Genomic DNA, 166,420 nt, shown 5'->3' on the forward strand with positions numbered 1-166,420 from the left:
ACCTCCTGGAGCTCCGCGAAACCCTTCTCCAGCCTCGCAAGGCTGCTTCCGGTCCCGCTCGAAGTGGCGCGCATTATAGCGACCTCCTCGACCTTGGCAAGCTCTTTTTTGAAGAAATTTTCTTAAGAAAATCAATCACTTGGAGCTGCCACCCCGCCGCTTGCTCAACGACGAGGGCGCGAACTATACGGGTTGCTCCGGCACGCTGCAAGCCCTTTTTTACAATCTGATGAAATTAAATTTTGCGGGCCGGAAGGCGCCGGCGGATCAGGCCGCCAGCTCGAACAGGTGGTACTTTTTCTTGCCCAGGCGCACGATGAAGAAGCGCCCGTGCAACGCCCTGGCCGCAGTGAATACCGCCTGCGGGTCGCTGTTGCTCTCCATGCCCACCGCCTGGCTGTTAACCAGCACCGCATTGCGCCCCAGTGCATCCTTGACCGGCTTGCCGGACGGCGCCATGCCCGCATCCACCAGCAGGTTGATCAGGCTCTGCTCGCCAAACTCCGCCTGCAGGGTAGAACTGGGCAGGCCGTCCAGGCGCAGCTGCTCGAGATCCCCGGCGGACAGCTCGGCGATTTCGCCGGAGAAGAGCGCGCGGGAGATGCGCTCCGCCGCGGCCAGCCCATCTTCGCCGTGCACCAGGCGGGTCACTTCCCGCGCCAGTATGCCCTGGGCCTCAGGCCTGCCGGCGCGCTCGCGGTCGGCGGCCTCTATCTCGTCGATCTCGTCGACGCCGATGAAGGTGAAGTAGCGCAGGAACTTGTACACATCGGCGTCGGCGGTATTCAGCCAGAACTGGTAGAAGGCGTAGGGCGAGGTGCGCTGGGCATCCAGCCAGATGGTGCCGCTCTCTGTCTTGCCGAATTTGGTGCCGTCCGCCTTGGTGACCAGCGGCAGGGTCAGGCCGTAGACCTTGCCGCGATGCTGGCGCCGGGTCAGGTCCACGCCGCCGGTGATATTGCCCCACTGGTCCGAGCCACCGATCTGCAGTGTGCAGTCGTAACGCTTGTACAGCTCGGAGAAGTCCATCGACTGCAACAGCATGTAGGAGAACTCGGTAAAGGAGATACCCTCGCCCTCGCGCTGGATGCGCTGTTTGACCGACTCCTTGTTGATCATATTGTTGACGGAGAAATGTTTTCCCACGTCGCGCAGAAAATCGAGCACATTCAGGTCACGGGTCCAGTCCAGGTTGTTGACCACGGTGGCGCTGCTGTCGCCGCAGTCGAAGTCGATGAACTGGGAAACCTGCGCCTTGATCTTCTCCACCCAGCCGGACACCACTTCCGGCGTATTCAGGCTGCGCTCCTGCGCCTTGAAGGAAGGGTCGCCAATCAGGCCGGTTGCGCCGCCAACCAGTGCGATCGGCTTGTGTCCTGCCGCCTGAAACCTCTTCAAAGTGAGAAGTGGTACTAGACTGCCAATATGCAGGGAATCCGCGGTGGGGTCGAAGCCGCAATAGAGGGTCCGGCTCTCCGTCAGATGCTGCGTCAACTCGCCGTCACCGGTCGCCTGATTGATCAGCCCGCGGCGATCCAAGTCTTTAAGCAGTGTCGCATCGACCCCGGCCATGGTTTCCCCTCAACTGAAATGATTTGTAAATAGAACCGCCGGACGGCGGCAAAACGGGCTGCAACATTACCGGACTTTGCGGTAAATACAAGTTGCGGCGTGTGTGCAAACCACTGCCTGGGAATAAGTGCAGAGGAACTCAGCCATGGACAGCCTGGTCAATTACCCCGTGAACCACGGCGGGATTTTTGTTATAAAGCCGCCTCAGTGCTCGTTTTTTAGGCACCGGACGCTCCGGGCACCGATAACAACGACAATCAGCGCCACCCGTTAAGACCATGCAAGACCAACGCAATCCGACGCCGCACCTGCTGGGCGCCCTGCGCCAGCACTTCCCGCGCACCCACGCCCTGGCCGCCGGTGCCGCCAGTTTCGCCCTGGCGCTGACCATGTTTGTCTCCACGCCGGAAGTGGAGGCCAAGCGGCTCTCCCTGCCGGTCACCCTGTCCTCGATAGAGGAGGGAAGGCCAGCGGAAAGCCTCGCGGCTCCAGCGGCCCAGGCGGACCTGGAGCAAGAAGAGAAGCTGCGCGCGCAGAGCCTCAAGGTGCAGAACGGCGACACATTGTCCGATCTCTTCCAACGCGCCGGTGTCAGCGCGGCAGAAATGTACCAGCTGCTTGCCAGCGGCAAGGAGGCGAAACGGCTGGCCAGGCTGACGCCGGGGGAAAAACTGACGTTCCATACCGACGGCGACGGCGCCCTGCAGAGCCTGGAACTGCACCGCGACCGCCTCAACCTGGTCGAATTCAGCCGCGACGGCGCCGACGAATTCCAGTACGCGCTGCATCAGCGCCAGCCGGACAGCTACACCGCCTACCGCCAGGCGGAGATCGACAGTTCCCTGTTCGTCGCCGGCAGCGATGCGGGCCTCAGTCACAACCTGATCATGGAAATGGCCGAGGTGTTCAGCTCCGATATCGACTTCGCCCTGGATATCCGCAAGGGGGATCGCTTCAGCGTGATGTTCGAGGAGGAGTTCCTCGACGGCGAGAAGATCGGTAACGGGCCCATCCAGGCGGTGACCTTCACCAACCAGGGCAAGACTTTCAGCGCAGTGCGCTATGTGGACGCCAACGGCGACGCAAACTACTACACCCCGGACGGCAAGAGCATGCGCAAGGCGTTTATCCGCACCCCGGTGGACATCGGCCGCATCAGCTCCCACTTCAACCCCCGCCGCCTGCACCCGATCTTCAAGACCCGCCGTCCCCACAATGGCACCGACTACGCCGCGCCCACCGGTACCCCCGTGTACGCCGCCGGCGACGGCCGCGTGATCAAGGCCGGCTACAGCAAGGCGAACGGCAACTACGTCTTCATCAAGCACGGCGAGAGCTACGTGACCCGCTACCTGCACCTGCACAAGCGCAAGGTGCGCAGCGGCCAGCGCGTCAAGCAGCGCCAGGTGATTGGCACCGTTGGCTCCACCGGCTATGCCACTGGCCCCCACCTGCACTACGAGTTCCTGGTCAACGGCCGCCACCGCAACCCGGCCACCATCGTGCGCAAACTGCCCAAGGCCAAGTCCATCCCCGAAGCCGAAATGGCCCGTTTCAAGGCCCAGACACAGCCGCTGCTGGCGCAGTTGGAAAACTACCAGCAGCCGGCCCTGGCGCAGAACAGCGAAGACAACGACAATAACAGCGTCAATTAATCGGACGACCGCCAGATGCCCGATCTGTATATCGGCCTGATGTCCGGCACCAGCGTCGACTCCATCGACGCGGTGCTGGTCGACTTCGGCGATGAAAACACCCTGAAGCCGAAAATCCTCACCGCCCTCGGCCACCCGATCAACCCGCCGCTGCGCGACGCGATACTCGCCCTCTGCGCACCCGGCCCCTCGGAACTCGACCGCGCCGGCCAGTTGGACCGGCAGATAGGCCAGGCCTTTGCCGAGGCCTCCAACACCCTGCTGGCCCGCGCCGGTGTCGAGGCCGGCGATATCACCGCCATCGGCAGCCACGGGCAGACGGTCCGCCACAGGCCCCCGGGCACAGTGGCATTGCCCTTCACCCTGCAGTTGGGTGACCCAAACACCATCGCCGCCCTCACCGGCATCACCACTGTGGCCGACTTCCGCCGCCGGGATATGGCCCTCGGCGGCCAGGGCGCGCCGCTGATGCCCGCCTTCCACCGCGCCGCCTTCGCCACGGACCGCAACCGTGCGGTGGTCAATATCGGCGGTATGGCCAATATCACCGAACTGGCCGCAGACGGCAGCGTCTACGGCTACGACACGGGGCCCGGCAACGCGCTGCTGGACTACTGGATAAGCCTGCATCTGGGCCAGCCCTTCGATCGCGACGGCGCCTGGGCCGGCAGCGGCCGAGTGCACTCGGAACTCCTCAACCGGCTGATGGCCGATCCCTACTTCGCCGCCAAGCCGCCGAAGAGCACCGGCCGCGAGACCTTCAACGCCAGTTGGCTGGAACAGGCCTGTGCCGGCCTGGAGCTGGCGCCGGCGGACGTGCAGGCGACCCTGGCGGAAGTCACCGCATCCAGTATCGCCGAGGCCGTGCATCTGTTTGCCGACGGCGGCGAGCTGCTGGTGTGCGGCGGTGGTGCGAAAAACAAGGATCTGCTGTCGCGGCTGCGCCGGCGGCTGCCGACCTGGTCCATTGCCTGTACCGGCAGCTACGGCATAGATGCGGACTGGCTGGAGGCAGTGGGTTTTGCCTGGCTGGCGCGGCAGACGCTGCTGGGGTTGCCGGGGAATTGTCCCGGGGTGACGGGGGCGCGGCAGGAGACGGTGTTGGGGGCTATTTACCCGGCTTGATCTGGCGGGGTTCGGGACTCGGGACCCGAAAAGAATATTGAAACTCGAAGCGAAGGCCCTGATGCCGGTGGCTGTTTGCGGGACTGTCAGCGAGAGGGACCTCGCTGCCAAGCCTGCAGGGATGTATTCACGGCGTGTCCCGCAAACAGCCACCGGTAGCAGGACCGCCCCTGAGCCCGCTTAGTGGCGACGGGGCCCAAAAGACCGGTCGCGGCATGGGCGGATGGCCGCCCCGCCGCTCCTACAGGGAGCGCGGGGGAACCTGCTAGATCGAGAAGGAGGAGCCACAGCCGCAGGTGGAAGAGGCGTTGGGGTTCTGCACCACGAAGCGGGAGCCGGACAGGCCCTCCTCGTAGTCGACGCTGGCGCCCACCAGGTAGGGGTAGCTCATGGCGTCCACCAGCACCTGGATGCCGTCCTTCTCGACCACGGCGTCATCCTCGGCCACCAGTTCGTCAAAGGTGAAACCGTACTGGAAACCAGAGCAGCCGCCGCCGGTCACGAAAACCCGCAGCTTCAGTTCCGGGTTGCCCTCATCCTCCAGCAGGCTCTTGACCTTGGCCACCGCCTGGTCGGTTACCACAACCGGTTCGGGAGAAAAGGATACAGCTTCTGACATATGTCTCTCTCAGGACCCAAGGCATTCACGCCGTATAAAAATTATACTGAGCGCAGCCTCGCAGCCGCCATCTTGCTAAAACCCAGAAATCCAGTCAAGTATTGTGAAACGGCGAGCCCCCGGCACCTGTAACCGCCTCGGGAGATGCCGGGCCGCCAGGAATGACAAGCGGCCGGGGAGAATCACTCGGCGTCGATGACGGTCTCTTCCGAGTACTCGATCATACGAGGCTCGCCGGCGCTATCGATTTCCACGTTGGAAACCAGCGCGCCGTTAACCTGGGCACCTTTAACCATCTCTATCAGCTTGTAGTGGACATTGCCCTCCACCATCGCCTTGGAGGCAAGTTCCAGGTGGCGCGAGGCGTAGACGTCGCCCTTGACATTGCCGTTGATGACTACGTGGGGGACGCGGATCTCACCCTCTACCATGCCGCCGTCAACGATTTGCAGGCGCGCATCGCTGTCGCTGTGCGCATTCACGTTGCCCTTCACCTTGCCCTCGATCACCAGGTTGCCGCGAAAGTGCAGGTCGCCGGACACTTCGGTCTGGCGCGCAATCAGGGTAGTGTGGTTGCTTCCGGAGCTGGCCATAGTGTTATTAACCTTTTCTTTCTTACTAAACATACTCAGATAAAACCTCGTGCATGCAGGCCACAGGGCCGACTAACTCTTCTGAACCAGCCAGCCGTAGCGCTGCTCGATATTGAATCCCTTGCGCCCGCTGGATTTGAGCGACAGCTCCACCCCTTCCGGCTCAAAACCCTGGGGCAACTGTAGCTCGCCTTCGATATTCTGGAAGTACTTGAAGCGCAACGGAATCGATTCGCTGTCCACCTGCGGCGACAGATCGCTCAGGGGGTAGCGTTTTGGCTCTCCGTCCTGGCGGCCCACAACGGTGAAGGTCGCATGCCCCTTCACCACATTGTGTCGCGTGGCCGACTGCTGCACCAGCAACTTGTATTGGTAGCGGCGCGCATCGGCGGTCTGCGAAATACTGAAGCGGCCGATGGAGACCCCATCGCTGCCGTCGGCCGGGGCCATCAGGCCGCGGTAGAAGGAGATTTCCTGCTTGAGCTCGGCGATGCGGCTCTCTTTCTGCACCAGCTCGGCGCGCACCTTCTCGCTGGCCTGCTCGCCGATGAGCAGCGACTGCTCCGCGGTGGCGACACGCAGGCGCAGTGCCTCGTTCTCGCCTTTCAGCTCATCCAGCTGCTGCAGGGCCTTTTCATGGGCCAGGGTTTTCTGGTCGAGGCTGCTGCGCAGGTGGTGCTGGCCGGCGAAATAGGCCGCAGCCGAAGTCGCCAGGACCAGGAAGGCCGCCCCGACAACGGAGAGGGCCCCGGAAAACGGGCGATCCGGCACCACCTTCATGCGGTACTGCTTGCTGCCTTTTACTTTGCGCGCCATGAAATCCGCTGAGTTCTTATCTGGTTATTTGGTAGGAATGTGCCGATTCTAAGGTAGCAGCGCCGGGCTCTCCAGCCCCAGCGTCTCATTTAGGCCGAACATGATGTTCATATTCTGCACCGCCTGCGCCGAGGCCCCCTTGGCCAGGTTGTCGATCACCGACAGCACCACAACCGTATCGCGGTCCTGGGGCTGCATCACGGAAATACGGCACATATTGGTGCCGCGCACGCTGCGCGTCTGCGGATGGCTGCCGGCGGGCATCACATCCACGAAAGCCTCGTCCCTATAGCGACTCTCGAACAGCTGCTGCAGTTCCCCCGCCGACTGCCCGGATTGCAGTTTTGCGAACAGGGTCGCGTGAATACCGCGCACCATCGGCAGCAGGTGCGGCACAAAGGTCACCCGCGGCTCACTGGCGCCCCGGGGCAGCACCCGGCTCAGGCCCTGCTCTATCTCCGGCAGGTGACGGTGACCGCCGGCGGAATAAGCGCGGAAGTTGTCGCTGTTCTCCGCCAGCAGCAGTTCCGTCTTACCCTGGCGCCCGGCGCCGCTGGCACCGCTGGCGGCGCTGGCGATCAGCTGCTCCGGGTCCACCAGGCCCGCCTCCAGCAGCGGTATCCAGCCGAGCTGGATCGCGGTGGGATAGCAGCCTGGGCAGGCCACCAGCTGGGCGCCGGCGATATCCGCGCGGTTCACCTCCGGCAGGCCGTAGGCCGCCTGCTCCGCCAGTTCCGGCGCCCCGTGGGCCTGGCCGTACCACCGCTCCCAGGTGGGGATATCCCGGATGCGGAAGTCCGCAGACAGGTCGATCACGCGCACACCGCGCTCGATCAGTGCCGGTACCTGGGCCTGGGCTACTCCATGGGGCGTGGCGAAAAACACCAGGTCACAGGCGGCCAGCTGCTCCAGATCCGGTTCGCAAAAGGCCAGGTCGCAGTGGCCGCGCAGGCTGGGGAAGAGTTCCGCCACCGGCGTACCGGCCAGGGCGCGGGAGGTGATCGCCGTCAGTTCCACTTCCGGATGCGCCGTCAGCAGGCGCAACAATTCCACACCCGTGTAGCCGGTGCCGCCGACAATTGCTACCTTAATCACCTTGTTCGATTCTCCCCTGCTGGTAAGTATGAGGCGCTGGTCAGCCAGCATTTAAATCAGCGGAGCACTCTACCACAAGCTCGAACACTTTAAGGACGTGCGGTGTCACAGCGACCCAAGGATTCCACTCCAAAGCCCCTGCCAAACTGGCCGCAACGGGAACGCGGCCTGGAAAAACTGCGCCTGCTGCTTTCCGCCCAGGACGCGCTGGCACCGCTGCTGGTCATGGCGCTGCTCACCGGCGCCTGCGCCGGCGTGGTCACCGTCGCCTTTCGCTTTGTGAGCGAGTGGCCCACCGCACTCTTCCTGTCCATACCCGGGCGCTACGAATCCCTGCCGGCCCACTGGCGCTTCGCCCTGCCGGTTGCCGGTGCGCTGCTGCTCGGCACCATTTACCAGCTGCTGACGCCGAGCCGGCGCAATGTGGGCGTGGTGCACGTGCTCGACCGGCTGCACAACCATCAAGGGCAGATGCCGCTGCAGAATGCCACCCTGCAGTTCTTTGCCGGTGCCACCGCACTGATCAGCGGCCACTCGGTGGGGCGTGAGGGGCCGGCGGTGCACCTGGGTGCCGCCAGCGGCAGCTGGGTCGCGCGCAAGCTGCGGCTGCCAAACAATTCCGCGCGCAGCCTGCTGGCCTGCGGCGTGGCCGCCGCCATTGCGGCCTCCTTCAACACGCCGCTGGCGGGGGTGGTCTTCGCGATGGAGGTGGTGATGCTGGAGTACTCAGTGGCGGGCTTCCTGCCGGTGATACTGGCGGCGGTGGCGGGCAGTGCCGCGGCGCAGATCGCATTCGGCAACCAACCGGTGTTCAACGTGCCGGCGATCCAGCTCAATTCGCTGGCGGAACTGCCGGTGCTCTTCCTGTGCGCGCTGGTTATCGGCATCCTGGCCGCCCTGTTTATCCGCGCCCACCGCCGCCTGGCGCCGCAACAGCGCCGCTCACCGCTGCTGCGCTTTGTCGTGGTCGGATTGACCACCGGCACCCTCGGCATCTGGGTACCCGAGATTCTCGGCGCCGGCTACGACACCCTGCAGCTGGCGATGCTCGGCGAACTGGGGCTGACGACACTCGCGATCATCGTGGCGGCCAAGCTGGTCGCCACCGCCCTCGGCACCGGCCTGGGAATTCCCGGCGGTGTCATTGGCCCCAGCCTGTTTCTCGGCGCCTGTATGGGAGGCATCGCCGGAGGCCTGACCAACCTCTGGCTGGGCGAGTACACCGCCAGCCCCGGTTTCTACGCCATGGTGGGCATGGCGGCGATGATGGCGGCGCTGCTGAACGCGCCCCTGGCCGCGCTGCTGGCGATTCTCGAGCTGACCTACAACCCCAATGTGCTCTTCCCCGGCATGATGATGATCGTGGTGGCCTGCCTGGTGAGCCGCTACTTCTTCTCCACCGAGGGCATTTACCAGGAAACGCTGCGCGCCATGGACAAGAGCGGCACCCCCAGCTGGCGCCAACAGATACTGAGCCGCGTCGGTGTGGCCAGCGTGATGGAGCGCCGCTTTGTGGTGGCACCGCGGAATATCACCGAGGCGGTGGCAATACGCTTTATCGAGCGACACCCGCAATGGATACTGATCGACCTGCCGGAGGAACCGGCGCCAAAGCTGCTGCGCGCGGCGGACCTCGCCAGCTTCCTGGAACGGGTGAAGGAGGCCCGCGAAGAGGGCCGCGAGGACAAGAAGCGGGACGCCGAAGACAATATCGACCTGCTCAAGCTGCCCGGCGACCGGGAGCAGCTGGCCGAACTGAACTGGCGCGCCACCCTGCTGGAGGCCCAGCAGCTGCTGGAATCCAGCGGCGCCGGCGCCCTCTATATCAGCCGCGGCTACGCTGGCGCACTGGACAACAACGCCGCCGGCATTATCCTGCCGCTGCATATCGATAACTTTTATCGCAAATAGGTGCGTGATTACTCACTTCCTCGGGACTCGGGACTCGGGACTCGGGACTCGGGACTCGGGACTCGGGACTCGGGACTCGGGACTCGGGACTCGGGACTCGGGACTCGGGACTCGGGACTCGGGACTCGGGAAAGAGTACCGGAGCCAGATGCGAAGGCCCTGATGCCGGTGGCCACCTGGCAAATGTTTACCGATGAGGTTTTTTGTCAGGTGGCCACCGGTAGCAGGGCCGCCCGGGCCTCTTTTACTGGCAACATGGGGCGAGTAGTTACGCGCAAACAAACTTATCGCCAAGGGGGCAATCGATGCTGTGGGTCAAAGCTTTTCACCTGGTCGCCGTGGTCTGCTGGTTCGCCGCGCTCTTCTACCTGCCGCGGCTGTTCGTCTACCACGTGGACGCCACCGACGCGCTCAGCCGCGACCGCTTCTGCATCATGGAGCGCCGCCTCTACCGCGGCATCGCCATACCGTCGATGATCGCCACCATCGCGCTGGGCATCTGGCTGCTGAGCTTCAACTGGGGCTATTACATGAAGGCCGGCTGGCTGCACGCCAAGCTGTTTTTCGTCGTGCTGCTGATCGGCTACCACCATATCTGCGGCGCCTATGTGCGCAAGTTCGCCGCCGGCACGGTCACCAGGAGCGGGCGCTTCTTCCGCGTCTTCAACGAGCTGCCGGTGATAGCGCTGATCGCAATTGTGATTCTGGCCGTGGTAAAACCCTTTTAAGTCGGCACGGAATCAGTCCGGCCAGCCGGTGCACAGCAACTAGAATAAAGCGCAGAGCAACCACAAGCCGAAAAAACCGCCTATGGATACGCGCCAACCCGTAGTACTGACGATCACCCACCACGACCCCAGCGGCAGCGCCGGGATTGCCGCGGATACCGAGACTGCGGCCAGTCTCGGCTGCCACTGCGCCTCGGTGGTCTCGGCGATCAGCGTCGGTGACACGGGAGAACTGATGGGCGTGGCGCCGGTGGACGACAGCCTGCTGGTGGAACAGGCGCGGGCGATACTCGAGGACATGCCTGTAGCGGCCATCAAGGTGGGCTACCTGGGCTCGGTGGACAATGTGCGCGCCCTGCACAGCGTGCTGCGCGACTACCCGGATATACCGGTGATCATAGACCCGGACGCTACCCTCGCGGACAAAGAGAGCCTGCTGGCGCCGCCGCTGTGGGAGGCCATGAGCTCGCTGCTGCTGCCCTTCGCCACCATGGCCTGCCCCAACCGTCGCGAGGCCCGTGCCATGGCGCTGGAGGCGGATGTGTTCGACGCCATGGCACAGGAGCTGCTGGAGAGCGGCTGCCGCTACCTGCTGCTCACCGGCGTGCCCTGCGAGCAGCAGCTGGAAAACCGCCTCTACGACGAGCGCGGCCTGATCCGCCAGTTCCACTGGGAGCGCCTGCCGCCCGCTGCCTACGGCATCTGCGGCACCCTCGCCACCGCCATCGCCTGCCATATCGCCCACGGCCTGACCATCATCGAGGCCGTCAGCCGCAGCCAGCAGTTCACCTGGAGCGCCATTGCCGACAGCCGCAGGCTGGGGATGGGGCGGCCGATTCCGAATCGGTTGTTCTGGGCCAAGCGCTAAGCTTCATTTCCCTGTAGCTGGCTCCCTGGCGGCCCTGCTACCGGTGACTTCTTGCCAGACACGCTGTGAATACATCCCTGTACGCTCTCCACGGCCATCCATGGCCGCAGAAGGTCTGGCAAGAAGTCACCGGCATCAGGGCCTTCGCTTTGGACACCGGGGCGCCTCCGATCAGCGGTGGGTAAAACTCGAAAGTCCGATGCGAAGGTCCTGATGCCGGGGGCCATTTGAGAAATGTTTGCCGATGAGGCTTTTTCCCAAATGGCCACCGGTAGCAGGGCCGCCAATGAACCATCTAAGGGCACGTTGTACCACCAGCCCGTGACCGCGATAATAGCCCGCCAAATTCCCAACCCATTCCCCCAAATACCCGAAAGAGCCTTATGAGCAAATCCGAGCAACTCTTTGCCCAAGCCCAGCAATACATTCCCGGCGGCGTGAATTCACCGGTGCGGGCCTTCCGCGCCGTCGGCGGCACGCCGCTGTTTATCCAGCGCGCCGAGGGCGCCTACCTCTACGATGCCGACGGCAAACGCTATATCGACTATGTGCAGTCCTGGGGCCCCATGGTGCTCGGCCACGCGCACCCGGATGTGATAGAGGCGGTGGTGGAGACGGCGCAGTCCGGCCTCAGCTTCGGCGCGCCCACCGAACTGGAAACCGAGCTGGCGGAAGAGCTGTGCCGCCTGTGGCCGAACATGGACCTGGTGCGCTTCGTCAACTCCGGCACCGAGGCCACCATGAGCGCCATCCGCCTGGCGCGCGGCTTCACCGGGCGCGACAAGATCGTCAAGTTCGAGGGCTGCTACCACGGCCACTCCGACTCGCTGCTGGTCAAGGCCGGTTCCGGCGCCCTGACCATGGGGGTGCCCTCCTCGCCCGGCGTGCCGGCATCCCTGGCCGACCACACCATCACCCTCTCCTACAACGACGCCGACGGCGTGCGCCAGTGCTTTGAAAAAATCGGCGACCAGATCGCCTGCATCATCGTCGAGCCGGTGGCCGGCAATATGAACTGCATTCCGCCAGAACCCGGCTTCCTGGAAACCCTGCGCGAGGTTTGCGACCAGCACGGCGCCCTGTTGATCCTGGACGAAGTCATGACCGGCTTCCGCGTCAGCCTGACCGGCGCCCAGGGCCACTACGGCATCGAGGCAGACATCACCACCCTCGGCAAGGTGATCGGCGGTGGCATGCCCGTCGGCGCCTTCGGCGGCAAGCGCGAGATCATGGAAAAGATCGCCCCCCTGGGCCCCGTCTACCAGGCCGGCACCCTGTCCGGCAACCCGGTGGCCATGGTCGCCGGCCTGGAGACACTGCGCCTGGTGCAGGAGCCCGGGCTCTACGAAAAACTGGCTGAGAAAACCGATCGCCTGGTCGAAGGCGTGCTGGCCGCAGCCAGGGAGGCGGGCATACCGGTGACCGCAAACAAAGCCGGCAGCATGTTCGGCTTCTTCTTCACCGACGAGTCCCGGGTCAGCAACTACCAGCAGGTGATGGCCTGCGACAACGAGCGCTTCAACCGCTTCTTCCACGGCATGCTGGAGGAAGGCGTCTACCTGGCGCCCGCCTCCTACGAGGCCGGCTTCATGTCGGCGGCGCACAGCGACGCGGATATCGAAGAGACCATCGCCGCCGCGCGCAAAGTATTCAGCCATCTGGGCTGACCATACCAACCCTCGCCTTGGAGGGCCCGCGCCAGACCCGGCGCGGGCCAACTGCCCCGCTCCACCTTTCCCAATCGCTCCGCGCTATTGCGTTCTACCGAAAAGCGCATTATAAAAATGTATACATTTTTATAATAGGTATACATCGTGGCACATTCCATCTTCGCCGATACCAGCCCCTCCGCGATCAGCGCCGGCTTTGTCGCCGTGCTGGTGGGCATCGCCAGCTCCGTGGCCATAGTCCTCGAGGCGGCCCGCGCGGCGGGCGCCAGCGATGCGATGATGGTGTCCTGGATCGGCGCCCTGGGGCTCGGCATGGGTCTCACCTGCATCATTTTCTCCTGGTATTACCGCGCGCCGGTGGTCACCGCCTGGTCGACACCCGGTGCCGCCCTGCTGGCCACCAGCCTGGTGGATATTCCCATGGCCCAGGCAACAGGCGCCTTCCTGTTCAGCGCCCTGCTGACGCTGCTACTGGGCCTGTCCGGCGCCTTTGAAAAGGTGATGCGCAAAGTCCCGGCGCCGATCGCCAGCGCCATGCTCGCCGGTATCCTGGTGCAGTTCGGCCTGTCCGTATTCACCTCGCTGCAAAGCAGTCCGGCACTGGTGGGCGCCATGCTGCTGACCTACCTCCTCGGCCGCCGCTGGCTGCCCCGCTACGCGATCATCCTGGTGCTGGTCACCGGCTTCGCCGCCAGCTGGCTGCTGGGCCTGGTCCATTTCGAGCAGATCCACTGGGCACCGGGACGGCCGGTATGGGTGGCGCCGGAATTCGAGCTCTCCACCCTGCTCGGTGTCGGCCTGCCGCTGTTTATCGTCACCATGACCTCACAGAATATTCCCGGTGTCGCCACACTGCGCGCCAGCGGCTACGAGCGGGTGCCCATCTCGCCGGTGATCAGCGGCACCGGGCTGGCGTCGCTGCTGCTGACGCCCTTCGGCGGCTTCGCCTTCAATCTCGCCGCCATCACCGCCGCCATCTGCACCGGCCCCGAAGCGCACCCGGATCCCACTAAGCGCTATACCGCCGGTATCGCCGCGGGGGTCTTCTACCTGCTGGTCGGTCTCTGCGGCGCCAGTGTGGTGGCCCTGTTCGGTGCCTTTCCCCAGGCGCTGGTGGCGAGCCTCGCCGGCCTGGCCCTGATCGGCACCATCGGCGCCAGCCTCGAGGGCGCCACCCGCGAGGCCGACAGCCGCGAGGCGGCGCTGATCACCTTCCTGATCACCGCATCCGGTGCCAGCTTCCTGGGCATCGGCGCCGCCTTCTGGGGGCTGGTCGGCGGCCTGGTGAGCCACTGGATATTCACACGGGGGAAATAAGTGAGTCTTTACCAGCGCCTGAAGGCGGATCTGCAGCGGGGGCGCTTCGCGCCGGGCCGCGTGCTGAAGCAGAGCGAACTGGCGGAGCTCTACGGCGTCAGTCGCATCCCGGTGCGCGATGCGCTGCAGCGACTGAAGAGCGAGGGCTGGCTCGGCGAACACGGCAAGCGCGGTGTGGCGGTGCCGCTGTTCGATCCGCTGGAAGTGGAGGATCTCTACCTGATGCGAGTGCGCCTGGAACCCCTGCTGCTCGGGTTCGCCGCGCCGCACCTCAGCGGTGAAACACTCGGCCGCGCTGAGGACATTCTCGAGCGCATGGAGAATGACCCGCAGATGGCGGCGGCGGAAATCGGCACGCTCAACTGGCAGTTTCACGCCTGCCTCTACCGGGCAGCCGGCCGCCCGACCCTGTTTGCGACGGTGGAACAGCTGCACCGGCAGTGCGAGCGCTATATCGGCTACCAGTCCCGCAGCCTCGACTACCAGGCGCGGAGCCAGCGCGAGCACTACGAAATCCTGGCGGCACTGCGACGCGGCGCAGGGAAAGAGGCGGAGAAAATACTCGAGGAGCACATCGCCGCGGCCGGGCGCGCGCTGGTAGAACACCTGCGCGAACCCTAAGCGGCAGCCGGTTTGTTATGATTGCCGCCACATTAAACCCTTTCTTCCGGCCGGAGTGATTTTCCCCATGAGTAGCAGCCTTCACCGCGGCGCCTATCCGAACACCCGCCTGCGCCGCCTGCGCGCGCAGGATTTTTCCCGCCGCCTGGTGCGCGAGCACCGACTGACCTGCGACGACCTGATACTGCCGCTGTTCGCAATCGAGGGCCGCGGCGAGACGCAGAGGGTCGAGTCCATGCCCGGCGTCGAGCGCTTGACCGTGGACCTGCTGGCGAAGAAAGCGAAGGCGCTGGTGCAGCTGGGCATTCCCGCGGTGGCCCTCTTCCCGGTGGTGGACCCGGCGCACAAGTCGGAGGACGCCCGCGCCGCCTACGACGCCGATGGCCTGGCCCAGCGCGCCGTGCGCGAACTCAAGGACGCCGCGCCGGAACTGGGCGTGATCACCGACGTCGCCCTGGACCCCTTCACCAGCCACGGCCAGGACGGCCTGATGGACGACAGCGGCTACATCGTCAACGACGACACGGTGGAAGTACTGGTGCAGCAGGCCCTGTCCCACGCCGCCGCCGGCGCCGACGTGGTGGCGCCGTCGGACATGATGGACGGCCGCATCGGCGCGATACGCAATGCGCTGGAACGCGGGGGCCATGTGAACACCCTGATCATGTCCTACGCCGCCAAGTACGCCTCCGCCTACTACGGGCCCTTCCGCGACGCGGTGGGCTCCGCCGGCAACCTGAAGGGCGGCAGCAAGGCCGGCTACCAGATGGACCCGGCCAACGGCGACGAGGCGCTGCATGAGTGCGCACTGGACCTGCAGGAGGGGGCGGACATGATCATGGTCAAGCCGGGCATGCCCTACCTGGACGTGGTGCGGCGGGTGAAGGACCAACTCAGGGTGCCCACCTTCGCCTACCAGGTGAGCGGCGAATACGCGATGCACTGCGCCGCGTTTGAAAACGGCTGGCTGAACCGGGAGGCGGTGGTACTGGAATCCCTGCTGGCGTTCAAGCGCGCCGGCGCCGACGGCATTCTGACCTATTTTGCCGAGGAGGCGGCGCGGCTGCTGCGCGACGGCTGATCCACCGGCGACCGCTCGATGTCACTTCCAGTTCATGGATATGGGAAGTATCGGGAGCCGGTACACCGCGATCACAGCAGCCGCCCCCAGGCGCCCGGATCGACCACTGCCACAAACACCAGCCCCACCAGCGCTCCCCAGAAATGCGCATCGTGGTTGATGCGCCGGGTGCGGTCCCGGCCGGCGTAATAGCTGTAGGCAAGATAGAGCAGGCCGAACAGCCAGGCCTGGATAGGAATCGGCAGGAACAGCAGAAACAGCTCCGCCTGCGGGTAGTAGACAATAAACGCAAACACCACCGCGGAGATGGCGCCGGAAGCGCCGACGCTGGCGTACTTGGGATTCTGCCGCTCCTTGAGCAGCGTCGGCAGGTGACTGCCCACCAGCGCCAGCCCGTAGAGCAGGGCGAATGCGGGCGTGCCTATCTGCCGCTCCAGCGGTGGGCCGAACATCCACAGGCACCAGATGTTGACCACCAGGTGCAGCAGATTGGCGTGCACGAAACCCGCCAGGACGAGTGAACCCAGTTGCTGGCCGCGCCAGACCCGATAGGGTTGAAAGGCACAGCGGGCCAGCAGGCCGGGGAACAGGTAGAGCGCGATCAGGCTGAAAGTGGTAGTCACCACCAGCAGCGCGCCGGTGGCGGAAGACAGAAATTCGCTCACCGCTGCCCCCGCCCGGCGGGTCCCGGCGCAATCAGGGCCACTGGTCCTCTTCGTCCGGCGACCAGGGCTGCGCCTCCTCCACCGGCGCACCTTCCCTGCGCTGGCGCATGATTTCCTCGTTGCGGCGCCGGCGTTCCTCGAGGATGCGCCGCTCCTCCTCGGCGCGCCGCTCTTCCTCCAGGTAGAGATCCTCTTCGGTCTGCGGCAGTTGCAGCGGTTCCTCCTCGAATTGCGGTGCCTGCTGCATCTCGTCGTCGCGGCGCAGCTGTTCCTGCAGCTGGCGCTCGCGCTCCTCGCGGCGCTGCTGCTCGCGCGGATCTATGCCCCAGCCCGGGGTCATCTCCTCCCGCGGCGCCGCCTCCTGTTGTTCCTCGCCGCCGAACCAGTCGCGGAACCAGCGCCAGCGGTCGCGTCCTCGGCACTCGGGCGCAGCTTCCAGGCGGGTCTCGTAAGAGAAAGGCAGCTCCACACCGCCGCGGCAGTACTCCGGGTTCATATACTGGCCGCGCTTGTTCACCGGCTTGAACTCGACGCCGCGGGGCGGCTCAATGCGGCCGTGGCGGTGCGGCAACTGGCGCATGATTTCGGTCCAGATGGTCAGGGCGCCGGTGGCGCCGGTCAGGCTGGTGCGCTCGTTGTCGTCGCGGCCCAGCCAGACCACCGCGGTCACCCCGGGGGAGAAACCGGCGAACCAGCTGTCGCGGTTGTCGTTGGTGGTACCCGTCTTGCCGGCGAAGGCCACGCTGCCCGGCAGGCGGCGGTAGGCGCTCCTGCCGGTGCCCTCGCGCATCACCTGTTCCAGCGCGTAGCGCAGCAGGTAGGCGGGCACCGCGTCCACATTGCGGTCGGCGCGGCGGCGGAAGTGCTGCACCTGCTCGCCGTGGGCGTCGGACACCGCCAGCAGGGTGCGCGGCTCTACATGCTCGCCGCCATTGGCGATGGTCTGGAACATGTTTGCCACTTCGAACGGAGTCAACTCCACCGCGCCCAGCAGCATCGACGGCAGCCGCGGCAGGTCCGCCTGCACTCCCAGGCGGCGGATGGTCTGGCGCACATTCTCCAGCCCCAGGTCCAACCCCAGGCGCGCGGTGGCCTGGTTGTAGGACTTGGCCAGGGCCATATACAGGGGCGTGGGGCCGTGACTGCGGTTGTCGAAGTTGGACGGCATCCACACCTGGCCGTCTGCCCCCTCGACGCGAATCGGCGCATCCTCGATCAGGGTGGCCAGGTTGTAGTCGTAGGGGCGCTCCAGGGCGGTCAGGTAGACCGCCGGCTTGATCAGGGAGCCCACCTGGCGCCGCGCCTCCAGCGCGCGGTTGAAGCCCGGGTAGTGGGGTCGGCGGTCGCCGACCATCGCCAGTACGTCGCCGCTGTGGTTGTCCAGCAGCACCGTCGCCGCCTGCAGCGAATCCTTCTGGATGCCGCGGTCCTTCTCCAACTGCGCCGCACCGCTGCTGACCGCATCCTCGGCCAGCTTCTGCACCGAGGGCGCCAGGGTGGTGTAGACGCGCAGGCCGGCGGTGCGCAGCTCCTCGTAGGAGTAGTAGGGGCGCAATTCCTCCAGCAGCCGCTCGGTGAAGGCCGGGTAGGGGTTCTGGGCCTTGTCGCCGGCGCTGGCCACTTCCAGGGGCTTGGCCTTGTGGATACGGTGCTGCTCCGGCGTGATCAGCTCCTGTTCCTGCATCACGTCGAGCACCGTGTTGCGCCGCTCCAGCGCCCGCTCCGGATTGCGCCAGGGGTTGTAGTAGGAAGCGCCCTTGGCCAGGCCCACCAGCAGCGCTATCTGGTGGGGCTCCAGGGTATCCAGCGGCTTCTGGAAATAGAACTCGGACGCCAGGCCGAAACCGTAGATGGCACGGCTACCCTGCTGGCCCAGCCACACCTCGTTGATGTACTCCTGCAGTATGTAGGCCTTCTCGTAGTGCAACTCCATCAGGATGGCCATCAGCGCCTCGTTGATCTTGCGCTGCAGGCTGGGCTTGTGGTCGAAGAAGATGTTCTTTACCAGTTGCTGGGTGATGGTGGACCCCCCCTGTACCACCTCGCCGGCCTTCACATTGGCCACCATGGCGCGGACTATGCCGCGCGGGGACACACCGAAGTGGTAGAGGAAGTCCTGGTCCTCCACCGCAATCAGGGTGTTGGCCAGCAGCGGCGGGATGTCGGCGAAGCGCACCGGATTGCGGTCGTCGCCACCGCCGAGCAGAGTGCCGATGTTGGCGGCATCCAGGCGGAATTCCTTCAGGCGCTCGCCGTTTTCGCCGCGCAGGTTGCTGATCTCGTCGTTGCGCAGGCGGAAGCCGACCACCGCCGCCGGCTCGCGACCATCGGCGTGCTGGAAGTCGCGGCGCCAGACCCGGTAGTCCATACCCTCGCGGGTCCACTGGCCCGGCTCGGTCAGGGTCCCCTGCTCGCGGTAGTTGAGGGCCTCGAATTCCGCCAGCAGTTCGTCCGGGCGCATGACCATGCCCTCGCGCAGTACCAGCGGGCGCGCGAAGACCCGCGCCGGCAACTGGTACTGGCGGCTGTCGAGCCGCTCCCGCAGCTGCACGTCCAGATAGACCATATAGCCGGCCAGTGCCAGCCCGCCCACCAGTGCCAGCAGGCCCAGCCGCACCATCCAGCGGTGTAGTCTTCCCGGTTTGGACGCCTTGCTGCGCCGGCGTTTAGTCGATGCCATATAGATGAAATACCAAAATCTTTAACCAACTATAGATAGAGTGCCAATCCGTGGATTGACCGCGATCGCGGTATGGAAGTTCACCGCGGAGGGGCCACCCTTACACCCGGATCGTTGCGCCTTCGACCGGCCCAGCCACTGGTGGCCGTCCGGGAAAAAGCCTCATCGGCAAATATTTCCCGGACGGCCACCAGTGGCTGGGCCTCAGATCACGTTAGCCGGCCAACTCTGGTGCATTGAGGTCGGCCCTTTATAAGGTCTGTGGGGCACAAGTCAAACCCGCCGCCTTGCACTTGCCCCGGGGGCGGCCATAATGCGCCCGGTAATCACACTCAAACAGCCCGGCTAAGGACAACTAAGGACAAGCATGTACCAGTACGATCTCTACGGCATAGGGGCCGCCCTGCTCGACACGGAAATCGAAGTCACGGACCGCGATCTGCAAACCCTCGGGGTGGAAAAGGGGGTGATGACCCTGGTGGACGACGCGCGCCAGCAGCAACTGGTGGACGACTTGCGGGACCACCTGGTCACCGCCAAGCGGGCCTGCGGTGGCTCCGGCGCCAACACGGTGATCGCCGCCAGCTTCTTCGGCCTGCGCACCTTCTACTCCTGCAAGGTGGCGGCGGACGACAATGGCGACTTCTACCGCGCCAACCTTACCAGCGCCGGCGTCAGCTACCCGGCCACCCTGCAGCAGGCGGACGGCGGCACCACCGGCCGATGCCTGGTGTTGATCACGCCGGATGCCGAGCGCAGCATGAACACCTACCTGGGCATCAGCGAACAACTCTCGGTCACCGAACTGGATACAGATGCTCTGGGCACCTCCCGCTGGGCCTATATCGAGGGCTACCTGGTGTCCTCACAAACGGGCCGCGCCGCCGCCATCGCCCTGCGCGAGCAGGCCGAGCGTTCCGGTGTGAAAACGGCGCTCAGCCTCTCCGATCCGGCAATGGTGCACCACTTCCGCGATGGCCTGGGGGAGATGATCGGCGGCGGTGTGGACATGCTGTTCTGCAACCGGGACGAGGCCCTGGGCTTTACAGGCGCCGATTCGGTGGAGGCCGCCGCCAAGGCATTACGCGAACACTGCCGCGGCTTCGCCATCACCCTTGGCGCCGAGGGCGCGCTACTGTGGGACGGCGAGCAGCAGTACCGGGTATCCAGCCCCAGGGTGCACGCGATAGACACCAACGGCGCCGGTGATATGTTTGCCGGAGCCTTTCTCTACGGCATCAACCGCGACATGTCCTTCGCCGAGGCCGGCGAACTGGCCTGCCGCGCGGCAGCGCAGGTGGTGAGCCAGTACGGGCCACGGCTGCGGGCGGAGCAGCATTCGGAGCTGTTGGCGCCGGTGGTATAGGCACGGGGCAGCCCTGACAAGGGCGAACACAGGGTTCGCCCCCTACAGAAGTCGATTGGGCGACGATCTAGATGCGAAGGTCCTGCTGCCGGTGGCTTCTTGCGGGACTGTCAGCGAGAGGGACCTCGCGGACAAGCCTACAGGGATGTATTCACGGCGTGTCCCGCAAGAAGCCACCGGCAGCAGGACCGCCACCTAATCGGCTACGAGCCTCAAGCGCATCCGGGGCCAGGGCATACTCAAGGTTCATCCCTACGGCAAGGTGTGTGGGTGCTGCGGATCGACGATTTCCGGCAGGCTGGCCGCCGCGGCTATGCCGAAGCCCTGGGCGTAATCCACCCCCATCAGGCGCAGCTTGTCCATCAACTCCGGCGTCTCCACATACTCGGCGATGGTCCTGATCCCCATGCGCTTGGCCAGGTGGTCGACGGTGCTGACCATGGCGCTGTCTATCTCGTCCTCGAGCATATTGCGCACGAAGCTGCCGTCGATCTTCAGGTAATCCACCGGCAGCTGGCGCAGGTAGGCCAGTGACGAGACGCCGCGGCCGAAGTCGTCCAGGGCGAAGCTGCAGCCGGCGGCGCGCAGCTTGTGGATAAAGATCAGCGCCCGCTCCAGGTTGTTGATGGCGCTGGTCTCGGTGATCTCGAACTGCACCCGCGACGGCGCCACCCCGGCTTCGGTCAGCTCCCGCAGCACGTAATCGGCAAAGGTCTCGTCCCCCAGGCTGATGCCGGAGATATTGATCGCGTAGCTGAAGCCGCTGACCCCAAGGCGCTGCTCCAGGGCCATATAGGCGAAGATCTTGCGGATCACCCAGCGGTCCACCTCCTCGATCAGGCCGTAGCGCTCCGCCGCCGGCAGGAACAGACCCGGGGAGATGACGCCGCCGTCGCGGCCGCGCATGCGCACCAGAATCTCGTAGTGGTGCACCCGCGTCTCGCCCTGCAGGGACACCACCGGCTGACGGTAGAGCAACAGCCGGTCGTCCCGCAGCGCCGCGTGTATCTCCGCCACCCAGGTGGTTTCGCGACGCTTCTCCAGCACTTTGCGCGAATCGCCGAACAGCTTGACCCGGTTGCGGCCCTGGTCCCGTGCGGCGCAGCAGGCGTCGTTGGCCGAGGCCAGCAGCTGCGTGGCACTGGGCGCGTGGCGGTCCACGGTCACGGCGCCGATGGACAGGGCCACACGGCTGTCGTTGCCCTCCCAGTGGAAGGCGAAACCCTGCACCGCCTCGCGCAGGCGCGTCACCACGCGCCGCGCTTCCTCCAGGGTGCAGTCGCGCAGCAGTATCGCGAACTCGTCGCTGCCGACGCGGGCGAAGAGGTCGGAGCCGGACAGGCAGCGGCGCAGTAGCTGCACCAGCTGTATCAGCAGCTGGTCACCGGCGCTGTAACCGAGGGTGTCGTTGATCACCTTGAAGCGGTAGACATCCATGTACAGCAGCACATGGTGCTGGCGCTTGTCGACACACAGGGACAGGGACTGCTGCAGCTCATTTTCGAAATACTGCCGGTTGGGCAGCCGGGTCAGGGAATCGTGGCTGTTCTGCCAGCTGAGGCGGGAGGAGATGCGGCGCGCAGCGGAGGTGTCGCGCAGTACCAGGACGAAGTTGGTGAGGGCGGCCCCGTCCCGCACCGCCAGCACCTGCACGTTGACCTCCAGCGGGCTCTGTGCCCCGGGGCGCAGGATGCAGGCGCTGAACTCGCGCGCGCTGGGCGGGTCAGCGCTGTCATCCCCCGACGCCAATATCGGCGGCAGGGGCGCCCCGCTGGCATCGTACAGCTGCAGGCTGTCGTTCAGGGGCTGGCCCGGCAGCAGGCCCACCAGTTCGCCGGTCATCTCGCTGACCAGCGGATTGCTGTAGGTCACCAGCCCCCGGGCATCGGTCACTATGACCCCGTCGGCGATCTCCCCCAGCGCCACCTCTGCGGCCTGCGGACTGATTTGCGCACCGGGCATCAGCTGGTCCTCCACCTGCGCCAGCAGGCCGAGGTACTCGACGGATTTCGGGTCAAATTCAGTCAAAACTGCGAGCTCGCATCTTTATGTTGTTGTACCGCACCGACCGGCAACGAGTATAGGAACCCGCAAGCCCCGCCGACCGGCAGCACCGCGAATCTGCAAAGTCCATCACACAAATCCGCGAAAACACGTCAAGTGATCGAGCTCTCCCTGCCCGCCTGTTGTTCAGGTGTTGTTTCAGGCGTCTAAATTGCACACTCAGAGATGGGTGCGCAAGAAGTTTTTCAGCTTCTCGTCCTCGAAGGCGCGCTGCAGCGTGGCGCTCAGCAGGCCGTTGATGCGGCTCTCCACCTCCTCGCGGCTCGGCTTGATCAAGGTGCGGTCCACACCGCTGGAGCGGTAGTTGCCAAAGTAGGTGGCACCGCCGATTTTCACTTCCAGTTGCACCTCGGCGGAGGTGTCCACCTTGCTGGTGTACAGCTTGTTGGGACTGTCGTACTTGAGTTCGGTCAGTTTGGCCAGCACCTGCACCTCGGCTGCCTCGCCGACGGTGCGGAAGGACCAGTTGGCAAAGCCGTCGCGCAGCGTGTCGGCGATGGCGTTTTCCACGTTGTTGGCCAGGCTCACCTGCGCCGTATCCGCGTAGATACCACCGAGGGAACCCAGGCCGCCCCCCGGCAGCTGGTTGACGCCGCGCACACTCAGGGTGTAGCCGGAGCCGATATCACTCGGTGCCACTTCCACCTGCGGGCGCACCTGGATCTGCAGCGGGCTGTGGGCGCAGGCCGCCAGTGCGCATGCGCCCAGGAACAACAACAGCTTTTTCATCGATTCCTCCAGTCTGTTTATTAGCGAAATTTTCCGAGTCTGTTCGTACCCGGCCACAGACAAAAGTTCAGTGGTGGTGCCGCTCTTCTGCCGCCTGCAGTCCGCGCACCGGCACCTCGATTTCCACTTCGGCGCCGCCGGCAAAAAGAAGCCTCAGCCGCAGTTCCTCGCCGGCGCGCAACTTTACGCCGCTCAGCATCAGGTGCACGCCGCCGGGCGCCATGTGCACCTCGCCGCCGGCGGGGATGTCCAGCTGCGCCAGCGGACGCATGCGGCTGATGCCGCCGTCGCTGACCGTCGTGTGCAGATCGGCGGCGGCGTTTTCGCGGCCGGGCAGTTCGATGCCCTGTAGGTGCAGTTCGCTGTCGCCCTTGTTCTGCAGGGTCAGGTAGGCGGCACTCATTGCCGCGCCGGGCGGTGTCTCGCGCGCAAAGCCCTCCACGCCCAGTTCAACCCGGTCGCCGGCAACGGCGCTGCCGGCCAGCAGCAGGCCACAGATCAGTGCGAGCAGTGTCTTCACGCCCCGCCTCCCCCATCGGATTGCAACAGCAGCCGCGGCGGGCTGCCGAGCTTGATATCGCCGCGCACCCGATAGCCGGCTACCGCCTCGCGCAGCTTCTGGTAAATCCAGCGCCCCTCGGCGTCGGTGCGCGCGACTATGATCACCCGCAGCTGTTCGCGGCGGATACGCTCTGCGGTGCGCCGCAGCAGGTCGACCATCTGTTCCGATTTCGCCGCCAGTTGGTCCCCCGGCAGCGCCAGCGTCTCGCCTTGCGGCAGGTCCAACTGCGCGCGGCTGCGCTCGCGGGCCAGCTGCGCGCGCACTTCCGCCACCAGTGGATTGCCCGGCGCCAGCTCATCGGCGCGGGACAGGTAGCTGTTCACCTCGCCGAAAGCGCGCCGGCGCAGCGCGTCGCGGGCGCGCTCGACGAACTCGATCACAATGGTCTGGATGCCGCTGGCGGCACGCTTGTTGTCCGGGTCCAGCTGCCGGGCGCGCAGGTAGTAGTCATAGGCACTGGCGCCGGCGGGATAGGTCAGGAAACCCTGGCGCTGGGCCTCCTCGGCGCGCCCGAGGAAGAATTCCACATTGCTCCGGCGTATTTCCTCCGGCGAGGGTGCGGCCGGCTTCGGCTCCGGCAGGGGTACCGCACGCGGAGCCGGCACCGGCGGCCTGGTAACACACCCCCCCAGCCACAGGGTCAGCAATACTGCGAAAATGCGAAGATGATTAACCGACGACAAGCCAATCCCCCACTGTTGTTTTGTTACCCCACTGCCACCGCTATACTGCCGGTTCAACTGAACCCCAGCCCGCGGCGGCAGTCAGATGCATGCGTCTGACTATAAAGAATTTTTACTCCTATGGCTGTGATGACCGGCAGTTTCCGAAAAAATTTCCTCACCTGGCTGGCGACCCTGACGTTTCTGTTCGGCGCGGGCGCCAGTGCACAGTCGTCGGACAACCCCTTCGCCTCGCTGGGGGCGGCGCAGGATGCGGATTTCCTGCCGGTGGACCAGGCCTATCAGCAGGACTTCCTCTTCGCCGCCGACGGCATCAGCGCCATCTTCCAGATAGCCCCGGAATACTACCTCTACCGCGACAAGCTGGCCCTGTTCCGCGTCGACGGCGAGCGCAGGACGGAGCTGCCGCTGACCCTGCCCGAGGGAGAGGTCATCTGGGACGACTACTTCGAGAAGGAGACCGAGGTCTACCGGTTGCAACTGGAGATTCCCCTCGAGCTGCAGGACACGAGCCGGCCACTGCGGCTGGAGATCCACTACCAGGGCTGCGCCGACGCCGGCCTCTGCTACCCGCCCCAGGTGCGCCACTTCAGCCTCGACGCGGCGGAAGGCAGCGCCGTGCCGGTCGACGCGAGCAACAGCCCCCCCGCCAATCCGCCCCCTGCGGGCAGTGCGGCAAATGACGGCAATATGGCCCTGCCCCTGGCGCTGCTGCTGGCCTTCGCCGGCGGCCTGCTGCTGAACCTGATGCCCTGCGTCTTCCCGGTGTTGTCGATCAAACTGCTGGCGGTCAGCCAGGCTTCGCAGCATGCCGACCAGCGCCGGCTGCACGGCTGGGCCTACAGTATCGGCGTAGTGCTGAGCTTCGTGCTGATCGCCGCATTGATGCTGGCCCTGCGCGCCGGTGGCGAGGCGGTCGGCTGGGGCTTTCAGTTGCAGTCGCCCTGGCTGGTGGCGGCGCTGGCCTACCTGTTTTTCGCCATGGGATTGAGCCTGTCCGGCCTGACCGAGTTCGGCGGCCGCCTGATGGGCATAGGGAGTGGGCTCAGCGCCCAGCAAGGCCTGCGCGGCTCCTTCACTACCGGGGCCCTGGCCACTCTGGTCGCCAGCCCCTGCACGGCACCGCTGATGGGTTCGGCCCTGGGCTTTGCGGTCACCCAGCCGGCGGCAGTGGCCCTGGCAGTCTTCGCCGCCCTCGGCGCCGGCATGGCGGCACCCTTCCTGCTGCTGACCTATATCCCCGCCCTGGCCGACCGGCTGCCCCGCCCCGGTCCCTGGATGGACAGGCTGAAGCAACTGCTGGCCTTCCCCATGTACCTGACCGCCGTGTGGCTGCTGTGGGTGCTGGGCCGCCAGAGTGGCAGCGACGGCGTGGCCCTGGTGCTGGCCGGCGCCGTGGCCATCGCCTTCGCCCTGTGGCTGTGGCCACAGCCCCAGGAAACCCGGAGCAGGTGGCACTGGGGCAGGGGTATCGCAGCAGTGCTGGCCCTGGTATTTGCCGCCGGACTGCTGCCGCAACTGACGACGGTGCAGCGGCCCACCGCAGCCAGCGGCTACTGGCAGCCCTACTCCCCGGAGCGGCTCGAAGAGGCGCGCCGCGATGGGCGCCCGGTGCTGGCCAATATGACCGCCGCCTGGTGCATCACCTGCCTGGCCAACGAGAAGGTGGTGCTGTCCAGCGACGCCGTCAGCCATGCCGTGGAACAGCTGGGCGTGGTGGCACTGAAGGGCGACTGGACCAACCAGGACCCGCAGATCAGCGAACTGCTCGCCAGGTACGGCCGCACCAGTGTGCCCCTCTACCTCCTCTACCCCGCCGATGGCGGCGAGGCCAGGATACTGCCTCAGGTGCTGACCCGGGACGGTCTGCTGGCGGAGCTCGAGGCCGCCGCCGGGGTCAGACTCAGCACCTCCCGGCCCCCTGTTGCCAGTAAGTAAGGCCTGGGCGGCCCTGCTGCCGGGGGCCATATGGGAAAAAGCCTCATCGGCAAACATTTCCCATATGGCCCCCCCCCGGCAGCAGGACCTTCGCATCAGACTCTGCATTCTTTTCCGAGTCCCGAGGGGCGAGCAGCTCCACTGCGCCTTTGTAGCCAATCCCACCGGCAAAAAAGCCAGACACCAAATAATACTGCGCTAAATATCACGGAAAAGTCGCCGAACTGCGGCTAACTTCAATAAACTGTGCGACAGGCATGGACACAGAGTCACTTTTGCGGCACACTCGCCCCGGCATTCGGGCAATCCTGCCGAAAATTCGAACTTGTCCGCAAGATAGCCGACTTTCACCCGTTTTTGTGACTGTTTTGCGTCTTTTCTTCAGAGCGAGCTATGGCAAGACTTCTTCTGCTGCACGGCCCCAATCTCAACCTGCTCGGCACCCGCGAGCCGGAGATCTACGGCGCCACCACTCTCGCGCAGATAGACGAGGCAGCCCGCGCCCAGTGCGAGGCCGCCGGCCACCAGCTGCAGACACTGCAGAGCAACTGCGAAGCGGAACTGATCGGCCGCATCCAGGCGGCCCGCGGCGAGGGGGTGGACTTTATCGTGATCAACCCGGCCGCCTTTACCCATACCAGCGTGGCCCTGCGCGACGCCCTGGCGGCGGTGGCCATCCCCTTTATCGAGCTGCACCTGTCCAACCCCCACGCGCGGGAGGAATTCCGCCGCCACTCCTATTTTTCCGACCTGGCCCGGGGGGTCGTGTGCGGCTTCGGCGCCCACAGCTACACCCTGGCCCTGCAGGCGGCCATGCACCAACTGAGTCTGGCGCCATCCACCAAATAACGAACCAACACTGCCCAAGACACTGAGAGTGAAGAACTATGGATATCCGCAAAATTAAAAAACTGATTGAGCTGCTCGAGGAATCGGATATCGGCGAGCTGGAGATCAAGGAAGGGGAAGAGTCCGTGCGTATCAGCCGCGGCACCAGCGGCGCGCACCAGCCCCCCGCCCCCGTATACGCCGCGCCGGCGGCCCCGGTCGCGGCACCCGCCGCGCCCGCACCGGCGGCAGCCCCGGCAGCTGAAGAGGCGGAAGCCGTTCCCGCCCTGACCGGCCACCCGGTCAAGTCGCCGATGGTCGGCACCTACTACGCCGCCCCCAGCCCCGGCGCCGAGCCCTTCGTGAAAGTCGGCCAGCAGGTGAAGGTGGGCGACGTGGTCTGCATCGTCGAGGCGATGAAGATGATGAACCAGATCGAAGCCGACAAGGCCGGCACCATCGAGTCCATCCTGGTGGAAGACGGCCAGCCGGTAGAGTTCGACCAGCCGCTCGTGACCATCGTCTGAGCGGGGTGAGCCAGCATGTTTGAAAAAATTCTTATCGCCAACCGCGGCGAAATCGCGCTGCGCATACTGCGCGCCTGCAAGGAGATGGGCATAGCCACCGTGGCCGTGCACTCCCAGGTGGACCGCGACCTGAAACACGTGCGCCTGGCCGACGAGTCCGTCTGCATAGGCCCCAACCCCTCACCGCAGAGCTACCTGAATATCCCCGCCATCATCTCCGCGATGGAGATCACCGATGCCCAGGCGGTACACCCGGGCTACGGTTTCCTGGCGGAAAACGCCAACTTCGCCGAGCAGGTACAGAAGAGCGGCTTCACCTTTATCGGCCCGGATCCGGACGTGATCCGCCTGATGGGCGACAAGGTCTCCGCCATCGCCGCGATGAAAAAGGCCGGCGTGCCCACGGTACCCGGCTCCAACGGCCCGCTGCCGGAAAACGGCGAGCGTTGCCTGGAGATAGCGCGCGAGATCGGCTACCCGGTGATCATCAAGGCCGCCGCCGGCGGCGGCGGTCGCGGCATGCGCGTGGTGCATACCGAAGCCGCGCTGCTGAACGCCATCTCGGTGACCAAGTCCGAGGCCGGCGCCGCCTTCGGCGACAGCACCGTGTATATGGAGAAGTTCCTGCAGAACCCGCGCCACGTGGAAATCCAGGTGATGTCCGACGGACAGGGCAATGCCATCCACCTGGGCGACCGCGACTGCTCCCTGCAGCGCCGCCACCAGAAGGTACTGGAAGAGGCCCCGGCCCCGGGCATTCCCGACGATGTGCGCCGCGACGTACAGGAATCCTGCGTGCAGGCCTGTATCGATATCGGCTACCGCGGCGCCGGCACCTTCGAATTCCTCTACGAGGACGAGCGCTTCTACTTTATCGAGATGAACACCCGCATCCAGGTCGAGCACCCGGTCACCGAGATGGTCACCGGCGTCGACCTGATCAAGGAGCAGATCCGCGTCTGCGCCGGGGAGAAGCTGTCCCTCAAGCAGGAAGACATCGTCATCAATGGCCACGCCTTCGAGTGCCGCATCAACGCGGAGGACCCGAAGACCTTCTTCCCCTGCCCCGGCAAGGTGAACAACTTCCACGTGCCCGGCGGCCTGGGCGTGCGCGTCGATTCGCACCTCTACTCCGGCTACACGGTGCCCGCCAACTACGACTCGATGATCGCCAAGGTCATCACCCACGCCGAGGACCGCAAAGCGGCCCTGGCGCGGATGCGTGTGGCCCTGTCGGAGCTGATCGTGGACGGCATCAAGACCAATATCCCGCTGCAGGAAGAGTTGGTGCGGGACAGCGCCTTTGCCGAGGGCGGAGTGAATATTCACTACCTTGAGAAAAAGCTGGGACTGTAAGGTCGGGACTCGGAAAGAATACCGACGCTCTATGCAAAGGCCCTGCTGCTGGTGGCCGCCCGGGAAAAACGCCTGTGGCTGATAAACAGTCCGATGAGGCTTTTTACCGGGCGGCCACCAGCAGCAGGGCCGCCCGGGCACTATCTTACCGGCGCCCGCCGCAGAAGCCCGACACACCGATCGCGGCCATGGGCCGCTTCTACACACACCACTAACCACTGCTCACCCCTATGCCCTGGCTCCAACTCCGCGTAGACACCGATCGCGAACACGCTGAAAAAATCGAGAATGCCCTGCTGTTTGCCGGCGCCGTGTCCGTCACCCTGCAGGACAACGCCGACCAGCCGATCCTCGAGCCCGGTCTCGGCGAGGTGCCGCTGTGGGACCAGACCCGGGTCACCGGCCTGTTCGACGCCGAGGTGGACACCGCCGTGGCCGAGGCCAGGGCCGCCTCCTACCTGTGCGAGCTGCTGCCCAACGCCCGTTGGGAACAGCTGGAGGACAAGGACTGGGAGCGGGAGTGGATGAGCCACTACAAGCCGATCCAGTGCGGCAAAAAACTGTGGATCTGCCCCAGTTGGTGCGAGCCGCCGGAGCCGGACGCGGTCAACCTGCTGCTGGACCCCGGCCTCGCCTTCGGCACCGGCACCCACCCCACCACCTTCCTGTGCCTGCAGTGGCTGGCGGAAGAGGACCTGGCCGGCAAGAGCGCCATCGACTTCGGCTGCGGCTCCGGCATCCTCGGCATAGGTGCCCTCCTGCTCGGCGCCGAGCGCGCCCTGGGCACCGATATAGACCCCCAGGCCCTGATTGCCAGCCGCGACAATGCCGCGCGCAATGGCATAGATCCCGAGCGCTTCCCGGTCTACCAGCCAGAACAGCTGCCGCGGGAACCGGCGGATGTGATGCTCGCCAATATCCTCGCCGGACCTCTGGTGGAGCTGGCTCCACAACTGGTCGAACTGACCAGGGTCGGCGGCCGTATCTGCCTGTCCGGCATACTCGCGTCCCAGGCCGAACAGGTGAAGGCCGCCTACCGCCAGTGGATAGACTTCGACGAGGACGGCCGGCGCGAGGACTGGGTGCGACTCAGTGGTACCCGCGTGCGGTAGGGCTAAAGTTCAACTGCCACCCCATCCCGGGCGAACACAAGGTTCGCCCCTACGCGACCTGCTGATACACTTGGCGCCCCGATAAAAATTACGCAACTCGCATGTCGCAACTGGTTACCCGCTGTCCCCATTGCAGCACCTCCTTCCACGTCAATGAACAGCAGCTGCGCGCCGCCCGCGGCGCCGTGCGCTGCGGCTCCTGCCTGCAGGTTTTCCGCGCCGACGAGAATATCGTCTTCACCGACAGCGACCCGGCCGCAGGCAAAGACCTGGAGGCGCTGCTGGAGGACGACGACTTCCTGATCCACGACGACATCGACCTGGACGGCGAGGAGGAGCCGACGCCACCGACGGTGCCTGCCGGAAAAATGAAGGGGGCAGGCGCAGCCGACGAATCGGAGAAGATCGAGGACGAACCCCTGATCGGCGAGGCCTTCGGCGACAGCCAGTGGGAGGATATCGCCGCCGCACCGGCCGCGGAGCCCGAGGATGAGGAGGACGACAGTGAGGCCCTGCTCTCAGGGGGCTGGGACGACACCCCCTGGACCAACGAATCCCCGGAACCGCTGCAGAAACGTGAACCCGCCCTCACAACCCGCTGGGAAGAAGAGGCACCGGAGGACGAATTCTCCGAGAGGCTGCAGCATATCGAGGCCCATGCCAGCAGGCGCGAGCCCCCCGAAAGCCTTCCCTTTTCCGCAGATCCGGAGCGCGAGCGGCTGATCTCTGCCATAGAGCCGCCCCCCCTGGAAGTGGCCTGGAAACCCCGGCGCGACAGGCGCGTCCCCGGCTGGCTCTGGGTCCTGCTGGCACTGATCCTGGCCGCCGGCGTCCTGGCCCAACTCGCCTACTACCGCTTCGACAGCCTGAGCAAGCGGCAGCCGTGGCGGGACCTCTACGCCCGGGTCTGCCCGCTGCTGGACTGCGAGCTGCCGCCCCTGCTGGACCTGCAGGCGATCCGCACCTCCAATCTGGTAGTGCGCAGCCACCCACAGACCCAGGGTGCCCTGGTGGTGGATGCAGTGCTGCTCAACACGGCGCCCTTCGACCAGCCCTTCCCGAGCCTGCAACTCAGCTTCACCGACCTGAAGAACAAGCCGGTCGCCAGCCGCCTCTTTGCCCCCCGGGACTATTTGCAGGGAGAACTGGCCGGTCGCAAGCATATGCCCAGCGGCAGCCCGGTACACATCGCCATCGAAATCGTCGATCCGGGCAGCGAGGCAGTGAATTACGAGCTGCATATTGCACACTGAGTCACATTCTCGTTGTATACCGATACTGCAAACTGGCGCCCGGAACCACCAAAATTGCGCAAACCTCAGGCTAAACGCGCATAACGCAATCAATTTGCGCGCTTTTTCGCTTTTCCAATGTCGGGGCAGCGGCTATCATAGGCGGCTGTTTTTAGCGGAGCCGAGGTTCTCTTAACTCAAGTTCCGAAGTTCACAGAGTTTGGCAATACCGAGTGAGATTGCTTCGAACGGCCCTGCTGGCGGGAGCGTCCCAGACCTCGATGTGAACTCCGAAACTTGAGTTTTAATCGGGCTGAGGGCTCCTTTCCAGAGCCGAGGGCTCGACGCCCGAGCGGAGCAATCGTGTCCATCGCCATAGGCCCCTACATTATCGACAGACCGGTAATTCTGGCGCCCATGGCCGGCGTGACCGATCGCCCCTTCCGCCAGCTGTGCCGGAAGCTGGGCGCTGGGCTGGTGGTTTCGGAGATGGTGACCTCGGACACCCGCCTGTGGAACAGCCGCAAGTCGCGGCTGCGACTGGATCACGGCGGCGAAAGCGGTGCAGACGGGGCACCGATTTCTGTGCAGATCGCCGGCGGCGACCCGGAGATGATGGCCGAGGCCGCGCGGGAGAACGTCAAACGCGGCGCCCAGATCATCGACATCAATATGGGCTGCCCGGCGAAGAAGGTTTGCAAGAAAGCGGCGGGCTCGGCCCTGCTGCGGGACGAAAAACTGGTCGCGGATATTCTGGAAGCCGTGGTCAAGTCCGTCTCAGTACCAGTGACCCTGAAAATCCGCACCGGTTGGTGTACGGATTCCCGCAACGGGGTCACGGTTGCCAGAATGGCCGAAGACATCGGTATCTCGGCACTGGCGGTACACGGGCGCACCCGCGCCTGCGGCTATCGCGGCCAGGCCGAATTCGATACCATTGCCGAGATTGTATCCAGGGTGAAAATTCCGGTTTTCGCCAATGGTGACATCGCCAGTGCAGGGCGGGCCCGGGAGGTGCTCGACTACACGGGCGCAGCTGCAGTCATGATTGGCCGTGCAGCACAGGGACGACCATGGATTTTTCGGGAGATAGCCCACTACCTCGCCACCGGCGAGCGGCTGCCCGAGCCCTCACTGGAAGAAGTCAGGGATATTTTGCTCGCCCACCTGGGCGAATTGCACCGTTTCTACGGTGAAGTGATGGGGGTCCGTATCGCCCGCAAGCATGTGGGCTGGTACCTGAAGACACTCGCGGGGAGCGAGTCCTTCCGCCAGACCTTTTTCCAATTGGATAGCGCAGAAGCACAACATGCCAGCGTTCACCAGTGGTTTGAACGCCGAATAACGAGAGGGGCACAAGCGGCATGAACAACGAAGCACTGATTCCAGATACCGGCAGCGAAGAGGTATCCGCCGGGGGACAGACTCAACTGGCACAGCCGCAGCAGCAATCCCTGCGCGACGCCGTTGAGCAGGCGATGGAGAACTACTTCCGCCACCTGGACGGCCAGATGGTCACCGATGTGTACGACATGGTGCTGTCCGAGATCGAAGCGCCGATGCTGGAAGTGGTGATGAAGTACACCCGCCACAACCAGACCCGCGCGGCGCAGATGCTGGGCCTGAACCGCGGCACCCTGCGCAAGAAGCTGAAGCGCTACGGGCTGCTGTAAGCAAGCCGCGGCATTACAGCCGAACAACTCGAGGGGGGATGGGGTCACTCATCCCCCCTCGCTATTTGCTGACGGTGCAATCTGCCTAGCCCGCACCCGCTCATCCGGTGCAGCACTTTGGTTTCGATTCCGGCCTATCGACTCCGTGAGCAAATAGAGCCCCCGAGCGGGGGTCAACTACCCTTTTCAGAAACTCAGACGGACCAACTGCTATGACTGACAAGGTTGCGATTCGCCGCGCGCTGATCAGCGTATCGGACAAGAGTGGAATCGTTGAATTCGCCCGACAGCTCAACGACATGGGCGTGGAAATCCTCTCCACCGGCGGCACCCACCGCCAGTTGAAGGAGGCCGGCATCCCGGTGGTGGAAGTCTCCGACTACACCGGCTTCCCGGAGATGATGGACGGGCGTGTGAAAACCCTGCACCCAAAGGTGCACGGCGGCATTCTCGGCCGCCGCGGCACCGACGACGGTGTCATGTCAGAGCACGGCATCACCCCGATCGACATGGTCGTGGTGAACCTCTATCCCTTCGCGCAGACAGTGGCCAGGCCGGACTGCCGCCTTCCGGACGCCATCGAGAATATCGATATCGGCGGTCCGACCATGGTGCGCGCCGCGGCCAAGAACCACAGAGATGTGGCCATCGTCGTCAACACCAGCGACTACGAGCACATCATCACTGAAATGCGCGAAAACGGCGGCGCCCTGAGCCAGGCCAGCCGCTTTGACCTGGCGGTGAAGGCCTTCGAGCACACCGCCGGCTACGACGGTGCCATCGCCAACTACTTAGGTTCTATCGCCACTGGCGCCGGTTCTATCGCCACTGGCGCCGGTGCTATTAAAGATGGCGAGAAACAGCCCTTCCCGCGCACCTTCAACAGCCAGTTCATCAAGAAGCTGGACTTGCGCTATGGCGAGAACCCGCACCAGAAAAGCGCCTTCTACGTGGAGGCCAGGCCCGCTGAGGCCAGTATCGCCACCGCGATACAGCTGCAGGGCAAGGAGCTGTCCTATAACAATATCGCCGATACCGACGCGGCCCTGGAGTGCGTCAAGTCCTTCAGCGAGCCGGCCTGTGTGATCGTCAAACACGCCAACCCCTGCGGTGTGGCCATCGCCGAAAACATCGGTGCAGCCTACGACCTGGCCTTCGAGACCGATTCCGAGTCCGCCTTCGGCGGCATCATCGCCTTCAACCGCGAGCTGGACGGTGCCACTGCGAAAGCCATAGTCACGCGCCAGTTTGTCGAGGTGATCATCGCGCCTTCGGTTTCCGAGGAGGCCAAGACCGCGGTGGCCGAGAAGAAGAATGTGCGCCTGCTGGTGTCCGGCCAGTGGGGCGACGAGCGGGTTCCGGCACTGGACTACAAACGCGTCAACGGAGGCCTGCTGGTGCAGGATCGCGACGACGGCGCGATAACCGAAAGCGACCTGAAGGTGGTGACCAGGCGCCAGCCGACCGAAGAAGAGATCCGCGACCTGCTGTTCACCTGGAAGGTGGCCAAGTTCGTCAAGTCCAATGCGATCGTCTACGGCAGGGGCGGCCGCACCATCGGCGTCGGCGCCGGCCAGATGAGCCGGGTCAACTCGGCGCGTATCGCCGCCATCAAGGCGGAGCACGCGGGCTTGGAGGTGGCGGGCTCTGTCATGGCCTCCGATGCCTTCTTCCCCTTCCGCGACGGCATCGACAACGCCGCCGCCGCGGGCATCCGCGCAGTGATACAGCCGGGCGGCTCCATGCGCGACGAGGAAACCATCGCCGCCGCCGACGAGCACGACATGGCCATGGTCTTCACCGGCATGCGCCACTTTCGTCATTGAGGGGCGCCATTAAAGGCACCTCTGATCATATATTGGTCACATGAGCCGGCGCACAATGGGCCGGCTTTTTCTTGCCCGAAGCATTTCCGGGCTAAAATAGCCCATCCAATGGAATACACCGGCCGACTGAGGGGGATTTGAAAATGAATGTATTGGTAATTGGCGCCGGCGGCCGCGAGCACGCCCTGGCCTGGAAGGCGGCGCAGAACCCCGCCGTCGACACCGTCTTCGTCGCACCGGGCAATGCCGGCACGGCGCGCGAGCCCAAGCTGAAAAACGTTGCCATCGGCGTGGACAACTTCTCCGCGCTGGCGGATTTCGCCGAGGACAACGGCGTCGAACTGACCATCGTCGGCCCCGAGGCACCGCTGGTGGATGGCATCGTCGACTTCTTCAACGGCCGCGGCCAGGCCATCTTCGGCCCCAGCAAGGCGGCCGCGCAGTTGGAGGGCTCCAAGGCATTCACCAAGGACTTCCTCGAGCGCCACCAGATCCCCACTGCCACCTACCGCAACTTCACCGAGATAGAGCCGGCGGTCGAGTATATTCGCGAGATGGGTGCGCCCATCGTGGTCAAGGCTGATGGCCTGGCCGCCGGCAAGGGCGTGATCGTCGCCGAGACGGAGCAGCAGGCGGAACTGGCAGTGCGCGACATGCTGTCCGGTAACGCCTTCGGCGAGGCCGGCTGCCGCGTCGTGATCGAGGAGTTCCTGGCAGGAGAGGAAGCCAGCTTTATCGTGATGGTGGACGGCGAGAACATATTGCCGATGGCCACCAGCCAGGACCACAAGCGCGTCGGAGACGGCGATACCGGCCCCAACACCGGCGGCATGGGCGCCTATTCACCGGCGCCGGTGGTCACCGACACCGTCTACCAGCGCATCCTGAAGGAAGTGATCGAACCCACGGTCAGGGGCCTGGCCGCCGAAGGCATGCCCTACACCGGCTTCCTCTACGCCGGCCTGATGATCGACCCAGACGGCACGCCCAAGGTGATCGAGTACAACTGCCGCTTCGGCGATCCGGAGACCCAGCCGATCATGATGCGCCTCAAGACCGACCTGGTGGACCTGTGCCAGGCGGCGCTGGACAGGCGCCTGGACGAAGTGCAGGCGGAGTGGGATCCGCGCCCCGCCCTGGGCGTAGTACTGGCCGCCCACGGCTATCCGGGCAGCTACCGCAAGGGCGATGCCATCAGCGGCCTGGAGCGCGCCGACAGCGACAACGCCAAGGTCTTCCACGCCGGCACGGCCCTGGACGGCGAGCGGGTGGTCACCAACGGCGGCCGCGTCCTCTGTGCCACTGCCCTCGGCGACACAGTGGCCGGGGCCCAGGCCAATGCCTACGCCTGCGCCCGCAATATCTACTGGGACGGCGTCTTCTACCGCAAGGATATCGGCTACCGCGCGGTGGAGCGCGAGGAAGCCACCCTGTAGGAGCGGCGGGCGGCCATCCGCCCATGGCCGCGATCATTATCCGAAGTTGCCACAGACGCGGAGCAGTAGAAGATGAGTGAGCGCAAACTGACCGGCCTCGACCGCCTGTTGCTGCAGGCGGACCGCGCCCTGCGCACCCTGAGCCCCGGCGCACCGAGCTGCGCGCGCCCATCCCCGGCCAGGTCCGAGGAGGAGGCGGAACTGACCGATGCCGAGCGCAGGCACGCGGCTGGCCTGATGCGCGTCAACCACAGCGGCGAGGTCTGTGCCCAGGCCCTCTACCAGGGCCAGGCGCTGACCGCCAAGCTGCCGGAAGTGCGCGGCGAGATGGAGAGCGCCGCAGACGAGGAGATAGACCACTTGGCCTGGTGCGAACAGCGCCTGCGCGAGTTGGACAGCCGCCCCAGCCTGCTGAATCCGCTCTGGTACGGCCTCTCCTTCGGCCTCGGCGCCGCCGCCGGCAAGGTCAGCGACCGCATCAGCCTGGGCTTCGTGGCCGCCACCGAGGAACAGGTGTGCAAGCACCTGCAGAGCCACCTGGAACGGCTGCCGGTCCAGGACCGGAAGAGTCGCGCGGTGGTCGAGCAGATGCTGGTCGACGAGGAGGAACACGGCCACGCCGCGCTGGAGGCCGGCGGCGCCCGCTTCCCGGCGCCGCTGAAGGGCTTGATGTCGCTGGTTTCCAGGGTGATGACCGCTACCAGCTACCGGGTCTAATAAGGATTGGGGCCAGAAGGTTGACGTAGGCTGGGCTGAGCCTTGCGAAGCCCACTACACGCTCGCAAAGAATAGCGACGCCCGATGCGAAGGCCCCGCGGCCGGGGGCCGCTGTGCCTGCCCCGCGAACGCGGGGAAACGTTTGCCGATGAGGCTGTTGAGCGGACGGCCACCGGCAGCGGGGCCGTCCGGAGTCCGCTTTGCGACACAGGCTCCGCCGTTACACTTCCTCCACGCGGTAGCTGTGCACTATCTCCACCCCGGCGTTCCTGAGCATGATGGATGCCGAGCAGTACTTGTCGGCGGACAGTTCCACCGCCCGCGCCACCTGGGCCTCCTTCAGGCCGCGGCCGCGCACCACGAATTCCATCTCGATACGGGTAAAGGGCGCCGGGGTCGCGTCCGGGCGCTCGCCGTTCAGTTCGCAGTGGCAGGAGATGATGTCCTGGCGCGCCTTCTGCAGGATGCTGACCACGTCGTAGGAGGCGCAGCCGCCCACCCCCAACAGTATCATCTCCATCGGGCGTATGCCGTTGTTCTTGCGCCCCCCTTCCATTACCACCGAATTGCCACTGCCGGCCTCACCGACAAAGGTCAGCTCATCCACCCAGGTCACTCTGCCCTGCATTTCCTGACTCCTTCCGATTAAAGAGGGCGCGAAGCTTAGCATATTGCGCCGTTGCAACCTGAGTGCAGCGGTTTTTCGGTATAGTGGCCCTGCGCCAAAGGAGAATCCGTGGTCACCGGCATCAGCGGTTGTCAGTGAACTCCGCAACCGCTATAAGGTCTGTTTGGCATCGCACCCGCCAGGTGGGGAAAAAGTGTCGCAGGTCACACTGCGGGCCTTTGCCGGGCCGGGCCACTGTTGGGGACAGTGATTTATCGCCATAATCCGCAAATGCTGCAGCGCATTCTGGTCGGGATCAGGCACAAGAGTAAAAAATAAGGAGTAGATCCGTGACGGTTGCTACTGAAGAACACATGACTATCGGCAATATCGAAGACTTCCTGGCCCACTGCCACCGGCGCCGCTACCCGGCCAAGAGCACCATCATCTACGCCGGCGACCGCTGCGAATCCCTCTACTTCATCATGCGCGGCTCCGTGACCGTGCTGATCGAGGATGACGAGGGCCGCGAGATGATCGTGGCCTACCTGAACGACGGCGACTTCTTCGGCGAGATGGGCCTGTTCGACCAGGACACCCGCAGCGCCTGGGTGCGCACCAAGACCGAGTGCGAGGTGGCGGAGATCTCCTACAGCAAGTTCCAGGAACTGACCCGCCAGCACCCGGAGTTCCTGTTCGCCCTGGCCACCCAGATGGCCGTCCGCCTGCGCAACACCACCCGCAAGGTCGGCGACCTGGCCTTCCTCGACGTGACCGGACGCGTGGCCCGCACCCTGCTGGACCTGTGCAACGAGCCCGACGCGATGACCCACCCGGAGGGCATGCAGATCAAGATCACCCGCCAGGAAATCGGCCGTATCGTCGGCTGTTCACGGGAGATGGTCGGCCGGGTACTGAAGACCCTCGAGGAACAGGGTCTGGTATCGGTGAAGGGCAAGACGATGGTGGTCTACGGCACCCGCTGAACAGCCAGCGGATTCCGATTCGTAGGGGCGATCCTTGTGATCGCCCTTTTCATTTGGGGCGCCCCTAAGTTAGCCCAGTGGCGGCCCTGCTGCCGGTGGCTGTTTGCGGGACACGAACTAGGCGCCCCCCAGTGAATACATCCCTGGACCCAAAGCACTCGCTGCGCTCGCGGGGCCGGCCCTACGCTCTCCACGGCCATCCCTGGCCGCAGAAGGTCCCGCAAACAGCCACCGGCAGCAGGGCCTTCGCATTAAGTTTCAGTATTTCTTTCGAGTCCCGAGTCCCGAGTCCCGAGTCCCGAGTCCCGAGTCCCGAGTCCCGAGTCCCGAGTATCAGTTAAACATCTCCATCAACTTCCGCCCCGGCTCCGCCTCGCGCATAAAGGCTTCGCCGACCAGGAAGGTATTCACATCGTGGCCACGCATGGCCGCCACGTCGTCGGTGGTGTGGATACCGCTCTCGGTAACGACGATACGGTCCTCGGGAATCAGGTCCAGCAGCTTGAAGGTGGTCTCCAGCTGCACGTCGAAGGTATGCAGGTTACGGTTGTTGATGCCGATCAGGCGGTTCGGCAGGGCCAGCGCCCGCTCCAGTTCCTCGCTGTTGTGCACTTCCACCAGCACATCCAGCCCCAGCTCCAGGGCCAGGCCATTCAGGTCGCGCATCTGCGCGTCCTCCAGGCAGGCGGCGATCAGCAGTATGCAATCGGCGCCGATCGCGCGGGCCTCGCACACCTGGTACGGATCCACGGTGAAGTCCTTGCGCAGCACCGGCAGGCGCACTGCATTCCTGGCCTGCTGCAGATAGGCGTCGCTGCCCTGGAAGAAGTCCACATCGGTCAGCACCGACAGGCAGGCGGCGCCACCCTTCTCGTAGCTGGTGGCTATCTCCGCGGGAATAAAGTCCGGGCGTATCACCCCCTTGCTCGGCGAGGCCTTCTTGATCTCGGCGATCACCGCCGCCTCACCGCTGGCCAGCTTTTGTTCGATAGCGGCGACGAAGCCCCGAGCCGCCGGCTGGTCCAGCGCCCGCGCGCGCATGTCCTCCAGGGAGCACTGCAGCTTGCGCTCTGCCACTTCCCGCCACTTGCGCTCGACGATGGTTTTCAGAATGGTCGGCGTGCTCACTGCGGTCTCCTTCGCGCTCATGGCTGCTTCTCCTCTGCGCTTATGGCTGCCTCGGGGCGAAAGGCGCTGGTAAAGGCGGCCAGGTCGTTGATCTTCTCGCCGGCGAGGCCGCTGTATATGGCGTCCTGGGCCATGGCCACGCCCTGCCCGGCGGTATCGGCCACACCGCTGACGTAGATCGCCAGGCCGGCGTTCAGCCCGATGATATCCGCGGCCTTGCGGCCGGCGCCGGTGACACGCTTGCCCAAGGCGTCCCTGATCAGCGCCAGGGACTCCTCGGAACCGGATACGCAGAGACCGTCCAGGCCCTGCCGCTCGATACCGAAATCCTCCGGGCGAATGGTCCGCTCGCGCAGTTCACCGTCTTTCAGCTCCACCGCAAAGGTGTCCGCCGCCAGGCTGACCTCGTCCAGGCCATCATCGCTGTGCACCACCAGTACGTGCTCGGAGCCCAGGCTCTGCAGCACTTCCGCCAGTATGCGGCAGTAGCGCTTGTCGTAGACGCCTATCACCTGGCGCTTGACGCCGGCGGGATTGGTCATGGGGCCGAGCAGGTTGAAGATTGTGCGCATCCCAAGCGCCCTGCGCGCCGGGCCCACGTGGCGCACGGCGCTGTGATAAGTGGGGGCGAACATAAAGCCGACGCCAATGGTGTCGACGCAGCGGGCCACCTGCTCCGGGGTCAGCTCCAGGTAGATACCGGCGCGCTCGAGCAGGTCCGCGGCGCCGCTGCTGGAGGAAACTGAGCGATTGCCGTGTTTGGCCACCCGCGCGCCCGCGGCAGCGGCGACAAAACTGGCGGCGCTGGAGACATTGAACAGATTGGCGCCGTCACCGCCGGTGCCGACGATATCCACTGCATCGGTCAAGTCCAGGTCCACCTTCTTCGCCAGTTCGCGCATCATCTCCACGGCGCCGGCGATCTCATCGACGGTCTCGCCGCGGATGCGCAGCGCGACCAGCAAGGCACCTATCTGCGCCTCCTCTGCCTCGCCGCGCATTATCTGGCCCACAGCCCCGCGCATCTCCGCGCGACTCAGGTGTTCGCCGTCGACCAGTTTGGCGATGGCCTGTTGGATATTCATTATTCTTCCTCCTCCCCTGTGGTCGGGCACTGTGGCGGCCCTGGTCGTTGGGCTTGACTCGCGCCACCCATGGCGCTCACCCTTCGGGCGCCTTCGGTGCTCCAATTTGCTCCCGGCAAACTGGTCGCAAAGCTCAACCCCACCTACGGCTATGCCGCTGAGATTGTAGGTTGGGGTGAGCGCAGCGAACCCCAACACAGGGATCCGGTCAAGATTCCAAAAAGTTTCTCAGCATATCGTGGCCGTGCTGAGTCAATATGGATTCGGGGTGGAACTGCACGCCCTCCACCTCCAGCTCGCGATGGCGCAAACCCATGATTTCGTCTATCTCGCCGTCTTCGGTTTCAGTCCAGGCGGTGATCTCCAGGCACTCCGGCAGGCTGTCTTTCTCCACCACCAGCGAGTGGTAGCGGGTGGCCTCGAAAGGGTTGGACAGGCCGTGGAAGACCCCCAGATTGTTGTGCACTATCGGCGAGGTCTTGCCGTGCATCACTTGGCGCGCCCGCACCACCTTGCCGCCGAACACCTGGCCGATGCTCTGGTGGCCGAGGCAAATACCCAGGATCGGGATCTGCCCGGCGAAACGGCGAATGGTATCCATCGAGATACCTGCCTCGTTCGGCGTGCAGGGACCGGGGGAAATGACGATTTTCTCCGGCCCCAGCGTGTCAATGTCCTCAACCCCTATCTCGTCGTTACGCACTACCTTCACGTTCGCACCCAGCTCCGCCAGGTACTGCACCACATTCCAGGTGAAGGAGTCGTAGTTGTCGATCATCAGAATCATTGGGCGGCTCCTCCTCTGGATTTTTCCATGCGCCGCTGCAGGCGTGCCAGGGCCTCCTGGGTCGCGCGTAGCTCGCGCAGTATTTCGGTCTGGCTGGGCGGCAGCTGCAGTTCATCCAGGCGGCGCAGCTTGGCCTCTTCCAGGTTGTTCAGCACCACGCCGATAAACAGGTTGATCATCACGAAGGCGCCCATCACCACGAAGCTGATGAAGTAGAGCCAGGCCCAGGGCATGGACTCCATGGCCGTGTACATGATGTCGGTCCAGTCCTCGAAGGTGACGATGCGGAACAGGCTCAGCAGCGCGATGGGCAGGCTGCGCCAGTGGGTCGGGTCTATTTCGTGGAACAGGAAATAGCCGGCCACGCCGTAGATATAGAAGATGATGCCCATCAGCAGCGCTATGTGGAACATGCTCGGCAGGCTCTTCAGCAACGTGTCCACCAGCAGGCGCAGCTCCGGGAAGGCCGACACCAGGCGCAGTACCCGCAGTACCCGCACCAGGCGCGCCAGTGTCGCCAGGGGCCCGGCCGCCGGAATCAGGCTCAGGGCGATTATGCTGAAATCGAAGCAGTTCCAGCCGCTGGCGAAATAACGCCAGGGGCGGTTGCCGTGGGCAGCCATCTTGACCACCGCCTCGACGACGAAGGCGGTCAGGATCAGCTGGTTGATTGCCCCCAGCAGTTCACCGAAACGCTCGGTGACCCAGGTGGAGGTCTCCAGGCCCACGGCGACGCCGTTCAGCAGGATCAGGCCGATGACGACCTGGTTGAACAGCGGCGCGGCGACGATGCGCTCGCAGCGTTCGGCCAGAGTCAATTTTTGCGGGATACTAACTTCGTTCATCGCAGGTGGTTTTCACTGTGTCACGGTTGTTACTGGACAATGCCATCGCAGCGGCGCGGAAGAGCGCGCGGGCCTTGTTCATGGTTTCGTCCCACTCGGACTGGGGATCCGAGTCGGCCACCAGGCCGGCGCCGGCCTGGATATATAACTGACCATCCTTGATGACCGCAGTTCGTATCGCGATGGCGGTGTCCATATTGCCGTTCCAGGCCAGGTAGCCCACGGCGCCGCCGTAGATACCGCGCTTTTCCGGCTCCAGCTCGTCGATGATCTCCATGGCGCGGATCTTCGGCGCGCCCGATAGAGTGCCGGCCGGCAGGGCCGCGCGCAGCGCGTCTATGCCGCTGAGGCCGGCTTTCAGTTTGCCGGTGACATTGGAGGTGATATGCATTACGTGGGAGTAGCGCTCGACCACCATCTTCTCTGTAACCTGCACACTGCCGGTCTCCGCCACCCGGCCCACGTCGTTGCGCCCCAGGTCGATCAGCATCAGGTGCTCGGCGATCTCCTTGGGGTCCGCCAGCAACTCCTGCTCCAGCGCCTGATCCTCCTCCTCGCTGACCCCGCGGCGGCGGGTACCGGCCAGCGGTCGTACGGTCATCTCGCCCTCCTCCAGGTGCACCAGGATCTCCGGACTGGAACCAACCACCTGGTGATCGTCCAGGTCGAGGAAGTACATGTAGGGAGACGGGTTCAGGCTGCGCAGGGCGCGGTAGAAATTCAGCGGCGGCGCGTCGAAGGGGGCGGACAGCCGCTGGGACGGCACCACCTGCATCACGTCACCGGCGAGGATGTATTCCTTCACCCGGCCGACACCGCGCTTGAAGGCGGCCTCGCCGAAGTGGGACCTGAACGCGGACTCGTCGATGGCGTTGCCGTCCAGGTCCAGCGGCACAGTGTCCGGCAGCGGCTGCGCCAGTTTGCGCACCAGTTCGTCCAGGCGTTGCTGGGTGCGTTCGAAGGCCTTCTCCTGCCCCGGATCCGCGTGCACGATAAAGATCACCGCCCCGGCCAGGTTGTCGAACACCACCAGCTCGTCGCTGACCATCAGCAGTATATCCGGATTGCCGAGGGTGTCAGGCGGCGCACTATCGGCCAGGCGCGGCTCTATATAGCGCACGCAATCGTAGCCGAAATAACCCACCAGGCCGCCGTTGAAGCGCGGCAGGCCCGGCAGCTCCGGCACCCGGTAGCGGCGCTGGAACTCCTCGACGAAGGCCAGTGGGTCGTCGGACTCGCACCGCTCCACCACGTCGCCGTCGCGCTCCACCGTGATTGCATGTCCACGCACACGGAGAAGCGTCCGCGCCGGCAGGCCGATAATCGAGTAGCGGCCCCACTTCTCGCCGCCCTGCACCGATTCCAGCAGATAGCTGTAACGGCCCGCGGCCAGTTTCAGGTAGGTGGACAGCGGCGTTTCGATATCCGCCAGCACGCGGCGCACCAGCGGTATGCGGTTGTAACCCGCGGACGCAAGTTGGGCGTATTCACTTGGGGTCATGGTTGACGACTCCAGGGTTCGGAATTGCTTATCGAGATTCGGTTGGCGGGCGGCCAAACCCTGGTACAGAAGGGGAAAGCGCCCACGGGAAAGGCGGCCGGACGGTATCGATTACCGATTTTGGCCTCAGCGGATCAGGGGCGCCATCGCCAGCTGGTGTTGTGGGGGATAGTGTGGTTCACGGACATTCCCTCGTTGCAGGCGCTCAAGTGTACAAATCCATGTTGGGGCGGGCAAGGGTTTTGGAAACAGGGGACTCGTAGGGTGGATAAGCTCTAAGCGCATCCACCATCATGCCGCGGATGCGAAGCCGCCATGGATGGCAGTCATGCAGAAAACGCAGGGAGCAGCTTTCTGCCTTGACGCTCATCCACCCTACAGAACTTATCTTGCCAATTCCCGGCGCATGGCCCCAATCACTTCCGCGTAGTCATCCGCGTTGAAGATCGCCGACCCGGCCACAAAGGTGTCGGCGCCAGCGGCGGCTATCTCGGCGATATTGTCGCGGGTCACGCCGCCGTCGATCTCCAGGCGGATCTCCTGGCCCGACTTGTCGATCAGCGCCCGCGCCTCGCGCAGCTTGTCCAGGGTCGCAGGGATGAATTTCTGCCCGCCGAAACCCGGGTTGACCGACATCAGCAGGATCATATCCAGCTTGTCCATCACGTACTTGGCCGCGTCCAGGCCGGTGGCCGGGTTGAACACCAGGCCGGCCTTGCAACCGAGGCTGCGGATCAGCTGCAGGGACCTGTCCACATGGCGCGAGGCCTCCGGGTGGAAGGTGATGTAGGTGGCGCCGGCATCGGCGAACATGCGGATCATGTCGTCCACCGGCTCCACCATCAGGTGCACGTCGATGGGCGCCTCCACCCCGTGCTTGCGCAGGGCCTGGCACACCATCGGACCTATGGTCAGGTTGGGCACATAGTGGTTGTCCATCACATCGAAGTGCACCCAGTCGGCGCCGGCGGCCAGTACCGCGTCCACTTCCTCGCCCAGGCGGGCGAAGTTGGCGGAGAGAATGGAAGGGGCAATCCTGTAATCCGACATTTCGAAATCCTTATTTGTTCGCTTTGCTTTCTGCCAGGCGTGTATCCAGCCGTTCCAGGCGTTCCGGAGTGCCCACATCGCACCAGTCGCCCTCGTAGAGCTCCGCCTGCAATCGGTCCTCGTTGTAGGTGAATACCTCGCCGAGGCCGAAACAGTCGCGCGCGTGGGGGTATTCGGTCAGCACCTGCGGGCGCAGCCAGCTGATGCCGGCGAAGGTGTAGCGGGGCTTGGCGGTTCCGGACAGCAGGCCCTCATCGATGCCGAAGTCGCCCTCGGGATTGTGCGGCGGGTTGGGCACCATCAGCAGGCGCCCGGGGCAGCCCGCGGGCAGTGGCCGCTCGATCCACTGGGACAGATCGAAGTCACACCAGACATCGCCGTTGACCACCAGGAAGGGCCCCTCGCCCAACAGCGGCAGGGCCTTCAATATACCGCCGGCAGTCTCCAGGGGCTCCTCCTCCCTCTCCACCGAGTAGCGGATATCCAGCTCCCAGCGCGCGCCGTCGCCCAGCCGCTCGCGGATCTTGTGCCCCAGGTGGCCCAGGTTGATCACCACGCGCTTGACACCGACACGCGCCAGCCGCTCCAGGGCATACTCGATCAGCGGCTTGCCATCCACTGGCAGCAGCGGCTTGGGCAGGTTGTCGGTCAGCGGGCGCATGCGCTTGCCGAAGCCGGCGGCCAGCACCATGGCGGCGGGAATCGGGTTATCTGTACTGTCGGTCATCGGGATATTCTGTTCTCTTCTCTCTAACGGTTACCGGCGCTGCGGTAGTCCCGGTACCAGTCCTGACCCTCGGCCAGCGGCAGCAGTTCGGCGCGGAACCAGTCGGCGAAGGGCTTCAGCTCCGGGTAGCGGTCCGCCACCTCCAGCGCGTAGCGGATCACCAGCGGCAGGTCCGGCAGGTAGCCCCGCTTGCCGTCGCGCAGGTAGAGGCGCGGGAAGAGGCCCAGCACCTTGATATGCCGCTGCAGGCCCATCCAGTCGAACCAGCGCAGGAAAGTCTCCGGTGCCACCGGCTCCAGCACTCCGGCCGCCTCGGCGGTGGCGGCGTAGGCCAGGGCCCAGCGCTCCACCCGCTCCCGCGGCCAGCGTATATAGCAGTCGCGCAGCAGCGAGGCCAGGTCGTAGGTGACGGGCCCCCAGACGGCGTCCTGGAAATCCACCACACCCGGGCGCTCGCCGTCGCGGATCATCAGGTTGCGGCTGTGGTAGTCCCGGTGCACCAGCACCTGGGGCTGCTCGGCGGCACTGTCCAGCAGCAGGCTGAAGGTGTCCTCCAGCAGCCGCTCGTCCGCCTCGCTCAGCCGGTAGCCGAGCAGCTTGCCCGCCAGCCACTCCGGCAGTATGCGCATCTCCGTCAACAGCAGTTCGCGACTGTAGGGCGGGAAGAGGTCGTCCGCCGGCGGTATCTGCTGCAGGCACAGCAGCTCGCTCAGCACCTCGGCGTAGAGGCCCTCGACGCTGTCTTCGTCGAGGAGGCCGAGCAGCTGCTGGTCGCCCAGATCCTCGAGCAGCATAAAGCCGTGTTCCACATCCGCCTCCGCCACCATCGGCGTGTGGATACCGTGGCGGCGCAGGTAGTCCGCCACGGCGACGAAGCGTGCGGGGTTGGTGCGTTCGGGCGGTGAATCCACCGCGATCAGCGGCGGCTCCGTCAGGGCGCGGAAATAGCGGCGGAAGCCGGCGTCGCCGGCCAGCGTTCGCAGCGGCACCGCACTGCCAGCGTGCAGCGCGCGACCGGCCCAGAGGCCCAGTGCCTCGCGCCTCTTATCTGTTGCGTCTGTTGCGCCTGTCGCGTCTATCTTGCCAGCCGCCGCGTCTGTCGAAGGCTCACTCATGCACCGGTACTACTCAGATGGTTTGGCCGCATTGTAACCGGGCCGCCGGCGCCGTCCAGCAACGGCGGCGCAATTCCCGGCAGTTTTGCCCCGGAACCAAGCCATTAGTGTTAACCACCCCTACATTCAAGTAGAATCGTCCGCTGATTTTTGCGCACCCCCACTCCCCAAAAAAAAGCGGCGGGAAGAGCGCAGTCCCCTCTTAGGAAACACTAAAGATAGCCGGAACATATCACCTGATGCTGGAAGCTTCCCGGTGGCGCCGCCTGGCGCTGGCAATCGGACAAATCTCGCGCCCGCGCTCCCTCGCCATCGGCCTGATCGCCGCGCAACCGCTGTGGGCCGGCGCGGCGGAAGAGCCCGCGGATGCCGCTGCCGCCGAAGCCGGGCTGGAATACAACCCCTACCTCTACCTGGACTGGTTGCCCAAGTGGCAGCTGACTCCGGAACAGCGCGCCGCCATGCCGGCGGTCTGCTCCGGCGCCTTCGTGGCGCCGCCGCGCAACTACATAGGCGCAGACCTGCTCCCGGAGGAGGCGCCGCTGCGCGCCACCGCCGACGAGTCCAAGTGGCTGGACGACGGCACGGCGCAGCTGCGCGGCAACGTGCATATCACCCAGGGCCACCGCCAGCTGTTTGCCGACCAGGTGGATGTCAACCGCAACGAGAACACCGCCTACCTGCGCGGCGCCATCGAGATGCGCGAGCCCAACCTGCTGGTGCGCGGCAAGGCCGCGGAGGTGCACACCGACAGCAGGGCCGCGGCCATTGAGGACGCGACCTATGTGATGCACGATGCCTTCGTGCACGGCAGCGCCAGCCACGCCGCCCGCGAGGCCAGCGGCGAACTGATCCTGACCCGGGGCAGCTACACCCGCTGCGAGCCGGGCGAGGAGATCTGGCGCGTCAGCGGCGGCCAGATCACCATCGACAATGTGGAACGCCAGGGGGTGGCGCGGGACGTACGCCTGGAGATCCTCGATGTGCCGGTCTTCTACTTCCCCTACCTGCGCTTCCCGGTGGGGGACGCGCGCCTGTCCGGACTGCTGTTTCCCGCCGTCAGCCACAGCGACGAGAACGGCTGGGATGTCGCCATCCCCTACTACTGGAATATCGCCCCGCAGATGGACGCCACCATAGTGCCGCGCTATATCCAGTACCGCGGCACAGGTGCGGAAGTGGAAGTGCGCCACCTGAGCCGGCTGTTCAATACCGAAGTGCGCGTCGCCGGCCTGCCGAATGACAAGGGCGGCGACGACGAGGATGCCCGCGAGCTGATCCAGGCCGGTTTCCCGGAGGACCTTGTCAATCCGGCCAAGGGCACCGACCGCTGGCTGCTGAACCTGGAACAGCAGGGCGGCAGCGACAGTTTCTGGCGTACCAATATCGATTACACCAAGGTCAGCGACCCCGACTACTTCCGCGACCTGGACACCGCCAACCTGAGTGTGTCCGCCGAGACCCAGGTCAACCAGACGGTACAGGGCACACTCAGCAGTGAACACTGGCAGGCGACCCTGCGCGGCCAGGATTACCAACTGCTGCAAAAGGACAGGTTCGACACCTACGCCCAGTTGCCGCGCCTGGACGTGGACGGCAACTACCGCTGGGGCGACTGGCTGCTGTCGATGCAGAACGAGGTCACCAGTTGGGACCACGACGACACCCAGACGATTCAGGTCATCCGCGACACCTCGGACCCGAACAGTGTCAGGGATATCACCCGGGACTTCGTCACCGGTGAGCGCTACCGCCTGGACTACGAGTTCTACTGGGACCAACAGTGGCTGTGGGGCTATATCAAGCCCGGCGTGGCGGCGCGCTACCTGAGCTACCGCCTGGACGACCAGTTCCTGAAGCCGGAGAGCAGCGATACCCCGGAGGTCTCGGCAGGCCAGTTCACCCTGGACACGGGGCTCTTCTTCGAGCGCGACAGCAACGCCTTCGGCCGCGACTATGTGCAGACCCTGGAGCCGCGCCTGTTTGTCCTGGTCAGCAGCGACGCCGACCAGAGCGACTTTATCGATATCAGCCAGAGTCCGCTTGATGGCGGCAACGACCTGCTGTTCGACACCTCGCTGTTCACCTTCAGCTACGACCAGCTGTTCCGCGACAGCCGCTTTACCGGCAATGACCGCATCGACGACGCCGACCGGGTGGCCCTGGGCCTCACCACGCGTTTCATCGATCCGTCCAGCGGCCGCGACCTGCTGTCCGCCAGCGTCGGCCAGATCTTCTATTCCGACGACACACGGATCGGCCGCACCGGCTTCATCGAGGACTCCCCCCGCTCGGAACTGGCCGCACGCCTGGAGAGCCGCCCCATCCAGTCGCTGCGAATCGGCAGCGAGATCGTCTACGACGACAGCGAGCAGAACATCAACCGCGGCAACTTCAGCCTGCGCTACCTGGACGAGGACTTCCGCATCTTCAACCTGGGCTACGTCTACCAGCGCAACGACGCTGAAGTCACCCTCGCCGACGGCGAGGTGACGGACAGATCCATCCGCCAGGGCAATGCCTCCGCGGTTTTACCGGTCAACGCCCGCACTTCTATACTGGCGGGCGCCAACTACGATTTCACCTACAACCGGGAACTGGAATACCTGGCCGGCGTCGAATATGACAACTGCTGCTATCGCGCGCGCCTGGTGTGGCGCCGCTCCCTGGACAACGACCTGGCGGACGTGGTGGATCCGGAGGACCTGGAGTTCGACGAGGGGGTCTACCTGGAACTGCAATTGAAGGGGCTCGCCGGACTCGGCACCACCGTCACCCGCATGCTCAGCCAGGGCATCGCCAACTTTGATCAGAGAGAAGTACTGAAACAGTGATGACAATAATGCATAAATCCGCGCTCAAAAGCGGCCTGCTGGCGCTGGTTGCGCTCTGCGCCCTGGCCGCCAGTATCGCCAGGGCCCAGGTGCAGACACTCGACCGGGTGGTTGCCGTGGTGGACGACGACGTGGTGATGGCCAGTGAACTGCAGCAGCGCCTGAACACCATCGTGAGCCAGATACAGGCCCAGCAGGTGCAGGCACCGCCGATGGATATACTGCGCCGCCAGGTGCTGGAGCAACTGATTATCGAACGACTGCAGCTGCAGATGGCCTCCCGCGCCGGCGTCACCATCTCCGAGGCAGAACTGGACCAGGCCATAGCGCGGGTGCAGCAGAACGCCGGTGTCAGCCCGGAGGAATTCCGCCAGCGGCTGGCCGCCGACGGCCTGTCCATGAAGAGTTTCCGCCAGCAGATCCGCCAGGAGTTGCTGATCCGTCGCGTCGAGCAGGGCAGCGTCAACCGCCGCATCCAGATCACCGACCAGGATATCGACAACTTCCTGCGCTCCAAGGAGGGCGAGTTCTGGAAATCGCCCCAGTACGAGCTGGGCCATATCCTGATTCCCGTCAGCTCCAGCGCCCCCGCCAACGAGGTCACACAGGCGCGGGAGAAGGCCGGGCAGCTGGTTCAGCAAATCCGTGGCGGCGCCGACTTCCGTCGCCTGGCCATCGCCAATTCCGCCGGCCAGAATGCTCTGTCCGGCGGCGACCTGGGCTGGCGCAAGACGGTGGAGCTGCCGACCCTGTTTGCCGATGCCCTCGAGGGCCTGAAGGTGGGCGATGTCACCGAGCCCTTCCGTAGCGACGCCGGCTTCCACCTGCTGAAGATCCACGCCCAGCGCGGCTCCACCGAGCAGGTGGTAGAGCAGACCAAGGTGCGCCATATACTGGTCAAGCCCTCTGCCATCCTCAGCGACGACGACGCCTACAACAAGCTGGTCGAGCTGCGCCAGCAGATACTGGACGGCGCCGACTTCGGCGAACTGGCGCGGGAGAATTCCGAGGACATAGGCACCATGCTGCAGGGCGGCGACCTGGGCTGGTCCATGCCCGGCCAGTTCGTGCCCGAGTTCACCCAGGCCATGGACAGCACCCCGGTGGGTGAGGTGAGCATGCCCTTCCGCAGCCAGTTCGGCTGGCACATCCTCCAGGTGGAGGGCCGCCGCAAGCAGGACATGACCGACCAGTACATCCGCAACCAGGCCGCCAACCTGCTGCGCAACCGCCGCTACGAGGAGGAACTGCAGAACTGGCGCCAGGAAATCCGCGACCAGGCCTATGTGGAGATCAAGCTGCCGGACATGCAGGAAGAATCCGGGGACGCCGAACAGCAGTAGCGGCCTGCTTGCAGTCACAATACCGGGCACCCGCTGCCCGGTATTTTTATTGAACAGACCGGCGCAACCATGATCCCGAGAATCGCCCTCACCCCCGGCGAGCCCGCCGGCATAGGCCCGGAGCTGGCCGTCAAACTCGCCAGCGCCGGCAGCGCCGCACAGATGGTCGCGGTTTGCGATGCGGGGCTGCTCGAGCAGACCGCCGCCCAATTGCGCCTGCCCCTCGAGCTGCTGCCGTTTGATCCCCTCGCCCCCTCCGAGGCCACCCCCACCGGTAGCCTCTATGTCCAGCCGATTCCGATGGCTGAGCCCGCCCGGGCGGGCCTGCTCAACACCGCCAACGCCAACTATGTGCTCGACACTTTGCGCAGCGCCGCCGAGGGCTGCCTGGCGCGGCGCTTCGACGCCCTGGTAACCGGCCCGGTGCACAAAGGCGTGATCAACGACGCCGGCATCGCCTTCAGCGGCCACACCGAATTCTTCGCCGGCCTGGCCGGCGTCGAGCGGGTGGTGATGATGCTGGCGGCGGACGAACTCAGGGTGGCCCTGGCCACCACCCACCTGCCGCTCAAGGATGTCAGTGCCGCGATCACCGGCGAGCGGCTGGAGCAGATCATCACCATACTGCACCGCAGCCTGCGCGATCAGTTCCGCATAGAGAGGCCGCGCATCGGCGTCTGCGGCCTCAACCCCCACGCTGGCGAGGGCGGCCACCTGGGGCGCGAGGAGATCGAAGTCATAGAGCCGGCGCTGGACAAACTGCGCGCCCTCGGCCTGCAGCTGACAGGCCCGCTGCCCGCCGACACCCTGTTCACCCCGCCGCAACTGGCGCGCTGCGACGCGGTGCTGGCCATGTACCACGACCAGGGCCTGCCGGTGTTAAAATTCAAGGGTTTCGGCCATGCGGTGAACATTACCCTCGGGCTGCCGTTTATCCGCACCTCGGTGGACCACGGTACCGCCCTCAATATCGCCGGCCAGGGCGTGGCCGACAGCGGCAGCCTGCAGGCGGCCCTGTCCCAGGCAATCGAACTAGCACGTTTACGCCACCTGTAGGATGGGCAAAGGAGCGCAGCGACGTGCCCATCACTGGCCTCCGATGGGCATACTGCGCTTTGCCCATTCTACGAAAACCAAGCGAATATCTTTTAATGGACAATTTTTTCCAACACAAGGCCCGCAAGCGCTTCGGCCAGAACTTCCTCGTCGATGAAAATATCATCGAGCGCATAGTGCGCGCCGTAGCGCCGAAGGAAACCGACAAGCTGGTGGAGATAGGCCCCGGCCAGGGCGCCATCACCCGGTTACTGCTGCAGCGCTGCCCGTCGCTGACCGCGGTGGAACTGGACCGCGACCTGATACCGCTGCTGAAATTCAAGTTCCGCGACTACCCGGAATTCAGCATCATCGAGAAGGATGCGCTCAAGTTCGATTTTGGTGAATTCGCCGGCGGCGATAAGCTGCGTATCGTCGGCAACCTGCCCTACAACATTTCCACGCCGCTGCTGTTCCACCTGCTCAGCTTCAGGGGCAAAGTGCAGGACATGCACTTCATGCTGCAGAAGGAAGTCGTGGACCGCCTCAGCGCCACCCCCGGCAGCAAGTCCTATGGCCGCCTCAGCGTGATGGTGCAGTACCACTGCCGTGTGCAGGGATTGTTCCCGGTGCCGCCGCAGTCCTTCCGCCCGGCCCCCAAGGTGGAATCCGCGATAGTGCGCATGGTCCCCCACGCCACCCCGCCCTACCCGGCACAGGACGAGCAGCTGCTGGAGCGCATCGTCAATGTCGCCTTCCAACAGCGCCGCAAGACCCTGCGCAATGCGCTGAAACCCCTGTATCCTGACCTGGACACCGGGCAGTTGCCGGTGGACGCCGGGCGCCGCCCGGAAACTTTCAGCGTGCAGGAATTTGTAGAGCTGGCAAACTACTGCGCTGAGTTCGAGAACAGATAACCAGAAAACCGGATTCGGGATTGAGTTTTGGCCACCTACGCTATCGGCGATATACAGGGCTGTTTTGAGCCGCTGCAGCGGCTGCTGAAGAAAATCCACTTCCGCCCCGACCGCGACAAACTGTGGCTCGCCGGCGATATGGTGCACCGCGGTCACGACAGCCTGGGCACCCTGCGCTTTCTCTACGAGCACCGCCACCAGGTCACCGCGGTGCTCGGCAACCACGACCTGCACCTGCTGGCCCTGGCCCACGGCGCCAAGCGCCTGACCGACAGGGAACACGATTTGGCAAAGGTGCTGCGCGCCAGGGACGCCGACAAGCTGCTGGGCTGGCTGCAGGGCCTGCCGCTGGTGGTGCACAAGAAAGGCTTCACCATGGTGCATGCTGGCATACCACCGATCTGGAGTGTCACCAAGGCACTGGAACTCTCCGGCGAAGTGCATCGGGCCCTGGCCGACGACGCCCTGGCCAAGGCCTATTTCTACGGCATGTACGGCAACGAGCCCCACTGTTGGAGCGAACATTTATTGGGAATCGAGCGACTGCGCTCCATCACCAATTACTTCACGCGCATGCGCTTCTGCAAGGCCGACGGCACCCTCGACCTGGTCACCAAACGCGGCCCCCAGGCCGCCCACGGCGAGTTCAAACCCTGGTTCAGCTTTCCCGAACGCAAGACCAAAAAAGACAAAATCATCTTCGGCCACTGGGCTGCGCTGGAAGGCAGGGCCGATACGAAGAATGTCTATGCGCTGGATACCGGCTGTGTCTGGGGAGGGTACCTGACCGCGATGCGGCTCAGTGACGAGAAGTTTTTCTGCGCGGATTGCGGCCTTTAGATAGACCGAAACCCGACTACTCCCGCGACCATTTCCCCCTTCGCGACTGTACGCTTTGAGCTGTTAATTCAGGATATGGGTGCAACTTGCGGTTCAATGACTTCAGGCTGATCCTGACCGGCGACGTGATGACCGGGCGCGGCATCGACCAGGTGCTGCCCTGCGCCGGTGATCCGCAGATCCATGAATCCTACATGCGCTCCGCCAAGGGCTATGTGGCGCTGGCGGAAGAACGCAATGGCAGTATTCCGGCACCGGTGCCTTTCGATTACCTGTGGGGCGAGGCGCTCGGTGCCATCGCGGCGCGGGAGCCGGATTGCAGGATCATCAATCTGGAAACCGCCGTGACCAGCTGCGACGACGCCTGGCCGGGCAAGGGGATCAACTACCGCATGCACCCGGGCAACATTCCGGCCATCACTGCCGCGCAGATCGATATCTGCGGCCTGGCCAACAACCATGTGCTGGACTGGGGTTACGATGGCCTGGAGGAAACCCTTCGCTGCCTACAGCAGTCGGGACTGAAAACCGCCGGTGCGGGAGCTGATGCCCGCTCGGCGGCGGCACCGGCGCTGATCGATCTCGGGAACAAGCGGCTGTTGTCTTTTGCTTGCGGCCACTACAGCAGCGGCATTCCGGAGGAATGGGCGGCGACGGGAAATAAAGCCGGCGTGTACTTTGTTGGCGATTTATCCGAGGAAGTCTCGCAGAGCCTGGTGCAGCAGATAGATGTCTATCGAGAGCCCGAAGACCTGATCATTGTCTCCATCCACTGGGGCGGCAACTGGGGCTATCGTATCGCGCGTCGACAGCGGGAATTCGCCCACCGCCTGATCGACGCCGGCGTGGACCTGGTGCACGGCCATTCCTCCCACCACCCCCAAGGTATCGAAGTCTACCGGGAGCGGGCGATTCTGTATGGCTGCGGGGACCTGATCAATGACTACGAGGGGATCAGCGGCCACGAGGAGTACCGCTCGCACCTGCGGCCGCTCTACTGCGTCGACCTGGACCGGGGAAGCGGGGCCCTGCGGCGGCTTGAGGTGATTCCGCTTGAGATGCGGCGCTTTCGCCTGCAGAAACCGACAAGAGACGATCGAGACTGGCTGCTCGGCACCCTGGACCGCGAGTGCCGCCAGTTGGGGGCGGCACTGCGGTCATCGGAGGATGGGGAGACTTTCCTGTTGAGCTGGTAGCGATCCTTAACCCGCTGCGTAGCCGTTCGGGTTCCGGAACTGCCAGCGCCAGGTGTCCGCGACCATCCGCTCGAGGTCGTACCTGGCCTTCCAGCCCAGCTCCTGTTCCGCCAGTGCCGGATCGGCATAGCACTCGGCGATATCGCCGGGACGGCGCGGGGCTATCTTGTAGGGCACCTGGCGGCCACTGGCCTGCTCGAAGGCGCGCACTATCTCCAGCACGGAACTGCCGCGGCCCGTGCCCAGGTTGTAGGTGTAGCAGCCGTCCTTTGTCTCTCCCCGCCGCAGTTTCTCCAGCGCCGCCAGGTGCCCGCGGGCCAGGTCCACCACGTGGATATAGTCGCGCACGCCGGTACCGTCGACGGTGTCGTAGTCGTCGCCGAACACCTGCAGCTGCGGCAGGCGGCCCACCGCGACCTGGGCCACGTAGGGCAGCAGGTTGTTGGGGATGCCCCGCGGATCCTCGCCGATGGTGCCGCTCTCGTGGGCACCGATGGGATTGAAGTAGCGCAGCAGGCTGACCTTCCACTGACTGTCCGGCGCCGCGCAGAGATCGCGCAGCATGCCCTCCACCATCAGCTTGCTGGCGCCATAGGGATTGGTGGCGCCGGTGGGGAAGTCCTCGCGGATGGGCACGCTGGCCGGGTCGCCGTAGACGGTGGCGGAGGAGCTGAAGATCAGCTGGCGCACCCCAAAATCCTCCATCACCCGGCACAGGGCCAGGGTGCCGGCAACATTGTTCTGGTAATAGCGCAACGGCTGCGCCACGGACTCGCCTACGGCCTTGAGGCCGGCAAAATGGATTACCGCCTCTATGTCGTAGCGGGAAAAAATTTCACCCAGTCCCTCGGCATCGCCGATATCCACCCTGTGGAAGGGCACCCGGCACCCGGCGATGGCCTCGACCCGGTGCAGGGACTCTTCGCTGCTGTTGGCCAGGTTGTCTGCCACGACGGGTTCCCAGCCCGCGGCAAGCAGTTCGACGCAGGTGTGGCTGCCAATATAACCGGCGCCGCCGGTGACCAGGATCGCCATAACGACTCCCTCAATCGCTTCGAGTTCTAAAGAAGGCGCCTAGTAGAGCGCAAACCTGCCGCCCAGTTCAACTTCTATATTGGCAGAAAATTCGACGCCGAGACTAGATGGGGAACTATGCTGGAAGTGCGGGAGCTGATTTCGCGTCGCTTCCGCGCAGCAGGGAGGTGCCCCCTGCCACCGGTAATAAAGATAGTGTTTCGCGCGCACGCGCACTCCAGCAAACGTGAATTCTGCGGAGCAGGTTCGCGGTCAGGTCGCCGGCCCGACGGGTTAGACGCACATTTGACGCAGTAGGCTGCGCGCTCACCCGGGGCGGCCGGCAGGACGCCGAACGCTGTCCGACACGCTACAGGGAGCTGTACATCATGACGATTTTCAATCACTACCTGGAGAGGTACGAGTCCATCCAGGATGAAGAGCTCAGCATCCAGGAGTACCTGGAGCTGTGCAAAACAGACCGCAGTGCCTACGCCTCCCCCGCCGAGCGTATGCTGATGGCCATTGGCGAGGCGGAGCTGGTGGACACCTCCCGCGACCCGCGCCTGTCGCGCATCTTCTCCAACAAGGTGATCAAGCGCTACGAGGCCTTCAGCGAGTTCTACGGCATGGAGGAGGCGATAGAGCAGATAGTCTCCTTCTTCCGCCACGCCGCCCAGGGGCTGGAGGAGAAGAAACAGATCCTCTACCTGTTGGGCCCGGTGGGCGGCGGCAAGTCGTCCCTGGCGGAGCGCCTCAAGGCACTGATGGAGAAAATCCCCATCTACGCCATCAAGGGCTCGCCGGTGTTCGAATCGCCGCTGAGCCTCTTCTCGCCGAACGAGGACGGCCAGATACTGGAAGAGGACTACGGCATAGCGCGGCGCTACGTGAATACTATCATGTCACCCTGGGCGGTGAAGCGGCTGCACGAATACAAGGGCGATATCAGCAAATTCCGCGTGGTGAAAATCCGCCCGTCGATTCTCGACCAGGTGGCCATATCCAAGACGGAACCGGGCGACGAGAACAACCAGGATATCTCCTCCCTGGTCGGCAAGATCGATATCCGCAAGCTGGAGGATTTCCCCCAGAACGACCCGGATGCCTACAGCTTCTCCGGCAGCCTGTGCCGCGCCAATCAGGGGCTGATGGAATTCGTCGAGATGTTCAAGGCGCCGATCAAGGTGCTGCACCCGTTACTGACCGCCACCCAGGAGGGCAACTACAACAGCACCGAGGGACTCGGCTCCATTCCATTCACCGGCACCATCCTCGCCCACTCCAACGAGTCCGAGTGGCAGTCCTTCCGCAACAACCGCAACAACGAGGCCTTCCTCGACCGCATCTATATCGTCAAGGTGCCCTACTGCGTGCGGGTGCAGGAAGAGATCAAGATCTACGGCAAGCTGCTGGAGAACAGCTCCCTGTCCAAGGCCCCCTGCGCACCGGACACACTGCGCATGCTGGCGCAGTTCTCGGTGCTGTCCCGGATCAAGAATCCGGAGAACTCCAGCCTCTACTCCAAGATGCGCGTCTACGACGGCGAGAACCTGAAAGATACGGACCCGAAAGCGAAGACCATGCAGGAATACCGGGACAACGCCGGAGTCGACGAGGGCATGAACGGCCTCTCCACCCGCTTCGCGTTCAAGATATTGTCCAAGGTCTTTAACTTCGACGCCACCGAAGTGGCGGCCAACCCGGTACACCTGCTCTATGTGCTGGAGCAACAGATAGAGCAGGAACAGTTCCCGCCGGAAGTGCAGGAAAACTACCTGGGCTTTATCAAGGAATACCTGGCGCCGCGCTATGTGGAATTTATCGGCAAGGAAATCCAGACCGCTTACCTGGAATCCTATGCCGAGTACGGCCAGAATCTGTTCGACCGCTATGTCACCTACGCCGACTTCTGGATCCAGGACCAGGAATACCGCGATCCGGAAACCGGCGAGATACTCGACCGTGGTGCTCTGAACGAGGAGCTGGAAAAAACCGAGAAACCCGCGGGCATTTCCAACCCGAAGGATTTCCGCAACGAGATAGTCAACTTCGTGCTGCGCGCCCGCGCCAACAACCAAGGCAAGAACCCGGACTGGCGCTCCTACGAAAAACTGCGTGCAGTGATCGAGAAGAAGATGTTCTCCAATACCGAGGACCTGCTGCCGGTAATCTCCTTCAACACCAAGGCCTCCGCCGACGACAAGAAGAAGCACGCCGATTTTGTCGCACGCATGGTGGAGCGGGGCTATACGGAGAAGCAGGTACGACTGCTTTCGGAGTGGTATCTGCGGGTGCGCAAGTCGCAGTAGGGTAAAGGAGCGATCGTTGGCGAATAGTACTCGATTGCTGATGCGAAGGCTCTGATGCTGGGGGCAATTTGCGAGACTGTTGGCGAGAGGGGCCGAAGGCGCCGTGAATACCTGGAGCGGCCGGGCCACCTCGCCGACAAGCCCCCAGGGACGGATTCACGGCGTGTCTCGCAAATTGCCCCCGGCAGCAGAGCCGCCACTGCAGCAGGGTTTGGTTCGAAGCAGAGGCAGTAATATGAGTTATATCATCGACCGCCGCCTGAACGGCAAGAAGAAGAGCACGGTAAACCGCCAACGCTTCCTGCGCCGTTACAAGGCCCATATCAAGAAGGCCGTCGGCGAGGCCATGAACAGCCGCTCCATCACCGATATGGACAAGGGCGAGCGCATCAGCATTCCCACCCGGGATATCAGCGAACCCATCTTCTCCCACGGCTCCGGTGGCCACGTGGAGCGGGTATTACCCGGCAACAAGGAATTTATTGCCGGCGACCGCGTTCCACGGCAGGGCCAGCAGGCCGGCAGCGGCGGGGGCGGCGGTGGTGCCAGTGACAGCGGCGAGGGGGTGGACGATTTCGTCTTCCAGATCTCCCAGGAAGAATTCCTCGACTTCATGTTCGAGGGGTTGCAGCTGCCGAACATGATCAAACGCCGCCTGGCCGGCAACGAATCCTTCCAGGTGGTACGCGCCGGTATCAGCAACGAGGGCACTCCGGGTCGCCTCAACGTAGTGCGTTCCCTGCGCGCAGCCAATGCGCGCCGCATAGCACTGACCAGCAGCAAGCGGCGCAATATCCGCGAAATGGAACAGGAGCTGGAACTGGAGGAGACCAAGGATCCCGCCCTGCGCGACCAGCGCAGGATAGATATGTTGAAAGGCAAGATCACCGAGATCCGCGCCCGTATTGGGCGGGTGCCCTACCTGGACGATTTCGACCTCAAGTACAACCTGCTGGTGCGCCAGCCGCGCCCGCGCTCCCGCGCGGTGATGTTCTGCCTGATGGACGTGTCCGGCTCCATGAACCAGGCCACCAAGGATATGGCCAAGCGTTTCTTCCTCCTGTTGTACCTGTTTTTGCAGCGCAGCTATGAATACACGGAAGTAGTATTTATTCGCCACCACACCAGCGCCAAGGAAGTGGATGAGGAGGAGTTTTTCTACTCCCGTGAGACCGGCGGCACCATCGTCTCCAGCGCGCTGAAACTGATGCGCCGCATCATGCGCGAGCGCTATCCCGCCAGCGAGTGGAATATCTACGGCGCCCAGGCCTCCGACGGCGACAACTGGAACGACGACTCCAGCACCTGCCACAAGATACTGATCGACGACATCATGCCCCACGTTCAGTACTACTCCTATGTAGAGATAACGCCACGGGATCACCAGGCACTTTGGGAGGAATACGAGAGCGTGCGCGCCCTCTTCCCGAATCACTTTGCCATGGAGCAGATAGTGGACGTACAGGACATATACCCGGTATTCCGCCAACTGTTCAGCCAGAAGGTGTCCGCCTGATGCTCGATAACTACACCACAGGCCCCGGCGGCACCACCGGCTCCGAAGCACCCAAGCCCGAATCCGGCGGCCCCATCTCTACCAGCTCCGAGTGGACCTTCGAACTGATTCAGGAGTACGACCGCGCCATCGGAGAGCTGGCGGAGGAGTTCGGCCTGGACACCTACCCCAACCAGATTGAGGTGATCAGCTCCGAGCAGATGATGGACGCCTATTCCTCGGTGGGCATGCCGGTGGGCTACCACCACTGGTCCTTCGGCAAGCAGTTCATCAGTGTCGAGAACAACTACCAGCGCGGCCTGATGGGGCTGGCCTATGAGATAGTGATCAACTCCAATCCCTGCATCGCCTACCTCATGGAAGAAAACACCATGACCATGCAGGCGCTGGTGATCGCCCACGCCAGCTACGGGCACAACTCCTTCTTCAAGGGCAATTACCTGTTCCGCAGCTGGACCGACGCCAGCAGCATCATCGATTACCTGATCTTCGCCAAGAACTATATCGCCCGCTGTGAGGAGCGCCACGGGCTGGACGAGGTGGAGGCGATTCTGGACTCCTGTCACGCACTGATGAACTACGGCGTCGACCGCTACAAGCGGCCCTATCCCATCTCCGCGGTGGAGGAGGAGCGCCGCCAGAAGGAGCGGGAGGAATACCGCCAGCGCCAACTGAACGACCTGTGGCGGACCATCCCGAAAATGGGCGAGGGTGAGGAGGCGGCCGAAGTGCGGCGCTTCCCAGAGGAACCCCAGGAGAACATCCTCTATTTTGTCGAGAAGAATGCGCCACTGCTGGAGAACTGGCAGCGGGAACTGGTGCGCATAGTGCGCAAGCTGGCACAGTATTTCTATCCCCAGCGCCAGACCCAGGTGATGAACGAGGGCTGGGCCAGCTTCTGGCACTACACTCTGCTCACCGAGCTCTACCGGCGCGGGCGGGTGACCGACGGCTTCATGATGGAGTTCCTGCAGAGCCACACCAATGTGATCTACCAACCGCCGTTCGACAGCCCCTACTACAACGGCATCAACCCCTACACACTGGGCTTCAGCATCTTTAGCGACCTGCGGCGCATCTGCGAAAACCCCACCGACGAGGACCGCCAGTGGTTTCCGGATATAGCGGGGAGCAACTGGAAGGAGACACTGCAGTTCGCAATGCGCGACTTCAAGGACGAGAGCTTTATCCTGCAGTTCCTGTCGCCCAAGGTGATACGCGACCTGAAGCTCTTCTGCATCAGCGACGATGATCGCGAGAACGAGATAGTGGTCAGCGCCATTCACGATGAGGACGGCTACCGCCAGGTACGCGCCAATCTGGCTGGCCAGTACAACCTGGGCAACCGGGAGCCCAATATCCAGGTCTACTCGGTAAACACCCGCGGCGACCGCTCAATGACCCTGCACCACACCCAGCACCGCCGTCGCCCCCTGGGCAAGGACACCGGCGAGGTGCTGAAGCACCTGCACCGGCTGTGGGGCTTCGACGTGCACCTGCACAGCCTGAACGGCGACGAAATAACCGCCAGCCATCACTGCCCGGAAATGGGCCGCGACCGCTCCGAGAGGGAAGAGGAGTCTATGCTGGTTCCGAAACCCATCTAGCAATGCGAAATGCGGAATAGTCGCTGGCTGCTGCCATTCCGCATTCATCATTCCGCATTGATTCGCGCCATCCTTGGCGCTCACCCTTCGGGCGCCTTCGGCGTCCAAATCTGTTCCCGACAGATTTGTCCGCATTCAATCAAACGTCCAGCAGCAACTTCACTTTGGCCGCCAGCTCGCTGCGCTCGCCCGGGTGGGCCACCAGGGCATCGGCACCGGCATCGAGCCAGCGCTGCTGGTCCCGCTCGCCGGCCGGCGCTATCACCACTATGCGCACATTGGCGTATTCGCTGCGGGAGCGCAGGTGATCCAGGATCTGGAAACCGTTCACCCCTACCAGGCTCGCATCTATCACCATCAGCGCCGGCTTGCAGCCCGCCATCAGGGTGCCTGCGGTAAAGCTGTCGCCGGCCACCTCGACGTCGCAACCGGCCTGCTGCAGGGCCTGGCGGCCAGCGGCAGTAAGCTCCGGGTCGTTCGCCAGCAGCAGCACCTTGCGGCTGGCGGCGGCCAGCTCGCTGGGCACGGGCATGGCATTATCGCGCAGAAAACCGACAAAGTCCTCCACGCAGATACGGTGATCGCCGCGGCCGGGCAGCTTGTAAGCCTTGAGCTGACCCCGCTCTATCCAGCGAATCACGGTGCGGAAGTTCACCCCGCAGTATCTCGCTGCCTCCCCGGTGGTAAGCACATGCAGTTCGTTCATCTTTATTATTCCCCCAACATCCTGCAATGACTGGCAGGTACTCGGCTCCCAGTTAGAAACAAATCGCGCAACAAGCGGCTGAAATCCACATTTTAACGCGAAATTATCCTGTTTTTTCGAAATACCCTTATAAATTATGCTGCTCAATACTGCAAAACCAGCTTGAAACTCGGGCTATGTACTTTATTAACGAATGACGAAGGAACCCCCTCAAAAAATCCTGAAAGATAGAGTTGACAGTTATGACAGGTTAACTAGAATGGTCACGAATCGGCAGAGCAGTTGGATGCCGAGCCGCCCGCAGGGCGGTGGCCCCTCTCTCCACACGGCAAGTGGGGCATCAGTCTCTTTGAATGGCGAATGGATATTCCCTACCGAATACCCTAAGACCCTGGGCCCCCTTGTATTTTCGGGGCCTTTTTTTTATCTTGCCGCAACTCCAGATTTCACTCTCCTTCCCTATCCGCCCACGGGCGGCGCCGGAACTATTGGATTTATGGCAGTGCACAGTTCATCCCGGCAAGCCTGTACCCCCCTCTCCCTGGGGCTCTCCCCGTGAAGACCTACCTGGTTGGCGGCGCCGTGCGCGACAGGCTGCTCCGGCGGCCGGTTCACGAGCGCGACTGGGTAGTGGTAGGCGCCGACGAGGCGCAGATGCGGGCGCTGGGCTTCAGCCCGGTGGGCAGGGACTTCCCGGTGTTCCTGCATCCCGAAACCGGCGAGGAGTACGCCCTGGCGCGCACCGAACGCAAGAGCGGTCACGGCTACGGCGGCTTCACCGTCCACGCCAGCCCGGATGTCACCCTGGAGCAGGACCTGCTGCGCCGCGACCTCACCATCAACGCCATGGCCGAGAGTGAGGACGGCGAGCTGATCGACCCCTACGGCGGCCGCGCTGACCTTGAGGCGCGCCTGCTGCGCCACGTGTCCCCCGCCTTCGCCGAAGACCCCCTGCGCATACTGCGCGTGGCCCGCTTCGCCGCCCGCTACCACCACCTGGGCTTCACTGTCGCGGACGAGACCATGGCGCTGATGCGGCAGATGGTGGACGAGGGCGAGGTACAGCACCTGGTGGCGGAGCGGGTGTGGAAGGAAATCAGCCGCGCCCTGACCGAGCCGGATCCCGATATCTTTATCCGCGTACTGCGCGACTGCGGCGCCCTGGAGGTACTGTTGCCGGAACTGGACCGCCTGTTCGGGGTACCCCAGCCGGCCCAGCACCACCCGGAAATCGATACCGGCGAACACGTACTGATGGCCCTGCACACCTCCACCCCGGAGCTGCCGGTGCGCTTCGCGGTACTGGTGCACGACCTGGGCAAGGGCATCACTCCCGAGGAGATACTGCCCAGCCACCGCGGCCACGAGCGCGCCGGCCTGCCGCTGGTGCGCGATGTGTGCCACCGCTGGCGCGTCCCCAAGCAGCTGACCGCCCTGGCCACCGGTGTCTGCGAATACCATCTGCACTGCCACAAGGCCTTCGAGCTGCGCCCGCAGACACTGATGAAGATGCTGCGCGCCCTGGATGCCCTGCGCCGCCCGGAGAGATTCGAGCAGTTCCTGCTCGCCTGCGAAGCGGATGCCCGCGGCCGCAAGGGTCTGCAGGACCGCGACTACCCCCAGGTGGACTACCTGCGCGCCGTGCGCGAGGCCGCGGCGGAGGTCACGCCCGACGAACTGATGGAACAGGGCTACGAGGGCGCCGAACTGGGCAAGGCCCTGGACCGGGCGCGGGTCCGCGCCATCACCAAGGTAAAGGAAGAGTACCCCGATGCGTAACGCCCTCGTTACAGGCGCCGCCGCCCGCCTCGGCCGCGCCATTGCCTGCGAGTTACACCGGGACCACCGGGTGATCGTGCACTACCGCAGCTCCTTTGACGCGGCACGGGAACTGGTGGAGGAGTTGAACCGCATACGCCCGGACTCGGCCGCCGCCCTGCAGAGCGAACTGGGATCGGCCGCCAACTGCGAGCAACTGGCCGCACAGGCCGCGGACCGGTGGGGCGGCATAGATGTGCTGGTCAACAACGCCTCCGCCTTCTTCCCAACCCCGCTGGGCAGTGCCGACGAAACCGCCTGGGACCAGCTGATCGGCAGCAACCTGAAGGCGCCTTTCTTCCTGAGCCAGGCATTGGCCCCTAGCCTGAAAAGGCACAACGGCTGTATCGTCAACATGGCGGACATCCACGCCGACCGCCCCATGCCCGGGCACCCCATCTACTGCGCTGCCAAGGCCGGCCTGGTGATGCTGACCAAGAGCCTGGCGCTGGAGCTGGCGCCCGAAGTGCGGGTCAACGCCGTGGCCCCCGGCGCCATACTCTGGCCGGAACAGGAGGCGGTGGACGAGGAAACACGGGCGCGAATAGTTGAGCGCATTCCGCTGGGCCGCACCGGCAGCGAGAGGGATATAGCGCGCACCCTGCGCTTCCTCGTCAGCGAGGCCCCCTATATCAGCGGCCAGGTGATCCCGGTGGACGGCGGTCGCAACCTGAACATCTGACCCCCGCCTTCACTTCAATTTCACCCGCATCTTGTCACAATGGCCCGATGGGCAAACTACAAGAAACACACCGGTGAATCCCCTCAAGATACTGCTGATCGAAGACAACCCCACCCTCGCCCGCCAGACGGGTGAGTTCCTGCGGGCCCACGGCTGGCAGGTCGATTTCGCCCACAGCGGCCGCCTCGGCGGGCGCCTGGCGCTGGAGCAGGTCTACGACCTGGTCATCCTGGACCTGGGCCTGCCGGATATCGACGGCCTGGAGGTTTGCCTGCAGATCAAGCAGCAGGCACCGGTCAATATGCCGGTACTGATGCTCACGGCGCGGGACGCCTTTGCCGACAAGGCCCGGGGCTTCGAAACCGGCGCCGACGACTACCTGTGCAAACCCTTCGATCCGCGGGAACTGGCCCTGCGCTGCCGCGCCCTGGCGCGGCGCAACCAGCTGCACCGGAGCGACCGCATCTGTATCGGCGAACTCACCATCCGCCGCCGCGAACACAGGGCGGAAAGGGCCGGGCAGCCGCTCAAACTCACATCCATCGGCTTCCGCATCTTGTCCATCCTCGCCGGGGCCCACCCGGAGCCGGTGAGCCGCTCGGCCCTCACACACCAGATATGGGGAGACGATCCACCGGAAACCGACGCACTGAAATCCCATATCTACAGCCTGCGTAAGGTCCTGGACAAAGCCTTCCCGTCCCCAATGCTCAAGACCATCACCAACCTGGGTTACCAGCTGGAGGATCCCGGTGCAGATCAATAACAGCCTGCAGCGACGCGTCTTCGCCACCTTCGGCGCCTTCACACTGTTGCTCTGCCTCGTCTATGCCGCGATCTGCATGCTGGTGGCCTATGTCATCGAGGACCAGGTGCTGGATAATCTGCTCGCCGATGAAGCCGGCCATATCGAGCAGCAGTATCGCGCCAGCGGTGAAATTCCCCGGCCGCGACTTCCCTATATCAAGCTCTATTCCGACAGCAACCCGGCCCCGACCGGCATTCGCGCCGCCCTGCCCGAAGGCGCGACCAGGGCCGAGTGGTTCGGCGATGCCGAGCAACACTTCCACTTGCGCAGACTGAACCTGGACGAGGGCACGGCGCCGATACTTGCTGCCGAGGTGAGCCGGCTGCTCACCGTTTCCCGCCAGTCCGGCAGCCTGCTGTGGCTGATTTTTGCCGCCCTGCTGGCCACTCTCGCCCTGGCCCTGTGGATCGCCTACCGGATCTCATCCCGAACCATCAGGCCGGTGGTCGCCCTGGCCGAGGAAGTCAAAAGCCGGCAGAAAGACGATGCGCCGCTATCCCTCGCCGCCACTGGCGCAAAGGATGAAATCGGTTTCCTGGCCAGGACCCTGGAAACTGCCCTCAACCAGCTCAAACTCGCCCTGCAGCGAGAATCCGAATTTACCCGGGACGCCAGCCACGAACTGCGCACCGCCATCACCATCGCCAAAAATACCCTGGCGCTGGCGCTCCGGCGAGAGCTGTCACAAGGGGAAAAGGAAGAGCTGCACAACACACTAGAGGAGATGGAGAATACCGTCTCGGCGCTGCTGGCACTGGCCCGGGCCGAATCCATAGAGCGGGAGCCGCTGGAACTCCGGTCGCTGCTGGAAGAGCGCATACTCGCCCAGCACCGCAGGATTGCGGAAATGCAGTTTCGGGTTCGACTGGATCTACCCGACAAACGCCGCGCCCTCGGCAACCGTCACCTGGCCGCGCTGCTGATCGACAACCTGCTCAACAACGCCATCCGCCACGCATCGCCGCCCGAAGTGCACATCTATGCAGATAGAGATGTCCTGGTTTTCGAGAACCCTATAGCGGAAAACTTCGATACGGACATATCTTTCCTTCCGGGTGAAAAAAGCCAACAGAGTGACGGCCTGGGCCAGGGACTCTTCCTGGTCAGGAGAATACTGACAGCGCTAAACTGGGAATTTACCGTCGACTGCACCGACGGCCTGTTCAGGTACTCGATAATTCCCGAGGGCTCCACAGCCTGACCTGAAATTCCCGCATCTTCACCCGGATTTTACCTGCCGGTGCTTAAGGTTCCCCTGTCAATCAGGAGAACCTACCATGGGTAAAAAACTGCTACTTATCTTTTCTATTTTTTCTTTATCACTGGTCGGAACCGGGCTCTGGCTAAAGGGCCTTATTCCGCCGCCACAGAATCACAAGGTGCTTGCCCAGACCCTTCCCGCCGACCTGGACTACCTCCGACAGAGGCCGGCCGAAAACCGGGGCAAAATACTCGCGGTGGTCACCAGCACCGGGATCATGGGCGGCAGCGGGAAATCCACCGGCTACGAGCTGACCGAACTGTCCCGCCCCTACTATGTATTTGCCGCCAACGGCTTCGAAGTGGATATCGCCAGCCCCGCGGGCGGAGAACCCCCGGCTGTGATCGATAAAGATGATATGGGCCCCTTCGACTACGCCTTCCTCAATGACCCGGGAGCGCAGGAAAAGCTGAAAAACAGCATTCCGGTCGAACAGGTTCCGGCCGCAGATTACCGGGCCGTATTCTTTGTCGGCGGCAAGGGCGCCATGTACGACTTTCCCGACAACCCGGCCATACAGCGGCTGGTTCGCGATCTCTACAGCAACGGCAAGGTGATCGGCGCCGTGTGCCACGGGCCGGCGGCACTGGCCAACGTTACACTGGAAAACGGCGAACCACTGTTGACCAATCGCCGGGTAACCGGTTTTACCAACGAAGAGGAATTGTTCCTGATTCCCGATGCCCGGGAAGTATTTCCCTTTCTACTGGAGGACCGGCTGCGCAAGAGGGGGGCCGTTTTCGAGCCGGGCCCGGCCTACCTGAAACAGGTCAGCATCGACGGCCAACTGCTGACAGGGCAGAACCCCTGGTCAACCTGGCCACTGGCCGAGGCCATGGTGGAGGCACTGGGCTACAAGCCGATTCCGCGCGCGATCACCCCGGCGGAAAACACCGTGGAGATACTGCTGGCCTATGAACGACAGGGAATGGGGATGGCAGGGAAAAAGCTGCAACAGTTGGCGCAGCGGCAAGGCAGTGCGATCGACCGGCGCCTATTGGCGATGCACGGCATAGTGGCCGCTATGCGCGGCGAGATTGGGAAGTTTCTGGATACTGTGCAGCTGCTGGCGCGAGCCAAGAAATACGAGGCCCAATAACTCTCCCCCAAAAATGGGAGAGCGAAGAAGAGCGGAACTATGGCACGGACGCCTCAACACTCACCTGCCTGCGCCGCCTCGAACAGCCGGTCGAGTTCTTTCGTCGCCCCCTTGTGACCAATCAACAGTGATTGGTCGCAAACTTCCGTTGCATTTTTGCCCACTTGTTTTATCGTTCGATTAAATTAATCAAGCGATCAAATATAACTCCCCGTGCCAAACAATCCCGGCCCCCGCGGCCGCCCCCAGGACCCCGCGCAGCAGCAGGCGCGGCGTGAACGTCTGATAACGGCGACCTTTCAGCTGCTTGCGGAGAAGAGTTACCGCAGCCTCACCATTCGGGAGATCGCCGAGCGCGCGGGCATGAAATCCGCCATGATCAGCTACTACTTCGGCAGCAAGGAGGATTTGGTGCTCGCCACGCTGGAGCAATACACACATCGAAACAGCGAGCGCTTCCTGCAGGTATTCGCAGCCGACGATCCCGTTCGCGCCTTCATCCGCACGGCGCTCGACCTGTTCGGCAAAAACCTGCCCCTGATTCGTTTTATCGCCGACGAGATCCTGTTCCGGGACAGTCAGTTGCGGGAACGCTTTATCAACCTCCTGCCCCGGCGCATGGCGCAGATATTGCCGGAGGTGATGCGGACCGAGCAGGCCAAAGGCCGCCTGCGCGCCGACCTGGACCCGAAATGGGCCGCTTTCTCCCTGCTAACCATGTTGGTCACCCCCTTTATCGCCGCCCCGGTGCGCGAGTCCGCCTGGGAAATCAGCCACGAGCAAATCACCGGCGACGCCTGGGCAGAACACATCTATCAATTGTTTATGCGCGGAGTCAGCCTCCATGAAAGTTAACAGGCAGAACCGATACCGGGCGTTTCTCATCCCCATCGCCGCGGGCCTCGCCGTCACCGCCGCACTCAACCTCTTCGGCGGTGATCCGGAGCACACCGACCGGAGCGAGGCCGGTCAGGTGGCCGGGGTGATCGAACTGCAAAAGCAAGCGGTGCGCCCGCGCATCGTGGGCTACGGCGAAGTCGAGCCCGATGTCCTGCTGGACACCCTGGCGGAGGTGAACGGCACCCTCACCTACCTGCACCCGGAGCTCAAGCAGGGCGCCCTGCTGCCCGAAGGCACCCTGGTGGCAAAAATCGACCCGCAGGACCATCGCCTCGCGCTGGGACAGGCCGAGGCCAGGCTGGCCCAGGGCCGTGCACAACTGGAAGAACTGCAATTGGGCCTGTCCAACACCCGCACGGACCTGAAGCTGGCGAAGGAGAAGCTCGCGCTGGCCGAGCGCGATCTCGAGCGCAACAAGGCGCTGTTGGACAAGGGCGGCCTGTCGCACTCCGGCTATGAAAAAGTCCGCACCAGCACCCTGCAGCTGCAGCAGGAAGTGCAGGGCCTGACCGGCAGGCTGGAGAGCCTGCCCCACCAGATCGAAACACAGAAAGCGCAGATCGCCATCGCCGAAGCGGACGTGCAGACCCAGCAGCGCAACCTGGCGCGCACGGAGATCCGCCTGCCCTTCACCGCCCGCATCACCAGTGTCGCGGTCGAAGCCGGCCAGATGGTCTCCCGCGCCTCGCGGCTGTTTACCGCGCAAAACATCGACCGGGTGCAAATCAACGTGCAGGTACCCATTCGGAGCCTGGAGCGGCTGGTGCACGGACAAAGCCCCAACCTGGCGTTGGACCAGCTGCTGAGCGGGAACGAGGACACCGAAACGGGTGAGCGCAGCAGTGTCTGGAAAGAGCTGGTCGCGCAAATGGGTTTCAAGGCCAGCGCGCGCCTGGCGGGCAACGGCTCCGCCCACTGGCCGGCGCGTGTGGCGCGTATCGACAGCAACCTGGATCCACAGTCGCGCACCGCGGGGATCATCGTCTACGTCGAACACCCCTACCGCGATATCCAGCCTGGCATCAAACCGCCGCTGGTCGAAGGCATGTACATGGAAGTGACCATCAGCAGCGCGCCGCGTCCCTACTTCCCGATTCCCCGCGAGGCGGTGCACGAGGGCGAGCTGTTTTTGCTGGACGACGACAACCGCCTGGCGCGCCGCCGGGTCACCGGTCACCCGCAGAACGATATGCTGCTGGTGAGCGACGGCGTCTCCGAGGGCGAACGGCTGGTCACCTCGGACCTGTTCCCGGCCATAGACGGCAGGTTGCTGGCACCCTACGCCGATACCGACACCCCCTCGCGCATCGCCAAGTGGGTGGAGGCGCAATAGCATGCTGCGATACATCACCGCGCACCCCACCGCCGCCAACCTGTTGATGGTGCTGCTGCTCGTGGTCGGACTCTTTTCGATGCCCGATCTCAAGCGCGAGACCTTTCCGGAAATCGACTCCTACGAGGTGCAGGTCACCGTGCCCTACCCGGGCGCCACGCCGGGCGATGTGGAGCTGGGTATCTGCAAGCCGCTGGAGGACGCCACCGACGGCATCAGTTTCACGGACGAAAAGCGCTGCCAGGCGCGCAGCGGCGTCGGCATCATGACCCTGAAGATGCGGGAAGAAGGCGACTTCGACCAGTTCAAGGAAGACATCGACAGTGCCGTGGACGGCATCGACAATTTCCCCCCGGAAAGTGAGCCGCCGGTGATCCGGGAGCTGGGCCGTACCCAGGACGTGATTACCCTGGCCGTCACCGCCGATCTGCCCCTCCGGGAATTGAAAACCCTGGCCGAGCAGATCAAACAGCGCATGCAACAGACCACCGATATCCCCCTGGTGGAAATCGAAGGTTTTTCGCAGCGCGAGTTCCAGGTGAGAATCCCGCAGCACAACCTGCGGCAGTACGGCCTGAGCCTGCAGGACATCGCCGATCGCCTGGCTGCCCAGAACATCGACATGCCGGCCGGCACCCTCACCACCGCCAGGCGCGAATACCAGATCCGTTTCAGTGACGAAAAGCGCACCACCGGCGAGCTGGCGAACCTGATCCTGCTCCACGGTGAGCAAAAAGGTGAGGTCCGCCTGGGTGATATAGGCACCGTGGAGAGCGGTTTCGCCGACGCCGAGGACAAGGTCACCTACAACGGTCAACCGGCGGCCTTTCTCGCCATCCGCAAGAACAGTCGCGACGACAGCCTGCGGGTGCTCGACTCGGTCAAGCATTTTGTCGAGCAGGAGCGCAAGCGCCTGCCGCCGGAGGTGGGGCTGTACCTCACCAAGGACAACACCAGCATCATCCGCGACCGGCTCAAGATGCTGGTGGAAAACGCCTGGCAAGGGCTGTTGCTGGTGTTTGCCGTGATGTGGCTGTTTTTCGGCACCCGCTACGCCTTCTGGGTGGTGATGGGCCTGCCGGTGTCGTTTCTGGCCAGCTTTTTCGTGCTCAACCTGCTGGGCGTGAGCATCAACATGATTTCCATGGTGGCCATGCTGCTGGCGATCGGCATCCTGATGGACGACTCCATCGTCATCAGCGAAAGCATCGGCCAGAAACTCCGCGAAGGCAAAAAGCCGCTGCAAGCAGCCATCGACGGCACACTCACCGTCTCGCGCGGGGTGCTGTCCTCGTTCGTCACCACCCTGCTGGTCTTTTCCGGCCTGCTGGTGATGAAAGGCAATGTCGGCCAGCTGATGATGGCTATCCCCATCGTGCTGCTGTCGGTGATCACCGTGTCGCTGATCGAGGCGTTTTTCATTCTACCGCACCACCTGTACCACTCCCTGGAGCACGCCCGGCGGGAAACCAACCACAAAGTTCGGGAGCACTTCGGCCACTGGTTCGCATCCGTGCACAGCCGGGTGGACGGCCTGGTGGCCCGCTTTATCGCCCGGCGCTACCGCTTTGTCGGCGGCGTCATCGCCCTGTTGATCGTCACCGTGGGACTGCAGGTTGCCGGCGTGGTGAAATTTGCCGTTTTCCCATCGGTGGAGGGCGACGTACTCCAAGCGCGGCTCATCATGCCCACGGGCACGCCGCTGAACGAAACCGAGCGGGTGGTGGAGCAGCTCACGTCCCAGCTGCGGGAAATCGCAACGGAGTTAGACGAGCGCCAGGAGGCACCCGCGATCAAGGCGGTTACCGTCTACTACGGCCAGAATCAGGACGCCTTTGAAACCGGCCCGCACCTGGCCACCATCAGCGTCGACCTGCTGACTGCCGAAGAGCGCAACTACTCCCTGGGTGAGCTCAAGCAGGCCTGGCTGGAAAGAGCCGGCCAGATCCGCGACGCCTGGCAGGTCGCCATCACCGAGCCCAGCATCGGGCCGGCGGGCCGGGCCATCGAGCTGCGCCTGCAGGGGCAGGACCTGGACCGCCTGGCCAGGGCTTCCCAGGAGCTGCGCGCCTGGCTGGGCGGCTACCCCGGGGTGAACAACCTGATGGACGATCTGCGCCCCGGCACGCCGGAGTTCACCCTGCACCTGAAACAGGGCGCCTACAGCCTGGGGCTCAACGCGCAGGCGGTCTCCGCACAGCTGCGCGCCGCGTTCGAGGGCTCCAAGGTGGTGGAGACCAACATCGGGCAGGAAAACTACGAGGTGGTGGTATCACTGGATGAAGCGTCCAGCGACGAGCTCAGGGACTTCGACGATTTTCCCATCGTGCATCCGGGCACCGGCGCCGCGGTGCCGCTGGGCAATGTGGCGGAGGTGGTCCCGGCCCGCGGCTACTCCCGGATTCACAGGGTGGACAACCGGCGCGCGGTCACCATCATCGGCGACGTAGACACCGGACTGAACAACACCGCGGAGATTCTCGCCGACACGAAAGCGCGTTTCCTGCCCGGGTTCCGGCAGCGCCACCCTGACATCACCTTCAGCGTCGAGGGCGAGTCGGCCGAGGGCGGCAAAACCCAGTCGTCACTGCGGCTGGCATTCGTACTGGCGCTGATCGGCATCTTCGCCCTGCTCAGCTTCCAGTTCCGCTCCTACATCGAACCGCTGATCGTGATCGTCAACATCCCGCTGGCCTACATCGGCGTGGTATTCGGGCACCTGCTGATGGGCCTGGATATCTCCATGCCGTCCATCGTTGGACTGGTGTCCCTGGCGGGAATCGTGGTGAACGACTCCATCCTGCTGGTGGAGTTTGTGAAAAGGCGCGTGGCCCAGGGCATGCACGTTCACGACGCCGCCGCCAAGGCCAGCCACGACCGCTTCCGCGCCGTGCTCATCACCTCGCTGACCACCATCGCCGGCATGACGCCGCTGATGTTCGAAACCAGCCTGCAGGCCCAGGTGCTGATTCCGCTGGCCACCAGCATCGTATTCGGCATCGCCAGCTCCACCCTGCTGGTGCTGTTCGTGGTGCCCTGCCTGTACAGCATCCTGGAGGATTTCGGCTGGACCAATGTGGAACCCGAAACCACACCATCGGTGGCCGGGGCTCAATCGCCCGGCGCAACTTGAACAGGAGTTTGTTGGCTTCCCGGCGGCAGGGAATGGCAATGCCCCCCTGCAAGTGAGGGGTAAAGAGAGGGTTGTGGATATCAGGGCCAAACAAATGGCACAGGCCACAGCCTCTGCTTCGACTTGTCGTACTCAGCCCACATCTGCGCAAAACTCTTGCCTGTCAGCGGGTGGATATGATCCGGCGCCAGCTCCGCCAGCGGCTGCAGCACGAAGGCGTTCTTCTCGATTTCCGCCCGCGGCAGCTTCACGCCATCGACGGTGCCGGTCAGGTCGTCATAGAGCAGGATATCGATATCCAATGTGCGGGCGCTGAACTTGGGGCCGGCGCGCAGGCGGCCGTTGGCATCCTCGATTTCGCGCAGGCGCAGGGCCAGCTGGCCCACCGGCAGGTCGGTTTGAATGCCCACCACCAGGTTATAGAAATTGTCGCCATCGAATCCCACGGCCACACTCTCGAAGACGCGGGAGACCCGCAGCTCACCGAACTGTGCCGCCAGCGCGTCGAGCCCGGCGCGGATATGCCGCTCGCGATCGATATTGCTGCCGAGGCTCAGGAAAACTTTTGCCACACTCACCCTCACCTTCAAACTGCCGCCGCCGCGCCAACAGCCGGGCGATCGCCGCGCTCGATGATTACACCCACATCGCGGGAACCGCGCACCGCACCGGGCTTGGAAAGGCGCAGGCGCAGCCAGGACACGCCGAACTCGTCGCGCACTATGGCCGCGGCCTGCTCCGCCATGGTTTCCACCAGCAGGAACTCGCTGCCCTCGATAAAGGCGATCAGCCGCTTGGCCACCGCCTTGTAGTTGAGGGTGTGTTCGATATTGTCGGTGCGCGCGGCCTCACCGATATCGAAGGCCATCTCCAGGTCCAGGCTCACCGTCTGGCGCACTTCCCGCTCCCAGTCATAGATACCGATAATGGTATCCACCTTCAGGTCCCGTATATAAACGATATCCATGGATCAGCTGAGACTCCCCTTTAATTCAGTCATCGGCCAGCGCGGCCGCACTTCAATCGCCAGCCCGGACCGCTCCCCCGCCTGCAGGCGCAGGCAGCCGGCATAGGCGATCATGGCGCCATTGTCGGTGCAGAACTCGTGGCGCGGATAGAAGGCGGTGGCGCCGTCCTCGCGCAACTTCGCCTCCAGCCGCGCGCGCAGCAGCTTGTTGGCGGACACGCCGCCGGCGACTATCAACGTCTTGTGGCCGGACGCCTTGATGGCGCGGCGGCACTTGATCACCAGGGTGTCCACCACCGCCTCCTGGAAGGCGGCGGCGATATCGGCGCAGGTCTGCTCGTCCGGCAGGCCGTCCGCCTGGGCGTGGTCGCGCACGGTGGTCAGGGTATAGGTCTTGAGGCCGGAGAAGCTGAAGTCCAGGCCGGGCCTGTCGGTCATCGGCCGCGGGAAGGTGAAGCGCTGCGGATCCCCCTTCTCCGCCAGCGCCGCCAGGCGCGGGCCACCGGGGTAGTCCAGGTCCAGCATCTTGGCCGCCTTGTCGAAGGCCTCGCCGGCGGCGTCGTCCAGGGATTCCCCCATCAGTTCATACTCGCCGAGGCCGCGCACATCCACCAGTTGGGTGTGACCACCGGATACCAGCAGGGCGACAAAGGGAAAGACCGGCGGATGCTCCTCCAGCATCGGTGCCAGCAGGTGGCCCTCCATATGATGGACGGCCACCGCGGGAATGCCCCAGCCGTAGGCCAGGGCGCGGCCGGCGCAGGCGCCCACCATCAGGGCGCCCACCAGGCCGGGGCCGGCGGTATAGGCAATACCGTCCAGGTCGCTCGGGCGGGTATCCGTCTTGCGCATCACCTGGCGCACCAGCGGCAGCAGCTTGCGCACATGGTCGCGACTGGCCAGTTCCGGCACCACTCCGCCGTATTCGGCGTGCAGATCCACCTGGCTGAACAATGCGTGACCAAGCAGTCCCTTCTCGGTGTCGTAAATGGCGACGCCGGTCTCGTCGCAGGAGGTTTCAATACCCAGAACTCGCACTTGCCCTCTTTAATCGTGGCTGCCTGAAAGGGCCGCTATCATACTGGAAAATGGGGTTGCGATCCCGTGGGGGAGTGTTTAGAATTTGCGCCCTCGCTGTGAACCGGCCGCCGGGTTGCAACTGCGAGAAGCATTTGCCGGAAAGGCCGAGAGAAACGAATTACAGGTAAACCAATGCCATCAGTACGACTGAAAGACAACGAACCCTTTGATATCGCCCTGCGCCGCTTCAAGCGCTCCTGTGAGAAAGCCGGTGTACTGTCTGAAGTACGTCGCCGCGAGTTCTACGAGAAGCCGACTGCCGTACGCAAGCGCAAGGCGGCCGCTGCCGTGAAGCGCCACGCCAAGAAGCTGCAGCGCGAAAACCGCAAGTTCCAGCGCCTGTATTAATCAGCAGTCGCCGGGCGGGCGGACAGTCCGCAGCGGTATCCGAAAACGGCGTGCGAGCCAGACTCGCACGCCGTTTTTTGTTTGCGGGGAAAGCGCTATTCTTGCGGGCTTATAACGCCCCCTGCAGGAGCGGCCCGGCCGGAAGCGGCCCATGGCAGCGATCGGGTTACCAGCCAACGCCAAATCCCGATCGCGGCCATGGGCGGACGGCCGCCCCGCCGCTCCTACAAAACCTGTGAACCCCACACGGAAACGGAACAACAACCATGAGCACCACCCTCAAGGAAACCCTGGCCCAGGCCACCAAAGACGCGATGAAGGCCCGCGCCAAGGAGCGCCTGGCAACCCTGCGCCTGATCAACGCCGAAATCAAACGCGTGGAGGTGGATGAACGCATCGAGCTGGACGACGCCCGCATCCTGGCCCTGCTCGACAAGATGACCAAGCAGCGCCGCGACTCCATCGTCCAGTACGAGAAGGCCGGCCGCGCCGAACTGGCGGCGGTGGAGCAGGCGGAGATAGACGTGATCCAGGAATTCCTGCCGGAACAGCTGTCCGAAGCGGAAATCGCCGAGATAGTGGCCGCCGCGGTGAAGGAGACCGGCGCTGCCGGCATGGCCGATATGGGCAAGGTCATGGCCCTGGTGAAACCCCAGGTGCAGGGCCGCGCGGATATGGGCGCGGTCAGCAAGCTGGTCAAGGCGCAGCTGGGCTGACCGCCCGCAGGCAGTGAGAATCTATGGCCGGCAAGATACCCCAGCACTTTATCGACGACCTGCTCGCGCGGGCGGATATCGTCGAGCTGGTGGACAGCCGGGTCAAGCTGCGCAAGACGGGAAAAAATTATTCCGCCTGCTGCCCGTTCCACGACGAAAAAACCCCGTCCTTCACCGTAAGCCCAGACAAGCAGTTCTACTACTGCTTCGGCTGCGGCGCCAACGGCAATGCCATCGGCTTCCTGATGGAGTACGACCGCCTGGGCTTCCCCGAGGCGGTGGAGAAGCTGGCCGCCAGCCGGGGCCTGGAAGTGCCGCGGGAGCAGCTGGCCCCGGGCCAGGAGAAGCGCCAGCGGGAGAGCCAGCCCCTCTACCAGCTCACCGAGAAGGCCGCCGACTACTACCGCAGCCAACTGCGGGAACACCCCTCCGCCGGCCGCGCCGTGGCCTATCTGCGCAACCGCGGCCTGTCCGGCGAGATTGCGCGGGATTTCGGTATCGGCCTGGCGCCGCCGGGCTGGGACAACCTGCTGAACGAGCTGGGCGATACGCCGCAGAAGGCCGACCTGCTGGAACAGGCCGGCCTCGCCATCCGCCGCCAGGACAGCGACGGACGGACAGAACCGGGCAAGCGCCACCACTACGACCGCTTCCGCGACCGCATCATCTTCCCGATTCGCGACCAGCGCGGCCGCGCCATCGCCTTCGGCGGGCGGGTGCTGGGGGACGAGAAGCCGAAGTACCTGAACTCCCCGGAAACCCCCATCTTCCACAAGAGCCGCGAACTCTACGGCCTGTGGGAGGCGCGCCAGGCCAACCGCAGCCTGGAGCGGCTGATCGTGGTGGAGGGCTATATGGACGTGGTGGCGCTGGCCCAGTTCGGCATCCGCTGCGCCGTGGCCACCCTGGGCACCGCCTGCGGCGAGGAACATATACAGTTGGCCTTTCGCCACGCGCCGGAACTGGTGTTCTGTTTCGACGGCGACCGGGCCGGCCGCGCCGCCGCACGCCGCGCCCTGGAGGCGGCGCTGCCGCAGATGCAGGACGGCCGCAGCCTGCGCTTCCTGCTGCTGCCGGAGGGCGAGGACCCGGACACCCTGGTGCGCCAGGTGGGCGGGGAGCGCTTCCACCAGTTGCTGGACGAGCAGGCGCGGCCGCTGGAGGACTTCCTCTTTGACCTGCTCGGCGAGGGCATCAACCTGCAGACCATGGACGGCCGCGCGCGCCTGTCCAAACTGGCGGCGCCGCTGCTGGACCAGTTGCCGGAGGGCGTCTACCGCCAGCTGATGTTCCAGCAGTTGGCCGCCCGCACCGGCCTGGACAGGGACACCTTGCAGGAAGTGATCAACGCTGAGAAGGCCCGCGCTGCACAGGCACAAGCCCAACTGCAGCACCGGGCCCAACCCCAGCCGTCGCAGGAACTCGAGCGGGCACCGGAGCCGGCCGTTCCACCGGAATTTGCCGGCGAAATACCCCCCCCGGGGCCCACTCCGGCAGGGTTTGCCCCCCAGAGGCCCACACCGGCGCAGCCGCGCCGCAGCGGCCAGTACCGGCTGCCGGCGGAGCGCATGCTGATCGCCCTGCTGCTGCACCACCCGGAACTTGCGGCGAAGATCGAGGACCCCGAACCCTACCGCACTAGCGGCCACCCGGACCTGCAGCTGTTCGGCAGGCTTGTGGAAGTCATTCAGTCCCGTCCCGGCCTGTCGATGTTCCAACTATTCGGCCACTGGCGCGGCAATTTCAGCGACGGCTCCCACGAAACCCTCGAGGAACTGGCCAATACTCCCCTGGTCAGCGGTGTGCGCCAGCTGGCCCAGGGCGACGCCAAGCTGGAGTACGATCCCCAGGCGGAGTTTGCCGACTGCCTGCGGCGCCTGGAGCTGGCCGAGCAGAAAAGGCGCAACCGCGACCTGCTGCTGCAGCTGAAGGCCGGCGCCCAACTCAGCGCCGAGGAGCAGCTGGCCCTGCTGGCCAACTGGCGCAAGCGCGACTAGTCCGGCTGAAAAATCACCGGTGCCGCCCTTGAAAACGCCAGATGCAGCACCATAATCAGTCACCCCCGGACGGGATCGGGAACCCATGAGCCCACACACATCGCACCAAGGCGTCACTTGACAGCCAGAGTGGTTATTGCTATCGCAAATACGCTATAATCCCGCGTCTTTGTCCCGTATTTTCATCCCCAGATTTCAGGGTTGTGCATGACCGACAACACCCAACAGCAGACTTCCCGTATCAAGGAGCTGATCGCCCGCGGTAAAGAGCAGGGCTATCTGACCTACGCCGAAGTAAACGACCACCTGCCGGAGGACATCTCCGATCCCGATCAGGTGGAAGACATCATTGGCATGATCAACGACATGGGCATCAAGGTGTTCGAAAGCGCACCGGATGCCGAAGAGTTGTTGATGGCCGAGGGCGACAGCTCCGCCGATGAGATCGCCGCCGCAGAAGCCGCCGCCGCCCTGGCCGCGGTGGAATCCGATGTGGGCCGCACCACCGACCCGGTACGCATGTATATGCGCGAAATGGGCACCGTAGAGCTGCTCACGCGCGAGGGCGAGATCGCCATTGCCAAGCGTATCGAAGAGGGTCTGCGCGAGCTGATGGCCGCCCTGGCCTACTGGCCCGGCGCCGTGCAACAGGTGATCGACGAGTACCAGCTGATCGAGAAGGAAGAGCGCCGCATCCCCGACGTGATCGCCGGCTGGCTGGACCCGGCCGAAGACGTGCCCCCCGGCGCACAGACCGGCCAGGCCGCCGCGGAGACCAGCGGCAGCGAGTCTTCCGACGACAGCGACGACAACGGTGATTCCGACGACGATGACGACGACTCCACCTCCCAGGAGGAAGAGGAAAGCGCCGGCGGTATCGATCCGGAAGAACTGGCCGAACGCATGAACAGGCTGATTGCCGCGCAGAAGAAAGCCGACGCCGCGATCAAGAAGCACGGCCGCGATTCCAAGCAGGCCGGCGAGGCCATGGAGGCCGTGGGCGAGATCTTCCGCTATTTCAAGCTGGCCCCGCGCCAGTTCGACCCGCTGTACAACGAGGTGCGCAGCATTCTCGACGACGTGCGCGAGCAGGAGCGCACCGTCATGAACCTGTGCATCAAAAAGGCGAAGATGCCGCGCAAGACCTTTATCAAGGAATTTCCCGGAAACGAGGTCAACGAGGACTGGATCCCGGGCATCATCAAGAAGAAGCGCGACTACTCCGACGCCCTGCGCCAGGTGGCGGACGACATCATCCGCGCCCAGCGCAAACTGGCCCAGTGCCAGGAGCGCGCCGGCCTGGACATCGGCCAGATCAAGGAGATCAACCGCCGCATGTCCATCGGCGAGGCCCGTTCGCGCCGCGCCAAGAAGGAAATGGTCGAGGCCAACCTGCGCCTGGTGATCTCCATCGCCAAGAAGTACACCAACCGCGGCCTGCAGTTCCTGGACCTGATCCAGGAGGGCAACATCGGCCTGATGAAGGCGGTGGACAAGTTCGAATACCGTCGCGGCTACAAGTTCTCGACCTACGCCACCTGGTGGATCCGCCAGGCGATCACCCGCTCCATCGCCGACCAGGCGCGCACCATCCGTATCCCTGTGCACATGATTGAGACCATCAACAAGCTCAATCGCATCAGCCGCCAGATGCTGCAGGAGATGGGTCGCGAGCCGACGCCGGAAGAGCTGGGCGAGCGCATGGACATGCCGGAAGACAAGGTGCGCAAGGTGCTGAAGATTGCCAAGGAGCCCATCTCCATGGAGACCCCGATCGGCGACGACGAGGACTCGCACCTGGGCGACTTTATCGAGGACCAGAACCAGGCGTCCCCGATCGACACCGCCACCCAGACCGGCCTGCACGACGCCACCCGCTCTGTGCTCGCCGGCCTGACCGCGCGCGAGGCCAAGGTGCTGCGCATGCGCTTCGGTATCGACATGAACACCGACCACACCCTGGAGGAAGTGGGCAAGCAGTTCGACGTGACCCGCGAGCGCATCCGCCAGATCGAGGCCAAGGCCCTGCGCAAGCTGCGCCACCCGTCTCGCTCGGAGCACCTGCGCAGCTTCCTCGACGAGGGTTAAGCGCTACAATTTAAAGCCCGGCACCGCCGGGCTTTTTTATGTGACACTATGATGACGCCGCCACATCCGGCAGGATTTACCAGTAGGAGCGGTCCGGCCGGGAGCGGCCGTTGGCCGCGATCCCAATCGGCAAGTGGCAAATGCGCCGAAAGAAAAACACCATGCAAGAAGAGTTCGTCAACAAGCCCGGCAAGACCGGCATCTCCCGGCTGATCGACGCCAGCTACTACTCCTGGCAGGGCCTGCTCGCCACCTGGCGCAACGAGGCCGCCTTCCGCCAGGAAGTGACGCTGGCCATCTTCCTGATACCGCTGGCCCTGTGGCTCGGCGAGAGCGGCATAGAGCGCGCAATCCTGATCGGCGCCACCCTGCTGGTCATGATCGTCGAGCTGCTCAACAGCGCGGTGGAGGCGGCCATAGACCGCATAGGCCCGGAGAAGCACCCGCTGTCGAAAATCGCCAAGGACACCGGCTCTGCGGCCGTATCCATCTCCCTGCTGCTGTGGCTCTTCACCTGGGGGTGCATACTGCTGCCGCGCTGGATCTCCTGACCACGTTTGCCGCGCCCGCCGCACGCGGGCGCCCTCTTCCATATATCCCGTCTTGGTGGGACTGGACAGCCACTCCAATCGCAGGCTTGGCAACGACGTATACGGCCTGCAGCTGAGTATTTCCGTGGAACAGGGCGTTACCGTCCAGCTGAGTGAGCGCATCAACCTGGAACCCCAGAACTGCAGTTCGGCAACGGCGTCACTCTGGAAAACGACCGCGGTGCAACCTGGGCGGAGATCGGCGGCGGCATAGTACTGCTGGAGCGGGAGGCCGGCAGCGCCTACCTCAACCTCAGCTACCAGCGCTCCGTCGACGACCCGGACTGGAATGGCGGCAGCGCCAACCTGGGCTTCAACTGGGCCTGGTAGCTTACACCCCCTCCCCCGCTTGCGGGGGAGGGGGTGCCGATCGGAACCCCAGGACTCAGACCTGCCCAGATAGTGGCCCCAGGGCGAAACAACCAACATACAGGACAGGAACCCGTTGATCCGCAAGGAAAAATCAGGTAATTTGCCATCCCTCTCGCGGCCACACCGCGGGTATCCCATTGGGGGCCCTTAGCTCAGTTGGTTAGAGCATCCGACTCATAATCGGCAGGTCCTGGGTTCAAGTCCCGGAGGGCCCACCACTTCCCCCTTGATAGCTACCACCAGCTCCTGACCTCTGTTCTTTGCTCTACTGAACTGCAGACCCTGATGCTATCAGGCAAGCCGATTTCTCCTGTTCAGATACAGACACAAGACCAATATGGCCATATGAATGAATTTATGGCCAAATATAGTCACTTGTATTCATAGGTTGACACATGGTCACAGACAGCCTCGCCATTGAATACGCTATTGGGCGCCACGGAGAAAAATATAATTATGAGTGAAACACCTCATGCTGCCCCAAAATCCGATCTGGATATCTCTGTTCCCATTGAAGTACCAGAGGCGACAGCAGTAACTGGCCTGCCTCTGGCTTTAATATTTACCTGGCTCTATGTTCAGAGAGTCATTGAAACATTTCAGTACCACGGGTTTATAAAGAGGGCGGCGGTCTGACCATTCTCTACAGAGCGGCGGCATTAACGAGCAGTCAAAAAGGGTGGCGACCCTAATCATTTCTCTCCGCATACAACCTGAAAAGGAATTAATGATGATACGATTTTCCCTGTTTATCGTAGCGTCCATCCTGACACTGCCTGTACTGGCAGAAGCCTCCGCCGAAACCCAGGCCATTGAACAGGCCGCGCGGGACTACCTGGAATCCCAGCACAGGGTCTCCCCCGCGCAGATGAAAAACAGCCTGCATACAGACCTGAAGAAAAGAACCTATTGGGAAAACAAGGAAGGCGACGAATACATTCTCGAAACCAACTACCAGACCATGCTCAGGGTAGCCGGGACTTACAACAAAAATGGGGACAGGTTTCCGGCAGAGCCGAGAATTGAAATTGAAATACTGGACGTCGACCAGCGGGTTGCCAGCGTCAAGCTGACTGCGGACGACTGGATTGACTATATGCACCTGTTCAAGAACGCGGAAGGCGACTGGAAGATCATCAATGTGCTGTGGCAGTACCACGATATCCAGCGGCACTCCAGCAAGGACTGATTTCAAGTAACCACAGGCCTCAGTGCGGCAGGTCCGACTCCGGCAGATTGACCCCCAGGGCGCGCAGCTGCGAGGCCAGGCGCGGATCGCGGCTCTGGCGCCAGCGCTGGTAGAGGCTCAGGACGTCGGCGGCGTCGAACAGCCTCTGGCGGGCGCAGGCCCGCGCGACCAGGTCCAGCATGCGCGTGAACATGGCCGCGAGCTCGGAAAAGATATGCCGGTTCTGGCGGGCGTTCTCGGACAGGTAATCGTAGGCGCCGCCGCCCATGCCGACGAAATAGTCCCTGAGGATGCCGCGGCGCTCGAACTTCTCCGGGAAGAGGGCGCCGAGGAACAGGGCCGTGTCGCCCAGCTGTCGCAGTATCAGGCAACGCTCCCGCAAGTCGCCGGTCTCGTGGGCATCCTTGTAGAGCAGGGCCAGGGGGCGGATGCTCACCTCGCCATGGTCGTAGCTGAAGAGCTGGTCACTGTCGCCGAAGCGGGCCAGCATGGCGGCCGTGTACCAGAGAGTATCCTCGTGGGGCGGCGGCGCCAGTTGCCGGCCGAATTCCTCCAGCCGCCCGCGAAAGTATTCGGCCAGGGTCATTTCAAAAACAGGCTGCTGTACCAGGGACATCTGCACACCTCCTCGGATTCTCCAGACTAGCGATAAGCTGCGGCCGCATCTACAAACTTTCCATTTTTACCGGCCGCAGTTTTATAGAAAAAAATCATAAGAAACGCCCGTCCCCACCCCTTGAAAATTCCGGCGGCGATCCTATTTCGCCGCTCGGGAGGTCCCGGATTGACACCGCAATCCCCGGCCATCCCGTATCCTTTGTGATTTCTGCTGATACCTGAAATTGTGATTATTTATGGGAGGAAATCCAATGAGTATCAGACCGCTCTACGACCGGGTGCTCGTCAAGCGTCTGCCCGCGGAAACCACCACCAGGGGTGGCATCGTGATCCCGGACAAGGCCGCCGAGAAGTCCAGCCAGGGCGAAGTTTTCGCGGTGGGCGACGGCGCTCCACTGGACAGTGGGGAACTGCGCCCGCTGGCCGTCAAGGCGGGCGACCGCATTCTGTTTGGCCAGTACTCCGGCTCCGAAGTGAAGATCGATGGCGAGACCTACCTGGTCATCAAGGAGTCCGACATTCTGGCCATACTGGATAAAACCGAAGTACAGGAGCAAGCAGCATGAGTGCGAAGGTCGTAAAGTTTTCCGATGATGCCCGCGAGCGCATGCTGGCCGGGGTCAATATTCTGGCCGATGCGGTAAAGGCCACCCTCGGCCCCAAGGGCCGCAACGTGGTGCTCGACAAGAGCTTCGGCGCCCCGCGGGTGACCAAGGACGGCGTGTCCGTGGCCAAGGAAATCGAGCTGAAGGACAAGTTCGAGAATATGGGCGCGCAGATGGTGAAGGAGGTCGCCTCCAAGACCGCCGACGTGGCCGGCGACGGCACCACCACCGCCACGGTGCTGGCGCAGGCGCTCGTGCGCGAGGGCCACAAGGCCATCGCCGCGGGCATGAACCCGATGGACCTGAAGCGCGGCATAGACGCCGCGGTGAAAGCTGCCACCGAGCAACTGGGCAAGCTGTCCAAGCCCTGTGACGACAGCAAGTCCATCGGCCAAGTGGCGACGGTATCCGCCAACTGGAACACCGATATCGGCAAGATACTGGCCGAAGCCATGGAGAAAGTGGGCCGCGACGGCGTGATCACCGTAGAGGAAGGCAAGTCCCTGCAGAACGAGCTGGAAGTGGTCGAGGGCATGCAGTTCGACCGCGGCTACCTGTCGCCCTACTTCATCACCAATCAGGACAAGATGCTGGTCGAACTGGACAGTCCCTATATCCTGCTGTTCGACAAGAAGATCAGCAACATCCGCGACCTGCTGCCGCTGCTCGAAGCCGTGGCCAAGGCCGGCCGCCCGCTGCTGCTGATCGCCGAGGATATCGAGGGCGAGGCCCTGGCGACCCTGGTGGTCAACAACCTGCGCGGCATCCTCAAGGTCGCGGCAGTGAAGGCGCCCGGCTTCGGCGACCGCCGCAAGGCCATGCTGCAGGATATCGCGACACTCACCGGCGGCACCGTCATCTCCGAGGAGCTGGGCCTGTCCCTGGAGAAGGTGGAGCTGGAGCAGCTGGGCAGCGCCAAGCGGGTGGTGATCAGCAAGGAGAACACCACCATCGTCGACGGCGCCGGCGAGAAGACCGCCATAGACGCCCGCGTCGGCCAGATCCGCGCCGAGATTGAGGCGTCCACTTCCGACTACGACCGGGAGAAGCTGCAGGAGCGCGTGGCCAAGCTGGCCGGCGGTGTTGCCGTGATCAAGGTGGGTGCGGCCACCGAAGTGGAGATGAAGGAGAAAAAGGACCTGGTGGACGACGCCCTGCACGCGACCCGCGCGGCGGTGGAAGAAGGCATAGTGCCCGGCGGCGGCATCAGCCTGGTGCGTGTCGCCGACGCGCTGCGCAAGTCCGGCCTCAAGGGCGCCAACGACGACCAGCAGGTGGGTATCAACATCGCCCTGCGCGCGATGGAGGAGCCCTTCCGCCAGATAGTCGCCAACGCCGGTGTCGAGGGCAGCGTGGTGCTGGAGAAGGTGCGCGCCGACGGCAACACCGCCTTCGGTTACAACGCGCAGAACGGCGAGTACGGCGACATGATCGGGCTGGGCATCATCGACCCGACCAAGGTCACCCGCTCCGCGCTGCAGAACGCCGCGTCCATCGCCGGCCTGATACTGACCACCGAGGTGATGGTGGCCGACAGGCCCAGCGAAGACAAAGGCCAGAGCGCGCACGCGCCGGACTTCGGCTAAGCCGTCCGGCAGGGGTCGCAAGACCCCTGCCCTTCTATCGCCGCAACTGCATCTGCCTTCGTCCCCTCAATTGAAGCCGCCGCCAAACGAAGCTTCCGGCAGCCTTTCCATTTAACTTTCCCACTCCGCGGCGCCACAAATCTCTTGTCTATTCTGATAGCGATATAGCCCATTCCAGCTCTTTAGCCTTCCATTAGATGACAGGAGTGCAAGGATGCACGCGGCCAAACCATCGGAAGATTCCTCCAAGGCCACGGAAACCGAAGCTCACATCAAACCGCTGGTTTTTTACGGCTCGATTATCGGCATAGTGCTCTTTTCCCTCTGGGCGATGCTGTTTACCGAGCAGGCGGGCGATGCGATCAACTGGGTGCTGGCGCGGATTTCCAGCGGCTTCGGCTGGTTCTACTTTGTCGCCGTGGTGGCCTACCTGGCCTTCGTGATCATTGTCGCCGTGTCGAAGTTTGGCGATATCAAGCTGGGACCGGATCACGCGGAGCCGGAATTCAATGTGGTGACCTGGGCGGCGATGCTGTTCAGCGCCGGTATCGGCATCGACCTGATTTTCTACTGCATCGTCGAGCCGGTGACCCAGTTTATGGCTCCGCCTGTCGGCGAGGGCGGCACCGTGGAGGCGGCGCGTCATGCGATGGAGCTGACCTTCCTGCACTGGGGCCTTTCTGGCTGGGGGGTCTATACACTGGTGGGTATGGCGCTGGCGTTTTTCAGCTATCGCCACGGGCTGCCGCTGACGATCCGCTCCTCCCTCTATGCGCTGTTTGGCAGGCGCATCGACGGTTCGCTCGGCAATGCGGTGGATATCGCCGCTGTGCTGGGCACCGTATTCGGTGTGGCCACCAGCCTGGGCATCGGTATCATCCAGCTCAACTTCGGCCTCAAATACATGTTCGGCGTGCCGGAAAGCACCCTTACCCAGGCGTCACTGGCGGTGATGATCGTGGTCTTCTCCGCGATTTCTGCCGCCACCGGCGTGGAGCGCGGCATCCGCCGGCTGTCGGAATTCAACATGCTGCTGGCGGTGCTGCTGATGCTGTTCGTGCTCTTCAGCGGTAAGACGCGCTTCCTGCTCGACGCTTTCGTCACCAATATCGGTGACTACCTGCAGCACTTTCTGGAGCTGTCCTTCAACACCTACGCCTTCGATCCACCCACCGACTGGCTGAACGCCTGGACGCTGTTTTTCTGGGCCTGGTGGATTGCCTGGGGCCCCTTCGTTGGACTATTCCTGGCGCGCATCTCCCGCGGCCGCACCATCCGCACCTTTGTCGCCGGCACCTTGATATTGCCGTTTACCTTTATGGCCGCCTGGATGGCGATCATGGGCAACTCGGCAATCGACATGGTGATGGGTGGCGCCACCGAATTCGGCCAGGAGGCGATGGCGAACCCGGGATCGGCGATCTACCTGTTCCTCGAACAGCTGCCCTGGACGCTGATCACCACCATTTCCGTCACCGTTTTGTCGATCGTGTTCTTCGTCACCTCCGGCGATTCTGGCTCGCTGGTCCTCTCCAACATGACCAGCCGCATCGAGGACCCGAACCACGATGCGCCGCCGTGGATGCGCATCGCCTGGGCGGCCATCATCGGCATAGTCACGGTGGCGCTGTTGATGACCGGTGGCCTGTCCGCATTGCAGGGTGCGGTGGTAATCATGGGCCTGCCGTTCACTTTCGTGCTGATACTGATGATGCTGAGCCTCTACAAGGCCCTGCGGCTCGAGGGACTGAAAACCGCCAGTATGCAGGATGCCCTTTCCGGGCACCTGTCCGGCCGCACCATGTCGCGGGAGGGACAGAGCAACTGGGCACAGCGGCTGGCGCGCGCGATCAGCTTTCCCACCCGGCTGCAGGTGGAGCAGTTCATCGAGCGCACCGTGCGGCCGGCATTTGAAGCGGTGAAGGAGGAGCTCAGCGAAAAGGGCTACCCGGTCAGTATCGGCGGCGACACCGGTGACAAGCTCCACCTGTCGCTGGATGTGGACCTGGGCGGCGAGGTGGATTTCACCTACCAGGTGTGGCCGCGCCAGTGCTCCATGCCGGCCTTTACGCTGCTCGCGGAAAAACCGCGCTCCAGCTACTACCGGCTGGAACCGCACCTGCGCGAGGGCGGCCTGACCTACGACCTGATGGGCTACACCCGCGAGCAGGTGATTGGCGATATCGTCGACCACTTCGAGGCGCACCTGCAGTACCTGCATATGCGCCGCGAGCTGGCCGCGCGCACACCGGGAGAGGAAGGCCAGCCGGGCGCGCAATAGGGATAGAAAAAATGAGCGAAACAACAGCGTTCGACCACAGCTACGACTACATCATCGTCGGCGCCGGCTCCGCCGGTGCGGTATTGGCCAACCGGCTCAGCGAGGGTGAAAAATATTCCGTACTGCTGCTGGAGTTCGGCGGCCGCGACAACTCCATCTACATCCAGATGCCCACTGCCTTCTCGATCCCGTTGAACATGCCGAAGTTCGACTGGGGCTTTCATACCGAACCGGAGCCGGGGCTGCACGGGCGGCGCATCCACCAGGCCAGGGGCAAGGTGATCGGCGGCTCCTCCGCCATCAACGGCATGGTCTATGTACGCGGCTGCGCCGGGGATTACGACGAATGGGTGGAAATGGGTGCGAGTGGCTGGGGCTACGCCGACGTGCTGCCCTACTTCAAGCGCGCCGAGGGCTGTGTATACGGCGCCGACGAGTACCGCGGTGCGGATGGCCCCCTGACCACCTGCAACGGCAACAATATGAAAAATCCCCTGTACCGCGCCTTTATCGAGGCGGGCAAGCAGGCGGGCTACGGCTTTACCGAGGACTACAATGGCCGCCGCCAGGAGGGCTTCGGGCGTATGGACATGACGGTGCGCGACGGCGTGCGCTGCTCCACCGCGCTGGCCTACCTGAAGCCGGCGCGGGGGCGCGGGAACCTCGACCTGAAGATGCACGCACTCACCACCAGGGTGATCATGGAAGGAAAAAAGGCGGTGGGCATCGAGTACCGCCAGCACGGCAAGACCTTCAAAGCCAGGGCCAACAAGGAAGTGATTCTCTCCGCCAGCGCCTTCAATTCCCCCAAGTTGCTGATGCTGTCCGGTATAGGTCCGGCAGAACACCTGAAGGAACACGGCATAGAAGTGGTGCACGACCTGCCCGGCGTGGGCCAGAACCTGCACGACCACCTGGAGTGCTGGGTGCAGCAGGAGTGCACCCAGAAGATCACATTGAACGGCTGGCTGGGGCCGCTGGCCAAGGCCTGGATAGGCGTCAACTGGCTGTTGTTCAAGCGCGGCCTGGGGGCAACCAATCACTTCGAATCCAACGGCTATATCCGCAGTCGCGCCGGGCTGAAATACCCGGACATCCAGTATCACTTCCTCGCCGGCGCCATCGCCTACGACGGCTCCAGCGCGGTCGAGGGCCACGGTTTCCAAGTGCACCTGGGGGCCAACAAGCCGTTGAGCCGCGGCTGGGTAAAACTGAAATCGAAGGACCCGGAGGCGGCACCGGAAATGGTGTTCAACTACCTGGCCCAGGAGGAGGACAAACAGGCCTTCCGCGCCGGCCTGCACTTCACCCGCGAGATATTCGCCCAGCGCGCCATGGATCCCTACCGCGGCAGAGAAATCTCACCGGGGCCGGATGTGCAGAGCAACGACGAGATCGACAACTGGCTCGCCGAGAGCTGCGAGACCGCCTACCACCCCTGTGGCAGCTGCCGCATGGGCACAGACGAACTGGCGGTGGTGGATCCGGAGTGCCGGGTGCGCGGCGTGGAGAACCTGCGCGTGGTGGACTCGTCGATCATTCCCACGGTGACCAACGGCAACCTGAATGCGCCGACGATCATGATCGGGGAAAAAGGGGCGGATCATATACTCGGCAGGAAAATGCTGCAGCCGTCCACCGCAGAGGTGGGTTTGGCGGAGGACTGGGAAAATTCGCAGCGGGAGGGGAAGCCGGAGCGGCCGTTGAAATAGGGGATCCGGGAGTTTCTCCCTGTAGTAGCGGCGGGGCGGCCATCCACATTCCGCATTTCAATATGGCGAATCCACATCCCCCTCGGCGACGTAGACGGTCTTCAGCCGCGTACAGTGCTCCAATGCCCGCCTGCTGTTCTCCTTGCCAATACCGGATTGCTTGAAACCGCCGAAGGGCATTTCCACCGGCGTCAGGTTGTAGTGATTGATCCAGACGATACCAGCCTCGAGTCTATCCGCCACCCGGTGGGCACGCTGGATATCGCGGGTGAAGACGCCGCCGGCCAGGCCGAATTCGGTGGCGTTGGCTCGGGCCAGGACTTCACTCTCGTCGCGGAAACTGAGCAGGGACAGCACCGGGCCGAAGATTTCCTCGCGTACAATGGTCATGTCATCGCGCAAGCCGTCGAAGATGGTCGGCTGCACGAAGTTACCGCCCTCGCAGCCGGGCACCTCGGCCGGCCCGCCACCGAGCAACAGCACACCGCCCTCTTCCACGCCCTTTTCGATATAGCTGAGCACATTCTGCATATGCCCGGCGCTGATCAGCGGGCCCACGTCCGTGTCCGGGTCCAGCGGATCGCCCACTTTCATCCTGCCCGCCCGGGCGACCAGCTTGTTGATGAATTTTTCCTTGACGGATTCCTGCACGAACACCCGCGTGCTGTTGGTGCATACCTGCCCCTGGGTGTAGAAGTTACCGAGCAGGGCCGCGCCCACGGCGTTGTCCAGGTTGGCGTCCTCGAAAACGATCAGCGGCGACTTTCCACCCAGCTCCAGGGTGACGCCCTTCAGGGTATCGGCGGCGGCGCGCATCACCGCCTTGCCGGTGCCCACCTCCCCGGTCAGCGACACCTTGGCGATATGCGGGTGGGCGGTCAGCGCCTGGCCGGTTTCGGCAAAGCCCTGCACCACATTGAAGACGCCGTCCGGCAGGCCGGCATCCTTGAAGAGTTCCGCCAGGCGCAGCGCCGACAGCGGCGTCAGCTCCGCCGGCTTGAAGATCATCGCATTGCCCGCTGCCAGTACCGGGGCCGATTTCCACGCGGCTATCTGCAGCGGGTAATTCCAGGCACCCAAGCCCGCGCAGATGCCCAGGGGTTCCGGGCGGGTGTAGAAGAAGCCACCGGACACCGGCTGGTATTCCCCGTGCAGCGACGAGGCCTGGCCGGCAAAGAATTCCAGGCAGTCCGCCGCAGAACCCACGTCCGCCTCCGGCGTCTCCGCGATCGGCTTGCCGCCGTCGAGGGATTCCAGCCGCGCAATTTCGTCGCAGTGCTGGCGCAACAGCTGCGCGGCGCGTGTCAGCACGCGGCCGCGCTCGGCACCGCTCATCGCCCCCCACTCCCGCTGCCCCAGCTCGGCGGCCGCCACCGCCTTGTCCACATCCTCGGCATTGGCACGGGCTACCCGGCAGATGACCTCGCCGGTGGCGGGATTGAGGGTATCGAAGAAACTGTCGTCGCTGGCGGCAACATACTGGCCACCGATCCAGAGCAGGCGGTCGTCCAACAGGGCCATGGGGCTCTCCTCAGAGTCGGGTGAGAGCTACAAGTCTAGATGGGGATAAACCCGCGATGGCGCGAATTCACACCCAACAGTGTGGAACGGCACGCACTTCCTCCAGAGAGAACGACACGCTTCGAGGAAATTCACGCCAAGAGGCTTTACAGAAATCATTTATCTGACTAACCTCTTTTTCGTTTTTGGCCTTGCCAAACATAAGCAACAGGCAGACCAAAAACCCCCACCCCAATGTCAGGGACTGTGGGATAGCAGTTCAGCGATGATGATCAGCCGGCAACTCCTTCTCAGATACTCCCGGCCGCAGTGACTGATCGTCCAACCAATCAAACTCCAATAATAAATTCGGATAGTCACATGAAAACCAAAGCGAAAATTCCGGCAGCGCTCGCCGCACTGCTGGGCGGTCTGTTGAGTTCCACTTCGCTGTCGGCGCAGCCGGTGGGTTATGCCACGCTAAACGGCGGCACTACCGGCGGCGCGGGGGGCCAGGTCGTCTACGCCACCACCGGCACCGAGATCCACGCGGCACTGTGCAACCGCGCCTCCAGCGACACCCCCATCATCATCCAGGTCGAAGGAACTATTAACCACGGCAACACCAGCAAGGTGTCAGGCAGCAGCTGTAACACCGCCGACGGCGTAATCGAGATCAAGGAGGTCAGCAACGTCACGCTTGTCGGCGTCGGCAGCGGCGCCCTGTTCGATGAGTTGGGTATCCACCTGCGCAGCGCCTCCAACATCATTCTGCAGAACCTGCATGTGCGCAATGTGAAGAAATCCGGCTCGCCGACGTCCAACGGCGGCGACGCCATCGGCATGGAGAGCAATGTATTCAATGTGTGGGCGGACCATCTGACCCTCGAGGCATCCGGCGGCGAGAGCGACGGCTACGACGCGCTCTTCGATATGAAGGCCACCACCAAGTACGTCACCCTGTCCTACAGCATCCTGCGCGGCTCGGACCGCGGCGGCCTGGTCGGCTCCAGCGACAGCGACGACACCAACGGACCCGTGACTTACCACCACAATCTGTTCGAAAACCTGAAGTCGCGGGTGCCGCTGTTGCGCCACGCCACCGCCCACGCGTTCAACAACTACTATCGCGGGATCTGGGGGTCCGGCATGAATCCGCGCATCGGCGGCCGCATCCGCGCGGACCACAACTACTTCGAGGACTCCAAGGATGTGCTGGGCACCTTCTACACCAACGACATGGGCTACTGGCATGTGAATGGAAACGTCTATTCCAATGTCACCTGGACGGAGGAGGGCGACGACAACCACCCGGCCGGCCCGAATCCGGTGTCGACGACCACCATCAACATCCCCTACTCCTACCCGCTGGACGATGCCGGCTGCGTACCGCAGATAGTGCTGGCCACCGCCGGCGCCAACACCGGCCTGCTGGAATCCGACGGCAACTGCCAGAGCCAGGGCGGTTCCTCTTCAGGGGGCAGCTCGTCGAGCAGTTCCAGCTCTTCATCGAGCAGTTCCAGTTCCTCGAGCTCTTCCGGCGGTTCCGGCGGTGAGCTGGGCACCAACCTCGCCATCGGCGCCGGCTCCGACGGCAGCAGCAAGGCCAGCGGCACCAGCTACGGCAACGTGCGCGACGGCGACCTGCAGACTTACTGGCAACCCACCTCCAGCAGCGGGGAGCGCGTTTCCGTGAAGTGGAGCAGTGCCACCGCATTCAATACCGTGATCATTCGCGAGATCGGCAGCGCGGCGCAGAACTGGCGCCTGGTGAACCACGATACCGGCGCGGAGCTGGCCTCCGGCACCGGCATAGGTTCGGCCATGCAGGTCTACCTCGGCGATGTCAACATGAGCAAGATCAACCTGATGATCGACAGCGCCTCCGGCGCACCGCAGATCGCCGAGTTCGAGGTCTACAACGCGACTGGCGGCTCTGCCTCCAGCAGTTCCAGTTCCGGTGGCTCCTCTTCGGGCGGCAGCACCGGTACCATCACCATCGAGGAAAACGCCAGCGGCTTCTGCTCGGTGAACGGCGCAGTTGAAAGTGAGTGGGCAGGCTACACCGGCAGCGGCTACGCCAATACCGATAACGCTTCCGGCAACGGCGTGAACTGGGCCGTATCCGCACCCTCGGCCGGCGTCTACACCCTGCAGTGGCGCTTCGCCAACGGCGGCAGCGACAGGCCCGCGGACATATTGGTTAACGGCAGCATCGTCGCCAGCATCACCATGGGCGCCACCGGTGCCTGGAACAGCTACGCCGACAGCGGCAGCGTGGACGTGGGCCTGAATGCCGGCAGCAACCAGCTGCGCCTGCAGGCCACCGGCAGCAGCGGTCTCGCCAATATCGACCACCTGGACGTCACCGGCAGCAGCCCGCAACCGGGCAGCTGCAACTGACCGCTTCCACTCCGTTCCATCCTCACAGGATGAAGGCGCCCCTCGCGGGCGCCTGCCTTACTGGCAAAAAATAAATTCGGACAATCCCATGAAAACCACAGCGAAAATTCCGGCAGTGCTCGGCGCATTGCTGGGCGGTTTGCTCGCGTCGGCCTGGGTATCGGCCCAGGAACTCGGCACCAACCTGGCCCTCAGTGGTGGCGCCGACGGCAGCAGCAAGGCCAGCGGCTCCAGCTACGGCGATGTGAACGACGGCGACCTGCAGAGTTACTGGCAGCCCGCCTCAAGCAGCGGCGAGCGCATCTCGGTGAAAAACTTCGGCGGCAGTTTCAATACCGTGGTCCTGCGCGAGATCGGCAGCGCAGTGCAGAACTGGCGGCTGGTGGACCACGACAGCGGCGAGGAACTGGCGTCCGGCAATGGCATAGGCACCGAGATGCAGGTGACCGTCGGTGACCGGAACCTGTACAAGATCAACCTGATGATCGACAGCGCCAGCAGCGCGCCGCAGATCGCGGAGTTCGAGATCTACAACGCGAGCGGCGGCTCCGGCAGCTCCTCCTCATCCTCTTCCGGCGGCTCCAGCAGTTCCGGCGGCGGCGCCACAGGCACACTGGCGCTGCAGGAAAACGCGACGGGCTTCTGCTCCGTGGATGGCGCTGTCGAGAGCGAACACGCCGGCTTCACCGGCAGCGGCTACGCCAATACCGACAACGTATTCGGCACCGCGATCGAGTGGTCGGTGGTGGTTCCGGAAGCGGGTCTCTACACACTGCAGTGGCGCTACGCCAACGGCTCCGGCGACCGCCCCGGGGATGTGTTGATCAACGGTGGCCAGGAGACCGATGTGGCCATGGCCGGAACCGGTACCTGGACCAGTTACGCGGACAGCGGCCAGGTAGTAGTGGGCCTGAGCGCGGGCTACAACACCATTCGCCTGCAGGCCAGCGGCAGTTCCGGTTTGGCCAATATCGACAGCCTTTCCGTGACCGGCACCGACCCGCAGCCGGGTGACTGCAACGGCGGCTCCTCGAGCAGTTCCAGTTCTTCCAGCTCCTCCGGCGGCAGTTCCAGTTCTTCCGGCGGCAGCTCTTCTTCCTCCAGCGGCGGTTCGTCCGGTGGCAGCGGCAGCTCCAGTTCGTCTTCCGGAGGCAGCTCTTCGGGCTCTGGCAGTTCAGGGGGCTCTTCCGGAGGCAGCGGCGAGATCAGCAATGCCTGCTACGTTCTGGCCACCGATCCGAACGTCAACTGGCGGGATTCCGCCGAGCTGCTTACCGATCAGGAAATCGTCGAGTGCCTGTCGCAGACCCTTGGCCGTGCCGTGGGCTACGGCGAAAACGCCCTCGGCGGCTACGATCCGGGCGGCAACAGTGTGCTGACGGTGATCCGCAAGAACGATCCCCAGGGCCGCTCGATGGAACAGCAAATCCTCGACGCCATCACCGGCGACGGACACAACTGGATAGTCTTCGACAAGTTCGATTTCGCCCAGGAAACCGAGGTGGCCATGTACCGCAACTTCTGCGGCGATTCCCCGGTGCAGAGCGCGATCGGCGGCACACAAGCCCAGTGTATCGACTACCGGCAGTGGTGCTCCGGCAACGGCCATGGCTCCGGGGAATCCTGCCTGCAGGAGTTCTTCAACAACCGCCTGAATGATGGCGACCTGCCCATCCGCAATCCGGTGATCGGTGCCAACACCACCCTCGACGGACGCATGAGCAACGCCTACTTCCGCTTCAGCGGCTTCGCCATAGGCGCGGACAGCTCCGGTTCCCCCACCCAGACGTCGGACAATGTGATCCTCACCCACCTGGAGTTCCGCGGCGCCGGCCACACGGAAGACCACGGCCTGGACCCGGATATGATCCGCGCCACCGGCGCCTCCCGGGATATCTGGATTCACAAGAACAGCTTCGACACCACCGGCGACTCGGCATTTGACGTGAAAGTGGGCGCGCACCACATCACCATGTCCTTCAACCGCCTGGTGAACGTGAAGCGCGCATCCCTGCACGGCTCCAGCGACAGCCGCACCATCAATGAGCAGATCCGCACCACCATGCACCACAATGCCTTCGTCACCACCGACGGGGACTACTTCACCCTGGGCAATACACTGCGGCGCATACCGCTGATCCGCCGCGGCACCTCGCATATGTTCAACAACCTGTTCTGGAACTACCGCAAGGACATTCTCAGCGTGCGCGTCGGTGCCAGTGTGCTGTGGGAGGACAACACCCTGCTGATCAACCGCGACCACCAGGAGAAGGACGATCCGGACCAGGCCCTGGACGAGAGAGCCGCGGAGCTGGCGCGGGATGTGGACGGCGGCAACTTCCGCGCCGACGGCGTGCGCCTTTGGTTCTCCGACGCCCAGTGCAACCTGGATCCGGCCTTCGCCCGCGACATCACCGACGCCTCCGGCTCCGTGGGCGACCTGAGCCAGGATTACGCACAGGCATCGCGGGATGTAATTTCCGCCAACCGGCTGCCAGCCGGCCAGAACCTGACGGACTATATCGCCGCCACCGCGGGCAAATACGGCGAAATGCCGTTCAACTCGCCGCTGGCCAACGATATCAACTATGTGCTCGGGCTGGGCAAGGTTCCCTGCCAGTAGCCTCCCCTCCTCTTGATCGACGCATCGTCACTGGCGCCCTGCGGGGCGCCCTTTTTTCGTGTCACCTATTGACAATTTTGTGCCGAACGTCACGTCAACTGGCTTTACAAGCTTTCTGATACCGCTAACACTCTGAATCCAATTTGGTTTTGCCAATTTTTCATGTTGGCAGCCAGCATCCCGGTGGTACAGCGATGCCGGGAAACTCCCGCGGCCTTTCCAATAATCGATAACAAGGCGATTAAAGAAATGATCACGTCAAAGAAAAAGGGCCTGTATGGCCTGGGGCTCACGCTATTCCTGTTCGGGTCTGCGAGCCTGCAAGCACAAACAGACAATCTATCCATAGGCGCCGGCGCCGACGGCTCATCGAAGGTGAGCGGCAGCAGCTATGGCAATGTCATTGATGGCGACATCAATACCTACTGGGCCCCCGACGGTTCAACGGGTCGCGTATCCGTGAAATGGCCTTCGGCGACCACTGTCAGCAGCGCAGTGATTCGCGAGGCCACAGGCTTCGAGGGCAATATCGGTTCGTGGCAGATGGTCAACCACAACACCGGTGACATTCTTGCAGAGGGCTCGGGCGCAGGCACAATCAATTTCGACAGCACCAGCCTCACCAAGCTGAACTTCGTCATCCAGAGCAGCAACGGCACACCGGCGGTTGCCGAGTTCGAAACCTATGAAAACAGCTCTTCCGGTGCGAGCGGAAGCGTAAACCTCGCCGTGAGTGTTTCCGGTGATGACGCGACCCTGAACTGGGACGTCAGCAATATCGACGTCGCATACCAATCCGTCTACCGCAATACCGATCCAAACCCGCAGGGTCGTTCCCGCATCGCCGCCAGTGTCGCGGGAAACAGCTACACCGACCGCGACCTGGCCGATGGCACCTACTACTGGATCAAAATCACCGATACCAGCGGTAACGCCTTCAATTCCAATGGTGATGATGCGGTTATCGCCACCACAACAACGCTGGCCCTGCAGGAAAGCGACGGTTTCTGCTCGGTGGATGGTTCAATAGATAGCAATCACAGCGGTTTTACCGGCAGTGGGTTTGTCAATACAGACAATAAACTCGGGGCAGGTGTCGTCTACAGCCTTGATGCGGATTACGCGCAGAATGTACAGGCCGACATCCGCTATGCGTCGGCCAGCAATCGCCCTGCAGATATCGAGGTGAACGGTTCCCTAGCGGGCACAGTCAATTTTACTTCGACCGGGGCCTGGACAAGCTGGACCAGCGAAAGCGTCACCATTCCCCTGCAGGCGGGGGAGAACACCATCAGGTTGATTGCGCGAACCGCAGACGGATTGCCCAACATCGACTCCCTGGCGGCTACTGGCGGCAGTTTGGCCCCGGGAGCCTGCGGTGCCAGCACCGCACAGGATTGTAATGACGTCACAGGTGTACCGGTCATAACGGTCGCTCAGGACGGCAGCGGGCAATACAGCACGGTGCAGGCCGCGATCAACAGCGTTTCGTCCTCGAACAGCCAGCCGACACAGATTCGCATCAAGCCCGGCGTCTACCGCGAAAAACTCCTTATCGACCGGCCGAACCTGACCCTGTGCGGCGAGAGCGGGCAAACCGCTGCAACCCTTCTGACCTACGACGACGCCTCGGATACACCGGACGGGAACGGCGGCACGCTCGGCACTTCCGGCAGTACGAGTATTGCCATCAATGCGGACGATATTTCGGTTGAAAATATCACCATGGAAAACAGTCACGGCCCGGGGATCCAGGCGGTTGCCGTGCGTATCGCCGCGGACCGGGTGCAGTTCCGCAATGCCCGCTTCCTCGGCAACCAGGATACCCTCTATGTGCACAGCGGTTCCCAGTACTTCAAGGACTGTTATGTCGAGGGCACCGTCGACTATATCTTCGGTGGCGCCACTGCGGTCTTCGATAACTGCGTGATTCACAGTGTCGGCGGCGGAACGGCGATTACCGCGCCCAGCACGGACCAGGCACAGCCCCACGGCATCGTCTTCCTCGGCGGGCAGGTGACAGCCTCCTCTTCCGTCAGCGACGACAGTGTTGCCCTCGGCAGGAACTGGCGTCCCTACGGTTCGACAACCTATCTGGGCGTGGAGCTGGGTGCACATATCCTGCCTGAGGGTTGGAGACCCATGGGCAGCAACACGCTGGATACCGCGCGTTTTGCCGAGTACCAGAATAGCGGGCCCGGCGCGGATACTTCGCAGCGGGTGTCCCAGTCCAGGCAGTTGTCCTTTGCGGAAGCTGCGGACTATACCGTGGACAGTATCTTTGGCTCCTGGGTGCCGAGCTATAGCAGCAGTGGTGGCAGCGCCAGCGCCCCGCTGCTATCACAGGAGGGCAACCCGGTACACGACCGCTTCAACAAGTATTTGACGGAGTGGAGCCTGAGCACCAGCCAGGCGGATATTATTCTCTCCCATCAGTACGACAACGACGGTTGGCCGAAAAACCAGTCCTACAGCAGCATGGGCAGCGGCGGCAGCGGTTCCGCCACCATCGACAACGGCGCGACCACAACGGAAATGACCTACATGGCGGAAATGTATAAGCGCACGGGCAATGCCAGCTACCGCGATTCCGCCAGAAAGGCGATGGATTACCTGCTGGAGATGCAATATTCCACAGGTGGCTGGCCGCAGTTTTACCCCCTGAAAGGTGGCTACGCAGATCACGTCACCTTTAACGATGACGCCATGTCGCGCGTTTTGACGGTTCTGTATCACGCCGAGAAAGCTGCAGTACCTTTTGATAGCGATATATTCAACAGCAGTGACCGCGCACAATTCCGGGCTGCCATCGACAAAGGGTTGGAATATATCCTGCGTTCGCAGTGGAAACAAAACGGTGTACTGACCGCCTGGTGTGCGCAGCACGATGCAACGGATTACCTGCCGAAATCCGCACGCGCCTACGAACTTGAATCAATCAGCGGCAGTGAATCGGTTGAAATCATCGGTTTCCTGATGACTCAACCGCAGACAGCGGAAATTGAAACCGCAGTGAAAGCCGCCCTGGCCTGGTATCGCAGTCCGGAGACCATCCTGGAGGATTACACCTACGATAAATCCACCGCAGAAAAAATCGTTCACTCACCCGGCGACAGAATGTGGTATCGCCTCTACGACCTGGATACCAACGAAGGCTTCTTCAGTGATCGCGATGGTGGCAAGTACGATGACATCATGGATATCTCGGAAGAGCGCCGCGAAGGTTATAGTTGGGGTGGCAGTTACGGAGAAAAAATAATCTCCTATGCCGAGAGCGTCGGTTACTGACAAACAAAATTTCCCCCGGCGAGGCAGATTCCGAACCACAAAAATCCCTGTTTAAAGCCGCTTCCAAACAACGGCTTTTTAGTCCTGGCGATGACTCCCCCCTTGTGGCTCGGCCTTCGGCCAGCTGAAGCTGGCCCCATCATCCCCCTGGTCGACGCATCGCCATTGGCGCCCCGCCGGGCGCCTTTTTGGTGCAGCACATCCCCAAGGGCCGGCCGTGGACAGCAAGCTCCCCGGCTATAGGTGTATCCACAAAGGAATTAGACTTTAGTCTAAATTGGACTGTCCAAACTGGACTTACCATGAAAAGCAAAGCTATCCTCGCCCGGCAATTTGGCCGGACCAATAACAATAAGCGGCCTGCGGTATTGCTCACCAAAAGAATAAAGATGATGAGGAGCAAGTCCCATGAAAACCCCTTCCCTACTCGCACTAATCGTCCTATCCGGATGGCTTGCCGCCTGTGGCGGCGGCAGTTCCGGTGGCGGTTCGGACCCCGGCGGTACCTCGAGCAGCTCTTCAAGCAGCAGCTCGTCGAGCAGTTCCAGCAGTTCGTCAAGCAGCTCCAGCAGCTCGTCCAGCAGTTCCTCGAGCAGTTCCGGCGGCACCACCGCCTTCACCTGCCCGGAAACCGGGCTGTATTTCTGCGACGACTTCGAAGACGGCGAATTCGCCGACACCTGGGATGCGGTGATCGACGGCTACGGCCTGGAGAATCCCGGCAAATTCGACATTCTCGACGAGGGCGATGCCGGCAAGTCCCTGCGCTTCACCGCTGGCACCCGCGGCGAAAACCTGAGCGAGGGCGAGCTGATCCTGGCCAAGGAGGCGGCCTTCTCCGGCGTACCCGCGGACTACTCCGTGGAATACCGCATACGCCCGCGGGCCAACGGCAACACCGGCAACAAGTACCTGTTCGCCATGGGCCGCTACCAGGGGCCGCTGCAGTGGTACTTCGGCGGCCTGAATATGCAGAACACCCCTGATACCACCCAGGTTGAGGCGGGCCTGGCCACCAGTGGCGGCGTCAGTCGCCTGGCACAGACGAAAAAGCCGCTGGAGCTCGGCACCCAGGGCGGCACTGACGGCACCTGGTACACGGTGCGCTTCGATATGGTGGGCTCTACTGTCACCCTCTACCTCGACGGCGAGGAACTGGGCTCCTTTACCGACCCCGACAGCCTCTACCAGACCGCCGGACGCATCGGCTTCTTCACCTATAACCGCTCCTTCGAGGTGGATTATGTGAAGGTGGGCGACCCCAGCATCAAACCGGTGCAGCTCACCCTGGACTATGCGGAATCCACCTGGGTTACCACCGCCGGCGATCCGGCGCTGGAAGTGAACGTCACCGCGATACAGAGCGATGGCGTCACTGCCGACACCTTTACCGTCGAGTCCAGCAATAAGGCGGCGGTTTCCGTGGATGTCACCGACAACACAGTGACCCTGACTCCGCTGGCCGAGGGCGATGCCACCGTCACCTTTACCAGCGGCTCCGATTCCAGCCTGCAGAAGGCCATCGAAGTCAGCGTGGCCAAGGCCTTCGAAATGCCCACCGCCACCTACGGCGACCTCAGCACCCGGGTCAGCCCGGTTCCGGGCAATACCAACGAGTACGAGGACACCCGCCTGAGCATCACCTTCGACGGCGCTCCCACCCTCGCCGAGATCGGCTCGGTGCGCATCTTCCGCGCCAAGGACGACACCGAGGTGGACGCCATCCGCGCCGGCGGCGAGACGGACACCCTCGGCTACGAAGGACAGAGCAATACTCGCACCCTCAACGTCAATCCGTTCGAGATAGACGGCAACACCCTGACCATCTCGCCCCACACCGGCGCACTGGACTACGGTGTCGAGTACTATGTAGCCATCAGCAGCAACCTGGTGCAGGGCGTACAGCTGAACGGCGCCGACTTTGTGGGCCTGGGCAAAGACGCCGGCTGGACCTTCACCACCCGCACCGCCGCCCCCAGCGGTGCCGACGTGACGGTGGACGACGACGGCACCACCGCAGACTTCCGCACGGTGCAGGGAGCGCTGAACCATGTGATGGAGAATGTGGGCGCGAACGACCCGGCCACCATCACCATCAGCGCGGGCGACTACCGCGAGGTGTTGTTCCTGCGCGGCAAGCACAACCTCACCATCCAGGGCTCAGGTTCCGGGGCGACGGTGATCCGCTACAGCAACAACAACGCGCTCAATCCCGGCACCAGCACACGGCCTATCTTCCTGGCGGAGAGCGCCGACATGCTCACCCTCAAGGATCTCTCCCTGATCAACACCACCCTGATCGGCGAGGGCGGCCAGGCGGAAACCATCTACTTCAACAACGACGGAGGTCGCCTCATCGCCACCAACGCCGTATTCATCAGCGAGCAGGACACCCTGCTGCTGAAAGGGTGGAGCTGGTTCTACAACAGCCTGGTGGCTGGCAACGTGGACTTCATCTGGGGCACGGCCCAGGCGGCGGTGTTCGAAGACAGCGAGATCCGCACCCTGGCCCGCACCGACGGTGGCCAGGGCGGTTACCTGCTCCAGGCGCGCACCGCTGAAAGCTCGCCGGGCTTCGTGTTCCTGAACTCCGCCCTGACCCGCGATGAAGGCGTGGGTGATGGCACCCACTATCTGGCGCGCAGTGGCGGCAGCAGCAGCTACTACGACAACATCGCCTTTATCAACACCATGATGGACACCCACGTGGCCGATATCGGCTGGCATCCGGACCGGACCCCCAACCCGGCCACCGCCAGTGCCGATGCCGGCTGGCGCGAGTACGGCAGCATGGACCTCTCCGGCAGCCCGCTGGACCTCTCCAATCGCTGTAACGGCGACGGCAGCTGCTATCTGCTGAGCGAGGCGGAAGTGGCCGAACGCTTCTGTTCGCGGGCACAGGTCTTCGCCGGCTGGAACGCCGGCGAGGGCTGGGATCCCCTCCCGGAGGACACCAGTGACGACCATTGCGCCGATCCGGCGAGCTCGACCGAAACCTGGAGCGATACGGGCCTGGTGATGGGCAGCGGCGGAAGCTCAATCACCGCCAGCGGCAGTATAGATGCGCAGTCCGATACCAGCGTCACCTTCACCGCCAGCGACGGCAAGTTCGAAACCACGGAAATCAGCTTCTACCTGGTATCGCAGGAAGTCACCGGTGACTTCGTCCTCACCGCCCAGCTGAAGTCCGCCGGCGTGCCCTACGCTGCGAACCAGTTCCCCGTGGGCCTGATGATGTGCGAGTGCGACACCACCAGTGGCACCACCTCACCGCTGGCACATGTGGGCATGCACCTGTCAGGCACCGATTGGGTGACTCAGTACGGACATGTGCTGGAGGACGGAAGTGGTTGGGCCAAGGACGGTGGCAACGTAGTCACTCCCGGCGAAGACCTCTACTTCAAGTTGGAACGCCAGGGCCAGGCCTACTATGTCCACTATTCCTCTGACGGCGGCGCCAGCTACAGCCAGTTAGGCGCTAATACCTTCACCGGTACCGGCCTGCCGGATACGGTGAAAGTAGGCCTCTTCGCCGCACCCTACTACGACAATCAGAGCTTCACCTTCGAAGACATCCAACTGGTGCAATAAGCAACAGCAGCGGGTCGGGAATTACCCGGCCCGCAACCTCCTTTTAAATAATTTAATAATTCGATTTGAGGTTCTCCCATGAACATAAGAAAAATCGTATTCGCGGTGATCATGTGTGCCGGCCTGGCCGCCTGTGGCGGTGCCTCCGGCAGCGGTTCGGACCCCGACGACACCTCGAGCAGTTCTTCAAGCAGCAGTTCTTCGAGCAGCTCTTCAAGCAGTTCCAGCAGCTCCTCGAGCAGTTCCGGCGGCGCCACCGGCGAAGCGCCGACCATCCATATGCTCGGCGACTCCACCATGACCGATTACGGCGAAGAGCGCAGACCTCAGATGGGGTGGGGTGAGGCAATGCCGATGTTCTTCAGCGAGGAATCGGAGATCATCAACTGGGCCAGGGGCGGTCGCAGTTCCCTCAGTTTCTACTACGAGGCCTCCCGTTGGCCGACAGCTCTGACAAGCATTGAAGAAGGCGATTACGTCATCATCCAGTTCGGCCACAACGACCAGAAAACCGGCGGCGACTACGAAGAGTATGGCACCTATGCCTTCTGTAGCGACGGCACCGAAGACGGAGAGAACTGTATCGACTCTGAACATTCGTATTACCAGTTCCTGAAAAAATATGTGCTCGAAACACGGGAAAAAGGCGCGACGCCGATACTGATGACACCGATAGTGCGCAAATACTTCAGCGGCGATTCCATTACCGAAAAAGGGCAGCACAACCTGCAAGTCGCCAATACCGGAGAAGAGCACCCACGGGGCAACTACCCGGCCGCGATGAAAGCGGTTGCGCAGGCGTACGATGTGCCGCTCGTGGACCTCACTGCCGAGACCAAAGCCATCGTGGAAAGCTATGGTGACGAGGCGGCCACGGAGCACCTGTACATCGCTGCCGACAGCACCCACCCGCAGGTACTCTTTGCCACCCTGATCGCCAGGGCCGCCGTTGAGGGCCTGAAGTCCCATGGCCTGATGGAGGAACATATTGTCGAGGCGACCTACCTGGTGGCCAGCCCCGACAACCTGGACTGGGGAAATCGCCATGTCGGTGTTCCCAACAGCAAAAAACTCACCATTTCCGCCTTCGACCTCGAGCCGGAGTCCAGCGCCGTCGATGTAACCGCACCGGGCGGATTCCTGTTGAGCGATTCCGCGGACTCCGGGGTATGGAGCAGCTCCACTGCCATTGATTTCACCAATGGCGCTTTCACCTCCAACCTCTACGTGCAATTTACTGCGGAGAACGAGCAAGCCTATACGGGAGACGTGAGCTTTGCACTGGAAGGCACCGAGTTGGGCAAAGTGGCCGTGTCGGGCACCGGCGTCGCGGCCGGCGAAGGCGTGGATTCCTATTCCAGCTGGTTTACCGAAGGTTCCTCCACCACCGCCATCAGCGACGGCATGGTCAGCGCCAGCGATGCCCTGGCGAACAACCTGGAGGCGGGCAGCACCAAGACGCTGGCAGTGGACGGGCAGGATACCAGCGTTGCCCGCTACCGGGTGGAAGGACCCGAGATGGTCGCCCGCAGCGATGACCGCTACCTGCAGTTCGCCGTCACCGCCGAGTCGCAGACATTCTATGTCGATACCATCTCCGCCTACCTCACCTCCAGCGGCGGCTCGACGGTACAGGCGGATATCGAGTATTCGCTATCCGGCGACTTCAGCAACCCGGTCAGGCTCGATGAAGCCATGTCCTTTACCAAGGATACGATGACCCTGAAGGAGTATGGCGTGACCATTCCGGTATCTCCGGAGAATACCCTGTACGTACGGATCTTCCCATGGAATTCCGCCGGCAACACCGGAAAGTACCTCGCCATTTACGATTTCAATATAAACGGCACCAGCGGGGAATAAACCTGAAATAAGCCAGGCCCCGCGGCGCGGGGCCTTTCGGGGAGAACAATCATGCGCAATTCATGCACACTTCATACGGCGCCGGCCGGGCACAACAGCTGGACGACTTCCTTTCCTCCGCGCTTGCCGAAAACGCGCCCAAACAGGAGCAGTAACCCCCATGAAATTTCTTCCCGTGCGCCTTACCGCCCCCCCTGTTTGTTTCACTGCTGTCGTCATCGCTGTTACTGGCCGGCTGCGGTACAGAAAGCGACGGCAGGGGCAGCGAAGCCGAAAACCAACCCGCAGAAAAAATCGGGACGGCAGCGGAGACAGGCGCGGAGGCTCAGTGGCGGCCTGGCGCGAGCGCTCGGATAAACTGTGGGCGCTGGACATGGAAGGCATCAGGCACGAACTGGAACAGATAGGGCGGGAGATACCCCCGGACACCAGAGACCTCCGCAAGCTGCTGGTGATCACCAGGGCGCCAGGGATTTCGGCCTCGATCCGGAAGCGCCTGCGGAATTCTTTCAGAGCGCAGAGGGCCGTGAGCCGCGGCGTCGAGGGGCTGCTGGCGAGCCAGGTGCCGGTCGACGGCCGGCGCACCATCTGGGGCGCACAGCAGAATCCCATCACCTTCGAACCCGCGCCTTCGAGCCGGCGGCGCTGTCCACGAGTGAGAGCACCGCAATCTGCTGTTCCTGATGGAGCAGCCGGATCCCCCGGCGCAACTGGTGCAGGCGGTCGAAGCGGCCATGGCCTGGTTTCGCACCACGCGCATCGACGGCCTGCACTGGGACAGGCGCGACGGCCTGATCCCGGACCCACACCAAACCCACCTGGGCCAGGTTCTGCGACCCGGCCACCAACGAGCCATTGTTCGGCGACCGCGACGGCAACGTTTATCACGATGTGATGCAGCTGTCCGAGGAGCGCAGGCTCGGCTACGGCTGGTACCGCACCACGCCGGCCAAGCTGGAGAAGCACTACTGCCGCTGGCGGGCTCGACTCGAGGGGGAACAGGGGTAGCGGCCCAGCGAGAGCATCAATCGACAAGAAAGCACCAATCCGTACAAATGGCAACCAATCAGGCTTGACCAAAGTCACAAACCACTTGATATGGTCAAGCCAATTTGCTTACACTGCCTATCCAAAGCGGTTTCCAAAACCGAGCCTCTGTGCACTCGAGCTCGATAAAAATAATTAGCGATGACCTAGAGAGGAGCCACCATGAAACCCTGGCCCAAGCCTTATGCCGGTAAAGCGGCATCCCTGTTCCTGCTTTCCAGCCTGACCGCCTGCAGCGGTGGAGGTGCAGATTCGAATAACGAGGGGGACGTGGTTGCCCTGGACCCGCCAGCCCAGCAGGAAGCACCGGTCGATGCGCCCAACGGCATAGCCAACACCCCGCTGCCCTTCCACGAAGACTTCGGCGACGGCCTGTTCACCGCCTTCGATCAGGCCGATACCATTTACTTCTTCAGCGCCCAGTACAAAAGCCTGATGACGGCCCAGGAGAACAGCGACTACGAGGATTCCTACCCCGCCCTCTGGTACCCGTCCTGCTGTTTCTTCGAGGACGACAACAACCCGGATCCGGCCAACATCACGGTGGATCACGAAGCCCGCCTGGGTATCGTCAGCGACGACGGCAACCCGTCCCTGCTGATCAGCAACGCCCGTGTCACCGTCGGACAGACCCGCTCAGAGCTGGCCAACCCCACCGCCAAAAGTGCGGAAAACACAGATCCCAAGAGAGACTCCACCGCCGGCGACGCCACCGCCGAAACCGGTAGCTGGGGAGAGTTCGACCTGAGCCAGCCCTACCGGATCTCCTTCTGCGTCAAGGCGGTGCGCGGCACCGGCGGCACTCTGGAGGTCTACGTCGACAGCAACCAGAGCAGCACCGCCACCGGCACCTCCATCCACAGCAGCCCGCGTATCCTCGCCGCCAGCACCGACAACCTGGTGGCGGGCGAGCGGTTCGAGATCAATGTCCCCGAGGATACCGGCGGCGACCAGATTGGCAGTGCCACCTCCTTCCTGCAGTTCCGCGTGCCCAGCAGCGGTGGCGTCCAGGTGATCATCGACGACCTGCTGATCGAGTCCCAGGGCGACAACGGCCAAGCCAATTTACCAGCCTGTAACACCTTTACCGACGCCGCGCCGCCGGACGCCCCGGAATCCGCACCGGCACTCACCCCCCGCGACGGTGCCCTGTCCGCCACTTGGGACAGCCTGCTCAAGGCCAGCACCTACGACTTGGCATACAACACCAGTGACAGCATCGAAGGCGCCACTCTGATCGAGGGCATCGACGGAACCAGTCACCAGATCGACGGGCTTGAGAATGGAGTCCAGTACTTCGTGTTCCTGCGCGGGGTCAATGCCGCCGGCCCCGGCGACTGGGGCCCCTCTGCCGCCGCCACGCCCGAAGAGCCCGCCGGCTGCTCGCCCACAACCTCCGTCAGCACCAGCATTCCGTGGGACGTGTGGGACGGCTGCCTGGCGCCCAATGAGGCCGGAGCCGTGGTGGTGAATGGCAGCGAGATCGGAAACTTCACCCTGAGCGAAGGCAACGAGCTCTACTACACCGCCAATGAGGACGGCACCACCAGCCTCGACACCACCAGTGACACGGCGCTGAAACCCAACGCCGACCTCAGCGGCGTTATGGCCGATTCCAGCAGCGGCTACCCGCGCCACTTCACATGGATAGGCCGGATCAATACACCGAGTAGCGACTATCGCGGCTTCGAGGTGGAGATCTCCTTCGGCGAGGAGGACGGTCGCCGGGTGAAGGCCATCCTTCGTCCGGACCAGGGAGACACCGATGGCCGGAAAGGGCGCATCCAACTGGAGAAGTTTATCGACGGATCTGCGACCGCCCAGGCCGATGTCCCCATGGACAAGGACCCGGACAACACCGAGGACGACGGCTATCACATCTACCACCTCGCCTTCACCCTGAACACAGCGGCAGACATCACCGCACGCGTCTACCGCGACGGCGAGAATATCTCCCACCTGTTCGCCGGTGACACGACATCCACAGAAATCAGCGGTACCGGCCGCGACGGTGGTAGCAGTTCCCCGCGCCTGCGAATTGGCGAAGGCAGCTCCAGCGCTTTCAAAGCTGATGTGGACTGGCTGATCTGGACCGATGACGCAAGCACCGCGGCCATGACACCCGCCGAACTCGCAGGCCAATTGCCGGAGGGTATCGGCGAACTCGGCGCCTACGCCCCCGCACCGTAATCTTGTAGGAGCCTGCTTGCAGGCGAACGGCGGGGCCCGAGGGTCCGCGCAAAAAAATAAAGGCGGCAGCGAAACAACCGCGCTGCCCGGCAAGGAGAGAAAATAATGAAACTCCAAAGCAAAAAAGTCCTGCCCTTGGCCATCGCACTGGCCAGTGCCCAGGCATTTTCTCAACAGGAAAGTGAAAACACCGACTACGATGCGTCGCTGGAAGAAGTCTACGTGGAAGGAGTGCGCAGCGCCGACGTCAATGCCCGTGCCGCCGAACGCAACAAGGATAACTTCAGCTCCATCGTCACCCAGGACGATGCCGGCAACTTCTCCGACCAGAACGCCGCGGAGCTGCTACAGCGGATGCCCGGCATCACCCTGCAGAAGAGTGAGGGGGAGGGTAAATTCGTCTCCCTGCGCGGCCTGGGCCCGGGCATGGTGAGCGTGCGCATGGACGGCGGCACCATGGCGAACGCCGGTGGCGGCGCCAATGAAACCCTGGAGGACCGCGCCTTCTCCTTGGACAGCCTGCCCTCCGACGTATTGCAATCCATCGAGGTGAATAAGTCCCTGACCCCGGACATGGACCTAGACGCTATCGGCGGCAGTATCAATGTGAAGACCCTGTCCGCCCTGGATCGCGGCAAAAACACCTTCAAGATACGCGCACAGAGCTATTATCAGGACCAAGCGGAGGAGAACTCCCCCAAGCTCACCCTGCAGGGCACCAATCTGTTCCTGGACGATACCCTCGGCGTTGCCTATACCGTGTCACAGGAAAAGCGCGTGACCCAGGGTTATGAGACCCGCCACCACGCCACCTCACTCCCCCGGCACGTCACCGTTGACGGTACAACCATGTTGATTCCCTGGGAGTTCGAAACCCGCCAGGAAAATGCCGAGCGCGAGCGGGTGGCGGCACTGCTGAACCTCGAGTACCAGCCCAGCGACAACAGCCGCTACCACCTGAAAATCAACCACACCAGCTACTCGGACGAAGATATCGCACTGCGCGAGTACTACCGCTACAACTACAGCGACTCCGACGACCTGGTCTACCTGGATCCGGGTAACAATGTCTTCGGCGGCGGCAGCGTGGATTTGCAGCACCAATTCTTCATCCAGGAATCGGAGGTGAGCACCAACACCATCGCTCTCGGCGGCGAGAACCGCTTCGGCGACGGCTGGGAGGTGGATTACGACTTGGTAACCTCCCGCAGCGAAAATGAGAAGCCGGACGGCCGTCGGGTGCAGTTCCGCGTGCGCGAACTGGGAGCCATCGGTCGCTATGGCGACGGCTACATTAACGGCCAGATAGTGGACCGGGACTGGCTGGAGGAAGTGAGCGGCAAGAGCGTCTCCGGCACCGGCGGCCAGGATGGCGCAGGCTACCAGTTCGGCGAAGTCTCCCAGGCCAATATGCGCTACGACAACCTCTTCTTGGAAGACAGTCTGCGCGAGGACGCGGTGGACCAGTTCGCCCTCAATCTGCGCAAGGACTGGGCGGATGGCGGTCTCCTCAACTACATCAAGGGCGGCGTCAAGCTGCAGCAACGGGATCGCAGCAACGATAAAAACCGCGCAAGCATAGTGCCTGACGACAAGGCGGATGCCGGCTGCGGCGACGACGCCGTGTGCGAGGACCTGGCCAGTTCGACCTTGGGGGATTTCGCCACCTATATCCCCGAGAACGCCAACTTCGATCACGCGTTCATCACCCGGAGTGAAGCCGAACGCCTGCTCGCCGCCACCCGGGCCATCGGCGACCAGTACGATCAGGCGGAGCGCGAGGTGGATTCCACCAAACTGGACTACGATCTGAGCGAAGATACTTCCGCCGCCTACCTGATGGCGGAATTCCAGGTACTGCCGGAGGCCACCCTGATAGCCGGTGCCCGTTATGAACGCACCGAGTTTGAGTCCACCGGCTACATGGCCCTGCGCAACGACCGCAACGAGGAGGGCGACGGCCTGCAGTCCCTCGATATAGCCCTGCCGCTGGACAATGTCGGCAATAAGTACAACAACTTCCTGCCAGCGTTGCACTACCGCCACGAGCTGAGCGAAAAGCTGCTGGGCCGTGCCGCCCTCTGGACCAGCTTCAGCCGCCCGGATTTCGGCAAGAGCCGCGCCTTCTTCGAGGTGACCGACCGCGTGGTCTTCTGCAACACGGATCCGGCTTACACCGGTGAAGAGCGCTGTAACGAGGATCCAGCCGATATCGGTTCCACTCGTGGCGACCTGGACTACCAGGCGCAGTGGTTCGAGATGTCTCCGGACAACTCGGTGCGCATCGGCAATCCCAGCCTGGATCCGATGCGGGCCACCAACCTGGACCTGTCCCTGAGCTACTACGGCGAGGATACCTTCCTCGAAGGTGCCCTCTTCTACAAGGACATCAAGGACTTTATCGTCGATGCCACCGGTGTGGATGTGCGTATTTCTGAGCTCCCTTTCCACCTGCCGGTAGAGCAGGTAACCCTGTTCAACATCCCCGCCGACCTCACCATCACCAATGCCAACACCTACCTGAATGGTGAAAGCGCCAAGGTGTACGGTGCGGAACTCAGCTACAGCCAGTATTTCGACGGCCGCTGGGAGGACCACAAGATTGGTCGCTGGCTGGACAATATTTTCATCCAGTCCAACCTCACCTTGCAGAAGAGCGACGGCAAGGTGGGTGATACAGTGCGCGCCGACAACATCCAGCTACCGGAACAGGCTGACATGGCAGCCAACCTGACCCTCGGCTGGGAGAACGACGACCTTTCCCTGCGTTTTATCGCCAACTACACCAGCGAAATCCTGAAGCGCATCGGCAGCTGTACCGAGGCAGACATGGCTGCGGATGCCCTGTCCGGCCTACCGACCGAGTGCCAGGCCTGGGCGGACGTGTACCAGGACGAGTCGGTGACCTTCGATATCAAGGCCACATATCGGGTAATGGATAATGTGCGGGTTTACCTGGATGCCATCAACATCACCGACAATGTCGACCAGTATTACTTCACCGGCAACCAGTTCTCCGGCGGACGCATACTTTTCGACGTAGAGCAATACGGGCCCGGCTACCAGCTGGGCCTGACCATGGATTTCTAAACGCTTGAGCGCCCTATGCCCGTACTTGCCCCGTACTCGCGGGGCCATTTTTCCCTTGCCGCGGGCATGCCGGAAGCATTTCGGAATCCGCCTCGCATCGCAGTACCACGAGGCAATTTTTTGCAAGATAAATATGAAGTTAATTGGGGTGAACGAAGGCACATCATCTGGAACGCCCCCCACGGCGGCCTCGCGTCCTCCCACAAGCGTTATTGTTTCAAGTCGTGAGGAATTCGACGATGAAGTTCTGTGCTTTACCACTGGCCCTGACCGCTTCCCTCCTGCTCTCCGCCTGCGGCGGAGGTGGGGGCTCCAATGAAACCATCCCGCCGGCCAATGACACCGGCTCATCCAGTTCGTCCTCGTCGAGCTCATCCTCCTCCAGCTCCTCCTCGTCGAGTTCCTCGTCTTCCAGCAGCAGTTCCACTTCCTCTTCCGGTGGCAACCCCGGCTCCGCCGATATCAGCGCAGCCTGCCAGAGCCTGGCCACCGATCCCAATGTCAACTGGCGTGATTCCACGGAACTGGATACGGACCAGGAGATCGTCGAGTGCCTGTCCCAAACCCTGGGGCGCGCCATCGGCTACGGTGAAAAGGCCCTCGGTGGTTACGACCCGAACGGCAACAGCGTACTGACCGTGATCGTCGATCAGGCAAGCGATGCCGAGGGCCGCACAATAGAAGAGCAAATCCTCGACGCCATCGATGGCGACGGACACAACTGGATAGTATTCGACAAATTCGATTTCGCTGACGAAACCGAAGTCGCCATGTATCGCAACTACTGTGGCGACGCCTCGGTGCAGAGCGCAATCGGCGTCGCCGACGAAGCCCAGTGTATCGACTACCGCCAATGGTGCACCGACAACGACTTCGATACCGAGAGCGCATGCTTGACGGAATTCTTCAACACCCGCCTGAACGACGGCAATCTGCCGATCCGCAACCCGGTGATCGGCGCCAACAAGACCATTGATGGCCGCCTCAGCAACGCCTATTTCCGCTTCAACGGCTTCGCGGTGGGCACCGACAGTAACGGCTCTGACAATGTGATCCTGACCCACCTGGATTTCCGCGGCGCCGGCCATACCGAGGACCACGGCCTGGATCCGGATATGATCCGCTCCACCGGCGGCTCCCGGGATATCTGGATCCACAAGAACAGCTTCGACCTGACCGGCGACTCCGCCTTCGATGTCAAGCGCGGCGCCCACCATATCACCATGTCCTTCAACCGGCTGATGGACGTGAAGCGCGCAAGCCTGCACGGCTCCAGTGATGACCGCACGGAAAACGCGGACATCCGCACCACCATGCACCACAACGCTTTCGTCACCCGCGACGGTCTCTACAGCACCTTCTCCGGTACCGCCCGGCGGGTACCGCTGATTCGCCGCGGCCGCACCCATGCGTTCAACAACCTGTTCATGAACTATCGCAAGGATGTGTTCAGTGCGCGCTGGGGCGCCCAGGTGCTGTGGCAAGACAATGTGCTGCTGATGAACACGGAACACGGCGTGTCGCTGGACAGCCTGCAATCAGACCTGGCGAGGGATAATTACAGTGACGACAACAGCAGCAACAATAGCAGCTTCAAGGCGGAGGGCACCATCGTGTGGCATTCCGACAGCGCCTGCAACCTGGACACCTCCGACTCTCGGGAAATCACTGTGGCCTGGGGCACCGTCGAGGCACCAACCTATTCAGTGGACGCGGTGAAAAGCGAAGCCGGCCAGGAACTGGCAGACTACGTCAGCGCCACCGCGGGCAAGTACGGCGAAGCGCCCTTCAACTCGCCGCTGGCCAACGATATGAACTATGTACTGGGCCTGGGCAAGGTGTCCTGCCAGTAACAAACACGCTATCGATGTAGGAGCCTGCTTGCAGGCGAATAAAGTACGTTGACGAAGCCCGGCAATGTGCACCTGCAAACAAGCTCCTACAGTGTAATTTCGTAGGATGGGCAAAGCGCAGCGTGTCCACCAACCACCAGCATGATGGGCACGCTGCGTTTTGCCCATCCTGCCCAAGCTCCGTGGAGCTAGAGATGAAAAAAATACTCTGCATTCTCCCATTCATTTTCCCGGTACTCGCCCAGGCCGAAACCATCTACATGGCTGGCGACTCCACCATGGCCTTCAAGCCGGTCAAGGACCACCCGGAAACCGGCTGGGGTATGCCCTTCTCGCTGTTTTTCGATGACAGTATCAAAGTGGAAAACCGCGCGATGAACGGCCGCAGCACCCGCACTTTTATCGAGGAGGGGCGCTGGGAGAGTATCGAAAAGTCCCTGCAGTCCGGCGACTTCGTCATCATCCAGTTCGGCCACAACGACGAGTCGGAACAAAAGAAGGATCGCTACACGCCCCCGGAACAATACAAGGCCAACCTGGCCCGCTTTATCCGCGAAGCCCGTGCCAAGGGCGCCACGCCACTATTGATGAGCCCAATCACCCGACGCTATTTCAACGAAGACGGCACCATCAAACACACCCACCCCTACGCCCCGCTAAGCCGCGAAGTGGCCGAGGAGGAAAAGGTGGATTTTATCGATATGGAAGCCATTACCCGCGAACACTTCCAGCAACAGGGCAACGAGAACTCCGCCCTGCGTTTCCTGCACATAAAGCCCGACACCCACCCCAACTATCCCAACGGCGTGCGCGACGACACCCACCTGAACCAGTTGGGCGCGCGGGAAGTGGCGCAGCTGGCACTGAAGGAAATGAAAAAAATGGGCCACCCGCTGGCTAAAAAACTGCGCGAGCCGGAGGCCAAGCACCTGACCTTCAAATACTGACAACGTTCATACAGGAACGGCGGGGGCGGCTATCCGCCCATGGCCGTGATCGATTTTCCGGTAACCCCCTACTCCGATCGCGGCCATGGGCCGCTCCTACAGAAGCACCAACAAAATCCGGTGAAGCCGCTATGCGTTTACTGATCTCTGCCATTCTGACTGGATTTTTCCACTCTGCCATGGCCAATCCCGACTACCAGGCCATCGTAGACCCGGAGGGCGGCACTGAGTCCGAACAAAAAATTTACCAAACGATAGGCGCGGCCCTGGAAGCCGCACCGGCCGCGGCGGACAGGCCCTATACCATTTATATCCGCAACGGCCACTACCGGGAAAAGCTCACCGTGGACAAGCCCAACATCGCCCTGCTGGGCGAAGACCGGGACAACACGGTGATCGCCTACGACGCCTATGCCGGCCAGAAGATGCCTGGATCGGACGAAACCTGGGGCACCTTCCGCTCCGCCACCCTTTCCGTGTATGCGCCCGGCTTCCGCGCGCAAGATCTCACCATAGAAAACGGTTTCGACTTCCTCGCCAACGACGCCCTGGACCCGGATGCCACGGAAAAAGTAGGCGGTACCCAGGCGGTGGCCCTGACCCTGGCGCAAGACAGCGACCGCGCCGCCTTCCGCAACGTGCGTCTGTCCGGCTACCAGGATACCCTCTACGCCAACAGCGGCCGCAGCTACTTCCTCGACAGCGTCATCGAGGGCAATGTGGACTTTATTTTTGGCGCGGGCACCGCGCTGTTCGAGAACAGCGATATCGTCAACCGCAGGCGCGCCCGGGAAATGGATACCACCGGTTACGTCACCGCCCCCAGCACCAATATCCACAATGATTTCGGCCTGGTATTCCTGAACTGCCGCCTGCTGAAGGAAGACGGTGTCCCGGCGGGCTCCGTTCCCCTGGGCCGCCCCTGGCACCCCACCACCAACTTCGCCGACGGCCGCTACGCGGACCCGGATGCGATAGGCGCGAGTGTGTTTATCAACACCTGGATGGACGACCACATAGCCCGGGACGGCTGGGCCTCGATGCGTGGAACCGCCCGGGACGGGACCAAAAGCGCGGTATTCACACCGGAGGGTTCCCGCTTCTTCGAGTACAAAAGCCGCGGCCCCGGGGCTGCGGCAGGCCCCAAGCGTCGACAGCTGACCACTGAGGAGGCCGGGGAATACACGCGAGAAAAAATCCTTGGGGACTGGACTCCGCACCTTTAGTCATGTGAAGCCGGATTCCGTAGGATGCGCCGTGCGCACCACGGAGTAGCGCGCTTTCGACCAACCGGTGCGCGGGGCGCACCCTACGATTACTCCGCCTCCGCCATTCTGCGGGGGAAGTCGCCGATACCCTCATCGGTCCGCTCGACTGTCTGAATGGTTCCGTCGTCGTTGAAGTGGATATATTCGGCGGCAACGTGTCGCTGCCTCTTGCCACAATTTGATTCCGGCGTTTCCAGCCAGCGGTGATAAAACAGAACCCATTGCCCCTTGTAATCGACAATGGAGTGGTGATTGTTGCTGCTGGCCTCTTCCTCCATGATGACGCCCTGGTACTTCCACGGCCCCTTGGGTGAATCGCTCATGTAGTAAGTCAGGACCCGGTTGTTTTCCGGCATGGTGAAATAGTAAATCCCGTTTCTCTTGAATACCCAGGGCCCCTCCATTTTCGGCTCATAGCCGCCCATATCCATTTTCTGGAATTCGCCCTTTACGCTCAGCAGGTCATCCGCCATCTCCGCCACATGGTAGTCCTTACCGGCACCATGAAAATACAAATAGGCCTTGCCATCGTCGTCGATGAAAAGACTGGGGTCATTCGCGTAGGGATCTCTCCACAGCGGCCCGCCGATTGCATCCTTGAAGGGGCCGGTTGGTGAATCGCTTATGGCAACACCAATCCCCATCCACTTGGTGCTGTTCTTCGGATTCTGCCGGTCCTTCACGCCCGTGCCCGCCGGAAAGACCAGATAGTATTTGCCGTTCTTGTAGGCCGCGTCCGGTGCCCAGGCATAATTGTCCGCCCAGGAGAGATCGTCCACCGACAAAATGGGACCGTGACTTTCCCAGTTGACAAGATCGTCCGACGAAAAGGCGTACCAGTCTTTCATCCAGAAATCTTCCTGGCACTCTTCATCGTGGGACGTGTAGAGGTACATTTTTCCATCGGCCCAGACATGGCCAGACGGGTCGGCCGTTCTTATATTGCTGCCGAAATCCAGTGGGTTTTGCGCAAAGCTGGTTGAAGAGACCAACATCAGCGACGGCAATACTGCTATAAAGAAGGAGAGCCGGTTCATTGTTCTTTTCCCTGGTTGACAGTGCTACTAAGTGGGGTTAAGGGGGCATGGTGCAGGAGCGATCCAACACAGATCAGTCGACCCTCAGGTAATCGAAGTCCGCGTGGCCGCTGTCACCCAGAGCGAAGAGGCCGAAGCGGGCACCCACCCAGCGTCCGGGCTGGGCGATAAAACCCTCATCCAGGGTTTTCCAGTCGCCATCCGCCTTGCGATAGGAGAACACGGTGCGGCCCTCGGGAAAGACGCTGATCCCCACTTCCGCCTGAGGCTGCGGCAGATCCTCGACTATTACCTCATGTGTCTTGCATCCGCTCCGCGCTCCGATGCAGACACTGTAAACCAGTTGGTTTTTGCCGCCTTCACGGCGCATTCCCAGCCAAGCGTAGTCAGTGCCGTAGACAAGCAGTCCGGCCTCGGTCCTCTCGCCCGCCAGTTGCAGTTTGGTGTGCACGCGGAACTCCTCCGCGGGGAACTTCTGCAGCAGCAGCGACGGCTGTCCCCACAGATTCGCCGTATCCACGGCCGCGGGCTGGGCGAAGAGGCGCAGCTTGCCAGGGTTCTCCGTCAGCGAGTACCAGTCATCCCGCCAGTTGGCGTTCCACTGCCACTGGGGCAGCAGTGTTTCGGTATCGAACTCGTCGCTGGTAAGCGGATAGACGTCCGGCGAAGCTTCGGCAACTTTAGGGCTGGCATGGCTCAGCACCGGTTCGCCGCGGCCGTCGCCATCCGGGTCCGTGCCGATCACCGGCCAGCCGTCGCGCCATTGCATCGGCTGCAGGTGCACTATGCGGCCGTAGGCGTCCCTGTCCTGGAAGTGCAGGAACCAGTCCTCGCCGCTTTCAGTGCCCACCCAGGATCCCTGGTGCGGGCCGTTGATCGGGGTATTGCCCTGGGCCATGACCACCCTGACCTCGTAGGGGCCGTCAATATTTTTTGCGCGGAATACCGATTGCCAGCCCTGGGTGACACCACCCGCGGGCGCGAACACATAGTAATAGCCATCGCGCTTGTAGAACTTGGGCCCTTCCAGGGTGCGATAGCCGGGGAGTTTATTGCCGTCGATCACCACTTTTCCCTTGTCGAGAACCCTGCGCGCGTCGGCGCTCATGCGGTGCAACGTGAGTATATTGTTGAAGCCGGCGCGGCTCTTGGCCCAGGCGTGCATCAGGTAGGCCTTGCCATCGTCGTCCCACAGGGGCGTGGGGTCGATAATGCCCTTGCCCGGCAGCAACAGGTGCGGCTCTGTCCAGGGCCCGCGGATATCCTCGGCGGTGGTGACGAAAATACCCTGGTCGGGATCCGGGTAGAAGACCCAGAATTTGCCCTCGCGATGGCGCAGGCTCGGCGCCCAGACACCGTTGCCGTGCTGGGGCACCGCGTAGCGGGATCCCGGCACCTGCCTATCCAGTACATGGCCGATCAGCTTCCAGTGCAAGGTCGCGGGAATGCAGTATCGGCAGCGCCGGGGCGTGATTGAAGCTGGACGAGATCATATAGAAATCGTCGCCGACGCGGACGGCGTCCGGGTCTGAGTAGTCGGCGTGGATGACGGGGTTGGTATAGCCGTCATCCGTCGTGGCTAGCGCCACCTGAGCCCAAAAAAGCAGCGTGGCGATACTCATCCTGGAAAACGAATCCACTGTGCTGGCCTCAATAAAAGAACACCGTGTCCAACGGGACACGGTGCAAGCAAGGACGGGCTAATCATTACAGATTTTTCGGTGCATTTACTCGCCCGAAAATCACTGACAGCCCTCTCCCACCAGCGGGAGAGGGCTTTGGCGGCCTTGCGGATCAGAAGTTCACTCGCAGTCCCAGCAGAACCTCGCGGCCGGTGCTGTTGTATTCGCGCACCAGATCCATGTCACCGAGGGGACCAGTGGTGTAGAGCCGCTCGGTTTCGTTGGTGAGGTTGATACCCTCCAGGGTAACGGTGATATTCTCGGTCACGTCGTAGAAGGCCGACATATCCACACGGGTGGGGCCGGTGGTGGCGTGGGAGGCGTTGCCATTGGAGCCGGTCTGGTCGGTGACGTAATCGTCGCGACCATTGAGCATTACGCGGCCACCAAACCTGTCCTGCTCGTAGTAGAGACCGACGTTGTAACTGTCCGCAGACAGCCCCTCCAGCGGCCCGCGCACGCCGTTGCCGAAGTTGGCATTGGAGTGCACATGGGTAAAGTTCGCCAGTACACCGAAATTACTCGCCCAGCCGGGCAGGAAACGCAGTGGCTGCTGATAGGAGATTTCGTAACCATCCAGGTCGGCGCCCTCACCGTTAACGGAGGTGGAGATGTTCCAGGCCTCTGCGTCCGGATCTATTGCATTGGGCTCATACAGCGGACTGTTGGGGTCGTACTCCGGGCGCGCCGCCACTACCGCGCGAATATCCGCCGGCAAGCGCTGATTTTCCAAAGTTTCCCCGGTGGTGAAACTCTCTATCTGCTTGTGGAACAGGGTCAGCGCCAGCACCGATTCTTCTGCAAAGTACCACTCCAGGGCGAGATCCGCGGAGTTGGCGCGCACCGGTTCCAACCCGGGGTTGCCGATACTGACATTGCCGTTAATGGGCGTCACGCTCACGGTGCCCGCAAGACTACCCAGCCCTGGCCGCGCCATATTGCGGGCCACACCGAGGCGCAGCAGCAGGTCTTCCTGGAGCTCCCATACGAAGTTGGCGGAAGGGAGGATTTCCGTATAGCTGCCCTGCCGCTCCGTGGGCACAAAGCCATCTACGCCGTCGCTGGCCACACCTCGAGAAGTCACCTTGGTGTCCACTATCCGCAGGCCGGTGTTGACTGTGAGCGGTAGGCCCAGCAGTTGCGCGTACACATTGGCTTCCACATAGCCGCCCAGGGTCTCCTCCTCGATATCATATGTACTGGAGTCGTCCTCGTTCAGCGCCCACTGGCCCACGCCCCAGGCTGCGGCTGCCGCATCGTAGTCCGCCACCAGCCAGGAGGTGGGGTAGCCAGCCGGAGCGTCTATGCCATCGGCATAACCGTCCACGACATCACCTAGCGCTGCGGACAGTTCCGCAGCCACCACCTGACCGTTCAAGTCGGTGACATTGATGGCGTCCCAACGCTGTGACTGCACCTTGCGGCTGTTCCAGATAAGACCGGTCTTGATATTGGAATCGTCACCCTCGATGGTGAAATCCGCGCGGAAGGTGTCATTGTCGCGCTCGACGATATCCCGGCGCAGGGTGGGACCAGACCAGACGTAATTGGAGGGATCGAGGATGTCGAAGCCATAGGACATCTCGGCGATATCGCTGTCCTTCTCGAAGGAATAGGAAAAACTGTGCCCTTCGCTGGCAGTCTGGTTGAAGCGCAGTTGGTCTTCAGTGTGCTCGGACACCGCATTACCGTACATCAAATCCAGTGTCATATTGTCAGCGAGATCGAACTTTCCGGACAGCACCACCTGGCGGAAGTCGGTTTCGCTGAACTGGCCGCGGCTCTCGGAACGGGGCGTTACATTGTCGAATTCACCGGCAACGATGTAGCGGCCACTCGGGTCCAGGGTGACCTCAGTGGGCACGATATCGTCGTAGGTGTTGCGGAACTGCGCGAAGTAATTGTAAGAGGTCACATCCGCCTTCAGGTTGGAGGTCAGCACATCCAGGGTGAACTCCATGGAATCCGAGGGGCGGAATTGCAGTGAACCGGTAAGGCCCAGCCGCTCCTGGTCGCGGTTGAAGGAATCCATGCGCGGCAGGCGGGGAGTCCACATATAGTCCAGCGGGATTCGATCGCCCGCTACCGAATCGCCGTTAGCGGCCGGATTGGGTGTGCCGTTGATCACCGTGTCCACGGTGTTGTTGTGGCTATAACCGGTAATTTTGTCGGGATTGTCTGGATCTTCACGCAAAGCCGTACAGTCCCAACACATTCCGTTGGCATCCGGGCTGGTCCAGCGCACGGTGCCAAAACCCTCCTGGCGCACCGTGCGCTCGGAGTAGGCGGCACTCACCAGCACACCCAGCTTGTCGTCCATAAAGGTATTGCTGTAGAGGCCGGTGAGACGGGGATCGTCTTCGCCGGCGAAGCTGTCCGCCATCATCTGGCCACCGAAGGCAACGTGCTGGCCGGGGTTGTCAAAGGGGCGCGCAGTGGACAGCTCCACCGTGGATGCCAGGCCGCCCTCTTCCACCGAGGCGACCGGCGACTTGTGGATAGTAATCCTGTTGAACAGCTCCGAGGCAAAGACATTGAAGTCGAAATCCCGCCCGCGGTTGACGCCGCCGGAGGAGTCCAGACCGCCGGTACTGGAGGGTACTTCCATGCCGTTCAGGGTGGTGCGGGAAAAGCCCGGGCCCAGTCCGCGCACGGTGATATTGCGGCCCTCACCGCCCTCGCGGGTGATGGCGACACCGGGGACGCGCTGCAGTGACTCGGCCAGGTTCAGGTCCGGCATCTTGCCGATGTCCTCGGCGATAATGCTGTCACTGCTGTTGGGATTCGAGCGCTTGGTATCCAGCCCCCTCTCCAGGGAGGCGCGAAAACCCGTTACGGTGATTTCTTCCAGTGTCTGCCCCTGGGCACTGGCATCCTGCTCCTGGGCCAGTGCCGGCGAGGCGACGGCCATGGCAAAAACCAGCGGCTTCAGTTTGTATTTTCTCATCTCTTCATCTCCCGTTTTTATTTTCGCCAGCTCAGTACTCCATCGATCCGCTGGCTGCCTAGTTTTACCGCTTCAAAATTCAGATTTACCGCATTCTCGATGACCATGGGCGTTTCCACCCTGTCGACACTCACATCCCTGAACAACACATCCTGCAGCGGCGCCGCTTCGGGTGCATGCACTTCCAGGAAGGTGCCGACTTCCTGGACATCGATGTTCTCGAAAACAATGTCCCGATAGGTGGACGGGAAGACGCCGCCCAGCTCCCCAGGATAGTCCAGCTGGAACCAGAACAGGTTTTTGAAGGATTCCACTTTCAGGTTGCGCAGGCGCACGTTTTCCACCAGCCCGCCGCGATCCAGGTTGGACTTGAAACGGAAGGCGGATACGCCTTTGCGGAGGACATTGTCCGTGAAGAAGACATCCCTGATGCCGCCGGACATTTCGCTGCCCAGGGCTATACCATCCTCACCGCCCATATCGTTGTTGCGCACCAGGATGCGCTCACTGGGAATACCGATGGTGCGCCCATCCAGGTCGCGGCCGGATTTGATCACCACAGAATCGTCACCGGTGCGGAACCAGCTGTTTTCCACCAGCACGTTTTTGCTGGACTCGATATCGACGCCGTCGTTATTGGCGAAGTGGCTTTCCACACGGATACCGCGCACGATGGCGTCCTCGGTATACACCAGGTGGTTTACCCAGAAAGGCGAGTTGATGGCCTTGTAGCCCTCCAGCAACACGCGCTTGGCACCAAAAAACTGCACCAGCGGTGGTCGCAGGTAAGTTCCCGCTGCAAATACCCGCTTCTCCACCGGCACTCCATTGGCACCCATCTTGCGCAGCCTTTCCATGTCCGCAGACTGCTTAGCCTGCCATTGCTTGAATTCACTGTCGGCGTTGCCGTCGATGGTGCCTTGGCCTGTAATTGCCACATCTTCCACATTGGCTGCATAGATCAACGGCGAATAGGTAAACAGCTCGGTGCCCTCCCAGCGCGTTTTCACCCCCGGCAGGTAGTGTTCCGGCTTCGGGGAAAACAACAGGACGGCACCCTCTTCCAGGTGAAGTTCTATGCGGCTGCGCAGCACAACCGGGCCATGGCTCAACCAGCGGCCCTTGGGAATCACCACCTTGCCGCCGCCGTTACCGGCTGCGGTCTTGATGGCTGCCAGTATCGCCGGCCTGGCGTCCACCTTCTGTCCCGCCTTGGCTCCGAATTCAGTGATTCGGTATATGTTGTCCGGGATTTCCGGCAGCTGGACATCAGCTGCGATTTGTTCCGCCAATTCCCAGTCATCCGCAGCTACCGTCAGCGGCGCGGGGGCAAGCAAAATAAATGCAAGCACACATAAAACCAGGCTCTTTTTATTCTGCTTTTGCATTGTGCTTTGCTCCTTGGTATTGGGTGCCAGGTCAGTCGATCAATCCCAGCGCCCGCGGCAGGTACTCACTGATCGCCGGCACATAGGTCACCAGGATCAGTACCAGGAACATCATTGCGTACATCGGCAGCAGCGGCCGTATCAGGCTGGTGATCGAGGTCTTGGAAATACTGGCGCCGACGAACAGCACGCTGCCCACCGGCGGCGTGCACAGGCCTATGCACAGGTTCAGGATCATCACTATGCCGAACTGCAGCGGCGACATGCCCAGTTCGGTGACCACCGGCAGGAATATCGGGGTAAAGATCAGCACCGCCGGGGTCATGTCCATAAAGGCGCCCACTGCCAGCAGAATCAGGTTGATGGTCAGCAGTATCAGCAGCGGGTTGTCGCTGATGGTGATCAGCGCCTGGCTGATGGTCTGGGGAATATTTTCGTAGGACAGGATCCAGGACATAGCCGAGGAGGCGGCGATCAGGAACATGACGATGGCCGTGGTCTCCACCGCTTTCACGAAAATTGCCGGCAACTGGTTGACCTTGACCTCGCGGTAGATCAACACCGACAGCAACAGCGAGTAGAGCACCGCTATGGCGCTGGCCTCGGTCGCGGTGAAGATGCCGCTGATGATGCCGCCGATCACCAGCACGACCAAGAAAAGACTCGGAATCGCATCCAGGGTCGTTGCCAGCGCCTCGCGCCAGGGTGTCGCCTTGCCCACCGGGTAGCCCTTGGCTTTGGCCCAAATACCGCACACGATCATCAGGCCCAGGGCCAGAATCAGGCCCGGCAGGTAGCCGGCGATAAACAGCGCGGCGATGGACACGCCGCCGCTGGCCAGGGAGAAGACGATCAGGATATTGCTCGGCGGAATCAGCAGGCCGGTGGTGGAGGAGGCCACGGTGACCGCGGTGTTGAAGTTCTTGTCGTAGCCCTCCTTGTTCATCGACGGGATCATGAAGCCGCCGATGGCCGAGGTGGCCGCCACCGCCGATCCGGAGATGGAACCGAACAGGGTGCAGCTGATGATATTCACGAACGCCAGGCCGCCCGGCAGCATGCCGACCAGCACCCGCGCGAAGGCGATGATGCGCCGCGCTATGCCGCCGCTGCCCATCAGCAGGCCGGACAGGATAAAGAAGGGAATCGCCAGCAGTGCGAAGCTGTCGATTCCGCTGGCCATGCGCTGAGCCATGGTGATCAACGCCGGCAGTGGGTCTATGGTGACCAGCATGGTCAGCAGCGTGGCCACGCCGATACTGATGGATATGGGGACGTTGAGTGCGAGCAGGACCAGGAAGCTGATCAGCAGTACGGCTACGGAAATTTCCATGATCTTCTCCTAACCCTCGGCCGAAGCGATTTCTGCGGGCTGGTTTGCAGTGCGCCGCGCCGGGCTTACGGCGCCGAGCAGTTGCAGCAGCTGGTCTATGCAGAAGAGGCAGATCAGCGCGCCCGATAGCGGAATGACAACGTATACATAACCCATCGGAATATTCAGAGCCGCGGAGAGCTGGTCCAGCTCGAAGGTCAGTATTACCAGCTGCACGCCGCCGAACACCATGACGGCGGCGGCAAAGGCGAAGCACAGGGAGATAGTCAGCAGCTGCACTTTTCTGCGGACTTTTTCCGGCAGCGCATTGGTCAGCAGGTCTATACCCAGGTGGGATTTCTTGCGATAGGCGTAGGCGGCGCCGAGAATGCCGATCCAGACCAGCAGGTAGCGGGCCAGCTCCTCGGTATAGGAGCTGGGGTTCATCGGCAGGAAGCGGGTCAGTATCTGCCAGGTCACGTCCAGCACCATCAGTGCCAACAGGCTGCCCAGCAGCAGTTCCAGCAGCCGGTCTATTCTTTGCATCAGCATCACTGCGTTACCTTTTATATTTATTCGATTTTTATTGGGCCTGCGGCCCGACCCTCTCCCCCGGCCCCTCTCCCGCATGCGGGAGAGGGGAGCAAATCAGGGAGGGGACTATTGGATCTCGGCTATCTGCGCCAGCAGCTTGCCCACCTCGGTGCCCTCGAAACTCGCGTGCAACGGCTGCACCGCGTCGATAAACGGCTGCTTGTCCGGGTAGATCACCTGCACGCCGGCGGCTTCCACCGCGGCCAGGGATTCGCGCGTGGACTCCTGCCACAGGGTGCGCTGATAGGCGACCGCCTCGTCCACCGCCTGCTGCAGCCAGGCCTGTTGCCGGGCGTCGAGCTTTTTCCAAACTTCGGTGCTGATCAGCAGCATGTCCGGCACATAGGTGTGCTCGTCCAGGGTGTAGTACTTGGAGACTTCGTAGTGCTTGGAGAGATAGAAGCTGGGCGGATTGTTTTCCGCACCCTCGACCACGCCCTGCTGCAGCGCCGTGTAGAGTTCGCCCCAACTGACCGGCGTGGCCGCACCGCCGAGGGTGTTCACCATCTTGATGGCGGTCTGGCTGTTCTGTACGCGGATCTTCAGGCCATTCAGGTCTGAGGGCGTGTGGATGGGTTTGTCGTTGACATAGAAGCTACGGCTGCCGGCATCGAAATAGCCGAGGCCGCGCAGGCGTGCGCGCTCGCCGGCAACCAGCAGTTCGCGGCCGATATCGCTCTGCAGCACCTTCCAGAAATGATCGGAATCGCGGAAGACATAGGGGAGATTGAAGACCTTCAGCTCCGGCACGAAGCCCTCCATCGGGCTCGCCGAGACCTTGGTCATCGCCAGGCTGCCGACCTGCAGCAACTCGATCAATTCGCGCTCGCTACCCAACTGGCCGCCGGGGTAGATATCGATGCGCATGTTGTTACCGGAAAGCTCCCGCAGGCGCTCGTCCATAAACATCATGGCGCGGTGCACCGAGTGCTGCTGGTCGAGGGTGTGCGCCAGCTTCAGTGCCGTCTGCGACTGTTCGAAGCCGCAGCTGCCGATCAACAGCAGGAGCGCCAATACCGCCAGCTTTTGCGGCAGTGCTCTCTTTATCATTTCTTGTACCTGCTCTCTATTATTATCGCTACAGGTATGGCCGGCTCTTCGCGTAAGGGCAGGCCAGATTGGTCTTACCATTCTAGCGGCACTGGCAGCCACCTGCAATACCGCTTATTTCATCAGGCGCGCACCAGCCCCGACGGCACCGTCTGCCCCTCCTCGCCAAAGAAGTCGGCTGCCGGAATGATCGCGCCACGGTGGCGGATAACCGCGGCGGCGCAGCGGTTGCCCACGGCAACGGCGGACTCGGGCTCTGCCCCCTGCAGGCGCGCGGCCAGGTAGCCGGCATTGAAGGAGTCTCCGGCGCCGGTGGTATCGACGATTCCCTGCACCGGCGGCACCGCGATGGCGCTTAATTCACCATCGTATTGCAGCACGACGGATTCCGCACCCCGCTTCAGCACCAGCTCCGCCAGCCGATAGCGGCCGTTGCGCTCCAGGCAGCGGCCGGCATTGCGGTCGCCCCACAGGGCCTGCTCATCCTCCAGGGTCAGCAGGGCGATATCCGCCTGCTGCAGGAAGGCGGATACAGCCTCGCGGGCCTCGGCCTTCGACTGCCACAGGCGCGGCCGGTAGTTGCTGTCGAAGGCCGCCCGGCCGCCGGTGCGGCGGAAGTCGGCAAGAAAAGCTAGTAAGTGCTCACGCGCATCGGGAGACATAATGGCCAGGGTGATACCGGTGAGATAGAGACAGTCCATCCGCTGCAGATAGGCCTGCAGGCGCGCGCGCGCCGAGGCGTCGGAGAAGAGCTCCCGCGCCGGCGACTCGCCGCGCCAGTAGGTGAACTGGCGCTCGCCATCGGCGCTGTTCTGTATCGTGTAGAGCCCGGGGCAACGCCCCGGCAGCCACTCTATGGCGGCGGTGTCTATCCCCTCGGCACGCATCGCGGCGAGCATCTGTTCGCTGTAGGGATCGTCGCCGAGCAGGGTCACATAGCTGACTTCAAGGCCGCTGCGCGCCATATAGACGGCGGTGTTGTAGGTATCCCCGGCGAAGCCCTGTGCGTACAGCGGTGCACCGGTCCCCGACCACTGCTGCGGCGCCAGTTCCACCATCACTTCCCCCAGGGCGGCCAAGCGTAGCGCTCTGCCGCTCTCCAATATTTGCTCTTCCATCGCTCACCCTTACAAACAAGAGGTATAACCAATAATAAAACCGGTATAACCAATATTCAGAAATCTAGCAACCCCTATACGACATCCCCCGCCGCAGCCATCACTCGGACAGCGACTGAAAATTGGTAAAGCCGTTTGACCATATTATTACCGCTACCCCAAGCGGTGCAAGGATGAAAGCTTCTATGGTGCACAAACATTGGCTAGAATCAGCGCATAGCAGGACTGGTGGCCAGATAGATTTGGCCGACACGCAGTCCGCCTCTCATTTAGTGAATAACCGGAAGAGAAACACTGTGGAACTGCAAGCAGTAAAGGCGGAAAGACTCTACTTGAAAGTGGCTGAGCAGCTCTCGCGGCTAATCAGCAGCGGCAGTATCAAGCCCGGCGAGCGCCTGCCCTCCGAGCGGGTTCTGGCAGAAAAACTGGGTGTGAGCCGGCCGACGATTCGCGAGGCGATGATCGCACTGGAGCTTTCCGGCGTTATCGAGATCCGCACCGGCTCCGGTATATACGCGACCCAGAAGCAATACCAGCAACAGCAGCCGGAATTGGGCGACAAGGGCATAGGTCCTTTCGAAATCCTCGAAATCCGCTTTATCGTCGAATCGGAGGCCTGTGCCCTGGCGGCTGCACGTATCTCCAGTGAGCAGATCCTCGAGTTGAAGGAGGCGCTCAAGGAGATGCAGGAAGAGGAGAAACGTTCGGACGCCTCGGAAAAGGCGGACTGGAAATTTCACCGCATTATCGCGGAAGCCACGCAGAACAGTGCTATTTCAAGTATTGTCGATTGGCTGTGGGAGCTGCGCAATCAGTCAGAGCTCAGCACGGCGTTCATGGAGCGACTGCGCGGTGAGGGGGTGCACCCCTCCATCGAGGATCACCGCAAGATCATTCTCGCCCTGGAACAGCGCAATCCGGAAAAAGCCCGCGCCGCCATGCGCAACCATATCGACAACGCCACGGCCGCGGCTGCGGCCTACTTCGAAAGGGAAAACGAAAACGCCTGACCCCCGGGTGCACGGGCGGCCCGGTGTGCCGGAGTCACGCCGGCACCCGCTCCTTCGACAGCACCATCTGCAGGGTCGACTCCACACCCCGCTCTTCGATACTGCGCAGAACCTCGGTCACACCGTCAATGAAAACGCCGTCATTGAGCAGGGCCGCGGGCGCCACACCCGCATGCACCAGCAGCGCCTGTACCTGTTCCCTCCCGGGGAAGCCCGCCTTCTGCCGCTGCTTTTGTAACATTGCCACCAGCTTAACCGCACCGGCATCGCGGACATCGAAGCCATTCGCGGGGTTTCCACTCCTGCATAGAAAAGCCAACCATGCGGACACGGCCACACACAGCAGGGGGCTGCTCAGACCCGCGGCACTTCGCTCGGCGGCGGGCAGCAGCAGTCGCTGGCGCAACTTCTGCGTACCATCGGCGGCCACCTGCAGGCAGCTGTAGGGCAGTGCCCAGTTGCCAAAGCGGACCAGCAAGCGGCGGCAGTAAGCCTTCAGGCATACATTTTTCAAACCGGTGAGCGTGGGAACCAACTCGCGCTGCATCAGCGCGGCGACAAAGTCCGCCAGCCTGCGGTCGGCCATCGCTTCGTGGATATAGGTATGGCCGAAGAGATGGCCCAGGTAGGCGAGCGCCGAGTGGCTGCCGTTCAGCAGTCGAAGCTTCATCCGTTCGTAGGGCGCCACTGACTCGACCACTTCTACCCCCGCCGCCGCCCAATCGGGACAATCTGTGGCAAAGTTATCCTCGATGACCCACTGGCGGAACCCTTCACAGAGCAGCCCGGCGTCATCCCGCCAGCCCGTGCGGGACTGAATGTAGGCAGCTGTCTCCGGCGTGATCACCGGCACCATGCGATCCACCATAGTGCTGCAAAAACCGATGCGCCGTTCGATCCAGTCCGCCAGCCGGCTGTCCTGCAGGCGTGCGGCCGCGAGGAGGCAGCGCTTCAGTATTTCGGCATTATCGGGAAGATTGTCACAGCTCAGCAGGCTGAATCCCGGCAGCCCCCTGTTCCGCCGCAGGCGGCAGGCGGCGATCAGGTAGCCGAGCATGGTCCTGGGAGTATCCGGTCGGGTAATGTCGTGAATCACATCCGGGTGGGTCAGGTCCAACCCGCCACCGGGGGCCAGGCAATAGCCCCGCTCGGTGACGGTCACCGTCACTATTTTTGTCGCCTTACTGGCGAGGGCCTCCAGCACGGCACCGGTGCTCTCCGGAGCGACCAGCACCGAGGCAACCGAACCGATGATCCGGAATTGCTCCCGCTCGCCGTCCTTCTCGCACAGGGTGTAGAGATAGTCCTGGTCCCGCAGCCGGTCGCGCATTGACGGGTTGCGCAGGCTCACGGCGGTGATGCGCCAGTCGCCACCGCAGCGCGCCAGTAGCTCGTCGAAGTACACCGCCTGATGCGCGCGGTGAAAGTTGCCGATACCGATATGCACTACGCCGCAGCCGTGGGCCTGCGGATCGTAGCCGGGCCGGCCAAGCTCCGTCCGGTCGTCGCCGGGCCGCGCGGATTGCAGCAATTTCCCGGACAAACGTCGCATTGCGCCCACCACTCGCCTCCCCATGCCCGGCCCCGATGAAAGACCGCGCGTAACCTACGACCGCTCCAGGGCGTGGATCACGCCACGCAGTTCGGCCAATCCTTTGAGTCTGCCCAGATAGGAGTAACCCGGCTTTACCCCGGCGGCCTGGATTTCGTCTGCCATCAGCAGGCCGTGGTCGGGGCGCATCGGAATTTCCCCACCGCTGCCGTCGCACCGGCGCCGCGCCTCCTCCTCGAGCAGGGCGCGCACCAACCCGACCATATCGTTGTCGCCGGCCAGGTGATCGGATTCGTAAAAGGAGCCATCCATCTCCCGGATCACATTCCGGAGATGCACGAAGTAAATCCGCGGTGCAAACTCGCGCGCCATTGCCACCAGGTCATTGTCCCCGCGCGCACCAAAGGAGCCGGCACACAGTGTCACACCGTTGGCGGGGCTGGGGAAGGCGTCCAGCAGCGCGCGCACATCCTCGGCGGTGGACACCACCCGCGGCAGGCCGAACAGGGAAAAAGGCGGGTCGTCCGGATGAATGCACATCTGCACACCGACGGACTCCGCCGCCGGGATGATTTCCCGCAGGAACAGGTACAGGTGCTCGCGGTAGCGTTCGGTGCCCAGGGAATTGAAAAGCTCGATGGCACCGCGGATGCCGTCGCGGTCGTGGGAGCCCTCGCCACCCGGCAGCCCGGCGATGATGTTGCGCTCCAACTGCGCAATTTCCTCACCACCCATGGCTTCCAGGCGTTGTCCCGCCCGCTCGAGCACCTCCGGCGGATAATCACCCTCCGCTCCGCTGCGCCGCAGCAGATGTACGTCGTAGGTGGCAAAGTCCACCATCTCGAAACGAAGGGCGCGGCTTCCGTTGGCGAGGGTGTAGTTCAGATTGGTGCGCGTCCAGTCCACCACCGGCATGAAGTTGTAGCAGATGGTCTTCACCCCGGCGCGGCCGGCATTGATCACCGACTGGCGGTAGTTGTCGATCATCCTCGCGAAGTCGCCGCTACGGGCTTTGATGTCGTTATGTACCGGAATGCTCTCGATGACCGACCAGCGCAGACCGGCGGACTCGATCAGAGCCTTGCGCCGCCGAATATTCTCCTCCGGCCACAACTCCCCCGCCGGTATCTCGTGCAGCGCACTGACAATGCCGGTGGCGCCCGCCTGGGCGATATGTTCGAGTGATATTGCGTCATCCGGTCCAAACCAGCGCCATGTCTCTTGCATTTGCGGTATTCCCAATTCGTCGGCTACCCAGGTCACCCAACAACTGGTATGACCACCGGACCAATTAAACGCGGATAATGGGAAAATAGCAAGCTCGCGCCCCGACAGCGACACGGATCGGCAATTCCATCCTGACTTTTAGATATTTCATGTATTTTTACTGGGGAATTATTGCTTTTTTCATAAAAAAGCCAGGAGGCATGATTGTAAGGCCTATTTCGCTGCGCTAGCGTTTGGAGGCTCACCGGGATTCCGGCGCGGAAACCGGCGCCGCCGGGTGAGCGGGGAAATCGCGGCGAGGTGCGAGAAAGTGCCCGCGACTCCCGGACACCCGCCCACCGAGGGCGGCGACCAACCTGAAACACCTCATCAACTGGAGACAATAATGAATAATGAAATTCCGCAAATGGCGGGGCGACTACTGAGAGGAATCGGTACCGCCTGCGCGCTCACCCTGGCCAGTCAACAGCTCGCCGCCGCCCCCGGCTACATGGGCGGTCAGGCCCTACCCACCAGTTTCGCCCAGAGCATCGACGCCGCCGGCAACGGCGTTATCGCCAATGACGGGCTGGATGACGCGGCGGCGCTGCAGAGCATCATCGACAACCAGATTCCCCTCGGCAATTCGCCCTCTAATCTGATCGCGATACAACTGCCCGCCGGCGAGATCCATATCGACGACGAAGTCCATGTGGATCGCTCGGGCGTGGTGATCATCGGCGCCGGCAATGATCCGGCGACGGGCACCAAAATCACCGTGCGCAGCTGGCAACCGTACACCGCGGACTCCAGCGGAGCGCCCGCCTTCGACAAGAAGTACTGGCCGGGCTTCGCCGCCTTCCGCGTGGAGACTCGACTCAAGCACCCCAACGAGCAGGCTTACGAGGGCAGTATCAATTTCCACTGGAAGCACGGCATCGAGTTCGATCAGGCGGCCTCCCTCGGCGACACTGTCCTGTACCTGGAAAGCAATGCGGCGAGCAAATTCTCCGTCGGCGACCGCATCTATGTCGGCGCGGCCAGCGACGACGCCTTCCTGGATATGGCCGGCGTGCCGAGCAGCCGCCGCTCCGCCTCGCATATCACCACCGGGCACATGCGCACGCAGATATTCGACGTGGTCGCGAGGGACACCGGTGCGGACACGGTGACCCTCGACAAGCCGCTGGAGTTTGATATTCCGCTCAGCAACAGCAGCGGCTACAAGAGCCGCGTCTTCCCGATCACCGCGGTGGAAAATGTCGGCTTCCGCAATTTCTACCTGACCATGTCCACGACGGGCACCACCTGCGCCGGCTACAACAGCGGCGACTACTCGAGCCAGAACCCCGGCGGCGTCGGCCACAAATACGTCAACCTCTGCCCCGAGGACGCCATTCACGGCATCCTATTCAAGTGGGCTGCGGACGGCTGGGTCGAGAATGTTCACATGGAGATGACAGGCTCCCACCCACTGGTGACCGAGTTCGCCCGCCACATGACGTTCAGGAACAACGACTTCTCCGGCGCCTGGAACAAGGGCGCGGGCGGCAACGGCTATTTCCGCGGCTCCAAGCTGTACGACAGCCTGATCGCGGGCAACACCCTGCAGCGCCTGCGCCACCTGACGTTACAGTGGTCCGCGACCGGCAATATCGTCGAGAACAACACACTCGACAGCGACATCAACCTGCACGGCGGCTGGGAGCGCAACAACGTCATTCGCAACAACACGGTCGCCGTCCCCTTCGAGCATCGCAACTGGAGCAACGGCCAGCCGGACAGCGGCACCTGGCAGCCGATCTGGTACGGCTCCGGCGACCACGCCAGCAAGTGGGCAGGCCCCACGGGTCCGAACAATTTGTTCCTGGACAACAGCCTCTCCAAGGCCACCAGCGCGGGCGCACCCATCGCCACCTGGGGCCTGTTCGACACCCCCGGAGTCGGCTACGCCTTCGCCTGGGACGGCAGCCAGTACCAGCACCTCAATATCAGCGGCACGCCGGTGGCCACCTGGGACCAGGCCATCGCCGAGGATGTCTACGCGCAGATACCGCTGTCGGGGGTCTATACCGGCGGCTCGTCCGGTGGCTCATCGAGCGGCGGCTCGAGCTCCGGCAGTTCCAGTTCCGGGGGCAGCTCCGGCGGCGGCAGCTGCGGCAGCTATATCGATGTCCCCTGGGACACCCGCTACGAGGCGACCCTGCAAAGCGACAGCTGCATACGCTTCGACCGCGATCTCGGCGGGGAGAACCTGCAGGTTTGGGACAGCAACGCCAATCCCAGCTGTGACTTCCGCGGCACAGTCACCTCGGTCGATGGCAGCGGCTCCCTGTCGGTGGACGCCAATTACGCAACGTCGAACAACTTCACGGGCCGGATTCTGAAATACGAGCCCAGCAACGGCTGTGTTTACGTAAAAACCCGCGCTTACTGACGCGAGCGGCGGCGGCGCGCCGCCGCCGCAGTCCGGGCGAAAAAAAGCCCCACGGGTGCGGGGCGAAGCGTCCGGACAAACCGGATGACGGGAAGAGAATTGCGGCCTGTCAGCCCATGTCGCCCAACGCCAGATGATCCATATCGTCGAACTGCTGGTTTTCCCCGCCCATGGCCCACACGAAGCTGTAGCTGCAGCTGCCGGCACCGCTGTGTGTCGACCAGTATGGCGAGGCGATGGCAGTTTTCGGCGCCAAGGGCAGCGAGCGCGTCTCGGCGGGCTCGCCCATAAAGTGAAACACCCGCTCGCTCTCCGGGAAATCGAAATACAGGTAGACTTCAGTGCGGCGCCGGTGGGTGTGCGGCGGCTTGGTGTTCCAGACACTCCCGCGGGCGAGCCGGGTCACCCCCATCACCAGCTGGCAGCTGTCCACCACTCCCGGGCAGATAGCCTGGTAGATGACCCGCTCGTTGCTGCCCGCCGCCTCGCCGAGCTCCAGGGTATTGGCCTTATCCAGCGGGATATGCACGGTTTCCGTCTGCCGGTGGGCCGGGTAGCTCACCAGGTAGAACTCCGCCGGAACCTCTCCGTCGCTGTAGAAGTTCATGCTGCGGCTGCCCCGCGCCACATAGACGAATTCCAGCGGCGCCACGGCGAAACTTCTGCCGTCCACCTCCACCCGCCCCGCCGCACCCAGGTTGACCACGCCCAGCTCGCGGCGTTCGCAGAAATACTCGCTGGCCAGTTCCCGGTGCGTGGGTAGCGACAGCGGCTGGTTCGGCAGCGGTACCGCAGCCCCCACCAGCGCGCGATCCACATCGGTATAGGTGAGGTTGATGCGGCCCGGCACAAAGAGCCCCTCCATGCAGAAAGATTCCCGCAGTTCACCGCTGGTCATACGCCGGTAGCGGATATTGTCCGCCGTTTGTAGAAAGTTCATTCGTCCCCCTTGATGTTCATTGGCTAATTGACGTTGCGCCTCAGAGGAAGCGCACCCGCACCGGGTTGTCGAGTTTCTCCAGTTCCCGCCGCAGGTAGTCCGCGAAGGCCGCCTCGCTGTCGATCTCCGGCGCCCGCCAGACGCCGGCGAAGTAGTACTCCGCCCCAGCGCCCGCCTTCAGTACAACCAGGTGGTTGTGCTCGTCCTCGGTGATGCGCTGCAGATCGTCGCGGCGGAAGAAAATGGCCATGCCCAGGTCGTCGCCTGCGAGGCTCTGGCGCCCCCAGGTGGCGAGATAGCCCCAGCCGGATTCCGCCCCCTCGTACACCAGCGGTTCCGGGCCGTGGCGCACTATGCCGGTGGCCCAGCCCGGCAGCGGCGCGCCTGAAATGGCGCGCACGCGGGTCAGGCGCGACCCGGGCGCGATGCGCAGCTGCAACGACAGGTCGCGGGCGCCGGCGGCGGTCTGCCAGTCGCGGTAGTGCAGGTCGATGCCCGAGTGGGCCACGCTGTTGTGCACGTCCAGCTGCGCACCGGCAAAGCGCTGCACTCCCTGCAGTGCGCCCCCCGCCCAGGCGCCAATGCCGCCGACCCCCAGGGACTCACCCACCTTCAGGACATCCATGCCCCAGTCGGCGAGACTGTGATAGTCGCCCCCATCCAGCCCCACCCCCGGCAGCACAATACCCTCGCGGGTCTTGCCGAAGATATCGATTGCCGAGCGGTGGTCGAAATAGAGCCGGTAGGCCACCTGGCCGGATTCCCAGCCCGGCCCCTCGTACTTGAACAGACCGTCCCCGACCCGGTGCCCGGCGGGCAGGCGCAGGCTCTGCACCTGCGTCAAGGCGCCGCCGCGCAGTCGCCCGCCGGCGTCCGCCTCGCCGCCCAGGCGCACCGCCAGTTCGGCATAGGTGCCCCCTCCAGCCGCCGGCGCCGCGGCGATCCCCTCCTCCGGCAGCGCCAACAGTGCCAGCTGCATGCGTCCCCGCGCGGGAAGGTCGAGGGACAGCAGCAGATCCGCGGCGGGGGACTCGGGCGCGCAGTCCTCCACCGTCGACGGCACCCGGCGCCCGCCCACGAACACGGCCAGGCGGACCGCCGGCGCCCCCAGGCGCGCCGAGTCCAGGCACACGGGCGCGGCCGTGCGCGCTACCGCCGCCGGGTTCTCCACGCTCACGAGAAACTGTCCCGCGAGCGGCCCGGGGGCGGCCGACGCCTGAGACTGGGGTCCGCCAAGGGCCGCGAAAAAAATGGTACAAAGGTACTTCCGCCAGTGCGCTGTTGCGCGAACACTCAATTGCATCCCGGTCTCCCGCGTGTATCTGGACATGATGGTCAGGCCACTATACACTTCCGAAACTGGTAATGCCACATTACCAAATGTCGAGACCACCGGGTTTCGGCCCACCTGATAACAGCAATAAAAGGTCGGTATATGTTGCAATCCCTACGTCTCCACCGGCGCCTGAGCCCGCTGCTCGCGCCGCTGGCACTCGCTGCCGCCGGCGCCGCGCCCGTCCAAGCCAACCCCGCGCCCCAGTGGCCCGAACCCGTCGCCTGGCGGGCGCCCGGCACCGCCGAACAGGCCTTCGACAAGGCCCTGACACCGGCCGCCATCACCGCAGTGGCCAACCAGGTGGCCGACTGGCAGTTGTCGCAATACGACCTGCGCAGCAACAAGATGCGCAGCGAGGGGCGCCCCAGCGGTATTCCCCAGGGCTGGATGTACGCCACCTGGCAGATCGGCCTGCTCGACTGGGCCGAGGCGAGCGCCCAGCCGGCCTACCGCCAGGCGGTGGTCAACGCCTCGGCGGTCAACCAGTGGCTGCTGGGCCCGCGGGTCCACCACGCCGACGATCACGCCATGGGCGCCGTCTACCTGAAGCTGTTCGAGCGGGACGGCGGCGAGGACAAGATCGCCCACCTGCGCGAGACCTTCGACCGGGTGCTCGCCGCGCCGGCGGACGCCGGCCTGCAGTTCGACGACGACGACAAGTTCCTGCAGCAGCTCGCCCACCGCGACTTCGACGACCCGGCCTGCACGGTGCGCTGGTGCTGGGCCGACGCCATCTTCATGGCACCGCCGGTATGGGCCGAGCTGGCCCGCGTGACCGGCGAGGAGAAGTACCGTGACTTCATGCACCGCGAGTTCTGGGCCACCACCGACTACCTCTACAACGAGGACGAGAGGCTCTACCTGCGGGACAGCCGCTACTTCACCCGCAAGGACGAGCGCGGCCGGCTGATTTACTGGGGCCGCGGCAACGGCTGGGTGCTCGCCGGCATAGCCCGCACCCTGCAGGCGCTGCCGGATCACTTCGCCGACAAGGAGCGCTACCGGGGCCTGTACCAGGACATGAGCCAGCGCCTGGTGGATCTGCAGCAGGAGGACGGCAGTTGGCCGTCGTCGCTGCTGGCCACCGAGCAACAGTCGCCGCCGGAATCCAGCGGCACCGGCCTGCTGGTCTACGCGCTGGCCTGGGGCGTCAACAACGGCCTGCTGCGCGAGGACAAATACCGCACCGCCGTGCAGCGGGGCTGGTCGTCGCTGGTGGACAGCGTGCACCCGGACGGCAAGCTCGGCTGGGTGCAGCAGGTGGCCTTCGCCCCCGGCTCCGCCACCGCCGACGACACCCAGCTGTACGGTACCGGCGCACTGCTGCTGGCGGCCTCGGAAGTGATCCGCCTGGCGGACCGGCAGGAGGCAGCGCGGTGATGAGTGAAGGAACTTACCTGCAGCGGCAATTCGGTCTCTCCGGCAAGACCGCGCTGGTCACCGGCGCCAGCCGCGGCCTCGGCCGCGCCATGGCCTCGGCCCTGGGCCGCGCCGGCGCGCGGGTGCTGGCGGTGGGCTCCAGCCCGGCCAGCGCCACCGGCACAGTGGCGGCGCTGCGCGACGAGGGCATAGAGGCCGAGGCCCTCGGCTGCGACCAGTCCGAGCCGGAACAGATCGAGGCCCTGTTCGCGGAGGTGGAGCGGCGCTTCGGCGGGCTGGATATCCTGGTCAACAACGCCGGCACCATCCGCCGCGCGCCCGCCGCAGACACCAGTGACGAGGACTGGCTGGCGGTGATCGACACCAATCTCAACGGCGTCTTCCGCATGTGCCGGGGCGCCGGCCGGCTGATGCTGGCGCGCGGTGCCGGCAAGATCGTCAACATCGCCTCGCTGCTGAGCTTTTCCGGCGGCATTACCGTGCCCGCCTACGCCGCCAGCAAGGGGGCGGTGGCGCAGCTCACCAAGGCGCTGGCCAACGAGTGGGCGGCGCAGAATATCCAGGTCAACGCCATTGCGCCGGGGTACTTCGCCACCGACAACACCGCCCAGCTGCGCGCCGACCCGGAGCGCAACGCCGCGATCAGCGCGCGTATTCCCGCAGGGCGCTGGGGCGATCCGGGCGACCTGGCCGGCGCCGCAGTGTTTCTCGCCTCGCCGGCGGCGGACTATGTGAACGGTCATGTCATGCTGGTGGACGGCGGCTGGATGGCGCGTTGAGGACAGCGACCAGCAGAGTTCTAGCGGGAGTACCCATGCACACTTGTAAGCGATCAGTCCCAACCCTTTGCGCCGCCCTCAGCGGCGCATTTTTTTTACTGCTCGGCCTGGCCGCTCCAGCGCTCGCCGGGCCCGGCGGCGCGGTGCTGTTCAACGACGGCTGGCGCTACCTCGAGGACGGGCGCCCGACCCCGCCGCCCTTCGAGGCGCCCGGCGCCGCGCCCGTCACCCTGCCGCACACCTGGAACGCCACCGATACCGTGGACGCGCAGCCCGGCTACCGCCGCGGGGCCGGCTGGTACAGCAAGCGGTTTCGCGTCGCCGATCCCGGCGCGCGCTACAAACTGTACTTCGAGGGCGCCAACCAGAAAGCGGAAATCTACCTGAACGGCAAACGCGTGGGCGGCCATGTCGGCGGCTACCTGGGATTCACCGTGGAGCTGACCGGCGGCCTCCGGTTCGATCGCGACAACCTGCTGCAGGTACGCGTCTCCAACGCCTACGACCGCAACCTGATCCCGTCGCAGAAGGCCGACTTCTTCATTCACGGCGGGCTGACCCGCGACGTGTGGCTGCACCAATTGCCGGCGACCCATATCGAGCGCATCGTCGTGGACACGCCGCGAGTCAGCGCCGAGCGGGCGCAGACCCGGGTGGGCCTGACCATCGCCGGCGGCGACGGCAGCGAGCCACTGAGCCTGGCGCTGCAGCTCAGCGACGGCGACGGCCGCGAGGTGGCGCGAGTCGAGCGGCCCATCGCCACCGGCAAGCACAGCCCCGAACTGTCGCTGCCGGAACTGGAGCAGCCGCGTCTCTGGTCGCCGGCCAGCCCGCACCTCTACACCCTGATCGCGACACTGAAAGACGCCCGCGGCCGCGCGCTGCACCGGCAAAGCGCGCGCTTCGGCTACCGCTGGTTCGAGATGCGCCCCGGCGAGGGCTTCTTCGTCAACGGCGAGCGGCTGCTGATCCGCGGCACCCACCGCCACGAGGAACACGCCGGCACCGGTGCCGCCATGAGCAACGCCATGCACCGTCGCGACATGGAACAGATCAAGTCCATGGGCGCCAATTTCGTGCGCCTCGCCCACTACCCCCAGGACCCGGAAATCTACCGCGCCGCCGACGAGCTGGGACTGATCCTGTGGGACGAACTGCCCTGGTGCCGGGGCGGCAAGGGCGGCCCCGAGTGGGAGGCCAACACCGAGCGCCTGTTGCGGGAGCAGATAGCGCAGAACCGCAATCACCCGAGTATCGCCATCTGGTCCCTGGGCAACGAGATCTACTGGGAATCGGACTTTGCCGGCGGCGGCGGCGATGCGGAAATCCTCCCCTACCTGGAGCGCCTGCAGGGCATCGCCAAATCGCTGGACCCGGGGCGGCTGACCGCGATCCGCAAGTACTACCCCGGCGCCGGGGTGGTGGACGTTTTCTCGCCGTCGATCTGGGCCGGCTGGTACGGCGGCGCCTACGGCCAGTACCGCGAGGCCCTGGCCGGTGCCATGGCCGACTATCCGCACCTGCTGCACATGGAGTACGGAGGCTCCAGCCACCGCGGCCGCCATACGGAGACGCCGCTGGGCGCCGACGGCCTGCCCCAGGCGCAGGTGTCGGTCGCCGAGGCGATGAACCAGGCGGTGACCAGCAGTGTTGCCAGGGACAGCGACTGGAACGAGAACTACATCGTCAACCTGTTCGACTGGCACCTGTCGGTGAGCGAGTCCCTGGACGGTTTCGCCGGCAATGCCCAGTGGGCCTTCAAGGACTTCGGCACGCCGCTGCGCCCGGAAAACCCGCTGCCCTATATCAACCAGAAGGGACTGGTGGACCGCACCGGCAACCCCAAGGACGCCTACTATGTGTTCGCCAGCTACTGGTCCGACACCCCCTTCTGCTATATCGAGTCCCACACCTGGACGGTGCGCTACGGGCCGCCGGAGGGCAGGCCGGTCAAGGTCTATTGCAACACCGATTCCGCCGAACTGTTCCTCAACGGTGACAGCCTCGGCGAGAAGCGCCGCCAACCGCGCGAGTTCCCCGCCCACGGGCTGGTGTGGCAGGTGCCTTTCGCCGAGGGCGAAAACCGCCTGCGGGTGCGCGGGCGCAACCGCGGCGGCGAGGCGGTGGAGGACCGCCTCGCCCTGACCTACCACCAGGGGGAACCGCAGCCCCTGGAGCGGGTGTCGCTGTCGGCCGCGCCGCTGGGCGGCGACCGCTACCTGATCACCGCCGAGGCCCTGGACGCCCGCGGCCGCCGCGCCACCGGCTTCGCCGAGCGCGGCTACTTCTCGCTGCTGGGCGGCGGCGGCCGCCTGCTGCAGAATCGCGGCACCTACACCGGCTCTTCCGTTATCGAGATGGCCAACGGCCTGGCGCAGATAGAATTCGCCGCCGGCGAGACCCCGGCCACGGTCGAGTTCCGCACCCAGAACTTCAAGGGCGTCTTCCTCGAGCTGCCGGCCGCCGGCGCCCACTGATACAGGCCCGCGCCGCCGGCGCGGGCCTCCCTTCCCGCACCTCCCGCAATGTCCTCCAATGACCCGACCGGCACGGCCGTTTCACTTACAGTATCCTCACCACCGCCCCCACAGCCCTTGCTGATGGTCAGGCCACTTGACGGCCTGTCATTTTTATTTAACCATACCTCAACCCTTCGTATCGAAGTGATGATGGGTTCTGACAGAGGTCCGGTCAGAAGAGAGATCACAATAACGAGCCAACCTTCGGGGACCAGAGCATGACAACCAATCTCAAACCTCAAGCACGCCCTGTATTCAGCAAAACCCTACTCAGCACCGTCATAGCGCTGGCGGTATCGCCGGCGGTCGCCGCCGACGGCGAACTGGAAGAAGTGGTGGTCACCGCGCAGTTCCAGCGCAACCTGGACAACGCATTGGACGTAAAGCGCAATGCCTCCACCATCGTCGACGGCATCTCCGCCGACGACATAGGCACCCTGCCCGCCCTGGACATGGGCGAGGCCCTGCAGGCGGTGGCCGGGGTGCAGCTCAACCGCGAGGGCGAGCGGCGCGAATCCAGCATCAACCTGCGCGGCATGCCGTCCGGCTTCGTACAGACCACCGCCAACGGCCAGACATTCGCCAGCCCGGCGCGCAGCACCAAGGCCTTCGGCGCGCCCAACCCCTTCGGCGCCTTCGACCCGGCCGTGTTCAACGGCACCAACGTCATCAAGACCCAGACCGCGGCCATGCAGGAGGGCGGTATCGCCGGCACCGTGGACCTGGTGCTGCCGCGGGCACTGGACAAGAAAGACGGCCGCCTGGATCTCTCCCTGGCCGGGCGCAGCGAACAGCTCGCCGACGCACTGGATTCGGAAATGGTACTGTCCGGCTCCAAGCACCTGATCACCGACCAGTTGGCGATCACCGCCACCCTGGCGACCTCCGAGCAGACCTTCCGCCGCGACACCGTCAAGATCAATCGCTACGACAATATCCCCACCGACGGCAACTTTGTCGGCGCCGACGGCGAGGATTTCGCCACTTGGGCGGCGAACAACGGCCTGCCGGCCGACGCCGTGGTGAAAATGCCGGGCGAACTGCGCCAGGGATCCGAAATCAACGAGGGGGCGCGCACCTCCTTCTCCGGCGGTATCGAATTCCAGGCCACCGACAATCTCAAGCTCGGACTGAATGTGCTCTACACCGAGCGGGACATGAACGAGAACGGCCAGCAGGAGCTCGATCTGCGCACACGCAGCGGAGGTACCAAGATCACGCCCAACAGCGATCCGCGCAACACCGGCACCGTCGACGACAACGGCAACCCCATTTTCACCGTGTCCGACATCCTGTTCGACGACGTGGACTACCGCAACACCTCGCGCATCTGGGACACCTACGAGCAATCCCAGGCGGTGCTACTGGATGCCGAGTGGTCCAACGACGATTGGACGGTGGACGGCCTGGTGTCCCTCTCATCCGCAGAAAACAACTGGAGCGAGCTGTTTTACACCCCGATCTTTAAAGCGGGCAGCAGCGGCATTTCCGGGCGCCTGTACACCGGTGAAGGGGACGTCGGCAACTTTGTCACTGAATTCCAGGGGCTCGAGAACGCCAGCCTCGAGGGCGAATGGCTGGTGAAGGACACCCTGAGCAGCTCCGGCGTTACCAATTTGGTCGACAACCCGAACGTCCAGGCACTGGTGACCGGTACCTACGAGACCCTGGAAACCGAGGCCAACGCGTTTGAACTCAACGCCAAGCGCGCGCTGGAACTTCCGCTGGTGTCCGCGGTGTCCTTCGGCTATCGCTTCTCCAACCAGACCCAGGATTCCGACCGCCTGCGCAGCTCGCCGACCGGTATCGACCTGAACGGCATCCTCAATGACGCGGCCATCGGCAATCCCGCATATGTAAACGAAGGCGAGTTCTTTGGCGGCGAGGCCCCGGGCTTTGCCGGCGCCGGCGCCGGTTGGTTTGCGCTGGACGTCGACGCCATCAACGCGCAGGCCGCCGCCTCCATCGGCGATGTGGCTCCGGACCCCGTCACCGGGGAAATCCCGGTAAGGGTGCCCTCTACCGGCCTGATCGCCCGCGGCGGCCAGCAGAGCGCCGGTCTGGTCTACGACGTGGAGCTGGATACCTCCGCCTTCTACCTGATGGCCGACCTGGACTTCAGCGTCGCCGATCTGCCGGTTTCCGGTAACGTCGGTGTGCGCTACGTGGATTCCGAGCAGGCGGCCTCCTCGCCCTACTACGCCTTCGGCGCCACCGACATCAACAATCCGGAAGACCGCACCGTCAACAGCAGCTACGACTTCCTGCTGCCGAGCCTCAACCTGGCGGTGGACCTGCGCGATGACCTGAAACTGCGCCTCGCCTACGGCGAGTCCATCTCGCGCCCGAACGTGCGCGCGGCGACACCGGCCACCACCATCTCCTCCGGTCTCGGCGACGTGAAGGTGAAACTCCCCGGCGCAGATGTGGAGCCCTTCTCCGCCCGGTCCTATGACGTGTCGCTGGAGTGGTACAACCGCGAGGGCAGCGCCATCACCCTCGCCGCCTTCCAGAAGGACATCGACAACTTCTTCACCTCCGTCGCGAGCTGCGACCAGGCACTGCTATCGAGCTACGGCGTGAACCTCGGCAACCTGACCCAGTCCGGCGACAGCTGCACTACCGACGGCGCCGATGCCTATGAAGCGATCGATGCGGACTACATCATGGCCGGCGACCAGGTGTATATCAGCAAGGTGCAGAATGTCGACGACCAGATCCAGGTGCAGGGTTACGAGCTGTCGATTCAACAGAACCTGAGCTTCCTGCCCTACCCCTGGAACGGCTTCGGCGGCATCGTCAACTATTCGCACACCTCGCAGGACTCTCCCCTTGAAGCGCGCATCCCCGGTATTTCCGATGACACCTACAATGTGATCGGCTACTGGGAAGATGGCCCCTTCGGTATCCGTCTTGCCTATAACTATCGCAGTGAGTACGAGCTGGAAAGTGTCGGCACCTTCAACGGTGAAGGGAATAAAAACGTAAAGGCAGCCGGTCGCGTTGACCTGTCTGCTTACTACAACGTCACCGACAACTTCACCCTGTCCCTCAAGGGATACAACCTCACCGAGGCCCTGTACGAGGAATACCAGGATACGGAGTTCCAGCCCCGCGCCACCCACTTCGACGGGCGCATCTTTGTCATGCAGGCCAAATACAATTTCTTCTGATTGAGCGCCTGTACCTGCAAGGGGGCCCCAGGCCCCCTTCTTCCCTCTAAACCAGCGCAGATGTACCCGAATGATGATGGACTGGAAGTCACTCTGCCTACTGATCTGCACCCTGTGGTCGGCGTGCACCGCGGCCGCCGAAGTCGAACTCTATGTATTCGATGCGGAGGCTCTGGAAGCTGCTTGGGAAGAACAGGAAATCCGCGCGCACCTGTTGCGGGAAGCGGAGCGGTCGTTGCAGCTCTCCCCCCTGTCGGTGACCTTCAAACGATCCCTGCCCGCCAGTGGCGATCCGCACGACTACTACAGCCTGGCGCCCTACTGGTGGCCGGCCCCCGGCGCGGAGAGCGACCTGCCCTATGTCCGCCGCGACGGCAAGCGCAACCCGGACATCACCGATACCAGCGCAGACAACGAGCAACTGCGCGCATTCACCCGCAGCGTCACGACACTGGCACTGGCTTTTCACTTCACCGGCGACACACGCTTCGCCGACAAGGCCCGCGCGCAGCTCGAGGCCTGGTTTATCGATCCTGCCACGCGCATGAACCCGAATTTCAATCACGCCCAGGCGATTCCCGGTATCAGCGACGGACGCGGTATCGGCATCATCGAGGGGCGCAACCTGATCCCGGTCACCGACAGCGTGAAACTGTTGAAGACCCAGCTGCCGCCGGCGGACTACGAGGCGATACAGCAGTGGTTTGCCCAGCTGAACCACTGGCTGTCGACCAGCGACAACGGCTTCGAGGAGGACAACTGGCACAACAACCACGGCACCTGGTTCGATGCGCAGGAGGTGGCTTATGCACTGTTTACCGGCGACCGCGAAACGGCCAAGCGCCGGCTGCGTATCACGCAGATGCGCCGTATCGGCAGTCACTTCACGCGCAACGGGGAGCAGCACTCGGAGTTCGAACGCACCCGGCCCTGGCACTACGCCCTCTTCAATCTCGAGGCCTATAACCTGCTGGGGCGTTTTGGCGAAAGCACCGATGTGGATATCTGGCACTACGAAATAGACGGCCATTCCCTGCGTCGCGGCTACTCCCTGCTGGCGGAGTACGTCGCGGCACCCAAGCGCTGGCCCTACGGAGAGCTCCGCGACAGGGACCTTCGTCTCGCCTACCGCAGTCTGTTTTGCGCCCGGCAGGCGTACGGTGCCCCCCTGTTCGACGACGCACTGGCCGCCATCAAGGCGTCCGGCGCCGCGGATCTTCGCGCGCTGGATCCGCGCCTCTGGCCCGTGAACTAGGTGGCCGCGGACCTGCCTTACCAAAAAAGTTGACCGGTATGGCCACTTTTGACACCATTGCGACACCAGCGGGATGCTGCTGGGTTTCTCCACGCCATGTGCGTTCTGCCCGGTACCGCACATGTTTCCGCCCCCCGATTTTCGGGGGCGGTCTTTTTCCAGCCGTGGAGTCGCTACGCTTGAACAATTAGAAAATGAGAGCTTTCCCCATGACACGCCCCCTGCAATTGCACCCCGACCGACTGTTTCCGGCAGACAGCCTCACCCGGGATATAGCGCGCAAGCTCTACCAGAGCGTCAAGGACCTGCCGATCATCAGCCCCCACGGCCACACGGATCCGGCGTGGTTTGCGGATAACCAGCCGTTCGGCAACCCCGCGGACCTGCTGATCAAACCCGACCATTACGTATTCCGCATGCTCTACAGCCAGGGCGTGCCACTGGAGAGCCTCGGCATCCCCGGCCGCGAAGGCACACCGGCGGAGACAGACCCGCGCGCCATCTGGCAGCGCTTTGCCGACAACTACTACCTCTTCCGCGGCACGCCGTCGCGCATGTGGCTGGATACCGTTTTCCACGATGTGTTCGAGCTGGACGTGGCACTGGACGGCGGAACCGCCGAGCTCTATTACGAGCGCATCGACAGCTGCCTGAAGAAGCCGGAATTCCTGCCGCGGGCCCTGTTTGAGCGCTTCAACATCGAAGTGATCGCCACCACCGAATCGCCGCTGGACGACCTGCGCCACCACAAGAAGATCCTGGACAGCGGCTGGAAGGGCCGCATCATTACCGCCTATCGCCCGGACCCGGTGCTGGACCCGGACTACGAGGGCTTCGCCGACAACCTGCGCCGGCTGGCGGAAATCACCGGTGAAGATACGGGCAGTTACGCCGGCTACCTGGCCGCATTGCGCAACCGCCGCGCCTTCTTCAAGCGGATGGGTGCAACCTCCACCGACCACGGCCACCCCACCGCCACCACCGCCAATTTGAGCCGCACCGATGCGGAGGCGCTGTTCGACCGAGTGCGCGACGGCAATGCCCCGGCCGCCGATGCGGAGCTGTTCCGCGGCCAGATGCTGACTGAAATGGCGCGCATGAGCATTGAGGACGGCCTGGTGATGCAGATACACCCGGGTTCCGTGCGCAACCACAACAAGGTGGTGTTCGACAAATACGGCCGCGACAAGGGCTGCGACATCCCCTCGCGCACCGACTATGTGCACGCGCTGCGCCCGCTGCTGGAAGCGGTCGGCAACGAGCCCAGCCTGACCATCATCCTCTTCACCCTCGACGAAACCAGCTACAGCCGCGAACTGGCACCGCTGGCCGGCCACTACCCGGCCCTGAAACTGGGCCCGGCCTGGTGGTTCCACGACAGTCCCGAGGGCATGCGCCGCTTCCGCGAGCAGGTGACCGAGACCGCCGGCTTCTACAATACCGTCGGCTTCAACGACGACACCCGCGCCTTCCTGTCTATCCCCGCACGCCACGATGTGGCGCGGCGCATGGACTGCACCTGGCTGGCGCAACTGGTGGCCGAACACCGTCTGGTGGAGGACGAGGCCTTCGAGCTGGCGCACGACCTGGCCTACAAGCTGGCGAAGCGGGCCTATAAGCTGTAGTTCGCCCCTGCAGACGACAAGCATGGTGTAGGAAGAGGTTTTGGGGAAAGTTATGAACGTAAAAATCCTGAACAGGAACACGCTGGAGCAGTTGCCGGAATCCGTCGCCAGGCCCGGCTACGACCGCAGCCGGGTAAAGTCCGGCATAGTCCATCTTGGCATAGGCGCCTTCCACCGCGCCCACCAGGCCTGGTACACGGAGCAGGTATTGGAGAGCGGCGCAGCCGACTGGGGCATAGTCGCCGCCAGCCTGCGCTCGCCGACCGTGCGCGACCAGCTGGCGCCGCAGGATTACCTCTATTCCCTGGTGGAAAAGAGCAACGCCGGAGAAAAGGTGCGGGTGATCGGCTGTGTGCAGCATGTCCATGTCGCCCCCGAGAGCCCGCGCGCGCTGCTGGATGCGATGACCCGCGAGGAAGTCCGCATCGTCTCCCTGACCATCACCGAAAAGGGCTACTGCCACGATCCCGCCAGCGGCGCACTCAACCTGCAGCACCCGGATATCCAGCACGACCTGGCGAGTCCGCAGTCGCCGAAGAGCGCACTCGGTTTTATCGTCTACGCGCTGCAGGAGCGCATGCAGAAGGGCCTGCCGGGTTTCACCCTGCTCTCATGCGACAACCTGCCCTCCAACGGCAAGCTGGTGGAGCGGATGGTGTACGAGTTCGCCGAACAGGTGGACCCGGCGCTGGCGGCCTGGATCAGGGAGAACAGCAGCTTTCCCTGCACCATGATCGACCGAATCGTGCCGGCCACCACCGACGCCGACCGCGACGCCCTGGAAAAGATACTCGGCCTGCGCGACAACGCCGCGGTGATGGCGGAGCCCTTCAGCCAGTGGGTGATAGAGGACAACTTCCTGCGCGGCCGCCCGGACTGGGACAGTGCCGGTGCCACCTTCGTCGAGGATGTGGAGGCCTACGAGCTGATCAAGCTGCGCCTGCTGAACGGCACCCACTCCATGCTGGCCTACAGCGGCTACCTCGCCGGCTTCGAAACCATCGCCGACGTGATGGCGGAACCGGCTTTTGCGTCCCTGGCACAGCAGTTTCTCGCCACCGAGGCCAGCACCGCCGTCGAGGCGCCGCAGGGATTCGATATCGAGGGCTACCAGCGGCAGCTGCTGGAGCGCTTTTCCAACCGCGCCCTGCACCACCGCACCTGGCAGATCGCCATGGATGGCTCGCAGAAAATCCCGCAGCGCTGGCTGGGCACACTGCGCCATCAACTTCAAAGCGGCGGCTCCATAGAACTGCTGTCTTTCGCACTGGCCTGCTGGATTCGCTATGTGTCCGCGGTGGACGATGCCGGCAATCCGATCGAGGTTTCCGATCCGCTGGCGCAAGAACTGAAATCCCTCTGCGACCGACACGGCGACAGTCCCCGCGAACTGGCCGCCGCCTTCCTGCGCTTTGCGCGGGTATTCGGCGAGGACCTGCAGCACAGCCAGCGGCTGCACAGTGCGCTCACCACCTGGCTGACGTCGCTGGATAAGCATGGGGTGCTGAATACCCTGCACAGGCAGGCGGTGGAAAAAGCCTAGAGATATTGCCGGTCTTCAGGAGGGCGAACCTTGTGTTCGCCCTGTATTTTTATCGGGATTACTCGTTGGACGGCTTGCCGATAGTCGCCAGGATTCCCCCATCCACATAGACGATCTGCCCGGTAACGAAATTGCTCGCGTCGCTGGAGAGAAATATCGCCGTTCCCTGCAGATCTTCCGGATCACCCCAGCGGCCGGCGGGGGTGCGGTTGATGATGAAGTCGTTGAAGGGGTGGCCGTCCACGCGGATAGGCGCCGTCTGGCTGGTGGCGAAATAGCCCGGGCCTATGCCGTTGACCTGGATATTGTGTTTGGCCCACTCGGTGGCCATATTGCGGGTCAGCATCTTCAGGCCGCCCTTGGCCGCCGCATAGGCGCCAACGCTGTTGCGGCCCAGCTCGCTCATCATCGAACAGATATTGATGACCTTGCCGGCGCCGCGCTCGATCATGCGCTTTACCACCGGCCGGGTCATGGTGAAGACACCGGTGAGATCGGTATCGATCACCTGTTTCCACTCGGACAGTTCCATCTCCAGCAGCGGCACCCGCTTGATGATGCCGGCGTTGTTGACCAGGATATCGATGGGCGCCACTTCACTTTCGATCTGCCCCACCGCATCGGCGACCTGCGCCTCGTCGGTGACATTGAACAGGTAGCCGTGGGCATCGAAGCCTTTTTCCCGCAACTGGGCGACGGCATTGTCGAGTTTTTCCCTGGAGGAGTGGCCGGAGATCACCAGGGTGGCACCGGCCTTGCCAAGACCCTCGGCCATGGCCATGCCCAGGCCGTGGGTGGCGCCGGTGACCAGGGCCAGTTTGCCGGTTAAATCGAAGAGTGAATTGGCCATAATTCCCCCAAAAATAATTCTCAACTTGTAGAAGCGGCCCACGGCCGCGATCCCCCCTCCCCCAGCCCCTCCGGGAGATGGGGAAACAAAATCAGCGCAGCTGGTTCGGCTGCACAAAATCCATATCGGTGTAATCCAGGTTCTCGCCCGCCATGCCCCAGATAAAGGTGTAGTTGCTGGTGCCGACACCGGAGTGCAGGGACCAGGTGGGCGAGATCACCGCCTGCTCGTTGGCCATCCAGATGGTGCGGGTCTGCTGCGGCGGGCCCATGAAGTGGCACACCGCCTGGCCTTCCGGCACATTGAAATACATATAGGCTTCCATGCGCCGGCTGTGGGTGTGGGCCGGCATGGTGTTCCAGACACTGCCCGGTGCCAGTTCGGTCATGCCCATCTGCAGCTGGCAGGTCTCCACCACTTCCTTTACCAGCAATTGGCGGATGACGCGCTGGTTGCAGGTCTCGCCGGAGCCCATTTCCAACACCTTGGCGTCGCTCTGGCCCACTTTCTTCGTGGGGCACTCGCGGTGTGCGGGGGTGGAGTTCAGGTAGAACTTCGCCGGCGCCGACTTGTCATTGCTGGAAACTTTGACCTCGCGGGATCCGCGGCCCACATAGATGGCCTCCTTGCTGTCGACTTCATAGCGGGTGCCATCGACCTCCACCGCACCGGGGCCGCCGATATTGATCAGGCCCAGTTCGCGGCGCTCGAGGAAATACTCGGACCTGAGCGCGTCCACGGTTTCGAGAAGTACGGTTTCCTCCACCGGCATGATTCCGCCGACAATCATGCGGTCCACGTGGGTGTAGGTGAGGCGCACCGTGTCCGCCTCGAACAGTACCGGCACCAGGAATTCCTCGCGCAGGCGCTCGGTGTCGTAGCCCGCATAGTCGCGCGGATTGTGCGCGTAGCGCTCTTCGTAGATGGTGGTAGCCATAAATTTCTCCTTTAGCCTCAATACTGATTTAGGCCACTTTTGTAGGAGCCTGCTTGCAGGCGAACGGCTACGGAGCTCCGCTCTTGTTCGCCTGCATGGCAGGCTCCTACAGGGTGCCGAGTCTTAATTCAGCACTATTGCCTTTAACCCTGCTGGTTCAGCAGCTTGTACATCTCCACACCGGCCATGATGAAAGGCCCTATGCCCTTCAGGTCGTCGTCGACAACCGGCTCGCTCATGTAGTAGCGGTAGCTGCCATCGCGGCCGAAGCCGAGGCCGGCCACTTCGCAGTTGTTGGTCAGGCTCACGCTGCCGTCGGCGTGCACCTGCATGAATTCGTCCAGCAGCCCCCGATAGGATTTTTTCGCCAGGGGCGCATAGGAATCGGGCAGGTAGCCGTTGTTGATGGCCTTGGCAAAGAAGTAGGTGAACATGCTGCTGGCGCTGGCTTCCAGGTAGTTGCCCCGTGCACCGGCCTTGTCGGCGACCTGCCACCAGGTGCCGCTCTCCCTGTCCTGGTATTTTTCCAGCGCCGGTGCCAGTTCGTTGATCATGTCGATCAGGTACTGGCGCTGCTCGGCGCTTTTTTCGGTGCTGTCCTCGGGGATATAGTCGAGCACGTCCACCAGCGCCATGGCCATCCAGCCCATGCCGCGGGACCAGAAATTCGGGGACAGACCGCTCTCCTTGTCCGCCCAGTCCTGCGCCTTCGCCTCGTCCCAGGCGTGGTAGTAGAGGCCCGTGTACGGGTCGCGCAGTTTTTCGCGCACCATCTTGAACTCCGCCAGCACCTCCTCGAAGTCACCCTCTTCGCCATGTTCGACGCTCAGCTTTTCGTAGTGGGCGAGAAAGGGAATGCCCATGTAGACGCCGTCCAGCCATACCTGGTGCGGGTAGATCTTCTTGTGCCAGAAGGCCCCGGCGGTCGTGCGGGGATGCTGCTCCAGCTGTTGCGCCAGTGTGTTCACTGCGGCCCTGTAGCTTTCACTCTGGTTGCGCTCGTACAAGCGCAGCAGCACCTTGCCGGCGTTGATGCTGTCGATGTTGTACTTCGATTGCACATAGCCGTTGATGCTGCCGTCTTCGTTGACGAAGGAGCCCATCACCTTTTCCACCACATCCTGATAACGGGGCTCGGGGGTTGCCCGGTTGAGGTCGTCATAGGCCTGCATCAACAGACCGGTGGTGTACTCGAAATAGGCCGGGCGCTTGCGGTGCGGGTCTATGCCGCCGAAGGCCAGGCTGTAGGCACTGCGCTCCAGCTCGGAATTCGCCAGGCGCACACTCCACTGCAGGGCCGCATCCGCGCTCAGCGGTTGCCGGGTCTGCGCCTCGCTCAGCGCGGTGGTCAGGCGCTTGCGCAGCGGCATGGTGAGTTTTTCCGCCTCCTGCGCGAGATATTTTTCAAACTGTTCGGCGCTGGTGATGGGGCCGTGCCGGCTCTCCACCTCTTTCGCCCAGGCGGCGGTGAAGTAATAGTTGAAATCATTGGTGGCCGGTTCCTTGAACACCACCACCTGGTTGTGCCCGTCCTCGGTCACCTCCCTGATGGTCTTCTTCTGCACCAGCAGACCCATGCCCAGATCGCTGCCATCGAGGCTCTGCTGGCCCCAGGTACCGATATAGGTCCAGGCGCCGCCGGGGATATCCAGGTCGCCGACCATCAGTTGGGTGCCCGGGTGCTTGACCAGCCCGCTCACCAGGGCGCCGAGACCTTCGCTGGTCTGCCCGTTCACTTCCACCAGGCGGCTGCCGGCGCGCATGGCGAGATTGGCAGTCAGGTCGGCCTGCTTTCCTGCTTCCGGTTTCCAGCCTTTGTATTCGATATTGAATGAGGAGTAGAGGCTGCCGTTGTCGACGATTTTGGCCGACCAGTCCTGCACGTCACTGACGCGCACGACTTTTTCGCCATCCCAGTAGCCGTAGCCGCCCACACCCAGGGAATCGCCGACTTTCAGGATATCCATGCCCCAGTCGGACATCTCGTGGTAGGAATCGAAGCCATCCTGCCCCACGCGCTGCAGTACCGGCTCGCCGGTGCGCTTGCCGAAGATGTCGAAGCCGTTGCGCCAGTCCAGGTAGACCCGGTAGCCCACCAGGTCGGACTCGATGCCCGGGCCCTCGTAGCGGATAAAGTAGGAGTGATCCGTGTGCTCGGCGGGCAGGTCCAGCTGGCTGACATTCTGGAAGTGCCCGCCCTCGTATTTCCTGTCCACCCACTGGCCGCCGGTCTTGTGGGAGATTTCCGCCTGGGTGCGCTTCTGCGCGGCGGGCTGCTCGCCGCTGGCGGGCAGGATTTCCAGGTCGACCTTTTCATCCACCTGCAGGTCCAGCAGGAAGACTATGCCGTCGGCACTGCCGTCCGCGTCGCGGTCCACCCGCTGCACCGGCAGGAATTGTTCGCCTTTGACCGCTAACGGCTTTGCATAGCCCTCACTCAAGCCGAGTTCGCGGAAGCTCAGGTAGACGGACTCGTCCAGGCGCGGGAATGCCGAGGGATTGGCCAGCTGCAGGCGGGCGATCCACTCGCTCTGCGAGGGCTCCGCAGCACTCTTTTGATCTTTGCTTGCCGTCGAATCTTTCGCCTCGCCGCAGGCGGTCAGGGCTATTGCGGCGGCGAGCAGTGGGTAAACGGAACTGGATAATTTCACTGTCTGTCCCTCGTCGTTATTTTTTCTCTCAAAAACGCGGGCCTGCGCTGTAGGAGCCTGCTTGCAGGCGAACAGCTACGAAGCACCGATCCTTTCGCCTGGCAGATTTTTGCTCCTGCAAAATCTGCATTTCCGCTGGGCGGCACTCCGCCATCCCTGGCGGTCACAGCAGGCTCCTACAGGGTCAGGCTGGTGCGAAGAGCTTGCCGTTGATACGCAGACCTTTCGCGGTGAATTCTTTCACCGCCTCTATCACGCCGAGTTCTCCCGCGCGCTTAATCTCGCTGTTGGAAATATGCAGCCCGCGAATCGGCGCTCGCTCGAAGCCGCGGATATGGAAGGCGCGCCGGGCCTGCTCGCAGCGGAGCTTGTCCACGAAGATGTTGTACACCTTCGGATCGAAGGCGCCCTTGTCGCCCTCCTCGTAGAAGAAGTTGATCACGATTGCGTCCTTCACCTGGCCTATTTCCAGGTTGCGCACATGGATGTCGTGAATCTCGCCGCCGCGCATCGCATTGGTCTTGATGCGCAGGCCGCGCTCCAGGTTGGGGCTGCTCATGGCGCAGTTCTCCAGGAACACATTGCGCACGCCGCCGGAGATCTCGCTGCCCAGCACCAGGCCACCGTGGCCGTCGCGCATGCGGCAGTTGCGGATCACGATGTTCTCACTCGGCGTGGCCAGGCGGCGGCCGTCGGCGTTGCGGCCGGACTTGATCGCGATGCAGTCGTCGCCGTTGTCGAACAGGCAGTTCTCGATCAGTACGTTGCGGCAGGACTCCGGGTCACAGCCGTCGGAGTTGGGCCCGTGGCTGATGGTGGACACGCCGCGCACGGTGAGGCTCTCGCACAGCACCGGGTGGATCACCCAGAAGGGGGAATTCTCCAGGGTCACGTCCTCGATCAACACATTGCGACACTCGTAGAACTGCACCAGCGGCGGGCGCAGGTAGCTGCCGTCGGCGTAGACCCGCTCGGCCACCGGCACGCCGCTTTCCGCTTCATCGAACAGGGCCTTGCGCGCGGCGTGCTGGGTGGGCCCCTCATTCGAACTCTGGGCGCACTTGCTGTTCTTGCCCTTCCAGGGCCACCAGGTGTCGCAGTCGGCGCCGCCGTCGATGCGGCCCTTGCCGGTCAGCGCCACGTTTTCGCAGCCGTGGGCGTAGATCAGCGGCGAGTAGCCCATCAGCTCCATGCCCTCCCAGCGGGTCTTCACCGCCGGCAGGTAGCGATCGGGCTCGGGGATAAAGGAGAGGACGGCGCCCTCCCGCAGGTGCAGTTCGGTGTTGGAGGCCAGGTGGATGGGGCCGCTGCGGTAGCGCCCCGCCGGCACCACTATGCGCCCGCCGCCGGCCTCGCGGCAGGCGGCCAGGGCGCGGGCGAAGGCCTGGCTGTCATCCGCACTGCCGTCGCCGCTGGCGCCAAACTTGCGGATATCGAAATCCCGCGCGGGAATCCGCGGCAATTGTATGGCATCGAGAATCTCCGGCACCTTCGCCCAGGGGCCACTGTAGTCCGCCAACGGCGGGCGGCTCATGGCCCGGGACAGCGACGGTACCAGAGTCGGTGCTATGGCCGCGGCGAGGACGGATTGCAGAAAAACGCGCCTGCTGAACCCCATGGTTGCGCTCCCGTGGAAGTTATTTTTGTGCTCGGGTTCAGGTCAGGAAAAATTGGAAAGACCGAAACCGGGGAATGGCTCTAGTCTGTCATACCAATTATGGCTAGGCAACAGCCGGGAAGTGCGGGTTTCGATCATTGTGTAGGTTGGGCTTCGCGGAGTTCAGCCCAACCTACACTTTTCAGGGAAGGGCGAAGCGCTGGCGGGCGGCGTTGACTTCGCGGCGGGCGGCCTCCAGGGCCTCGGCCTCGGTGGCGTCCAGCAGTTGCTGTACCACGCGCTGCAGGTGATCGCGCATGGCGTTGCGCGCGGCGTCGGCGTCGCGGCGCTTGATGGCATCGAGGATCCTGCGGTGCTCCTCGATGCGCGGCTTGGAACCGGCCTGGCGCACCTTCTCGAGGATGCGCGCGGACACCGAGGAGCTGTTGCGCAGCTGCCACAGGTGTTCACACACGGAGACCACGGCGTCGTTGTGGGTGCCGCGGGCGACGTGCAGGTGGAACTTCTCGTCCGCCACCTCCGCCTTGGCCTCGGTGGCGTTCTCCGCGACCATCTCCTGCAGGATCAGCTCCAGTTGCGCTATCTCCTCATCGCTCATCTGGCGGGCGGCCAGACCGGCGGCCTCGCCCTCGAACATGATGCGCGCCTGCAATATCTCGAAGGGGCCGATATCGGAATCGGTCGGCTTGAAGTTGCCGGCCTCCGCATCCACCACATAGACACCGGAACCGCCCTTCACTTCCACGCAGCCCGCCAGTTCCAGGGCGATGATGGCCTCGCGCACCGTGGGGCGGCTCACCTCGAAGCGCTCCGCCAGCTTGCGTTCCGCCGGCAGGCGCGTGCCGGGCGGGTAGTCGCCGGCGGCTATGGCGGCGGCCAGCTGTTCGGCCACCTGTTGGTACAGTCGGGCACCCTGCATCAGGCGTGTCTCCAAATTGGTCATAAAGAAGCTGTGGCGCAGTTTAACAGATGGGGCTAAACCACAACAACAGAACCTCCACCGCAACAGTCTTACCAAAAATCAACATTGCGGCCTTACCAATATAGTGCTAGATTTCAACCATTCACAGAGTACAACCGAGAAAAACAAGATTTCTGGCCGCTGGCGGCCTACCCTTGCATCGCCGGCCCGCTACAGAGTCAGTTACACAGATGGACCTTATTCATATTCACGAAGCCGACAATGTCGCCCTCTGTCGCGCCCAACTGCCCGCCGGCAGCCTGGTGAACTGGCGCGGCGGCATGCTGGAGCTGGCGACCGATGTGCCCGCCATGCACAAGGTGGCGGTGGCTCCCATCGCCCGCGGCGACGCGGTGCTCAAGTACGGTCAGGTGATCGGCTTCGCCAGTTGCGATATCGCCGCCGGCGAACATGTGCACGAGCACAATATGGGTGCCGGCGCCCACAGGTCCGACTACGCCTTCTGCAGCGAAGTACCGGTTACCGACTACATAGAGGAAGGCGCCCGCGCCACCTTCCAGGGCTTCCGCCGCGCCAGCGGCAGGGCCGGCACCCGCAACTTCCTCGCCGTGGTCTCCACGGTCAACTGCTCGGTCACCGTGTCCCGCGCCATTGCCGCACACTTCACCAACAGCGGTGTGCTGCGCGACTTCCCCAATATCGACGGCATAGTGGCCCTGGGTCACGACAGCGGCTGCGGCATGTCCACCCACGACGAGGGCTACCACAACCTGCGCCGCACCCTGAGCGGCTATATCGGCCACCCGAATTTTGCCGGTGCGCTGCTGATCGGCCTCGGCTGCGAGGCCATGCAGGTGGCCAGCGTGCTGAGGGAGAGCGGCCTGGAGACGGGGCCCCTGTTCCAGACCCTGACCATCCAGGGCTCCGGCGGCACCCGCGCCGCGGTGGAGGCCGGGGTGGAAATGCTCACCGCGATGCTGCCCTCCGCCAACGCCTGCCAGCGCGAGACGATTCCCGCATCGGAACTGGCCCTGGCGGTGCAGTGCGGCGGCAGCGACGCCTATTCCGGCATCACCGCCAACTCGGCCCTGGGCGCCGCAGCGGACCTGCTGGTACGCCACGGCGGCACGGTGATCTATTCGGAGACACCGGAGATCTATGGCGCCGAGCACCTGCTGACCCGCCGCGCGGTGTCGCCGGAGGTGGCGCAGAAGCTGGTGGACAGGATCCGTTGGTGGGAGCACTACACACAAATCAACGGCGTGGCCCTGAACAACAACCCGTCACCGGGCAACAAGGCCGGCGGCCTGACGACCATCGCCGAGAAATCCCTCGGCGCCCAGGCCAAGGGGGGCACCAGCGCACTGCAGGATGTCTACCTGTACGCGGAGCCGGTGCGCAGGAAGGGACTGGTGTTTATGGACAGCCCCGGCTTCGACCCGGTATCGGTCACCGGGCAGATAGCTTCCGGGGCCAGCGTGATCTGTTTCACCACCGGGCGCGGCTCCGCCTTCGGCTCCAAGCCGGTGCCCAGCATCAAGCTGGCGAGCAATTCGCAGTTGTTCCAGCGCATGCGCGAGGATATGGATATCGACTGCGGCGGCATTCTCGATGGCGAGTACACGGTGCCCGAGTGTGGGGAAATGATTTTCCAGCGCATACTCGCCATCGCCTCCGGCGAACAGAGCGCGAGTGAAAAGCTCGACTACGGCGACAACGAGTTTGCGCCCTGGCGGATAGGGGCGGTGATCTGAGTCGGTTCGGATTTCTCTATCACAGCGCTTGCTTCCGCTTTCGCCGGTAGTGGGCGGCGACCTTGGCGCGGTTGCCGCAGGTGCCCATCGAGCACCAGCGGCGCCGGTGGTTCCTGGTGGTATCGTAGAAATAGAGAATGCAGTCCGGCGCTTCGCACTGCTTGATCAGGCCGGGCTCACAATCCACCAACAACTCCGCCGTCGCTTCCGCCACCGGCACCAGCAGGTGCTCCAGCCGGCTCCATTCACGGCAATACGTCAGTTCAAGCCCCTCCTCCCCGCGCACCAGTTGCGGGTAGCCCCTCCGCTCGCGCAACAGGCTGTTGAGCAACCCGATCGTCTCCTGGGGCACAGGTTCTCCACTGGTGAGATTCCGGACCGCACTGCGGACTGCACCGCGGACCTCCAGCGCCAGGTGAAAAGCGTTGTCGCAGTCCCGCCCGCGCCCTATGACGCTGAGCCCCTCTGTTGCCTCCGAAGTGACGCTCCCCGCGGCCAGACTCCACTCCAGCAGGTCGTCGAAGCCACCCAGCAGATCCACCTCGGCGCCCTCGTGCATCACCCGGGTATTGAGGAAGTCCAGGGCCAGCTGGCCAGCCACCAAAGGGAATTCCCGTCTGTCGTTTGTCTCAGCCATAACCCTCTCCGGTCTCGCCGGAGAAATCTAACCACTAAAAAATAGTTTGACAAGTTAACTCCATTAGCTAACCATTTAAATGGAGTTTCAAGGGTTATTCATGGGGGAGCCGAAACTATGATCAACAGAATCCCCACAGCGGTCTGCGCCGTCCTGGCCCTGGCAATCGTCGTCGGCGCCGCCTCCGCGGTGGCAGACGCCCGTTTGGAGAGAGCTGAGCCAATGATTGAAGAAAACCCCACGGCGGTCAGGTATGGGACCGTGGAACTGGACGGCACAAAAATTTTCTATCGGGAAGCGGGTTCGCCGGAGGCGCCGGCACTACTGTTACTGCACGGTTTCCCCTCCTCCTCTTTCATGTTCAGGAATCTCATCCCGCTTCTGGCGGATCGCTATCGCGTTATCGCGCCCGACTACCCGGGCTTCGGCTATAGCGGCTTTCCCGATCCCGAGCGGTTTCACTACAGCTTCGATCACTTCGCCGAGATCATGGAAAAGTTCACCCGCTCCATCGGCCTGCAGCGCTACGCGCTCTATCTGCAGGATTACGGTGCACCGGTGGGGCTGCGCCTGGCCCGCAGCGCACCGGAGCGGGTGACGGCGCTGGTGATTCAAAACGGCAATGCCTATGAGGAGGGGTTGAGCGGGGAGACCCGGCCGCTTCAGGACTACTGGCGGAATCCGAGCCGAACCAATCGGGAGACAATTCGCGGCTGGCTCAACCCGGAGGGGATACGCCTGCAGTACATCGCCGGCCTACCCGCATCACAAATCGAACAGCTGAGCCCGGACCCGTGGCATTTCGACTGGTCGCACATGAGCCGCCCCGGCAATATCGAAGTCCAGCTCGACCTTCTCTACGACTACCGCAACAATGTCACCCGGTACCCGCAGTTTCAGAAATACCTGCGCGAACACCGCCCCGCCACGTTGATCGCCTGGGGCCGCCACGACCCTTTCTTTACCGTGGCCGGAGCCCGAGCCTATCTGCGCGACCTGCCGGATGCCGAGCTTCACCTGCTGAATGCCGGCCACTTTGCACTGGAAACCCACAGCGCGGAGATAGCGGCACTGATAAGGGATTTTCTCCAGCGGAGGCTGAAGGGAGAAAAGAAAGAGTGACAACTCCGGGCACAGCGATATCGTGCGCCCTGTTACATCCACGCCAGGCTGCTGAGCAGGGTAAGGGTGGCCCCCAGGGACAGCAGTACCGAGTAGCTGATACCCAGGGTGAAGAATTTCGCCAGGGTCATGCCCCAGCCCTGGTCGTAGACGCGCTTCTGCATCAGCAGCAGGTAGATCGGCATCCACAGGATCAACAAGATCGTTGTCCAGTCACACAGGTTTCTCACCAGCGCATATTCCTGCAGCCCAGCCCGGATATCCACCAGAATAGTCACCAGCAACAGCGCCAGGCACAGGAATGCGTGGCTGTGCAGCGCAACGATCAGGTGTTCCATATACAGCCGGCGCTTGAACAGGTACAGGCACCACAGCATCAGTGCGAAGATCGGCAGCAGCACGAACAGCGTCGATGGGACAGCGCCGATCAGCGCCTTCTTGAAGCGATTTGGGTCCACCCGCAGGACTTTGACATTGTCGCTGGCGCGGGTGGCCTGGACGGTGAGCCAGTCGTTCACCGCCTGCGGGAAAACCGCCACCTCTACGGGTTCGGCCTCGGGATTCCAGCAGTCTCCGCCGAGACCCAGCAGGCAATCGCCGTCTTCATCGGCCGGCTCCGGCGGTAACTCTTCGCCATTCAACTGGGCGATACGCAGTTCCGCCTGCCACTGCACCTTGCGCTCTGCCTTGCCCAGGCCCGCCAGCGCCGCGGGAACATCCGCGCTCTCCGTCTTGGCCTCGGCCAGTTCCGCCAGAATCTCGTCGCGCAGCCGCTCCACATCCTCCACGGTTTCCGCGCGCGCTATCTCGCTGTCGGGATCCATGACATTGATATCGCCCCAGTCACTGCTGAGCTGCACGATAAAAAAGGTGGTCAGGCACAGGAAGATAAACAGCCGCACCGGGCTGACATAGCGCACCCGGCGCCCGGCGAAATACTCACTGGTGAGAAACCCCGGGCGCACCAGCAGCGGCCCCAGGGTGCGGGCGATACGGGAGTCCAGCGCCAGCAGCGTGTCGAACAGATCGCCGAGAATGCTGGAGAAGTGCCGCACCATGCCCTTGACCGGCTGGCCGCAGGCGTAGCAATGGGGGCCCAGCAGCTGGGTTTCACAGTTGGCACAGAGACTCCCTGCGGCGGCGGAGCCCTCGGCCTTGCGAGTGGAATTGTCTTCTTCGATATTCATCTTCGACTCTTCTTATTTTCCGTTAAGGCCGGCAACCCGCCCCGCGGGCAAACAGTTACAGCCACACCAGCCGCGCCATCACCGTGAGCGTGGCGCCGAATATCAGCAGCGCAAAGTAGCCCACGCCGAGGATACCGAATTTCAGTATCGTCAGCGGCCAGCCCTGCCCGTAGACGCGCTTCTGCATCAGCAGCAGATAAACCGGCATCCATGCAAGCAGCGCGCCCAGCAGCCAATTGCACAGATGGGCGGCCGCCGGATACCCGCCGCCCAGCCACTGCTGCAGCCAGAAAACCAGCACCATCAGCAGCAGCGTCATGGACAGGAAGGCGTGGCTGTGCAGCGCCACCAGCAGGTGTTCCAGGTACAGCCAGCGCGAAAACAGGTAGAGGATTCGCAGCATCAGTGCGAACAGCGGCAGCAACATGAACAGGGTAAAGGGAATGGCGCCGACCAGCGCATTCTTGAACGCGTTCGGGTCCTGGCGGATGCGCTGGATATTGCCCGCCAGTTGATCCACCGGGCGCAGGCTCCAGCCGTCGCCCGCTTTCATTTGCAGCGGCCCCAGTTGCGGTTTCCACAGCGCATTCCCGTCGGGCGCGGCCTCCTTGGGAGACAGGCCTGGCTCCGACTGATGCAGTTCCTCGATGCGCAAGCGCGCGCGCTGCAGGACTACCTGCTCCATGCCGCTCATCACCCCGGACAATCCGGGGACATCGGCACTTTCCCGCGCGATTCTGCGGGCCTCGTCCACCGCCCGGTCGCGCAGCCGTTCCACCTCCTCCACAGTGGAAGCCGCGTCTATGGAGGCCTCCACATGCGACAGTATGTTGTCGCCGCCCGCGCCGCTGAGGGGCGCCGCGCTGTTCCAGTCGGTGCTTATCTGTATCGCGAAAAAGGCAATCAGGCACAGGAATACAAACAGCCGCACCGGGCTGACATAGCGCACGCGGCGGCCGGCGAGATATTCGTTGCTGAGAAATCCGGGGCGCAGCAGCAGAGGACCCAGCGTACGGGCAATACGGGAGTCCAGGCCGAATACGGAATTGAAAAAATCGCCGACGAAGGTGAGGAAATGCTTCGCCATGCCTTCCACCGGCTGGCCGCAGGCGTAGCAGTGGGGACCGAGAAGCCGGGTACCGCAGTTGGCGCACTGCACCGGGAAATCGGTGGCGGGCTCCGCCCGGCTTGCGGAGTCCGCGGCATCAGCATTTGTTGTCAATTTGTTCTTGTTTCCTTACCGGCTTACGAGAGCACCGGCCGCTGCCAGAAGCGCACTTTTTTGCGCAGGCGCGCCGGGGTTTCCCGCGCGGGGATCTTGTGGACAAAGTTCCTGCGCGCGCGATGGTACTCCGAATCCGGATCGAAGAAAATCGCGTGCATTCTTTCCAGTTCCTCGTCCCGGTATTGCTGCAGCGGCTTGCGTTTCTCGTCGGCCCTGCGCAGGTCCCGCTTGGCCTCGAGATGCCGGATGAGCCGGCGGCTCTGGGAGATTCCCTGGCAGAAGCTGTCCAGCTCGCGCCGGTAACTATACCAATCCTCGTCGAACACCTCGTCGGCGAAGCCTATCTGCAGGGCCTCGGTGGCCAGCAGCGGCAGGCACTTTTCCGTCAGCGACGCGGCCAGCTTTTTGCCCACCCGCCGCGGCAGCAGGTAGGTCCAGTACTCGGAACCATAGAGGCCCATGGTCCGGTAGTGCGGGTTCAGCACCACCCCCTCGCGCGGCACCACGTAGTCGCAGGCCAGGGCCATGATGGCTCCACCGGCGCCGGCGTTGGTGCGCAGCGCGGCGACGGTGATCTGCTCCGGCGTATTGACGATCGCCTCCACCAGGTCGTCGATCGCATTGATATTTTCCCAGGACTCCCGCGCCGGGTCCTCGGCCGCCTCAATCACGTTCAGGTGCAGGCCGTTGCTCCAGAAGTCCTCGCCGCCCATCAGCACTATCACCCGCGCGTCGCTCGCCTGTAGCTCCCGGTATTGCTGCAGCAGCCTGCGGCACTGGTTGGTGTCCATGGCACCGCCGGCGAAATCGAAATAGAGGTAGGCGACGTCGTCAGCCCGCTCGACATAAATGTCCTGCACCGGTTCGGCCATCTTGCGCAGTTCCCGCGGTGGCTTTTCCAACAGCGGCGCCAGCACCCGTGCGGCGGGCAGCTTGATGCCGCCGTCGCGCCTGGCCTGCAGTATCCACACGGCACCGTCGGCGGTGGCGCGGCAGAGGGCGCCGTTGGAGCGTGCGATGAATTCGCCGGCGCGGCCCGTGAGGCGGGTCTCGCGGCGCACGCCGTAGAGGTAGACGGTCTCACCGCCTATCTCCTCGCGGACACCGGGCGCGCTGTCCGCCGCGCGCAGCCTGGTGATCACCGTGTCGGTGCCGTCGCGGCGCCAGTCGATGGCGCGCTGCGCCTGGACCATGGGCGGCTGTAGTTTGCCGGGGGCTTTTTCCGGATCCAGCGGGCGCGGGCGGAAGCTGCGGTCCTGCAGTGAGGCGACGGCCCGCTTGACCAGCAGCGCCGCCGCGGCGGTGACCTCGCGCCGGTAGAGGCCGGCCTTGCTGGCGGCGCGCAGCGGAAAGCCGGCGGTGCCCCAGATATCCCCGGCGTCCATCTCGCCGTTGGCCTGCAGCAGGGTCACGCCCCAGTCGGTGCAATTGTTTTCTATGGCCCAGTCCAGTGACGAGGGGCCGCGGTCCCCCTCGATACCGGGGTGCACCACCAGGCAGGGGGTCTTCTGCCAGATGCTGGCGGGGATGCGGTGGAGCAGGTAGGGGCAGATGATCAGCCGCGGGCGGAAATCGGCGACTGCCTTTTCCATATCGGCCTGACTTGTAGCCAGCTGCACCGAGATTTCGCAACCGAGCAACTCGAGCTCGCGGTGGACCCGCTGGCTCAGGCCATTGAAAGCGCTGCACAGCAGTAAAACGCGCATAGTGACACTCCCTGTTACTTTTATGCGTTGTTTGGAGGCAATCCCGCGCCCTGCCCGATTCAGGGGCGCACGACAGATGCTTATTGAATGGGCGGCAGAAGTACCCCGCTCATCGACAGACTCCCCAAACCGGTGTCCACAGTTATCGGGGGCGCTTGGGAACTGGCGGGAAAAGACACCGCCCAAGTCGAACCGCAACTCCCGATCCGGGACACCGGTTATTGCAAATAATTAGCAGGAACTGTGCCTCTAAACCCGGCACGGTTCCAGATTTTTATCGAATTGCGATTCAGTTCTCCTGCAGGAAGCGCGCTATGGTACGCAGACCGTGGCCTTTGGCGCCCTGGGCCCAGAGATCGTTGGCACTGGGCTGGTAGGAGCCGGACAGGTCCATGTGCACCCAGTTGCGCCCCTGGTCGCGCACGAAGCGGGCCAGGAAGGCGGCGGCGGTGGAGGCGCCGGGGCTGCCCTCTATGCCCACGTTGGCGACATCGGCGAAGCCGGACGGTATCTGCTCCAGGTGGAAGGGCTCCAGCGGCAGGCGCCAGGCCTTTTCGTTTTCCTCTGCGGCGGCATCCAGTACTTTTTGCGCGGCCTCGTCCTCGAAGCTGAGCACCGAGTTGTAGTCGCGCCCCACCGCCATCTTTGCAGCGCCGGTCAGGGTGGCGGCGTCGAGTATCCACTTCGGCTCCTGTTCCGAGGCGGCGATCAGGCCATCCGCCAGCACCAGGCGCCCCTCTGCGTCGGTGTTCAGGATTTCCACGGTAACGCCGTTCTTGTACTTGATGATGTCACCCAGCTTGTAGGCCTGGCCGGAGATCAGGTTCTCCGCGCAGCAGAGATACAGCTTGACCCGCTTCTGCAGGCCGCGCGCAATCGCCAGCGCCAGGCCGCCGGTGACCATGGCCGCGCCACCCATATCGGATTTCATCGTCGCCATGCCGGCGGAGGGCTTGATGCTGTAACCGCCGGAATCGAAGGTGATGCCCTTGCCCACCAGGCAGATATCCACCTCGGCACTGTCATCACCGCTGGGATTGAAATCCAGCTGCAGCATCGCCGGCTCGCGCGCGCTGCCGCGGCCGACGGTGTGGATGCCGACAAAGTCTCCCTTCAGCAGTTCGTCGCCGGCGACGATCCTGTAGCTGACCGCGTCCGGCGCCAGCTTCTGCAGCAACTCCGCGGCGCTCTCCGCCAGCACCCGCGGGGACACCTCCTCCGGGGTGCCGTTGGTGATCTCCCGCACCCAGCGCGCGGCCGTCTCGCGGGCATTCAGCTCCTTCAACTGGGCGGCAGCCTCGGTGCCCCAGTCGAGCTTGTTGTCGTTGCGCGGGTTGAAATAGCCGGCCCAGAAGGCCCAGCGCCGCTCCAGGTCCCAGCCGTCGCCGGCCAGCTGCACAGCGCCCACACCCATGCCGTCGAGGCGGCGCGCGGCGCGCTGGGCGGCCACCAGGGGCCCGCCGGTGGCCTTGGTGGCGTGCACCGTGGCGCCGTTGGCGGTAAAGCTCATCAGGGCCTTTTCCCCGCCCCAGGTCTCCGCCGCCGCTGTCTCAACCAACTGAACCTGCATTGCCTTCGTCATACATCATCCTTCAGTGAAATCGTCGGGTGGATTTGCCGGGCATTCTACCAGTCTATAGCTCCCCTCTCCCGCTCACTCCATTTCCCCTCCCCCAACCCCTCCCCCGCCTGCGGGGGAGGGGTTGGGGGAGGGGAAATGGAGGCAGCACCGTAGACATTTGCGCCCCCGGAACCACGACAGATAAACTGGCAGCCTGGATATAAAAAGAACATAGGGAAGTTCTCATGGCCGAGTCCTGCAACTACCACGCCTCCGCCGAGGCCGCCTGGCACTGCCAGCCCTGCAGCCGCCACTATTGCGGCAGCTGTATCCCCGGCGGAGCCGCCAACTACCGCAACGGCCTGCCGGACTGCCCCCTGTGCCGCAAGCCGCTGGACTATATCGGCGCCAGCAACAGCGCCAGACCCTTCTGGCAGATGGGTCTCTTCTACTTCCGCTACGCGCTGCAGCCGGGACCGCTGACAGTGCTGGCCCTGGCCACTGCCACCAGCCTGATGATCTCCGGCCTGGGCCTGATCTCCCTGTTGGTGCTGCTGGCCGTGGTGGCCCTGGTCAGCCGCTACAACCTGCTGGTGATCGAGAAGCTGGCCGGCGGCCAGCTGCAGGCACCATCCTTCGGCGACGCCCTGGACGGCAACAGCGCGCCGCTGTTCTTGAAAGTGATCGGCATGACGCTGATCGCCGGCTTCGTCGGCTACAAGCTGATCGCCTTCGGCCAGGGCGCACTGCAGCTCTACTCGCTCGCCCTGTCCCTGCTGGCCCCGGCGGCGATGATAGTGCTGGCCCTGGAGGGCAGCCTGCGCGCCGCCATCAACCCGCTCAAGCTGCTGCAGTTCACCGTGATTATCGGCTGGCCCTACCTGCTGCTGTGGCTCACCACCAGCGCCGTCTCCGCCGCCCCCGGCTACCTGGTGATGCTGGTGGCGGACAAGCTGCCGCCCTGGGCCATAGTGCCGGTGATCGCGGCCGCCACCTGCTATTTCTCCATCGTCACCAGCGCCATGATGGGCTATATCTGCCTGTCGCGGCAGCAAAAGCTGGGCATCATCGCCGAGCGGGACGACGACGGCGACTACCTGGAGGAGAGGGAATTCGATCGCGCCCGCGCCCTGGCGGAAGGCCAGATACTGATGCGCGAGGGCGACTTCAATGCCGCGCGCCGCACCCTGGTGGAATGCCTGCGCCGCTACCCGGACGACCCGACCCTGAACGAGCGCTACTACCGCCTGCTGCTGGCCACCCAGGACAGAAAAGCCCTGCGCGAACTGGGCCCGCACCTGCTGGAAAAATTTATCCGCATGAACCGGTCGCACAAGGCGGCCGAACTCTACCTGGCCACAGATCCCCTCCCCACCATCGACAAGTCCCACCTCCGCCACGGCCTTGCGGAGGCCCTCTACCACCAACAGAAATTCCGGCCAGCGGCGATGTTGTTGAACAATCTGCACAAGGAGGACAAGGACTACCGGCAGTTGGATGCGGCCTATCTGCTGCTGGCGCAGATCTATATCGATGGGTTTAATCGGGAGGATTTGGCGAGAAAGCTGCTGAGGTTCGTGCGGAAGCATTTTCCCGACAGTAAGTTGCAGAAGCAGGTGGGTACGTTGGAGCAGATACTGGATGGGGCGCAGATGGCTGGCTGAGCTTTGAATTACACTGCCATAATTTGATCCTTGGCAGAGGGTGAGACGCCCAGATACGACGAAGCCCCGGCTGGGCAATTTGCCGGGGATTTAGTGATTTTAACGCTGCGTAAATCGTCGGTTCACTACTTACAGCCGACGTCCCGAGGCATTAGTGCCGTCCACGACCCTGTCCCCCTCAGCATAGACTCTGCACGGCGCTTCCACATCGAAGTCGGCACGCCGGGACTCGCATTTATCCAGCGCCCGCTGGTTGGCGGTGTCCTGGTCGGGTGAGTCGAAGACATAGCCGAGCGCATAGGCCCCCTTGTAATCGAACGCCAGGGCGAGCGCCTTGTAGGATGAGTAGCCCCGGTATTTGGCAAAAGTACTACCCAGTGAATCTCCCGCCTGCCGCTGAGCGGAGGGTGCACCGTCGGCCGGCAGGTCCGACAGCATGGACTGCAATCGCTCGCGGGACTCCTGTCCGCTTGTCTGCATAAGCAGAGGGCGCGCCACATAGGCAAATCTTTCCGCATCCCGGCCCAGGTACAGTTCATGGGCATACCACCACGCGATCTCCCTCTGCCGCGGCGCCCGTAGATAGGCCTGCTCCAGCATTTCCAAATACTCTTTTCGGGGATATCCCAGCTTCTGCATGGCGATGGCCAAACCGTACCAGTGAGATGCCACCTCGTCGTTATCGTTGACCAGGGAGACGAATTTGTCGCGCACTTCGATCATCTGTCTGGAAACGCTCTTCGTTCCTTTCCGCAGTTCTCGATGCATCCACAGCCAGGCCTGGGCGCTGCGGCACCACAGTTCGCCGTGCAAATCAATGGGAATGATCGCCAGCATTTCCTCCGCCCGCTCAAAGGCACGGGCTCCCATCTCAGCGAGAGCCATCACCGACGTCATCTCGTGACTGTCTGCTCCTTCGGCACGCGCGTATTGCACCAACTCCTCCAGGGACTCCGAATTGCACCCGGACATGACCATATAGCGAGCAATCTCTGCCAGGGCGCGGCGCTGGGACATGGGTTTCAGCTGCAAACTCGGCGACCGATAATCATCAGGCAGCTGAGCCTTGATCTGCGGAAACCTGCTCTTTACCTGCTGCAAATAGGCCTGCTCCAGATCCTCGAGCGGCATGTCCAGAGCCTCGATGAGCGCGTCTACCGGATCGGCACCGCGATTGTAGGCCTCGGTATAATCTTCAATCCTGTCCACCTTGCCGCTGCTCATGAGCAGCCAGTGTGTCAGCATCCAAGCACCGGCATAGGTTTTGAGCCTCTGCTCCTTGCCCACCGTTACAGGCGTGGCCCGTAACAAATCCTCCAGTGACATGGGGTGGTCGTGGACCAGGGAGCTGGCGAGATCTATCGGAATGCCGCCGAACACATACTCGCCATCACCGGAAAATTCCACCGTTGAGAAAAGCTCCGCAAACCCCTCACTGTACCAAAATGGATACTGAACTGGGTTCCCTGCATACGTAAGAAAATGTGTGTACTCGTGAAACAAAATCTCTCGGGCCGGGTTCTTGAGTATTGTAGTGGCATAGTGAATCTGGTCACCTGGTTTTGAGTGTATGATCACTCACAGAGAAAGTCAGGTGGATATGATGACGAAGAAGAGAAATTTCAGCCCGGAATTCCGTCT

The 166,420-nt window shown here is 63.3% G+C and carries 123 protein-coding genes, 1 tRNA gene and 3 pseudogenes; 76 read left to right on the forward strand and 51 right to left on the reverse strand.

The window, feature by feature from the left end:
• Positions 1 to 267: 267 nt before the first annotated feature.
• Entirely contained in the window at positions 268 to 1,572 is a 1,305-nt protein-coding gene (gene tyrS / locus AC6R19_RS09025) for a tyrosine--tRNA ligase (RefSeq protein ID WP_500579474.1), read from the reverse strand.
• Positions 1,573 to 1,850: 278 nt separating this feature from the next.
• Here tyrS and AC6R19_RS09030 point away from each other — a divergent pair, with 278 nt between their 5' ends.
• Together AC6R19_RS09030 and AC6R19_RS09035 are read left to right on the forward strand one after the other, a co-directional pair.
• Positions 1,851 to 3,227 (forward strand): peptidoglycan DD-metalloendopeptidase family protein, encoded by a 1,377-nt coding sequence (locus AC6R19_RS09030; protein ID WP_500579475.1) that lies wholly within the window; start codon positions 1,851 to 1,853, stop codon positions 3,225 to 3,227.
• A gap of 15 nt (positions 3,228 to 3,242) precedes the next feature.
• A complete protein-coding gene (locus tag AC6R19_RS09035) occupies positions 3,243 to 4,352 on the forward strand; it encodes an anhydro-N-acetylmuramic acid kinase (RefSeq protein WP_500579476.1) in 1,110 nt (369 codons plus the stop codon).
• 265 nt (positions 4,353 to 4,617) lie between these two features.
• Here AC6R19_RS09035 and erpA read toward each other — a convergent pair whose 3' ends face one another.
• The 4 genes from erpA to argC all read right to left on the reverse strand — a co-directional run bounded on the left by erpA (position 4,618) and on the right by argC (position 7,475).
• Positions 4,618 to 4,971 carry an iron-sulfur cluster insertion protein ErpA gene (gene erpA / locus AC6R19_RS09040; RefSeq protein WP_183461206.1) on the reverse strand — a complete coding sequence of 118 codons (354 nt, stop codon included), beginning with the start codon at positions 4,969 to 4,971 and terminating at the stop codon, positions 4,618 to 4,620.
• Between the two features lie 182 nt (positions 4,972 to 5,153).
• Entirely contained in the window at positions 5,154 to 5,564 is a 411-nt protein-coding gene (locus AC6R19_RS09045; protein WP_500579477.1) for a bactofilin family protein, read from the reverse strand.
• 72 nt (positions 5,565 to 5,636) lie between these two features.
• Positions 5,637 to 6,380 carry a DUF6776 family protein gene (locus AC6R19_RS09050; RefSeq protein WP_500579478.1) on the reverse strand — a complete coding sequence of 248 codons (744 nt, stop codon included), beginning with the start codon at positions 6,378 to 6,380 and terminating at the stop codon, positions 5,637 to 5,639.
• 48 nt (positions 6,381 to 6,428) lie between these two features.
• Entirely contained in the window at positions 6,429 to 7,475 is a 1,047-nt protein-coding gene (gene argC, locus AC6R19_RS09055; RefSeq protein WP_500579479.1) for an N-acetyl-gamma-glutamyl-phosphate reductase, read from the reverse strand.
• Positions 7,476 to 7,577: 102 nt separating this feature from the next.
• Between argC and AC6R19_RS09060 the strand changes: the two genes are divergently transcribed.
• The 7 genes from AC6R19_RS09060 (at position 7,578) to hemB (ending at position 15,671) form a co-directional block, all read left to right on the forward strand.
• Positions 7,578 to 9,386: a chloride channel protein gene (locus AC6R19_RS09060; protein ID WP_500579480.1), complete on the forward strand. Its 1,809-nt coding sequence runs from the start codon at positions 7,578 to 7,580 to the stop codon at positions 9,384 to 9,386.
• Between the two features lie 305 nt (positions 9,387 to 9,691).
• Positions 9,692 to 10,114, forward strand: a complete 423-nt coding sequence (hemJ, locus tag AC6R19_RS09065; protein WP_500579481.1) for a protoporphyrinogen oxidase HemJ — start codon at positions 9,692 to 9,694, stop codon at positions 10,112 to 10,114.
• A gap of 82 nt (positions 10,115 to 10,196) precedes the next feature.
• Positions 10,197 to 10,982, forward strand: a complete 786-nt coding sequence (gene thiD, locus AC6R19_RS09070; RefSeq protein WP_500579482.1) for a bifunctional hydroxymethylpyrimidine kinase/phosphomethylpyrimidine kinase — start codon at positions 10,197 to 10,199, stop codon at positions 10,980 to 10,982.
• Positions 10,983 to 11,365: 383 nt separating this feature from the next.
• Positions 11,366 to 12,649 (forward strand): glutamate-1-semialdehyde 2,1-aminomutase, encoded by a 1,284-nt coding sequence (gene hemL / locus AC6R19_RS09075; protein ID WP_500579483.1) that lies wholly within the window; start codon positions 11,366 to 11,368, stop codon positions 12,647 to 12,649.
• A gap of 147 nt (positions 12,650 to 12,796) precedes the next feature.
• A complete protein-coding gene (locus AC6R19_RS09080; RefSeq protein WP_500579484.1) occupies positions 12,797 to 13,969 on the forward strand; it encodes a benzoate/H(+) symporter BenE family transporter in 1,173 nt (390 codons plus the stop codon).
• Positions 13,970 to 14,590 carry a GntR family transcriptional regulator gene (locus AC6R19_RS09085; RefSeq protein ID WP_500579485.1) on the forward strand — a complete coding sequence of 207 codons (621 nt, stop codon included), beginning with the start codon at positions 13,970 to 13,972 and terminating at the stop codon, positions 14,588 to 14,590. It abuts the gene before it with no gap.
• A 67-nt stretch (positions 14,591 to 14,657) separates the two neighbouring features.
• Positions 14,658 to 15,671: a porphobilinogen synthase gene (gene hemB / locus AC6R19_RS09090; RefSeq protein ID WP_500579486.1), complete on the forward strand. Its 1,014-nt coding sequence runs from the start codon at positions 14,658 to 14,660 to the stop codon at positions 15,669 to 15,671.
• A 71-nt stretch (positions 15,672 to 15,742) separates the two neighbouring features.
• Here the strand turns inward: hemB and AC6R19_RS09095 are convergent, their stop codons facing one another.
• Together AC6R19_RS09095 and mrcB are read right to left on the reverse strand one after the other, a co-directional pair.
• Positions 15,743 to 16,336, reverse strand: a complete 594-nt coding sequence (locus AC6R19_RS09095) for a rhomboid family intramembrane serine protease (protein WP_500579487.1) — start codon at positions 16,334 to 16,336, stop codon at positions 15,743 to 15,745.
• Positions 16,337 to 16,367: 31 nt separating this feature from the next.
• Entirely contained in the window at positions 16,368 to 19,016 is a 2,649-nt protein-coding gene (mrcB, locus tag AC6R19_RS09100) for a penicillin-binding protein 1B (RefSeq protein ID WP_500579488.1), read from the reverse strand.
• 367 nt (positions 19,017 to 19,383) lie between these two features.
• Here mrcB and AC6R19_RS09105 point away from each other — a divergent pair, with 367 nt between their 5' ends.
• The gene (locus AC6R19_RS09105) at positions 19,384 to 20,382 is read left to right on the forward strand and encodes an adenosine kinase (protein WP_500579489.1); all 999 of its coding nucleotides are present in this window, start codon (positions 19,384 to 19,386) and stop codon (positions 20,380 to 20,382) included.
• 252 nt (positions 20,383 to 20,634) lie between these two features.
• Here the strand turns inward: AC6R19_RS09105 and AC6R19_RS09110 are convergent, their stop codons facing one another.
• The 4 genes from AC6R19_RS09110 to AC6R19_RS09125 all read right to left on the reverse strand — a co-directional run bounded on the left by AC6R19_RS09110 (position 20,635) and on the right by AC6R19_RS09125 (position 24,342).
• Positions 20,635 to 22,410 carry an EAL domain-containing protein gene (locus tag AC6R19_RS09110; RefSeq protein WP_500579490.1) on the reverse strand — a complete coding sequence of 592 codons (1,776 nt, stop codon included), beginning with the start codon at positions 22,408 to 22,410 and terminating at the stop codon, positions 20,635 to 20,637.
• Between the two features lie 195 nt (positions 22,411 to 22,605).
• Complete coding sequence (locus AC6R19_RS09115) at positions 22,606 to 23,175, reverse strand: YajG family lipoprotein (protein ID WP_500579491.1); 570 nt, start codon at positions 23,173 to 23,175, stop codon at positions 22,606 to 22,608.
• Positions 23,176 to 23,242: 67 nt separating this feature from the next.
• Entirely contained in the window at positions 23,243 to 23,695 is a 453-nt protein-coding gene (locus tag AC6R19_RS09120; protein WP_500579492.1) for a copper chaperone PCu(A)C, read from the reverse strand.
• A complete protein-coding gene (locus tag AC6R19_RS09125) occupies positions 23,692 to 24,342 on the reverse strand; it encodes an N-acetylglucosaminyltransferase (RefSeq protein WP_500579493.1) in 651 nt (216 codons plus the stop codon). The genes AC6R19_RS09120 and AC6R19_RS09125 overlap by 4 nt, the downstream gene beginning before the upstream one ends.
• Positions 24,343 to 24,540: 198 nt before the next feature.
• On the opposite strand from AC6R19_RS09125, the gene AC6R19_RS09130 reads away from it, so the two are divergent.
• From AC6R19_RS09130 to coq7, 12 genes are all read left to right on the forward strand, one after another.
• A complete protein-coding gene (locus AC6R19_RS09130) occupies positions 24,541 to 26,358 on the forward strand; it encodes a protein-disulfide reductase DsbD family protein (RefSeq protein WP_500579494.1) in 1,818 nt (605 codons plus the stop codon).
• 393 nt (positions 26,359 to 26,751) lie between these two features.
• Complete coding sequence (gene aroQ / locus AC6R19_RS09135) at positions 26,752 to 27,207, forward strand: type II 3-dehydroquinate dehydratase (protein WP_500579495.1); 456 nt, start codon at positions 26,752 to 26,754, stop codon at positions 27,205 to 27,207.
• A 38-nt stretch (positions 27,208 to 27,245) separates the two neighbouring features.
• Entirely contained in the window at positions 27,246 to 27,713 is a 468-nt protein-coding gene (gene accB / locus AC6R19_RS09140) for an acetyl-CoA carboxylase biotin carboxyl carrier protein (protein WP_500579496.1), read from the forward strand.
• Between the two features lie 15 nt (positions 27,714 to 27,728).
• Entirely contained in the window at positions 27,729 to 29,069 is a 1,341-nt protein-coding gene (gene accC / locus AC6R19_RS09145) for an acetyl-CoA carboxylase biotin carboxylase subunit (protein ID WP_500579497.1), read from the forward strand.
• A gap of 74 nt (positions 29,070 to 29,143) precedes the next feature.
• Complete coding sequence (locus AC6R19_RS09150; protein WP_500579498.1) at positions 29,144 to 29,284, forward strand: hypothetical protein; 141 nt, start codon at positions 29,144 to 29,146, stop codon at positions 29,282 to 29,284.
• Between the two features lie 15 nt (positions 29,285 to 29,299).
• Positions 29,300 to 30,181, forward strand: a complete 882-nt coding sequence (gene prmA, locus AC6R19_RS09155) for a 50S ribosomal protein L11 methyltransferase (RefSeq protein ID WP_500579499.1) — start codon at positions 29,300 to 29,302, stop codon at positions 30,179 to 30,181.
• Positions 30,182 to 30,282: 101 nt separating this feature from the next.
• On the forward strand, positions 30,283 to 31,434 hold the full coding sequence (locus AC6R19_RS09160; protein WP_500579500.1) for a DUF3426 domain-containing protein: 1,152 nt from the start codon (positions 30,283 to 30,285) through the stop codon (positions 31,432 to 31,434).
• A 396-nt stretch (positions 31,435 to 31,830) separates the two neighbouring features.
• Entirely contained in the window at positions 31,831 to 32,781 is a 951-nt protein-coding gene (gene dusB / locus AC6R19_RS09165) for a tRNA dihydrouridine synthase DusB (protein ID WP_500579594.1), read from the forward strand.
• Entirely contained in the window at positions 32,778 to 33,086 is a 309-nt protein-coding gene (fis, locus tag AC6R19_RS09170; protein WP_500579501.1) for a DNA-binding transcriptional regulator Fis, read from the forward strand. The genes dusB and fis overlap by 4 nt, the downstream gene beginning before the upstream one ends.
• Before the next feature lie 212 nt (positions 33,087 to 33,298).
• Entirely contained in the window at positions 33,299 to 34,912 is a 1,614-nt protein-coding gene (gene purH, locus AC6R19_RS09175; protein ID WP_500579502.1) for a bifunctional phosphoribosylaminoimidazolecarboxamide formyltransferase/IMP cyclohydrolase, read from the forward strand.
• A gap of 143 nt (positions 34,913 to 35,055) precedes the next feature.
• Positions 35,056 to 36,348 carry a phosphoribosylamine--glycine ligase gene (gene purD / locus AC6R19_RS09180; protein WP_500579503.1) on the forward strand — a complete coding sequence of 431 codons (1,293 nt, stop codon included), beginning with the start codon at positions 35,056 to 35,058 and terminating at the stop codon, positions 36,346 to 36,348.
• Between the two features lie 72 nt (positions 36,349 to 36,420).
• Positions 36,421 to 37,065, forward strand: a complete 645-nt coding sequence (coq7, locus tag AC6R19_RS09185; RefSeq protein ID WP_500579504.1) for a 2-polyprenyl-3-methyl-6-methoxy-1,4-benzoquinone monooxygenase — start codon at positions 36,421 to 36,423, stop codon at positions 37,063 to 37,065.
• 220 nt (positions 37,066 to 37,285) lie between these two features.
• Here coq7 and AC6R19_RS09190 read toward each other — a convergent pair whose 3' ends face one another.
• On the reverse strand, positions 37,286 to 37,693 hold the full coding sequence (locus AC6R19_RS09190; RefSeq protein ID WP_500579505.1) for an OsmC family protein: 408 nt from the start codon (positions 37,691 to 37,693) through the stop codon (positions 37,286 to 37,288).
• A 329-nt stretch (positions 37,694 to 38,022) separates the two neighbouring features.
• Here AC6R19_RS09190 and crp point away from each other — a divergent pair, with 329 nt between their 5' ends.
• Positions 38,023 to 38,658: a cAMP-activated global transcriptional regulator CRP gene (crp, locus tag AC6R19_RS09195; protein ID WP_500579506.1), complete on the forward strand. Its 636-nt coding sequence runs from the start codon at positions 38,023 to 38,025 to the stop codon at positions 38,656 to 38,658.
• A gap of 333 nt (positions 38,659 to 38,991) precedes the next feature.
• On the opposite strand, the gene trpC is transcribed toward crp, so the two are convergent.
• The 8 genes from trpC to AC6R19_RS09235 all read right to left on the reverse strand — a co-directional run bounded on the left by trpC (position 38,992) and on the right by AC6R19_RS09235 (position 46,896).
• Positions 38,992 to 39,807 (reverse strand): indole-3-glycerol phosphate synthase TrpC, encoded by an 816-nt coding sequence (gene trpC / locus AC6R19_RS09200; protein ID WP_500579507.1) that lies wholly within the window; start codon positions 39,805 to 39,807, stop codon positions 38,992 to 38,994.
• The gene (gene trpD / locus AC6R19_RS09205; RefSeq protein WP_500579508.1) at positions 39,804 to 40,871 is read right to left on the reverse strand and encodes an anthranilate phosphoribosyltransferase; all 1,068 of its coding nucleotides are present in this window, start codon (positions 40,869 to 40,871) and stop codon (positions 39,804 to 39,806) included. Before trpD ends, trpC begins: the two co-directional genes overlap by 4 nt.
• Before the next feature lie 208 nt (positions 40,872 to 41,079).
• Positions 41,080 to 41,658 carry an anthranilate synthase component II gene (locus AC6R19_RS09210; RefSeq protein ID WP_500579509.1) on the reverse strand — a complete coding sequence of 193 codons (579 nt, stop codon included), beginning with the start codon at positions 41,656 to 41,658 and terminating at the stop codon, positions 41,080 to 41,082.
• On the reverse strand, positions 41,655 to 42,503 hold the full coding sequence (locus AC6R19_RS09215) for an ion transporter (RefSeq protein WP_500579510.1): 849 nt from the start codon (positions 42,501 to 42,503) through the stop codon (positions 41,655 to 41,657). Before AC6R19_RS09215 ends, AC6R19_RS09210 begins: the two co-directional genes overlap by 4 nt.
• On the reverse strand, positions 42,490 to 44,004 hold the full coding sequence (gene trpE, locus AC6R19_RS09220; RefSeq protein WP_500579511.1) for an anthranilate synthase component I: 1,515 nt from the start codon (positions 44,002 to 44,004) through the stop codon (positions 42,490 to 42,492). Before trpE ends, AC6R19_RS09215 begins: the two co-directional genes overlap by 14 nt.
• Before the next feature lie 384 nt (positions 44,005 to 44,388).
• Positions 44,389 to 45,054 carry a ribulose-phosphate 3-epimerase gene (gene rpe, locus AC6R19_RS09225; RefSeq protein WP_500579512.1) on the reverse strand — a complete coding sequence of 222 codons (666 nt, stop codon included), beginning with the start codon at positions 45,052 to 45,054 and terminating at the stop codon, positions 44,389 to 44,391.
• 10 nt (positions 45,055 to 45,064) lie between these two features.
• Positions 45,065 to 45,781, reverse strand: a complete 717-nt coding sequence (locus tag AC6R19_RS09230; RefSeq protein ID WP_500579513.1) for a nucleotidyltransferase family protein — start codon at positions 45,779 to 45,781, stop codon at positions 45,065 to 45,067.
• Positions 45,782 to 45,804: 23 nt separating this feature from the next.
• Entirely contained in the window at positions 45,805 to 46,896 is a 1,092-nt protein-coding gene (locus tag AC6R19_RS09235; RefSeq protein ID WP_500579514.1) for an aminoglycoside phosphotransferase family protein, read from the reverse strand.
• Between the two features lie 239 nt (positions 46,897 to 47,135).
• On the opposite strand from AC6R19_RS09235, the gene AC6R19_RS09240 reads away from it, so the two are divergent.
• From AC6R19_RS09240 to AC6R19_RS09265, 6 genes are all read left to right on the forward strand, one after another.
• Positions 47,136 to 49,730, forward strand: coding sequence for an LPS-assembly protein LptD (locus AC6R19_RS09240; RefSeq protein WP_500579515.1), 2,595 nt, complete (start codon positions 47,136 to 47,138; stop codon positions 49,728 to 49,730).
• A gap of 8 nt (positions 49,731 to 49,738) precedes the next feature.
• Positions 49,739 to 51,073 (forward strand): peptidylprolyl isomerase, encoded by a 1,335-nt coding sequence (locus AC6R19_RS09245; RefSeq protein WP_500579516.1) that lies wholly within the window; start codon positions 49,739 to 49,741, stop codon positions 51,071 to 51,073.
• Positions 51,074 to 51,142: 69 nt separating this feature from the next.
• Positions 51,143 to 52,129 (forward strand): 4-hydroxythreonine-4-phosphate dehydrogenase PdxA, encoded by a 987-nt coding sequence (gene pdxA, locus AC6R19_RS09250; protein WP_500579517.1) that lies wholly within the window; start codon positions 51,143 to 51,145, stop codon positions 52,127 to 52,129.
• Positions 52,130 to 52,224: 95 nt separating this feature from the next.
• Complete coding sequence (rsmA, locus tag AC6R19_RS09255; RefSeq protein WP_500579518.1) at positions 52,225 to 53,025, forward strand: 16S rRNA (adenine(1518)-N(6)/adenine(1519)-N(6))-dimethyltransferase RsmA; 801 nt, start codon at positions 52,225 to 52,227, stop codon at positions 53,023 to 53,025.
• 27 nt (positions 53,026 to 53,052) lie between these two features.
• Entirely contained in the window at positions 53,053 to 53,865 is an 813-nt protein-coding gene (locus AC6R19_RS09260) for a symmetrical bis(5'-nucleosyl)-tetraphosphatase (RefSeq protein WP_500579519.1), read from the forward strand.
• An 86-nt stretch (positions 53,866 to 53,951) separates the two neighbouring features.
• A complete protein-coding gene (locus AC6R19_RS09265; RefSeq protein ID WP_500579520.1) occupies positions 53,952 to 55,061 on the forward strand; it encodes a CapA family protein in 1,110 nt (369 codons plus the stop codon).
• Between the two features lie 6 nt (positions 55,062 to 55,067).
• Here AC6R19_RS09265 and galE read toward each other — a convergent pair whose 3' ends face one another.
• Positions 55,068 to 56,096, reverse strand: a complete 1,029-nt coding sequence (galE, locus tag AC6R19_RS09270) for a UDP-glucose 4-epimerase GalE (protein ID WP_500579521.1) — start codon at positions 56,094 to 56,096, stop codon at positions 55,068 to 55,070.
• A 368-nt stretch (positions 56,097 to 56,464) separates the two neighbouring features.
• Between galE and AC6R19_RS09275 the strand changes: the two genes are divergently transcribed.
• The 3 genes from AC6R19_RS09275 to AC6R19_RS09285 all read left to right on the forward strand — a co-directional run bounded on the left by AC6R19_RS09275 (position 56,465) and on the right by AC6R19_RS09285 (position 61,510).
• The gene (locus AC6R19_RS09275) at positions 56,465 to 58,387 is read left to right on the forward strand and encodes a PrkA family serine protein kinase (protein ID WP_500579522.1); all 1,923 of its coding nucleotides are present in this window, start codon (positions 56,465 to 56,467) and stop codon (positions 58,385 to 58,387) included.
• Between the two features lie 235 nt (positions 58,388 to 58,622).
• Complete coding sequence (locus tag AC6R19_RS09280) at positions 58,623 to 59,903, forward strand: YeaH/YhbH family protein (protein ID WP_500579523.1); 1,281 nt, start codon at positions 58,623 to 58,625, stop codon at positions 59,901 to 59,903.
• Positions 59,903 to 61,510, forward strand: a complete 1,608-nt coding sequence (locus AC6R19_RS09285; protein ID WP_500579524.1) for a SpoVR family protein — start codon at positions 59,903 to 59,905, stop codon at positions 61,508 to 61,510. The genes AC6R19_RS09280 and AC6R19_RS09285 overlap by 1 nt, the downstream gene beginning before the upstream one ends.
• A gap of 139 nt (positions 61,511 to 61,649) precedes the next feature.
• On the opposite strand, the gene AC6R19_RS09290 is transcribed toward AC6R19_RS09285, so the two are convergent.
• A complete protein-coding gene (locus tag AC6R19_RS09290; protein WP_500579525.1) occupies positions 61,650 to 62,216 on the reverse strand; it encodes a response regulator transcription factor in 567 nt (188 codons plus the stop codon).
• Between the two features lie 555 nt (positions 62,217 to 62,771).
• On the opposite strand from AC6R19_RS09290, the gene AC6R19_RS09295 reads away from it, so the two are divergent.
• From AC6R19_RS09295 to AC6R19_RS09330, 8 genes are all read left to right on the forward strand, one after another.
• Positions 62,772 to 63,995 (forward strand): multifunctional CCA addition/repair protein, encoded by a 1,224-nt coding sequence (locus tag AC6R19_RS09295; RefSeq protein WP_500579526.1) that lies wholly within the window; start codon positions 62,772 to 62,774, stop codon positions 63,993 to 63,995.
• Complete coding sequence (locus tag AC6R19_RS09300; protein WP_500579527.1) at positions 63,988 to 64,716, forward strand: pteridine reductase; 729 nt, start codon at positions 63,988 to 63,990, stop codon at positions 64,714 to 64,716. Before AC6R19_RS09295 ends, AC6R19_RS09300 begins: the two co-directional genes overlap by 8 nt.
• 73 nt (positions 64,717 to 64,789) lie before the next feature.
• The gene (locus AC6R19_RS09305; RefSeq protein ID WP_500579528.1) at positions 64,790 to 65,482 is read left to right on the forward strand and encodes a response regulator transcription factor; all 693 of its coding nucleotides are present in this window, start codon (positions 64,790 to 64,792) and stop codon (positions 65,480 to 65,482) included.
• Positions 65,469 to 66,725 carry a sensor histidine kinase gene (locus AC6R19_RS09310; protein WP_500579529.1) on the forward strand — a complete coding sequence of 419 codons (1,257 nt, stop codon included), beginning with the start codon at positions 65,469 to 65,471 and terminating at the stop codon, positions 66,723 to 66,725. Before AC6R19_RS09305 ends, AC6R19_RS09310 begins: the two co-directional genes overlap by 14 nt.
• Positions 66,726 to 66,903: 178 nt before the next feature.
• Positions 66,904 to 67,884, forward strand: a complete 981-nt coding sequence (locus AC6R19_RS09315) for a type 1 glutamine amidotransferase domain-containing protein (RefSeq protein ID WP_500579530.1) — start codon at positions 66,904 to 66,906, stop codon at positions 67,882 to 67,884.
• Positions 67,885 to 68,097: 213 nt separating this feature from the next.
• A complete protein-coding gene (locus AC6R19_RS09320) occupies positions 68,098 to 68,739 on the forward strand; it encodes a TetR/AcrR family transcriptional regulator (protein ID WP_500579531.1) in 642 nt (213 codons plus the stop codon).
• Positions 68,729 to 70,117 carry an efflux RND transporter periplasmic adaptor subunit gene (locus tag AC6R19_RS09325; protein ID WP_500579532.1) on the forward strand — a complete coding sequence of 463 codons (1,389 nt, stop codon included), beginning with the start codon at positions 68,729 to 68,731 and terminating at the stop codon, positions 70,115 to 70,117. Before AC6R19_RS09320 ends, AC6R19_RS09325 begins: the two co-directional genes overlap by 11 nt.
• A gap of 1 nt (position 70,118) precedes the next feature.
• Positions 70,119 to 73,250, forward strand: coding sequence for an efflux RND transporter permease subunit (locus tag AC6R19_RS09330; RefSeq protein WP_500579533.1), 3,132 nt, complete (start codon positions 70,119 to 70,121; stop codon positions 73,248 to 73,250).
• Between the two features lie 80 nt (positions 73,251 to 73,330).
• Here the strand turns inward: AC6R19_RS09330 and folK are convergent, their stop codons facing one another.
• Genes folK through tsaD form a run of 3 tightly spaced genes read right to left on the reverse strand, consistent with a single transcriptional unit; the run spans position 73,331 to position 75,255 of the window.
• Entirely contained in the window at positions 73,331 to 73,822 is a 492-nt protein-coding gene (folK, locus tag AC6R19_RS09335; protein WP_500579534.1) for a 2-amino-4-hydroxy-6-hydroxymethyldihydropteridine diphosphokinase, read from the reverse strand.
• A 14-nt stretch (positions 73,823 to 73,836) separates the two neighbouring features.
• Positions 73,837 to 74,217 (reverse strand): dihydroneopterin aldolase, encoded by a 381-nt coding sequence (gene folB, locus AC6R19_RS09340; RefSeq protein ID WP_500579535.1) that lies wholly within the window; start codon positions 74,215 to 74,217, stop codon positions 73,837 to 73,839.
• Between the two features lie 3 nt (positions 74,218 to 74,220).
• On the reverse strand, positions 74,221 to 75,255 hold the full coding sequence (gene tsaD, locus AC6R19_RS09345; RefSeq protein WP_500579536.1) for a tRNA (adenosine(37)-N6)-threonylcarbamoyltransferase complex transferase subunit TsaD: 1,035 nt from the start codon (positions 75,253 to 75,255) through the stop codon (positions 74,221 to 74,223).
• Between the two features lie 174 nt (positions 75,256 to 75,429).
• Between tsaD and rpsU the strand changes: the two genes are divergently transcribed.
• From rpsU to AC6R19_RS09380, 7 genes are all read left to right on the forward strand, one after another.
• Complete coding sequence (gene rpsU / locus AC6R19_RS09350; protein ID WP_183461320.1) at positions 75,430 to 75,645, forward strand: 30S ribosomal protein S21; 216 nt, start codon at positions 75,430 to 75,432, stop codon at positions 75,643 to 75,645.
• Between the two features lie 266 nt (positions 75,646 to 75,911).
• Positions 75,912 to 76,361 (forward strand): GatB/YqeY domain-containing protein, encoded by a 450-nt coding sequence (locus AC6R19_RS09355; RefSeq protein ID WP_500579537.1) that lies wholly within the window; start codon positions 75,912 to 75,914, stop codon positions 76,359 to 76,361.
• Positions 76,362 to 76,384: 23 nt separating this feature from the next.
• Complete coding sequence (gene dnaG / locus AC6R19_RS09360) at positions 76,385 to 78,358, forward strand: DNA primase (protein ID WP_500579538.1); 1,974 nt, start codon at positions 76,385 to 76,387, stop codon at positions 78,356 to 78,358.
• Positions 78,359 to 78,565: 207 nt separating this feature from the next.
• Positions 78,566 to 80,446 (forward strand): RNA polymerase sigma factor RpoD, encoded by a 1,881-nt coding sequence (gene rpoD, locus AC6R19_RS09365; protein WP_500579539.1) that lies wholly within the window; start codon positions 78,566 to 78,568, stop codon positions 80,444 to 80,446.
• A gap of 161 nt (positions 80,447 to 80,607) precedes the next feature.
• Complete coding sequence (locus tag AC6R19_RS09370) at positions 80,608 to 80,997, forward strand: diacylglycerol kinase (protein WP_500579540.1); 390 nt, start codon at positions 80,608 to 80,610, stop codon at positions 80,995 to 80,997.
• 552 nt (positions 80,998 to 81,549) lie between these two features.
• Positions 81,550 to 81,626 (forward strand) — tRNA-Ile (locus AC6R19_RS09375).
• 512 nt (positions 81,627 to 82,138) lie between these two features.
• Positions 82,139 to 82,597, forward strand: coding sequence for a nuclear transport factor 2 family protein (locus AC6R19_RS09380; protein ID WP_500579541.1), 459 nt, complete (start codon positions 82,139 to 82,141; stop codon positions 82,595 to 82,597).
• A gap of 19 nt (positions 82,598 to 82,616) precedes the next feature.
• Here AC6R19_RS09380 and AC6R19_RS09385 read toward each other — a convergent pair whose 3' ends face one another.
• Complete coding sequence (locus tag AC6R19_RS09385; protein WP_500579542.1) at positions 82,617 to 83,213, reverse strand: hypothetical protein; 597 nt, start codon at positions 83,211 to 83,213, stop codon at positions 82,617 to 82,619.
• Between the two features lie 253 nt (positions 83,214 to 83,466).
• Here AC6R19_RS09385 and AC6R19_RS09390 point away from each other — a divergent pair, with 253 nt between their 5' ends.
• The 4 genes from AC6R19_RS09390 (at position 83,467) to betA (ending at position 89,399) form a co-directional block, all read left to right on the forward strand.
• Positions 83,467 to 83,781 carry a co-chaperone GroES gene (locus tag AC6R19_RS09390; RefSeq protein WP_500579543.1) on the forward strand — a complete coding sequence of 105 codons (315 nt, stop codon included), beginning with the start codon at positions 83,467 to 83,469 and terminating at the stop codon, positions 83,779 to 83,781.
• Entirely contained in the window at positions 83,778 to 85,406 is a 1,629-nt protein-coding gene (gene groL / locus AC6R19_RS09395; RefSeq protein ID WP_500579544.1) for a chaperonin GroEL, read from the forward strand. The genes AC6R19_RS09390 and groL overlap by 4 nt, the downstream gene beginning before the upstream one ends.
• Before the next feature lie 214 nt (positions 85,407 to 85,620).
• Positions 85,621 to 87,687: a choline BCCT transporter BetT gene (betT, locus tag AC6R19_RS09400; RefSeq protein ID WP_500579545.1), complete on the forward strand. Its 2,067-nt coding sequence runs from the start codon at positions 85,621 to 85,623 to the stop codon at positions 87,685 to 87,687.
• 11 nt (positions 87,688 to 87,698) lie between these two features.
• The gene (betA, locus tag AC6R19_RS09405) at positions 87,699 to 89,399 is read left to right on the forward strand and encodes a choline dehydrogenase (RefSeq protein WP_500579546.1); all 1,701 of its coding nucleotides are present in this window, start codon (positions 87,699 to 87,701) and stop codon (positions 89,397 to 89,399) included.
• A 57-nt stretch (positions 89,400 to 89,456) separates the two neighbouring features.
• Here the strand turns inward: betA and betB are convergent, their stop codons facing one another.
• Entirely contained in the window at positions 89,457 to 90,920 is a 1,464-nt protein-coding gene (betB, locus tag AC6R19_RS09410) for a betaine-aldehyde dehydrogenase (protein ID WP_500579547.1), read from the reverse strand.
• A 360-nt stretch (positions 90,921 to 91,280) separates the two neighbouring features.
• Between betB and AC6R19_RS09415 the strand changes: the two genes are divergently transcribed.
• The 13 genes and pseudogenes from AC6R19_RS09415 (at position 91,281) to AC6R19_RS09475 (ending at position 115,020) form a co-directional block, all read left to right on the forward strand.
• Complete coding sequence (locus tag AC6R19_RS09415; protein WP_500579548.1) at positions 91,281 to 93,302, forward strand: pectate lyase family protein; 2,022 nt, start codon at positions 91,281 to 91,283, stop codon at positions 93,300 to 93,302.
• Between the two features lie 88 nt (positions 93,303 to 93,390).
• A complete protein-coding gene (locus AC6R19_RS09420; protein WP_500579549.1) occupies positions 93,391 to 95,925 on the forward strand; it encodes a pectate lyase family protein in 2,535 nt (844 codons plus the stop codon).
• Between the two features lie 249 nt (positions 95,926 to 96,174).
• Entirely contained in the window at positions 96,175 to 99,213 is a 3,039-nt protein-coding gene (pelA, locus tag AC6R19_RS09425; protein WP_500579550.1) for a pectate lyase, read from the forward strand.
• A 408-nt stretch (positions 99,214 to 99,621) separates the two neighbouring features.
• Complete coding sequence (locus AC6R19_RS09430; RefSeq protein ID WP_500579551.1) at positions 99,622 to 102,804, forward strand: pectinesterase family protein; 3,183 nt, start codon at positions 99,622 to 99,624, stop codon at positions 102,802 to 102,804.
• A gap of 78 nt (positions 102,805 to 102,882) precedes the next feature.
• Positions 102,883 to 104,667, forward strand: a complete 1,785-nt coding sequence (locus AC6R19_RS09435) for a rhamnogalacturonan acetylesterase (protein ID WP_500579552.1) — start codon at positions 102,883 to 102,885, stop codon at positions 104,665 to 104,667.
• 373 nt (positions 104,668 to 105,040) lie between these two features.
• Positions 105,041 to 105,283 (forward strand): annotated as a pseudogene (locus AC6R19_RS09440) (pectate lyase); the annotation flags it as partial.
• Between the two features lie 67 nt (positions 105,284 to 105,350).
• Positions 105,351 to 105,443: pseudogene (locus tag AC6R19_RS09445) on the forward strand (hypothetical protein); the annotation flags it as partial.
• Between the two features lie 52 nt (positions 105,444 to 105,495).
• Positions 105,496 to 105,675: pseudogene (locus AC6R19_RS09450) on the forward strand (pectate lyase); the annotation flags it as partial.
• A 201-nt stretch (positions 105,676 to 105,876) separates the two neighbouring features.
• Entirely contained in the window at positions 105,877 to 107,904 is a 2,028-nt protein-coding gene (locus AC6R19_RS09455) for a fibronectin type III domain-containing protein (protein ID WP_500579553.1), read from the forward strand.
• 105 nt (positions 107,905 to 108,009) lie between these two features.
• Positions 108,010 to 110,994 (forward strand): TonB-dependent receptor, encoded by a 2,985-nt coding sequence (locus AC6R19_RS09460; protein ID WP_500579554.1) that lies wholly within the window; start codon positions 108,010 to 108,012, stop codon positions 110,992 to 110,994.
• 239 nt (positions 110,995 to 111,233) lie between these two features.
• Positions 111,234 to 112,847 carry a pectate lyase family protein gene (locus AC6R19_RS09465; protein ID WP_500579555.1) on the forward strand — a complete coding sequence of 538 codons (1,614 nt, stop codon included), beginning with the start codon at positions 111,234 to 111,236 and terminating at the stop codon, positions 112,845 to 112,847.
• Between the two features lie 194 nt (positions 112,848 to 113,041).
• Entirely contained in the window at positions 113,042 to 113,794 is a 753-nt protein-coding gene (locus AC6R19_RS09470; RefSeq protein WP_500579556.1) for a rhamnogalacturonan acetylesterase, read from the forward strand.
• A 131-nt stretch (positions 113,795 to 113,925) separates the two neighbouring features.
• Positions 113,926 to 115,020, forward strand: coding sequence for a pectinesterase family protein (locus AC6R19_RS09475; protein ID WP_500579557.1), 1,095 nt, complete (start codon positions 113,926 to 113,928; stop codon positions 115,018 to 115,020).
• Between the two features lie 89 nt (positions 115,021 to 115,109).
• Here the strand turns inward: AC6R19_RS09475 and AC6R19_RS09480 are convergent, their stop codons facing one another.
• The 9 genes from AC6R19_RS09480 to AC6R19_RS09520 all read right to left on the reverse strand — a co-directional run bounded on the left by AC6R19_RS09480 (position 115,110) and on the right by AC6R19_RS09520 (position 126,190).
• Positions 115,110 to 116,099 carry a family 43 glycosylhydrolase gene (locus tag AC6R19_RS09480; RefSeq protein ID WP_500579558.1) on the reverse strand — a complete coding sequence of 330 codons (990 nt, stop codon included), beginning with the start codon at positions 116,097 to 116,099 and terminating at the stop codon, positions 115,110 to 115,112.
• Between the two features lie 73 nt (positions 116,100 to 116,172).
• Positions 116,173 to 117,495, reverse strand: a complete 1,323-nt coding sequence (locus AC6R19_RS09485) for a glycoside hydrolase family 43 protein (protein WP_500579559.1) — start codon at positions 117,493 to 117,495, stop codon at positions 116,173 to 116,175.
• A gap of 4 nt (positions 117,496 to 117,499) precedes the next feature.
• Entirely contained in the window at positions 117,500 to 117,688 is a 189-nt protein-coding gene (locus AC6R19_RS09490) for a family 43 glycosylhydrolase (protein ID WP_500579560.1), read from the reverse strand.
• Positions 117,689 to 117,893: 205 nt separating this feature from the next.
• Positions 117,894 to 120,728 carry a TonB-dependent receptor gene (locus tag AC6R19_RS09495; protein ID WP_500579561.1) on the reverse strand — a complete coding sequence of 945 codons (2,835 nt, stop codon included), beginning with the start codon at positions 120,726 to 120,728 and terminating at the stop codon, positions 117,894 to 117,896.
• A 17-nt stretch (positions 120,729 to 120,745) separates the two neighbouring features.
• Positions 120,746 to 122,116 (reverse strand): glycoside hydrolase family 28 protein, encoded by a 1,371-nt coding sequence (locus tag AC6R19_RS09500; RefSeq protein WP_500579562.1) that lies wholly within the window; start codon positions 122,114 to 122,116, stop codon positions 120,746 to 120,748.
• Between the two features lie 31 nt (positions 122,117 to 122,147).
• Entirely contained in the window at positions 122,148 to 123,449 is a 1,302-nt protein-coding gene (locus tag AC6R19_RS09505) for a TRAP transporter large permease (protein ID WP_500579563.1), read from the reverse strand.
• Between the two features lie 9 nt (positions 123,450 to 123,458).
• Positions 123,459 to 123,974 carry a TRAP transporter small permease gene (locus AC6R19_RS09510; RefSeq protein ID WP_500579595.1) on the reverse strand — a complete coding sequence of 172 codons (516 nt, stop codon included), beginning with the start codon at positions 123,972 to 123,974 and terminating at the stop codon, positions 123,459 to 123,461.
• 114 nt (positions 123,975 to 124,088) lie between these two features.
• Positions 124,089 to 125,072, reverse strand: a complete 984-nt coding sequence (locus tag AC6R19_RS09515; protein WP_500579564.1) for a TRAP transporter substrate-binding protein — start codon at positions 125,070 to 125,072, stop codon at positions 124,089 to 124,091.
• Positions 125,073 to 125,194: 122 nt separating this feature from the next.
• Positions 125,195 to 126,190 carry a sugar kinase gene (locus AC6R19_RS09520; protein WP_500579565.1) on the reverse strand — a complete coding sequence of 332 codons (996 nt, stop codon included), beginning with the start codon at positions 126,188 to 126,190 and terminating at the stop codon, positions 125,195 to 125,197.
• Positions 126,191 to 126,486: 296 nt separating this feature from the next.
• On the opposite strand from AC6R19_RS09520, the gene AC6R19_RS09525 reads away from it, so the two are divergent.
• Positions 126,487 to 127,200, forward strand: a complete 714-nt coding sequence (locus AC6R19_RS09525) for a FadR/GntR family transcriptional regulator (RefSeq protein ID WP_500579566.1) — start codon at positions 126,487 to 126,489, stop codon at positions 127,198 to 127,200.
• Between the two features lie 34 nt (positions 127,201 to 127,234).
• Here AC6R19_RS09525 and AC6R19_RS09530 read toward each other — a convergent pair whose 3' ends face one another.
• Both AC6R19_RS09530 and uxuA read right to left on the reverse strand, forming a co-directional pair.
• Positions 127,235 to 128,752: a mannitol dehydrogenase family protein gene (locus AC6R19_RS09530; protein WP_500579568.1), complete on the reverse strand. Its 1,518-nt coding sequence runs from the start codon at positions 128,750 to 128,752 to the stop codon at positions 127,235 to 127,237.
• A 54-nt stretch (positions 128,753 to 128,806) separates the two neighbouring features.
• The gene (uxuA, locus tag AC6R19_RS09535; RefSeq protein ID WP_500579569.1) at positions 128,807 to 129,979 is read right to left on the reverse strand and encodes a mannonate dehydratase; all 1,173 of its coding nucleotides are present in this window, start codon (positions 129,977 to 129,979) and stop codon (positions 128,807 to 128,809) included.
• A 385-nt stretch (positions 129,980 to 130,364) separates the two neighbouring features.
• Between uxuA and AC6R19_RS09540 the strand changes: the two genes are divergently transcribed.
• Positions 130,365 to 132,395 carry a right-handed parallel beta-helix repeat-containing protein gene (locus AC6R19_RS09540; RefSeq protein ID WP_500579570.1) on the forward strand — a complete coding sequence of 677 codons (2,031 nt, stop codon included), beginning with the start codon at positions 130,365 to 130,367 and terminating at the stop codon, positions 132,393 to 132,395.
• Positions 132,396 to 132,504: 109 nt separating this feature from the next.
• Here AC6R19_RS09540 and kduI (AC6R19_RS09545) read toward each other — a convergent pair whose 3' ends face one another.
• Together kduI (AC6R19_RS09545) and AC6R19_RS09550 are read right to left on the reverse strand one after the other, a co-directional pair.
• Positions 132,505 to 133,335: a 5-dehydro-4-deoxy-D-glucuronate isomerase gene (gene kduI, locus AC6R19_RS09545; RefSeq protein ID WP_500579571.1), complete on the reverse strand. Its 831-nt coding sequence runs from the start codon at positions 133,333 to 133,335 to the stop codon at positions 132,505 to 132,507.
• A gap of 40 nt (positions 133,336 to 133,375) precedes the next feature.
• Positions 133,376 to 134,512 carry a DUF4861 family protein gene (locus AC6R19_RS09550; RefSeq protein ID WP_500579572.1) on the reverse strand — a complete coding sequence of 379 codons (1,137 nt, stop codon included), beginning with the start codon at positions 134,510 to 134,512 and terminating at the stop codon, positions 133,376 to 133,378.
• A gap of 258 nt (positions 134,513 to 134,770) precedes the next feature.
• Here AC6R19_RS09550 and AC6R19_RS09555 point away from each other — a divergent pair, with 258 nt between their 5' ends.
• The 7 genes from AC6R19_RS09555 (at position 134,771) to AC6R19_RS09585 (ending at position 146,945) form a co-directional block, all read left to right on the forward strand.
• On the forward strand, positions 134,771 to 136,051 hold the full coding sequence (locus AC6R19_RS09555; protein ID WP_500579573.1) for a glycoside hydrolase family 88/105 protein: 1,281 nt from the start codon (positions 134,771 to 134,773) through the stop codon (positions 136,049 to 136,051).
• Positions 136,051 to 136,830, forward strand: a complete 780-nt coding sequence (locus AC6R19_RS09560; RefSeq protein WP_500579574.1) for a glucose 1-dehydrogenase — start codon at positions 136,051 to 136,053, stop codon at positions 136,828 to 136,830. Before AC6R19_RS09555 ends, AC6R19_RS09560 begins: the two co-directional genes overlap by 1 nt.
• A gap of 35 nt (positions 136,831 to 136,865) precedes the next feature.
• Positions 136,866 to 139,307, forward strand: coding sequence for a glycoside hydrolase family 2 protein (locus tag AC6R19_RS09565; RefSeq protein ID WP_500579575.1), 2,442 nt, complete (start codon positions 136,866 to 136,868; stop codon positions 139,305 to 139,307).
• Positions 139,308 to 139,567: 260 nt separating this feature from the next.
• Positions 139,568 to 142,522 (forward strand): TonB-dependent receptor, encoded by a 2,955-nt coding sequence (locus tag AC6R19_RS09570; RefSeq protein ID WP_500579576.1) that lies wholly within the window; start codon positions 139,568 to 139,570, stop codon positions 142,520 to 142,522.
• A gap of 70 nt (positions 142,523 to 142,592) precedes the next feature.
• Complete coding sequence (locus AC6R19_RS09575) at positions 142,593 to 143,777, forward strand: alginate lyase family protein (RefSeq protein WP_500579577.1); 1,185 nt, start codon at positions 142,593 to 142,595, stop codon at positions 143,775 to 143,777.
• Positions 143,778 to 143,986: 209 nt separating this feature from the next.
• Entirely contained in the window at positions 143,987 to 145,402 is a 1,416-nt protein-coding gene (uxaC, locus tag AC6R19_RS09580) for a glucuronate isomerase (protein WP_500579578.1), read from the forward strand.
• Positions 145,403 to 145,454: 52 nt separating this feature from the next.
• Positions 145,455 to 146,945 (forward strand): mannitol dehydrogenase family protein, encoded by a 1,491-nt coding sequence (locus AC6R19_RS09585; RefSeq protein ID WP_500579579.1) that lies wholly within the window; start codon positions 145,455 to 145,457, stop codon positions 146,943 to 146,945.
• Positions 146,946 to 147,003: 58 nt separating this feature from the next.
• Here AC6R19_RS09585 and AC6R19_RS09590 read toward each other — a convergent pair whose 3' ends face one another.
• The 5 genes from AC6R19_RS09590 to AC6R19_RS09610 all read right to left on the reverse strand — a co-directional run bounded on the left by AC6R19_RS09590 (position 147,004) and on the right by AC6R19_RS09610 (position 153,944).
• Entirely contained in the window at positions 147,004 to 147,795 is a 792-nt protein-coding gene (locus tag AC6R19_RS09590) for a gluconate 5-dehydrogenase (RefSeq protein WP_500579580.1), read from the reverse strand.
• A 91-nt stretch (positions 147,796 to 147,886) separates the two neighbouring features.
• A complete protein-coding gene (gene kduI / locus AC6R19_RS09595) occupies positions 147,887 to 148,732 on the reverse strand; it encodes a 5-dehydro-4-deoxy-D-glucuronate isomerase (RefSeq protein WP_500579581.1) in 846 nt (281 codons plus the stop codon).
• Between the two features lie 143 nt (positions 148,733 to 148,875).
• A complete protein-coding gene (locus AC6R19_RS09600; protein ID WP_500579582.1) occupies positions 148,876 to 151,383 on the reverse strand; it encodes a DUF4861 family protein in 2,508 nt (835 codons plus the stop codon).
• 184 nt (positions 151,384 to 151,567) lie between these two features.
• Positions 151,568 to 153,001, reverse strand: coding sequence for a glycoside hydrolase family 28 protein (locus AC6R19_RS09605; protein ID WP_500579583.1), 1,434 nt, complete (start codon positions 152,999 to 153,001; stop codon positions 151,568 to 151,570).
• 181 nt (positions 153,002 to 153,182) lie between these two features.
• The gene (locus tag AC6R19_RS09610; protein WP_500579584.1) at positions 153,183 to 153,944 is read right to left on the reverse strand and encodes a FadR/GntR family transcriptional regulator; all 762 of its coding nucleotides are present in this window, start codon (positions 153,942 to 153,944) and stop codon (positions 153,183 to 153,185) included.
• 209 nt (positions 153,945 to 154,153) lie between these two features.
• Between AC6R19_RS09610 and AC6R19_RS09615 the strand changes: the two genes are divergently transcribed.
• Positions 154,154 to 155,677, forward strand: a complete 1,524-nt coding sequence (locus AC6R19_RS09615; protein WP_500579585.1) for a UxaA family hydrolase — start codon at positions 154,154 to 154,156, stop codon at positions 155,675 to 155,677.
• A gap of 19 nt (positions 155,678 to 155,696) precedes the next feature.
• Here the strand turns inward: AC6R19_RS09615 and AC6R19_RS09620 are convergent, their stop codons facing one another.
• A complete protein-coding gene (locus tag AC6R19_RS09620; RefSeq protein ID WP_500579586.1) occupies positions 155,697 to 156,314 on the reverse strand; it encodes a CGNR zinc finger domain-containing protein in 618 nt (205 codons plus the stop codon).
• Between the two features lie 117 nt (positions 156,315 to 156,431).
• Here AC6R19_RS09620 and AC6R19_RS09625 point away from each other — a divergent pair, with 117 nt between their 5' ends.
• Positions 156,432 to 157,436: an alpha/beta fold hydrolase gene (locus tag AC6R19_RS09625; RefSeq protein WP_500579587.1), complete on the forward strand. Its 1,005-nt coding sequence runs from the start codon at positions 156,432 to 156,434 to the stop codon at positions 157,434 to 157,436.
• Between the two features lie 32 nt (positions 157,437 to 157,468).
• Here the strand turns inward: AC6R19_RS09625 and AC6R19_RS09630 are convergent, their stop codons facing one another.
• From AC6R19_RS09630 to pepB, 4 genes are all read right to left on the reverse strand, one after another.
• Positions 157,469 to 158,623 carry a DUF3667 domain-containing protein gene (locus tag AC6R19_RS09630; RefSeq protein ID WP_500579588.1) on the reverse strand — a complete coding sequence of 385 codons (1,155 nt, stop codon included), beginning with the start codon at positions 158,621 to 158,623 and terminating at the stop codon, positions 157,469 to 157,471.
• 55 nt (positions 158,624 to 158,678) lie between these two features.
• Positions 158,679 to 159,845: a DUF3667 domain-containing protein gene (locus AC6R19_RS09635; protein ID WP_500579589.1), complete on the reverse strand. Its 1,167-nt coding sequence runs from the start codon at positions 159,843 to 159,845 to the stop codon at positions 158,679 to 158,681.
• A gap of 23 nt (positions 159,846 to 159,868) precedes the next feature.
• Positions 159,869 to 161,554, reverse strand: coding sequence for a hydrogenase maturation protein (locus AC6R19_RS09640; RefSeq protein WP_500579590.1), 1,686 nt, complete (start codon positions 161,552 to 161,554; stop codon positions 159,869 to 159,871).
• Positions 161,555 to 161,843: 289 nt separating this feature from the next.
• Positions 161,844 to 163,136 carry an aminopeptidase PepB gene (pepB, locus tag AC6R19_RS09645; RefSeq protein WP_500579591.1) on the reverse strand — a complete coding sequence of 431 codons (1,293 nt, stop codon included), beginning with the start codon at positions 163,134 to 163,136 and terminating at the stop codon, positions 161,844 to 161,846.
• 224 nt (positions 163,137 to 163,360) lie between these two features.
• Between pepB and AC6R19_RS09650 the strand changes: the two genes are divergently transcribed.
• Positions 163,361 to 164,779 carry a hypothetical protein gene (locus AC6R19_RS09650; RefSeq protein ID WP_500579592.1) on the forward strand — a complete coding sequence of 473 codons (1,419 nt, stop codon included), beginning with the start codon at positions 163,361 to 163,363 and terminating at the stop codon, positions 164,777 to 164,779.
• 129 nt (positions 164,780 to 164,908) lie between these two features.
• Here AC6R19_RS09650 and AC6R19_RS09655 read toward each other — a convergent pair whose 3' ends face one another.
• Entirely contained in the window at positions 164,909 to 166,186 is a 1,278-nt protein-coding gene (locus tag AC6R19_RS09655) for a hypothetical protein (protein ID WP_500579593.1), read from the reverse strand.
• Between the last annotated feature and the right edge of the window lie 234 nt (positions 166,187 to 166,420).

It is taken from the genome of Microbulbifer sp. SE14 (assembly GCF_059834885.1).

Excerpts from the sequence above, each read along its gene's own strand:
- aroQ (WP_500579495.1), top strand. The coding sequence starts at position 26,752 with ATGGCAAGACTTCTTCTGCTGCACGGCCCCAATCTCAACCTGCTCGGC.
- AC6R19_RS09130 (WP_500579494.1), top strand. The coding sequence starts at position 24,541 with ATGGCTGTGATGACCGGCAGTTTCCGAAAAAATTTCCTCACCTGGCTG.
- coq7 (WP_500579504.1), top strand. The coding sequence starts at position 36,421 with ATGAGTGAGCGCAAACTGACCGGCCTCGACCGCCTGTTGCTGCAGGCG.
- thiD (WP_500579482.1), top strand. The coding sequence starts at position 10,197 with ATGGATACGCGCCAACCCGTAGTACTGACGATCACCCACCACGACCCC.
- trpC (WP_500579507.1), bottom strand. The coding sequence starts at position 39,807 with ATGAGCGCGAAGGAGACCGCAGTGAGCACGCCGACCATTCTGAAAACC.
- pelA (WP_500579550.1), top strand. The coding sequence starts at position 96,175 with ATGATCACGTCAAAGAAAAAGGGCCTGTATGGCCTGGGGCTCACGCTA.
- uxaC (WP_500579578.1), top strand. The coding sequence starts at position 143,987 with ATGACACGCCCCCTGCAATTGCACCCCGACCGACTGTTTCCGGCAGAC.
- AC6R19_RS09560 (WP_500579574.1), top strand. The coding sequence starts at position 136,051 with ATGAGTGAAGGAACTTACCTGCAGCGGCAATTCGGTCTCTCCGGCAAG.
- AC6R19_RS09435 (WP_500579552.1), top strand. The coding sequence starts at position 102,883 with ATGAACATAAGAAAAATCGTATTCGCGGTGATCATGTGTGCCGGCCTG.
- AC6R19_RS09275 (WP_500579522.1), top strand. The coding sequence starts at position 56,465 with ATGACGATTTTCAATCACTACCTGGAGAGGTACGAGTCCATCCAGGAT.
- AC6R19_RS09640 (WP_500579590.1), bottom strand. The coding sequence starts at position 161,554 with ATGCGCGTTTTACTGCTGTGCAGCGCTTTCAATGGCCTGAGCCAGCGG.
- AC6R19_RS09390 (WP_500579543.1), top strand. The coding sequence starts at position 83,467 with ATGAGTATCAGACCGCTCTACGACCGGGTGCTCGTCAAGCGTCTGCCC.
- AC6R19_RS09555 (WP_500579573.1), top strand. The coding sequence starts at position 134,771 with ATGTTGCAATCCCTACGTCTCCACCGGCGCCTGAGCCCGCTGCTCGCG.
- AC6R19_RS09285 (WP_500579524.1), top strand. The coding sequence starts at position 59,903 with ATGCTCGATAACTACACCACAGGCCCCGGCGGCACCACCGGCTCCGAA.
- AC6R19_RS09215 (WP_500579510.1), bottom strand. The coding sequence starts at position 42,503 with ATGAACGAAGTTAGTATCCCGCAAAAATTGACTCTGGCCGAACGCTGC.
- uxuA (WP_500579569.1), bottom strand. The coding sequence starts at position 129,979 with ATGCAAGAGACATGGCGCTGGTTTGGACCGGATGACGCAATATCACTC.
- AC6R19_RS09455 (WP_500579553.1), top strand. The coding sequence starts at position 105,877 with ATGAAACCCTGGCCCAAGCCTTATGCCGGTAAAGCGGCATCCCTGTTC.
- AC6R19_RS09245 (WP_500579516.1), top strand. The coding sequence starts at position 49,739 with ATGCATAAATCCGCGCTCAAAAGCGGCCTGCTGGCGCTGGTTGCGCTC.
- AC6R19_RS09430 (WP_500579551.1), top strand. The coding sequence starts at position 99,622 with ATGAAAACCCCTTCCCTACTCGCACTAATCGTCCTATCCGGATGGCTT.
- dnaG (WP_500579538.1), top strand. The coding sequence starts at position 76,385 with ATGGCCGGCAAGATACCCCAGCACTTTATCGACGACCTGCTCGCGCGG.
- AC6R19_RS09050 (WP_500579478.1), bottom strand. The coding sequence starts at position 6,380 with ATGGCGCGCAAAGTAAAAGGCAGCAAGCAGTACCGCATGAAGGTGGTG.
- AC6R19_RS09650 (WP_500579592.1), top strand. The coding sequence starts at position 163,361 with ATGGCCGAGTCCTGCAACTACCACGCCTCCGCCGAGGCCGCCTGGCAC.
- AC6R19_RS09420 (WP_500579549.1), top strand. The coding sequence starts at position 93,391 with ATGAAAACCACAGCGAAAATTCCGGCAGTGCTCGGCGCATTGCTGGGC.
- AC6R19_RS09500 (WP_500579562.1), bottom strand. The coding sequence starts at position 122,116 with ATGCAAAAGCAGAATAAAAAGAGCCTGGTTTTATGTGTGCTTGCATTT.
- purD (WP_500579503.1), top strand. The coding sequence starts at position 35,056 with ATGAATGTATTGGTAATTGGCGCCGGCGGCCGCGAGCACGCCCTGGCC.
- AC6R19_RS09510 (WP_500579595.1), bottom strand. The coding sequence starts at position 123,974 with ATGCAAAGAATAGACCGGCTGCTGGAACTGCTGCTGGGCAGCCTGTTG.
- AC6R19_RS09470 (WP_500579556.1), top strand. The coding sequence starts at position 113,042 with ATGAAAAAAATACTCTGCATTCTCCCATTCATTTTCCCGGTACTCGCC.
- AC6R19_RS09415 (WP_500579548.1), top strand. The coding sequence starts at position 91,281 with ATGAAAACCAAAGCGAAAATTCCGGCAGCGCTCGCCGCACTGCTGGGC.
- AC6R19_RS09575 (WP_500579577.1), top strand. The coding sequence starts at position 142,593 with ATGATGATGGACTGGAAGTCACTCTGCCTACTGATCTGCACCCTGTGG.
- AC6R19_RS09570 (WP_500579576.1), top strand. The coding sequence starts at position 139,568 with ATGACAACCAATCTCAAACCTCAAGCACGCCCTGTATTCAGCAAAACC.
- accB (WP_500579496.1), top strand. The coding sequence starts at position 27,246 with ATGGATATCCGCAAAATTAAAAAACTGATTGAGCTGCTCGAGGAATCG.
- AC6R19_RS09035 (WP_500579476.1), top strand. The coding sequence starts at position 3,243 with ATGCCCGATCTGTATATCGGCCTGATGTCCGGCACCAGCGTCGACTCC.
- AC6R19_RS09030 (WP_500579475.1), top strand. The coding sequence starts at position 1,851 with ATGCAAGACCAACGCAATCCGACGCCGCACCTGCTGGGCGCCCTGCGC.
- AC6R19_RS09505 (WP_500579563.1), bottom strand. The coding sequence starts at position 123,449 with ATGGAAATTTCCGTAGCCGTACTGCTGATCAGCTTCCTGGTCCTGCTC.
- mrcB (WP_500579488.1), bottom strand. The coding sequence starts at position 19,016 with ATGGCATCGACTAAACGCCGGCGCAGCAAGGCGTCCAAACCGGGAAGA.
- AC6R19_RS09475 (WP_500579557.1), top strand. The coding sequence starts at position 113,926 with ATGCGTTTACTGATCTCTGCCATTCTGACTGGATTTTTCCACTCTGCC.
- rsmA (WP_500579518.1), top strand. The coding sequence starts at position 52,225 with ATGGACAATTTTTTCCAACACAAGGCCCGCAAGCGCTTCGGCCAGAAC.
- AC6R19_RS09290 (WP_500579525.1), bottom strand. The coding sequence starts at position 62,216 with ATGAACGAACTGCATGTGCTTACCACCGGGGAGGCAGCGAGATACTGC.
- AC6R19_RS09495 (WP_500579561.1), bottom strand. The coding sequence starts at position 120,728 with ATGAGAAAATACAAACTGAAGCCGCTGGTTTTTGCCATGGCCGTCGCC.
- AC6R19_RS09235 (WP_500579514.1), bottom strand. The coding sequence starts at position 46,896 with ATGAGTGAGCCTTCGACAGACGCGGCGGCTGGCAAGATAGACGCGACA.
- erpA (WP_183461206.1), bottom strand. The coding sequence starts at position 4,971 with ATGTCAGAAGCTGTATCCTTTTCTCCCGAACCGGTTGTGGTAACCGAC.
- AC6R19_RS09210 (WP_500579509.1), bottom strand. The coding sequence starts at position 41,658 with ATGATTCTGATGATCGACAACTACGACTCCTTCACCTGGAATGTGGTG.
- hemL (WP_500579483.1), top strand. The coding sequence starts at position 11,366 with ATGAGCAAATCCGAGCAACTCTTTGCCCAAGCCCAGCAATACATTCCC.
- folB (WP_500579535.1), bottom strand. The coding sequence starts at position 74,217 with ATGGATATCGTTTATATACGGGACCTGAAGGTGGATACCATTATCGGT.
- AC6R19_RS09610 (WP_500579584.1), bottom strand. The coding sequence starts at position 153,944 with ATGACCAATTTGGAGACACGCCTGATGCAGGGTGCCCGACTGTACCAA.
- accC (WP_500579497.1), top strand. The coding sequence starts at position 27,729 with ATGTTTGAAAAAATTCTTATCGCCAACCGCGGCGAAATCGCGCTGCGC.
- groL (WP_500579544.1), top strand. The coding sequence starts at position 83,778 with ATGAGTGCGAAGGTCGTAAAGTTTTCCGATGATGCCCGCGAGCGCATG.
- tyrS (WP_500579474.1), bottom strand. The coding sequence starts at position 1,572 with ATGGCCGGGGTCGATGCGACACTGCTTAAAGACTTGGATCGCCGCGGG.
- hemB (WP_500579486.1), top strand. The coding sequence starts at position 14,658 with ATGAGTAGCAGCCTTCACCGCGGCGCCTATCCGAACACCCGCCTGCGC.
- kduI (WP_500579571.1), bottom strand. The coding sequence starts at position 133,335 with ATGAACTTTCTACAAACGGCGGACAATATCCGCTACCGGCGTATGACC.
- AC6R19_RS09160 (WP_500579500.1), top strand. The coding sequence starts at position 30,283 with ATGTCGCAACTGGTTACCCGCTGTCCCCATTGCAGCACCTCCTTCCAC.
- fis (WP_500579501.1), top strand. The coding sequence starts at position 32,778 with ATGAACAACGAAGCACTGATTCCAGATACCGGCAGCGAAGAGGTATCC.
- AC6R19_RS09325 (WP_500579532.1), top strand. The coding sequence starts at position 68,729 with ATGAAAGTTAACAGGCAGAACCGATACCGGGCGTTTCTCATCCCCATC.
- trpE (WP_500579511.1), bottom strand. The coding sequence starts at position 44,004 with ATGACCCCAAGTGAATACGCCCAACTTGCGTCCGCGGGTTACAACCGC.
- AC6R19_RS09605 (WP_500579583.1), bottom strand. The coding sequence starts at position 153,001 with ATGGGGTTCAGCAGGCGCGTTTTTCTGCAATCCGTCCTCGCCGCGGCC.
- AC6R19_RS09520 (WP_500579565.1), bottom strand. The coding sequence starts at position 126,190 with ATGGAAGAGCAAATATTGGAGAGCGGCAGAGCGCTACGCTTGGCCGCC.
- purH (WP_500579502.1), top strand. The coding sequence starts at position 33,299 with ATGACTGACAAGGTTGCGATTCGCCGCGCGCTGATCAGCGTATCGGAC.
- AC6R19_RS09115 (WP_500579491.1), bottom strand. The coding sequence starts at position 23,175 with ATGAAAAAGCTGTTGTTGTTCCTGGGCGCATGCGCACTGGCGGCCTGC.
- AC6R19_RS09240 (WP_500579515.1), top strand. The coding sequence starts at position 47,136 with ATGCTGGAAGCTTCCCGGTGGCGCCGCCTGGCGCTGGCAATCGGACAA.
- AC6R19_RS09515 (WP_500579564.1), bottom strand. The coding sequence starts at position 125,072 with ATGATAAAGAGAGCACTGCCGCAAAAGCTGGCGGTATTGGCGCTCCTG.
- AC6R19_RS09630 (WP_500579588.1), bottom strand. The coding sequence starts at position 158,623 with ATGAATATCGAAGAAGACAATTCCACTCGCAAGGCCGAGGGCTCCGCC.
- AC6R19_RS09590 (WP_500579580.1), bottom strand. The coding sequence starts at position 147,795 with ATGGCCAATTCACTCTTCGATTTAACCGGCAAACTGGCCCTGGTCACC.
- AC6R19_RS09625 (WP_500579587.1), top strand. The coding sequence starts at position 156,432 with ATGATCAACAGAATCCCCACAGCGGTCTGCGCCGTCCTGGCCCTGGCA.
- dusB (WP_500579594.1), top strand. The coding sequence starts at position 31,831 with ATGGCCGGCGTGACCGATCGCCCCTTCCGCCAGCTGTGCCGGAAGCTG.
- rpe (WP_500579512.1), bottom strand. The coding sequence starts at position 45,054 with ATGTCGGATTACAGGATTGCCCCTTCCATTCTCTCCGCCAACTTCGCC.
- betA (WP_500579546.1), top strand. The coding sequence starts at position 87,699 with ATGAGCGAAACAACAGCGTTCGACCACAGCTACGACTACATCATCGTC.
- AC6R19_RS09045 (WP_500579477.1), bottom strand. The coding sequence starts at position 5,564 with ATGGCCAGCTCCGGAAGCAACCACACTACCCTGATTGCGCGCCAGACC.
- pepB (WP_500579591.1), bottom strand. The coding sequence starts at position 163,136 with ATGACGAAGGCAATGCAGGTTCAGTTGGTTGAGACAGCGGCGGCGGAG.
- AC6R19_RS09280 (WP_500579523.1), top strand. The coding sequence starts at position 58,623 with ATGAGTTATATCATCGACCGCCGCCTGAACGGCAAGAAGAAGAGCACG.
- AC6R19_RS09330 (WP_500579533.1), top strand. The coding sequence starts at position 70,119 with ATGCTGCGATACATCACCGCGCACCCCACCGCCGCCAACCTGTTGATG.
- betT (WP_500579545.1), top strand. The coding sequence starts at position 85,621 with ATGCACGCGGCCAAACCATCGGAAGATTCCTCCAAGGCCACGGAAACC.
- rpoD (WP_500579539.1), top strand. The coding sequence starts at position 78,566 with ATGACCGACAACACCCAACAGCAGACTTCCCGTATCAAGGAGCTGATC.
- AC6R19_RS09585 (WP_500579579.1), top strand. The coding sequence starts at position 145,455 with ATGAACGTAAAAATCCTGAACAGGAACACGCTGGAGCAGTTGCCGGAA.
- AC6R19_RS09530 (WP_500579568.1), bottom strand. The coding sequence starts at position 128,752 with ATGCGACGTTTGTCCGGGAAATTGCTGCAATCCGCGCGGCCCGGCGAC.
- AC6R19_RS09190 (WP_500579505.1), bottom strand. The coding sequence starts at position 37,693 with ATGCAGGGCAGAGTGACCTGGGTGGATGAGCTGACCTTTGTCGGTGAG.
- AC6R19_RS09540 (WP_500579570.1), top strand. The coding sequence starts at position 130,365 with ATGAATAATGAAATTCCGCAAATGGCGGGGCGACTACTGAGAGGAATC.
- AC6R19_RS09380 (WP_500579541.1), top strand. The coding sequence starts at position 82,139 with ATGATACGATTTTCCCTGTTTATCGTAGCGTCCATCCTGACACTGCCT.
- AC6R19_RS09465 (WP_500579555.1), top strand. The coding sequence starts at position 111,234 with ATGAAGTTCTGTGCTTTACCACTGGCCCTGACCGCTTCCCTCCTGCTC.
- AC6R19_RS09300 (WP_500579527.1), top strand. The coding sequence starts at position 63,988 with ATGCGTAACGCCCTCGTTACAGGCGCCGCCGCCCGCCTCGGCCGCGCC.
- hemJ (WP_500579481.1), top strand. The coding sequence starts at position 9,692 with ATGCTGTGGGTCAAAGCTTTTCACCTGGTCGCCGTGGTCTGCTGGTTC.
- AC6R19_RS09230 (WP_500579513.1), bottom strand. The coding sequence starts at position 45,781 with ATGACCGACAGTACAGATAACCCGATTCCCGCCGCCATGGTGCTGGCC.
- betB (WP_500579547.1), bottom strand. The coding sequence starts at position 90,920 with ATGGCCCTGTTGGACGACCGCCTGCTCTGGATCGGTGGCCAGTATGTT.
- galE (WP_500579521.1), bottom strand. The coding sequence starts at position 56,096 with ATGGCGATCCTGGTCACCGGCGGCGCCGGTTATATTGGCAGCCACACC.
- AC6R19_RS09370 (WP_500579540.1), top strand. The coding sequence starts at position 80,608 with ATGCAAGAAGAGTTCGTCAACAAGCCCGGCAAGACCGGCATCTCCCGG.
- AC6R19_RS09105 (WP_500579489.1), top strand. The coding sequence starts at position 19,384 with ATGTACCAGTACGATCTCTACGGCATAGGGGCCGCCCTGCTCGACACG.
- AC6R19_RS09620 (WP_500579586.1), bottom strand. The coding sequence starts at position 156,314 with ATGGCTGAGACAAACGACAGACGGGAATTCCCTTTGGTGGCTGGCCAG.
- AC6R19_RS09385 (WP_500579542.1), bottom strand. The coding sequence starts at position 83,213 with ATGTCCCTGGTACAGCAGCCTGTTTTTGAAATGACCCTGGCCGAATAC.
- AC6R19_RS09615 (WP_500579585.1), top strand. The coding sequence starts at position 154,154 with ATGGACCTTATTCATATTCACGAAGCCGACAATGTCGCCCTCTGTCGC.
- pdxA (WP_500579517.1), top strand. The coding sequence starts at position 51,143 with ATGATCCCGAGAATCGCCCTCACCCCCGGCGAGCCCGCCGGCATAGGC.
- prmA (WP_500579499.1), top strand. The coding sequence starts at position 29,300 with ATGCCCTGGCTCCAACTCCGCGTAGACACCGATCGCGAACACGCTGAA.
- rpsU (WP_183461320.1), top strand. The coding sequence starts at position 75,430 with ATGCCATCAGTACGACTGAAAGACAACGAACCCTTTGATATCGCCCTG.
- AC6R19_RS09480 (WP_500579558.1), bottom strand. The coding sequence starts at position 116,099 with ATGAACCGGCTCTCCTTCTTTATAGCAGTATTGCCGTCGCTGATGTTG.
- AC6R19_RS09565 (WP_500579575.1), top strand. The coding sequence starts at position 136,866 with ATGCACACTTGTAAGCGATCAGTCCCAACCCTTTGCGCCGCCCTCAGC.
- AC6R19_RS09460 (WP_500579554.1), top strand. The coding sequence starts at position 108,010 with ATGAAACTCCAAAGCAAAAAAGTCCTGCCCTTGGCCATCGCACTGGCC.
- kduI (WP_500579581.1), bottom strand. The coding sequence starts at position 148,732 with ATGGCTACCACCATCTACGAAGAGCGCTACGCGCACAATCCGCGCGAC.
- trpD (WP_500579508.1), bottom strand. The coding sequence starts at position 40,871 with ATGAATATCCAACAGGCCATCGCCAAACTGGTCGACGGCGAACACCTG.
- AC6R19_RS09355 (WP_500579537.1), top strand. The coding sequence starts at position 75,912 with ATGAGCACCACCCTCAAGGAAACCCTGGCCCAGGCCACCAAAGACGCG.